This is a genomic window from Acinetobacter sp. ABJ_C1_1 (assembly GCF_044684115.1).
GTDB lineage: Bacteria > Pseudomonadota > Gammaproteobacteria > Pseudomonadales > Moraxellaceae > Acinetobacter > Acinetobacter nosocomialis_A.
This window is the reverse complement of sequence record NZ_JBITPU010000001.1, coordinates 115344-346029: the sequence shown is the minus strand read 5'-3', so window position 1 is coordinate 346029 and position 230686 is coordinate 115344. Positions and strand designations below refer to the sequence as shown.

General features: G+C 38.5%; 231 protein-coding genes and 2 pseudogenes (2 of these 233 only partly in view). 145 read left to right on the top strand and 88 right to left on the bottom strand.

Annotated elements, in window-relative coordinates; all coding sequences use genetic code 11:
- From ACG59Z_RS01735 to ACG59Z_RS01725, 3 genes are all read right to left on the bottom strand, one after another.
- A protein-coding gene (locus tag ACG59Z_RS01735; protein WP_400197665.1) for an NUDIX hydrolase crosses the window boundary here: on the bottom strand, positions 1-301 show its beginning. 320 nt of this gene lie to the left of the window's left edge; the window shows 301 of its 621 coding nt (coding positions 1-301); its start codon is at positions 299-301; its stop codon lies beyond the left edge, outside the window.
- A 133-nt stretch (positions 302-434) separates the two neighbouring features.
- On the bottom strand, positions 435-1193 hold the full coding sequence (locus ACG59Z_RS01730; protein WP_400197663.1) for an HD domain-containing protein: 759 nt from the start codon (positions 1191-1193) through the stop codon (positions 435-437).
- A 112-nt stretch (positions 1194-1305) separates the two neighbouring features.
- Positions 1306-1815 carry a GNAT family N-acetyltransferase gene (locus tag ACG59Z_RS01725; protein ID WP_400198014.1) on the bottom strand — a complete coding sequence of 170 codons (510 nt, stop codon included), beginning with the start codon at positions 1813-1815 and terminating at the stop codon, positions 1306-1308.
- Positions 1816-2518: 703 nt separating this feature from the next.
- Here ACG59Z_RS01725 and ACG59Z_RS01720 point away from each other — a divergent pair.
- Positions 2519-3079 carry a TetR/AcrR family transcriptional regulator gene (locus ACG59Z_RS01720; RefSeq protein WP_400197662.1) on the top strand — a complete coding sequence of 187 codons (561 nt, stop codon included), beginning with the start codon at positions 2519-2521 and terminating at the stop codon, positions 3077-3079.
- A 223-nt stretch (positions 3080-3302) separates the two neighbouring features.
- Here the strand turns inward: ACG59Z_RS01720 and ACG59Z_RS01715 are convergent, their stop codons facing one another.
- The gene (locus ACG59Z_RS01715; protein WP_400197660.1) at positions 3303-3632 is read right to left on the bottom strand and encodes a hypothetical protein; all 330 of its coding nucleotides are present in this window, start codon (positions 3630-3632) and stop codon (positions 3303-3305) included.
- Between the two features lie 121 nt (positions 3633-3753).
- Positions 3754-4335, bottom strand: coding sequence for a TetR/AcrR family transcriptional regulator (locus tag ACG59Z_RS01710; RefSeq protein ID WP_396478623.1), 582 nt, complete (start codon positions 4333-4335; stop codon positions 3754-3756).
- A 1256-nt stretch (positions 4336-5591) separates the two neighbouring features.
- On the opposite strand from ACG59Z_RS01710, the gene ACG59Z_RS01705 reads away from it, so the two are divergent.
- From ACG59Z_RS01705 to ACG59Z_RS01670, 8 genes are all read left to right on the top strand, one after another.
- Positions 5592-6158, top strand: a complete 567-nt coding sequence (locus ACG59Z_RS01705; protein ID WP_400197658.1) for an ester cyclase — start codon at positions 5592-5594, stop codon at positions 6156-6158.
- A gap of 210 nt (positions 6159-6368) precedes the next feature.
- Positions 6369-7262 carry a DMT family transporter gene (locus tag ACG59Z_RS01700; protein WP_400197656.1) on the top strand — a complete coding sequence of 298 codons (894 nt, stop codon included), beginning with the start codon at positions 6369-6371 and terminating at the stop codon, positions 7260-7262.
- Positions 7263-7340: 78 nt separating this feature from the next.
- On the top strand, positions 7341-8408 hold the full coding sequence (gene ada / locus ACG59Z_RS01695) for a bifunctional DNA-binding transcriptional regulator/O6-methylguanine-DNA methyltransferase Ada (RefSeq protein WP_400197654.1): 1068 nt from the start codon (positions 7341-7343) through the stop codon (positions 8406-8408).
- Positions 8409-8529: 121 nt separating this feature from the next.
- A complete protein-coding gene (locus tag ACG59Z_RS01690; protein WP_400197652.1) occupies positions 8530-9294 on the top strand; it encodes an SDR family oxidoreductase in 765 nt (254 codons plus the stop codon).
- Between the two features lie 329 nt (positions 9295-9623).
- Entirely contained in the window at positions 9624-10232 is a 609-nt protein-coding gene (locus tag ACG59Z_RS01685) for a paraquat-inducible protein A (protein WP_400197650.1), read from the top strand.
- Positions 10229-11038: a paraquat-inducible protein A gene (locus ACG59Z_RS01680; RefSeq protein WP_400197648.1), complete on the top strand. Its 810-nt coding sequence runs from the start codon at positions 10229-10231 to the stop codon at positions 11036-11038. Before ACG59Z_RS01685 ends, ACG59Z_RS01680 begins: the two co-directional genes overlap by 4 nt.
- A 7-nt stretch (positions 11039-11045) precedes the next feature.
- Positions 11046-12713, top strand: a complete 1668-nt coding sequence (locus ACG59Z_RS01675; protein WP_396463648.1) for an intermembrane transport protein PqiB — start codon at positions 11046-11048, stop codon at positions 12711-12713.
- Positions 12703-13410, top strand: a complete 708-nt coding sequence (locus ACG59Z_RS01670; protein WP_400197646.1) for a membrane integrity-associated transporter subunit PqiC — start codon at positions 12703-12705, stop codon at positions 13408-13410. Before ACG59Z_RS01675 ends, ACG59Z_RS01670 begins: the two co-directional genes overlap by 11 nt.
- A 60-nt stretch (positions 13411-13470) precedes the next feature.
- Here ACG59Z_RS01670 and uraH read toward each other — a convergent pair whose 3' ends face one another.
- Together uraH and ACG59Z_RS01660 are read right to left on the bottom strand one after the other, a co-directional pair.
- The gene (gene uraH, locus ACG59Z_RS01665) at positions 13471-13872 is read right to left on the bottom strand and encodes a hydroxyisourate hydrolase (RefSeq protein WP_400197644.1); all 402 of its coding nucleotides are present in this window, start codon (positions 13870-13872) and stop codon (positions 13471-13473) included.
- Positions 13873-13883: 11 nt separating this feature from the next.
- Positions 13884-14372 carry a heme-binding protein gene (locus ACG59Z_RS01660; protein WP_396478641.1) on the bottom strand — a complete coding sequence of 163 codons (489 nt, stop codon included), beginning with the start codon at positions 14370-14372 and terminating at the stop codon, positions 13884-13886.
- A 104-nt stretch (positions 14373-14476) separates the two neighbouring features.
- Between ACG59Z_RS01660 and ACG59Z_RS01655 the strand changes: the two genes are divergently transcribed.
- From ACG59Z_RS01655 to ACG59Z_RS01610, 10 genes are all read left to right on the top strand, one after another.
- Positions 14477-15148 carry a heavy metal response regulator transcription factor gene (locus ACG59Z_RS01655; protein WP_311069649.1) on the top strand — a complete coding sequence of 224 codons (672 nt, stop codon included), beginning with the start codon at positions 14477-14479 and terminating at the stop codon, positions 15146-15148.
- Positions 15145-16548: a heavy metal sensor histidine kinase gene (locus ACG59Z_RS01650; protein WP_400197641.1), complete on the top strand. Its 1404-nt coding sequence runs from the start codon at positions 15145-15147 to the stop codon at positions 16546-16548. Before ACG59Z_RS01655 ends, ACG59Z_RS01650 begins: the two co-directional genes overlap by 4 nt.
- A gap of 96 nt (positions 16549-16644) precedes the next feature.
- Positions 16645-17208 carry a lipocalin family protein gene (locus tag ACG59Z_RS01645; RefSeq protein ID WP_311088048.1) on the top strand — a complete coding sequence of 188 codons (564 nt, stop codon included), beginning with the start codon at positions 16645-16647 and terminating at the stop codon, positions 17206-17208.
- A 120-nt stretch (positions 17209-17328) separates the two neighbouring features.
- Positions 17329-18300, top strand: a complete 972-nt coding sequence (locus ACG59Z_RS01640; RefSeq protein ID WP_400197640.1) for an acyl-CoA desaturase — start codon at positions 17329-17331, stop codon at positions 18298-18300.
- Positions 18297-19559, top strand: coding sequence for an NAD(P)/FAD-dependent oxidoreductase (locus ACG59Z_RS01635; RefSeq protein ID WP_400197639.1), 1263 nt, complete (start codon positions 18297-18299; stop codon positions 19557-19559). Before ACG59Z_RS01640 ends, ACG59Z_RS01635 begins: the two co-directional genes overlap by 4 nt.
- Positions 19560-19580: 21 nt before the next feature.
- The gene (locus ACG59Z_RS01630) at positions 19581-20372 is read left to right on the top strand and encodes a DUF1365 domain-containing protein (RefSeq protein ID WP_400197637.1); all 792 of its coding nucleotides are present in this window, start codon (positions 19581-19583) and stop codon (positions 20370-20372) included.
- Positions 20369-21568 (top strand): class I SAM-dependent methyltransferase, encoded by a 1200-nt coding sequence (locus ACG59Z_RS01625; protein ID WP_400197635.1) that lies wholly within the window; start codon positions 20369-20371, stop codon positions 21566-21568. Before ACG59Z_RS01630 ends, ACG59Z_RS01625 begins: the two co-directional genes overlap by 4 nt.
- A 29-nt stretch (positions 21569-21597) precedes the next feature.
- Positions 21598-22377, top strand: a complete 780-nt coding sequence (locus tag ACG59Z_RS01620; RefSeq protein ID WP_396519440.1) for a DUF1295 domain-containing protein — start codon at positions 21598-21600, stop codon at positions 22375-22377.
- A gap of 8 nt (positions 22378-22385) precedes the next feature.
- A complete protein-coding gene (locus ACG59Z_RS01615) occupies positions 22386-23435 on the top strand; it encodes an SAM-dependent methyltransferase (RefSeq protein ID WP_400197633.1) in 1050 nt (349 codons plus the stop codon).
- Positions 23436-23464: 29 nt separating this feature from the next.
- Positions 23465-24793 carry a sensor histidine kinase gene (locus tag ACG59Z_RS01610; RefSeq protein WP_396519444.1) on the top strand — a complete coding sequence of 443 codons (1329 nt, stop codon included), beginning with the start codon at positions 23465-23467 and terminating at the stop codon, positions 24791-24793.
- Here the strand turns inward: ACG59Z_RS01610 and ACG59Z_RS01605 are convergent.
- Genes ACG59Z_RS01605 through ACG59Z_RS01595 form a run of 3 tightly spaced genes read right to left on the bottom strand, consistent with a single transcriptional unit; the run spans position 24790 to position 26533 of the window.
- Positions 24790-25482, bottom strand: coding sequence for a response regulator transcription factor (locus ACG59Z_RS01605; protein ID WP_396519446.1), 693 nt, complete (start codon positions 25480-25482; stop codon positions 24790-24792). The two genes, ACG59Z_RS01610 and ACG59Z_RS01605, sit on opposite strands and share 4 nt — an antisense overlap.
- Positions 25483-25499: 17 nt before the next feature.
- A complete protein-coding gene (locus ACG59Z_RS01600; RefSeq protein WP_396519448.1) occupies positions 25500-25994 on the bottom strand; it encodes a chalcone isomerase family protein in 495 nt (164 codons plus the stop codon).
- The gene (locus ACG59Z_RS01595; protein ID WP_400197631.1) at positions 25961-26533 is read right to left on the bottom strand and encodes a nuclear transport factor 2 family protein; all 573 of its coding nucleotides are present in this window, start codon (positions 26531-26533) and stop codon (positions 25961-25963) included. The genes ACG59Z_RS01600 and ACG59Z_RS01595 overlap by 34 nt, the downstream gene beginning before the upstream one ends.
- 249 nt (positions 26534-26782) lie before the next feature.
- On the opposite strand from ACG59Z_RS01595, the pseudogene ACG59Z_RS01590 reads away from it, so the two are divergent.
- Positions 26783-27518, top strand: a pseudogene (locus ACG59Z_RS01590) (aspartate/glutamate racemase family protein).
- Between the two features lies 1 nt (position 27519).
- Here the strand turns inward: ACG59Z_RS01590 and yddG are convergent.
- Positions 27520-28440, bottom strand: a complete 921-nt coding sequence (gene yddG, locus ACG59Z_RS01585) for an aromatic amino acid DMT transporter YddG (RefSeq protein WP_400197629.1) — start codon at positions 28438-28440, stop codon at positions 27520-27522.
- A 339-nt stretch (positions 28441-28779) separates the two neighbouring features.
- Here yddG and ACG59Z_RS01580 point away from each other — a divergent pair, with 339 nt between their 5' ends.
- The 7 genes from ACG59Z_RS01580 (at position 28780) to ACG59Z_RS01550 (ending at position 35184) form a co-directional block, all read left to right on the top strand.
- Positions 28780-29766 (top strand): quinone oxidoreductase family protein, encoded by a 987-nt coding sequence (locus ACG59Z_RS01580; protein ID WP_400197627.1) that lies wholly within the window; start codon positions 28780-28782, stop codon positions 29764-29766.
- An 11-nt stretch (positions 29767-29777) separates the two neighbouring features.
- On the top strand, positions 29778-30626 hold the full coding sequence (locus ACG59Z_RS01575; protein ID WP_400197625.1) for a TauD/TfdA dioxygenase family protein: 849 nt from the start codon (positions 29778-29780) through the stop codon (positions 30624-30626).
- 59 nt (positions 30627-30685) lie between these two features.
- Positions 30686-31738: a 3-keto-5-aminohexanoate cleavage protein gene (locus ACG59Z_RS01570; protein WP_400197624.1), complete on the top strand. Its 1053-nt coding sequence runs from the start codon at positions 30686-30688 to the stop codon at positions 31736-31738.
- Between the two features lie 117 nt (positions 31739-31855).
- A complete protein-coding gene (locus tag ACG59Z_RS01565; protein ID WP_400197622.1) occupies positions 31856-33205 on the top strand; it encodes an MFS transporter in 1350 nt (449 codons plus the stop codon).
- On the top strand, positions 33202-33858 hold the full coding sequence (locus ACG59Z_RS01560) for a DsbA family oxidoreductase (RefSeq protein WP_400197620.1): 657 nt from the start codon (positions 33202-33204) through the stop codon (positions 33856-33858). The genes ACG59Z_RS01565 and ACG59Z_RS01560 overlap by 4 nt, the downstream gene beginning before the upstream one ends.
- A 14-nt stretch (positions 33859-33872) precedes the next feature.
- Positions 33873-34181 carry a Rieske (2Fe-2S) protein gene (locus ACG59Z_RS01555; RefSeq protein ID WP_400198013.1) on the top strand — a complete coding sequence of 103 codons (309 nt, stop codon included), beginning with the start codon at positions 33873-33875 and terminating at the stop codon, positions 34179-34181.
- Positions 34174-35184, top strand: a complete 1011-nt coding sequence (locus ACG59Z_RS01550; RefSeq protein WP_019458368.1) for a YeiH family protein — start codon at positions 34174-34176, stop codon at positions 35182-35184. The genes ACG59Z_RS01555 and ACG59Z_RS01550 overlap by 8 nt, the downstream gene beginning before the upstream one ends.
- Before the next feature lie 92 nt (positions 35185-35276).
- Here ACG59Z_RS01550 and ACG59Z_RS01545 read toward each other — a convergent pair whose 3' ends face one another.
- Positions 35277-36287, bottom strand: coding sequence for an AraC family transcriptional regulator (locus ACG59Z_RS01545; RefSeq protein ID WP_400197618.1), 1011 nt, complete (start codon positions 36285-36287; stop codon positions 35277-35279).
- 290 nt (positions 36288-36577) lie between these two features.
- Here ACG59Z_RS01545 and ACG59Z_RS01540 point away from each other — a divergent pair, with 290 nt between their 5' ends.
- From ACG59Z_RS01540 to ACG59Z_RS01520, 5 genes are all read left to right on the top strand, one after another.
- Positions 36578-37183, top strand: coding sequence for an RBBP9/YdeN family alpha/beta hydrolase (locus ACG59Z_RS01540; protein WP_400197616.1), 606 nt, complete (start codon positions 36578-36580; stop codon positions 37181-37183).
- A gap of 101 nt (positions 37184-37284) precedes the next feature.
- Entirely contained in the window at positions 37285-39114 is a 1830-nt protein-coding gene (locus ACG59Z_RS01535; RefSeq protein ID WP_400198012.1) for a DUF1302 domain-containing protein, read from the top strand.
- A 69-nt stretch (positions 39115-39183) separates the two neighbouring features.
- Entirely contained in the window at positions 39184-39603 is a 420-nt protein-coding gene (locus tag ACG59Z_RS01530; protein WP_400197615.1) for a PH domain-containing protein, read from the top strand.
- A gap of 172 nt (positions 39604-39775) precedes the next feature.
- Entirely contained in the window at positions 39776-41122 is a 1347-nt protein-coding gene (locus ACG59Z_RS01525) for a PQQ-dependent sugar dehydrogenase (RefSeq protein WP_400197613.1), read from the top strand.
- A 193-nt stretch (positions 41123-41315) separates the two neighbouring features.
- Complete coding sequence (locus ACG59Z_RS01520) at positions 41316-42467, top strand: sterol desaturase family protein (RefSeq protein ID WP_022575474.1); 1152 nt, start codon at positions 41316-41318, stop codon at positions 42465-42467.
- Between the two features lie 40 nt (positions 42468-42507).
- Here ACG59Z_RS01520 and ACG59Z_RS01515 read toward each other — a convergent pair whose 3' ends face one another.
- Positions 42508-43710 carry an MFS transporter gene (locus ACG59Z_RS01515; protein WP_400197610.1) on the bottom strand — a complete coding sequence of 401 codons (1203 nt, stop codon included), beginning with the start codon at positions 43708-43710 and terminating at the stop codon, positions 42508-42510.
- A 137-nt stretch (positions 43711-43847) separates the two neighbouring features.
- Here ACG59Z_RS01515 and ACG59Z_RS01510 point away from each other — a divergent pair, with 137 nt between their 5' ends.
- The gene (locus tag ACG59Z_RS01510) at positions 43848-44408 is read left to right on the top strand and encodes a TetR/AcrR family transcriptional regulator C-terminal ligand-binding domain-containing protein (RefSeq protein ID WP_343568218.1); all 561 of its coding nucleotides are present in this window, start codon (positions 43848-43850) and stop codon (positions 44406-44408) included.
- 481 nt (positions 44409-44889) lie between these two features.
- On the top strand, positions 44890-46188 hold the full coding sequence (locus tag ACG59Z_RS01505) for a dicarboxylate/amino acid:cation symporter (RefSeq protein WP_019458359.1): 1299 nt from the start codon (positions 44890-44892) through the stop codon (positions 46186-46188).
- A 241-nt stretch (positions 46189-46429) separates the two neighbouring features.
- Here ACG59Z_RS01505 and ACG59Z_RS01500 read toward each other — a convergent pair whose 3' ends face one another.
- The 11 genes from ACG59Z_RS01500 to ACG59Z_RS01450 form a co-directional block, all read right to left on the bottom strand.
- Positions 46430-46633, bottom strand: coding sequence for a hypothetical protein (locus ACG59Z_RS01500; protein ID WP_000758190.1), 204 nt, complete (start codon positions 46631-46633; stop codon positions 46430-46432).
- A gap of 359 nt (positions 46634-46992) precedes the next feature.
- Complete coding sequence (gloB, locus tag ACG59Z_RS01495) at positions 46993-47724, bottom strand: hydroxyacylglutathione hydrolase (protein WP_068933226.1); 732 nt, start codon at positions 47722-47724, stop codon at positions 46993-46995.
- Positions 47725-47870: 146 nt separating this feature from the next.
- Positions 47871-48566: a methionine ABC transporter permease gene (locus ACG59Z_RS01490; protein ID WP_022575478.1), complete on the bottom strand. Its 696-nt coding sequence runs from the start codon at positions 48564-48566 to the stop codon at positions 47871-47873.
- Positions 48563-49588: a methionine ABC transporter ATP-binding protein gene (locus ACG59Z_RS01485; RefSeq protein WP_004708029.1), complete on the bottom strand. Its 1026-nt coding sequence runs from the start codon at positions 49586-49588 to the stop codon at positions 48563-48565. Before ACG59Z_RS01485 ends, ACG59Z_RS01490 begins: the two co-directional genes overlap by 4 nt.
- Before the next feature lie 75 nt (positions 49589-49663).
- Entirely contained in the window at positions 49664-50536 is an 873-nt protein-coding gene (locus ACG59Z_RS01480; RefSeq protein ID WP_004708030.1) for a MetQ/NlpA family ABC transporter substrate-binding protein, read from the bottom strand.
- A 472-nt stretch (positions 50537-51008) separates the two neighbouring features.
- The gene (gene purD, locus ACG59Z_RS01475) at positions 51009-52295 is read right to left on the bottom strand and encodes a phosphoribosylamine--glycine ligase (RefSeq protein ID WP_400197605.1); all 1287 of its coding nucleotides are present in this window, start codon (positions 52293-52295) and stop codon (positions 51009-51011) included.
- A 125-nt stretch (positions 52296-52420) separates the two neighbouring features.
- A complete protein-coding gene (gene purH / locus ACG59Z_RS01470) occupies positions 52421-53995 on the bottom strand; it encodes a bifunctional phosphoribosylaminoimidazolecarboxamide formyltransferase/IMP cyclohydrolase (protein WP_400197603.1) in 1575 nt (524 codons plus the stop codon).
- A gap of 88 nt (positions 53996-54083) precedes the next feature.
- Positions 54084-54353 (bottom strand): DNA-binding transcriptional regulator Fis, encoded by a 270-nt coding sequence (gene fis / locus ACG59Z_RS01465; protein WP_001086304.1) that lies wholly within the window; start codon positions 54351-54353, stop codon positions 54084-54086.
- A gap of 376 nt (positions 54354-54729) precedes the next feature.
- Positions 54730-55572 (bottom strand): zinc-ribbon and DUF3426 domain-containing protein, encoded by an 843-nt coding sequence (locus tag ACG59Z_RS01460; protein WP_400197601.1) that lies wholly within the window; start codon positions 55570-55572, stop codon positions 54730-54732.
- Positions 55573-55585: 13 nt separating this feature from the next.
- On the bottom strand, positions 55586-56491 hold the full coding sequence (gene prmA / locus ACG59Z_RS01455; protein ID WP_343568217.1) for a 50S ribosomal protein L11 methyltransferase: 906 nt from the start codon (positions 56489-56491) through the stop codon (positions 55586-55588).
- A gap of 155 nt (positions 56492-56646) precedes the next feature.
- Positions 56647-56931 (bottom strand): hypothetical protein, encoded by a 285-nt coding sequence (locus ACG59Z_RS01450; RefSeq protein ID WP_396519465.1) that lies wholly within the window; start codon positions 56929-56931, stop codon positions 56647-56649.
- 232 nt (positions 56932-57163) lie between these two features.
- On the opposite strand from ACG59Z_RS01450, the gene mnmG reads away from it, so the two are divergent.
- On the top strand, positions 57164-59044 hold the full coding sequence (mnmG, locus tag ACG59Z_RS01445; RefSeq protein WP_200027568.1) for a tRNA uridine-5-carboxymethylaminomethyl(34) synthesis enzyme MnmG: 1881 nt from the start codon (positions 57164-57166) through the stop codon (positions 59042-59044).
- A gap of 382 nt (positions 59045-59426) precedes the next feature.
- On the opposite strand, the gene ACG59Z_RS01440 is transcribed toward mnmG, so the two are convergent.
- Positions 59427-60434, bottom strand: coding sequence for a YafY family protein (locus ACG59Z_RS01440; RefSeq protein ID WP_200027567.1), 1008 nt, complete (start codon positions 60432-60434; stop codon positions 59427-59429).
- Between the two features lie 225 nt (positions 60435-60659).
- On the opposite strand from ACG59Z_RS01440, the gene ACG59Z_RS01435 reads away from it, so the two are divergent.
- The 4 genes from ACG59Z_RS01435 to ACG59Z_RS01420 are packed head-to-tail and all read left to right on the top strand — an operon-like array spanning position 60660 to position 64362.
- Entirely contained in the window at positions 60660-62210 is a 1551-nt protein-coding gene (locus ACG59Z_RS01435; RefSeq protein WP_400197599.1) for a circularly permuted type 2 ATP-grasp protein, read from the top strand.
- Positions 62211-62232: 22 nt separating this feature from the next.
- Positions 62233-62829 carry an alpha-E domain-containing protein gene (locus ACG59Z_RS01430; RefSeq protein WP_400197597.1) on the top strand — a complete coding sequence of 199 codons (597 nt, stop codon included), beginning with the start codon at positions 62233-62235 and terminating at the stop codon, positions 62827-62829.
- Positions 62830-62831: 2 nt separating this feature from the next.
- On the top strand, positions 62832-63611 hold the full coding sequence (locus ACG59Z_RS01425; RefSeq protein ID WP_263614054.1) for a transglutaminase family protein: 780 nt from the start codon (positions 62832-62834) through the stop codon (positions 63609-63611).
- A gap of 16 nt (positions 63612-63627) precedes the next feature.
- Positions 63628-64362: a proteasome-type protease gene (locus ACG59Z_RS01420; protein WP_263614053.1), complete on the top strand. Its 735-nt coding sequence runs from the start codon at positions 63628-63630 to the stop codon at positions 64360-64362.
- A 57-nt stretch (positions 64363-64419) separates the two neighbouring features.
- On the opposite strand, the gene alr is transcribed toward ACG59Z_RS01420, so the two are convergent.
- The 12 genes from alr to ppsA form a co-directional block, all read right to left on the bottom strand.
- The gene (alr, locus tag ACG59Z_RS01415) at positions 64420-65490 is read right to left on the bottom strand and encodes an alanine racemase (RefSeq protein WP_400197595.1); all 1071 of its coding nucleotides are present in this window, start codon (positions 65488-65490) and stop codon (positions 64420-64422) included.
- A gap of 32 nt (positions 65491-65522) precedes the next feature.
- Positions 65523-66968 carry a replicative DNA helicase gene (dnaB, locus tag ACG59Z_RS01410; RefSeq protein WP_263614051.1) on the bottom strand — a complete coding sequence of 482 codons (1446 nt, stop codon included), beginning with the start codon at positions 66966-66968 and terminating at the stop codon, positions 65523-65525.
- 200 nt (positions 66969-67168) lie between these two features.
- Positions 67169-67615 carry a 50S ribosomal protein L9 gene (gene rplI, locus ACG59Z_RS01405; protein ID WP_000382591.1) on the bottom strand — a complete coding sequence of 149 codons (447 nt, stop codon included), beginning with the start codon at positions 67613-67615 and terminating at the stop codon, positions 67169-67171.
- Between the two features lie 8 nt (positions 67616-67623).
- Positions 67624-67851, bottom strand: a complete 228-nt coding sequence (gene rpsR, locus ACG59Z_RS01400; protein WP_000090661.1) for a 30S ribosomal protein S18 — start codon at positions 67849-67851, stop codon at positions 67624-67626.
- 11 nt (positions 67852-67862) lie between these two features.
- Positions 67863-68246: a 30S ribosomal protein S6 gene (gene rpsF / locus ACG59Z_RS01395; RefSeq protein WP_002049107.1), complete on the bottom strand. Its 384-nt coding sequence runs from the start codon at positions 68244-68246 to the stop codon at positions 67863-67865.
- A 182-nt stretch (positions 68247-68428) separates the two neighbouring features.
- A complete protein-coding gene (cyoE, locus tag ACG59Z_RS01390; RefSeq protein WP_151761964.1) occupies positions 68429-69307 on the bottom strand; it encodes a heme o synthase in 879 nt (292 codons plus the stop codon).
- A gap of 10 nt (positions 69308-69317) precedes the next feature.
- A complete protein-coding gene (locus ACG59Z_RS01385) occupies positions 69318-69647 on the bottom strand; it encodes a cytochrome o ubiquinol oxidase subunit IV (RefSeq protein ID WP_000094534.1) in 330 nt (109 codons plus the stop codon).
- Entirely contained in the window at positions 69647-70267 is a 621-nt protein-coding gene (gene cyoC, locus ACG59Z_RS01380) for a cytochrome o ubiquinol oxidase subunit III (protein WP_002049203.1), read from the bottom strand. Before cyoC ends, ACG59Z_RS01385 begins: the two co-directional genes overlap by 1 nt.
- A gap of 4 nt (positions 70268-70271) precedes the next feature.
- Positions 70272-72263, bottom strand: a complete 1992-nt coding sequence (gene cyoB, locus ACG59Z_RS01375) for a cytochrome o ubiquinol oxidase subunit I (protein ID WP_400197588.1) — start codon at positions 72261-72263, stop codon at positions 70272-70274.
- 3 nt (positions 72264-72266) lie between these two features.
- A complete protein-coding gene (gene cyoA, locus ACG59Z_RS01370; protein ID WP_311087361.1) occupies positions 72267-73319 on the bottom strand; it encodes a ubiquinol oxidase subunit II in 1053 nt (350 codons plus the stop codon).
- A gap of 317 nt (positions 73320-73636) precedes the next feature.
- Positions 73637-74392, bottom strand: a complete 756-nt coding sequence (locus ACG59Z_RS01365; protein WP_263614049.1) for an RDD family protein — start codon at positions 74390-74392, stop codon at positions 73637-73639.
- A gap of 64 nt (positions 74393-74456) precedes the next feature.
- Positions 74457-76844 carry a phosphoenolpyruvate synthase gene (gene ppsA, locus ACG59Z_RS01360; protein ID WP_400197585.1) on the bottom strand — a complete coding sequence of 796 codons (2388 nt, stop codon included), beginning with the start codon at positions 76842-76844 and terminating at the stop codon, positions 74457-74459.
- Positions 76845-76991: 147 nt separating this feature from the next.
- Here ppsA and ACG59Z_RS01355 point away from each other — a divergent pair, with 147 nt between their 5' ends.
- From ACG59Z_RS01355 to pgaD, 5 genes are all read left to right on the top strand, one after another.
- Positions 76992-77828: a pyruvate, water dikinase regulatory protein gene (locus ACG59Z_RS01355; protein ID WP_263614047.1), complete on the top strand. Its 837-nt coding sequence runs from the start codon at positions 76992-76994 to the stop codon at positions 77826-77828.
- A gap of 387 nt (positions 77829-78215) precedes the next feature.
- Complete coding sequence (pgaA, locus tag ACG59Z_RS01350; RefSeq protein ID WP_400197583.1) at positions 78216-80654, top strand: poly-beta-1,6 N-acetyl-D-glucosamine export porin PgaA; 2439 nt, start codon at positions 78216-78218, stop codon at positions 80652-80654.
- Positions 80654-82483 (top strand): poly-beta-1,6-N-acetyl-D-glucosamine N-deacetylase PgaB, encoded by a 1830-nt coding sequence (gene pgaB, locus ACG59Z_RS01345; protein WP_400197581.1) that lies wholly within the window; start codon positions 80654-80656, stop codon positions 82481-82483. The genes pgaA and pgaB overlap by 1 nt, the downstream gene beginning before the upstream one ends.
- Positions 82483-83730: a poly-beta-1,6-N-acetyl-D-glucosamine synthase gene (pgaC, locus tag ACG59Z_RS01340; protein ID WP_343568201.1), complete on the top strand. Its 1248-nt coding sequence runs from the start codon at positions 82483-82485 to the stop codon at positions 83728-83730. The genes pgaB and pgaC overlap by 1 nt, the downstream gene beginning before the upstream one ends.
- Positions 83727-84191, top strand: coding sequence for a poly-beta-1,6-N-acetyl-D-glucosamine biosynthesis protein PgaD (gene pgaD / locus ACG59Z_RS01335; protein ID WP_400197579.1), 465 nt, complete (start codon positions 83727-83729; stop codon positions 84189-84191). The genes pgaC and pgaD overlap by 4 nt, the downstream gene beginning before the upstream one ends.
- Before the next feature lie 38 nt (positions 84192-84229).
- On the opposite strand, the gene ACG59Z_RS01330 is transcribed toward pgaD, so the two are convergent.
- The 4 genes from ACG59Z_RS01330 to ACG59Z_RS01315 all read right to left on the bottom strand — a co-directional run bounded on the left by ACG59Z_RS01330 (position 84230) and on the right by ACG59Z_RS01315 (position 87253).
- A complete protein-coding gene (locus ACG59Z_RS01330; RefSeq protein WP_400197577.1) occupies positions 84230-84793 on the bottom strand; it encodes a flavoprotein in 564 nt (187 codons plus the stop codon).
- A gap of 147 nt (positions 84794-84940) precedes the next feature.
- Entirely contained in the window at positions 84941-85945 is a 1005-nt protein-coding gene (locus ACG59Z_RS01325; protein ID WP_400197575.1) for an LLM class flavin-dependent oxidoreductase, read from the bottom strand.
- Positions 85946-86079: 134 nt separating this feature from the next.
- On the bottom strand, positions 86080-86598 hold the full coding sequence (locus ACG59Z_RS01320; RefSeq protein ID WP_396463346.1) for a hypothetical protein: 519 nt from the start codon (positions 86596-86598) through the stop codon (positions 86080-86082).
- Positions 86599-86833: 235 nt separating this feature from the next.
- Positions 86834-87253 (bottom strand): glycine zipper domain-containing protein, encoded by a 420-nt coding sequence (locus tag ACG59Z_RS01315; RefSeq protein WP_002049123.1) that lies wholly within the window; start codon positions 87251-87253, stop codon positions 86834-86836.
- 398 nt (positions 87254-87651) lie between these two features.
- Between ACG59Z_RS01315 and prfA the strand changes: the two genes are divergently transcribed.
- Together prfA and prmC are read left to right on the top strand one after the other, a co-directional pair.
- Entirely contained in the window at positions 87652-88740 is a 1089-nt protein-coding gene (gene prfA, locus ACG59Z_RS01310; protein ID WP_002049300.1) for a peptide chain release factor 1, read from the top strand.
- Entirely contained in the window at positions 88740-89555 is an 816-nt protein-coding gene (prmC, locus tag ACG59Z_RS01305; RefSeq protein ID WP_400197572.1) for a peptide chain release factor N(5)-glutamine methyltransferase, read from the top strand. The genes prfA and prmC overlap by 1 nt, the downstream gene beginning before the upstream one ends.
- A 2-nt stretch (positions 89556-89557) precedes the next feature.
- Here prmC and ACG59Z_RS01300 read toward each other — a convergent pair whose 3' ends face one another.
- From ACG59Z_RS01300 to ACG59Z_RS01290, 3 genes are all read right to left on the bottom strand, one after another.
- Positions 89558-90397, bottom strand: coding sequence for an ABC transporter permease (locus ACG59Z_RS01300; protein WP_400197571.1), 840 nt, complete (start codon positions 90395-90397; stop codon positions 89558-89560).
- Between the two features lie 3 nt (positions 90398-90400).
- On the bottom strand, positions 90401-91375 hold the full coding sequence (locus ACG59Z_RS01295; RefSeq protein WP_400197570.1) for an aliphatic sulfonate ABC transporter substrate-binding protein: 975 nt from the start codon (positions 91373-91375) through the stop codon (positions 90401-90403).
- A gap of 240 nt (positions 91376-91615) precedes the next feature.
- Entirely contained in the window at positions 91616-92644 is a 1029-nt protein-coding gene (locus ACG59Z_RS01290) for an AraC family transcriptional regulator (protein ID WP_400197568.1), read from the bottom strand.
- 166 nt (positions 92645-92810) lie between these two features.
- Between ACG59Z_RS01290 and ACG59Z_RS01285 the strand changes: the two genes are divergently transcribed.
- From ACG59Z_RS01285 to ACG59Z_RS01275, 3 genes are all read left to right on the top strand, one after another.
- A complete protein-coding gene (locus ACG59Z_RS01285; protein WP_400197566.1) occupies positions 92811-93581 on the top strand; it encodes a 3-hydroxyacyl-CoA dehydrogenase in 771 nt (256 codons plus the stop codon).
- An 18-nt stretch (positions 93582-93599) separates the two neighbouring features.
- Entirely contained in the window at positions 93600-94736 is a 1137-nt protein-coding gene (locus ACG59Z_RS01280) for an acyl-CoA dehydrogenase family protein (RefSeq protein ID WP_000602467.1), read from the top strand.
- Positions 94737-94956: 220 nt separating this feature from the next.
- The gene (locus tag ACG59Z_RS01275; RefSeq protein WP_400197564.1) at positions 94957-96600 is read left to right on the top strand and encodes an AMP-binding protein; all 1644 of its coding nucleotides are present in this window, start codon (positions 94957-94959) and stop codon (positions 96598-96600) included.
- Between the two features lie 44 nt (positions 96601-96644).
- Here the strand turns inward: ACG59Z_RS01275 and ACG59Z_RS01270 are convergent, their stop codons facing one another.
- Positions 96645-97223 carry a flavin reductase family protein gene (locus ACG59Z_RS01270; protein ID WP_400197563.1) on the bottom strand — a complete coding sequence of 193 codons (579 nt, stop codon included), beginning with the start codon at positions 97221-97223 and terminating at the stop codon, positions 96645-96647.
- Positions 97224-97395: 172 nt separating this feature from the next.
- Here ACG59Z_RS01270 and ACG59Z_RS01265 point away from each other — a divergent pair, with 172 nt between their 5' ends.
- From ACG59Z_RS01265 to ACG59Z_RS01225, 9 genes are all read left to right on the top strand, one after another.
- A complete protein-coding gene (locus ACG59Z_RS01265; protein ID WP_400197561.1) occupies positions 97396-98172 on the top strand; it encodes a HesA/MoeB/ThiF family protein in 777 nt (258 codons plus the stop codon).
- A 58-nt stretch (positions 98173-98230) separates the two neighbouring features.
- Complete coding sequence (locus ACG59Z_RS01260) at positions 98231-99529, top strand: ABC1 kinase family protein (RefSeq protein WP_400197559.1); 1299 nt, start codon at positions 98231-98233, stop codon at positions 99527-99529.
- A 15-nt stretch (positions 99530-99544) separates the two neighbouring features.
- On the top strand, positions 99545-99925 hold the full coding sequence (folB, locus tag ACG59Z_RS01255; protein WP_400197557.1) for a dihydroneopterin aldolase: 381 nt from the start codon (positions 99545-99547) through the stop codon (positions 99923-99925).
- Positions 99882-100319, top strand: coding sequence for a 2-amino-4-hydroxy-6-hydroxymethyldihydropteridine diphosphokinase (locus ACG59Z_RS01250; RefSeq protein WP_400197555.1), 438 nt, complete (start codon positions 99882-99884; stop codon positions 100317-100319). Before folB ends, ACG59Z_RS01250 begins: the two co-directional genes overlap by 44 nt.
- 258 nt (positions 100320-100577) lie before the next feature.
- Entirely contained in the window at positions 100578-102287 is a 1710-nt protein-coding gene (kdpA, locus tag ACG59Z_RS01245; protein ID WP_400197553.1) for a potassium-transporting ATPase subunit KdpA, read from the top strand.
- An 8-nt stretch (positions 102288-102295) separates the two neighbouring features.
- The gene (gene kdpB, locus ACG59Z_RS01240; RefSeq protein WP_400197551.1) at positions 102296-104335 is read left to right on the top strand and encodes a potassium-transporting ATPase subunit KdpB; all 2040 of its coding nucleotides are present in this window, start codon (positions 102296-102298) and stop codon (positions 104333-104335) included.
- Positions 104336-104348: 13 nt separating this feature from the next.
- Positions 104349-104954 carry a potassium-transporting ATPase subunit KdpC gene (kdpC, locus tag ACG59Z_RS01235; RefSeq protein WP_400197550.1) on the top strand — a complete coding sequence of 202 codons (606 nt, stop codon included), beginning with the start codon at positions 104349-104351 and terminating at the stop codon, positions 104952-104954.
- Positions 104955-104992: 38 nt separating this feature from the next.
- Complete coding sequence (locus ACG59Z_RS01230) at positions 104993-107647, top strand: ATP-binding protein (protein ID WP_400197548.1); 2655 nt, start codon at positions 104993-104995, stop codon at positions 107645-107647.
- 11 nt (positions 107648-107658) lie between these two features.
- Positions 107659-108375, top strand: a complete 717-nt coding sequence (locus ACG59Z_RS01225; protein WP_400197547.1) for a response regulator — start codon at positions 107659-107661, stop codon at positions 108373-108375.
- Between the two features lie 77 nt (positions 108376-108452).
- Here ACG59Z_RS01225 and ACG59Z_RS01220 read toward each other — a convergent pair whose 3' ends face one another.
- On the bottom strand, positions 108453-109877 hold the full coding sequence (locus ACG59Z_RS01220) for a glutamine synthetase family protein (RefSeq protein ID WP_400197546.1): 1425 nt from the start codon (positions 109875-109877) through the stop codon (positions 108453-108455).
- Positions 109878-110276: 399 nt separating this feature from the next.
- On the opposite strand from ACG59Z_RS01220, the gene ACG59Z_RS01215 reads away from it, so the two are divergent.
- On the top strand, positions 110277-110825 hold the full coding sequence (locus ACG59Z_RS01215; protein WP_078225085.1) for a DUF2799 domain-containing protein: 549 nt from the start codon (positions 110277-110279) through the stop codon (positions 110823-110825).
- Positions 110826-110870: 45 nt separating this feature from the next.
- Here the strand turns inward: ACG59Z_RS01215 and coq7 are convergent, their stop codons facing one another.
- Both coq7 and ACG59Z_RS01205 read right to left on the bottom strand, forming a co-directional pair.
- Positions 110871-111506: a 2-polyprenyl-3-methyl-6-methoxy-1,4-benzoquinone monooxygenase gene (gene coq7, locus ACG59Z_RS01210; protein WP_400197545.1), complete on the bottom strand. Its 636-nt coding sequence runs from the start codon at positions 111504-111506 to the stop codon at positions 110871-110873.
- Positions 111507-111509: 3 nt separating this feature from the next.
- Positions 111510-112832: an MFS transporter gene (locus ACG59Z_RS01205; RefSeq protein WP_400197544.1), complete on the bottom strand. Its 1323-nt coding sequence runs from the start codon at positions 112830-112832 to the stop codon at positions 111510-111512.
- Positions 112833-112997: 165 nt separating this feature from the next.
- Between ACG59Z_RS01205 and ACG59Z_RS01200 the strand changes: the two genes are divergently transcribed.
- The 3 genes from ACG59Z_RS01200 to ACG59Z_RS01190 all read left to right on the top strand — a co-directional run bounded on the left by ACG59Z_RS01200 (position 112998) and on the right by ACG59Z_RS01190 (position 121616).
- The gene (locus tag ACG59Z_RS01200) at positions 112998-115724 is read left to right on the top strand and encodes an autotransporter assembly complex family protein (protein ID WP_400197542.1); all 2727 of its coding nucleotides are present in this window, start codon (positions 112998-113000) and stop codon (positions 115722-115724) included.
- Between the two features lie 25 nt (positions 115725-115749).
- On the top strand, positions 115750-120255 hold the full coding sequence (locus ACG59Z_RS01195) for a translocation/assembly module TamB domain-containing protein (protein ID WP_400197541.1): 4506 nt from the start codon (positions 115750-115752) through the stop codon (positions 120253-120255).
- Between the two features lie 152 nt (positions 120256-120407).
- Positions 120408-121616: a tyrosine-type recombinase/integrase gene (locus ACG59Z_RS01190; RefSeq protein WP_400197539.1), complete on the top strand. Its 1209-nt coding sequence runs from the start codon at positions 120408-120410 to the stop codon at positions 121614-121616.
- On the opposite strand, the gene ACG59Z_RS01185 is transcribed toward ACG59Z_RS01190, so the two are convergent.
- From ACG59Z_RS01185 to ACG59Z_RS01140, 10 genes are all read right to left on the bottom strand, one after another.
- Positions 121613-121882 (bottom strand): helix-turn-helix domain-containing protein, encoded by a 270-nt coding sequence (locus ACG59Z_RS01185; RefSeq protein ID WP_000039877.1) that lies wholly within the window; start codon positions 121880-121882, stop codon positions 121613-121615. The two genes, ACG59Z_RS01190 and ACG59Z_RS01185, sit on opposite strands and share 4 nt — an antisense overlap.
- A 1-nt stretch (position 121883) precedes the next feature.
- Positions 121884-122228, bottom strand: coding sequence for a hypothetical protein (locus ACG59Z_RS01180; RefSeq protein ID WP_400197537.1), 345 nt, complete (start codon positions 122226-122228; stop codon positions 121884-121886).
- Positions 122225-122545, bottom strand: coding sequence for a hypothetical protein (locus tag ACG59Z_RS01175; RefSeq protein ID WP_400197535.1), 321 nt, complete (start codon positions 122543-122545; stop codon positions 122225-122227). Before ACG59Z_RS01175 ends, ACG59Z_RS01180 begins: the two co-directional genes overlap by 4 nt.
- A 62-nt stretch (positions 122546-122607) precedes the next feature.
- Positions 122608-123357 carry a hypothetical protein gene (locus ACG59Z_RS01170; RefSeq protein ID WP_400197533.1) on the bottom strand — a complete coding sequence of 250 codons (750 nt, stop codon included), beginning with the start codon at positions 123355-123357 and terminating at the stop codon, positions 122608-122610.
- The gene (locus ACG59Z_RS01165) at positions 123354-124292 is read right to left on the bottom strand and encodes a hypothetical protein (protein WP_400197531.1); all 939 of its coding nucleotides are present in this window, start codon (positions 124290-124292) and stop codon (positions 123354-123356) included. Before ACG59Z_RS01165 ends, ACG59Z_RS01170 begins: the two co-directional genes overlap by 4 nt.
- Before the next feature lie 9 nt (positions 124293-124301).
- Positions 124302-124523, bottom strand: a complete 222-nt coding sequence (locus ACG59Z_RS01160; RefSeq protein WP_400197530.1) for a hypothetical protein — start codon at positions 124521-124523, stop codon at positions 124302-124304.
- Positions 124523-124909, bottom strand: a complete 387-nt coding sequence (locus tag ACG59Z_RS01155; protein ID WP_400197528.1) for a hypothetical protein — start codon at positions 124907-124909, stop codon at positions 124523-124525. The genes ACG59Z_RS01160 and ACG59Z_RS01155 overlap by 1 nt, the downstream gene beginning before the upstream one ends.
- A gap of 64 nt (positions 124910-124973) precedes the next feature.
- A complete protein-coding gene (locus ACG59Z_RS01150) occupies positions 124974-125738 on the bottom strand; it encodes a hypothetical protein (protein ID WP_400197527.1) in 765 nt (254 codons plus the stop codon).
- Complete coding sequence (locus ACG59Z_RS01145; protein WP_400197526.1) at positions 125738-125944, bottom strand: hypothetical protein; 207 nt, start codon at positions 125942-125944, stop codon at positions 125738-125740. The genes ACG59Z_RS01150 and ACG59Z_RS01145 overlap by 1 nt, the downstream gene beginning before the upstream one ends.
- A 203-nt stretch (positions 125945-126147) precedes the next feature.
- Positions 126148-126816, bottom strand: a complete 669-nt coding sequence (locus ACG59Z_RS01140; RefSeq protein ID WP_400197525.1) for a LexA family protein — start codon at positions 126814-126816, stop codon at positions 126148-126150.
- 119 nt (positions 126817-126935) lie between these two features.
- On the opposite strand from ACG59Z_RS01140, the gene ACG59Z_RS01135 reads away from it, so the two are divergent.
- From ACG59Z_RS01135 to ACG59Z_RS00915, 45 genes are all read left to right on the top strand, one after another.
- A complete protein-coding gene (locus ACG59Z_RS01135; RefSeq protein WP_400197523.1) occupies positions 126936-127148 on the top strand; it encodes a Cro/CI family transcriptional regulator in 213 nt (70 codons plus the stop codon).
- Between the two features lie 111 nt (positions 127149-127259).
- Positions 127260-128123 (top strand): hypothetical protein, encoded by an 864-nt coding sequence (locus ACG59Z_RS01130; RefSeq protein WP_400197521.1) that lies wholly within the window; start codon positions 127260-127262, stop codon positions 128121-128123.
- Positions 128116-128895 carry a hypothetical protein gene (locus ACG59Z_RS01125; protein WP_400197519.1) on the top strand — a complete coding sequence of 260 codons (780 nt, stop codon included), beginning with the start codon at positions 128116-128118 and terminating at the stop codon, positions 128893-128895. Before ACG59Z_RS01130 ends, ACG59Z_RS01125 begins: the two co-directional genes overlap by 8 nt.
- Positions 128892-129116 (top strand): hypothetical protein, encoded by a 225-nt coding sequence (locus tag ACG59Z_RS01120; RefSeq protein ID WP_400197517.1) that lies wholly within the window; start codon positions 128892-128894, stop codon positions 129114-129116. Before ACG59Z_RS01125 ends, ACG59Z_RS01120 begins: the two co-directional genes overlap by 4 nt.
- Entirely contained in the window at positions 129113-129340 is a 228-nt protein-coding gene (locus tag ACG59Z_RS01115) for a hypothetical protein (RefSeq protein ID WP_400197515.1), read from the top strand. Before ACG59Z_RS01120 ends, ACG59Z_RS01115 begins: the two co-directional genes overlap by 4 nt.
- On the top strand, positions 129337-129753 hold the full coding sequence (locus ACG59Z_RS01110) for a hypothetical protein (RefSeq protein WP_400197513.1): 417 nt from the start codon (positions 129337-129339) through the stop codon (positions 129751-129753). The genes ACG59Z_RS01115 and ACG59Z_RS01110 overlap by 4 nt, the downstream gene beginning before the upstream one ends.
- A 235-nt stretch (positions 129754-129988) precedes the next feature.
- Positions 129989-130267 carry a DUF6378 domain-containing protein gene (locus tag ACG59Z_RS01105; RefSeq protein WP_400197512.1) on the top strand — a complete coding sequence of 93 codons (279 nt, stop codon included), beginning with the start codon at positions 129989-129991 and terminating at the stop codon, positions 130265-130267.
- On the top strand, positions 130264-130434 hold the full coding sequence (locus ACG59Z_RS01100; RefSeq protein WP_400197510.1) for a hypothetical protein: 171 nt from the start codon (positions 130264-130266) through the stop codon (positions 130432-130434). Before ACG59Z_RS01105 ends, ACG59Z_RS01100 begins: the two co-directional genes overlap by 4 nt.
- Complete coding sequence (locus ACG59Z_RS01095; protein WP_400197508.1) at positions 130431-130709, top strand: hypothetical protein; 279 nt, start codon at positions 130431-130433, stop codon at positions 130707-130709. Before ACG59Z_RS01100 ends, ACG59Z_RS01095 begins: the two co-directional genes overlap by 4 nt.
- On the top strand, positions 130702-131175 hold the full coding sequence (locus tag ACG59Z_RS01090) for a hypothetical protein (protein WP_400197507.1): 474 nt from the start codon (positions 130702-130704) through the stop codon (positions 131173-131175). Before ACG59Z_RS01095 ends, ACG59Z_RS01090 begins: the two co-directional genes overlap by 8 nt.
- Positions 131168-131389 (top strand): hypothetical protein, encoded by a 222-nt coding sequence (locus tag ACG59Z_RS01085; RefSeq protein WP_400197505.1) that lies wholly within the window; start codon positions 131168-131170, stop codon positions 131387-131389. The genes ACG59Z_RS01090 and ACG59Z_RS01085 overlap by 8 nt, the downstream gene beginning before the upstream one ends.
- A gap of 1 nt (position 131390) precedes the next feature.
- Entirely contained in the window at positions 131391-131840 is a 450-nt protein-coding gene (locus tag ACG59Z_RS01080; RefSeq protein ID WP_400197503.1) for a hypothetical protein, read from the top strand.
- A complete protein-coding gene (locus tag ACG59Z_RS01075; RefSeq protein ID WP_400197502.1) occupies positions 131837-132238 on the top strand; it encodes a hypothetical protein in 402 nt (133 codons plus the stop codon). Before ACG59Z_RS01080 ends, ACG59Z_RS01075 begins: the two co-directional genes overlap by 4 nt.
- Positions 132238-132399, top strand: coding sequence for a hypothetical protein (locus tag ACG59Z_RS01070; protein ID WP_400197500.1), 162 nt, complete (start codon positions 132238-132240; stop codon positions 132397-132399). The genes ACG59Z_RS01075 and ACG59Z_RS01070 overlap by 1 nt, the downstream gene beginning before the upstream one ends.
- Before the next feature lie 14 nt (positions 132400-132413).
- The gene (locus tag ACG59Z_RS01065; protein ID WP_400197498.1) at positions 132414-132854 is read left to right on the top strand and encodes a hypothetical protein; all 441 of its coding nucleotides are present in this window, start codon (positions 132414-132416) and stop codon (positions 132852-132854) included.
- Positions 132855-132857: 3 nt separating this feature from the next.
- The gene (locus ACG59Z_RS01060; protein WP_400197496.1) at positions 132858-133019 is read left to right on the top strand and encodes a hypothetical protein; all 162 of its coding nucleotides are present in this window, start codon (positions 132858-132860) and stop codon (positions 133017-133019) included.
- Positions 133020-133145: 126 nt separating this feature from the next.
- A complete protein-coding gene (locus ACG59Z_RS01055) occupies positions 133146-133448 on the top strand; it encodes a DUF2829 domain-containing protein (protein ID WP_400197494.1) in 303 nt (100 codons plus the stop codon).
- A 168-nt stretch (positions 133449-133616) separates the two neighbouring features.
- Complete coding sequence (locus tag ACG59Z_RS01050) at positions 133617-133820, top strand: hypothetical protein (protein WP_272381111.1); 204 nt, start codon at positions 133617-133619, stop codon at positions 133818-133820.
- A gap of 7 nt (positions 133821-133827) precedes the next feature.
- A complete protein-coding gene (locus ACG59Z_RS01045) occupies positions 133828-133998 on the top strand; it encodes a hypothetical protein (RefSeq protein ID WP_000379608.1) in 171 nt (56 codons plus the stop codon).
- Entirely contained in the window at positions 133991-134266 is a 276-nt protein-coding gene (locus tag ACG59Z_RS01040) for a hypothetical protein (RefSeq protein WP_400197491.1), read from the top strand. Before ACG59Z_RS01045 ends, ACG59Z_RS01040 begins: the two co-directional genes overlap by 8 nt.
- A gap of 32 nt (positions 134267-134298) precedes the next feature.
- A complete protein-coding gene (locus ACG59Z_RS01035; protein ID WP_400197489.1) occupies positions 134299-134607 on the top strand; it encodes a hypothetical protein in 309 nt (102 codons plus the stop codon).
- A 50-nt stretch (positions 134608-134657) separates the two neighbouring features.
- The gene (locus tag ACG59Z_RS01030; protein ID WP_400197487.1) at positions 134658-134915 is read left to right on the top strand and encodes a hypothetical protein; all 258 of its coding nucleotides are present in this window, start codon (positions 134658-134660) and stop codon (positions 134913-134915) included.
- Between the two features lie 8 nt (positions 134916-134923).
- Positions 134924-135403, top strand: coding sequence for a hypothetical protein (locus ACG59Z_RS01025; RefSeq protein WP_400197485.1), 480 nt, complete (start codon positions 134924-134926; stop codon positions 135401-135403).
- Between the two features lie 49 nt (positions 135404-135452).
- On the top strand, positions 135453-135674 hold the full coding sequence (locus ACG59Z_RS01020; RefSeq protein ID WP_400197483.1) for a hypothetical protein: 222 nt from the start codon (positions 135453-135455) through the stop codon (positions 135672-135674).
- A 41-nt stretch (positions 135675-135715) separates the two neighbouring features.
- On the top strand, positions 135716-136276 hold the full coding sequence (locus ACG59Z_RS01015; RefSeq protein ID WP_400197481.1) for a terminase small subunit: 561 nt from the start codon (positions 135716-135718) through the stop codon (positions 136274-136276).
- Positions 136251-137531, top strand: a complete 1281-nt coding sequence (locus ACG59Z_RS01010; protein ID WP_400197479.1) for a PBSX family phage terminase large subunit — start codon at positions 136251-136253, stop codon at positions 137529-137531. Before ACG59Z_RS01015 ends, ACG59Z_RS01010 begins: the two co-directional genes overlap by 26 nt.
- 26 nt (positions 137532-137557) lie before the next feature.
- Complete coding sequence (locus tag ACG59Z_RS01005) at positions 137558-139615, top strand: portal protein (RefSeq protein ID WP_400197477.1); 2058 nt, start codon at positions 137558-137560, stop codon at positions 139613-139615.
- Positions 139608-140489 (top strand): hypothetical protein, encoded by an 882-nt coding sequence (locus ACG59Z_RS01000; RefSeq protein WP_400197476.1) that lies wholly within the window; start codon positions 139608-139610, stop codon positions 140487-140489. The genes ACG59Z_RS01005 and ACG59Z_RS01000 overlap by 8 nt, the downstream gene beginning before the upstream one ends.
- 14 nt (positions 140490-140503) lie before the next feature.
- Positions 140504-141760 carry a P22 phage major capsid protein family protein gene (locus ACG59Z_RS00995; protein WP_400197475.1) on the top strand — a complete coding sequence of 419 codons (1257 nt, stop codon included), beginning with the start codon at positions 140504-140506 and terminating at the stop codon, positions 141758-141760.
- Positions 141761-141820: 60 nt separating this feature from the next.
- A complete protein-coding gene (locus tag ACG59Z_RS00990; protein ID WP_400197473.1) occupies positions 141821-142261 on the top strand; it encodes a hypothetical protein in 441 nt (146 codons plus the stop codon).
- A gap of 2 nt (positions 142262-142263) precedes the next feature.
- Entirely contained in the window at positions 142264-142743 is a 480-nt protein-coding gene (locus ACG59Z_RS00985) for a packaged DNA stabilization gp4 family protein (protein ID WP_400197472.1), read from the top strand.
- On the top strand, positions 142736-143194 hold the full coding sequence (locus tag ACG59Z_RS00980; protein WP_400197471.1) for a transcriptional regulator: 459 nt from the start codon (positions 142736-142738) through the stop codon (positions 143192-143194). The genes ACG59Z_RS00985 and ACG59Z_RS00980 overlap by 8 nt, the downstream gene beginning before the upstream one ends.
- A gap of 2 nt (positions 143195-143196) precedes the next feature.
- Positions 143197-144585 carry a packaged DNA stabilization protein gene (locus tag ACG59Z_RS00975; RefSeq protein ID WP_400197470.1) on the top strand — a complete coding sequence of 463 codons (1389 nt, stop codon included), beginning with the start codon at positions 143197-143199 and terminating at the stop codon, positions 144583-144585.
- Positions 144586-144957: a hypothetical protein gene (locus tag ACG59Z_RS00970; protein ID WP_400197469.1), complete on the top strand. Its 372-nt coding sequence runs from the start codon at positions 144586-144588 to the stop codon at positions 144955-144957.
- The gene (locus ACG59Z_RS00965; protein WP_400197468.1) at positions 144958-145290 is read left to right on the top strand and encodes a hypothetical protein; all 333 of its coding nucleotides are present in this window, start codon (positions 144958-144960) and stop codon (positions 145288-145290) included. It abuts the gene before it with no gap.
- Entirely contained in the window at positions 145290-145775 is a 486-nt protein-coding gene (locus tag ACG59Z_RS00960) for a hypothetical protein (RefSeq protein WP_400197466.1), read from the top strand. Before ACG59Z_RS00965 ends, ACG59Z_RS00960 begins: the two co-directional genes overlap by 1 nt.
- 2 nt (positions 145776-145777) lie before the next feature.
- Entirely contained in the window at positions 145778-146443 is a 666-nt protein-coding gene (locus ACG59Z_RS00955) for a hypothetical protein (RefSeq protein ID WP_400197464.1), read from the top strand.
- Positions 146444-147754: a hypothetical protein gene (locus tag ACG59Z_RS00950; RefSeq protein WP_400197462.1), complete on the top strand. Its 1311-nt coding sequence runs from the start codon at positions 146444-146446 to the stop codon at positions 147752-147754. It begins immediately after the preceding gene.
- Between the two features lie 44 nt (positions 147755-147798).
- Positions 147799-148371, top strand: coding sequence for a surface-adhesin E family protein (locus tag ACG59Z_RS00945; protein WP_400197460.1), 573 nt, complete (start codon positions 147799-147801; stop codon positions 148369-148371).
- A gap of 291 nt (positions 148372-148662) precedes the next feature.
- The gene (locus ACG59Z_RS00940) at positions 148663-151185 is read left to right on the top strand and encodes a glycoside hydrolase family 104 protein (protein ID WP_400197459.1); all 2523 of its coding nucleotides are present in this window, start codon (positions 148663-148665) and stop codon (positions 151183-151185) included.
- A gap of 140 nt (positions 151186-151325) precedes the next feature.
- The gene (locus ACG59Z_RS00935; RefSeq protein ID WP_400197458.1) at positions 151326-152111 is read left to right on the top strand and encodes a hypothetical protein; all 786 of its coding nucleotides are present in this window, start codon (positions 151326-151328) and stop codon (positions 152109-152111) included.
- 11 nt (positions 152112-152122) lie between these two features.
- The gene (locus tag ACG59Z_RS00930; protein WP_400197457.1) at positions 152123-154342 is read left to right on the top strand and encodes a hypothetical protein; all 2220 of its coding nucleotides are present in this window, start codon (positions 152123-152125) and stop codon (positions 154340-154342) included.
- Positions 154342-155082, top strand: a complete 741-nt coding sequence (locus tag ACG59Z_RS00925) for a hypothetical protein (protein WP_400197456.1) — start codon at positions 154342-154344, stop codon at positions 155080-155082. Before ACG59Z_RS00930 ends, ACG59Z_RS00925 begins: the two co-directional genes overlap by 1 nt.
- A gap of 75 nt (positions 155083-155157) precedes the next feature.
- A complete protein-coding gene (locus ACG59Z_RS00920; protein WP_400197454.1) occupies positions 155158-155436 on the top strand; it encodes a holin in 279 nt (92 codons plus the stop codon).
- Positions 155436-155879 carry a lysozyme gene (locus ACG59Z_RS00915; RefSeq protein WP_400197452.1) on the top strand — a complete coding sequence of 148 codons (444 nt, stop codon included), beginning with the start codon at positions 155436-155438 and terminating at the stop codon, positions 155877-155879. The genes ACG59Z_RS00920 and ACG59Z_RS00915 overlap by 1 nt, the downstream gene beginning before the upstream one ends.
- Before the next feature lie 127 nt (positions 155880-156006).
- Here ACG59Z_RS00915 and ACG59Z_RS00910 read toward each other — a convergent pair whose 3' ends face one another.
- A complete protein-coding gene (locus ACG59Z_RS00910; protein WP_400197450.1) occupies positions 156007-157299 on the bottom strand; it encodes a DUF4113 domain-containing protein in 1293 nt (430 codons plus the stop codon).
- 584 nt (positions 157300-157883) lie between these two features.
- Here ACG59Z_RS00910 and ACG59Z_RS00905 point away from each other — a divergent pair.
- The 5 genes from ACG59Z_RS00905 (at position 157884) to ACG59Z_RS00885 (ending at position 164297) form a co-directional block, all read left to right on the top strand.
- Positions 157884-159119 (top strand): lactonase family protein, encoded by a 1236-nt coding sequence (locus ACG59Z_RS00905; RefSeq protein WP_400197448.1) that lies wholly within the window; start codon positions 157884-157886, stop codon positions 159117-159119.
- 132 nt (positions 159120-159251) lie between these two features.
- On the top strand, positions 159252-159614 hold the full coding sequence (locus tag ACG59Z_RS00900; RefSeq protein ID WP_263614020.1) for a hypothetical protein: 363 nt from the start codon (positions 159252-159254) through the stop codon (positions 159612-159614).
- A 257-nt stretch (positions 159615-159871) separates the two neighbouring features.
- Positions 159872-162511 carry a bifunctional aconitate hydratase 2/2-methylisocitrate dehydratase gene (locus tag ACG59Z_RS00895; protein ID WP_263614019.1) on the top strand — a complete coding sequence of 880 codons (2640 nt, stop codon included), beginning with the start codon at positions 159872-159874 and terminating at the stop codon, positions 162509-162511.
- Between the two features lie 229 nt (positions 162512-162740).
- The gene (locus tag ACG59Z_RS00890; protein WP_000920876.1) at positions 162741-163175 is read left to right on the top strand and encodes a hypothetical protein; all 435 of its coding nucleotides are present in this window, start codon (positions 162741-162743) and stop codon (positions 163173-163175) included.
- A 138-nt stretch (positions 163176-163313) separates the two neighbouring features.
- Positions 163314-164297: an ion transporter gene (locus ACG59Z_RS00885; RefSeq protein ID WP_400198011.1), complete on the top strand. Its 984-nt coding sequence runs from the start codon at positions 163314-163316 to the stop codon at positions 164295-164297.
- Between the two features lie 26 nt (positions 164298-164323).
- On the opposite strand, the gene ACG59Z_RS00880 is transcribed toward ACG59Z_RS00885, so the two are convergent.
- A complete protein-coding gene (locus tag ACG59Z_RS00880; RefSeq protein WP_400197446.1) occupies positions 164324-165523 on the bottom strand; it encodes an MFS transporter in 1200 nt (399 codons plus the stop codon).
- 226 nt (positions 165524-165749) lie between these two features.
- Between ACG59Z_RS00880 and ACG59Z_RS00875 the strand changes: the two are divergent.
- Both ACG59Z_RS00875 and ACG59Z_RS00870 read left to right on the top strand, forming a co-directional pair.
- Positions 165750-166177: pseudogene (locus tag ACG59Z_RS00875) on the top strand (hypothetical protein).
- Positions 166178-166448: 271 nt separating this feature from the next.
- Positions 166449-167369, top strand: coding sequence for a LysR family transcriptional regulator (locus ACG59Z_RS00870; protein WP_263614015.1), 921 nt, complete (start codon positions 166449-166451; stop codon positions 167367-167369).
- 62 nt (positions 167370-167431) lie between these two features.
- Here ACG59Z_RS00870 and ACG59Z_RS00865 read toward each other — a convergent pair whose 3' ends face one another.
- Positions 167432-167884, bottom strand: coding sequence for a DUF441 domain-containing protein (locus ACG59Z_RS00865; RefSeq protein ID WP_002049035.1), 453 nt, complete (start codon positions 167882-167884; stop codon positions 167432-167434).
- Between the two features lie 254 nt (positions 167885-168138).
- Between ACG59Z_RS00865 and ACG59Z_RS00860 the strand changes: the two genes are divergently transcribed.
- Together ACG59Z_RS00860 and ACG59Z_RS00855 are read left to right on the top strand one after the other, a co-directional pair.
- Positions 168139-168357 (top strand): hypothetical protein, encoded by a 219-nt coding sequence (locus ACG59Z_RS00860; RefSeq protein WP_311069707.1) that lies wholly within the window; start codon positions 168139-168141, stop codon positions 168355-168357.
- A 101-nt stretch (positions 168358-168458) separates the two neighbouring features.
- A complete protein-coding gene (locus ACG59Z_RS00855) occupies positions 168459-169163 on the top strand; it encodes a pseudouridine synthase (RefSeq protein ID WP_400197444.1) in 705 nt (234 codons plus the stop codon).
- On the opposite strand, the gene ACG59Z_RS00850 is transcribed toward ACG59Z_RS00855, so the two are convergent.
- The 3 genes from ACG59Z_RS00850 to ACG59Z_RS00840 all read right to left on the bottom strand — a co-directional run bounded on the left by ACG59Z_RS00850 (position 169156) and on the right by ACG59Z_RS00840 (position 171025).
- On the bottom strand, positions 169156-169599 hold the full coding sequence (locus ACG59Z_RS00850; protein ID WP_002049009.1) for a GNAT family N-acetyltransferase: 444 nt from the start codon (positions 169597-169599) through the stop codon (positions 169156-169158). The genes ACG59Z_RS00855 and ACG59Z_RS00850 overlap by 8 nt on opposite strands.
- A gap of 97 nt (positions 169600-169696) precedes the next feature.
- On the bottom strand, positions 169697-170005 hold the full coding sequence (locus ACG59Z_RS00845; protein ID WP_002049033.1) for a type II toxin-antitoxin system RelB/DinJ family antitoxin: 309 nt from the start codon (positions 170003-170005) through the stop codon (positions 169697-169699).
- A 111-nt stretch (positions 170006-170116) separates the two neighbouring features.
- Positions 170117-171025, bottom strand: a complete 909-nt coding sequence (locus ACG59Z_RS00840; RefSeq protein ID WP_400197441.1) for a pseudouridine synthase — start codon at positions 171023-171025, stop codon at positions 170117-170119.
- Positions 171026-171144: 119 nt separating this feature from the next.
- On the opposite strand from ACG59Z_RS00840, the gene tsaE reads away from it, so the two are divergent.
- The 5 genes from tsaE to ACG59Z_RS00815 all read left to right on the top strand — a co-directional run bounded on the left by tsaE (position 171145) and on the right by ACG59Z_RS00815 (position 176103).
- Positions 171145-171618, top strand: a complete 474-nt coding sequence (gene tsaE, locus ACG59Z_RS00835) for a tRNA (adenosine(37)-N6)-threonylcarbamoyltransferase complex ATPase subunit type 1 TsaE (RefSeq protein WP_002049012.1) — start codon at positions 171145-171147, stop codon at positions 171616-171618.
- Positions 171611-173566, top strand: a complete 1956-nt coding sequence (mutL, locus tag ACG59Z_RS00830; protein ID WP_400197439.1) for a DNA mismatch repair endonuclease MutL — start codon at positions 171611-171613, stop codon at positions 173564-173566. Before tsaE ends, mutL begins: the two co-directional genes overlap by 8 nt.
- A gap of 6 nt (positions 173567-173572) precedes the next feature.
- A complete protein-coding gene (gene miaA / locus ACG59Z_RS00825) occupies positions 173573-174517 on the top strand; it encodes a tRNA (adenosine(37)-N6)-dimethylallyltransferase MiaA (RefSeq protein ID WP_263614008.1) in 945 nt (314 codons plus the stop codon).
- A 94-nt stretch (positions 174518-174611) separates the two neighbouring features.
- Positions 174612-175118 carry an RNA chaperone Hfq gene (hfq, locus tag ACG59Z_RS00820; protein WP_000033651.1) on the top strand — a complete coding sequence of 169 codons (507 nt, stop codon included), beginning with the start codon at positions 174612-174614 and terminating at the stop codon, positions 175116-175118.
- Between the two features lie 127 nt (positions 175119-175245).
- On the top strand, positions 175246-176103 hold the full coding sequence (locus ACG59Z_RS00815; protein ID WP_400197435.1) for an EamA family transporter: 858 nt from the start codon (positions 175246-175248) through the stop codon (positions 176101-176103).
- A gap of 38 nt (positions 176104-176141) precedes the next feature.
- Here the strand turns inward: ACG59Z_RS00815 and nfsB are convergent, their stop codons facing one another.
- The gene (gene nfsB / locus ACG59Z_RS00810) at positions 176142-176795 is read right to left on the bottom strand and encodes an oxygen-insensitive NAD(P)H nitroreductase (protein WP_272311877.1); all 654 of its coding nucleotides are present in this window, start codon (positions 176793-176795) and stop codon (positions 176142-176144) included.
- Between the two features lie 139 nt (positions 176796-176934).
- Between nfsB and ACG59Z_RS00805 the strand changes: the two genes are divergently transcribed.
- Complete coding sequence (locus ACG59Z_RS00805) at positions 176935-177165, top strand: hypothetical protein (protein WP_400197433.1); 231 nt, start codon at positions 176935-176937, stop codon at positions 177163-177165.
- A gap of 7 nt (positions 177166-177172) precedes the next feature.
- Here the strand turns inward: ACG59Z_RS00805 and ACG59Z_RS00800 are convergent, their stop codons facing one another.
- Both ACG59Z_RS00800 and ACG59Z_RS00795 read right to left on the bottom strand, forming a co-directional pair.
- Complete coding sequence (locus ACG59Z_RS00800) at positions 177173-177892, bottom strand: UDP-2,3-diacylglucosamine diphosphatase (protein ID WP_400197432.1); 720 nt, start codon at positions 177890-177892, stop codon at positions 177173-177175.
- A 15-nt stretch (positions 177893-177907) separates the two neighbouring features.
- Positions 177908-178417 carry a peptidylprolyl isomerase gene (locus ACG59Z_RS00795; RefSeq protein ID WP_004700945.1) on the bottom strand — a complete coding sequence of 170 codons (510 nt, stop codon included), beginning with the start codon at positions 178415-178417 and terminating at the stop codon, positions 177908-177910.
- Positions 178418-178585: 168 nt separating this feature from the next.
- On the opposite strand from ACG59Z_RS00795, the gene ACG59Z_RS00790 reads away from it, so the two are divergent.
- Entirely contained in the window at positions 178586-180313 is a 1728-nt protein-coding gene (locus ACG59Z_RS00790; RefSeq protein WP_400197429.1) for a glutamine--tRNA ligase/YqeY domain fusion protein, read from the top strand.
- 661 nt (positions 180314-180974) lie between these two features.
- On the opposite strand, the gene ACG59Z_RS00785 is transcribed toward ACG59Z_RS00790, so the two are convergent.
- The 5 genes from ACG59Z_RS00785 to ACG59Z_RS00765 form a co-directional block, all read right to left on the bottom strand.
- The gene (locus ACG59Z_RS00785) at positions 180975-181697 is read right to left on the bottom strand and encodes a glutamine amidotransferase (protein ID WP_400197427.1); all 723 of its coding nucleotides are present in this window, start codon (positions 181695-181697) and stop codon (positions 180975-180977) included.
- A gap of 165 nt (positions 181698-181862) precedes the next feature.
- Positions 181863-182678 carry an ethanolamine ammonia-lyase subunit EutC gene (gene eutC, locus ACG59Z_RS00780; RefSeq protein WP_400197425.1) on the bottom strand — a complete coding sequence of 272 codons (816 nt, stop codon included), beginning with the start codon at positions 182676-182678 and terminating at the stop codon, positions 181863-181865.
- Between the two features lie 10 nt (positions 182679-182688).
- The gene (locus tag ACG59Z_RS00775; RefSeq protein ID WP_005046422.1) at positions 182689-184074 is read right to left on the bottom strand and encodes an ethanolamine ammonia-lyase subunit EutB; all 1386 of its coding nucleotides are present in this window, start codon (positions 184072-184074) and stop codon (positions 182689-182691) included.
- A 14-nt stretch (positions 184075-184088) separates the two neighbouring features.
- Positions 184089-185525: an ethanolamine permease gene (gene eat / locus ACG59Z_RS00770; protein WP_174740141.1), complete on the bottom strand. Its 1437-nt coding sequence runs from the start codon at positions 185523-185525 to the stop codon at positions 184089-184091.
- Between the two features lie 220 nt (positions 185526-185745).
- Positions 185746-187257 carry an aldehyde dehydrogenase family protein gene (locus ACG59Z_RS00765; protein WP_174736027.1) on the bottom strand — a complete coding sequence of 504 codons (1512 nt, stop codon included), beginning with the start codon at positions 187255-187257 and terminating at the stop codon, positions 185746-185748.
- Positions 187258-187399: 142 nt separating this feature from the next.
- On the opposite strand from ACG59Z_RS00765, the gene ACG59Z_RS00760 reads away from it, so the two are divergent.
- Positions 187400-188590 carry a transcriptional regulator gene (locus ACG59Z_RS00760; protein WP_400197422.1) on the top strand — a complete coding sequence of 397 codons (1191 nt, stop codon included), beginning with the start codon at positions 187400-187402 and terminating at the stop codon, positions 188588-188590.
- On the opposite strand, the gene ACG59Z_RS00755 is transcribed toward ACG59Z_RS00760, so the two are convergent.
- Together ACG59Z_RS00755 and ACG59Z_RS00750 are read right to left on the bottom strand one after the other, a co-directional pair.
- Positions 188587-189555, bottom strand: a complete 969-nt coding sequence (locus ACG59Z_RS00755) for an alpha/beta hydrolase (RefSeq protein WP_400197421.1) — start codon at positions 189553-189555, stop codon at positions 188587-188589. The genes ACG59Z_RS00760 and ACG59Z_RS00755 overlap by 4 nt on opposite strands.
- Before the next feature lie 195 nt (positions 189556-189750).
- Positions 189751-190923, bottom strand: a complete 1173-nt coding sequence (locus tag ACG59Z_RS00750; protein WP_400197419.1) for an iron-containing alcohol dehydrogenase — start codon at positions 190921-190923, stop codon at positions 189751-189753.
- Positions 190924-191154: 231 nt separating this feature from the next.
- On the opposite strand from ACG59Z_RS00750, the gene ACG59Z_RS00745 reads away from it, so the two are divergent.
- The 3 genes from ACG59Z_RS00745 (at position 191155) to ACG59Z_RS00735 (ending at position 194203) form a co-directional block, all read left to right on the top strand.
- Entirely contained in the window at positions 191155-192867 is a 1713-nt protein-coding gene (locus ACG59Z_RS00745) for an AAA family ATPase (protein ID WP_191010084.1), read from the top strand.
- Between the two features lie 43 nt (positions 192868-192910).
- Entirely contained in the window at positions 192911-193270 is a 360-nt protein-coding gene (locus ACG59Z_RS00740) for a 5-carboxymethyl-2-hydroxymuconate Delta-isomerase (protein WP_400197417.1), read from the top strand.
- Positions 193271-193351: 81 nt separating this feature from the next.
- Complete coding sequence (locus tag ACG59Z_RS00735; protein WP_400198010.1) at positions 193352-194203, top strand: GyrI-like domain-containing protein; 852 nt, start codon at positions 193352-193354, stop codon at positions 194201-194203.
- Positions 194204-194231: 28 nt separating this feature from the next.
- On the opposite strand, the gene thiM is transcribed toward ACG59Z_RS00735, so the two are convergent.
- The 3 genes from thiM to ACG59Z_RS00720 all read right to left on the bottom strand — a co-directional run bounded on the left by thiM (position 194232) and on the right by ACG59Z_RS00720 (position 196657).
- Entirely contained in the window at positions 194232-195059 is an 828-nt protein-coding gene (gene thiM / locus ACG59Z_RS00730; protein WP_400197416.1) for a hydroxyethylthiazole kinase, read from the bottom strand.
- A 31-nt stretch (positions 195060-195090) separates the two neighbouring features.
- Positions 195091-196248: a hypothetical protein gene (locus tag ACG59Z_RS00725; protein WP_191109479.1), complete on the bottom strand. Its 1158-nt coding sequence runs from the start codon at positions 196246-196248 to the stop codon at positions 195091-195093.
- Between the two features lie 151 nt (positions 196249-196399).
- Positions 196400-196657, bottom strand: a complete 258-nt coding sequence (locus ACG59Z_RS00720) for a hypothetical protein (RefSeq protein WP_004700972.1) — start codon at positions 196655-196657, stop codon at positions 196400-196402.
- Positions 196658-196976: 319 nt separating this feature from the next.
- On the opposite strand from ACG59Z_RS00720, the gene pepN reads away from it, so the two are divergent.
- The 10 genes from pepN (at position 196977) to ACG59Z_RS00670 (ending at position 208943) form a co-directional block, all read left to right on the top strand.
- Positions 196977-199583, top strand: coding sequence for an aminopeptidase N (pepN, locus tag ACG59Z_RS00715; protein ID WP_263613993.1), 2607 nt, complete (start codon positions 196977-196979; stop codon positions 199581-199583).
- A 501-nt stretch (positions 199584-200084) separates the two neighbouring features.
- Positions 200085-200621: a spore coat U domain-containing protein gene (locus ACG59Z_RS00710; protein ID WP_311087401.1), complete on the top strand. Its 537-nt coding sequence runs from the start codon at positions 200085-200087 to the stop codon at positions 200619-200621.
- A 75-nt stretch (positions 200622-200696) separates the two neighbouring features.
- On the top strand, positions 200697-201401 hold the full coding sequence (locus ACG59Z_RS00705) for a molecular chaperone (protein ID WP_400197415.1): 705 nt from the start codon (positions 200697-200699) through the stop codon (positions 201399-201401).
- A gap of 9 nt (positions 201402-201410) precedes the next feature.
- A complete protein-coding gene (locus ACG59Z_RS00700; RefSeq protein WP_400197413.1) occupies positions 201411-203870 on the top strand; it encodes a fimbria/pilus outer membrane usher protein in 2460 nt (819 codons plus the stop codon).
- Positions 203861-204883, top strand: a complete 1023-nt coding sequence (locus ACG59Z_RS00695; protein WP_400197411.1) for a spore coat U domain-containing protein — start codon at positions 203861-203863, stop codon at positions 204881-204883. Before ACG59Z_RS00700 ends, ACG59Z_RS00695 begins: the two co-directional genes overlap by 10 nt.
- 153 nt (positions 204884-205036) lie before the next feature.
- The gene (locus ACG59Z_RS00690) at positions 205037-205909 is read left to right on the top strand and encodes a DUF4882 family protein (RefSeq protein WP_400197410.1); all 873 of its coding nucleotides are present in this window, start codon (positions 205037-205039) and stop codon (positions 205907-205909) included.
- A gap of 249 nt (positions 205910-206158) precedes the next feature.
- Positions 206159-206845: a glutathione S-transferase family protein gene (locus ACG59Z_RS00685; RefSeq protein WP_400197408.1), complete on the top strand. Its 687-nt coding sequence runs from the start codon at positions 206159-206161 to the stop codon at positions 206843-206845.
- A 7-nt stretch (positions 206846-206852) separates the two neighbouring features.
- Positions 206853-207614 (top strand): SDR family NAD(P)-dependent oxidoreductase, encoded by a 762-nt coding sequence (locus ACG59Z_RS00680; RefSeq protein WP_400197406.1) that lies wholly within the window; start codon positions 206853-206855, stop codon positions 207612-207614.
- A 9-nt stretch (positions 207615-207623) separates the two neighbouring features.
- Positions 207624-208307, top strand: a complete 684-nt coding sequence (locus tag ACG59Z_RS00675; protein ID WP_400197404.1) for an SDR family NAD(P)-dependent oxidoreductase — start codon at positions 207624-207626, stop codon at positions 208305-208307.
- Positions 208308-208385: 78 nt separating this feature from the next.
- Positions 208386-208943, top strand: a complete 558-nt coding sequence (locus ACG59Z_RS00670; protein WP_400197403.1) for a chorismate mutase — start codon at positions 208386-208388, stop codon at positions 208941-208943.
- Between the two features lie 28 nt (positions 208944-208971).
- On the opposite strand, the gene ACG59Z_RS00665 is transcribed toward ACG59Z_RS00670, so the two are convergent.
- From ACG59Z_RS00665 to ACG59Z_RS00655, 3 genes are all read right to left on the bottom strand, one after another.
- Complete coding sequence (locus ACG59Z_RS00665) at positions 208972-209457, bottom strand: Lrp/AsnC family transcriptional regulator (RefSeq protein ID WP_031944456.1); 486 nt, start codon at positions 209455-209457, stop codon at positions 208972-208974.
- A gap of 247 nt (positions 209458-209704) precedes the next feature.
- Positions 209705-210322, bottom strand: coding sequence for a LysE family translocator (locus tag ACG59Z_RS00660; RefSeq protein WP_009392922.1), 618 nt, complete (start codon positions 210320-210322; stop codon positions 209705-209707).
- Positions 210323-210395: 73 nt separating this feature from the next.
- Complete coding sequence (locus ACG59Z_RS00655; RefSeq protein WP_311070571.1) at positions 210396-211226, bottom strand: sugar phosphate isomerase/epimerase family protein; 831 nt, start codon at positions 211224-211226, stop codon at positions 210396-210398.
- 1147 nt (positions 211227-212373) lie between these two features.
- Between ACG59Z_RS00655 and ACG59Z_RS00650 the strand changes: the two genes are divergently transcribed.
- The gene (locus ACG59Z_RS00650; RefSeq protein ID WP_304393047.1) at positions 212374-212712 is read left to right on the top strand and encodes a hypothetical protein; all 339 of its coding nucleotides are present in this window, start codon (positions 212374-212376) and stop codon (positions 212710-212712) included.
- A 217-nt stretch (positions 212713-212929) separates the two neighbouring features.
- Here the strand turns inward: ACG59Z_RS00650 and ACG59Z_RS00645 are convergent, their stop codons facing one another.
- On the bottom strand, positions 212930-213472 hold the full coding sequence (locus ACG59Z_RS00645) for an AAA family ATPase (RefSeq protein WP_400197398.1): 543 nt from the start codon (positions 213470-213472) through the stop codon (positions 212930-212932).
- A gap of 154 nt (positions 213473-213626) precedes the next feature.
- On the opposite strand from ACG59Z_RS00645, the gene ACG59Z_RS00640 reads away from it, so the two are divergent.
- The 3 genes from ACG59Z_RS00640 to ACG59Z_RS00630 all read left to right on the top strand — a co-directional run bounded on the left by ACG59Z_RS00640 (position 213627) and on the right by ACG59Z_RS00630 (position 215483).
- Positions 213627-213752 carry a YHYH domain-containing protein gene (locus ACG59Z_RS00640; protein WP_094030692.1) on the top strand — a complete coding sequence of 42 codons (126 nt, stop codon included), beginning with the start codon at positions 213627-213629 and terminating at the stop codon, positions 213750-213752.
- A gap of 90 nt (positions 213753-213842) precedes the next feature.
- Positions 213843-214265 (top strand): hypothetical protein, encoded by a 423-nt coding sequence (locus ACG59Z_RS00635; RefSeq protein WP_400197396.1) that lies wholly within the window; start codon positions 213843-213845, stop codon positions 214263-214265.
- Between the two features lie 663 nt (positions 214266-214928).
- Entirely contained in the window at positions 214929-215483 is a 555-nt protein-coding gene (locus ACG59Z_RS00630; RefSeq protein ID WP_400197395.1) for a TetR/AcrR family transcriptional regulator, read from the top strand.
- 65 nt (positions 215484-215548) lie between these two features.
- Here the strand turns inward: ACG59Z_RS00630 and ACG59Z_RS00625 are convergent, their stop codons facing one another.
- The 7 genes from ACG59Z_RS00625 to sbnA form a co-directional block, all read right to left on the bottom strand.
- Positions 215549-217783 carry a TonB-dependent receptor gene (locus ACG59Z_RS00625; protein WP_400197393.1) on the bottom strand — a complete coding sequence of 745 codons (2235 nt, stop codon included), beginning with the start codon at positions 217781-217783 and terminating at the stop codon, positions 215549-215551.
- A 153-nt stretch (positions 217784-217936) separates the two neighbouring features.
- Positions 217937-218710, bottom strand: a complete 774-nt coding sequence (locus ACG59Z_RS00620; RefSeq protein ID WP_400197391.1) for an HpcH/HpaI aldolase/citrate lyase family protein — start codon at positions 218708-218710, stop codon at positions 217937-217939.
- Entirely contained in the window at positions 218703-222230 is a 3528-nt protein-coding gene (locus ACG59Z_RS00615) for an IucA/IucC family protein (RefSeq protein WP_400197389.1), read from the bottom strand. Before ACG59Z_RS00615 ends, ACG59Z_RS00620 begins: the two co-directional genes overlap by 8 nt.
- Positions 222227-223432, bottom strand: coding sequence for an MFS transporter (locus ACG59Z_RS00610; protein ID WP_400197388.1), 1206 nt, complete (start codon positions 223430-223432; stop codon positions 222227-222229). Before ACG59Z_RS00610 ends, ACG59Z_RS00615 begins: the two co-directional genes overlap by 4 nt.
- Before the next feature lie 3 nt (positions 223433-223435).
- Positions 223436-225076, bottom strand: a complete 1641-nt coding sequence (locus ACG59Z_RS00605; protein ID WP_400198009.1) for an IucA/IucC family protein — start codon at positions 225074-225076, stop codon at positions 223436-223438.
- A gap of 71 nt (positions 225077-225147) precedes the next feature.
- Positions 225148-226161, bottom strand: coding sequence for a 2,3-diaminopropionate biosynthesis protein SbnB (gene sbnB, locus ACG59Z_RS00600; RefSeq protein WP_002115662.1), 1014 nt, complete (start codon positions 226159-226161; stop codon positions 225148-225150).
- Positions 226162-226182: 21 nt separating this feature from the next.
- The gene (sbnA, locus tag ACG59Z_RS00595) at positions 226183-227187 is read right to left on the bottom strand and encodes a 2,3-diaminopropionate biosynthesis protein SbnA (protein ID WP_400197385.1); all 1005 of its coding nucleotides are present in this window, start codon (positions 227185-227187) and stop codon (positions 226183-226185) included.
- A gap of 606 nt (positions 227188-227793) precedes the next feature.
- Between sbnA and ACG59Z_RS00590 the strand changes: the two genes are divergently transcribed.
- From ACG59Z_RS00590 to ACG59Z_RS00575, 4 genes are all read left to right on the top strand, one after another.
- Positions 227794-229029, top strand: coding sequence for a mechanosensitive ion channel family protein (locus tag ACG59Z_RS00590; RefSeq protein WP_400197383.1), 1236 nt, complete (start codon positions 227794-227796; stop codon positions 229027-229029).
- Positions 229030-229337: 308 nt separating this feature from the next.
- The gene (locus tag ACG59Z_RS00585; protein ID WP_209046687.1) at positions 229338-229589 is read left to right on the top strand and encodes a hypothetical protein; all 252 of its coding nucleotides are present in this window, start codon (positions 229338-229340) and stop codon (positions 229587-229589) included.
- Positions 229590-230001: 412 nt separating this feature from the next.
- A complete protein-coding gene (locus ACG59Z_RS00580) occupies positions 230002-230472 on the top strand; it encodes a hypothetical protein (RefSeq protein WP_396478841.1) in 471 nt (156 codons plus the stop codon).
- 209 nt (positions 230473-230681) lie between these two features.
- A protein-coding gene (locus ACG59Z_RS00575; RefSeq protein ID WP_400197380.1) for a hypothetical protein crosses the window boundary here: on the top strand, positions 230682-230686 show its beginning. Its footprint extends 322 nt past the window's final position; only the first 5 of its 327 coding nucleotides appear in the window; the start codon lies at positions 230682-230684; its stop codon lies off the right edge, out of view.

Below are 230686 nucleotides of genomic sequence, written 5' to 3'. Positions count from 1 at the left end.
CAGCCCAACCACCGGGAACAGACCAGCATCCATCGCCAATTTCTTTTGCTAATAACAATTTATTTTCTTTAAACACAACTGCTCTAACATCTAGCTTGGGAGTCGCATAACCCACATCTTGAAGAACATTATTAATAAAATTTTCTGTATTAATTTCTTTTAGTTCTAATAGATGTTCAATATGCCCTAAAAGCTGCTCATAACGTTCTTTGTCATAAACATCTTTTGAGTAATGTAAACCTGTTTGAGCGATACCAGTAATTTTATTTAGAATTTCTAACCACTTAACTGAATCATTCATTAGAGCGAGTGCCTTTAATTTATATCTTTACATATATTAAGGCATACTCATGCTAAGAAATATTAAACAGTTGTTAATCGAAATTTCTAGTCATGATAGAAAGTAGTTTTATAACTAATATGTTTTATTAAAATTATTCTTTATATAAATTTGATTTAATCATGAGGGGTAATCCAAGGTCATATAATAAGCCTGTTCGCGAACTCGGAACATTTTTTCTCTCTAAATTAATAAGTTTAATGAATTCTTTATTAAATTGATTTCTAGGATATTTTTCTAAAATTTCATTTCTAAAAGATAAGGGGAGCTTATATTGGTTGTCACTAATTACATCACAAGAAGCACCTTGCTGTAATAGAACAACTTCAGGTGGATCAGAATCCTCTATATATCCATTCATGTGTAGACATATAGCATCTTTAATCACTTCGCTTTTCTTGTCATCAAAGTTATATTCTTTCGCCTTTCGCTCAAATTGTTTAGCGCTCTCATATGTAAAACATTGACAGCCTTTACTATGCATATGTTGCTCAGTTAGACCAATATCATGAAAAAGTGAAGCTAATAAGAGTGACTCAGGGTCAAACTGCCGGTTTTGTAAATGACCTAGGGCGGCTCCCCAGAAGTATGTTCGCCATGAATGATTGTAAATAGATATACTTGCTTTTGATTCTAATTCCTCAAGTGCGATTTTAATCATTTGAGTATCTGGTATTACAATTTGCCCTATATCAAAATCGTTACCAGTTTGAAATCGATAATAATTTATTTTTATAGAACTCAGGATGCTAGGCACCATAATTTTTTGAATTAATTTAATTTTTTCTTTGAAGCTGAGCTGACCATTTGTAGTTTGCATCCAGTGATATGAACCAATTCCTATATTTTTCATTATTAGATCTTATTTTAGAGTAATTACTCTAAAATATTGCTATAGCTGCTATTTTGCAAGTAGTATCTTTTATGGAGCTGATAGCCATTTGATTAATATGGTTTTTATAGAATCAAAAGCTAACAGGAATCTCATAGGTTACAACTTCGTATTTGGGACCAGTAAATTTTGAAACTACTTTGCCCCCTAAAGATTCAGCAATTTTTCGACTTGGGTAGTTGTCTTCGGCAACGGGATAAACAAATAATTCCGGCTTAACAAAGTCAATTGCCCAGTTTGCTACTGCTGTTACAGCTTCTCTACCATAGCCATGATAGTGATAGTCTTCGCGTATCCATATGCCTAACTCTGGGTTACTGGTTTGCATACCATGTAGACCAACAAGGCCTATAAATACTTGAGAAGATGCCTGTCTAATAACAAATATAATTTCGGTTCCAATAGCAAAGTTTTTTAGCCATTTACTCCAAGTTTGATCGAACTCATGTCTTGGTTGAGGGTCCCAAGCCAAATAGCGTGTGAGTGTAGGGGTAATACAGTTGTATGTTTCATCTGCATCATTTGCTGTAAATGGTTTTAAGTTCAGCCTTTGAGTGGAAATTTTTATATCATCTAAATTCATCATAATCCTTATACAAATCAATTAAATTGTTATCAAAAATCTATTATTCAGACTCAAGCTAAAGCAAATAATAAACTATTACTAAGTATATATACTGAGCTTTATATAAGAGATTTATAAACCCCAATTTAACAATAAACTTTAATTATTTATCCTTACTTTTTAATGCTCTAATTTAAAACAAATGTCATTTTGTATGCTTGACTGTAATAGGGTAGAGCACTATTCTTTGCCTGCTGGCCACATTGCCAGTCGGTTTTAGCAGACCGTTCCGAAAAGCATTAAAAGAGCAATCTTTTAGTGACGAACCCTCGTGCCCCCTCTGCGGCGGAACGGGAGGGGGACACCTTCGGGTGTGCTGGGTTTTTTCGGCCAGTCTGCTAACCCCCTTTCGTTCTGCCACCATAATTTTAATGTCTGGCAGAACTCCCAATAGAAGGAGTTGGCTTTGCACATTCTTAATTTCTTGGCACTCATTGCCAAAAGCTATAACGACACCACTTAAATCATCTTTAAACTGCTTGATGGCCTTTAAGGTTCTCAGGCTTTAAGTCATTACGGCTCAAAAACTTGCATCAACAATAAAACTTGAGATGTGCCAAGCACAGTCTTTACGGCTTTGCTGTGCCTTTTTTTTCTCCCAAAACAGGCACAGGCTTTTTATCTCATTTAGACACAACAAGAATTTTATAACGGTAAAACTATGCCAAATTTAGAAATATCTTCCAAGAAATTACAGGTTATTCAAACCGCAATCCAACTCTTTACCACTCGTGGCTTTCACACCTCAGGCGTAGATCTGATTGCTAAAGAAGCCAACATCACCAAATCCACGTTTTATAAATATTTTGGCTCGAAAGAACACCTGATCGAAATGTGCATCGCCTTTCAAAAAAGCTTGCTCAGAGAAGAAGTGCTCGCCATCATTTACTCAAGCCGTTATTACACTTCAAAAGATAAACTCAAAAAAATTATTGTTTTACATACCAATTTAAACAGCCTGTATAACCTTTTACTTAAAGCTATTTTTGAAATAAAACTGCTTCACCCGCAGGCTTACCGTATGGCGGTTGAATATCGAAAGTGGCTGCGCCATGAATTTTTTGATCTGATTTTTAGTGGTGAAATTAATGAACCAAAATTCGATGCCAACATAGTGGTAAACCTGATAGATGGTTTGCTGCTACAGGTCTTAAGCTCGAACAGTTTAGAAGAGAGGGATGTCGTTATAGAAAGTTTTTTTAAACCTACATGTTTAAGGTAAATCAATTAAATGATAGGAATATAAAAAGTTATATGGCATGGCTATAACCATGCCAGTTTTATGGGTAAAGGTAAGTGAATACTCTTTGGGACTTTACAATACGACTCTCAGAAAAAGTTGGTAAGTTATGATGAATCTAATAGAACCTCTATTAGATTCATCTAGCTAAAAACTATTTGGTCATAGCAACAAAGATATTTAAAACCCAAAATAATTATCTGTTTTATAGAGATGAGAAAAAAGTTAAGCAAAAGATACTTAGCATTCCAAAGATGACCACAAAAGTAGAGAGAGCCTTAGCATATCTTTTTAAAAGAATAGGTAGAGTAATTAAACAAACGAGATAAGAGAGCAGAGATACAACTATACATATCGATATCCAAGCATAACCACGCCCCCCTTCAAAGTTGGATATATTAATTGTCAGAAGTTGGGCAATTAAACTACCAATGGCCAGACTGGCTGGTAAACCTAATATGAGATAACAAATGATAAGTCCAATAGGAGTACGTTGCTTAAATGATGAATTTAGTAAATTATTATCTGTTTTCATAAAGTATTACTTTTAATGTTGTATGTCTAAATTATTGAAATAAAAGATGATAGCCTCATTTTAATCAGAAGCTATCCGAGATGAACATAAATTGGTTTCTTTAGAAAATATAGTGTCTGATTTAGATGGTCTCTAGCTCAATTAATGTATTGATATAGTTCCATGTTTTCTCTGGTTCAATTGGATTATCTTCGCAAACCGAACCGTTAATTAAGCCATCTAGAAGAGAGAGAAATAGGTGAGTTAGCGTTATAGGGTCCTTTATTTCTAATTCCTTAACAATAGAAGTAGTGGTGTCAAATAACCAATTCCGATATTCATCTAGCACGACTTGAATAGACGGGTATAAGCTTCCTACATCCATACGTGCTTTATGAAATGGACACCCTCTGGCACCATTTTGATTTACCCAATTGATATACCACATGTACAGTTGTTCTAATTTTTCTAAAGGAACTGATTGTGTCGAGATATGCTCTTCTACAGCAGTCTGAATATCGAGTTTTAACTGCTTTAAGCAAGCCACCACCAGTTCTTCTTTAGATGGAAAATGTTTATAAAAAGTCGCTTTGGCGATATCCGATTCAGCAATAATACGGTCGATACCGACAGCGATATAACTTTCCTGAATAAAGAGCTGAGTTGCAGTGCTTAGAATGATTTCTCGTTTTGATGGTTTTTTTAATTTTACTTGTGCATTCATAAGGGTTTATTGCAATTTGTGGAAGTGTTAGGTTTGTTATTTTAGTTTATAGAAGGGCGGTTAGACTAGTCGCAATGGATGAAATTTAAACAAAAAAGCAGACAGAACTGTATGTATTTAATGGCATGTGTTGAATTATGATCTAATTTATACAAATGTAATGTTTAATTTAATAAGATTGATCAAAATTTAGAGTATTTGGCATCATTCGTAACCTCGTTCGATGTACCTCCATTTTTATATGCATCTCTGAATTATCAGTTATTTTAAAATGTATAGATGGGCAATTTTTCTTCATCAAGCTATGACAGCAAAGTTGATCTGTTTACCAACTCATGCCCATATTTTACTCAAGATATTGAAACTAAGTATTAAATAAAGAATTAATTAACTTTGTTGATATATTAAAAATATTAAATAAAATTCACTCTTATAAAGTTTATCTAATTAATTGCAATTAACTTATTGATTTTTAATTATAAATATAAAGATGCTTAAATTTTAATTAAAAAATTTCATAGATAATATGTTTTATACTGAATTTTGCATTAACTATATAATAAATAATTAAATTATTTGATTTTATTAACCTTGAATGATGTATGTAACACCGCTATGAATTTATTTAAACCATCGAAAAAGGTTAATAATGTTTATTTTCGCTTTGGAGAACATCAGTTTGTTTTATTAGCAGTCTTTATTTTTGCTGCGTCCAAACAGAATTGGTCTAAAAGTGACATTAATAAAGTTATAGAAGAAGCTTGTAGCAAGGATTATAAGCATTTAGTACATATACTTAGACATCATTCATAGCTCCTTTCAGATTGAAAAGGGTATAACCTCATATATCCTTTTTACAGTACATTTGTAAAATGGTTAGATATTTGATTTTTAATTAATACTTAAAATATATTGAATAAAGTAGAGTGGAAGGCTTTATTTTTAGTGGTTTTTTTTACTTTAAGTTCATAATAGTTTTATTTTAATCTAAAAAATAAGCTTAAATAAAAAGCAATTATATAATTGAATTATTTGATAAAAGCTTTTAATCATTAAATTATTTTTTCATTTCACTCTTTAGGTGGCATACAAGTTTTTATGTATTTGACTGCATAAATCATCCCAAGCATACTCTAAAAAGCTATCCATTCATTAATAAATAGGTTTGGTAAAGCTTGTAAATAATAAATTGATAATTAAAAGAGTGTGAAAATTGTTTAACTACAAACCCACTCAAATTGCTGCCAGGAAAATATATGATGAAAAAATTAGGTGTATTTACACATATTGCTTTAGGCCTAGTCATGACATTGGGTACTACTGCCAGTCAAGCTGATTCGGTATTGTCAAAAAAAGATTCAAAAGAGCTAGCTCAATATAGAGAAGCAGAACGTATTGGTAAGGAACATCTCATTAAATTTGATACCTTAGATTTTGATGTTTATAGCAATCAAAAATGGGATCGTTTGAAAGAAAGCCATGCTGCTAATATTCGCGTGCATTACCCAGATGGAAGTACAACGGTTGGAATTCCAGATCATATCGTTGAACTAAAAAAAATGTTCGTTTTTGCCCCTAATACCAAAATCAAAACACACCCTATACGCATTGCTTCTGGAGAGTGGACAAGTGTTATTGGTGAGATAGAAGGTAATTTTAGTCAACCTATGCCAATTGGTAACGGCAAAACTATTCCACCTACGGGTAAAGCATTTAAATTTAAAATGGTGACGGTAGGTCATTGGAAGAATGGCACGATGGACGAAGAATATTTATTTTGGGATAACCAAGCATTCATGAAGCAAATTGGTTTAGAAAAATAAGAGTGTATGAACATTAGTTACAACACTCAATTCAGTATGTTTTACAAGGAATTAGACTTTTGGGCTTAAGTTGTTAAAAACCTAGTTTATTCAAATAGACTGGGTTTTTATTTCTATTGAGATTCAAAGGCATATTTTAAGAAACTCTGGTCGACTAGATAAATATAAATAAGTCAATTAATTAACGATATAAAGGTATTGGAGAAAGTTGTGGACGATCACAAGTTAAAAAGAAAAGTCGGCACACTTGAAATGGTTGTAGCTATGCTGCTTTCAGGGAGTATTGGTTTATTTGTGATTAAATCAGGTCAATCACCAATTAACATTGTATTTTTTCGCTGCCTTATATCAGCACTATGCTTAATACCCATCTGTTTATTCTATGGCCACTTTAAGAAAGTATACTTTTGCAAAAAAGAACTATTTTTAATGGTGACTTCGGGCTTACTTATTATTTTTAACTGGGTTCTGCTGTTTGCGGCTTTCCCTAAAACTTCTATTTCTTTAGCCACGATTGTTTATCACGTAAACCCGTTTGTAATTTTATTTTTAGGGGCTTGGGTCTTTCATGAAAAGCTAAATAAAAATGATGTGCTATGGACCATAGTCGCTTTTATTGGGCTCATCGTAATTATAGGTTTGGGCAGTGCCTCGGTGAACTCTAATCAGTTAGTCGGTTTGGGGCTGGTTTTAGTTGCTACTACACTGTATTCAATATCTGTTCTAATGACTAAAAAACTAACTAACACACCGCCGTTATTAATTGTGCTTATACAAACCTTAAGTGGAGCCATTGTTATGACTCCGTTTATATCGGTTTTTGCAAACCCACCGATAGGCCAACAATGGCTCTTTGTACTCGGGCTTGGAGTTTTACATACGGCATTTCTTTACTATTTAATGTATTCGGCATTTAAGAAAATACCTTTAAATAACATTGCGATCTTATCTTTTATTTATCCTATATCGACCATAGTGATTGATTATTTCTTCTTTGATCATGTGCTGACCAGTACTCAAATTTTAGGTGCAGGTTTAATTTTATTGGGTGTGCTGGGAGTAAAGTTGCATTGGAATGTTTTTGCGTTGAAAAGATTAAAATAGCAATACCAAGAGTTTTGCTTATCAACAAAGTTGCGAAAATGAGTCATCAAAGATTAAATTGCAATTGAGGTGAGCAAAATGAAAAATCAGTGGATAACAGACGAAGATAGATGGCAAGCAATTGTAGATCGAAATACAGAAGCTGATGCATATTTTGTTTATGGCGTGAAAACCTCCGGTATGTACTGCCTGCCATCAAGTACAAAAAGGCTGCCTAAAAAAGAAAATGTAGTGTTCTTTGAGAGTGCCGCGCAAGCCGAGAAAAATGGTTATCGAGCAAGCCAAAAAATACAAAATAGACTCTCGAATGCACACGATCAAAAGCTTGTAGACAAAATCGAGAAAGCTTGTAGATACATCGAACTACATGAAGAAAACTTGTCTTTATCGGACGTGGCAGATCATGTGGGAATGAGCGCATACCATTTTCACCGAGTTTTTAAGCAAATTACTGGCTTAACACCTAAAGGCTATGCCGATGCCCATAAAAGTAAAAAGCTAAGAGAAAACCTAGATGAAAATATCAGTGTGACTGACGCAATATTTAATGCGGGCTTTAATTCAAATAGTCAGTTCTATGAAAATTCAAATTCACTATTGGGTATGACAGCGAAAGAGTGGAAATCTGGTGGTAAGGGGGTACGTATTTTTTTCGCCATAGGTGAGTGCTCTTTAGGAGACATTTTAGTTGCCCAAAGCCAGAAAGGAATTTGTGCAATTTTATTAGGCGATGACCCTGAAAAGCTTTTAAAAGATTTACAAGATAAATTTCCAGAAGCTGATTTGATTGGGTGTGATGATGAGTTTGAGCAACTGATTGCACACATTGTTGGGTTTATTGAAGCGCCGCAAATCGGATTAGATTTACCACTAGATATTCAGGGAACTGCATTTCAACAAAGAGTATGGCAAGCCTTGAAAGAAATTCCTGCGGGGCAGACAGCCAGTTATTCCGATATAGCCCAAAAAATAGGTTCACCTAAAGCGGTTCGGGCTGTTGCAGGAGCATGTGCTGCAAATATGTTAGCTGTTGCTATTCCATGTCATCGTGTCGTTCGAAATGATGGTTTTATTTCGGGGTATCGTTGGGGTGTTGAACGTAAACGCGCATTGTTAGAGAAAGAAGCAGAACTGGCACGGAACTAAAATTGTTTTAGTAGGCTGTTTTTATAGAGTTAATTTTTCAAAACAGCAAGAATCAGAGAGTCTCTTTTCTTCGGGTTATTCAGAATATATCCATCAATTTAATAAAGATGGAATTGTGAGTATGACCAGATTAAAAGACAAAGTGGCTATTATTACGGGTGCAAGTTCAGGTATAGGTTTAAGTGCTGCGTCTTTATTTGTAGCGGAAGGCGCGAAAGTTATTCTTGTTGCACGCCGTGAGAGTGTTTTAAATGAGCTTTGTAATAGTTTGAATCGAGACGGAGTCGTTGCGCATTTTATCGCAGGTGATCTTAACAATCCCACAACCATGCAAAAAGCGATTGATACGACCCTGCAATATTATGGACGGTTAGATATTGCATTTAATAACGCAGGGCTATTGGGCGAGTATCAACTTACTCACGACACAACCGATGAAAATTGGAAGTATGTTCTTCAGAATAATTTAACAAGTGCGTTTCAGTCGGCCAGAGAACAGCTTAAAGTCATGTTAAAGCAGGGATATGGCTCAATACTCTTTACATCATCTTTTGTTGGTCATCATATCGGGTTCCCTCAAATGGCGGCTTATGCTGCAAGTAAAGCGGGACTCATTGGTTTAACCAAAGTGATGGCAGCAGAATATGCGACGTCAGGCATTCGAGTAAATGCGCTTTTACCCGGTGGAACAAATACTTCAATGGGACAAGAAGCGGCACCTTCTTCAGAAGTTTTAGAGTTTATAAAAAGCATACATGCCATGAAACGTTTAGCTGAACCTGATGAAATTGCCAAAGCGGCGCTCTTTTTAGTGAGTGATGATGCAAGCTTTATTACAGGGAGTGCTGTACTGGTCGATGGTGGAGTGACTATTTGTAAAACCTAGATGAAGAATGAATAGATAGGTCGTAAAAAATGAGGCTGCTAGAGCCTCATTTTGGGATTTCAAATAAAGATCTGCTCGTTGTGCTGTCATATGCTGCTTACTTATAAGTGTAATTCTGTTAAATTTTAGTCTCTATTTCAATTCCACCACACAATCTGTACATATTATTCAGCAGTTTCAACAATATATTGAACAGCACCTACGGTAATTTTTATTCTAAAATTTCCATTGTCTGATATAGCTTTTAGATTGATTTATATTTTAATTTATCTTAGTAATAAAAAGAGCGATATGTGACACAGTAAAAAGATAAACCTTAGAGTATAACTATGAAGCTTAAAGAATTAGCAGGTTGTGAGGAGTGCGATACCGTCTATCGTAGAGTCCCGCTTGCTTACGGAAAAAGAGCTTATTGTGTCTGCTGTGGTGCGGAGCTTTATCGGCATACCAAACCGTTTACTACGTTGTTAGCCCTAATTTTAACGGCCTTAATTGTATTTGTTATTGCCAATAGCTTTCCGATTGTAAAAATTGAGCTGCAAGGTAACATATCCGAAACCACTTTATTGGGCGCTGTCTGGGTCATGTTTCATTATGATCGGGCTTTTGTCGGTGTCCTCATTTTAATCACTACATTTATAGTGCCGCTTTCATATTTGTTATTAATGGCTTATGTCCTTGGTACAGTCAGTATATTTAAAAGACGACCAAAATTTTTAGTTGGCGCCCTCCGAACACTGTACTTTATGAGAGGGTGGGGAATGGTTGAGGTATTCCTGATTGGAATTTTGGTCACCCTTGTAAAGTTAATGGGTATGGTGCTCGTTATTCCGGAAATTGCCTTATGGGCATTTGCAGTCTTAAGCCTATTGATGGTTTATATTACATCCATAAAGGTCAGTGACATATGGAATGAAATTGATAGGTCACCGTTATGAAAAAGATAAAAAACGTGACTGCACCGAAAAATGAAAACACTGATATGGTTCTAAAGCAGTATCCAAGGGCCAAAGATCTTTCGCTTATATTGTGTCACTGCTGTGGTTTATTAAACTCATCAAAACTAGACAAAACAGACGCCGGTAAAAAACATCAAGTTTTACGCTGTGTGAGATGCCATAGTGTATTGCATGAGCGTAAGCCGGGAAGTTTAAACCGTACCTTTGCGCTGGTGGTGGCTGCAACTATTTTGTATATACCGGCAAACGTGCTGCCCATGACGATAACCGACTCACTTTTAGGTAGCCAGCAAGATACCATTATGAGCGGGGTGATTTACTTTTGGCAAAATGGAGACTATTTAGTGTCGGTGGTCATTTTTATGGCCAGTATTTTTATTCCGATGCTTAAGCTATTTATTTTGTATTTCCTGTTATTGGTTGTATATATACAGTCATCAGTCGCATGGAAATTTACCCCAGAGCAATGTATCAAACTGTACCGTATCGTTGAGTTTGTCGGGCGTTGGTCCATGATTGACGTGTTTGTGGTGGCTTTATTAACTGCGCTTATTCAGATTCAATCGCTTGCGACTATTTTAGCAGGACCGGGTTCTATTGCTTTCGGCGCAGTTGTGGTTTTAACCATGTTTGCATCTTTAAGTTTTGACCCGCGTATTATTTGGGATAATTTTTATGCATCTCAAAATACCAACAAGCCCAACCGTTTTTCTACGGAAAAAACCACAGTTATTCAAGACGAACACTCGCCGTTGAATAATGATTCTATTAATCCCAGTCAATAAAAGAACAATGAGTATGTCTGAAAACAAAACAACCGGCGATACCTCAGATCATCATGAGACAGATGTTGAACTGGAAAACATGAATGATTTACCCGAACCGCAAGAAAAGAAAAATCGGTGGAAACCTCTATTAATTTGGATAGTTCCATTGGTTGCACTTTTAATTGCACTTTCACTGGCTGTGAAGGCGCTGCTGTCTAATGGACCAACCATTGAGGTGTCTTTTCGCACAGCAGAAGGCTTAGTTGCAGGTAAAACAACTGTGCGCTATAAGCAGGTTGATATTGGTGTTGTACGGCAAATTGATCTAGCCGATGACCGATCACATATTATTGCGCGTATTGATTTGCGTAAAAATGCAAGCAACTTTGCCGCGCAAGATTCACGTTTTTGGGTAGTACGACCGCGTATTGGGACAGGTGGCGTTTCAGGCATAGACACCTTATTGTCAGGTTCATATATTGAAGTAGATGGCGGGAAGTCACCCGAGAAAAAACTTGAATTTACGGGTCTAGAAATACCGCCAGTGATTACTTCCGATGTACCGGGTAAAGAGTTTTTCTTAACAGCCGATGACTTGGGATCTTTGGACATCGGTTCACCGATTTATTATCGCCGAATTAACGTTGGACAAATTACTGCTTATAAGCTAGCTGACGATGGTAAAAGTGTGCAGCTTCAGACTTTTATTCGTGCACCGTATGATAAGTTTGTGACTACAGACGCACGCTTTTGGCAAGCAAGTGGTATTGATGTAAGTTTGAATGCTTCAGGCTTTAATTTAGATACTCAATCGCTTGCGAGTATTGTTGCAGGTGGTATTGCGTTTGGTTTCCCTGAAAATTCAAATGCGACTACAGCCGCCAATAAGAGCAGTTTTACGCTTTGGGATTCAAAATCTGAAGCTCTAAAAGAACCAGATGGGCAGCCTCGTGGCGTAATTATGTATTTTGATCATTCATTACGTGGCTTAGCAGCTGGTGCGCCAATCGACTTCATGGGCATTGAAATTGGTAATATTAAATCAATTAATGCAGAGTTTTATAACAACTATAAACAGATTCGTATGCGTGTTGAGGCGGTTATTTATCCGTCACGTGTTGAAAATGGCTTAGCACTCAATCCAAACAGCACTATCTTCAAAGATTTTGTTGAGCATGGATGGCGTGCACAAATGAGAACGGGCAACCTCTTAACGGGTCAAAACTATATTGCTTTAGATAAGTTCCCTAAAGCGAAACCGGCAAGTTTACAAGTCTTGAAAGATGGCCGTGTAGTGATTCCAACTACGCCAACAGAGTTAAGTGGCTTACAGGCACAGGTTTCTCAAATTGCTGACAAGTTAACCAAATTCCCACTAGTTGAAATTGGGCAAGATGTGCGTAAAACGCTTAACAATATGAACACTGCCATTGAGTCTACAGACAAGCTGGTTAAACAGTTAGACGGTAAAGTCGCACCTGGTTTACAAGCAACCTTAGATGATGTTCGTAAAACTGTAAGATCATCTGAGTCTATTTTGTCGAGCGATGCGCCGTTGCAACAGGACGTCCGTAAGGCACTGCAACAAATGACCCGTGCGGCTGCTTCTTTACAACTCATGTCAGATTATATTGAGCAACATCCTGAATCTATTATTCGTGGTAAGAGACCAGAGGCCAACGATGAAAAATAAAAAGAACCAATTATTTCAGCACTCTAAAGCAGCCAAATGGTTGCTTGGGAGTGGGGTACTTTTAACAGCAGTTGCCATGACAGCCTGTTCTAGTTCGCCAACGCCAAATTACTATACGATTAGCCCTAAAATTACTCCAGCAGTTAGCTCCAGTATTCGAGTCATTGAAGTTTTACCGGTTGGATTACCAGACCGTTTAGACCGTGCGCCTTTGGTGCTGCAAGACAGTAATGGTAAGTCGACTGTACTTGATAATGAGCGTTGGACATCAACCATGAGTACGCAATTACGCGATACCTTATCTGCGGGTTTGCAACAGAAATTAGGGGCAATTGACAGTTATAGCAGCGGGCTGGCTGGAAATAATCAGCCTTTATATCGAGTTTCTACAGACTTTTCTCATTTCGATATTGTAGATAAGAGTGATATCAATATTGCGGTGTCTTGGGTGGTGAAGCGTCAAATACCGCCGACTCAATTAGAGTCAAATAATGCAAAAGTTATTACCAATGCTGGATCTCAACTGAATTGTCGAATTGCTTTTAAGCAGCCAATTGATCAGAAAGCTAAGAAAATGGATGCGATTGTGAATGCTTCAAGTGAAGCGATGACTCAAATTATTAACACAGTGTCCGCTTCAATTGTTGCACTCGATTCGAATAAAAAATCAGTTATTAGCAATGGTGTTTGTTCGTAAAACGAATCGCTTTTAACCAACCCCTTTATTTGTGTACAACAGATAAAGGGGTTTTCTATTTTAGTTGCCTCGATAGGTTGAGTAACCGTAAGGGCTAAGTAATAAAGGAATATGGTAGTGATTTACGCTTCCATCCACTTTAAAAATGACAGGTACTTCGGCAAAAAAAGCTTGCTGTTTGTTCTTTTTGAACCAGTCCTCAGTTTTAAAGGTCACTTTATAAATGCCTTGCTCTAGTTTTTTATTTTCTGGATAGAGTGCTGTAATACGACCATTTGAATCGGTCACTTGCTGGTTGAGTTTAACCCACTGGTTATTGGTGTTTTTTTCTAAAACCACTTCAACTTGAGAAGAGGGTAAACCCGTTTCTAGATTTAACACGTGCACACTTAGCGGGTTAGTTTGTGCAAATGTAGCGGAAGCTATAAATAAAGAAGATAAAGCAATGAATGATTTAGTCATGATGAAGCTCCTTATGAGTTAAAAACGGTTTCAATGGCTTTGCTTGCGCATTGATTGTCATTTTGTGCACCGCCAGCACCCGCAACTCCAATCGCGCCGATCACTTGGTTCTCAAAACGAACAGGTACGCCACCACCTAACAAAAGTAAATTCGCTACGGTGGTTAGATTTTTTGCATCGGGGTTTTGGTTACTGTTTTGGCTTAAAACTAAGGTCGATGTTTTGGTAGATAAAGCGGTATAGGCTTTTTTCTCGGCAGCCATTAAATTATGCGGGCCTACCAACTCATGCCGCTCGGCAGTTAATGGATTACCGCCACGATCTACAACAACGACCGCAATATTTTGATTTAGTTGTTTACATGCCTGTTTAGCACTGTCGGCTAGCAGATGGGCAGTTTTAAGATCTAACGAATAAACTTGATTCAAAGCAGGGGGCTGTGCAAAAGTACTATTTGCAAATAGCACTGTTGTGAGTAGCAGCCAGTTTATTTTGTTCATAATGATTGCCTCTATGTCGCTTTGAAAATCTTAAACAAATTGCCTAATTTCAAGCATGACAATCACATTACAAAGTTGTCATCTTTCAAATGAGTCTCTACAAAATGCGTATCCTTATTATTGAAGACGAAATCAAAATCGCCACTTATTTGGTTAAAGGATTAAAAGAGTCTGGATATCAAGCGGAGTGTGTTCACTTAGGGCTTCAAGGTTTGGAAATGCTAAAGAGAGATCAATATGACTTACTTATTCTTGATGTGATGTTGCCGGACATAGACGGCTGGAGTGTATTACAAGTACTACGCCAGTTTTCAAAAATTCCGGTGATTTTCTTAACGGCAAAAGATCAGGTCATGGATAGAGTCAAAGGTTTGGAGTTGGGCGCAGATGATTACTTGGCTAAACCTTTTTCCTATATTGAACTGTTGGCACGCATTAAAAGTTTGTTAAGACGACAGCAATATCTGCAAGAAAACGAGCTAGCTATTAGTGATTTAAAAATGGATGTGGTCAACCATAAAGTATGGCGTAATGGAAACTTAATTGAGCTCAGTAAAACCGAATTTAATTTGTTGCGTTATCTGTTACTTAACAAAGAGCAAATTGTGACGCGCAGACAAATTGGTTCCGAAGTTTGGAATATTAACTTTGACACCGATACCAACTTTATTGATGTCGCTGTACGCCGTTTACGAAGCAAAATTGATGAAGGCTATGAGTTAAAACTCATTCATACCATACGTGGCTTGGGCTATAAAATATCGGTTAGCTTATGAACTTTAAATTTCTACGTTCGCTTGAAGTCCGTATTACATTATTGGTCACGCTTTGTTCTGCCTTAATTTTATGTTCCGTCGGCTTTATGACCTATTTAGGCATTAACCAGATTTTATTAAAGCAGCAAGATAAAGCTTTAGCAGACAGAATTAACCGTTTGGAAATTTTGCTGCAAGATAGCGAAAATGTAGAGCAAATCATTGCGCGGCCTAAGCTGTATCAAAACATGCTCGGCAACCAAGACAACTTGTTTCTGCTCATTCATAAAGACAAAACTTTAATTAATATCAATCCACTCCATATTCAGTTACCTCGGCTTGTAGAGCGAACAAATCTTCAATTTCAGGACTTAGCTAACAACTCATATCCAACGCGAATTGCATGGAAAACCATAACCATTAATCAGGAGCCTTATCTACTGATTGCAGGTAAACAATGGTCGGAACGCATCAATATTCTTTTACCTTTTCAAGAAACTCTTTTGATGTATGTGGTCGGGGGCGTGTTTGCAATCTTTGTGCTTTGCATTTTAGTGTGTCATTTAGGTTTACGGTCGCTACAACAGCTTCGCAAGCAAACTCATTCTATTAACGTAAATCAGCTACAGAAACGATTAAACCTCCCAAATTCACTTTTAGAAGTTGAGCTGCTTTCTAAAGATATAAACCATATGCTTGAGCGTATCGAAAAGGGCTATACGCAGCTCAACCGTTTTTCTGAAGATATCGCTCATGAGTTCCGCACGCCTTTAAATAATCTGATTGGGCAAACCGAGATTGCTTTAACTGGCGAACGTTCGGTTGAACAATATGAAGATTTGCTAGTGTCTCATTTAGACGACTACCACAGATTAAAACGCATGATTGATAGCATGCTTTTCTTGGCAAGAGCCGATCAGAAAATGGTTCTTGTAAACAAACAAGAAGTAAATATACAAGACGTTTTAGAAGGGTTATGCCAGATTTTTGAATATCAAGCTGAAGAACAAGATTGTCATTTTAGTTTTAATTTAGAAGCTCAAAAGTTATTTGCAGATCCAGAGCTATTTCAAAGAGCCGTTTATAACCTTGTGTTAAATGCGCTGGTTCATGGTGGTAAAGGGCGGACTATTTATATCGCAACTAAAAATCAAATGATTGAACATAGGCAATGGGTGAGCCTGACTGTGGTAACGGGAGGTGTTTCAATTGCTGAACATCAACTTGAGCATCTTTTTGAAAGATTCTACCAATGCCACTCAAGCCGAACTGATGAGAGTCAGACAGGTGGATTAGGTTTATCGATTGTCGCTTCAATTATGGATTTACATGAGGGCCTTTACCGCGTTTATAACACAGTTGAAGGCGTGTGTTTTGAGCTTGATTTTCCAGTTTTAAATACATCAAAGACTCTAAATTAACGATTTAAAAGTACTTCTTAATTTTTAAAATTCACACTTTGTTCACAACCCTCTGGCGTATGTTTAAACATATGAAATAAATAGAAGAGGGTAATGATGAAATTATTATTTAAATCACTGGTGATGAGCAGTGGTCTGGCCGTAGTTAGTCTAGCAGCCTCTTTGAGTACTTATGCAGGTCTAACGACTAACCCAGTGGCTGTTGATTCTATCGATATTAATCAATACGCAGGTAAGTGGTATGAAATTGCACATTTGCCTATGTTTTTTCAGCGTAATTGTATAGCCAATACAACAGCAACCTATTCGATTAACGCAGATAAAACCGTGGGCGTTTTAAATAGTTGTACGACTAAAAAAGGCGAAGTGATTTCATCTGAAGGTGTAGCTTATCCGCAAAATGAAGGTAACAGTAAATTAGAAGTAAGCTTTTTGCCTTCAGGCCTCCGATGGATTCCTTTTACCAAAGGTGACTATTGGGTGTTAAGAGTTGATCCAGATTATCAAGTCGCTTTAGTGGGCGGACCAAGTACAGACTATTTATGGATTCTTTCTCGTAGTCCTCAAATTGATCAGGCGACATATAACTCCTATTTGCAAACAGCAAAATATTATGGCTATGATGTGTCCAAACTCATTAAAACAAAACAAACGAACTAATGAAGTTGCTGATTATGTTAGTTTTTAGATTTAGCTCATAATCTTGTGATCTTCACATAAAATTCATTGCGCATTTTCTAAATTAATAAATAAAGAAATGCTTTAGATCAGGAAGAATCAATGTCTAAATTTTTTCTACGCTGGATCGATAGCTGGTCAGATTCAGAAAATGCGCAGCTTACTAGTTCGGGTGAATATATCATTGAAAAGAAAATTCAATGGTTAAGAATCATACCTTTTATTTTATTGCATATCGCTTGTTTAGCCGCTTTTTGGGTGGGGGTGTCTTGGTTCGCTGTGGTCTTCATGCTTGGTTTTTATTTTCTTCGCATGTTCGCAATTACTGCTTTTTTCCATCGTTATCTTTCGCATAAAACTTTTCAAACATCACGTATTGTTCAATTCATTTTCATTCTGATTGGAACCATGAGTGCACAGCGCGGACCGTTATGGTGGGCAGCACACCACCGTTATCACCATCACTTTACCGACACCGAACAGGACCCGCATTCAGCGAAAGCAGGGTTTTGGTACTCCCATGTGGGCTGGTTTTTAAATGAACAAAATTTTGCCACTCGAAAAAAAGTCATTAAAGACTGGTTGAAATACCCAGAACTGATTTGGCTCGACCGATTTAGCTTGCCTATTGTGATTTTGACAGCTTTGGCAATTTATGGTTTTGGTTCATGGCTTGCGCAGCATTTCCCTGAATTGGGGACCAATGGTTTACAGCTTTTAGTATGGGGATTTGTGATTTCTACTGTTCTTTTAATTCATGCCACCTTGTGTATTAACTCACTTGCTCATCGTTATGGCTCACGAGAGTTTAATACTCCAGATGATAGCCGTAATAATTTCTTTCTCTCTTTAATTACCTTGGGTGAAGGATGGCACAACAACCATCATTTTTATGCGGGTAGTGTGCGACAAGGTTTTCATTGGTGGCAGATTGATATCACCTTTTATATTCTCAAAGTCATGTCTTTATTTGGTTTGGTATGGGGGTTAAAACCCGTACCGAATAAAGTTTACCAATATAAAAAAATTAAAGATCTACCGATAGAAAAAATTGAAAATGGGGAAGTGTTATGAAGATTGCCATTATTGGTTCGGGTATATCGGGGCTTTATGCTGCTTGGAAATTGTCAAAACAGCATCAAGTTACGGTATATGAAAAAAATAACTATTTTGGTGGTCATACTGACACTCACGAGCTAGAGATAGAAGGTGCTAAAGTCGCGGTAGATAGTGGTTTTATCGTGTTTAATGACTACAACTATCCGTTATTTACCGACATGCTTAAAAAATTAGGCGTCGAAACTCAAAGTAGCGATATGAGTTTTTCGGTAAATAATTTGGTGAGTGGGCTTCAATATAACCCTTCAAAAAAGTGGTCGCTGTTTGCGCGTCCACAGAACTTTTTAAACCGTAAATTTCTGCAAATGCTCTCAGATTTGCTGCGTTTTTATGATGACAATAAAGATATAGACGTGGCAGATATTGATCCTAATTTATCGATTGAAGAATATTTAGACCTCCATAAATATAGTCATGAGTTCCGTTATGAGCATCTTTATCCGATGTGCGGCGCATTATGGTCGGCTCCCGTTGAGCAGGTAGGCCAAATTCCATATCGATTTGTGGTGAGTTTTTTTCAACATCACCGCATGTTACAGCTAAAAGAGCGGCCACAATGGCAAACAGTTAAAAACGGCTCGGCAAGTTATATCCGTGCTATTCAAAAGAATTGCCCATCCATTGAATGGAAATTTGCAGAAGTAAAAGCTGTGAGCCGTTCACCAGAAATAGTGTGGATCGAAACTTCAGAAGGGCGAGCACAATATGACTGGGTAATTTTTGCCAGCCATGCTGACGATAGCCTAAGTTTAATTAAAGATGCGTCAGAACCTGAACGGGAAATATTAAGCCAATTTGGTTATCAAGATAATCGAATGGTGGTTCACCGTGATCTTTCCATTATGCCTAAAAGCCGTTTGCAGTGGGCAAGTTGGCATGTACATGTAACGCCAATATCACAAGCTCAAAACGATGAGTACGACATACATTATGGTTTTACCTACTGGATGAATAATTTGCAGAACTTATCCTGCAAAACTCAGATTTTTTGTACTTTAAACCCGAATATGAAAATTAAAGCTGAAGACGTCTTGGTTGAGCGTAAATATCGTCATCCTGTATTTGATGCAAAAGCGATTCAAGCTCAATCTCGTTGGCACGAAATTAATGGGCAAAATCGGACTTCATTTTGTGGGGCATATTGGGGTTGGGGCTTTCATGAAGATGGGGCCCGTAGTGCAGCACGTATTGTAGAGCAACTCTTAGCGTTATAAAAATAAATAAGGAGCTATCAAATGTTATTAAACAAACTTGCTATCGCTCCTGCGTTTATTCGTCATCGGCGTTATAGCCCCAAACCCCACCAATTTAGCTCGACCTTAAATTATTTGTGGTTCGATCCAGATCAACTAAATGAAATTACAAAAGATTGTTCACTCTGGTCGACGGATCACTGGAATGTATTAAAACTATCCGAAAATGATTTTTTAAATATGTACAGCGGTTCTGTTAGGGAAAAAATAGAAATAGCATTATTGCAAAATAACAACTTATATATGGGTTCAGATTGGCAAATCAGAGTATTGGCTTTGCCTCGTTGTTTGGGTTTTCGGTTTAATTCAGTCGTATTTTATTTTGTTTTATCCCAAACAGGCGAACCCCTATTTATCTTAAGTGAAATTACCAACACCCCGTGGAATGAACGAAAAGTCTATACACACGACTGTATAGAACAACAAGGTCAGGTGGGTGATTATCAGAGTTTCGATTTTAACTTTGAAAAGTCATTTCATGTATCGCCGTTTATGCCCATGCAACTCACATATAAATGGCGATTTAGTTTTTCCGACTTTCAAAATGTTATTCATATGCAGCTTTTTGAGGAACAAAAACAAGTCTTTGATGCCACTATGCGTTTTGAGCTTAATGCCATCACATTTCCTTCACAGCAATATCGATATGCTCTTATTAACAGCCTAGCACCTTTTAAAATGCTGTTTTCCATATATTTAGAAGCATTTAAGTTATGGCGAAAAAAAGTTCCATTTTATCGTCATCCTAAAAAGATCAAGGTAGATAAGACATGATAAAAACATTTCTTTATGGTGAAGATGACTCGCTACCGTTGCTACTCAAGAGTCTTCTTAAATTACGTCATGGACAGATTACTTTTCAGGGCGCGTGGAATGGTACGGTTGGCGAAGTCTCAGACCTGCATGCGGTGGTTGAAGTTCACAACCCGTTACTCATGGATCTCATTTTAAAAAATGGCGTTTTAGGAGCGGCAGAAGGTTATATCCGTGGCGATTGGAGTAGTCAACAACTTGTCGAGTTGATTCAGATATTAGCGCGTAATCGAGATGTATTAGACCAGATTAATCAGAATGCGATTGCTCAAGCCAGCCAGTTTTTGCTCAAGGCTTGGTATAGAAATAGAAAGAATTCTATAACGGGTAGCCGTAAGAATATTGCTGAGCACTATGACTTAAGCAATGACTTTTTTAAACTCTTCTTAGATCCATCTTTAATGTACTCAAGTGCAGTTTTTGAACATGAAAATATGACACTTGAAGAAGCATCTGACTTAAAAAAAGACATTATCTGTAAAAAGCTCGATTTAAAACCATTAGATCATTTGGTTGAAATTGGAAGTGGGTGGGGTGGTTTTGCAATTTATGCAGCTCAACACTATGGCTGTAAAGTGACCACAATTACTATTTCGCAAGCGCAATATGATGAAGCTGTTACTCGTGTAAATGAAGCTGGCTTGGCACATCGAATTGATGTGCAACTCAAAGACTACCGTTTGCTTGAAGGAAAGTTTGATAAGTTAGTGTCAATTGAAATGGTTGAAGCAGTTGGTGCGCAATATTTGTCGACATATTTTGATCAGTGTAAGGCATTGTTAAAACCGAAAGGTTTGGCATTTATTCAAGCTATCACCATTGAAGATTTTCGCTATAAAAAAGCACTAAATACAGTCGATTATATTAAACGCTATATTTTCCCTGGTAGCTTTATTCCTAGCATAGCGATATTGACCCAAACCGCCTCTGAAAGTGGTTTGAGGTTAAAACATTTAAATGACATTGGTCTAAGTTATGCACAAACAATTCATCACTGGAGAGAAAGGTTTTTAGCAGCCCGAGAACAGGTTTTGGCTCTGGGTTTTGATGAAAACTTTATTCGAATGTGGGATTTCTATTTATGTTATTGCGAGGGTGGCTTTAAAGAAGGCGTAATAAGCAATGTTCACTTGTTGTTTGAAAGTACCAGTTACTAACCCAAACACATCAAGCAAGGAGAATGCTCATGTTATGGAATTTACTGATTCTGGATTTACTCATCATGTTGCTGAGTTGGCTACTCGCCACTGCAAATGGTCGTGCTGGGATTGTGGACGCCGCATGGAGTTTCTGTCTGGCAGTAAACATTATTGTGTCTTCTTTACTCATTTCAGTTGCTCCTGTTGAAGTACGAATTTTTATTGGTCTTTTTAGTGGCCTATGGTTTTTAAGATTATTTTGGCATCTGTTAAGACGTTATCAATCTGAACAAAAAGAAGATGGCCGTTACGCGAGTATGCGTAAAGCGATGGGAAAGTTTCAGTATTTTGGCTTCTTCTTATTTTTTATCTTTCAAACACTTTTAGTGCTTTTGTTCTTCTTACCAATGTGGATGCTCCTCAATGTAGAAGCAACTGAATGGAGTAGTGGATATAAAGTCACTTTAGTGATTGCGGCCGTCATCATGGCGATTGCCTTTATTGGAGAGCAGCTCGCTGATCAGCAACTATACCGATTTAAATTAAATCCAGATCATCATGGCAAAACCATGGATCAAGGCTTATGGCGTTATTCACGTCACCCCAATTATTTTTTTGAATGGTTACATTGGTTTGCCTATCCAATCATTGGTTTAGCTGCGGGCCAATATGTATTGTGGATTTATCCGTTATTGATGTGGCTATTTTTATACTACGTCACAGGTATTCCATTTAGCGAAAAACAGGCAATTAAAAGTCGCGGTCAAAATTATCTTGATTATCAACAGAAAACATCAATGTTTATTCCGCGAAAACCCAAAAAATAGGTGCGCATATGGATTTTATCGTTCATCAGTCTTTGAAAATTGTTGAAAGTGGTGTTGTTCCAGACCATGCAATCAGGGCTGCAATTCGTGCTTTAAGCAAAAAGCGTTTAATTCAAGAAGGCCGTTATGACCCTGAGCAAGGGGCACAGCGCTATATGGATGTGCTTAATATGCTGAAGAAGAGCGAAATCGCTGTTGAAACAGACAAGGCAAACGAGCAGCACTATGAATTACCGACTGAGTTCTTTCAGGCGGTGCTTGGAAAAAGACTCAAATATAGTGCATGTTATTTTCCGACTAAAACAACAACTTTAGATCAGGCAGAGAAGCTTGCACTTCAGCTTTATTGTGAACGTGCACAACTCAAAAATGGTCAACACATTTTAGAGCTAGGCTGTGGATGGGGTTCTTTAACCTTATGGATGGCAGAAAACTTTCCACATTCACAGATTACGGCTGTTTCAAACTCTGCAACGCAGAAGAAGCATATTCTTGGGCAAGCAGAATTGAGAGGTTTGACTAATGTTGAAGTGCTCACCTGTGATGTAAATGTACTTGAATTAGATAAAGGCCAATTTGATCGTGTTGTATCGGTCGAAATGTTTGAACATGTCCGAAACTATCAACGTCTATTTGAGAAAATTCAGGGATGGTTAAAGCCTGGCGGCTTACTCTGGTGTCATATTTTTTGTCATCGCTTTTTGCATTATCCTTTTGAAGTAAAATCAGACTATGATTGGATGTCCAAGTATTTCTTTACTGGCGGTTTAATGCCTTCAACTTCAACTTTTCTACATTTTCAAGAGCATTTAGAGTTGGCTCAGCACTGGCAGTGGTCCGGTGAGCATTATATGAGAACTGCGAATGCTTGGCTTGAAAATATGGATAATCAAGAGCAAGAGCTTAAGCCGCTATTTAAAAAAATCTATGGAAAAGATGCCAATATTTGGTGGCAACGCTGGCGTATTTTCTTCATGGCTTGTGCCGAGCTTTTTGGTTTTGAACAAGGACAAGAGTGGGTCATTGGTCACTATTTATTTAAAAAGCGATCATTGTAATTTTGACAGCCTATTCCGGCGATAAAGATATGATAAGAACTCGAAACGATGGCAAAGCTAGTCATCCATTAGCCCAAATGTTCAATCGATATTATTGGTTGCAGATAGGTCTAATTGCCTTATCAATCGTGGTCGGGTTGGCATGTAGTGCTTGGGTGATTAAAGGCTCTTTACTTAAAACGGCTTTAGAGCAGGAAATGGAGCATTATTGGTTGCGTATAGATCGCAATCCCAATGCAGACCTGCCAGACACTAAAAACTTATATGGATATCGGTGGAATACACAGATCGCTCCTCAACCCTTTAAAGATATGCATTTAGAGAGTGGGGTACATCGAATCTTTATTGATGGTAAAGAACGTATGACTGTATACGGTGAGCGAAACGGCCAGCATGTACTGTTGGTGTTTGGCGAAAGTAATGTCAATAAGTTGGTCTGGTTATTTGGACTTGCCCCGCTCATGTTCAGTTTGTCTGTTTTATATAGCTTTTTGTGGTGGTCAAATCGAAGAGCGAGGCGCTATTTTTCTCCTATTACACGTTTAGCAAATGCGTTAGAAAATATTGATTGGGCACATCAAGACACACAAGCATCTCCATTTAAAGATATAAATACCAATGGCAATATGGAAGCAGAGTACTTAAAACAGGCTCTGGAAAAATATCATCAAGTTTTAAGTGAATTTATTCGGCGTGAAAGAGAGTTTACCGGCGATGTTAGTCATGAACTGCGCACGCCACTCACCATTTTGAAGGGTAATGTGCAACTTTGTCAGACCAAATATGGAGAAGACAAAGCTTTAACTCGTCTTCACAATACAATCGAAGATATGCAATTGCTCGTCGACACTTTACTTGCGATTGCGCGTAATACGGTAAAAAGTTTACCGTCTGAAAAGAATTTATTGTCTGAAATTGTGGAGGACTTAGTCGAAAGTTTAGAAGGCGTAAGTGTGAGTAAAGGTATACATATGCATATTCACCCAGACTCAGCCGAACAACCACGCTGGTTATATCCATCTATGACCAAAATGGTTTTAAGTAATATTTTGCGTAATGCTCTTAATTATTCCCAAGGTTCACAAATCGATATTATCCAACAAAAAAACAGCCTAATTATTGCGGATAATGGCATCGGAATTTCGTTACCAAATGATATGAAGGTTCAGGAACTTAGTGATTCACAACTCTCTTTAAAAGCTAAAGGTCATGGCATTGGGTTACAACTGGTACAGAAGCTTTGCAAACAATTAGGTTGGCGAGTGGAATTGTTTGATCGGCAATATTACTTAGCGACCCATCCTGATCTGGACTTAGAAATGACTACGGGTTTAATAGTTGTAGTTTATTTAAGTTAATCAGCATCATCTAAAGCAATTTTTAAACCGACACCTGCTACCGTGTGTAATAGTTTAGGGTCAAAAGGTTTATCTACCATTTTCCTTAAATTATAAATATGACTACGTAAAGCATCGCTTTCGGGCTCTTCATCTCCCCATAGTTCCATCATAAGTTCTTGTTTGGTTACCACTTTCGGAGACTGGCGCATCAAAATTTTTAATAGTTTAAATTGGATAGGTGGCAATTCGATACTGTTTCCAGCACGAACAACTGTTTGAGTTGCGCTATCAAGAATTAAGTCGTGAATCTGAATTTTATGATTGGCGACTTCACCCGCGGCTCTTTTAATTAAGGCACGAATACGCATCACTAATTCATTAAAATCAAAGGGCTTAACTAAATAATCATCTGTACCAGCAGTAAATCCTTTAAGTTTGTCGTCTAAGGTGTCTCTTGCTGTCAGCATCAGCACAGGAATATCAACCCCTTGTTCAGTACGTAGCCAATTACATAGGTCATAACCTGAACCATCGGGTAAGTTTATATCAAGAAGTAAAAGATGATAGTGCTGCGATTTAAGAAAAGAACGTGCTGCATCTAAATTACGGGCATGATCAATGACATAACCGTGTACTTCAAGAAATTCGCAAACGGTTGCCGCCAGTTCAAAATGGTCCTCAACCATGAGGATAAAGTGATTACCCATAAGATTTTATTAAGCCATTAATTTAATAGTTGTTGTTTTAATTTAGCATTAAATGGTTCAGCACCAAACCAGATTTTAAAATATTGATTTGCATTTGGATTATTTATAGAACCCAGTAGCTTCTGGTTTAATTTTAGCTCTAGTTTTTGATTTTCATGTTGATAAGAGAGACTATATAAATCTCCGCTCTTAATTGGTCTATAAAGGTCATTAATGTGATTAAGCGGAGATTTTGTATCAAATCCACTAATATTTTTCTTCAAATAATGGGCTGCTGCTCGTTTAAATGCCCATTCGGGAATATCTCGGTTATAGCTAAAATCCATTTTTATGCTTTGTTTTTGCCAATTTTTTAGGCAATCCTCAGCAAAGTAACTGACATTTCCTACTTTTTGACTCGTTACTGTTAAAGGTGCTGAACTACATTTTTTCAGTTCAGCCGCATTTGCGTGGGATGCAATTAAAATACCCAGAAGTATTAAGATTCGGCTTTTTTGAACGGCAATATCCATTTATAAACTCCTCCAAATACAGGTAAAGAACGATAAAGACCGTTTGCTGGGTCCCAGAAATCTTGTTGGAAAATAATTTTTTGTTGATCATTAATTTTGATTTGACTAATTCCATAAGAAGCCATGGTTTTTGAGCGCCCTAGCATTTTAAAGTCATAGGTCATGTACCAATGGATGTAGGTGCTATCTTGATGATGAGTTGCACTTATGAGTTTGACTGTGACGTTACTGACGCGTGTGTTCATACCCTCAAAGTGTTTAATCAAATCTTTTTTCTGAGAAAACTGTGAGAGGGTATCGTTGATATACAGTTGATCTGCATAAAGATCGCTTGCATTCTTTACAAAAGATGGTGTGCCCAAAGTGTTAAACGCAGCAACAAAGTGATTACCAATCTCTAGTGCTTGCTCATCATTTAATGTAACACCAGTAATTTGTTGTTCGGCTTTACCATAATCACCTGAATAACTAGGCACACTTTTGCATGCTGTTAGACCTACTAAGGTAATCAGCCCTAAGGCAGTAGTTATAATTTTCATGTATAAATCCTAGCCAACTTTATAAGATTAAATTAAAGAGCTAGTCGTGAAGTTTGCGTGAATTCTTGAGTTTTTCACGTTGAAGGGAAAATCACTGATTATTGTTCGCTTGTTTGAAGATATTTTGAGGTTCTAATATTTTTTAATATTAAAAATAACTAGGCTAAGAAAAGATAAACAGCAATTTTCTTCTAGTCATGTTTAGCTTTATATCGATATAAAGAATAGATCAAATATAAGGACTGAAAAATGAAAACGATTGGCTTATTAGGCGGAATGAGCTGGGAATCTACAACCCTTTATTATCAACAAATGAATAGAACAGTTCAGGACATATTAGGAAATTTACATTCGGCTAAAGTCATTTTAAACAGTGTCGATTTTGAAGAAATAGCCGCTTTACAATCGAAAAGTCTATGGCAAGAGGCAGGCGAATACTTAGCTCAGCAAGCAATGAATTTAGAGAAAGCTGGGGTAGATTGCATAGTGTTATGTACCAATACCATGCATAAAGTTGCCCCTCAAATTGAAGATGCGATTACCGGTTCCCTTTATACATATTGCCGATGCCACAGCAAAAGAAATTTTAAGTCAAAATATCAGTAAGGTTGCACTGTTGGGAACAGCTTTCACAATGGAGCAAGACTTTTATAAAGCCAGATTACAAAACCATGGAATTGAGGTGATTATTCCAAATGAAGCAGACCGAAAGATAGTCCATCGTATTATTTATGACGAATTATGCTTAGGCGTGATTAACCCAGATTCACAACAAAAGTATATGACCGTGGTAGAGGAGCTAATTGCGGAAGGTACCGAAGGTATTATTTTAGGCTGTACTGAAATTTGTATGTTGATTGGTGATGTTAAATTTTCTGTACCGTTATTTGACACCACCACTATACATGCTAAAGAAGCTGTCAATTTTGCTTTAGAGCAAAAAACTAAAGCTAACTCGGTTGCTGATAAGTCTGTATCAGTATGACCTAAGCTTTTAATTCTTTTTTGAAATAAGAACGGATAACTGCCCAATTTGTTGAAAGCCAGCAAATGAGAGAACCTGTTGTAACCATAGTCGTTCCTTGCCAAAAGCTCATAGATAACTCTGTTTGTAAAACCAACATGGCAAGCAAAGAAGAGATAATGGGCGTAAAGTAAGAAGCAACCACCAACATGGTGGTGTTGCCATGAATAATGCCAATATTCCATGCTGCATAACCTAGCCCAATTGCAGTGGATGCGAAAACTAGAGATAAAGTTGTATTTAAATCGAGTGATGGCAAAACAACTTGACCATTAAAGAACAACTTTAGCCACAAAGTTGCAGCAACGCCAATAAAGAAAATAGAAATAGGGTTTTGCCCTTTACCTATTTTCTTAGTCAACACGCAGTAAAAAGCCCAAATAATGGCACCTATAAATGCCAAAATATAACTTAGAGGATTGCTATAAAAGTTGTCGACAACTCGACTTAGACTAAAATCTCCATTTCCGGTCTGAATAAAAATAATGCCAAAAATTGAAATGATTAAGCCTAAAATAATAAATACATTAAATTTTAGCTCTTTAAAAATGACAAAAGCTAAAACCGTCAAGCTTGGCCAAAGGTAGTTCACAATGCTTACTTCAATTGCTTGATGAGCAGTTTTTGAATAGGCAAGTGCAAACGAAAAGCAGAGCTCATAAGCGATAAATAAAATTGCACCTAAAATTAAATATTTTTTAGAAATTAACTTAAAGTTTGGCACTCTAAAAATAATAAGGAGTAGCAATGCACTTAAGGAGTAAATCAGTGTAATTCCAACATCTGGCCCGATGACGGTCGTGATATGTTTTACAAAACCTACCATAGAGGCCCACATTAGGATGGCACTTAAACCAATCAGTGTTGCTAAATTTTTTGACATAAGAAATAAATGAACTTAATTAAACGCCTGAGCTACCGTGAAAGTTAAAAATAGTTAAAGTAGGTCAGGGTAAAGGAATTTTTAATTAAAAAATAGTGTATTTAAAAAGCTAACTTAAAAAAACAAATCGTAAATATTTAGAATTATTTTAATTTTTCATAGGTATGAACTTAATCCTTATTTCGTCAGATAAATATAAAACCAACTTTAGTAAAGTTCGGCTGTCATTAAACGTTAAGCTTGTGTCGTGAAATGTAAAGTGGCCCATATCCTAACTGTTGTAATTTTGGTTATTGCTTTTATAGGCACTCAATAAAAAACCAAAATATGGAATAGGACATGACGGTGACTAAAGCTATACGTTTCTATGGGACAGGAACGCCAGAAGTAATGCGCTATGAAGATGTAGAAGTAGGAGATCCCAAAGCAGGGGAAGTACGCCTACGTCATGTGGCAGTCGGCCTAAATTATGCCGATACATATTTTCGCAATGGAACCTATCAAATTCCAATGCCTAATGGCATGGGCGTCGAAGCTTCAGGTGTCGTTGAAGCTTTAGGCGAAGGAGTCACTCAGCTTAAAGTCGGTGATCGAGTTACTTATACAGGTTTTTTAAATACCTTAGGTGCATATAGCACCCATCGTCTAATTCCAGCAAATGCTTTAATTAAATTACCCGAAGAAATTTCTTGTGAAACAGCGGCAGCCATGACCATGAGAGGGCTGACCGCTGCTTATCTGATGCGCCGTATTTATGACTTTAAAGCGGGCGACTCAATTTTATTACATGCAGCCGCAGGTGGTGTTGGGCTGATCGTTTCTCAATGGGCCAAATTACTTGGCTTGACTGTTATCGGGACTACATCTTCTGAAGAAAAAGCTGCGGTAGCGCGAGCTCATGGTTGTGATCATGTCATTAACTATAGCCATGAAAATGTTGCCGAACGCGTACGTGAGTTAACAGGCGGCGTTGGTGTAAATGTCGTTTTCGATAGTGTCGGCCAAGCCACTTTTATGAGTTCATTAGATTCTCTCAAACGCCGTGGTTTGTTGGTCTGCGTAGGAACAGCGTCTGGTCCAATCCCTGCTTTTGATCCGGTATTACTCGCCGTGAAAGGTTCATTGTTTGTCACACGTCCAGCTTTGGCAGATTACATTGCAGATCCTGCCGAGAAGAAAGAACTGGCAAATGAATTATTTGATCATGTTCGACATGGACGAATCAAAATTGAAATTAATCAGCGCTATGAGCTAAAGGATGCCGTGCAAGCTCATCGTGATTTGGAAGCACGTAAAACAATAGGTTCATCAATCTTTGTAATTTGAAAGGATTTCTTATGCAAATTGAACAGTTAACTTGCAATATTGGTGCAGAGCTCAGTGGCGTCAAACTTGCTGATGCAATTTATGATGATGGATTATTTGCTGAAATTCGCACACAACTACTTAAACATCGTGTGTTGTTCTTGCGAGATCAGCAATTAACCCGTCAGGATCATGTCGCATTTGCGGAAAAATTTGGACAGCTTGAAGATCATCCCGCTGTAGGCAGCCATCCTGATCATCCGGGTTTGGTGCAGATTTATAAACATCCTGAAAGTCCCGTCGATCGTTATGAAAATGCTTGGCACAGTGATGCAAGCTGGCGCAAGGTTCCACCGATGGGATGCGTGTTGCATTGTGTTGAATGCCCACCTGTAGGTGGCGATACCATGTGGACCAATATGGTGATGGCCTATGAGTCGTTACCCGACGATATTAAGGATAAGATTGCTGACTTACGCGCCTACCACAGCATAGAAGCGAGTTTTGGTGCGGCTATGCCACTTGAAAAACGCTTGGACTTAAAAGCAAAGTTTCCCGATGCTGAGCACCCAGTGGTACGTACTCATCCTGAAACGGGCGAGAAAATTTTATACGTCAACGCGTTCACAACTCACTTCAGTAACTATCACACTAAAGACCGAGTCAGATTTGGACAAGATGCCAATCCGGGCGCAGCTGAACTACTGCGTTACTTAATTTCTCAAGCGTATATTCCAGAGTTTCAAGTGCGTTGGCGTTGGAAGCCTAACAGCATTGCCATTTGGGACAACCGCAGCACACAACATTACGCAGTCATGGATTACCCACCTTGCCACCGAAAAATGGAGCGGGCCGGCATTATTGGTGACGCAACCTATTAAATCTATAGGTTAATAATTTTATCTAATTGAAAATTCTAAAAATACATAAGGAGATGCACATGCAATTCTTTGACGACTCATTGCACCCAGAAAATATGGAAAAAGTGGTAATCACGGTTGCGCCGTATGGACCTGAATGGATGCCAGAAGATTTTCCCGAAGATATTCCAGTGACCATGGATGAGCAAATACAAAAAGCGGTTGAGTGTTATGAGGCGGGCGCGACGGTGCTGCATTTACATGTCCGTGAGCTTGATGGCAAAGGCTCTAAACGCTTGTCAAAATTTAATGAGCTTATTGCAGGGGTTCGTGAAGCTGTGCCTGACATGATTATTCAGGTAGGTGGTTCGATTTCATTTGCACCAGAAAGTGAAGGTGAGGCAGCCCTATGGCTAAGTGATGACACCCGACATATGTTGGCTGAACTTACACCAAAGCCCGATCAGGTTACGGTGGCAATTAACACTACACAAATGAATATTATGGAATTGCTCTATCCTGAATATTTAGAAGGGACTTCATTGGCACATCCAGCGACTCAGGCAGCATATGCAGAGATGACTGTGCCAGCAGGGCCTGCATGGGTTACTGAACATATTAAACGCTTATGTAAAAACAATATTCAACCGCACTTTCAGTTAACGGGTATGCATGGTCTTGAGACGCTAGAACGTATGGTGCGTAAAGGATTGTACATGGGGCCGTTAAACTTAACTTGGATTGGAATCGGTGGTGGTTTTGATGGTCCAAACCCATTTAATTTCTTTAATTTTATTCATCGCGTACCCGATGGATGTACTTTGACATCAGAATCGCTACTCAAAAATGTCTTGCCTTTTAATACGATGTCGATGGCAATGGGTTTACATGCACGTGTGGGTAACGAAGACACGATCATTGATCATCACGGACGCCGTTTTTCATCTGTAGAGCAAATTAAGCAAACTGTTCGGATTGCCCATGAATTAGGCCGTGAAATTGCCTCAGGAAAAGAAGCCCGTGAAATTTATCGTATTGGGGTGCAATACAACAGTATTGAAGAAACCTTAATCGCAAATGGTATGGTACCCAATCGTAAAGCAGGGCAAAAGGGTGTGCCGCAGCGTAACTAATGTGACAAGGTCTAACGGAATTTAGACCTCAAATGTAGTGCAGCTTATTCGCTTTGTTTTTAAAAGTGCGCTGCTGCACTAGCAAAATAGAAATTATAAAAAATACAAGGAGGTCGTATGAATGCACATCAGTATTCAGATCAGATGAGCGATGTTGATACGTCAATCAGTATACCTCGTCGTTATGCATGGCTTGTTTTTGCTTTGACATTTGGTTTGCTCATTTCAGATTACATGTCACGACAAGTCTTAAACGCAGTTTTTCCTTTACTTAAAAATGAGTGGTTACTCAGTGACAGTCAGTTAGGTTTGCTCAGTGGCATTGTCGCCTTAATGGTGGGTTTATTGACTCTGCCGTTGTCTTTAATGGCAGACCGTTTTGGGCGAGTGAAAAGCTTGGCCATTATGGCGGCGTTATGGAGTTTGGCGACTCTAGGATGTGCACTCGCTGAAAATTATGAGCAAATGTTTATTGCTCGTTTTATGGTTGGTGTGGGTGAAGCAGCTTATGGCAGCGTTGGAATCGCGGTGGTTGTGGCTGTTTTTCCACGAGAAATGCGTGCAACACTCGCCAGTGCTTTTATGGCGGGTGGCGTATTTGGCTCGTTTTTGGGCGTGGCTTTAGGTGGTGTACTGGCACAGCATTTCGGTTGGCGTTGGGCTTTTGGTGGTATTGCTTTATTTGGTCTCATTTTGGCTTTTCTATATCCAATTTTAGTGAAAGAAAACAGAATAAACGCAGCACCTCAAAATAAAATTCGTAGTAAAACCCAGCATATAAAAAGCCCTTTAAAAACTTTATATTCAAGTCGTTCAGTCATTGCCACTTACATTGGTAGTGGTCTGCAATTATTTGTTGGTGGCACAGTAATTGTCTGGATGCCGAGTTATCTCAATCGCTATTACGGCATGAGTACCGACAAGGCAGGTGTGATGGCTGCGGTCATTTTGCTATGTAGTGCAGTAGGCACAATTCTATGTGGCATGTTGTGTGATTATTTGGGCCGTAACTGTCCAGATCGCAAAGTCAGTTTAGCGATTACATACTGCTTGCTCGGTTGTGTTCTTTTATTCATTGCTTTTACTGTGCCTGCGGGACGTAACCAGTTACTTCTCATCTGCCTCGGAATGTTTATTGCCCTAGGAACCAATGGGCCATCTAGTGCCATGGTGGCTAATCTCACACATAACTCAGTTCATGGCTCTGCATTTGCAACACTCACCTTAGCTAACAATTTTCTTGGTTTAGCACTTGGTCCTTTAGTCGTTGGCAAAGTATCTGATGTGATTGGTTTACATAGTGCATTTCAACTCATGCCATTGGTCAGTATTGCAGCAGCAGCCGTATTTTTTTATGCCAAACGCCATTATCACAAAGATATCGCACGCTTTGAGCAGCAAGGAATGACTGAGCTTAAAAATCATTCAGGTAACCAAATACAAAAATGCGGGATGAATAACAAATGATGATTCGGCAATTACATATTGATGTATTTTTTGACTTTATTTGTCCTTGGTGTTTGATTGGAAAACGTCAGTTACTGATCGCGATAAATAGATTTTATCAGCTTCACCCCAAAGTCAAAGTTGTCGTGCATTGGCGAGGTGTTCAGCTCATACCTGATTTAGCTGTTGAAGGCGTACCGTTTCAAACGTTTTATTTGAAACGGTTAGGTAGCTTGACAGCAGTTCGTATGAGACAAGAACAGGTCAATAAAGCTGCAAATAAAGTTGGGCTTAAGATCGATTTTGAGCAAATTAAACGCATGCCAAATACAGCCAAAGCTCATCGCTTATTTGATAAAGCTTTAAAGATAGGCACTCCAGAGCAGTGCAATGCGTTGTTAGAACAACTCTTTGCTGCATATTTTTATGATGGGTTAGACATCGGAAATACCACTACTTTATACAAAATCGCGAAACGTTGTGGCTTCTCACCTGAGCTTATCAAAGATTTACTTATTCAAGATCATCAAGATTTTATCTCTGCAAGTACAGGAGGTAATGGCGTGCCTTATTTTATTTTTAATCGGGCTTCTGCCTTGGTGGGTGCGCAATCAGCAGATGTACTTTATCAAGCGATGCAAGAGGCAATGCTGGCACAAGGAGAGTTGATATGACCAACCGATTTGAAGTGCCTTTTGAGAAAATACCGAATTCAGGTGAGCGGACTTTTTTAAAAGTTGGAGATAAAACTCTCGCACTATTTAACGTTGCGGCTCAATTTTATGCAATCGATGACAGCTGTCCTCATCAGGGTGCATCGCTATTTAGTGGACGTCTAGAAGGACGAGTGATTCAGTGCTGTGCCCATGGTCTACGCTTTGATTTAACAAATGGCTGTTTAGTTAATTCTGCTCATCTCAAAGTTGCAACCTATCCCGTAGAAGTGATCGAGGACAAGGTATTTATTGTGATGGGCTGTGGGGAAAATCATGAGTAGTTTAGTTTTGAAAAATTTTTCCCAGCGTACAAGAGAATTAGCGCCAGGCTTTGTGGTCAGTTCGGTCGTTGCTGCGGCTGCCTGTTTTTTATCAGAGCACTATGGTGCGCCAGTCATGCTATTTGCACTATTGCTCGGCATGAGCGTGAATTTTTTAGCGGCTGAAAGTAAATGTAAGGCAGGTATCGAGTTCACCGCACGTAGTGTGCTGAGGATGGGCATCGCGTTACTCGGCATGCGTATAACTTTGGGGCAAATTACCGCACTAGGTTGGCAACCTGTTGCGTTAGTCGTTACTCTGGTTATTGTCACAATCGCCGTTTCTGTTATTGCCGCTAAAATTTTAGGTTTCCAAAAACTATTTGGCATGTTAACTGGTGGATCAACCGCAATCTGTGGTGCTTCAGCCGCATTGGCACTATCGGCTGCTTTTCCAAATCATCCGCAAAAAGAAAAAGCGACTTTGTTTACCGTGATTGGCGTGTCGGCACTTTCAACCTTTGCAATGATTGTCTATCCGATGATTGCGAAGTGGCTAGAGTTATCGCCACAAGCGGCTGGAGTGTTTCTTGGTGCTACGATTCATGATGTGGCGCAAGTGGTCGGCGCTGGTTATAGCATGTCTACCCAAACAGGGGATACGGCGACTGTAGTTAAACTGATGCGTGTGGCAATGCTGCTTCCAGTAATCGTTTGTGCAGCCATGATTACCCGTATGCAAGGAGCAGATTCAACTGGGGAACGACCGCCATTACTGCCTTGGTTTGCTGTCGGTTTTCTATTACTCGCTTGTATTAACAGTACAGGATGGGTACCAGCGATGGTTCAAAATGGAATTAATGATTTATCACGCTGGTTTTTAGTCATTGCAATTAGTGCTTTAGGGATGAAAACTCAGTTAAAAGAATTAGCATCTGTCGGCATTAAACCAATCCTTTTAATGATCGGCGAAAGCATCTTTTTAGTGGTATTGGTTCTTGGACTTATGCGCTTGTGGTTTTAATTTTAAAAATTAGATTTTTAAGGAAGTTCTGGAGTGGTTCTCCAGCTTCCTTACATTTTAAATGACTTCATTTAGCCTCACATAAAGAGAAATTAATTGAGCAGGGCTTTATTGTGACTACGCCACGTATTCGGTGACATACCAAATTGGCTAATGAACCAACGCGTAAAAGAACTCGGCATTGAGTAACCTAAAATATCAGACACTTGAGTAAGTGAATAATTTAGATTTTTTAAATAACGAAATACGAGGTCTTTGCGTACTTCATTCATTAAGTCACTAAAACTCGTCTGAGCTTCTTCTAATCGACGTTGTAAAGTCCGCACATGAATACCATGTGTTTGTGCGACTTGATCAATCGTAGCGCGGCCCATTGGCAAAAGAAGATAAATACTTTTACGAATATCAAAAATCATGGTCGATTCATTGCTATTTTGCAAAATATCTAAATAGCGCTGCGCATGGTTAGCCATAGCCAAATTTGCTTGAGGGTTTGTGGTATCAAGTTCGGCCGCCGTACAAACAATGCCATTAAAGTCACTACCGAACTCGAGCGCACAGCCAAAAATCCGCCGATGCAAAGTTAAATCACTAGGCGGGTTATGAGTGAAGTGTACACTTAACGGCCGCCATTTTTGCATCATGAGTGCTGCACAAAAACGATGGGTGATTCCTAAAGCAAGTTCCGTCGCTTGGCGACTATACCCGCAAGTTGTAGTTATAACTTCTTCTCGAATAACAACCGTATCATCAATTTCTTCTATATATATTTCAAGTGAGTTATTCAGTAAATTTCTATAACGAACAATCGTTTGCAGCGCTTCTCTCAAAGTATATTGGTAACTTAATAATAAGCTCAGTTCACCAAAATCCGCGATTTCGCGTTGCTCTGCCATATGTAAACCGAAAACATCACAGTTACTCATCTGGGCTGAGTCTTCAAGCAAAGTAATGGCTTTATCTACAGGAATACGTTGTTTAAGATCATTCAATTGAGTTTGGCTAAGCCCAACACGTGATAATAAATGGTAGGGATTTAGATCTAATTGCTGAGCAACTGCCAAATAATTTTTTAAAGAGGCGGTATGCGCAAGAGGCACCATTTTATTATCTCCTGTTCTTAATCAGCCATATTCCTTACAGCTCATATCTAGTTATAACTAAAATATCCACATTACAAAAGCTTTTATTTAAGCGCCTAATCATGATGTCGATTCAATTTTAAAGTTGTTCTTTTAATTCATTTGTAATTACAAAAACTAATTTAATTAATTTACGAAATTTTAAAAAGATGTGTCGTCAAATGAAAAGTCCGTGACGTCTTATGTACACCATTAACTGAAATGAGACTTTATTGTGAATGGAGTTTTATAAAAATTCTTAAGCCTCCTAGATGGCAAAATTCACAGGCGTCGACATGGAAAAAATACAAACCAAAGCAACAATTTTAATTATTCCGGGGTTACGCGATCATGTTCCCGAACATTGGCAAACGATCTTAGAAACAAAGCTAGCAAAGGTTCGCTCTGTACCACCTGTGCAAACCAACAAACTCAATTGTGAAAATAGAGTTGCTGCTATTCAGGCACAACTCGAACAAATACAAGGGCCTGTCATTTTGGTTGCACACAGCGCAGGTGTGCTGATGACAATACACTGGGCTGAAAAATACCAACGTCCAATTCAAGGAGCTCTACTTGTGGCTCCACCTGACTTAAACGAAAGCTGGCCAGAAAATTATCCAAGCCCAACCGTACTTGATCAAGAAGGATGGAGTCCTTTACCAGATCAAACACTACCTTTTCCCAGCATTTTGGTTGCAAGCACCAATGACCATTTAGCTCGTTATGAAGCTGTAAGTGAAATGGCAGAAAAGTGGGGGAGTCAACTCGTAAATTTGGGTGAAGTGGGTCATTTAAACCCTGCATCTGGCTTTGGCTATTGGCCTTTAGCTGAACAATTTATTCAACAGTTAGATCAGGTCGAACAACCTGCCTAGTAAGAAAAAATATCTGCTTAGGTAAACCACTTAAAGCCAATGGATGGCTTTAAGTAATAAGCAATAAATAAGAAAAATCATATTGATAGGGAGATAATATGATGGGTCATTACGTCTATTTAAAACAAAGAAATAATCACGTTTTATATATTCAAAAAATAGGTGTCTCATTAAGCTTAATTTTATTCATGTCTAAAGCAAATGCAGCCAGTTTTGATATTGATAAAGACTGGAAGGTCGATACAAAAACGACATTAAGCTTAGGAGCCAGTTGGAGTACGCAAGATCCATCCGTTTCATTACTTTATCGGCCTGACGCAAACAAAATAGGCAAACAAGGCGCTAGCATTGATGTGAATGGTGATGATGGGCGTATGAATTTTAGTAAATATGATGCCATTTCACAGATCATCAGAGGTATAACTGAAGTTAAGCTAAATGGAAAACAGCAGGGTGCGATCATTAGTACTAAATACTGGTATGACCATGCCTATGAGACAGGACACGGAGATTTTAAACCCTTTAATGATTCAGCGTGGCCAAGGCTTGCAAAATTCAAAGGTATCGATTTATGGAATGCCTATATATGGAAAGATTTTGAATTAGACGATGGAAAAAGCATCAATTTAAAATTAGGTAAACAGACATTAAGTTGGGGGAAATCTCAGTTTTTCCAAAACGGGTTAAATTCGGTAAGTGCATTCGATTTTGCTGCAATTAACCGACCGGGTGGTGATGCAAAAGAAAGAATCATTCCAACCGAAATGTTTTCGTTCGACACAAGCATTAATAAAAATTTGAAAATAGAAGGGTTCTATCAATTTAAATTTAGACCTTCAGTTGTTGATGGTAACGGAACTTTCTTTGAGATTTCAGACTTTGTGCCTGAAAATGCAGGTCCAGTTCTGATTGCTGGAGGTGGAGATAAATTATCGGATACCGCAATTCGTTTACGTACCTATATTCCACGTGCAGAAAGTAGAAAAGCAAAGGACAATGGCCAATATGGTATTGCTTTAAAACAGACATTACCCAGTTTAAACAATGCTGAGTTAGGTATTTACTATGCGAACTACCATAGCCGTAATGCAAACTTTGATGGAACCGCTGTAACAGCACCAGGACCCGAACATTTTAATACCGCGAGTTATTTTTCTATCTATCCTGAAAATATCAAAATGTTTGGATTAAGTCTGACTGGGAAAGTTGGAACAACAACCGTTTTTAGTGAATTAACCCACAAACCTAATCAACCTTTACAACTAAACGGTACAGACATTGTATATGCTCAAGTGCTATCGGAAGGAACACCATTTGCACCGCCGGGAAAAACTGTTGAATTAGGTCAATATATTCAAGGATATGTACGCTTACCCGTAACACAATTTTCGGTTGGAGCAACTGACAGCATATTCAATGTTTGGGGCGCGAATTCACTGACATGGTCTACAGAGTTTGCCTTAAACCATATTGCAGATATTGGTAATCATCGGATTGGTCGGACAGGCGCATTTGGCCGTAGTGAGCTGTCAACAGGGGCTTATCATCCTGAAACAGGCGACTTTAAATGTACGCCGTATGGTACAGCTCATCTTACCAATGCAGAAATAGACAAGTTAAATGAACGCTTTTGTAATAAAAACGGATTTTTTAATGAATGGTCATTTGGCTACCGATTACGTGGCGCATTAAATTATCAAGATATTTTACCCTCTACAGTGATTACGCCAAGTCTTAGTTTTAGACATGATGTTTATGGATATAGCCAAAACTTTCAAGAAGGGCAAATGAGTATAAGTGCGGCGTTATCTATGACTTATCAGCAAAAATATACAACAGAGATTGCCTATAATAACTTTTTTGGTTCTAATGAATTTAGCACCATAGATGATCGAGATTTTGTATCATTAACATTTAAAGCTAATTTTTAGTTCGATTATTTTATAAAAAATATATAGAAATACTCGTTATAAATGAGATTTAGACGTGGAGGATAACTTTTGAAATTTAGATCAAAAATTGATTGGTGGCTTTTATTAATATTTGTTGTTATCACTGCCAATATTATTTTTAAAACTTATCAAGAAGTTCATCATTCTTTTATGGGCACCAATTTTTCGCATCTCATGATTTATAGTTTAGTCATTCTGGTCATTTGGCTTCCAATCTTTAGTACTTACTATGTGGTAGAAACAAATATATTAGTCATTAAGAGTCTCATTTTCCGTTGGAAAATTAATATTGATGATATTATTCAAATAGAACCTACTCATAATCCACTTTCATCACCAGCGCTCTCATTAGATCGGCTCAAAATTAGTTATATGAAAAATGGAAGAATAGCGAAGGTGATGATTTCTCCAAAAGATAAAGAGGGCTTTTTAAATACTTTACGTAACAATCCTAATGCGAAGTTTTAATTTGTAGTTATGATGAAGGGGATTTAAGTGCCTAGAAAACACTCGATCATGTATTAAAATTTTTAAAATATAGACTGTACTGCTCAGCACAGTTAAATAAATAAACTATAAGTCTCTCTCCTAAAGCATTACCCTGTGCATATTGCGAAAAAATAAGAAATGGAGATGAAAGATGCTTACACGTTTTTTACTGCCGATTTTAGGCACAACCGTTGTAGTTCTAGTTACTGGGTGTACTTCATCCTCTCAATATCCGATTGCCGAGAGTTATGGCCCGGAACCAAAATTACCTGAACCTAAATCAAGCCTATTACCGACAGTGAATATAGCCCCAGCAGAAGGCTGGCCGAGTGGTGTTATGCCAACTCCGGCAGAAGGTTTAAAGGTAAAAGCATTTGCTAAAGGACTTGAACATCCACGTTGGCTCTATGTACTACCAAATGGTGATGTATTGGTCGCTGAAACAGATGCTCCGCCTAAACCGGAAGACAGTAAAGGGATTAAAGGTAAAATCATGACGTTTGTGATGAGACGGGCAGGCTCATCTCATCCGAGTGCTAACCGTATTACTTTACTTCGTGACACTAATGGAGACGGAGTTGCCGATCAGAAAACGGTATTTCTTCAAAATTTAAACTCACCATTTGGTATGGCGCTAGTCGGTAATAATTTATATGTTGCCAATACGGATGCACTTGTGCGTTTCCCTTATCAGGAAGGCGAGACAAGAATTACTGCGAGTGGCACTAAAGTATTGGATTTACCTGGTGGCCCTTTAAACCACCATTGGACCAAAAATGTTATTGCTAATCGTGATGGGACAAAGCTGTACATTACCGTCGGTTCCAATAGTAATGTTGGCGAAAATGGTCTAGATCAAGAAAAAGGCCGTGCACAAATTATGGAGTTTGATATCGCAAGCGGGCAGTCACGTTCATTTGCAACTGGACTGCGTAATCCAAATGGTATGGCGTGGCAACCTCAAAGCGGTAAACTTTGGACGGTGGTTAATGAGCGCGATGAAATTGGTAGTGACCTAGTACCCGATTATATGACCTCAGTTCAAGATGGAGCTTTTTACGGCTGGCCTTATAGCTACTATGGTCAACATGTAGATGTGCGAGTTAAACCACAAAATCCAGAAATGGTCGCTCGTGCAATTAAACCTGACTATGCATTAGGCAACCATACGGCTTCTTTAGGTCTTGCGTTTTATGCAGCCGAATTGATGCCGCAATTTAGAGGTGGGGCATTTGTCGGGCAGCATGGTTCTTGGAACCGTAAGCCGCACAGTGGTTATAAAGTCATTTTTGTACCATTTAGAAGTGGTCAGCCCTCAGGTCCACCGCAAGATATTTTAACTGGATTCCTCAGTGATAAAGGGAAGGCTTATGGACGCCCAGTGGGGGTAGCAATTGATTTTTCAGGAGCTGTGTTAGTCGCAGATGATGTTGGTAATACGATTTGGCGTGTCTCACCAGTTGCTGAAACAACCTATGAGAGTCCATATAAAAAATAAATAGCCTATTTCCACGTTCTGAAATAGATAAATATTTATAATAACTAACCAATTGATCTTGTTTTTGGATTGATTGGTTAGTTTTATTTATATATCTATTTTTAGTCTGAGCTAAATAAGGTTCTTTTTACAATTAATAATTAAATTTTGTTAGCATGCGCGGCATAGAGAATAAGAACTGTTGATATGAATTATGACCGATCAATTAAGAGCAAGATTTGAAAATTTAGAGCTTAATGCAGGTTTAGGAAAAATTAGTGCTTTTATATCCATGGCATTAAGCTTACTTTGCTTATTTGGAGCTTTATGTTTTTTGTTTCCCAGTGTGCTGACAACTCCTGAGTTACGTCCACTTTATGCAAAGCACTATAGTCTTTTTTATTATGGCCTCATTACAGGCATAATCATTAGCGCAGGTTTTGGAGCATTTAGTGCAATCATCCGACAAAATCGATATGGTTTTTATGGTTTATGCTTTGCACTCATCGCAGCAGTCTTAGGCTGTGGTGTTATTCATGCTCCAGTCATTCCAAGCGTACCATTTTATGCAGGTATTGATTATTTTGTACTTACCCTAGTCATCTTGGCTTTTATTTTCATACCGCTTGAAGGATTTTTTGCTAAAAACCCTGAACAAAAGATCTTAAGAGTGGGCTGGGTGACCGATATGAAATATTTCATGGTCAGCCATATTGGCATTCAACTATTTAGCTTCTTAACGGTTATGCCAATTCAGTATTGGATTACGCATTTACCTGATAACCCAATTGTGCCGTATGTTCAAGCTCAGCCAATTTGGCTGCAATTCATTGAATTGCTCATTGTGGTTGATTTTACGGTGTATTGGTTACATCGAGCCATGCATGAAGTTAACTTTTTATGGCGTTTTCATGCGATTCATCATTCGACTGAATATATGGATTGGTTAGCATCTTCCCGTTTACACGTTGTTGAAGTTTTAATGACTCGCTTTATTGCTACCCTACCAATTTTCCTTTTAGGGTTTCATACTTCTGCTGTTTTTGCCTATTTAATCTTTATTTCATTTCACGCTATTTTTATTCATTCCAATGTACGTTTTCGATTTCCATATTTACGTTGGTTTATCGCAACACCGGAATTCCACCATTGGCATCATTCCTCTGAAAAACCTGCGATTGATAAAAATTACGCTGCTTTTATTCCACTTTATGATGTTATTTTTAAAACCGTATATATGCCAAATCACTTGGCGAGCGTGTATGGTACGGTAGGGTATAAAATTCCAAATAGTTTTATAAAACAGTTTACTTGGCCATTTAAAAAGTATGTAAAACGTTTTTTAAAACGCTGGCGTGACCAGTAAATATTAAAAAAAAGCCTCAGTTCGAGGCTTTTTTATATAGTTATTTATTTTTAAAATTTTTAAAAATCATGAAAAGGGCAACAAGTGATAGTAAGACAATAAAACAGATGTAGCTATTTGCTGTATGCATCAGTCCAATCTTACCCACAAAATAGCCAGCTAAAATTGCAGGAATACTAAAAGCCAAATAACTTTCAACGAAAAATGCTGCCATAAGTCCAGCACGTTCTTCTGGAAGAGCCAGCGGCATTACACTACGAATGGCTCCCATAAAAGCCGTACCAAAACCAACGCCAGTAATAATAGAACCTAAAAATAAAACTACAGCATTGGTTAGGTTAATGGCGATGAATAAGACAATGGCACCAATAGCAATCGAGAGCGTACCGGTTAATAAAATACGAAAATTTGTCGACTTTCTAAGCGTTAATATACCTGCCGCACCGGAAAGGGCGAGCGCCATAAACATAATACCGTTTAGCCATGCTGATGAAGTATGGAAAATTTTTGCCAGCAAAGATGGCATGAGTGACAAGAAGAAACCACTGACCATCCAAAGTGCAATATTAATTGGGCTAATACTTAATAACGCGCTTTTCGTTTGCGCAGGAATAGCCATCGCGGGTTTTAAAGAAGCAAGCGCACCAGCTCTTTTTTGTGCAGTCTCTGGGGTAAGAAAACTTAAAATGAGTTCACAAATAAGAAGAAAACATAAGAATTCAAAAACAAGCTGTAAGGGGTGAGCGGAGAGCTGCAAAATAGAACAAGTCAGAAAAATCCCAACAGCCATACCTATCATTGGTGCAATACTATTAATCAGTGAGCCATGGAGCTTACTAAAATCTAAAATGGCTGCTCCTATAGCTGAAACAGCAAGCCCTGTTGCGATTCCTTGTAAACCTCGAGCGATAAATAACATCGAAACATCTGAAGCAAATAAGAAGAAGCTCATTGAAATAATTTGCAGAGAAATGGCAGCAATAATGACTGGTCGACGTCCAATATAGTCAGACAAAGAACCAATAATCAGTAATGATCCCAGCAGCGTAAAAGCATAAGTTGCAAAAATTAAAGTTAATGTAACTGGTGAAAATTGCCATATCTGTTGGTATAGGCGGTAGAGCGGTGTTGGTGCACTAGATGCAGCCATAAATGTCATAAGCGTAATTGTGTTGAGTGTCAAAGCGCTTGCAGCATCTAATTGAAAAACAGCTCTCGACCGTTTTGAACTTGAATTGTTCATAGAACATGAATAACATAAAAGCGAATATTTAGCTTTTATACATTATTTTGACACTAAAGCAAATCCTTAGCTTTAGTGTATTTTGTATATAGATATAAATATTTATAAATTTTTTGATCCCTTTGCAGAGTTTATAAATGGCAAAAATTGTTACTGGATTACGCCCTGGTGGTCGCAGCGAGAGAATACAAACTGCGGTACATAATGCTGTAAAAGAATTACAAAACGATTTCGAGCAAAGCCACATTACAATTCCAATGATTGCAGTACAAGCAGGGGTAACGCCTTCAACCATTTACCGTCGATGGGGAGATATCAACCAGCTATTTTCAGATGTAGCTTTAAATGAACTCAAACCAGATATGGAACCCAAAGATTTGGGTTCATTTGAACGAGATATCACAGCATGGGTTGAACAATATTTTGAAGAATATGCTTCCGAAGTTGGGCAAGATTTATTACGAGACGTACTCTATACGTCAAATTCGGATTCTAATAATGCGCGTAAATGTGAAACCTTGATTATTCAACAACTCGACATTATTCAAAATCGAGCAAAATTACGTAATGAGTTCACTATACCGAACCAAGAAATAATCGAGACTGTAATCGCACCTATGCTATTTCGGATTTTATTTACCAATCAGGAATTAAGCCTAGATTACGTACATGGTCTGTTAAAACGCCTGTTTGTTTAAAGTAATAGGCGTAACTTCCTATTTTTTAGCTAAAAAATAGCTTATTTAAATAGCTCACCAAATAGATTTCTGTTTTTATTAGATAACTATATATCAATATTTCTTATTATTTAAAAAATAAATTCTCATAATTTAAAATAAACATGAAATTGGTTTGATCATTTATTTTTAAAATGGTGATTTTGTTAAATTAAAAACAAAAGATAAAAGCTCATAAAGAGATGGTTAATAGAATTAATTAAATAACAAACATGTGGTTAGGTGTATTTTTAAAGTTTTTTTCTAAATTTTAATTTTAAAGAATGCAGAAAAAGATAGACTTTATATACAAAAATATACATGGTTTTTAAATTTTACATTTTCTAAATTTATAACACAGGGTATTTTTTATTCTTTACAATGGCTTCACTTCCTTTAAAGCAGCTTGTGGTGCACGCTTTATATTTTATTTTTTTATCCCCATCGAACAGGTATTTAGATAATGGATTTCAATACCCTTGACCAAGAAACCGTACAGAAAAAACAGAAATTTCACCAAATTTTGTATGTACAGGTCATCTTTGCAATTATTTTAGGCGTTTTAATTGGTCATTTTTACCCTGAACTTGGACAGAGCTTAAAACCGCTCGGTGATGCATTCATCAAAATCGTTAAAATGATTATTGCTCCCGTAATCTTTTTGACTGTGGTTACTGGTATTGCCAGCATGACAAACATGAGTCGGGTTGGACGCGTGACTGGTAAAGCAATGCTGTATTTCATTACTTTCTCAAGTCTTGCACTTGTGGTTGGTATGATTGTGGCAAACATCATTCAACCGGGTAAAGGTCTAAACATTGACCCAGCAACCTTAGTCAGCGATAAGGTAAATACTTACGTTGAGAAGGCTCATGCCACCAATATTACTGATTTCTTCATGAATATTATCCCGCAAACACTGGTAAGTCCGCTTGCTGGTGGTGAAATTTTGCAGGTTCTATTTGTGGCAGTACTATTTGGTATTTCTTTAGCTGCTTTAGGCGATCGTGCACGTCCAATCACTGATTTCCTAAATAACTTAACGGCACCGGTTTTCTACTTGGTTGGCATGTTAATGAAACTTGCGCCAATTGGTGCTTTTGGAGCTATGGCATTTACTATTGGTGCTTATGGAATCGAATCAATCGGTAATTTATTACTATTGATTATGACTTTCTATATCACGGCTGTACTGTTCGTATTAATCATTTTAGGTGCTGTAGCGCGTTACAATGGCTTTTCAATTATTGCTTTAATTCGCTATATCAAAGATGAACTCTGGTTGGTTTTAGGTACAAGTTCATCTGAAGCAGCTTTACCATCTTTAATGGATAAAATGCAAAAAGCGGGATGTGAAAAATCTGTAGTGGGCTTAGTTATTCCTACAGGTTATTCATTTAACCTTGATGGTACTAACATTTATATGACTATGGCTGCTTTATTTATTGCACAAGCATGTAATGTGGACTTATCCATTAGTGAACAACTTGCCTTGCTTTTAGTGGCAATGGTGAGTTCAAAAGGTGCAGCAGGGGTAACAGGTGCAGGCTTTATTACACTCGCTGCTACTTTGTCAGTTGTCCCATCTGTACCTGTGGCAGGTATGGCGCTCATTTTAGGTATTGACCGCTTTATGTCTGAGTGTCGTGCATTAACTAACTTAATTGGTAATGCATGCGCAACAATTGTTGTTGCTCGTTGGGACAAAGCTCTGGACAAGGATGTTCTAGATAAAGCATTAGGTAAATCTAAAACGAATTAATTATTTAAAATTCTAATTCGAAATAAAAAACCTGTAGCAATTGGCAATTTGGGAGAGGCGCCATGCTACAGGTTTTATTTTATCTAGTCGAAAATTTAATTTAAAAAAACTATCTTGTATGTAAATGCTTAATTATGGAAGGCCAATATAAAATTTTCACAAACTCTCATATAGATCTACTTTGAAAGCAGAACTTTTAAGTTGCCTATACTGAAAATAGTATATGCAAAACAGCTCAAGCTTACGCTTTTAAGTGATCCTCAAACTCTTCACCTAATTGCATCGCTAAAGCGTTACCAGCCAAATCACACGTGACTAAGCCATACTCTTTTTTAAAACTGAAGGTGAAACCTTTTCCATCGGCCAAGTTTTTAACCGAATACCCTAATTTTTCTAACCAAATACGGAACGCAATTAAATTTTTAGCTTTAACAACCTTTTTCACGTGAGAACTCCTTCTTCTATCCGTGTCTTACACCTTATTTATTAATAGGGATTTACCTAGATTTTTTAAAGGGGGAAAACTTTGTTTTATTTTGCAACTTGTAAAAAAAGTAAAAGAGATAAAGTAATCTTCTTCATTTTATAAATTTATTCAGTTTTTATGTAATCAATTTTTGTACTAATAAAATGTAAGTATTTAATTTTTATGGTTATTTAAAAATAAAAAGATTAGGACAAAATTTAATCAAAACAAGTTAATTTAAAATCAATAAATGTAAAAAATAATTTCATGAAACATGCTTTATTCAAAAAGATACAGTTCTTAAAATGAAACTGTATCTTTCTATAGAGCCCATAAATTTAGAAATTATCTTTTAAACTACGTAAATGAGCGAACTCATCTACACTTTCAGCACGTAAAAATGGATTAGTTGCCAATTCAAGTTCAATACTACTTGGTAGGGTAATTTTACCTTCCGTGCGAAGCTTACGAACTTGTTCTGCACGTTCTTGTAAGGCATGATTTTCAGGTTCTACGCTTAAAGCAAACTCAGCATTAGAAAGTGTATATTCATGCGTGCAATAGACTTTGGTTGTGGTTGGAAGGGCTGCAAGACGATTTAATGAATGATACATTTGCTCTGCCGTACCTTCAAATAGTCGGCCACACCCCATTGCAAACAAAGTATCGCCACAAAAGAGGGCATTAAGTTCCTCAATAAAATACACAATATGCCCTAAGGTATGACCTGGTGTTGCAATAATCTCTGCCTTTAAATCATTAAATTTTAGATGGTCATCATGTTGAAGGGGATGAGTAATACCGGGAATTTTACTTAATTCATCTCTTGGACCATATACAGTCAGAGTAGAGTTAGCCGTTAAATCTGCAACGCCACCGATATGATCTTTATGCCAATGCGTAAGCCAAATTTGCTTTAAGGTTAAATGATGGTCATTGCAAAATTGAGTGACTAACTCAGCTTCTGTTGGATCAACTGCAACGGCTTCATGAGTTTCAGTATCTTCTAAAATCCAGATATAGTTTTGTAGGGCATTTTGCACATCAATAAAATGAATTCTATAACGCATTGTTTTATCCTGAAACCAAATCCAAAGAGTAACCACTAATTTTGATGATAACAGAAAATGGCATTAAGCCATGTACTCAACTTTTTAATAACAGGAGACTATAAAAACAAAAAGCCCCCGTTTAGGGAGCTTTCTATATAAATGACTTAGCGTATCTTAGAGAGCCAGTTACCTAAAGTCTGTACAATCTGTACCAAAAGCAAGAGGATAATCACTGTTAAAATCACAACGCTTGTATCAAAACGTTGATAGCCATAAGAAATGGCTAAGTCACCAATACCACCAGCACCAACTGCACCAGCCATAGCGGTCGCACCAATAAGGCTAATCGTAGCAGTCGTCAAGTTCAAAATAAGAGAACTACGAGCTTCAGGTAAAATAAAGCGTGAAATAATCTGCCAAGGTGTTGCACCCATTGCTTGAGCAGATTCGATAATTCCTTCATTTACTTCAAGTAGGGAAGTTTCAATAAGTCGGCCCATATATGGTCCAACATAAATCGTTAAAGGAACGATTGCCGCCCATGTACCAATCGAAGTACCTACCAAGAACTTTGTAAGTGGAATAACTGCAATAAGTAAAATAATAAATGGTAGAGAACGCAATGCATTTACAATTGGGTTAAGCAAATGATAAATGAATCTGTTTGGTAAGATCCCTTCTGGGCGAGTTACAAGCAGAATAATGCCTTGGATGAAGCCCCAAATACCACCAAATATAAGCGCAAAGAACACCATATTAAAGGTTTCTTGTAAGGCAGTTACAAACTGGTCCATAGAAAGGGAACTGTGCCAGAAAGGCTGAGTAAGTTCAGTTAACCATTGTACGATTAAATCTCTCATACTTGATCTCCTGATTGAACGACGCTCACTTCATTTTTCTCTAAAAACTCAATCGCTTGACTGATCAACTGCGGGTCACCTAAAAGCTGTACAAACATTTGACCAATCACTGTGCCATTAATTTCAGTCATATTGGCAAATAAGATATTTAAACTAATATCATATTGTTTAATAAGTGACTGAATCACAGGTTCTTGAGCCGAACGTCCTAAGAATTGTAGGCAATAAATGCTGTGGTGATGTTGATTTTCTAATTGATTTAGAATGTTAACTGGCAACTGTTGATGTAAAACAGTTTGTATAAAGTTTTTAGTTGTTGGATGCTGAGGATTACTAAAAATATCAATAGTTGAGCCTTGCTCAATCACTTTGCCAGCTTCCATAACTGCAACATGGTCACAAATAGATTCAATGACATCCATTTCATGAGTAACCATAACAATTGTGATTTTCTGTTCTTGATTGATTTTCTTTAAAAGCTCTAGAACGGATTGTGTAGTTTGTGGATCTAGTGCAGATGTGGCTTCATCGCATAATAAAATTTTAGGATGATTTGCCAAAGCACGAGCAATACCAACACGTTGCTTTTGACCGCCAGAGAGTTCATCTGGATAGGCATCTTTTTTATGCTTAAGATCAATAAACTCTAATAATTCGTTTAAACGCTTTTCACGTTCTGCTTTTTTATAATTTAGCAGACGCATTGGCATTTCGATATTTTCAGCAACTGTTTTGGTTTGAAGCAAATTGAAATGCTGAAAAATCATACCAATATTTGCACGCTCCTGACGTAATGAACGTGCATCTAAAGCAGTGAAGTCCTTTTGATTAATAATAATCTGACCTTCATTTGGTCGTTCGAGTAAATTAATCAGGCGAATTAAAGTACTTTTACCTGCACCACTATAGCCAATAATGCCGAAAATACTGCCCTCTGGAATCTCTAAATTGATTTGATCGAGTGCGCGTATGGTTTGGCTTTTGAGCTGATAGTGCTTTGAAATGTTTTTAAATTGAATCATATCGTCAGAAACTATGCTTGAAAGAAAAAACAGGCAAAGATAATTTGCCTGTTTCACGTTTGGGCTATTATATTACTATTTAGCTTCTGAGAGATAGCTGATTGGTTTGTCTACGTCAACTTTTGTTCCACCAAAGTGTTCTTCAATGTATTTTTTAACAGCTGCAGTGTGGTAAAGCTTACCAACTTTTTGCAAGACAGGATCATTTTTACGTGATTCAGCAGTTGCTAGAACGTTTACACTAATTTTTGAGATTTGATCAATAGGTTCATAGAACATAGAATCTTTGAGTACGTTTAAACCTCCCTCGAGTGCTATGGTATTATTTAATACAACTGCATCAAATTCATTTTTAAGACGTAATGCAGTTTCCATTTTGATTGGTTTGATGTTGATCTTTTTGGGATTTTCGATAACATCAATTGGACTGCCCTGAACAGGATTATAGTCAGCTTTAAGCTTGATTAAGCCAGCAGTTTGTAACAAGAGTAGCGCACGAGATTCGCTGGCAGCATCATCCGGGATTGAAATAATTGCACCTTCAGGAAGTTCTTCAATTTTTTTGTATTTACTTGAATAAATCCCCATTGGCTCAATATAAGTGGTAGAAACCGCTGCAATCTTATCCGGGTTTGAATTATTAAATACAGTAAGATAAGAATAAGCTTGGAATGCGTTCAAATCTACTTCTTTATTTGCAACTGCTGTATTCATTGAAACGGAGTCTGAGAAGTTTTTTACTTCTAACTTCAGTCCAGCAGCTTGGGTTTCAGGTAAAGATGCGATATAACGCCAAATGTCAGCATCTGAACCTGTAGAGGCAATTACTACCTTTTGTACTTTGGAACTATCATTGTTTTGTTCGGCTTGTTGAGCATTTTCTTGTTTGCTACATGCTGTCAATAATACTACTGACATGCTTAAAAAAAGGCTGATCAGCTTTTTCATTTAAAAAAGTCCTGATTAAGATATAGAACAATAACGATTGATCTATATCAATATGAAAAGAGAGGAGTTGGAATTACAACTAGTCTAAACTCTGTGATCTTTTTCTGGGGTTCCATAATTTGCTTGCATATTTTGGCTATAACAGAGGGTAATTGTTTAATAAACAAAAACTGTTTCCCCAAACAGTTCATCCCCAACAGTAGCCAAACGAGCATTCATAAATTTAGAATATTAAAAAACTCTCTACAGGCATAATTTGTAGAGCAAGTCTTTATGGAAATTATTAAAACAGCAGTGTCTGATGACAGTTACAACTATGTACTAATGATAGCAATAAAAATGTAGTTGATATAGAGGGCTTTTTTCTATTTGTTGATATCTTAATAAATCTTATAAAAATTTATATCATTTTCTTTTATTGGTGTACAAAATAAAAAAGCTCCCTAAATAGGAAGCTTTTTTTTGCTAACTTTTATTCAGCTTTTTCACGTGCAATCGCGCGGTAACCGATGTCACTACGGTATTGCATACCTGTGAAAGTTACTTGGCCGCATACTTCTAAAGCATTAATTTGTGCTTCAAGAACGCTGTCACCTAAAGCAGTTACGCAGAGTACACGTCCACCAGAAGTCACAATGTGACCATCTTCACGAGTTGCAGTACCTGCATGGAAGATTTTAGTATCTTCAGGTGATTGGCCGATACCAGAAATCACATCGCCTTTACGTACGCTATCTGGGTATCCTTCTGCTGCAAGTACAACACCGATTGACTTACGCTCATCCCACTCAGCTTCTTTTGGTAAATTACCTGCAATACCTGCTTCAACCAAATCAACAAGAGATGACTTTAAGCGCATCATGATTGGTTGAGTTTCAGGGTCACCAAAACGGCAGTTAAATTCAATTACGCGTGGTTGACCTTGTTCATCAATCATTAAACCAGCATATAAGAATCCAGTGTAAACATGTCCGTCAGCAGCCATACCATCAACAGTTGGACGCATAATTTCAGTCATTACACGTTCAAAAACATCTGGAGTTACAACTGGAGCAGGAGAGTAAGCACCCATACCACCAGTGTTTGGACCCTGATCACCTTCAAAAATACGTTTGTGATCTTGTGAAGTTGCCATTGGTAAAATATTTTTACCATCAATCATACAAATGAAAGAAGCTTCTTCACCAGCAAGGAACTGTTCAATTACAACACGTGAACCAGCATCACCAAATTTGTTACCTGCAAGCATGTCATCAATCGCTGCAAAAGCTTCTTCGTTGGTCATTGCAACGATTACACCCTTACCAGCAGCAAGGCCGTCAGCTTTAATAACGATTGGTGCACCATTTTTTTCAACATAAGCTTTAGCTGCATCAACTTCAGTAAATACATCGTAAAAAGCAGTTGGAATGTTATGGCGTTTTAAAAAGTGCTTAGCAAATGCTTTTGAGCCTTCAAGTTGTGCTGCATATTGAGTCGGTCCCCAAATTTTTACACCAGCTTCACGTGCAGCATCTACTACACCATTTACTAATGGTGCTTCTGGACCAACAACAACGAGTTCAACATTATTTTCTTTAGCAAAAGCAATAATTGCCGGGTTGTCTAAAATATCGAGCTGAACGTTAACGCATTTTGCTTCAGTTGCAGTTCCAGCATTACCAGGTGCAACAAAAACTTGAGTAACTTTGGTATCTTGCGCGATTTTCCATGCTAAAGCATGCTCACGACCACCACTACCTAAAACTAAAATATTCATTTTTAATTTGTTCCTTAACTTTAATCCTTTTTCATCCCCCTCTATTTCTCGAAGTGGAGAGATAGTTCCATTATTGTGGAAAACCCTCCTGAATAAAAGGAGGGTTAGGGAGGACTAAATTTAAATTAGTGGCGGAAATGGCGCATACCAGTGAAGACCATTGCAATACCAGCTTCATCAGCTGCTGCAATGACTTCTTCATCACGCATAGAACCACCTGGTTGAATAATGCATTTAATGCCAGCTTTAGCCGCATTATCAATACCGTCACGGAACGGGAAGAATGCATCAGATGCCATAACAGCGCCTTCAACAACCAAACCAGCATGTTCTGCTTTAATTGCAGCAATACGCGCTGAGTTAACACGGCTCATTTGACCCGCGCCTACACCAATAGTTTGACGGTTTTTTGCATAAACAATAGCGTTTGATTTTACATATTTCGCAACTTTCCACGCGAAAATAAGGTCATCAATTTCTTGTTCAGTCGGTGCACGTTTAGTAACTACTTTAAGATCATCTTTAGTGATCATGCCCAAGTCTTGGTCTTGAACAAGTAAGCCACCGTTAACGCGTTTATAGTCAAGTTGTGGAGCGCGTGCATCAATTGCAGGTAATTCGCCACATACTAAAACACGAACATTTTTCTTCGCACCAGTTACTTCAAGTACGCCATCAGCAATGCTTGGAGCAATAATAACTTCAACGAATTGACGATCAACAATTGCTTGAGCAGTTGCAACATCTAACTCGCGGTTAAATGCAATAATGCCACCGAAAGCAGATTCTGGATCTGTTGCATAAGCTAAATCATAAGCAGCTTTAATGCCATCTAAAGAAACCGCGACACCACAAGGGTTAGCATGTTTTACGATTACACAAGCTGGTTTAGCAAATGATTTAACACATTCAAGTGCAGCATCTGTGTCAGCAATATTGTTATAAGACAATTCTTTGCCTTGTAATTGTTTTGCTGTAGAAACAGAAGCTTCTTTTGCGTTTGCTTCAACATAGAAAGCAGCAGATTGGTGTGGGTTTTCACCGTAACGTAAATCTTGTGCTTTGTTTAATTGAGTGTTGAACGTACGAGGGAATAAATCAGCTTCACCTTCGGTCTTACCAACGCGAGCGCCTAAGTAAGAAGCGATCATGCCATCATATTGAGCTGTATGTTCAAATGCTTTAACAGCTAAATCGAAGCGTGTTTCATAAGAAAGTGAACCAGCAGCTTTTAATTCGTTAATCACTGTATCGTAATCTGAAGCATTAACAACAATACCCACAGAAGCGTGGTTTTTAGCAGCAGCACGCACCATTGTTGGACCGCCGATGTCGATATTTTCGATAGCATCAGCAAGTGAACAGTTCGGTTTAGCAACTGTAGCTGCAAATGGATAAAGGTTGACTACAACTAGATCGATTGGATCAATGTTGTGTTCTTGCATAACTGCTTCGTCTAGACCACGACGAGCTAAAATGCCGCCATGAATTTTTGGATGTAGTGTTTTTACACGGCCATCCATCATTTCTGGGAAACCAGTATGTTCAGATACTTCAATTACAGCAATGTTATTATCTTTAAGCAACTTATATGTGCCGCCTGTAGATAATAATTCTACCCCTAAAGCTGCAAGGTTTTGAGCAAATTCGACAATTCCTGTTTTGTCTGATACAGAAATCAAAGCACGTTTAATAGTCATGATGTTCAAGTCAACAATTTCAAGTCTACGGATTAAAACCAATTAGAAGCATAAAAAAATGCCCACGACGTCGTGAGCATTTTATCATTTATTCACTCATTAAACCGTGAGCTTTTAACTTTTTGCGTAAAGTGCCGCGGTTTAGTCCAAGAATTTCTGCGGCACGTGTTTGGTTGCCACGAGTATATTCAAGAACTACAGATAAAAGAGGTTTCTCCATTTCTGCTAGCACCATGTCATATACCTGAGATGGTTGCTCACCTTGCAATTGTGCAAAATAATGACGAACTGCGCGATCCACGTGGATGCGAAGAGCAACATCAGATTGTGCAGTAAAAATAGGAGATTTGCTATTCATGCGAGTTAATCCGAAAATCAAATACTAGCTTGGGTAAAGTAGTATATAAATGTGGTCTAAAAATACGGAGTCCTGTTTTAGATCCTAAAACAGTGACTCTAAAACATAAGAACAATTAGCTTGCCATAATTCTTCGTATTGAGTAAAAAATAAGCGTAACAATAGTTAAATATTTGTTACAGCCCCCTCAAAAACAAAAAAAGTTAGGCTATGTGCTTAATGTAGAAAAGCACACATGCTTAACAGTATATTTTTTGAATTGAGAGCGAGGAGTATATGAGTCAAAGCTTTCGTGGCGCGTATCATACCATTGTCTAGGAAAAAGTGAGCAAATTAACTGCATTTTTTTTTAATTTTTTTTCACTTTTTTTACAATTTAGGGGTGGACAATTTCTAATCGATAATTTACTAGGCTTTTTTTGCTTTTATTTAAATCAAATTGAAATCTAAAAGGTGTATTGGTAGGGATGCGTTGAATGCCACGTAAATTTTCAACCAAATATTCCTGCGGTTGAAAAATGATTTCTTCTTGCTCGTCTTCTTTACCAAAGCTGAGTTTTAGATTAGGTAACTCAATACTTTTATTATTTTGATTGATTAGAACGCCAGAAAATTGGGTATGTTCTGTATCAACTCTACGTAGTTTTACCTTTTCTATATAAAGAAGTTGATATTGTTCAGCTGACTTACTGCAATGCAATATTTGACAGACATAATTAAATGCATGACTAATAGCAGGGCTCTGCTGCATGAGTTTTGGGTTGAACCAGAGAATCTGAAAAGTAAAAACCAAAATCAGTATCAGATTCGCAGAACTCCAAAGCGTATAGTACAACCAGCTATGCTTTTTACCATTATCTTGTTCAGGTGAAGTTGCTTGTTCAGCTAAGTTGAGGTTGGGGAGCGCATTGATTGGCTCGTTATGGAAGTAATTTAAATTATTTAAATACGTCAAAAGATCAATATTAGAATTTTCAACTTTTTGATCAAAGATATCTAACACATGTGAATGAGTCATATATCGTGTTTGAATCGAGCCGTCAGCTAAAACAGATGAGTTTGTTGCTTCTGGATGTTCAACATTAACTAAGTTGGTTAGAGCATTAAAATTTAAATTACATTTAGGGCAACAAACCATGCCCTGAGCAACAGTTAACTGGGTCAGAGAAACTTTATAAACTGTTAAACATTTAGGGCAGCGGGTTTGTTTTTCATTCATGAGTTAAATAGTCTCAATTTATTGTTTTGCGTTTTCCGGATATGCGACACCAGTTTTCTTCGCGCTTTTCGACGTCTAATATATCAAAAAATTCAGAATAAACACCTGAAACATCAGCTACTTGCTCTTCAATTACACCAGCAAGTGCGAACTCACCATCAGATTTAAGTAATTTTGCAAACTCTGGCGCAAGTGCCATTAAGGGTCCCGCTAAAATATTTGCTACCAAAACGTCTGCTTGTTGAGGTTTGAATTCTTGATCAAACTCTTCAGGAAGGCCAACATATAGGCGATCTAATACCCCATTAAGTTCAGCATTTTGTTTTGTTGCTAAAACTGCTTGTGGGTCGATATCTGTCGCAAATACTTTTTTAGCGCCTAATAATAAAGCTGCAACACCTAAAATGCCTGAACCACAGCCATAATCAATCACGATCTTATCTTTTACATCGGTTTTACCTAACCATTGTAAGCATAAGAATGTACTTGCATGGTTGCCTGTACCAAAAGCAAGGCCTGGATCAAGTTTAATATTGGTCGCATCAGCTTCTGGTGGTTCTAACCATTCTGGCACAATCCAGAATTTTTCCCCAATTTGAATCGGTTCATAATAATCCATCCATGCGCGTTCCCAAACTTGGTCTTCAAGTTCTTCATGACGCATAGGTACATTTGGAAGCTGAGCTTTTAAGAAAGCTTCTAAAGTGTCAACATCAATTGGGTCTTGTTCGTCTTGTTGATAGATACCTGTAACAATGACTTTATTCCATAAAGGTGTTTCACCTGGTAATGGTTCAAGTAGAGCCTGATCTTCGGCATCATCCAGAGTTACGCTTACCGCACCTAGAGACATTAATAGTGTTTCTGTGAATTCAACTTGTTCTTGATCAACGGTAATGTGTATTTGTAACCACTTCACGAAAAGGACCTAAAATTTTATTTAAAGGCATATTGTAGCTGACTAGGAGGCTTTAAAAAAGAAAACGGCCCATCTTTAATGGACCGCTTTTGAAAATGATGATCTGGTATAGAAGAAAACAAAGTGATTTCTTTATACCTTAAGTCAAAACTATATTAAGGAGCAGGGGCTTTAAATTGTAATTTGCCATTTTCATTTGGTTGGCAAGTACCATTAAAGGTTACCCCATTATGGCTGTAAGACACCCATTCGCCCTGACGTTTTTTAGCACAAGCTCTCAGTTCTTTTTGCGTTACTGATGTACCTGACTCTGTAGCATGCTTAGTTGTTTTAGCAGTATGAGTCGATTTAGCCGTATGATTAGTCGCAGCGTGGGTCAACGTTACGCCTGAAAAGCAAAGGAGAGATGCGGTTAAGATTTTTAACATGGTACTTTTCATTTTGTGTTCCTTCTAGTTGCGTTAGTTTTAAAGTCATAGAAGTGCTGTACAATTTTTATTCTAAAATGAAATATTTGAAAAAACATTCACTTTGTATTGAATTCATGCAACAAAATGTCAAAACATGTGGTGTAGCGTAAATCATGTGATGACAATTTTGTAATTATGTACATCAATAAGCAGATAATTTTGCTATAATGTTCCGTCTTTTTTTTCTGGTGTTTTTGTACTCATGCACTATCCTAAAGTTTATGATGTTATCGTTATCGGTGGCGGTCACGCAGGTACGGAAGCGGCACTTGCTGCGGCGCGTATGGGACGACAGACTTTGCTTTTGACCCATAACATTGAGACTTTGGGTCAGATGAGCTGTAACCCAGCAATTGGTGGTATTGGTAAATCACACTTAGTTCGTGAAATTGATGCACTTGGCGGCGCAATGGCTTTGGCTGCCGATAAAGGTGGTATTCAATTCCGTATTTTAAACTCGCGTAAGGGTGCGGCAGTACGTGCAACGCGTGCTCAGGCTGACCGTGTTCGCTATAAAGCTGCGATTCGTGAGACTTTGGAAAACCAAGCGAATCTTGATATTTTCCAACAAGCGGCCGATGACCTGATTGTTGAAGGTGATACTGTTAAGGGTGTTGTTACCCAAATGGGTATTCGCTTTGATGCAAAAACTGTTGTGTTGACTACAGGTACATTCTTGGGTGGTGTTATTCACGTTGGTTTAGAAAAATCAAGTGGTGGTCGTGCAGGAGATCCTCCTTCTATTGCTCTTGCTCAACGTCTGCGTGAATTAAAACTACCAGTAGGTCGTTTAAAAACAGGTACTCCACCGCGTATTGATGCCCGTTCAGTTGATTTCTCTGTTATGACACCACAACCAGGTGACTTCCCGTCTCCAGTGATGTCATTTATGGGGGATGCTTCAATGCACCCTGAACAAGTGAACTGCTATATCACTCATACCAATGAAAAAACGCATGACATTATTCGTGGCGGTTTAGACCGTTCACCAATGTATACCGGTGTCATTGAAGGTGTAGGTCCACGTTACTGCCCTTCAATTGAAGACAAGATTCATCGTTTCTCTGATAAAGACTCACATCAGGTATTTTTAGAGCCTGAAGGCCTAGATACACATGAGCTTTATCCAAATGGTATTTCGACTTCATTACCATTTGATGTTCAGTTTGAGCTTGTACGTTCAATTCGTGGTATGGAAAATGCTCATATCTTACGTCCGGGTTATGCAATCGAATATGACTATTTCAATCCACAAGCATTGAAATTTACCCTAGAAACCAAAGCAATTAACGGTTTGTATTTTGCTGGGCAAATTAATGGTACTACCGGTTATGAAGAAGCAGGTGCCCAAGGTTTACTTGCAGGTTTAAATGCTGCGCGTCGTGCATGGGAACAAGAAGAATGGACACCTAAACGTGACCAAGCTTATATGGGCGTATTGGTTGATGACTTGATTACTTTAGGTACGAAAGAGCCATACCGTATGTTCACTTCACGTGCAGAATATCGTTTGATGTTACGTGAAGATAATGCCGATCAACGTTTAACAACTATTGGCCGTGAGCTTGGTTTGGTTGATGATGTTCGTTGGGCTGCTTATTGTGAAAAAATGGAAGCAGTTGAGCGTGAAACATCACGTCTACAGCATTTGTGGGCAGCGCCTAATAACCCAATGGGTAAAAAGTTTGTCGAAATGACTGGTGCTGACCTGAGTAAAGAATGTAGTGCGATTGATTTGCTCAAACGTCCTAATATTAATTTTGCTCAAATTGCAGAACTTACGGGTTCAGAAGTTTCAGAACAAGTTGGTGAGCAAATCGAGATTGCTGTTAAATACGAAGGTTATATCAACCGTCAGCATGAAGATGTAGCTCAATTAAAGCGTCTTGAAGAAACCAAAATTCCTGCCGATTTTGATTATGATGTCGTTTCTGGTTTATCTCGTGAAATTACTCAGAAGTTAAAAACTGTTCGTCCTGAAACATTAGCTCAAGCGAGCCGTATTCCTGGTGTTACTCCAGCCGCTGTTCAGCTAGTAATGATCACGATTCGTAAAAATAACATGATGAAAAAAACAGCTTAATCATTTAAGTATATAAAAAAGCCCAGTTAAGACTGGGCTTTTTATTTTTTGATCAGAAAATATATTAAAACTTCCTAAGGAAGAAAATAGATTTCACTTCCTTTTTTTCTTATTTCACATGTTTAAAAGCGAAGGTTATATTGAATTCACGTTCAAACAAGAGGGCTTTAAACATGACAATGAAATCAATTCGCTACAATGGATATGATTTGGCATGCCAATGCTCATGTTCAATATAGCGCAGAAGAAGCAGATCAGTTTTGATGGGGGAGAACATATTGATCTGAAAATAAATAAAAGTATAAATGCCAATATAAAATTAAGAAAATTACAATTCAAAATCTAAAGAGAACCATATGGTTCTCTTTTTTATATCTACTGATTATTTGCTCTCAGTTTCGATTTCTCGTACAGCATTGTGTACTTGAACTGGTTCAATATGAAGCAGCTTTTTACCGAAACTTCGTAACCACCAGACTAATTGAGAGGTAAATGGAACAGTTGCCGTAACTTCGACAATGTTTTCTTCAATTGGAGTAATGGTCTGGTCTTTACTTAACTGACTTTCATAAAAAGTTTTGGCAGTTTGTTCGGTCATGGTTAAGGTGAGTTGAATGGACTCCGTAGGTTGGTTGTAATCTACTCTAAAGCCTAAAGCACCCGAGTCAATATAATGGTCAATATCAAAATTAACAGGGTGGAGCGCACGGCTTTCTAAAACCTTAGCGGATTTGAATCTGTGTAGAGCAAAGGTTTGTACTTCAGTTTTGTCGTGTCGGGTACAAATTAAGTAAATAACAGCACCTTTTTGGACCAACGCGAGTGGATTTAAAATATAAGTTTTATCTTCGCCTTGATTTACTCGGGCCTGATAAACACATTCAATTTGTTTGTCTTGTAATAAACCTTCATAAATTGCCTGTTGAGCAGCACGGTCGACTACAGGTGGAATGAGTGGTTGGCTTGCTGGCACAATTCGCACACGATTAATCCATTGCCTTACATTATTTTGTGTAGAAAGACTGCGTTTTGCTAAATCAAACCAAGGTCCCATCTCATCAAGTAGGCTTGGTGGGAGCAAATGTTTAAGATGTTCTTCAACCATCATAAAGGTTACTGCTTGAGAGCTTGTCATATGCGGTAAGCTTTGAATTGGTGCATCTGATTGCCAACGCCAGCCTTGAGGCACAGCTTTGTTACTTTCAATTGGAAAACGCTGAGCAATTTGATTTAAATCACGCTGAATTGTCCTTAAACTGATTTCAATACCTTCACGCTCAAGCATTTCTTGCAATTCTCGAGTCCCGATCCATTTACCGGTAGGAAGGCGAGATAGAATCTGCCACTGGCGATATAAACTATTTGAAGTTTCTTTTTCTATTACAGACATAAGCGTAATACATCTATATCCAATTGCTTTGGTGTCAACACAATAAAAAAACTTTACACATTTAGCAAGTTTGTCAGATTCGGTTTATAGCTACTTTTACAATCAATGCTAAAATTTAGAAGAAAGTTATAACAAAGAAAGCCAATAAGCATTATAGATATATAAGTGGCACTGAAATTGCTTATTTAAAAATGAAATATAGATAAATGATAAGACGAGGTTGCTATGTCAGAACAAGAGAAAGACCTACAAGCCGATATTGATTATTTTTTACAAGAGCAGGCGACCAACGCATTATTTAACCAAACTTCGTTTATAGAAAATCTTTCGGTACAGACGAACTTATTTGAACAGCTAAAATCGCAGTTTTTTAACGAAATGCTAGATGATGTGACATCTAACGGTGCCGCTTCTAAGAAAATTGAGCAATGGTTGAGCATTCGTACTTTAGATGAGCTTAAACAGTTAAATACGGAGGCCAAACAACATTTTCTCTATCACGGTATTACATTTAATGTTTACGGTGATAAAGAGGGTGCAGAGCGAACAATTCCTTTTGACTTAATTCCAAGAGTAATCGAAAAAAAACAATGGGAGAAAATAGCCGCTGGCTGTGCACAGCGAGTGAAAGCTTTAAATTACTTTTTAGATGATATTTATCATGGGCAGCATATTTTAAAGGAGCAGTTAATTCCAGAAAGTCAGATTATTTGTCATGAAGCTTTTCAGCCACATATGCTCAAACATACGCTCAAAGGTAAAATTTATTCTCAAATTAGCGGGATAGATATTATTCGTGACGGTGAAGGTGAGTTTTTTGTACTGGAAGATAATTTAAGAACACCTTCCGGCGTATCGTATATGATTGAAAGTAGAAATATTAGCCAGCAACTTATGCCAGAACTTTGTGCTGCTAATAATTTACAAGGAATTGAACACTACCCAAGCTTATTAAAAGAAATACTTCAAGAAAATTCAGATATTGATCGACCTTTCATTGTAGTTTTGACCCCAGGGCGTTTTAACAGTGCTTATTATGAACATGCCTTTTTAGCACGTGAAATGGATGTGCCCCTAGTTACTAACCGAGATTTATTCGTAGAAAATGATCAAGTTTTTGTAAAAACGATTCGAGGACGTCAAAAAGTTGATGTGATTTATCGTCGTTTAGATGATGATTTTTTAGATCCGCTTGCGTTTAGACCTGATAGTGCTTTAGGTGTAGCGGGCCTAATGTCTGCTTATTTACAGAAAAATGTAGTGATTGCTAATGCACCCGGTACTGGAGTAGCTGACGATAAGTCGATTTATCCATATGTTGACCAGATGATTCAATATTATTTGGGAGAAACACCAATTCTGAAAAATGTACCCACTTATCAGTGCCGTGAAAAAGAACATTTAGACTATGTGCTAGCTCATCTAGATCAATTAGTGATTAAGGAGGCTCAAGGATCTGGTGGGTATGGCATGTTAATTGGTCCTAAGGCGAGCTCATGTGAAATTGATGAATTTAGACAAAAACTGATTGCTACACCGCATGAGTATATTGCACAGCCAACTTTAGCTTTATCTGTTGCACCGACTTTAACCACATCAGGAGTGGCTGAGCGCCACATCGACCTACGCCCGTTTGTATTGAGCTCTCCATATCGCACAGAAATTGTGCCCGGAGGTTTAACTCGAGTAGCCATGCAGGCAGGATCTTTAGTCGTAAACTCCTCACAAGGGGGAGGTATTAAAGATACATGGGTCGTTGAAACGCTACATTCCTAATCGCTGGTTAAAGAGGACATTTATGGTTTTACTCAATTCGAGTGCACACCACATTTATTGGTTGGGCCGTTATTTAATGCGGATTAAATTTGCTGTATCACACTTGCCATTTACAGATGATGAAAAAGCAACTCAATTTGCAGCAGCATTTGGGCTGGTCATTGATCAAGCAGAATTACTGAATTGCTATATGTTAGATACGAAACAAACATATTCGTTACTGAACCAATTCGTTATTGCTAAAGATAATATTCAGGAGTTAAGAGGAATATTATCTTCGAGCGCTTATGCAGAATTGAATCATACGATTAAGTCTATTCAAGCTCATCCTGACTCATTAAAGCAGGCTTTAGCGAAATGTAATCAAATACTCGATGCTGAACATGAAGATATAGCGTTATTTCTGCATTTAGGACAAAAGATAGAACAATTCGATATACAACTACGTTTTCAGCAAGACCTTACAGGTCTTTTACAGGAGCTAGAGAAATTACTTCAACGGTTGAATGATTTAGGATGGAATAGACTTAATCAATCGTGGCAATTATTAAAAGATCATCCGACTTGGGATGCTTATTATAATTTTACTCAGCAGCTGGAATATATGTTCGAGGCATGATTATGAAATTGATGGTTAATCATCAAACGCATTATAACTATACTGAAACTGCGAAAAACAGCATTCAGTATATTAAAATGATGCCTCAAACATCGCTGCATCAACATGTTGTAAATTGGGCAATCAGTGTTCCTGGTGATAAAACACTGAAAAGAGATATTTTTAATAATGTCTGGTTAACTGCTACTCAGCGTTATGAATATCAACATCTCACTTTCATGGCGCAGGGTATTGTAGAGCTTCTAAATACAGAAATAGGTGGGGTAGATGTACCTATACCAACCAATCTATTTCTTCAAAGTACAGAAGTGACTAAATATGATTCTGAAATGTTGGATTTTGCCCAGAAAATTGTAACTGTTAAAGATCGACAGCATATTGCCTTGCTTAGCGAAAATATTTTGCAAAAGATGCCATATCAACCAGATAGTACATCTGTTCATACCACTGCTACACAAGCTTTTCATACAGCTCAAGGGGTATGCCAAGATCATGCGCATGTTTTAATCGCTATGTGTCGTGCGTTACAATTACCAGCACGCTATGTCTCTGGTTATCTATTTGATCAAAACTATCCGCACCTTGCCAGTCACGCTTGGGCGGAGGTATTTTTAGATAATCAGTGGTATTGTTTTGATGTAAGCAATCAATTGTTTACGCCAAAGCATCATATTTATCTGGCAGTTGGTCGGGACTATCTTGATGTTGCCCCAATTCGAGGGGTGCGAGAGCAAGGTGGTATTGAAAATATGATGTCTGTGGTTCAAGTGCTGGCTTGTTGAATGTAAAGAGAACGAAATGACCTATTGTTGTGCGCTGAGATTAGAACAGGGTTTGGTGTTTATAAGTGACACTCGAACTAATGCCGGGGTCGATCATATTTCTGTGTTTCGTAAATTACATACTTTTGGTGTGACGGGAGAGCGGTTTATTGCCTTGCAAACAGCTGGTAATTTAGCAACGACACAAGCGGTTATTGGGCATTTGCAAAATGCGCTTACTTTGCAGCAAGAGCCTAATTTATATAGCATTAATACAATGTTTGAAGTGGCCGATTTAGTCGGTAAAACTTTAAAAAATGTTTTAGAAGATATTAGCTCAGATACTCAAGAACAAATGAATTATGCCTGTAGTATTTTAGTGGGTGGGCAAATCAAAGGCGGCGATATGCAGCTTTATAATGTTTATCCGCAAGGCAATTTTATTTGTGCTACAACGGACACACCTTATTTTCAAATTGGTGAAAGTAAATATGGTAAGCCTATTTTAGATCGTGCTTTATATTATGCGATGCCGTTGGATGATGCACTGCGCTGTAGTTTAATCTCGTTTGACTCAACTTTGCGTTCTAATGTCTCGGTAGGTTTGCCATTAGATGCGCTGGTTTATAGCAAAGATAGTTTTGTAATTCCTATGGGTAAACGGATTAGTGAAGACGACCCATATTTTTCACAAATTAGTCGTCAATGGTCGGATACTTTGCGCCGTGGTTTACAAGAAATGCCAAAACCTACAGATGATTACTGGCGTTAAAAGTGACTTCAAATAAAAAAATCCAAGCAAGCTTGGATTTTTTTATTTATTCAATTATTAAGTGCTTTGACGGACTGGACGAGTACTTAAGCGGCAAAGTAGTTCATAACCAATTGTGCCGTTTGCTTCAGCGACATCATCAACCAAACGTTGATTGCCCCAAAGTTCAACTTGGGTACCAAGCTTTACTTGAGTATTTGTGACATCAATTGCAATCATGTCCATACTTACACGACCAACCACTGGACAAAGTTTGCCATCAATAGCAACAAAGTTTTGCTTTATATAAGCTCGTGGATAACCATCGCCGTATCCAATAGAAACTATTGCGATATCCATAGCCTTTTGAGCGCAAAAAGTAGAACCATAACCAACATGTTCACCAGCTTGAATATGGTTTAATGCAATAACTTCTGCTGTGAAAGTCATGACTGGTTTTAAATCAAGCTCATGTACTGTTTTATCTGCAAAAGGTGAAGCACCGTAGAGCATAATACCCGGTCGTACATAATCAAAATTCAGTTCTGGCCATTTAAAAATAGCAGCTGAATTACAGCAAGATGCTAAAACTGGATCACAAGCTTGTTTAACATGCAAAAATTGCTGTTTTTGTTGCTCATTTAATGGGTGGTCTACATCTGCGTTTGCAAAATGCATCGCGAGTACACATGTAAAACCTTCAGATTTTAAGGTTTTAATTACTTCAATAATTTCTGGATTCTTAAAACCTAAACGGTTCATACCGCTATTTAGTTTAACCCAAACTTTTAAGCCTTGAGCGATATAGGCTTGTTTGTGTTTAATTAACCATTCAAACTGTTGTTGATGGTGAATTACACATTCAAATTTTTCTTCAATTGCGATAGGCATTTCATCTTCAGAAAATACGCCCTCAATTAAAGTCACAGGTTGCTTGAATCCGAATTGTCGGATTTCTAAGCCTTCTTGTAGACAGGCGACACCAAAGGCATCTGAGGCATTTAAGGCTGCTAAACAGTCTTTGACTCCATGTCCGTAAGCATTAGCTTTTACCATACTTACGATTTTTGAATTTGCTGCGAGTTGTTTGACACGGTTTAAATTATATTGAAGCGCTTGGCGATCAATATAAACTGTTGCTTGACGCACCCTCATTTACTCCTTTGGGCTAGAGATAGAGCTTATTCTTCATCATCATATTGGCTGTAATACTCAGGAGAGAGATTACTAAATCGGGTATATTGACCTTCAAAGGCAAGACGAACAGTACCAATTGGACCATTACGCTGTTTACCGATGATAATTTCTGCGGTGCCTGCTTCTTTAGATTCTTTGTTATAGACTTCGTCACGGTAAATGAACATGATTAAGTCGGCATCCTGCTCAATCGCACCCGATTCACGTAAGTCAGACATTACTGGGCGTTTGTTTGGTCGGTTTTCCAGACTTCGGTTAAGCTGAGATAGTGCAATCACAGGGCAGTTCATTTCTTTAGCTAAAGCTTTTAAGCTACGTGAAATTTCCGAGATCTCGCCAACACGGTTGTCACCCATACCCGGAACTTTCATAAGCTGTAAATAGTCGACCATGATACAGCCGATTTTACCATCATGCATTTTGGCAACGCGGCGAGCACGGGCGCGGAGTTCGGTTGGAGGTAAGGCTGATGAGTCATCAATATACAAATGCATTTGCTGAAGTTGCAGGATGGTACCTGTAACTTTAGTCCATTCATCGGCATCTAAGTTACCAGAACGCAAATGTCCTTGGTGAACTTTACCCATTGCCGAAATTAGACGCATTGCAATTGAGTCTGCTGGCATCTCCATAGAAAATACCAGAGCAGGGAGTTGGTTGTATTGTAAGACGCTTTCAACCAAGTTCATTGCAAAGGTAGTTTTACCCATAGATGGACGTGCAGCGACAATAATTAAATCTCCAGGTTGCATACCGGAAGTTTTATTATCGAGTTCTAAGAAGCCAGTCGTTAAACCTGTAATATTTCCATCAAGTTTTGAAAGCTCATCAAGTTTGCTAATAACGTCAGCAGTTACAGAGCTAATTGCTTTAGGACCAGAATCTTTCTTGTTGTTATTATGCTGTTCTGCTAAAGAGAAAATACTGGTTTCAGCCAAATCTAAAATTTCACTAACACCGCGACCTTTTGTGTCATAAGCATTCTGTAAAATTTCCGTACTGACTTTAATCATGCTACGTAGGGTAGAAAATTCTTTAATTTTGGTCGCATAAGTTTCAAGGTTATAGAAACTCGATGGTGAATCAGCCATAAGCTGCATCAAATATTCTTCGCCACCGATTGCACTGAGTAAATTTTGTTTTAAAAGCCAGTCATTCACTAAGACCGCATCGTACGGTGAATTTTCCTGTGCTAGTTTTTCAATCGCGCGATAAATATATTTATGACGAGTGGCATAAAAATCATTTTCTTTGAGTAGATCACTAACTTGCTCAAAAGATTCAGCAACGGTCATCAGCGCAGCAAGCACGGCTTGTTCGATGGCTAAATTGTGTGGGGGAGTGCGAAACTCTTTAAGTTGGCCTGATTCACTCGTCTTATTTTCTGTTGGAGATGAAAGCGTTAAAGAAGTGGCATTCGCCTGAGACATAATTAGACCTGATGATAAAATGTGTACACAAAAAGGGTTTTAAGCCGAGAACTATCTTAAAACAAAAATAAATAAACTACCTAATTAAAAAACCAATTAAACTGAAGAACTGATCAGGAATTAATATATCTAATTTTATTGCATAAATTTAAGAGATAAAAAAAGAGCATGCGTGAGCATGCTCTTTTTTTGATGAGAAATTACTCAGATACGATAGTAACGAGAACTTCTGCAACAACATCATGATGCAATTGGATTGCGATGTTGAATTCACCAGTGTGACGAAGCGCACCGTTTGGTAAACGAACTTCTGCACGGTCAACTGTAAGACCAGCATTCGTTAACGCGTCAGCGATGTCACGAGTACCGATAGAACCGAAGAGTTTACCTTCGTCACCAGCTTTAGCAGTGATAACGATGTTAACTTCGTTCAATTGTTCAGCACGTGCTTGAGCAGCAGCTAAAACTTCAGCTTCTTGCTTTTCAAGTTCAGCACGACGAGCTTCGAAAGCAGCAGTGTTAGCTTCAGTAGCTGCAACTGCTTTACCTTGAGGGATAAGGAAGTTACGGCCGTAACCAGCTTTAACTGATACTTTATCGCCTAATTTACCAAGGTTCTTAATGCGTTGTAATAAGATAACGTCCACAGATCACCTCACTTATGGTTGTCAGTGTACGGAATCAAAGACAAATAGCGAGCTTGTTTGATAGCAAGTGCTAATTGACGTTGATAACGAGCTTTAGTACCAGTGATACGGCTAGGAACAATCTTGCCGTTTTCAGTGATGTACTGTTTTAAAGTGTCGATATCTTTGTAGTCGATGTACGCAACATTCTCAGCTGTAAAGCGGCAGAACTTGCGACGACGGTAAAAACGTGCCATTGATGTTCTCCTTATTCAGCTTCTTGAGCAACTTGCTGTGCTTCTTCGCGTTGAGCTTTACGCGCACGCTTTTCTTCAGCACTCTTAGCAAGCAATGACTCTTCAGTGATTGCGTGTTCACGACGGATGATAAGGTTACGAATGATCGCGTCGTTATAACGGAATAATTCTTCTAACTCATCAAGCGTAGTTTGACCACATTCAACATTCATAAGAATGTAGTGCGCTTTGTGAATTTTGTTAATTGGGTAAGCCAATTGACGACGGCCCCAATCTTCTAAACGGTGAATTTGACCATCAGCTTCTTTGATCTGAGAGATATAGCGTTCAACCATACCTACAACTTGATCGCTTTGGTCTGGATGTACCAAAAGTACGATTTCGTAATGACGCATTGTCAGCTCCTTACGGTTTAAACAGCCCCTAAAAAATTAGAAGCAAGGAGTCATAGCTAAAAATAATAATAGCTACGTCGCAAAAAATGCGAAGGCTGAATTATAGGTAAAAATTAGACTAAAAACAAATCTTTTGATAAGAAATATAAAAAGTTGTTTTTGAGGAGGAAATCCTCCCTTAATTAAAAGAGAGGAAGATTTGGAGCAGGGGATTGATAGGTAAAGCTAAAGCTCAAACTTAACAGGGTAATTAATATGACCGAGTAGAGGAAAAAACGTTTAGCCCATAGTTGGTCGTTTTCGGCTTTAAACCCAATAATCGATAAATAGAACCAGTATGCAGTCAAAGCATTAAAGGTAATTAAAAAGAATACATTGGTATAACCAAAACAATATAACCCATTCAAAACAGCTGCAAATAACAGGATATATATTACACATTCAATTTTTGTACGATAAATAGAACGTGCTACAGGCAAGATTGGAATTCCCGCATTTTTGTAATCATCAAAACGATAAATTGCAATTGCCCAAGAGTGGGGCATTTGCCATAAACCGTATGCTAAAAACAAAAGCAAGGCTGCCACATCAAATTGATGAGTTACTGCTGTATAACCAATAACAGGAGGACTCGCTCCGGAGATACTACCAATAACGGTTTGATGGATTGAGGTACGTTTGGTCCACAAGCTATAAAAACCGACATAGACAACAAAACCAATTACTGCAAACAAAAATGCGTAGCCATTTACACCAAACCACAAAATGCCAAAACCAATTAATCCAAGTACGAATGCATATATAAGTGCAACAGTAGGAGAGATGGTTTTTTTAACAAGTGCACGGTTTTGAGTGCGCTGCATCTTTGTATCAATATCTTGATCAATAACATTATTGACGACACAACCGGAAGCAACAACTAACGTTGTTCCAATCAGAGTGAGCAATAATAATAAGATGTCTATAGAGCCTTGGGCGGCTAAGAAGAAGCCGCCCAAGGTGGTAATGAAATTACCGAAGAGAATTCCTGGTTTAGTCAGGAATAAATACTTTCTCAACATGACAATCAGTTTAGATCATCATATTGTAGTGAAGGTAATTCATAATCCACACAGAACCGATTAAAAGTACAGCGATACATAGGATTGTGTAGATAAATGCAATCATATTCCAACGTTGTTCAGATGATGTATTCATGTGTAAGAAGTACACAAGCTGTACAAGAACCTGAGCAACGGCAGTAATTGCAATCACTGTAACTAAAAGACCGCGGCTAAAACCACCTGCCATCACCATCCCGAATGGGATGATGGTAAGAATAACAGATAGAATAAAACCTACAGTGTATTGCTTAAAGTTACCGTGTGACGCACCAGCAGCATTATGCTCATGACTACTCATTAGAGAACTCCCAGTAAGTAAACGACGCTGAATACACAGATCCAAACGATGTCAAGGAAGTGCCAGAACAAGCTTAAACAAGCAAGACGACGTGTATTCGGTAAAGTCAAACCTTTAGTTTTGATTTGATACATCAATACTAACATCCACACTAAACCAGAAGTTACGTGGATACCGTGCGTACCAACCAAAGTAAAGAACGATGACAAGAATGCACTGTGAGTTGGACCATGACCTTCCTCTACAAGGTGATGGAATTCATAGAGCTCCATACCGATGAAGGTTGCACCAAAAAGGAATGTAATAAATAACCAAGTGATCACTTGATTTACATTCTTTTTATAAGATGCAAGTACAGCAAAACCGAATGTTACCGATGAAATCAATAAGGCAAATGTTTCAGTTAACACGTAGCCTAATGAGTTATGGAACAGGTCATATGCACTTGGAGTCCCTGCTGGAACATGACTGCTTAATACAGCGAACGCAATGAAGAGTGATCCGAAAAGAATCAAGTCACTCATCAAGTATGTCCAGAAACCAAAGACCGTTAAATCTGTATCATCATGTTCATGATGACCATCGTGGCCATGGTTGTCGTGATGAAGTACTTCAGCCATTTCCTTAGTCCTTCTTCAAGTGTTTTTCAAGTAAAGCATAGCGTTCGTTTTCAATACGCTCAACTTCAGCAGCTGGAACATAGTAATCAACATTCTTAGTGAATGAGCTTACGATCAAGCTAACAACAGCTGAAGCGAATGAAACAACAACGAGCCACCAAATATGCCAGATGAGTGCAAAGCCAAGAAGAGTAATGAACATTGCAATGACAAAACCAGCAGCACGATCAGTCGGCATGTGGATGTCTTCATATTTAGTGTTACGTGCGTATGCTACACCATTTTCTTTGTCAGTCCAGAAACGGTCAACACCGCTTGCATCTGGTTCATGCGCAAAGTTATAGAATGGAGCAGGGGAAGAAGTTGCCCACTCAAGCGTACGAGCATCCCATGGATCGCCTGTAAGGTCCATGTTATCTTTGCGTTGTAAGAAACCAACGATGATTTGCATTAAGAAACATGCAATACCAATAGCAACAAGAACAGCACCAAATAATGCAATCGCAAGGTATGGGTCCCATTCAGGGTTGTCATATGTATTCAAACGACGAGTCATACCCATGAAACCAAGGATATAAAGTGGCATGAATGCAAAATAGAAACCAAAGAACCAGAACCAGAACGCAGCTTTACCCCATGCTTCATTGAGCTTCCAACCAAACATTTTCGGCCAGTAGTAAATGATGCCGGCAAACATACCAAACACCACACCACCGATAATTACGTTATGGAAGTGAGCGATCAAGAATAATGAGTTGTGTACTAAGAAGTCCGCAGGTGGAACAGCCATAAGTACACCAGTTAAACCACCGATACCGAATGTTACAAGGAAGCCAAGCGTCCATAACATTGGAGTAGTAAAGGTGATGCGACCTTTATACATGGTGAATAACCAAGAGAAGATTTTCACACCAGTAGGAATCGCAATAACCATGGTCATGATACCGAAGAACGCGTTAACGTTCGCACCAGCACCCATGGTGAAGAAGTGGTGAAGCCATACAACGAACGCAAGAACTGTAATCGCGATAGTTGCATACACCATAGACTTGTAACCGAACAACGCTTTACGAGAGAAGGTTGCAACGATTTCTGAGTATAGACCAAATGCTGGTAATACCAAGATATATACTTCAGGATGACCCCATGTCCAGATCAAGTTCACATAAAGCATTGGGCTACCGCCAAGCTCATTTGTGAAGAAATGGAAGCCGAAGTAACGGTCTAGAGTAAGCATTGCAAGTGTACCTGTTAATACAGGGAATGATGCAATGATTAATACAGCCGTACAAAGTGAAGTCCACGTGAAAATAGGCATGTCCATTAATTTCATGCCAGGTGCGCGCATTTTAATGATGGTAACGAAGAAGTTAACACCAGATAAAAGCGTGCCTAGACCAGAAACCTGAAGTGCCCAGATATAGTAGTCAACACCTACACCAGGAGAATATTGAATGCCAGATAGAGGAGGGTAAGCCATCCAACCAGTCGCAGCAAATTCACCTAATACAAGTGAAAGCATCATTAAACCAGCAGCACCAGCGAATAACCAGAAGCTTAAAGAGTTTAATAATGGGAAAGCAACGTCACGAGCACCAATCTGTAAAGGTACAGAGATGTTCATCATACCTACAACGAGACCCATTGCTACGAAGAAGATCATGATTACACCATGTGCGGTGAAGATCTGGTCGTAGTGGTCAGGATGTAAATAACCTTCGCCGCCGCCTTTAGCGAGGAAAAGTTGTAAACGCATCATGATCGCATCGGCGAAACCACGCAAAAGCATGACAACAGATACGATGATATACATGATACCAATTTTCTTATGGTCTACTGTAATAAACCACTCATTCCACAAATATCCCCATTTTTTGAAATAGGTGATACCGCCAAGCACTGCAATTGCACCAATTGCCATAAGGACCATGGTGACAAGTACGATTGGCTCTGTCGGGATAGAGTCCCAACCCAGTTTACCAAAAATCATATCCATGTCTTATTCCCCTTGAGCAGCGTGTTCAGCTGCAGCATGAGTGTCAGCTGTTGCATGTTCAGCAGAGTGGTCAACACCATGATAGTTACTCATATAATGGTTGATAACTGTTTCAAACAGTTTTGGTTCAACTGAAGAGTAATAAGTCACAGGGTGCGGCTTAGTCGGGAACGGTTTCATCGCTTCTGCTTTAGCAAGCGCTTCTTGATCACCAGCAGCTTTAGCACGATTTACTAAATGCTCGATTTGGTGCTTAGAACGATCGCCATCACGTAAGGTTGCCAATTCAGCTTGGTCAAGCGTAGCTTTTTGAATTGCTTCTGGATTAATGGTTGAACCATTACCTGCTTTAACAGCTGCTACCCATTCGTTGAATTGTTGCTCTGTAACGCTATGCGCTTTGAAACGCATTTGAGAGAAACCATAGCCTGAGTAGTTAGAAGAGAAACCACGATATACACCAGTTTCATTTGCTAACAAATGAAGGTGAGTTTGCATACCTGCCATTGCGTAAATCTGACCGCCTAACTGTGGAATGAAGAATGAGTTCATTGTGAAGTTAGAAGTGATTTTGAAGCTTAACGGAGTTTTTTCTGGGAAACGTACTTCGTTAACAGTCGCAATGTTTTGTTCAGGATAAATAAAAATCCACTTGAACTGTTCAGCAATAACCTGAATAGTTAAAGGTGCTTTATCTGATTCTAAAGGACGGTATGGGTCATACTTGTGGGAACCCCACCAAGTTAACCAAGCTAAAATACCAATAATAATGACAGGGATACCCCATACTACAACTTCAATTGCAGTTGAGTGTGCCCATGTAGGTTTATAGTCTGCATCTTTATTTGACGCACGATATTTCCAACCAAACCATAATGCCATGATGATTGAAGGAATCACCACAAGTAACATTAAATAGATCGCAGTCATCATAAGGTCACTTTGACCTTGACCAACTGGACCTTTAGAGTTTAGAAGTACCATATCACCACCACACCCAGTCAAAAGTGCGGCAAGCGTTGATAAAGACAATACAGCTAAAATCGTTTGTCTCATTTTACAACCTCGGTGAAGAGTCCCATTCCCTAATTAAATATGGGATAGCGATTAAAGTGTCGCATGATTGAGAATGCTAGTCTTAAAAAATTAGACTTCTCAATGATGCGACACCGCTACGTTGTAGGGCATTATGCCTCATATCGACAAACTAAGCTACACATAAAGCAGCTTGAAATAATTGTTTTAAAACCCGATTTTTTTTGTAGGGTATTGAATCGCGATAGAGCTTTTATTTAAATATCAACTCTCTATAGAAAAAAAGGAGGCGGGGTGCCTCCTTTTTTTTAGACATTAAATGAATGAGTCATTCACTATCATTTGATCACTTTTGTTCTTGCAATTTTGTCATGTAGAGCTTGACGCTTTTGTCCTAATGCAAAAGCATAGTCAATAATTGTACTAATTGGCATAAACAGTAAGTTTAATATAATGAAAACGATACTTCTGAGTAAGAAGATACGCGTTAAATTAACTTTGCCATTCGTTTCAGCATCGACAATTCTAATTCCAACAATTTTTTTGCCAATACTTTGTCCAAATTTGGTCAACAAAAATGCTTGAATAGCGAGCATTATTACTACATAGAGTAACATTGTATGCCACGCTTCAATTGGAATAAGTGTAAAAAGCTGCTGTTGAAGTTCAGCTGCTTTAGTTGATGCAACTTCTGCAGACTGCATCTGTTTTTGTAACTCAAAAAGTTGTTTATATTGAGCTTCATTAAAGAAAAAAGATGGAATGGCTGCAATAGGTAGCCAAAGTAATAAGTCAATAATTTTTGCAAGCGCACGAGATGAAATTGAAGCAAGCTCATGTGGTTTAGCTTCAACACGAATTTGCTGAATTGTCTCGTTATAAGGCGTATTTGTATTTGCTGAAAAAGCAGAATAACCCGTAGGTTGATATACAAGTTTACCTTGGGTTAATTCTCCTAAAGCTTTCCATTCTGTCATGCCTTCATGCCAAGCTAAATCAGTGAGTAAAACTTGTTGGCTTGCCAACATTTGATTTAATTGTTCTAAGGTATAAGGCCCAGCTTGTTGATTATTACGTGCCAAGTAAATTTGCATAAGTAAAAATTCTCTATTCTAAAGATGAAAAAAGACCCACGGATGGGTCTTTTTCTATAACAAATTAGATTTGCTTGATTTTTTCTTCAGCAAGGAAGAACCATGTATCTAAAACTGAGTCAGGGTTTAGAGATACTGATTCAATACCTTGTTCCATTAACCATTTCGCAAGGTCAGGGTGGTCAGATGGTCCTTGACCACAGATACCCACATATTTACCAGCTTTGCGACAAGCATGAATTGCCATAGAAAGAAGAGCTTTTACGGCTGCATCACGTTCGTCAAACAAGTGAGAAACAATACCTGAGTCACGGTCAAGACCAAGTGTTAATTGAGTTAAGTCGTTAGAACCGATAGAGAAACCATCAAAATGTTCAAGGAATTGTTCAGCTAACAATGCGTTAGTTGGTAATTCACACATCATGATTACTTTTAAACCATTCTCACCACGTTTCAAGCCATTCTGAGCAAGTAACTCAATTACGCGTTTTGCTTCAGAAACGGTGCGTACGAATGGGATCATGATTTGGATGTTAGTGAGGCCCATTTCATCACGAACTTTCTTAAGTGCACGGCATTCGAGTTCGAAACAATCACGGAAGTTGTCCGAAACATAACGGCTTGCACCACGGAAACCAAGCATTGGGTTTTCTTCTTCTGGCTCGTATAACTTACCGCCAATAAGGTTTGCATATTCGTTTGACTTAAAGTCAGACATACGAACAATGACTGGTTTGTCAGCAAAAGCAGCTGCAAGTGTTGCAATACCTTCAACTAGCTTTTCAACATAGAATTCTACAGGTGATGCATAGCCAGCTGTACGTGTCATTACAGCAGCACGAGTTTCACGAGGTAAGCTTTCAATGTTAAGAAGGGCTTTAGGGTGAACACCGATCATGCGGTTAATAATGAACTCTAAACGAGCAAGACCAATACCTTCGTTTGGAATTTGAGCAAAGTCAAAAGCTCGGTCAGGGTTACCTACGTTCATCATAATTTTGAATGAAAGTTTCGGCATAGACTCAACAGAGTTACGTTGAACTTCAAAGTCTAACGCACCTTCGTAGATGAAACCGGTATCACCTTCAGCACAAGAAACAGTAACTTCTTGACCATCAGTCAATACTTCTGTTGCGTTACCACAACCTACAATTGCCGGTACACCAAGTTCACGTGCAATAATTGCAGCGTGACAAGTACGGCCACCACGGTTAGTAATAATAGCAGCAGCGCGTTTCATTACTGGTTCCCAATCTGGGTCAGTCATGTCTGATACAAGTACATCACCGTCTTGTACTTTGTCCATTTCTTTAATTGAGTTAACAATACGGACTTTACCAGAACCGATACGTTGACCAATTGAACGACCTTCACAAAGTACTGTACCTTTTTGTTTGAGAAGGTAACGTTCCATTGTGCCAACATTTTGACGGCTTTTTACAGTTTCTGGACGAGCTTGAACAATATAGATTTGACCATCGTCACCATCTTTTGCCCACTCGATATCCATTGGAGCACCATAGTGCTGCTCAATAATAAGCGCTTGTTTAGCTAACTCTTGTAATTCGTGGTCATTTAATGCGAACTGTTGACGTTCTTGTTTTTCAACGTCGACAACAACAACAGATTTACCTGCTGAACCTTCTTCACCATAAATCATTTTCTGGTGCTTAGAGCCGAGGTTACGGCGTAATACCGCATGTTTGCCCGCATTTAATAATGGTTTAGATAGGTAGAATTCATCAGGGTTAACGGCACCTTGTACAACCATTTCACCTAAACCGTAAGATGCAGTAATAAATACGACATCACGGAAACCAGACTCGGTATCAAGGGTAAACATTACACCCGCAGCGCCAGTTTCAGAACGAACCATACGCTGAACACCCGCAGACAATGCGACAACATCATGATCGAAGCCTTGGTGTACACGATAAGAAATAGCACGGTCATTATATAAAGACGCAAATACTTCTTTAATGGCGATAAGTACGTTATCAATACCGCGAATATTCAAGAAAGTTTCTTGTTGACCCGCGAAAGATGCATCTGGTAAATCTTCAGCAGTTGCAGATGAACGAACGGCAACCGCGATATCAGCGTTGCCGTTAGAAAGTTCTGTAAAAGCGGCGCGAATTTCTTGTTCTAAGGTTGCAGTGAGTGGAGTCTCTACAATCCATTGACGAATTTTAGCGCCTGTTTCTGCAAGTGCATTTACGTCATCAACGTTAAGCTGTGCAAGTTCTGCTTGAATTCGAGCGTTAAGACCGCTTTGGTCTAAGAACTCACGATAGGCCTGAGCAGTAGTTGCAAAACCACCAGGTACCGATACACCAGCATTTGATAAATGGCTGATCATTTCACCCAAAGATGAGTTTTTCCCACCTACGAGTTCGACATCGTGTTTCCCTAATTTTTCTAGACCGATTACGCGCGCTTCCAAAGTTTTCACTCCACTTTTGCAGTATTAATGTCTATCTTGGCATGAAATTATAAAAATAAAGTGCTTAGTTGAGAATTATACTAAGCGACAGTCATGTAAGATCAGTTTACTATAAAGATTATATAGCACTAAGACAAATGTTTAAGGAGAATTTTAATGTCAGAAAGTAAACAGTTTAGACGGAGCGTTTTTTTTATTTCTGATGGAACTGCAATTACTGCCGAGACTCTTGGACATTCGTTATTAGCCCAATTTCCTAATGTGGATTTTGATATTCACATCATGCCTTATATCACAACTGAAGAAGCAGCGATGGCGGTTGTGGTTGAGATTAATAAATGCCAAACCCGAGATGGATGCCTACCATTAGTATTTGATACTTTAGTTGATCCGCATGTGCGAGAAATTATTAATACGGCTAAAGCGGTTAATTTGGATGTGTTTGAAGGATTAATTAGTAAGCTAGAGCAGGAACTTGGCACACCACCAACGACACTGGTTGGGCAAACACATGCGGTAACCGATTCAGAATACTATAAGGCTCGTATTGATGCCGTTCATTTCGCGCTTGATAACGATGATGGTGCACGCACCCGCCACTATGACAAAGCCGATTTAATTTTAATTGGTGTGTCTCGTTCAGGAAAAACACCAACTTCTATTTATCTGTCTTTACAGTTCGGTATTCGTGTTGCTAACTATCCTTTAACCGAAGAAGATTTAGATGATAACCGCCTACCAGCGGTATTAAGAGAACACCGTAGTAAGCTTTTTGGTTTAATGATTGATGCGGAACGTTTAGTTGCTATTCGAAGTGAACGTAAAGCAAATAGTCGGTATGCGAGTTTTAGTCAGTGCCAAATGGAATTAAGAGCGATTGAAGGTATTTATATTTCAGAAGGTATTAAATATTTAAATGTCACTGAAATGTCAATTGAAGAAATCTCTACTCGTATTTTACAAATGACTGGTTTAAAACGTCGTATCGGTTAATTAAATCAATTATTTATTGTAACCATTCAATTTGAATACTATTAATGTAATTGGATTGAATGGTTTTAAAATTTATGAACATATTAAAAATAAAAGTTTTAAATATAAAACGCTAAGTTAATAAATGGTTTCTAATTAGTTATCAGCAAGTAAACTTTTTACATGGGATTTGTGAATTAAAATAAGCTTTTTGAAAAGAAATGTATGTATTTGATATTGGTTAAAAATCCTAATTATTTATTTTTACTAAATATTTATTAAAAAAATTAACTTAATTCATAAAAAATAAAAAATGTTAAATAGATCACGCTATTTTGTATTTGTGTGACTTAATTTTTATATGTCCTATAATTTTCCATCTCGATATGGGACTATCCGATTATCAAAATGCTAAAAAAATGTGTTTTTTCATTGGTATATCTCTTGCCAATTCATTTATACGCAGCTCAAGTTGATGTATTACGTGAGCAAGCTATTCAAAATTATAGAGCAGGGCAAACTCAACAAGCTGTCTCTCAACTAGATCAATTGTTAAAACATTATCCATATGATCAAAAACTGCTTGCTGATTATTTAGTTATTATGTCAAGTAAAAAAAGAGACCTGACGAATTTTACAGAGTTTTTGACAAACGTGGATTATGTGAATTTTCCAGAATATGCACAGTTACCTTTAATTCAAAATTTTCGTGATTTTAAACACTTTAAAACTGCAATTGATTGGTCAAATAAATTCAATATTCAAAAGTCAGTCGATGGACGTATTTTATTATCAGTTTTGAATGCTGAAGCTCAAGATACGGCAAACGCGAAAACTCAGTTATCGAGTATCAACATTAACGGTTTAAATGCTAATCAGCTGGTACGGGTTGCCTATGCTTACCGTTTGATAAATTTACCCGTAGACGCTTTAGCTACAGTTGAGCATGCTTATCAGCAACAACCAAAGTCGTCAGCTGTTTTGCAAGAGTATGTTTATGATTTGGTTGCTATTGGAGCATATCAAAAAGCTCAGCAATTACTCCAAGCAAGCGAAAAAAATCAGCAAACTGAGCAATTACAACAAACTTTACAAGTCAGTGAATTTTCTCAGCATGTCAATAATGCAATTGCTCGCTATAAATATTTAAATCGTCAAGGCTTATCAGATGCAGAAAGCTTTGCTGAGTTAGATATTGTGTTGGAACAAGGGCAAAAGATACAAAAGCAGATGAAACCTGATGACCCTAACTATTTAAGGTTTCATTATGATTATTTATATGCATTAGATTTCAGAGGTCGAGCGAAAGCAGTTTTAGAGAATTTTACTCAATTAAATATTCCACTTGAAAAATTACCTGCATATGTACGTCATGCAATTGCTGATAGTTACTTGGCTGAGCAAAAACCGAAGCAAGCTGAACTTGCTTATAAGACGCTTTTAACCGAAAAAAATTATCCGGATATGATCGTCTATAGCGGGTTGTATTATTCTTATATTGAACAAGAAAAATATAAGGAAGCTGAACAGCTTTTAGCAAAAGTTGATCACCTTATTCCGACTTATAAATATAGTCAGGCAAAAGGTGTAGATAAAACTAGCCATCCTGACCGAGACGATTATATTGCTTTAAAAGGGATGCATTTAGCTTATGCCAATCATTTAGATCAAGCTGAAAAACACTTTCAAAAAACAGTAGAGCAGGCACCTGCAAATGAGAGTTTAATTAATAACCTTGCCCGTGTGGAGCGGTGGAGGGAAAAGCCTCTAGAAGCAAAAAAAACAATTTCTCGTTTAAATGGTATAGATCCGATTGCTAAAGATACTCGCATTAATGAAATGCAAAATGCTCAGGCTTTAGGTGATATCCAGACATGGCGTAAAACAACGCAAAACTTAGTGCAGTTTTACCCCGAAGATACTGGCGTTATTAAAAGCCGCAAAGAGTTGGATGATCGTAATAGAGCTACGATTTCACATTCAACGACTTGGGGCCAAAGTAAAGCTAATAATAGCGATTCTGTAAGTGGACAAAACGGTTTAAAAGACCGCGAGATGGAAACTCGCCTTAATAGTCCGTGGATAAAAGATAATTATCGTTTATTCGCTTGGCATCAAGATCGTTATGGCGAATACAATTTTGGTGATGTCCATAACCAGCGCTATGGTGTTGGGGCCGAATGGCAAGCCAATCGTAAGGGATTATCTGCAATTTTGTCGCAAAGTACAGATGGCGGACAAGCTGGTGTTCGTCTTGATTGGTCACAATGGCTCAACGATCACTGGCAGTATCAATTGCAATATAACAGTCAGGCTGACATTCCTCTACAAGCGATTGATGCAGGAGAAGATGGTCAATCTTACCGAGCTGCATTGACATGGCAAAAGGATGAATCACGTCAAATTGGCGCAAGTTACGGTCTGACTGATATTAGTGATGGTAATAAACAACAAGAATTTTCAACTTTTTGGCGTGAAAGACTATTTGCAGCGCCGCATCACATTACTTATGGCACTGTCCGTGGTTTTTACGGCAGTAATAGCCAAGATCAAACCGCTTATTTTAGCCCAAGTTCGCATTACAGCGCCGAGTTGAACTTAAGTCATGACTGGGTGACTTGGCGTGAATATGAACGTTCATTTAAACAGCATTTCGAGGCTGGGGTGGGCCTTTATAAACAAGCCGATTATTCCACTAAGCCAACCTATTCTTTGCAGTATCAACATCAATGGCAGCTATCACGTACATGGCAACTCAATTATGGAATTGGCTGGCAATACCATCCTTACGATGGACATGGTGAACAGCATACCTATGGTATTTTCGGATTTGAAGGGCGTTTTTAATGAATAATTTATTTTCGAAAGTGTTGGGCTTTGCTTTGGCCTCGACATTGTTACCTCTGCAATTTGCATATGCCCAGATAGAAAAAGATTTACCAAAAAATCGCACAGTTTCTTTAACTTTTCATGACGTCAGAGATGATGTTTTAAAAGAGGGCGATCGGGATATATATGCAATTCAAACTAAAAATTTAGCGCAGTTCTTTGACTGGCTTAGTCAATCTGACTGGAAACCAATACGTCTGAAAGATATTGAAGAGGCTCGTAAGCAAGGCAAAGAGCTACCTCATAATGCCATTTTGTTAACCTTTGATGATGGTGCTTTAAGTAGCTACAGCCGTATATTTCCATTGCTTAAGCAATATCAGATTCCGGCAGTTTTTGCACTCCCAACCAGTTGGCTAAATGGTAATACAAAAGCTGGCTATGAAGCCTATGGACAAGGGAACTTGGTCAATTGGAAGCAAGTACGAGAAATGCAGGCTTCTGGCTTAGCTGAGTTTGCAAGCCATAGTGATGATTTGCATCATGGTGTGCTTGCTAACCCTCAAGGGAATGAACAACCCGCAGCAACTTCTTATATGTATTTAAAATCACAGGCGCGTTATGAAACGGACGCGGAATATCAACAACGTATTTTGAATGATTTAAAAAAATCTCATGATGTCTTAAAAAAAGAATTGGGTGTGGAGCCAAAAGCGATTGTATGGCCGTATGGTGCGGTAAATCAGCAGTTAGAGAAGCTGGCTCAACAAGCAGGTTTCACTTTTTCTTTTAGTCTTGGACGTGATGGCGTAAATCAGATTAATGATCTGACCTTTAAGCGTAGTCTTATGGTCGATAACTCTACAGCTGAACAGTTGACTGAGACGTTGCTTAACATTTTGAACTCGGCAGAGAAAGATTTATATAAGCAGCCAAAACATTTTGTAAGTATGGACTTAAAGCAATTAGCTGCTTCAAGCAATACTCAGTCAGATGAAAAACTAGGGTTATTGTTGTCCAAACTTTATAGCTTAAAAAACAATACGCTGATATTGAAGCCGTTAGATGACCAAGATGGAGATGGGCAATATGACGTTGCTTATTTCCCAACAACTCAAATGCCAGTTAAGCAAGATATTTTGAACCGTAGTTTATGGCAGGCACAAACGCGGGCAGGTCAGGCGGTTATTTTAGAACTACCTATTTATCCTCAAAAAAATAAATCATTTTTGGTGGCAGATTTAGCTAAAGATATTGCGCGTTTTAATAGCAATTTAAGTGGTATTCAGCTTAATGCCGGAACTGCTTTAAATTGTGCAATGCAAAACACAACGCTGAACGAAAGCAACTGTGTTGAACAAGTAAAGCAATTATCACAACTGAGTCAACTGACTCAAAAAGCTGCAAAGCCTTATTTGAATATGAGTAATCAGGCCCAGTTTAGTTTGTTGCTGACACCAGACTTAGAGCATATTGAACAGTTACCAGTGCTTTTAAAATCACTCTTAACCCAACATGATTTAGTGAACCTAAAATTTAATATGGTGGGTAAGCAAAAACAATTTAAACAAGCCTTAGAACTTTTAAATACTCTTGATGCGAAATACAAACAACGAATTATGTTGACATTAACATTGCCAGAAAATGACCAGAGAAATGCTTGGCAAGAAGTAAAACAAGGCCTTTTTGATATTCAGCGCATAGGTATTCAGAAATTTGGTGTTGATGGCTATAACACTGAAAATGCAAAAAATGTTCATGAGTATTTATATAACCCAATGAGCTTGAATTCGAGTTCGGTGATGTATCAGCCCTTTGCTGGTTTAGTAACGGAGGGGAAAAAGTAATGAGAGTATTACTCGATATTCTATTTGCTTTTGCCTTTTTATATCCGCTGCTTATGGCTTGGACATGGATGGTAGGTGGCCTTTGGTTTTTCTTTAAGCGGGAATACCATGAGCAACAGTTACCTGAGCCGTCAGGTGAAGGGTGCAGTATTATTATTCCTTGTTTTAATGAAGAAGCCCAAGTACGGCAAACCATCCGTTATGCCTTGCAAACCAAATATCCAAATTTTGAAGTCATTGCTGTAAATGATGGTAGTAGTGACAGAACTGCAGAAATTCTTGATGAGTTGGCAGCACAAGATGCTCGTCTGAGGGTCGTTCACTTAGCAGAAAACCAAGGTAAGGCAGTCGCTTTAAGGTCGGGAGTATTGGTCAGTAAATACGAATACTTAGTTTGTATTGATGGGGATGCTTTACTACATCCTCATGCTGTACTTTGGCTCATGCAGCCGTTTCTAAAATTTCCGCGTATTGGGGCCGTCACTGGTAACCCTAGAATTTTAAATCGCTCAAGTATTTTAGGAAAATTACAGGTTGGGGAGTTCTCTTCAATTATTGGATTAATTAAACGTGCGCAGCGAACATATGGTCGTATTTTTACAGTATCGGGGGTAATTGTAGCGTTTAGAAAAACCGCTTTGGTTCGTGTCGGTTTTTGGTCTGATGATAAAATTACCGAAGATATTGATATCTCTTGGAAACTTCAAATGGACCATTGGGATATTCAATATATTCCTCAAGCTCTTTGTTATATCTATATGCCTGAAACCTTTAAAGGACTTTGGAAACAGCGGTTACGCTGGGCACAAGGTGGGGTAGAGGTTTTATTAGAATATATTCCTAAAATGTTCAAAGTTCGCTTGCGCCGTATGTGGCCAGTCATGCTTGAAGCTTTAGTCAGTATTGTTTGGTCATATGTGATGATATTTATTTTCTTACTTTTCTTGATTGGACTGTTTATTGACTTGCCTCAGCAATGGCAAATCAACTCTCTAATGCCACAGTGGTATGGCGTGATATTAGGGGGAACATGTCTCATCCAATTTTTAGTCAGTTTATGGATCGATCATCGTTATGACCGTGGGCGTCTTTTTAGAAATTACTTTTGGGTAATTTGGTATCCGTTGTTTTTCTGGCTACTAACGTTATTTACCAGCGTGGTTGCGGTACCTAAAACTATATTTAACACGAAAAAACGTGCCCGCTGGGTAAGTCCCGATCGAGGCTTCCGTGGAGATAATTCATGAAAAATGAAGAAAATACTGACGTAGAAGTTTTAGATATACCTGAATATATTGATCAGCCTGAATATGTAAAAAATAAGACCGCGAACTATACCTTGCAAACAATAGGTTGGTTTTGTTTAATGTGGCTGCTTTTTCCGCTAGTGTCATTATTTCTGTGGTTTTTTGAAGGACATCTTATTTATGACTATGTGTGGGTAGATCATATTTCGGAAGTCAAAACTTTACTGCATTTACTTCTTTTAATTTGCTTAAGTGCTTTGGTTTTAATTTTATGGGCAAGTTATAACTGGCTTAGATTTCATGGTGATGATCGACGTAGTAAGGCTCCCAATAGTTCTGTTGAGTTATTGGCTTCACAATTTATGGTAAATAAAGCGTCTTTATCAGAATTACAAAATGCACAACGTGTGGTCTTACATTACGATGATCAGGGTCATTTAAAACAGTATGATTTGAAATGAGTAAAAAGCATGGTCGATCAACCATGCTTTTTTTATTTTTAAGATGTTGTTCTAATAATGACATCAACAGGATGTTGAGTGCCATCCATACTATAAATAGCGGTTTGGGTAACTTTGATAATTGGCCAAGTCTGCAATTTACAATTTGATTTTTGCAAAGCTGAATAGTAGCTATCAGATTTAAAAAAGGTTTTATTGGCTTGTGCTGTATTAGGCATTAAAAGTCGTCTCAGCCATGTTTCATTTACTTGAGTTTCAAGAAAACGTAGAGCTAGGATGCTTTTAACACGATTGTTAAATAACCTTCGGTTTTTGGCAATAAGCGGGTGGGTAATGAGGCGATGTATGCCGATTTGACTATGGGGCAAAATAAAATGTGGTGTAATTTGAAATACAGTTACAAATTTTGCTTGTTGGCAAATTTTTTCTAAGTGCGTGACAGTTTCCTGATCTGTTCCAATAATCGCTACATTTAAATTAGAAAAATCATATGCTTTGATTGTATTTGATAAAAGAATTTGACCAGTAAAGGCGTCAAAATCCTGAACTGCATTTTGAAAAGTAGCTGATTTGGCAACATTATTTTTAAGTTCAATACTCATTTTCCAAAAGTCCTTTTGGTTTTCATTTATGATGATTTTTTATCGTTTTAATATAAATAACCAAGCAAGTAGTTTGGGTAAAGTATTTTCAGATAGGTGGTTATCTCATGCTTGAAACTGATTCAAGCATGAGACTTTGTGTATATATTAATTGTTTGATTTTAATTGCATTAATTGAGTAAAGCTGTCTAAACGCTTATTTGTATCATAGACATCACAAGTAAAAATAAACTCATCGACTTCATATGTAGCCAAAAGCTTTTCTAAACCTGAACGTACTGTTTCAGCTGAACCGATTTGTGCCATCGTATAGAAGTTTTCAACAGAAAGTTGTTCTGCTGTGTTCCATAGTCCTTGCATTGTTGTAACTGGCGGTTTGAGTTTCAAACTTTCACCACGAATTAATCCTAAAACACGTTGGTATGCGCTTGTTGCTAGGAACTGAGCTTCTTCATCTGTATTGGCAACCACAACAGGTACACCCATGGAAACATAAGGCTTGTCCAAATATTCAGAAGGCTCGAAATTTTCACGATAAAGTTCGATCGCTTGACCAAGCATGCGTGGTGCAAAATGCGATGCAAATGAATAGGGTAATCCTAGTTTCGCAGCCAATTGCGCGCTAAATAAGCTTGAACCCAATAACCAGACAGGTACATGAGTATTTTGTCCAGGAGTGGCAATAATTCTTTGGCCGGGTTGAGGCGCTTTAAAATATTGCAAAATCTCAACAACATCTCTTGGAAACTGATCTTCTGTTTCCTGATGCCCGCGACGTAAGGCACGCATAGTGACCTGATCTGTACCCGGAGCACGACCTAAACCTAGCTCAATACGATTTGGATATAAGGTTGCTAATGTACCAAATTGTTCTGCAACCACTAACGGTGCATGGTTTGGTAGCATGATACCACCTGAACCTAAACGAATGCGCTGGGTATGAGCTGCGATAAAACCAAGTAAAACAGCGGTTGCTGAACTCGCAATTCCATCCATATTATGATGTTCTGCAAGCCAAAAACGGTCATAACCTAATTTTTCTGCATGTTGGGCGAGCTCTAATGCATGACGTAATGAAAACTCGATTGTCTTATCATCACGTATAGGAGCAAGCTCCAAAATTGAAAATTTGGTATCTTGAAGTGATCGCATGCGATATTCTCAAAAAACGTTATATCGAAATAATACGATATAAATGGAGTGATGTATATCGGTTTTTTTCGATATAAATTTTACTCCCAAATAAAAAAGCACCGCTAGGGTGCTTTTTAATATCTGTGTACCAATTAGTGGTGTTTATACCAACCACGATGTAAGCCATTATCATGACGATAAGAAGCGCGGTCATTGTAATAACGACGATCATCACGATCATAGCGACGATCGTAACGGCGGTCGTCACGATCATAACGACGGTCATAACGGTCATCATAGTTACGGTCTTGACCAACTTTACGACCTAAAGCAGAACCACCAGCTGCACCTACTGCTGCACCGATGTATCCACCGTTTGTACCACCCATGTTTTTACCAACGGTATAACCAGCACCACCGCCTAAAGCACCACCAATAGCAGCTTCTGTACGGTTACGACGGTCACTCGCTGCAGCCGCACCACCAGCACCACCTAAAGCAGCACCAATTGTTGCGCCAGATGTACCACCGATACTTTTACCAATTGCTGTACCTACTACACTACCTAGAGCAGAAGTTGCCGCTACACGGGTACCATTATCTGCATGTGCAACTGACACCATAGAGGTTGTTGCGATTAATGCACTTGCTAACCAAATATTCATTTTCATTTTGGAACTCCATGCTCATTTTGCTGAAGAGCAATCTTTATATCTTGAGCTAAATGTAATTAAAAATTTCGTGAAAATTATGGAGAAGGGCTATGCTGGTACGATAGTTTTGTGTCTGCTTTGTATGGTTTATATTAAGATGTGAATAAATCATGAACAATATATCGGGAGCGGGCAAAATTTTGCCTATAAAAAAACACCCGAAGGTGTTTTTAAGTCTAAGTCTTCACTGTGATTAGTGGTGATGACGGTGTTTTTTCTTCCAGTGTTTAGAAGATCGATCATAATCGCGGTCTTTAGAAATTTTATTACCTAAAGCACCACCACCTGCCGCACCTAAAGCAGCACCGATGTATCCACCGTTTGTACCACCCATGCTTTTACCAACAGTATAGCCAGCACCACCGCCTAAACCACCGCCAATTGCAGATTCTGTACGGTGACGACGATCACTTGCAACTGCTGCACCACCAGCACCACCTAAAGCAGCACCAATTGTTGCGCCAGATGTACCACCCATGCTTTTACCAATTGCAGTACCGGCAACACTACCTAAAGCCGAAGCAGCTGCTACGTGAGTTGTATTGTCTGCATGTGCTACAGTCATCATAGAAGTAGCTAAAACAGCACTACATAACAAAGTATTTAATTTCATCATTTACTCCATGTCCCAAGTTGCAGGACCTTATATCTTTCGTTACGGCAAATGTAACAAAACACTTCTCTTCAAATATGGAGAACCATCACTCGATTATTAGAGTTTAGTGTCTTCTTTGTATGCTTTCTATTAAAAAAGGATGGAAAACCATCAATCTTATCTAAAAACTGAACAATAAAAATTAGTGAACGTAAGTCATAAGTGATTGAGAGGGACAATATATAATTTAATAGGTTTACAGATAATGAATAGACCTTTCTAAAGTTCAGGAATTAAAGGATTACATATGTCATTTAATCAGCATAATCTGTAAACTATGCGCTATTTTTATGATTTGGCTTATCTTCTTATATTTATCTAGATAAGTTTTTTGGACTTTTGAGATATTTCCTCTTATGAAAGCGTCACTCCGTTTACGACTTGATCAACTCTGTGATCGTCATGAAGAACTTACCGCATTGCTTGCAGATGCAGAAGTGATTTCCGATAACAAACGTTTCCGTAAACTGTCTCGTGAACATAGTGATTTAACTGAAATTACAGAAGTTTGGGGCAAATACCGTCAAGCAGAAGAAGACATTGAAACTGCTGAAATGATGAAGTCAGACCCTGACTTTAAAGATATGGCAGAAGAAGAAATTCAAGCGAATAAAGCATTGCTTGAAGAACTAGAAAGCCAGCTCAATATCTTGATGATTCCAAAAGATCCAAATGATTCTAATGCTGCGTATTTAGAAATTCGTGCCGGAACGGGCGGTGATGAAGCTGCGATTTTCTCTGGTGATTTATTCCGCATGTACAGCAAATATGCCGAGACACAAGGCTGGCGTATTGAAGTTCTTTCTGAAAATGAAGGCGAACATGGTGGCTTTAAAGAAGTTATTTGCCGTGTAGATGGTGATGGTGTGTATGGCCGCTTGAAGTTTGAAAGTGGTGCTCACCGTGTACAACGTGTACCAGCCACTGAATCACAAGGTCGTGTACATACTTCAGCTTGTACGGTTGCGATCTTGCCTGAAATTGATGTTGATACTAACGTTGAAATTAACCCAGCAGATTTGCGTATTGATACTTACCGTGCGTCAGGTGCCGGTGGTCAGCACATTAACAAAACTGATTCGGCAGTGCGTATTACTCACATTCCAACGGGTACAGTCGTTGAGTGTCAAGAAGAACGTTCACAGCATAAAAACAAAGCTAAAGCGATGGCCTTGTTAGTATCACGTTTAGAAAATGCGAAACGTGCAGCAGCCGATGCAGCAACTTCTGAGATGCGTCGTGATTTAGTGGGTTCTGGTGACCGTTCTGAACGTATCCGTACGTATAACTACCCACAAGGTCGTATGACGGATCACCGTATTAACCTAACTTTATATAAGTTAGATGCCATTATGGAAGGTGATTTAACTGAACTACTCGATAGTTTACATCGTGAATATCAGGCAGATCAGCTTGCGATGCTTGCACAGGAAAATGGCGGCTAATGAATATTGCTCAAGCGCTTGCAATTCGTGGTGAGCCTGATAGTTATGAACGACAAGAAAATGCTTGGTTGCTTGAGCATTTTCTAAAAATCAATTCGCTTGAATTAAAGTTTAGACTTGAGCAAGAGTTAACAGCCCAACAAGAACAAGATTATTTGGCTGGTCTTGAACGTATCCAAAAAGGTGAACCTTTAGCTTATGTAACGGGTTCGCAACCATTTTGGACGCTCGATTTAAAAGTAACGTCAGATACTTTAGTGCCGCGACCAGATACTGAGGTTTTAGTTGAAACTGTTTTAAATCTAAATTTGCCAAAGAAAGCAAACATTGTTGATTTAGGAACGGGGACAGGTGCAATTGCGCTTGCGTTAGCGAGTGAACGTCCGGATTGGTTCGTCACAGCAACTGATATTTATGCACCTACTTTAGAAGTCGCAAAAGAAAATGCACTAGCTCATAATTTGCAACGTGTAAAATTCGCTTGCGGCGCGTGGTTTGAAGCACTAGAGCCACAAAAATTTGATTTAATTGTTTCTAATCCGCCGTATATCGACCCTGAAGATGAACACATGCAAGCTTTGGCAACAGAACCACGCCGTGCATTGGTTGCAGATCATCAGGGACTGGCTGATATTGAAATTATTATTGCTCAAGGGAAAAACTGGTTAAAACCACAAGGCTGGATTGCACTAGAGCATGGGTATGATCAGGGGCAAGCTGTTCGAAATATATTTGCTGAGCATGGTTTTAGTCAGATTAAAACCATTCAAGACTATGGCCAAAATGATCGAGTCACTTTGGCATGCTGGATTTAAAATTACTTTTGAAGTGTATCCCGCCAACGTAATAACCAGTTTTCAATAAGTTTCATTAAGGTATCGGTTACTTTACCCAATAGGGCTAATAAAATAATTGCAATGATAACAATATCTGGGCGAGAGGTTTCTCGGCCATCACTGAGTAAATAGCCAATCCCTTGAGTAGCTGCAATCAGTTCAGCTGCAATCATAAACATCCAAGATAAGCTTAAGCTGTTGCGTAAACCGGTTAAAATGCCCGGAGAGGCTGCTGGTAAAATAATAGATATAATCCGCTGAAAAGCATTAAGCCGATAAACTTTTCCAACTTCAATGAGCTTTCTATCTACATTATGAATTGCTGCAACTGTATTGGTATAGGTTGGAAAAAATGCTCCGATGGCAATAAGCGTAATTTTCGAGCCTTCGTCAATTCCTAACCAAAGTAATAACAATGGAATCCACGCAAGACTTGGAATTGATTTAATTGCTGAAAAAGTTGGTTCTAAATAAGCTTCTGCTTCTCTACTTAATCCCACCCAAATCGCAAAAATTAAACCTAAACCACTTCCTATAATAAAACCCAATAGAACGCGCCATGTACTAATATAAATATGGGCAAATAGGTCGCTATGAGCTAAATCTAAAAAAGATTGCCATAAACTAGACGGTGCAGGCAGTAGATAAGCATCGATATAGCCATTTCTGACTAAAAACTCGCAAGCCGCTAAAAAAATAAGTGGAATGAGTAGCGCTTTAAACCACCGTGTGAATTTGTTGTTTAGATGCTTTTTCTGAGATTTTAAAGCCTGCTGAGCTAAGAAATGATTTAGCTCAGCTTTGTTAAGTGAATCACTCATATACTATTTCACGACTTTTTGAGCAAAGCGAGGATCTAACAACTGATCAACCACTTGATTGACGTTAGTACCTTTTCTAACCAAGTCTTCTTCTGTCAAAATTTTCCCAGAACGTTTTAGCGCTTGTGCTTGAGTTGCTGATGGAATGCTTTGATCAAAGTTGGTTCGATTCAGTTGTAGCTTAGCCACAGGGAGAGGGAGTTTTGATTCTTGAGCTAAAAGTGCTGCCACTTTATCTGGATTGGCTTTTGCCCATTTTCGGGCTTGTTCGTAGGCTTTAATAACGGCTTCAACCGCTTCAGGGCTTTGCTTTGCAAAGTCTTCTTTAACACTCAGTACGCTATAACTATTAAATGCTACATTACGATAAAGTAATTTCGCGCCCGATTGAATTTGAGCTGAAGCCATTAAAGGATCAAGTCCAGCCCAAGCATCTACTTGACCGCGTTCTAATGCAGTTTTTCCATCGGGGTGCTGTAAATGAACCAGCTGTACATCGCGTTTACTCAAGCCTACAGTGTCTAGCGCTTGTAGTGTAAATAAGAATGGATCGGTTCCTTTGGTAGCCGCAATTTTTTTACCTTTTAAATCTTTTAGGCTTTTAATTGGTGAATTTTTTGCGACAACAAGGGCGGTCCATTCCGGTTGGCTTTGTACATAAACCGTTTTAATTGGACTACCATTCGCTCGACTTAATACAGCTGCTAATCCAGCGGTAGAAGCAAAATCGATGCTGTTACTGTTGAGATATTCTAATGAGCGGTTACTACCTTGACTAAAAACCCATTTAATTTGGGTATTTGGCAGTGCTTTTTCGAGAAGTTTTTGATCTTTAACGACTAAACTGGTTGGTGCATAGTAAGCATAATCAAGTTTAAGCGTAGTCGGAATTGCTGCAAAAGCAGATGAAGCAAATACAAACCCCAATGTTGATGCCAACAAAGTCTTTGGTATAGAAAATTTTGATTTTAAAGACATGATAAAAATAAAACCGAACTAAAATAATAAATCATCCTTTCATGTGTTTAGTGGCTTACAAACTTAGTTATTTTGATTTGTAAATCAGTTTGAAAGATAAAAGTTTAGATAAAATTATAAGTTAATGTTTTATAGGCATTATTAATTTTTAAATAATGCGTTATATGAAATATTCAATTTAAAAGACATAAATATCATAAGCTTAAGTGTTTAGACTTAAAGCTTCGTTGGATACATATGCTACTGCTTGTGCGTAGTTAAATTATCTCGGTATGCACCTGGGCTAACACCTGTCCATTTTTTAAAAGCACGGTGAAAAGCACTTGGGTCGTGGAAATTTAAGTCTTCACTAATATCTTGTATTGAATCATTGCTTTTGCTTAAGCGTTCAATCGCAATATCACAGCGAATTTCATTTTTAATTTGCTGATAACTCACCCCTTCATGTTTGAGGCGGCGTTGAACAGTGGCTTCTGAAATATTGAGTTGTTGTGCTACATCTTTGAGTTCGGGCCATTGGGCTGGGTGAAGCTTTAATAAATGACGACGAATAAGAACACTCAAAGCATTTTCATTTTTAAAACGAACCAAAAGATTTTGTGGAGTTTGTTCTAAAAAATCATAAAGCGCTTTTTTGTCTTTTTTAATTTTAATATCTAAGTAGTGGGCATCAAACTCAACCTGATTTATCTCGGCATTAAATTGTATATCTTCACAAAAACGGACTAGATAATCTTGAATATCGTTCGGTTTTGGACAACGTACCGCAATACTGTTTAAGCTAATTCGCTGATCTACTAACCAACACATAAGCCCATGTACCAACATTAAAAAGGTTGCATAGGTAAACATACGTTTGGGCTGTTCTTGATCATGAATCACCAAATAAGCTTTTTCTTGTTCTCGAATTAACTCTCCACGCATATCATCTAAAACAAAGTTAAAAAACTTCAAAATATCATAGAGAGCCTTTTCTAAAGTTTCAGCCGTACTGACGAGTTTTGTAAGTAATTTATAGCTACCACGACGCATAGGGTGGCTATCCATACCAAAAAACTCATCGTTCATGGCATTGGCAAGTTCTATCCATAATTGTGCATACGTTGCTACCGGAACACGCGCTTTAGGTGTCATAAGTAATTCAGCAGGAATGCCAGCTTTATTCAAAATAATTTGAGTATTGAGCCCTTTGGCATAAGCCGCACTTAATGCTTCATGTACCAGTGCAATCGAAATTGTTCCTTTACTTAAAGAAGATTGGACAACCATGTCAAAGACTCATTTTTTTAGGTATTTCAAGTGAAATATTTCATATTCAAAATTTGGATTGATCAAAAGCTGCAAGCATTTTGAGGTTTTTTGAAATTGTATCGGAAAAAAACAACTTTTACTCTCACTACTAAGCTTAAAGAACATTTCTATAGGACGTTACATAATGAAAATTCAAGGAAAACATTTTGTGATTACAGGTGGTGGCTCTGGTTTAGGGGCTGCAACTGCTGAGTATTTGGTAAAGCAGGGTGCCTCAGTCACATTAGTAGACATGAATGTAGAAGCAGGTGAGCAGCAGGCGAAACAGTTAGGGCCAAAAGCTGACTTTGTAAAACTTGATGTAACCGATGAAGCAGCTACTGAACAGTTCTTTAAAGATGTGTTGGTTAAACATGGTCATTTGCATGGTTTGGTTAATTGTGCCGGTATTGGCCCTTCTGCAAAAGTAGTTGGCCGTGAGGGCGTTCATGACTTGGGGTTATTTGCAAAAACTTTAAATATTAATGTCACAGGTACATTTAACATGCTGCGTTTTGCAGCAAATGCAATGAGTAAAAACACGGTTGAAGAAGGTGAAGAGGATCGTGGCGTCATTGTTAACACTGCTTCTGTTGCAGCATTTGACGGTCAAATTGGACAGGCAGCTTATTCTGCATCAAAAGGCGCTATTGTTGCGATGACTTTACCGATCGCTCGTGAGCTAGCACGACATGCCATTCGTATTATGACCATTGCACCGGGAATTATGGAAACTCCAATGCTTAAGGGTATGCCACAAAATGTACAAGATGCTTTGGGGCAAATGGTTCCGTACCCATCTCGTTTAGGAAAACCAGAAGAGTTTGCTCATTTGGTTGCCCATATTGCTGAAAATTCCTATTTAAATGGTGAAGTTATCCGTCTAGATGGTGCAATTCGCATGGCAGCAAAATAATAAAATAAGGATGTTGAAATGATTCTAAATGCTGAACAAAGCATGGTTCAGGAGATGATGCGTAACTATGCGCAAAATCAGTTAAAACCAACAGCTGCACATCGCGATAAGACCCATGAATTTCCGGCTCAGGAGTTAAAAGATTTAGGTGCACTAGGCGCTATGGGAATGACTGTGCCCGATGAGTGGGGCGGTGCCGGAATGGATTATGTATCTTTGGTGCTTGCAATTGAGGAAATTGCTGCAGGTGATGGTGCTATTTCGACAATCGTCAGCGTACAAAACTCTTTGATTTGCGGTATTACACTGGCATACGGTTCAGAGCAGCAAAAACAAACCTATTTGCCAAAATTTGCTTCTGGCGAATGGCTAGGGTGCTTTTGTTTAACTGAACCACATGTTGGTTCCGATGCGAGCGCGATTTTATGTAAAGCCGAGCGAGATGGCGACCATTGGGTACTCAATGGCGTAAAGCAATTCATTACCAGTGGTAAAAATGCTCAAGTGGCTTTGGTATTTGCGGTTACAGATAAACAAGCTGGCAAAAAAGGCATTTCATGCTTTCTTGTACCGACCAATACACAAGGCTACTTGGTGACTCGAATTGAAGACAAAATGGGTCAACATGCTTCGGACACAGCGACCATAACGTTAGAGGACTGCCGAATTCCTTTAGAAAATTTGGTTGGACAAGAAGGTGAAGGTTATAAAATTGCGTTATCTAATTTAGCAGCTGGACGTATTGGTATTGCTGCTCAATCTGTTGGTATGGCAAGAGCGGCTTTTGATGCTGCTGTCCAATACGCAAATGAACGTAAGGCCTTTGGTGTAGAGCTGGTTCAGCATCAGGCGGTTGGTTTTCGCTTAGCTGATATGGCAACTCAGATTGAAGCTGCACATCAGTTAGTTTTACATGCTGCAACTTTAAAAGATGCGGGACTACCTTGTTTAAAAGAGGCCTCAATGGCGAAACTCTTTGCATCCACCATGGCTGAGCGAGTATGTTCGGATGCAATCCAGATTCATGGAGGTTATGGATACGTTAGTGATTTTCCTGTTGAGAGAATTTATCGGGATGTCCGTGTAAGTCAGATTTATGAAGGTGCTTCAGACATTCAACGTTTAGTGATTGCCCGTGAAGTGGCTCAAGTTTAGATCATAAAGTATTGAGTTTTTAAACTTAAAACTGCAAGAAGCCGCATGCCATGTGCGGTTTCTTGCAATTGAAATGATGCATTTTTGCTATTAGTTTTGTTTGAAATAGATGGAAAAGTTGAAGAAATATTCTTCGAGCTTTAGCTAAAACAATAACAGTCAGGACAGATTTTGTGATCTTACACAAAATCAATCATCAAACGGAATGAAGGTGAGCATCATGAAAACTTTGGCAGAAGCTTATCAGCAATTTGATCTTGCAAAACTCATTGAAGAGCAACTTATTGGGCACCCCCAAGCGATAAATGCTTATGTTGAGTGCTGTGAGCGTTATGTAGGAAAAAATAAAACAGCGCTTATTTGGGAAGGAAAAAACGGACAGGCAGAGCACTATACGTTCGAACAACTTGCTGAGCTTTCTGGAAAATTTGCTAACTTCTTTAAAGCACAAGGAATTCAAGCTGGAGATTGTATTGCAGGACTTCTACCGAGAACACCTGAGTTATTAATTACAATTTTGGCAGCGTGGCGCATTGGGGCTATTTATCAGCCTTTATTTACTGCCTTTGAAGCAAAATCTATTGATCACCGTATTACGATTGCTCAAACTAAATTGATTGTGACCAATGATGAACAGCGCCCTAAACTGAATACTTTAAATGTTCCGGTTATTGTAACTGTTCATCAAACAGGTCTTTTATCTGAACATGACTTCGATTTTTGGCAATCCTTACAACGCTATTCTGAGCAATGTGAACCAATTAGTCGTAGCTTTGACGATGACTTTTTAATGATGTTCACCTCAGGCACAACTGGACTTGCTAAGTCTGTACCCGTTCCACTAAAAGCAATTTTGGCATTTAAAGGTTATATGACTCATGCTGTCGATTTGCGTGAAGAGGATATGTTCTGGAATCTGGCAGATCCGGGCTGGGCGTATGGTTTGTATTATGGCATTACAGGCCCTTTAAGCTTGGGGCATAGCATTATTATGGATGAGCGTTCGTTTAATGTAGATCAGGCAATTGAGTTAATTAAAAAGTATAAAGTAAGTAATTTAACAGGATCGCCAACAGCATTTCGAATGTTCTTTGGGTTTAAGGAAAAATTTGACCCTTCAATTAAACAACATTTACGCGTAGTGAGTAGTGCAGGTGAGCCATTAACTCCTGAGGTTGTGAACTGGTTTAAACAGGATTTAGAGGTCAATATTTTTGATCAATATGGACAAACTGAACTCGGCATGGTGATTGCGAACCACCATGCGCTTGAGCACCCATTAAAAGTAGGTTCAGCTGGTTTTGCAATTCCTGGGCATCGTTTTGCGGTGTTAGACCAAAATTATCAAGAATTACCAACAGGTGGTGTGGGTATCTTAGCGATGGACTCGGAGCAATCGCCATTAATGTGGTTTAAAGGCTATGCTGGCAATAATCGCAAATCATTTGTTGGTAAGTATTATTTAACAGGTGACACGGTCACTTTAAATGAACATGGCGGCATTGATTTTGTGGGGCGTGCTGACGACGTCATTACAACATCAGGCTATCGAGTTGGACCATTCGATGTTGAAAGTACTTTGTTAGAATGTGAGGCGGTATTAGAGTCAGCCGTAATTGGTAAGCCAGATCCGGAACGAACCGAAATAGTAAAAGCTTTTGTGGTACTTAAGCCTGCTTATCAAGCGTGTGAAACATTAAAAGATAAGTTACAGCAATATGTTCGTAACCGTTTATCTCGTCATGCGTATCCAAAAGAAATTGAGTTTGTGGATAGTCTACCGAAAACCACGAGCGGGAAAATTCAAAGAGGACTGTTGAAGCAGCAAGAAATTGCAAAAATGCAGCAAGCCTATGCAAGCTAAATTGAATAAAGGGAAATATTTAAATATTTCCCTTTATTTTTATCTTAAAGATCAGCTTTCACTTCTTCACCAATTAAGTAAAACGTTCCACCTGCAATATAATGCAGGCTTCGAAGTTCTTTTGGCGCATCTTGAAAATACCAGTGCCCATCTCTAAAAACGCGACTATCTGCCCATGCACCTACAACAGAGCCAATAAATAAATCATGAGCTGACTGATTGTGCGGTTCAGGAATAAGTTTACAAACCAGCCATGCGATACAACCTGATACAAGTGGGCTACTCAGGCCTTCTTGATAAAACAGTTCAACACCGCAGTGCTCAAGTTTTTGTGGGTTATCCAACTTACTAATGGTGCCAAGTTGCTTGGTCATATTGAGCTGTGCATAGCAAGGAACTTGTAGTGTGAAATAGCCACTTTGCTCGACAAGCTGTCGGGTTTTAGTGCTTTTATCTAAAACGACGGTCACTTTGGCAGGCTTGAACTCTAAGACACATGCCCATGCAGCAGCCATTACATTGCGGTCGTCACCATGTTGTGCAGAAACCAGCACAGTTGGACCATGATTTAATAAACGATAAGCTTTTTCTAACTCTACTGGTGCAATATATGATTGAGACATATTTAGCCTAAGTAACAAAGAAACTAGTTCGTTCTATTGTTGCAGAAAGTGTGAAAGAAGTAATGTGAACAATAGTGCAGTAACCGAATAAAAAACTGTTTCTATTTTATAGCTTTCATAATGATTGACTTAGTCATAAAATCATTTGGCTTCTAAGTGAAAGGATTAACGTGTGACCGAGCTTCAAGATATCGATTTTGTAGAGTTAAGTGATGAAGAAATGCATCTCTATAGCCGTCAGATTTTACTTGATGGATGGGATATTGAAGCTCAGGAAAAACTCAAACTTGCCAATGTACTGATTGTCGGCGCTGGTGGCATAGGTTGTAGCAGTGCAGAGCTACTCGCACGAGCAGGAGTTGGAAAAATTACACTCATTGATGCAGATACCATTGAGATAAGTAATTTACAGCGTCAAATTGCATTTGGTCATGAAGATATTGATCGTTATAAAGCTGAAGTTCTGGCAAAACGGTTACAGAAAATTAACCCTTATATCTGTGTTGAATACTACAACGAACGTTTAGACGAACATAACATTGATAGACTTGTTGAACACCAAGATGTGGTACTGGATGGCTGTGATAACTTTACAACTCGCTATTTAGTAAATAGTGCTTGTAAGAAACATCAGGTCGCATTAATTAGTGCCTCCGCAATTGGCTTTCAGGCGCAAATGTTTATGGTAGAAGGTGATTCAGCTTGTTATGAATGTTTATTTCCAAAAGAACAGCATGACAATGAAGGTCTGCGTTGCGCTGAGTCGGGAGTGCTTGCAACGACTCCTGTAATGATAGCGTCATTACAAGCACATCACACTTTGCTTTATTTAGGGCTTAATCGCACTCCTTTGAAACAGAAACTGTTACTTTGGGATGGATTAAATATGACACAACGTATTGTTAATTTTGATAAAGATATAAATTGTTCACTTTGTCAGGCAAGCTAATCAGCAAATAAATCAAAATTTGCTACACTTGAGACGAATATTCTGGTTCTAAAGAAATATGAAAAAAAATATTTTATTTGATGGATTGCGCTCAGTTGCCCGTATCGGTGAAACCGCAGTGGTTGCTGCTAAAGCTGGTATTAAGTACGCAACTGATAAGCCAAGTAATGCCAAACTCATGCGTGAGACTTTTGAGTCGCTTGGCTCAACATATATTAAGCTTGGTCAGTTTATCGCGAGTACACCATCGCTATTTCCGCGTGAATATGTAGAAGAATTTCAAGGTTGTTTAGATCAGACTCCAACTTTGCCATTTAGCTATATTCAAGGCGTACTTGCCTCTGAGTTTGAAGGACGCGATTTAAGCCAAATTTTTAGCTACATCGATGAAAAACCTTTAGCTTCTGCTTCAATTGCTCAGGTACATGCGGCTAAACTGATGACCGGCGAAGATGTCGTTATTAAAGTACAAAAACCTGGTGTTGAAACTATTTTATACACTGACCTAAATGTAGTGCATTGGGCAGCCAAACTACTTGAGCGTGCAGTACCTAAAATCAAGTTTGCTGCTCTTTCTGACATTGTCGATGAAATTAAAACCCGTATGGTGCGTGAAGTCGACTTTATTGAAGAAGCCCAAAACTTAGATGACTTTATAGAATATTTAAATATTTCTCAAAACCACGCTGCGACAGCACCTAAGGTTTATCATCAGTTTTCTACACGCCGTGTTTTGACCATGCAGCGTTTATACGGTGTGTCTTTGACAGATTTTAGTGTGGTAAAACAATATGCTAAAGACCCATCACAAGTGCTGATTACTGCCATGAATACATGGTTTGGTAGTCTTATGCTCTGTAAGAGTTTCCATGCGGACTTACATGCTGGAAATCTAATGCTGCTCGAAGATGGCCGAATTGGTTTTATCGATTTCGGTATTGTGGGTCAGTTAAAACCAGAAGTCTGGACAGCATGTATTGCGTTTATGGATGCGTTGCAAAAGACTGATTATCAGGCAATGGCTGAAAATATGCTGAAGATGGGCATGACCCATAACAAGGTCGATGTTGATGTATTGGCACAAGATTTGGAGCGCTTATTTAATGGCGTATTAATGGCCGATCCACAGCAAATTCTGTCTACCAATCCAGCCGATTTAAATGACATCATGATGGATATGGTAGGGGTTGGTGAGCGCCACGGTATTAAATTCCCTCGAGATTTTGCCTTATTATTTAAGCAAATGCTTTATTTCGATCGTTTTATGCGCGTACTCGCACCATATACTGATATTTATGCAGACCAACGTTTGAAAATGGTTCAAAATATGGAACCTGCTTCGTTGTTAAAGCACTAAGGTCAGTTTAAATTTATGGATGCCATTATTATTGAAGGCTTGAAGGTTGAGACAGTGATTGGCTGTTTCAGCTGGGAAAGACAAATCATTCAACCTTTAATGTTGGATTTAACCATCCATAATGATTTGAGCCGAGCTGCGGAGTCTGACAAGCTTGAGGATACACTCAACTATGCGCAGATTTGTGAGTTATCGGCTCAAACCATTCAGCAAGCTAAACCTGAGTTAATCGAGCACGCAGCTCATCTGGTTTTGCAATGTTTATTTGAAACCTTTCCAACAATTGAAAAAATTACCATAACCATCCGTAAGCCAGCCATCATTGCAGAAGCAAACGCTGTAGGAATTCGTCTTGAACGCACCAGAAACAATTTTTGCGCTCGCCCTAGCGAGTAATTTAGACGCAGATCAACACTTTACTTTTGCTTATATGCAATTAGCAACTTTGGGGAAAGTGCAGTTTTCATCTGTTTATCAAATTCCATGCCGAGATGGTATTGGAGATGATTACTGGAATTCAGCATGTCTATTAAGAAGCACTTTAGCCTGTGAACAAATTGAATCTTTTCTCAAAAAACTTGAGTCAGATTCTGGACGTGTTCGTCCTTCACATCATATTTCTTTAGATGTAGATTTGATTGCATGGGGAAGTGATCTCGACCATATGCAATTTAATTCTAAAAAACTACCTTTAGCACTCGATGTCAAAATCCCTTTATATGAGCTTTGGCATTGTGAAAGTTTAAAGGTTGATAGTCCACTTTATCCGGTCGTCAATTTTAAAGTTTAAAAGCTTTCAAACTAGATTTTACGCAAAATTTACGCGGCCTTTGAGTTCCTCAATAGAGAATTTACGAGCATTTTATCCATACTGAAATCCACTAAATTAGTGTTACTTCAGGACAATAAAGATGCTTATAAATTCTCAAATGCGCATCTTGCATCAGTCTGGCATAGCCTTATGCGGACTAAAAACAAATGATATCTCTTCATCTCTCCTTATTTCCAATTTGGCAAATCAAGCCAAGGGGTATAGAGGAGAATAGCCATGTTAGAACTTATCCTTGTTTTATTTATTGCTATTTTTTTAGCATGGTGCCTCAGCAAATATCTATCCAAAGTGATGACAAATCAGCCGATGGTTGGCGATGGATTATTTCGTTGGATTGAAAATCCTGTATATCGCTTGTTAGGCATATCTCCACAACAACAAATGAACTGGAAACAATATTCTTTAGCATTTGTTGTTAGCTGTGTTTTTCTAGCTATAGCCGTTTTTGCTATTTTTATGACGCAAGCATGGCTACCATTAAACCCAAATCATGCACCAAATATGAGTTGGGATTTAGCATTACACACGGTTATTTCATTTTTAACAAACACCAACCAACAGCATTATTCTGGTCAAGCTCAATTATCTTATTTGTCGCAAATGACAGGTATTGTAGGTTTGCAAGTCATCACACCAATGATGGGGCTGGCTTTAGTTGTAGCGACCTTAAGAGCTTTCTTTTATCAGCGCCCAAGCCATATTGCAGCCGATGTTGCCGAGCAGCCAGACCAAATTTTAATTGGTAATTATTGGGCAGATGTAATTCGCCCTACAGTCCGTTTCTTGCTTCCTCTTTGTTTTGTCTGGTCGTTATTGCTTAACAGCCAAGGCGTACCAGCAACTTTTCAGGGTGGGCCGGAAGTACAGCTTATTGATAAAGCAAATACCGTACAAACCCAAAAAATTCCATTAGGTCCAGTTGCACCCATGGTTGCTGTTAAGCAATTGGGTAGTAACGGTGGTGGCTGGTATGGTCCAAATAGTTCTGTACCTTTAGAAAATCCAACGCCGCTATCTAATTTATTAGAAATGATTGCGATTCTACTCATTCCAATTACAGTCGTTTTTATGGTGGGACATTTTACTCGACGTAAAAAATTTGCCTACTTTGTGTTTGGTAGCATGCTTCTAATGTCGATTATTTCAGGTGCAGCTGCTGTCTGGTCTGAGAGTATGTCATCGACAGCATCTCAACTTGCCGTAATGGAGGGTAAAGAACAACGATTTGGACCCGCAGCATCGGCAGTATGGGCTGCGTTTACTACACAAGTGAATAATGGTTCGGTCAATATGATGCACGATTCTTCTGCGCCACTTACTGGGCTGGTTGAACTCATTAACATGTTGATTAATGCTATTTGGGGTGGTGTGGGCTGTGGTCTGCAACAGTTTATGATTTATCTGTTACTTGCAGTATTTATTGCAGGCTTAATGACAGGTCGTACACCTGAATTGTTTGGACGCAAAATTGAAGCAGCAGAGATCAAGTTACTTGCGATTATTATCTTAATTCAGCCTCTTATTATTCTGGCTTTTACAGCCTTGAGTCTTAGTATTCCGGGATTATCAGGTATCACAAACCCTGGACCACACGGTATTAGCCAAGTGTTTTATGAATATGTTTCTGCTTTTGCAAACAATGGTTCAGGTTTTGAAGGCCTTGGAGACAATACGGTATGGTGGAATGTCACATGTAGTCTTGCTCTTCTTTTAGGACGCTTCCCGACCTTAATTTTGCCATTAATGATTGCGACACGTTTAGCAGCAAAAAGAAAAGCACCCGAAACAACAGGTAGTCTTCAGGTTGAAACTCCAACCTTTGCCTTAACGCTGATTACGATTGTTGTATTGCTTACCTTATTACAATTTATGCCAGTTCTTGTCCTTGGGCCAATTGCCGATCAACTTTTGTTGGTTAAAGGCTAAGGAGGCGAGTGAAAATGAATACACAAACTCATGTAAATAGCCATAAAACGACTGTGGCAGTACCAAGTTTTGAAGTTTGGAAAAATGCTTTTGTAAAATTGCTACCACAGCATGCAATTAAAAATCCAGTCATGGCAATTGTATGGCTTGGAACAGTAATCACTGCTCTAAGTACCTTAATGGGATATGCCACACTGGTGTTTGGTTTGGTCGTTACAGCAATTTTGTTTATTACGATTTTATTTGCTAACTATGCTGAAGCGGTTGCAGAGGCTAGAGGTCGTGGACAGGCATCTTCATTGCGTGCAGCAAGAGAAAACTTGACTGCTCGAAAACTTAATTCTTTGACAGACCGCCAAGCAACTCAAGTTGCAGCCACTGAACTTCATTTAAATGATTATATTGAAGTTCATGCAGGTGAGCTTGTTCCAGCCGACGGTGAAATTGTAGAAGGCTTTGCCACCATTAATGAATCGGCGGTTACAGGTGAGTCAGCTCCCGTGTTACGTGAAGCTGGAACTGACCGTTCAGGTGTTATTGGTGGGACGAAAGTTCTTACAGATCGTATTGTTGTGCAAGTGACCGCGGAATCTGGCCAAAGTTTCTTAGACCGTATGATTGCTTTGGTTGAAGGTTCAAATCGTCAAAAAACACCAAATGAGATTGCACTTGGCTTCTTGTTAATGGTGATGACACTTACATTTTTAATTGTGGTGATTAGTCTACCATTTATTGCTCATTATTTGCATATTGAACTTGATCCGGTCGTGCTTGTGGCGCTGTTGGTCTGCTTAATTCCAACAACCATTGGTGGCTTGTTACCTGCGATTGGTATTGCAGGTATGAACCGCGCGCTCAAAGCCAATGTTTTGGCGAAATCAGGTAAAGCAGTAGAAGTTGCAGGTGACATTGATGTGCTTTTACTCGATAAAACAGGAACCATTACTTATGGTGACCGTCAAGCAACCTCATTTTATCCTTTAACTTCTGTGACTGAATCTGAATTAAGAGCTGCTGCTTGGGTAAGCTCACTTGCTGACCCGACACCAGAAGGCAAGTCCATTGTTAAGTTAGCAAAAGAACAGGGTTTAAAACAGCAAGAACCTGAGCAAGCCGAATTTATCTCTTTTAGTGCTTCGACTCGAATTTCTGGTGTGAATTTACCGAATGGTGAGCAAATTCGTAAAGGCGCTTTAGATGCAATCTTGAAATTTGTAGATGAAGATTATTCTCAAGATCTAGAGTTAAAAGCGCGTGTTGAACAAGTTGCCAAAAAAGGAGCAACACCTTTAGTCGTTGCTAATCAACATCATGTATTGGGTGTGATTGAACTCTCCGATGTGATTAAACACGGTATTAAAGAACGTTTTGCACGCTTAAGAGAAATGGGTATTAAAACTGTCATGGTTACAGGTGATAACCCATTAACTGCTGCCGCGATTGCTGCTGAAGCTGGTGTAGATGACTATATTGCCGAAGCAAAACCAGAAGACAAATTGGCTTGTATTCGCACCGAACAACAACAAGGTCGTTTAGTTGCAATGGTTGGTGACGGAACCAACGATGCGCCAGCATTGGCACAAGCCGATATTGGTTTGGCTATGAACTCAGGTACACAAGCTGCTAAAGAAGCTGGCAATATGGTTGATTTAGACTCCGACCCAACCAAACTGCTTGCTGTAGTTGAGATTGGGAAACAGCAGCTAATTACCCGTGGTGCGTTAACAACCTTTTCGTTAGCAAACGACGTCTCTAAATACTTTGCAATTTTGCCTGCATTGTTCGCTGCTGCGATTCCACAAATGCAAGTATTGAATGTGATGCACTTAGCAAGTCCAAACAGCGCAATTTTATCTGCATTAATTTTTAACGCGATTATTATTCCGCTATTAATTCCAATCGCATTACGTGGCGTGAAATTTAAACCTTCAACTGCAACTCAGTTACTCCGTCGAAATATGTTGATTTATGGAGTGGGTGGTGTGGTTCTACCATTTATTGCCATCAAAGCGATTGATGTAGTGATTGTTCAATTATTTGGTTTGTAATCTGGAGTTTGAAATGAAAACTTATGCACAAAATTCAGAAGCAAATTTGGGTCAGACCTTAAGAGCATCTTTCGGACTTCTAATTTTTACCCTTATCGGTTGTGGTGCTGTTTATAGTGCGATCGCTACAGGTGCGGGACAGGTGTTATTTAACAATCAAGCAAATGGTAGTTTGATTGAAATAAACCATAAAGTTCTAGGGTCAAAATTAGTCGCTCAGCCATTTGTTGGAGAGGCTTATTTTCATCCACGTCCTTCAGCGGTTGCTTATGACCCAATGTCTATGGGGGCCACAAACCTAGCCCTTACCAATCCAGAGCTTCAAAAACAAATTGATGCTCAGATTCTTGCGGTGAAAAAACAAGACCACACAGGTAATGCTCCTATTCCAAGTGATTTGGTGACTAAATCGGGTAGTGGTATCGACCCGCATATTAGCCCTGAGGCAGCTCAGTTACAGGTTGCCAGAGTAGCTCAAGCGCGTCATTTAAACCCTAAAGTTGTAGAAGAGTTACTTCAAAAGCATATTGAACCAGTTCAGTTTGGTGTACTAGGGCAAGCTCGTGTTAATGTATTAGAACTCAATATTGCTTTAGATCAATTACAATCTACACATTAACTTAAAAATAAAGTTGTTAGTTTACCGGATGATATCAAGTGCAAAGCAATCGCGAAAATCAGGCTGAGGCCTTATTAAATCATGTCAACAGATATCAAGCCGGTCGACTAACGGTCTTTTTAGGTGCGGCACCGGGTGTTGGAAAAACCTATGCCATGCTTGCCCGCGCCAAAGAGTTATTTCAACAGGGCACAGATGTTGTTGTGGGTATTGTTGAAACTCATGGACGAATAGAAACTCTAAAAATTTTGGAAGGCTTACCTGAAATTGCTAGAAAGGAAATGCAATATCAGGGGCATACATTAGAAGAAATGGACTTGGATGCTATTCTGCTTCGGCATCCGGAAATCGTTTTAGTTGATGAGTTGGCTCATCGCAATATACCCAATAGTCGTCATGAAAGACGATGGCAAGATGTCAATGAATTGCTAGATGCAGGTATTGATGTATTTACCACCATTAATATTCAGCATTTAGAAAGCTTAAACGATGTGGTGCATCAGATTACAGGCATTCGAGTAAATGAAACTGTGCCAGATCGTGTATTTGATCGTATTCGAGATATTCGTTTAATTGATTTACCTGTCAGTGAACTCATTGAAAGGCTCCATCAAGGAAAAGTTTATGTGCCAGAGCAAGCGAATCTGGCATTACAAGGCTTTTTTAGCATTTCAAACTTAACTGCCTTACGTGAACTGGCAATGCAATGCGTTGCTGAGCATGTCGATTTAGATTTAAAACAGAGTTACACCTCCAAGGGTTTGAAGTCTATCTCGTTGCAAAATGAATTGATGATTGCGATAGATGGACAAGATTCTTCTGAATATTTAGTGCGGGCAGGTTGTCGATTAGCTGAACGCTATGGGGCAACATGGACTGTAGTGAATGTTGCTAAAAGTTTAGACTTTGGACAGAGTTCGGGAAATTCATATAAAAAAGAATATATTGAGATTGATCGGGCGTTTGAGCTGGCTCGACAACTCGGTGGTCGAACAGAAATCTTATATGGCCATCGAGTTGCGTCAGTATTAATGGATGCCGCGGTTGACCGAGGTATTTCCAATCTGGTCATTGGCAAAAGTATTTCACCGTGGTGGTTAAAGTTATTTAAGAAAAATTTAGCTCAGCAATTATTAAATCAAGAAAACTCGATTGCTTTAACCATTTTGCATCCAGAACAAGGCACTAAAAAGACAACTCAACTTGAAAAGCCATCATTTTTATCATTAAAAGAAAGTGTTTTTGTTTTAGCGGTTACATGTGTAAGTATTTTTATAGCTCACTTTGCCGAAGTTCTATTAGGTATTGAAGACTTTTCTGTCATTTTTATTATTTCAGTTTTAATTGTAGCAACCAAAACTAGAATGCTCGCTGCAGTAGTGGCAGCTCTTATTTGTTTCTTGGCTTATAACTTTTTCTTTATTGCGCCACGTTTTACGTTTCAAATTTCAGCACACCAAGGGGTGGTTACCGTTGTTGCTTTTTTTGCAGCAGCTTTAATTGCTGGGCGGTTGGCTTCTCAGTTACGCCAGCAAGTTTTGTCTTTAAAAGCTGCCAATGCCTATACCACAGTGATGCAAGACTTGGCTCGTAAGCTTTCTAGTGCAGTAAACCTTGAAGAAGTCATGCAAACAGGACGTATGACTTTAGAAACCCAGCTGCAAACTAAGGTGTGGATTTCTATTCAAGATAGAGTCATTTCATCTGATATTGAGCTAAATGATAAAGAAAAAGTAGCCGCAGAATGGTGTTTAAAACATCAACAACCGTGCGGGCGCTTTACCGATACTCTTAGTCAATCAAACTGGTGGTTTTTACCTCTTTTAGAGCAGAAAAATAGCCTAGGTATAGTGGGAATTTACTTTAAAGATGAAGTGGTTTCTCTAAATTTTGAGCAAAAGAAATTGACGGAAAGTGTAATTGAATATATTGCACAGGCAGCACTTCGAACCCAATTGGTCAATGAACTTGAACAAGCAAAAGTCACCAGTGAAACAGAGCGCTTACGTTCTGCTTTATTATCTTCGGTATCGCATGATTTACGCTCGCCACTTGCTTCTATTATTGGCGCAGCAGACACACTTGCTAATTTTAAAGCTGAAATGTCAGAACAAGACCAACAAGATCTGCTTGAAACAATTCATTTAGAAGGTGAGCGTTTAGACCGTTATATTCAAAACTTACTTGATATGACCCGCTTAGGCCACGAAGGTCTAACTTTAAAAAGAGACTGGATTGGGGTAGATGAGTTAATTGGTTCGGCAACCCGCCGTTTAAAGCGTTATAAACCAGATACACAAGTGGTCGTTCAGTTACCTGAGCAACCGATTAGTTTGTATGTTCACCCAGCGCTGGTAGAACAAGCCATTTTTAATGTTTTAGAAAATGCCGCAAACTTTTCACCTCCAGATGAACCTGTCATGATTTGTGCTCAATTTTCGTCAGAAGATGAAGTGAAAATTGAAATTGAAGATAGAGGTGCGGGAATTCCTGAAGACGAAAGACATCGCATTTTTGATATGTTTTATACGATGGAACGAGGAGACCGTGGAAAATTTGGTACAGGTTTAGGGCTAACAATTGTTAAGGCAATTATTGGTGCTCATATGGGTACAATAGAAGCATTTTCAGGGCGCCAAAATAAAGGTACTTTAATTCAAATCAGATTACCCATTCATCCAGTAAAAGAATAAGTTGTAAAGTCATGATAAGTTCAGAAACATCACCTGTAGAAACACGTATTGTGATTATTGATGATGAGCCTCAAATCCGTAAATTTTTAGACATCGCCTTAAGAACACAAAAATACAAAACCACGCTCTGTGAGACCGGTTACAAAGGCTTAGAAACATTGGCGACCCAAGGTGCTGATTTGGTTATTCTAGATCTGGGTTTACCCGATTTAGACGGGAAAGAAGTACTCCAAGAATTACGTAGCTGGTCGAATGTGCCGGTTATTGTGTTATCTGTACGTGCTGATGAATATGAAAAAGTTGCTCTGCTCGATGCTGGCGCAAATGATTACATGACCAAACCTTTTAGTGTGCAAGAGCTTTTGGCGCGCATACGTGTCATCTTAAGAAATCAACCAATCCAGCAAGAAGCGCATGTCTATGATGATGGTTATCTTAAAGTCGATGTCACGCAACGTTTGGTTTGGGTCGAGCAACAGCTAATTACTTTAACTCGAAAAGAGTTCCAACTTTTGACCCTATTAATGCGCTATCAAGGGCAACTTTTAACACAGCCACAGCTTTTAAAAGAACTATGGGGGCCAACTCATCAGGAAGATACGCATTATTTGCGTATTTTGGTGGGTAAGTTGCGAAGCAAACTGGGAGATAACGCGATTCAGCCACGTTATATTGCTACTGAGCCTGGTGTTGGGTTACGTTTTTTAGCTAAGCAGAAAAATCATTAATTTAGATATAAAAAACCCTTAGGGTATTTCTCCCTAAGGGTTTGCAAAGTGGTTTATAGTTTTTTTGCTTTTTTTATTTATATATCCCAATGTTGTTCTGCTTCAGTCATCTGACTATAAATATTTTGATATTCAGCCTGTTTAACTGTGTACCAATGCTCGACAAAGTCAGTTCCTAAATATCCTTTTAAAATAAGACTTCCTTTAAATATTTTTAAGGCTTCCTGTTGATTGTTGGCTAATAAAATGTGCTCGTCTTGAAACTTCAAAAGATGTGCAGGTTTTGGCAGCGGTAACTTATGAGATAAGCCGTAAGATACACCTGCTAGAATAGTGGCTGTAACAAGATAGGGGTTACAGTCAGCTCCAGCAACTCGATATTCTAAACGTTGATTTTGTACATCTGAACATGGAATACGGATTGCGACATTACGGTTATTGGTATCCCAATTGGCTTCTAATGGCACATGATGCCCAATTTTAAAGCGTCTATAAGAATTAATATTAGGCGCTAAAATCGCCATAGATGCAGGCATTAACTCAATGAGTCCGCTAATCGCGCTGAGTAATTTGGTAGAAAGCTCATCTTTTTCTTCTTCTGAGCTAAATATATTTTCATGGTATTGATTAAGCATACTCATATGAAAATGCATGCCGCTTCCAGCTTTTGCTAAGTTCGGTTTCGCCATGAAACAAGCAGTTAAGTCATGCTTTCTTGCGACTTGCTTTACAATTCTTTTTAAAGCATTAATTTGATCGCATAGCTTCAAAATGTCATGGCTGTGTTGAAGATTTAGTTCATATTGTCCAGGAGATGACTCTGCAACAATCGCGGTAATTTCAATAGATTGTAGTAGAGCGGCTTTTTCAACCTCATCTAGGACTTGTTGATAGTTATTTGGTGCATCTATATCAAAGCATTGGTTTTCTATACATGTTTCAGCCTGATACTGAGGTGAGAAAAGATAAAACTCTAGCTCGGCAGCCATGACAGGAAAATAATTATGATCGTGTAACTGATTTAATATTTTTTTTAATATATTGCGTGGTTCATAACGGCAGTCTGTACCATCTTCTTCTTGCATGGATAGGTAAAGCTGGGCATTTAATTCAGGGGATAAGGCACTGGGTTGCAAGCTGCCTAAAATGGGCAGGCAAAGTCTATCTGGTTCACCAATATATTTTCCTAGGCCTGTTTCTTCAATCACTTTTCCATCCAGACTCATGGCGTAAACAGAAAGTGGAAAATAACATCCATGAGAGAGATTTTTGAGGCTTTTAACGTCAATTCGTTTGCCACGAATATGCCCGTTTAAGTCATGTAAACAAATATCAATATGCTGAGTCTGAGGATATAAACTTAAATATTCATCGACTTCTTTTAAAAAAATTTCTGCGTTGAAAGTGTGATCTTGTGTCGGTGGAATAATATCATCTGATATTTTAAATGCCTTAAAGTGAGAATCTTTTAAGTTTAAATTTGGGTAAATAAGCGTACTCATTATAAAAAACCTTGGTGGTTATTTAGCTAAAATCCTACCTTAGCCTTTGAAGTAAATCGCGTAAAAAAAGAGTAAAATGATTAAAGAGAGTTTTATAAAAAAATTTTTATTTTTTATATTTATAATCAGTGGTTTGAGTTTTATTTTGATAATAAATTTTCAAAGTAAAATTAACGTATAAGAGCCATCTGATAGTTCATGATTTCGCTTTTAAAAATTAAACATAATTAGAATTTGTGATCCTTAAATTTGGTGAGATGGTTAAACTGCTTTAAACTTAAACGCTTATCCAGTTAATCATTTATGTATAAGTCTCGAATAAAGCAGGACTTACATCGTGTATGTACTGGAGTTTTATTTTTTGCGTTTTTTTAAATTTTATTTTTGAGTTCTCTTAATATGAAAAATATCGGTTTAGCCATTTTGGCAATCAGCCTCTCGGGTTGTGCTGCAATGAGCGTAGAAGAATGTAAGACTGCAAATTGGTCATTAGTGGGTGAGAAAGATGGTTCAAAAGGTTCTTCACCACGTTTAGATCAATATTACAAAGCGTGCGGAAAAGCCAACATTGTTCCAGATCAAAAGTCATATGAACGTGGATATAAAGAAGGTCTAGGGTATTATTGCCAGCCATCAAACATTTTTTATAACGCTTTGGAAGGGAATGGGAATATTAATGTATGTCCAATCGAGCAGCGTAATCGTTTAAGACCTTATTATCGAGCTGCCTCAGATTACTACAATGCAAAAAATGAATATGACCGTTATGATGAAAAGTTTAAGCAGTATTCGGACAGTGCTTATAACGAAAAATTAAAGCCAGAAGAGCGTGAACGTTATCGCAAGCTTTTAAGAGAACTACAAATTGATCGTGACCGTATTAATCGTAACTATTGGAACTCAATTCGAGATATTGAACGTTTCAAATATGAACATGGTTTAAAATAATATTTGAAAAAGGATTGATCTAAATGAGATCAATCCTTTGTTTTTTTAAAGGTAATAACTCGTTTTTGTCATTAACTTTGAAATGGCGGTCATACTGATTTTTACTGCATAAGGTAATTCAACACCACCTGCTTCAAGCGCTGTATGGCGATGATGTAATTCATCTTCATTCATTTGCTCTAAAATTTTACGAGAGCGCTCATCTTGAACTGGTAATTGGTTTAAATGGTCTTGCAAATGCATGCTTACCTGACGTTCAGTTTCAGCAACAAAACCTAAGCTATATTTATCACCAGCAATACCAGCAAGAGCGCCCATACCATATGAAAGGCCGTACCAGATTGGGTTCAATAAACTTGTATGGCTATTCAACTCTTTTAAACGGTCTTCACACCAAGCTAAATGGTCTTGTTCTTCAATTGCTGCTTGTTGCATTTCACGGCGTACATTCGGTAATTTCGCCGTTAATGCTTGTCCATGATAAAGCGCTTGAGCACATACTTCACCACTATGGTTAACACGCATGAGGCCTGCAACATGGCGAGCATCTTCTACTCCAAGTTGTGTTTCAGCCGTTTCAGCTGGGTTTTGGCGCTGTGCTGCTGTTGCACCCGGAACAAGACTACGTAATGCCTGATCAAAGGAGTTAATAAGTTGATCAATTCCAGTATATTGGCGCATAAATTAGTCCTCCAAAGAAAGATGTGCTGTGGCAAGCATTGGTTTTAGTCGGGCAAGAAGCCAGATACTAAAGATTGCACTAAGTACAGCTGTAATAATAAATAGTATTTTAATATCAATTTTTAAAACACTTAATATTAAGATTGAGAAAATTGCAGAAGAAACCATGAATACAGCATTTAAAATGTTATTCGCTGCAACAACACGGGCACGATGGGAGCGTGGCGAATAAGCCTGCATCATGGCATATAAAGGAACAATATAAAAACCACCGCTAATACCCAATAAAGTCACAGCAATCATGACGTGGTAGTAAACCCAGCCTTGAGTGAAAATATCTTTTAACGTCAGTAATGCGCCAGTTCTTTCTGGTACAAAAGCTAGACTGGCTGCAAGATAAAGCGCAAAAACAGTAAGGCCAATTGCACCGATTGGTACCATTTTAATATTAATTTCTGAACCACCAATTTTGCGGCAAAGTAATGAACCGACACCAATTCCGACTGAGAAGAACGTGAGTAATAGACTAACCACATTTTCTGATGCATGGAGATTTTGCTGAGTCAACTGCGGAATTTGCGTTAAATAAGTCGCGCCATAAAACCAGTACCATGAGTTACCTAGCAAAATTGTGAATACTAGCGGTAAGCTTTTGGCATATGTAATGGTTTGAAAGCTTGTACGAATAAAGTTCCAGTCAATATCTAAATCGGGTGCAGCAACTTTTTGAGGCAAAATGAAACGACTAAACACATAGCCTATACAAGCAATAGCGACGACAGTCAGACTAATCCACAGTAAATTACCTTCTGATGATGCAATTACGGCACCACCTAAGATCATTCCAAACAAGATCGCCATCGATGTACCTGATTGAAATAAGGCATTGCCCGACATGAGTTCATTCGGTTTTAAAATCTCAGGCAAAATTGCATATTTAATAGGTCCGAAAAATGTGGAATGAGTTCCCATTAAGAATAAAGCGAGAAGAAGCAACCATAAATGCCCCAATAAAAAACCAGCAGAACCAATGAGCATAATGATGATTTCTAATGTTTTTATACCACGTACAAGCTGTGCACGTTCATACTTATCAGCAATTTGCCCAGCTGTTGCCGAGAAAAAGAAATATGGCAATATAAACAATAATGCTGCTAAATTATTGAGTGTGCTTACTGGGGCAGATTGTTGTTGAATCCAACCATACGTAATGACTAACAATAAAGCTTGCTTAAAAACATTGTCATTTAATGCGCCAAAAAACTGTGTAAAAAACATCGGTACAAACCGACGTGATGTCATCAGGGATTCATCTTGTTTCATCATGTGCAAGCTTCATTGAGTTTTATTAAAAAATGTGACGGAGTGTTAATTTGCATCGAAAACCATGTATGATATTTTTAACGCTTGATTAAATGAAAAATCAATGGTTTCGAGTGAGTTTTATCCTCATATTGGTGCGTTTATTAAAAAATAAGTTTAGAGTTTTCCATGCCTTCTAAAATTAAGTTTAAACAGTCAACTCTTTCTCACTCTATGCATTTAATCTTGAAAATGCAGAGTATACCTAAACTTATTTGTAGCAGCCTATTGTTAAGTTTATGTGTTAATCCTTGTTATGCTCAAAGTTCGGCTGATACTGTAACACCAGTCGCAAACCAGACGGTAGCTGATTCATCATTACAACAAACAAATACAAATAACCCAAACGATGTTCCGATTACTGATATTGCTACGCTAGTAACTCAAGCACAGCAACAACAAGATAGCTTGGCTATATTGCAACAACAAGAACAATTTCCAAATCAGATTGAAGAATTTAAGCCAATTACGCTCGATAACCTTGAAGACTTACCGGTTATGCCTGTTGACCAGAACATGGCAAATGAAATTTATCGGGTAGCAGAAGAGGCAAAGACTGAAGCTCAGAACTTCCAGAATGGAACGCAAAAACATCCAGAAATGGTGGTCAATGATGCATCTCAAGCAGAATTACATGAAATTAATCAGGCGCCTGTAAATATTGATCAGCTTATGCATGAGATTCAATCGGACAGTAAGATTGTAGTCGAAGCCAATGAAACAGGAAAAACTTTACCTGAGCTTACAGCTGCCACTGAAGAACCACCTGAAGAAAAAGGTTTCTTTAAGCGAATAATAAATAAAATCCGTCCACCGCGTGTGATACCGATGGAGCAAATACCTCGTATTACTGCTGAGGTTAGTGGAGCTCCAGATGATCTTGCTAAAAATATCAAAGGTAAATTATCTACATTTACTCAAGAATCATTTGAAGATTTTAATGCAGCATTGCCGCAATTAAGAAGCTTGAGTAATCAAGCTGCCCAAGCTGTGGGTTATTACAATGCTGAGTTTCGTTTTGAAAAATTAAGTGCAAGCCGTGTTCGTGTTAACGTTACTCCAAACGAGCCTGTACGAATTAATGAACAAAATATTGAATTTAGTGGAGCTGGTGCAAAACAGCCACAGTTTCAGGTTATTCGTTTAGTGCCAGACCAAGATGTAGGTGATATTTTTAATCATGGTCTGTATGAAACAACCAAAAGCCGAATTGTCGATGCTGCATCGAATAACGGTTATTTTGATGCGTACTGGCGTTTACATGATGTGAAAGTAAGCCAGCCTGAAAACAAAGCAGGTATTAATCTCAAGTATGAAACAGGTGAGCGCTATAAGCTTGGTAAGGTTGAGTTTCGTATGAGCGATCCATCCAAACCATTGCCAATCAAGTTAAAAATTCTGGAAAGTATGGCACCTTGGCAAGAGGGTGATGACTACACATTCTGGCGTGTAAATGCTTTAGCCAATAACCTGACTAACTCGCGTTATTTTAACTACACTTTGGTCGATTCAATTAAGCCTGACCCAATTGAAAAACCACTTGAATTACCGCCAGATTTGCAAGCATTGGTTGATCAGCAAAATGTCACTATTGATGAATCGAAATTGCTTTCTCCTGAGCAACAACAGCTTGCTAAAGCACGACAGTTAGCTTCATCTAGTAAAGAAGTTACTCAAAATGTTGTGGACGAAAAACAATTTGCCGGAACTGAAAATGCACAATTAGCTGCGGCGCCCGCTGCTTTAAAAACTGCTGCAGTACAACATGCAGAGCAAGAATCGGAACAAGACCGTTTACAAGCTCAAGCACGTGAAGAAAAACGAATTCCGGTGATTGTGACCTTAAATGCTGACAAACTAAATAGTCTGGAAACAGGTGTTGGTTACGGTACTGACACGGGAGCTCGTTTACGTAGTCAATATCGCCGCTCGATTGTCAATGAATATGGTCATTCATTTGACGCCAACTTTGAACTTTCACAAATTCGTCAGTCTATAGATGGCCGTTATAGTATTCCTTATAAGCACCCATTAAATGATTACTTTAATATTGTGGGTGGTTATGAGCGCGAGACTAGAGATAATATCGGTCCTGATGTGAGTTTATTAACTGAATCTGCCGTATTGGGTGGTGAGCGAGTTATTAAAAAGCCATTAGGAAACTGGCAACATACGATTGGGGTACGTTACCGTCTGGACCGTTTAACTCAAAAAGGGGATGTTGATATTTCTGAGTTACCAGATGCTTTTAAAGCTGCTGCATCAGAGCAAGAAGCCTTGTTATTCGGTTATGAAACATCTAAAACTTCAAGTAATACACGTTTAAACCCAACTAAAGCATTTAAACAAAGCTATAAGATAGAACTGGGAAGTAGTAGTTTACTTTCCGATGCTAATATGGCGATTGCAACAGCGGGTTGGAGATTTATTTATTCTTTAGGTGAAAACGATAACCATCAGTTTGTGGGGCGATCTGATCTTAGTTATATTTTTACCGATGAATTTGATAAAGTTCCCTATAATTTAAGATTCTTTACTGGTGGCGATCAGACAATTCGTGGTTTCGATTATAAAAGTCTTTCACCAGAAGAAAATGGATATAAGATTGGTGGACAAGCTTTAGCTATTGGCTCTTTGGAATATAACTATCAATTCAAAGAGGGATGGCGAGCAGCTGTTTTTTCTGATTTTGGTAATGCTTACGATAAGAATTTTAGTAATCCGAGTGCTTATAGTGTTGGTGTCGGTATTCGTTGGAAGTCACCAATTGGACCAATTCGTTTAGATGTGGCTTCAGGTATTTCTGATGATAATCATCCGATTCGTTTGCATTTCTTTATTGGTCCACAACTTTAAAAATAAAATTTATTAGGTTTATTTTATGGCGGAAGTAGAACAGCAGCCCACTTCGGCACCTGACTCTCCTAAGAAGCGACGCATTTTGCGCAGCTTCTTGCTGACGATATTAATCATACTTTTATTACTTGTTGCTTCTATCATTATTATGATGTCGACTGACCGTGGAAGCCGTTTCTTATTAGACCGTGTTTTACAGGCGCAGCAAGTCATTAAATATGAATATGAAGGGGGTAATTTACTTAAAGGAATTATCCTTAAAAATATTATTGTTCAGTTAGCAGAAGTCGATGTTACTTTAGATAGAGCTGATGTTCGCTTAGGGTGGCGTTCTTTAATCTTAGAAAAAGAAGTGCATTTGAGTAATGCAGATGTACGTAACTTAATCATTATTAATAAAGCTCCCCCATCAGATAAACCATTTGGATTTAAACCCATTAAATTGCCATTTGTGCTGCGGGTAGATCAGGCAGATGTCGATCATTTAGAAATTAAAAATTCAGGTTCTGTTGTAAATTTTAATGATGTTCATCTAAATGATGCGTTGTGGTCAGAGACAAAGCTGAAGTTTGAAAATTCAAGTATGGATATGGGGTATCTTTCTGTTCATAACGCAACAGGAAATATGGACTTTAGCGGTAAATATCCACTTAATGCGACTGCAGATTTAAGAATTCCTTCTTTAAAAAGTTTAAACATCCAAAATATTAAAGTAGCAGCCCGAGGAAGTTTAGACACTTTGCAAGCTGGTGTAGCAACCACCACACCAGACTTATTAACAGGTTGGGTCGTTTTACATCCTGTTCGTCATGAAGTACCTATGCAAGGTGCATTGTTATTCAAAAACTATCACTTGCCTTTACTGGTCGAGCAAAAATTATTTGCTAAAAATGGTGTGATCAAGTTTCAGGGTGATGTTAAACAACTGAACTTAGCACTTGATACAGATTTAAAAGGTGAGAATTTACCTGAAGGTCAATACAACGCCTTAATGAATACCGATCTGGTTCACCAGTTGAATATTACTGACTTTAATGGTCAGGTCATGAAAGGTGCAATTAACCTTAAAGGGTTAGTGAACTGGAAAGATCATGTCACTTGGGATGTAAAAGGTCGTTTAGATCATGTTAATCCTAAAGATAAAGCGATTCCTCAAGTCGTTCAGGATTTCTTGCCACCAAGTTTAGATGCAGCCGTTTCTTCAACGGGTTCTTTGGAAAAAGGCACTGAAGTATTAGCTAATGTAGACTTTGATCGTTATGAGTCTTGGAAACTTAAATTAAACCAAGCTCCTGAAAAGAATAAAAAACCTCAGCCAATGTTTATGAATGTGGCTTGGTCAAAAATAGACCGTGCTATGCCATATATAGGTTGGTTAAGCAGTGATAGTGGTCAAGTTGATCTGACTTTGCGAGATGGTCAGCAAGATATTAAAGTCTCGACAAAAGTATATCAGCATGAACAGACTTTATTACCAGCTGGACAATATCTGGCAACGTTGAATGTTAAAGATAATATTCTTAATATTCCTAGTTTTAATTTTGTGGCTCAAAAAGGTAGCCTTTCAGGTCAGGCCAAAGTTTTATTGCCTACTGAAAAACGTCAGCTGGCATGGAATGCGTTATTAAATGCAAAAGACTTTAATCCACAAAGTATTCATGCAGCTGCACCGGTTAACCTACTCAATGGATCAATCAAGGCAAATGGCTTTGCGAAGCCAAATCAACAAATTATTCAACTTGAAAAAATTGATTTAAAAGGCCAATTGGCTCAAGCAAACCAAGAAACTGTTGCGCTAGCTGGAAAAAGTACAGCAGCTTTATTATTTAATGATGTTAAAGCTGGTGGCGGTTTTAAAGGTTTTGCCGTTAATTATGATGGATCTTTAAAAGCACTTAATCAGGCCAATGGATTATTAAAGTTCTCTATTGCAGGTACTCCAGAATTTATACGAATTAACCAGTTACAACATGATGGTGTTGCTGGAAAAATCTATGCGACTGGATCATTAAATTTAAAAGATCGTATTGCTTGGGATATCAATAGTTCGCTTGTGCGTTTTAAACCTCAATATTTTGTTTCTAGTGTAAAAGGCGAAATTTCAGGAAATGTAAAAACACAAGGTATTTGGTCTGATAAGTTAAAGCGTATAGATATTCAACAATTGAATCTTGCAGGATTTTTGAATAACAAGCCAGTGAGAGGTAAAGGTAACTTATCTGTACTTATGGATTCGAACCAAAAGGGCTTTTTACCTCAACAATTTGAAGCGAATAATCTATTTTTAGTGTATGCACAGAACCAGTTGCAAGCGACTGGTAATGCGCAGAATTTAAAAATTAAGCTCAATGCACCTGCACTTTATGAGTTGTATCCTGGTTTAAGTGGTCGTGCTTATGGAGATTTGAGTGTCCAATCTCAACCACGTTTGAAAGCTACAGCTAATATTGCAGTTGATAACTTTGCCTATACTAATTTAGTGAGTATTAAAAAACTGCGTGTACAGGGTGAACTTCCTACTTCCGAAACAACACCAACTCAACTCACAGCAAAATTAGACAATTTACGTAGTGGTAGCCGTCTAATCCAGTCTGCTGAGGTGAATTTGGCCGGAACACGAAAAGCGCACTTATTAAAAGTGCAGGCGAATAATAATGTTTCTAAGTTCTATGTGCAGTTAGCAGGCGGCTTTAACCAGAATAATGATTGGTTAGGCCAAATTCAAAAAGGTAGTTTTGATTCGCGTCGAATTCGTTTAGCACAAAATCAAAATGCACCTGTTGTTTTCTCATCAGCACGTTCTGAGTTATATGTGGGACAACATTGTTGGCAAAGTAGAAACAGTCAGTTATGTCTTGATCAACCTGTACGTGTAAGTAAAGCACAGGGCAATATTTCATTTGTTACCCAAAATCTGGATTTAGGCGATTTTGCTGCGTTTATGCCAGAAGGTTTGGCAATGACGGGGCAGCTCAATGGTTATGCAAAAGCTTCTTGGGTAAATGGTGGACACCCTAAACTTGATGCACGTTTAGTGACACGAAAAGGTGAGCTAGGTCTAGCAGCAGAAGACCCTCAAGACCCACCAACGACATTGACTTATGATGAACTGAGCGTAATCGCGAAGAGTATTTCAGATGGTCTATTGTTACGTGTTGATGTAAAAACACCTGATATTGGTACTGGCTATGCAAATGTCATTATTAACCCATACCAACCCTCTATGCCAATGCGTGGTGAGGTGGCCTTTAATGATGTGCAGTTGAAAGTTTTAAAACCATTCATTCAAGATGTACGTTCAATGAGTGGTACCTTAGCCTTAGCAGGTAAAGTGAATGGTACATTAACCCAACCGCAGTTTACGGGTGAAATGCGTTTGAAAAACGGGGCGATCAGTATGATTTCCCTGCCAGTGAACTTAACCAACGTACAAGTGTACTCGTCTATTCGTCAGGATATGGCAACAATTGATGGTGCATTTAACAGTGGACAAGGGGTAGGTTTACTTAAAGGTAGTTTCGACTGGAAAGATTCACCACGTCTACAGTTGAACTTAAAAGGTGATAACCTACTAGTACGCCAAGCACCATTAATTACCGCAATTGCAAATCCGAATTTGACACTCGATATGTATCCTTTCGATAAACGTCTAAGTTTGAAAGGGTCTGTAGATGTCCCTCGTGCACGTATTTCAATGCCTGAAACAACGGCACCTGTCATTAATACATCTTCAGATGTTCGTATTGTCCGTCAAGGCCAAGATCCACTTGCAATTTTACGTGCAGCAAAACCTTGGGATATTCGTGCAGATATTTCGGTGAATATTGGTAATCAGGTTATCTTCCAAGGCTTTAACAGTAATATTCCTTTAGTAGGTCGCTTGAACTTAACTCAGCGTGGTTATGAAACTGCAATGCGCGCAATGGGTGCTATTGGTGTGAGCCAAAAAGTGAAAATTGAAGCTTATGGTCAAAGCTTAGATTTAAACCGTGCAATTGCCCGTTTCAATGGTCCGTTGGCAAACCCGACTTTAGATATTGATGCGAATAAGAATGTTCAGGGCAGTATGGTAGGCGTTCGTGTTACAGGCACTGCATCATCACCAAACATTCAAGTTTATAACGATGCAGGCTTATCTGAACAAGAAGCATTAAATGCATTAGTAACAGGTCGTATTAATGAAGGTTCTAGCGGTTTAAGTAATTCAGAAGGTTTTAAATCTGATGTAAACAATACAATCGCTGCGGCCGGTATTAGTATGGGCTTGGGTGGTACTCGTGCTTTAACGAATCAAATTGGCCGTACTTTTGGTTTAAGTGGACTTGCATTAGATGCTCAAGGTACAGGGGATGATACTCAGGTAAGTTTAACTGGATATATTACCCCTGACTTATTTATTCGTTATGGTGTCGGTGTATTTACACCAGTTAACAAGCTTACCTTGCGTTATCAAATGAACCGCCGTTTATATTTAGAAGCAAGTCAGTCTTTAGAAAGAGCAATCGACTTATTCTACAACTGGCGCTTCTAAAGTATTGGAAATATAAGTTTCTATAAGCAATTGAAAACATTATAGTAAATTGCTTATAGATGTTTGCCAAAAATAGCAGTGTAGACTATGTGTAGACTGTTGCCTATTTTGGACCTAAAATATGAGTGTAAAACTCATGTTTTGGTCCGCAAATGAAGCTTAATAAAACTAATGTAGATGCTATCCCTTTGGCTGAGTCTGGTCAAAAGATTTACCGAGATTCTGATCTAATTGGCTTTGCTGTTCGGGCCACGACAAAAAGTAAAGTTTTTATTGTGGAAAGGCGCAGTGAAGGAAAGTTATACAGAATCACTATTGGTAAAACAAATGAATTTTCAGTAGCTGAAGCTAGAAAGCAAGCTCAAGTACTTCTGGCTGAGATTGCTACAGGTAAATATAAAGCTAAAAATGAGATTCCTAAAAGTAATCCTACTTTTCAAGAGGCATTTGAGCTCTACTTAAAGCACAAGAAACTTAAGCAGTTGTCTATTAATACTTATAACCATTGTTTCCAATCCTTCCTCTTTGACTGGAAAGATAAAGATATTTTTGAAATCACTAAGGATGAAGTATTTGATAAGTTTCTAAAGCTTTCTAAATATAGCCAATCACAAGCTAACCTAGCTCTCAAGATGTTTGGCTCAATCTGGACATTCGCAAAGATTCATTACTCGACTGAGCATAACCAAATATTAAAAACTAATCCGGTAGATATTATTCCAGCTAAAAGAGGTTGGAATAAAATTAAACCAAGATCACGACATTTAGATGAAGACCAAATTCCAATTTTTTATAAGGCTGTCATGGAGTATCGAGGAGAAGACTCCTTAAGAGTAACTGAATTTACCAATTCGACTAGAGATCTGGTTTTATGTGTAATGTTCACTGGTTGTCGAAGAGATGAGGGGCAAACATTAAAATGGTCAGAGGTTGATATAGAAAAAGGCACTTTTGTGTTTACTGATCCAAAAAATGGAGATGACCATTTATTGCCAATGGGGGATCAATTGTGGGCAATATTGAAAGAACGATATAAGAATAGAAAAGGGGATTATGTTTTCGCAGGATACTCTAGAAAGGGCAATGGTGGGGGTTATATATCAACACCTAATGGAGTGCTTGATTATGTTGAGAGAGAAACTGGCATAAAGATTTCACTACATGATCTAAGAAGAACGTTCGCTACTATCTGCAATAATCTTGATTATGGCCAATATACAATTAAGCGCCTTCTCAATCATAGATCCGGCGCTAGAGATGATGTCACAGGGAATTATGTTCAGGTGTCTATTAAAAAGCTTCGCAAGGCCATGAATGATATTGAAGCCGTTTATCGTGGTGAACTTAATCCCTTTGACTAACTAGCTCTTGCCAGTTGAGCCGTATTAAATACTTTCTTTGAAGCCTGATATGCCAGTACATCTGCCTTTTGATAGGCAACACATCTGCCGACTTTTGAGTAAGGCAGGCTGCTACCATTACAACGCATAGCTTGCAGAGTATGGGTAGAACATTTCAAAAACAATGCTACAGCTTCTTGCCCAAAACTCTTTTCTAAAGGGGCTTCTAGGAATTCTTCTAAAAGCTCCTTTTTTTCTTGTTCAGACATTTGATCTAATTTAGACATTTCACCCCTCCTTACTTTCCGCTTTAACTTCTTTTGCAAACAACGCTTCTGCACCATCTTCAGTAAATCCAATCTCAATTAAGAAAAAGCCATGAGGTGCTACAGGATCCCATTTTGATAGGTCCGATGAATCCATAATTTCCAAAAATTGATCATCTGAAACACTCCCTTCTAAATAAAGTCGAACCGTGACAATATTGAAATGCTTCTTGAGTTGATCCCATTCGCTTTGACTCAACCATTCTTGATCCGAATGGTTATCATCAAGATATTTGAGATATTCAGGATGAGACCAACAACCCATTTCATCTCTGATAATCTCTATAGGTGTTAATTGATTTATCATCCCTCAGCTCCCGATTCGCTTGCCTTCACAATTCCTGCATAAATTGACTTTGCTACAGATGTTTTCATGATGTGTGCGCAATCTGACTCCCACCATGTCAACTTCATTGAGGCAATAATTTCATCATTAGGCTCCTTTGGCACCACAACATAACCCTCTGGCACCGCCTGAGCTTTGGCTTTTACACACTCTTGCCAAATGAACCATCCTGTATTTAGTTCTTCACAAGCTTCTGTTAATTCACTTGCCCATTTTTCGCCACTAATTTCATACTGATTTGATTCAGCATTGAAGCTAATTCCAACAAGATGCTCCATTTTTATGCCTTGAGTCTTTTCAATTACTGACTCGTATAGCTCTCTTTCCTTATTCAAATCTATCATGCTGCCACCTTTGCCTTAATGCGCTCTTGATATAACTTTGCGTAATACTCTTGAGCGTGTGGAATTTTGTCATTAATCTTCTGAATCATTGCTTCGTCACGTTTGTAGGTGACAGTTGTTAGGCGTTCTCTAAGGTCGATACGCTCAACTAAATCAATTAGCTGCTCTCGATCATCCCAGTCACTTGTTAGTTCGATAGGGCAAGGGAGTAGCCAGAAATCAACCATTGCTTGTTCACAGTCGTAAAGCCACATGTAGCCTTGCATCTGCCAGTCATAGCCAGCTTTCTTTGCCTTTTCTTCTGCTTCATCTTGAAAGAATGGATGAGTTCCAATATCCCAAGTACATTTAGTGTCGATGATCAATTTGTTATTCTGATCAAGAACATCACACTCGCCAGTGATTAGTTCATTTTCCAAACGACCTTCATGTTTTACATACTGGCGAAAACGAACCTTGCCAGACAGGCTAATTGCGATTTCTTCAAGCGCATTGCCCTTAGCTGTGTACTGGTTGCCTTTGAAAGACTTGAACGTGGTCAGATCTTCTTTAACAATTGATCGGATCTCAGACTTTGCCGTATCTGACAAAGTCTTAATTTTTAATTGCTCAATGGTTGCATTTTCAGATTCAGAGCGCTTCTTCTTTTTGATCAAAGCCTCAATCTCTTCTGTTCTAAGCTCTTGGGCGATGCTTTGAGCATCACCCATTAACTTATGTAAGCTTGAGCATCGGAATAGCTTCATAGTGCATTCACCTCAGCTATTTGCGCATTAGTAAGTGCATAGCCTTCTAATACATACTCTTTACTAACTGCATCAGCCTTGATCTGCTCTAAGAGTACGGGGAACTCACTGTCTGGTACAGTTGGTTTAACTTCTTGAACTTCTCCAACTTCCTTCACAGTGACATTTTTAAACCAGTCTTTAGGTGAACTCATGCCATCGCGTAAGCTAGTGAATATCTTGCGAAGCGCAACGATATTGGCTGCCGTGATGGCATCAAGACGACGCTGAATGTAGTCTTCAATGTCTTTTTTGGTCACATTAAATTGCTCAAAGGCTACAACAAGATTTTGCACCGCTTCCGGAGAAGTGTCAGCACTTGCATGAATTGTCTTTTCGCACTGATTAACTGCATCATCAATCACATCACCTGGTATTACACCTAAGATGCATGCACGTAGACGACGTGCACCATTGTTTGCAACCAATTCATAAATATCGCGTGGATCTGTTAATTTTCTAGATCCGTTACGGGTATAGCGAATATGGGGAACCTGAAAAACCTTTGTTTGACGGGTATTTGTCTCAACATCCCAAGCAAATGCTTCAACCGTTGATTCGCCATTCTCCGAAGATAATTCACGGATACCGTACTGAATATTCCCCCAATTCTGAGCAAGCATTTCCGCAAGTCGAATTGATGGACCAGTTACTGAACTACCACCACGAGCATAAGAATAAACAGCCGATTGAGCTAAACCGGGACGCTGGCAAGCGTTCATAATCCGGTCATAAGCTTCAATTGGGTTACGAGGGAACTGTTTAGCAATAACTAAAGCAGCTTGTACTTCTGCAATTGCACGTTGACTATCAGATTGAACTGTAGACATTGCTTGAGTAGTAGGAGCAGCTACTGTAAAAGGGTTTTGTCCTGAGTGTTGCACTGGCGCATTCATAATCTTCTCCTAATTCTTTTCTGCTGGGCGTTGTTCTAATGACAATCCCCAATCTGAAATTGTTCTTCGTGGTTTATTACCAAAGAAGTGAAGGTATTCATTTGCTGGCAGCCACTTCCCATAAGTCATTGGTACAGGTGGAACATCAAACCCAAAAATGTCACCATTTGAATCTTGCGCAATGAATTGAACTTCTTCGGGTACATCCGACCAATCGTATTTAGTCTCCATCACCCACCTCTCAACTCTGTAATTTTTTCTTCTCTTGCCAGTTCTTCTAAATACTCATTCAACTTAAGGATCTGAGTAGAAGTAAGGCCAAAGGGCATACCTTCGATTGCATCCACATAATCAAAGTCATCGACATGAGGGCGGCTAGATGAATCGACTGTCATTCTTGTGTAGTCCACATCTTTCCAGTCTTGATAATCCAAGCCTTCGCCATATTCGAATGTGTCGTTTTTCTCAATTCCTTTGACACTTGCCACAATGTAGATGTGCTCAGCGTTTTGAATTGATAAAGAGAACTGAACAATGCCATCCTCAACACCTACATTCATCACTTCAAGGCTTGTGAATACAGCAGCATCAAACGAGATATTGGCTAACATATTCATTAGATAATCCCCCAGTGAACCGCCAAGATGAGGTTAAACATCACGATATCTAAAAAGGCTATGATCATGAGGCACCTCGTATCTTTCTGAGTTGATCTACGACTTGCTCGATCTCGTCTTCGGTGCGCCATGCTCCGAATTGACACCAAACACCATCATCTTCTTTTGAATTAAAATAATTAAATCCATAACCCTTTTCGTTTTCTGGATAAAGGAAATAATATTTTTCACCATCAACTTTCGGCTCAAAAGGCTTCGGCAGCTCAAGTTCAACCTTGATGGTTTGGGGTTTGAGGCGTAGCTTATAGCTGTCATTCAGAACGCACTTAACATGAACATTTGAATAAATAAGTGAGTACCAATTTTCATTTTGTTGAAACTCAACCTCTTTCCCATCCGCCAAAGCTCGCAACGCCTCCGCACCGCTAATCAAGGCTGGGTCTTGGGGTTGGGCAATTGGTATTAGCTTTGATGGGTTGATGCAACCCGCCATCCAGCCATTAATCCATTCATACCATTCGCCATTTAGGTAGACATACTTAAGCGATGCATCATATTTGTCTTGGTGAGTCGCATCCTTCACATCATTCCGCTTCAACACAACAAGGTCTCGAAGCTGAGGAAGGGTGAATTCTTGGTGATTAGGATTTTCATCATAGTAATCACAACATAGTTCACCATCTTCAAATCCTGAGTAGATGCAAGAGGTGGTAAATTTCATTGGAGTCTGACACTTGGTGTCTGCCCAAACGTAACCTAACTTGAATAACAACTCCTGAGCCTCTTTGCTCTCAGCTTCATCTTTAACTTTAACTTTGTAGTTATCCATCACTTCACCCCCTCAACCTGAACGCGCACATACATGTTCTGATTTGCTTTGAGTTCGTTGATGTGTTGCTCGTCGGCACATGAACGGAGGAAAGGGACTACAATTAATAATCCGAGAATTACTGACAGTGCTGATCCGATTAAGTAACCCGAAAAGCTATCAACCGTAGCCTGGATAAACTTGTACTTTCTGGTTCTTTGATTCATACTTATCTCACTCATTGAGTAAAAGTCCCGCGTCGCCAAACAGTCGGGGCTTTTTATTAATCTGTATGTAAAGCATACTTGATATGGTGAGAAGTGTAAAGCATGGTTGACAAATTATTTGTAAATTGTGCTTGATTAGATTTAAGTATAATTGACGCAATAAAAAACCCGCTTTCGCGGGTTGGTTTGGCTAGCTTCAGCTTTTAGTGTTTTTCTGGTCTTACTGTGCCTACTACGACTCCTAAAATATAACAGCCATCTTCACATGGCAGATACTTAGGTTGCCATTCGGGGTTAAGTGCTTTTAATCTGCTTATGCCATCTTCAATAACCAACTCCTTGAAAGTTACCCCGATTGGGGTGCTGGCAATTACACGCATACCATGCTCTGGCACCTTATCAGGGTTTACATAAATAATATCGCCTTGTCTGTAGTCTGGTGACATTGACTCACCTTCAACACGCAAAGCGTAACCGTTTTTCCCAGTGTCAAAAATACTTAGTACCATTTGATATTCACTGCGACCTAAAGATTCAAGCTGTCCATTTTTCCAATCTCCAGCCTGTACCCAAGAAATGATAGGTACATTCAACATGCGCGAACCAATCTCAGATACGTTCGTTGTTGTCCCATCCGCAATAAACACCATGCTTCCGCCCTGACCATCTAACCATTCTGGCCTAACTCCTAAATATGAAGCGACTCTCAACAGTGTTGATGAATCAAGAGATTTTGTAGTCCCTGTAAACCACTGACTAACTGCTTGTCGTGAAACTTGAGCAGCAGCAGCCAGATTAGTTTTAGTAACCGTTTTGTCTTTCTGCTTCGCATAGCTAAATGCCGCAGATATGCGTTCTTGCAAAGTGTTCATTGGGAAATAAATCATGAAATAGCCAAAAGTAAAGCTAGCTTAACCTGTTTTTAGTAAACCATGCTTGTCAATTACTGTCAACTGTGCTTTACTAAGAAATATAAAAGGTGGAGTTATCTATGAACGTCATAATGCGAAAAAAGGATGCACTTGACTGTTATCACGGCAATCAATCTGCTCTTGCAGGTGTTTTAGGGATAACTCGTCAAGCGGTAAATCAGTGGGGAAAATTTATTCCAGATGAGGCAGCAGCAAAATTAGCTCTGTTGAATCCGCAAATCCCTTATCAAATTCTTGGACACAAAAAAGCCCCAGTTGCTGAGAACAACTAGGGCAGACACATTCATAGGAGTCAAGTCGAATGAATGCAAGACCAAATATAACACAGCAATCAAGACAGGTGAAGCATGGCGAAATCTGTTCTCACGGTTCAGGAGGACGAAATGTCTAAACTCCTGATAAATGAATCGCCATTGCAAGTACAGCCGTCACTCGCTATGGCAATTGGTTTGAATGAAGCAATCTTCCTGCAGCAACTTCATTATTGGCTTGGTGCATCTAAGTTCAAACGTGATGATCGTGTGTGGGTTTATAACACTTATCCAGAGTGGTTGCTTCAACTCAAATACATGTCTTTAGCTACTCTTAAGCGCACAATTAAATCTCTCAAGGAGCAAAAATTAATCCTTGTTGAGCGCTTCGATAAGGCTAAATCTAACCAAGTTAATTTCTATGCAATTGACTACGATATTTTGGCAATAGTAGAGGAAAATATCACTCAAGCTCTTGATTCTATTGATAAGCTCAAAATGAGCCAATCGAGTAGCTCAAATTGCACCATTCCATTAGCTCAAAATGAGCCAATGGATAAGCTCAAAATGAGCCAATCTCTACAAGAGAATACACAAGAGATTACACAAGAGAATATTAATAAAAAAACAAAGCAAAAAAGTTCTAAGTTTTCTTTGGAAGATGCATGTGCTGTAACTCTACCAAATGGTGTTGATCGTTCACTTTGGATTGCATACATCGAGATGCGTCATGGAATGAAAAAAGCACCTACTCAAAAAGCGGTAGAGCTTGCAATTGGTGATCTAACAAAAATGGGTAGCAGTGTTCTTGCTAACCAAGCTCTTGAGAATTCAATCAAAAACTCTTGGGTTGGATTGTTTAAACCGAAAGAAGCTGTTCAGTCTTACTCGAATGCACGTAATGATCGTGAAGCAGCATGGGCTGAGTATTACCGTAACCGTGATCAACAGCATGAATCAAACCTTGTAGATATTCAGGGGGTGACACATGTCTGAGTTCGTATTTGGTAAAGCTCAAGCTGAGCAGCTAGTAGACACAATGCGAGTTATTCATGGTGGACTATTTGCGAATCAAATGGGCAATGTTAGTCCAGCTCAAATTGAAACCATCATCATAGGCGCTCTATTTGGCATCACAGAGCAACAATTTCACTTCGGGCTATCACAGCTTAGTTCAAGCCGTTTCTGTCCCACTATCGCTGAATTTAGAGCAATGTGCCTCACAGGTTCATGGTGGTCTGTGGATGAGGCATGGGCAAGAGCTTGCGAGTACACAAAAGATCGTAAGCAGAAGATTACAACGCTAACCAAATATGCACTTGAGCAGGTAGAGCACTTAATCACCTTAGGGCAAATGACGGAGGCTCGTAGCCAGTTCAAAGGCGTTTACTCTGCAAACCTCATGAAAGCTCAAGCCTCTGGAAAACAGCAAGAGTGGTATCAGGCTCCCAAGCAGATTGCGTTCAAAGTAGCTGAGAAACCAGAAGGCAATAAGTTTGAACTCAATGACGATGAAAAACGTATTCAACTCATGACTTCACAACTTATGAAACAGGGAATGGGTTTTAAACAAGCCTTCGATCAAGCACAAATCGCTATTCGTGGCGAGATCAAGAAAATCAACAAGATGACCGACGATATAAAAAAGCTTGAACTCAAACCCGACACTGAATATTGGCCCGATCCATTCGACCAGAAAGAAGAATTTAAGCAAATGCTTGAAGGCGATGGTCTTAAGTTGCCTATGGCGTTGAGAGGTGCGGCGTGAGCGTGCAAGTCCAAGTAACTTCGATTAATCGCCAGAAGATGCAATTCAACGTAGAGGCGATGGATGGCTCAAGAGTGATTCTCAAGCGTGCATTTAACTTTAAGACAGAAACGAAAAAGCACATTGAGTCAGTGATCAATAAAGAACTTAAGACATTCAACAAGCCTTCGTATGGCGGCATTGAAATTGTCTTTATGTGTCCAGTAGGAGCGTTCTCATGAGATTTGCAAATGATAAGCAAACCTTAGATTGGATTGAGGAAATTGGCGGTGAACAGTATGAAGCTAAATTCACTCATGGGACAGTCTACGGATATAACAAGTTCAAATGTCGTTGTGAGTTTTGCAAGGAAGCTAAGGCACTAAGTAATCAGCGTGCCGCTTTGAAGCGAGCTGTTAAGGCTAATCCACCTCAATCAGTGTTGATTGTTGGAGGCGCAGCATGACTCTATCAGAAATCAGAGACAGCTTGGTTAAGTTGGCAGCGTTAAAAAATCGTCCGCCTTACGAGATGTGCGTTGTGAAAGCGGTAAGAGATGCTTTTGAGGATGGCACATACAACTACTTAAAAGATGAGTTGATCTGTCTTTTACGTATTGAAACTCAAGAACGCAAGGATGAGTCAGAAGTCTTCTTAAGCCAAGCACAGAAACGCATGCCCGCTAAACAGAATGATGTGAAAGCTCTCATTGAATGGGTGTCAATGGAAACAGGTAGAGCTGAAAGATTGGCAGAGGCGGCAGAGCTTGATTCTAGTCTTATTTCAGCAATGAGAAAGAACGGCCGGTGCACCATCGATCTATACAACCGGTTGATGAAAGGCAAAGCGAAATTAACTTTAGGGGAGCTTGCGGCATGAAAGCACAGGAAAAGCAATTCGAAATCTTCGAACGTTATCTGGATGTTCTCTTATATGCAGCAAACGCCACTAGTCCTTTCACAGTAACTCAAATTGTGGAACGAGTTGTAAATGGGAGTAGAGCCTGCGCGTACAAATGTTTGTCAGTTTTGCACAAGGAAGGTTACTTAACAAAGGTTTCAACAATCCAATTTGAAGCAACCCAAAAAACTAGAGAGCTATTCGGGGCTAAATCATGAGCATTCAAAGCACATTGCAACAACGTGGTGAGCGCTACGGGGAGTTTAGTGAGGTTGCAGAAACAACATACCAACTACAAGAGGTTTTAAAGCGCTCACAAGCATCAGTCATGACGTCGAGTCAAATCATTGCTCTAGACATGATCTGCAACAAGATGGCTCGCATCGTTAATGGTGATCCTAACTACATCGATAACTGGCACGACATTGCAGGCTACGCAACGCTTGTAGAGCAAGAGTTAATCATGACAGGACATGACAAGGAGGCGGTATGAGCATGATCGTATTTCCTTTAAAGAAGTCTGAAAAGTTAGATCGTCTTTGCTTGTGTATTAATTGCAACAAGCTCTTTGTTGATGCTGTTGATAGTCGCGACCATGGCATTTGCTCACTGTCTTGTGGCTATGCATTCCGCGGAATTAGTTGGAGTGACTTCCTATGAAACCAGAACAGTTTATTCGTGAGTTTGGGGTGGAGAAGGCGAGAGAGGTTGTTGAGGGTTCTCCAAATTATAACTATCAACGTATTTACTTTGCATTTACTAATGGCACCAAGGTTGACGTTAATGACCTCAAGCGTCTGGTGGAGTCATTAGAACGAATTAACAAATGTGGTGGCTTGTATGGATTCAAAACATATTGCAATGGTGATTACTCGGAAGAGGATTCACAAGCCATCCGCGACTACAAATCAATATACGGAGGCGGGGATGAGTAAATATTCAAACATCATTAAAGCTGCCAAAGAAATTTGGTATGACAACGGGATGATAAACCAATTCGAGCCAGAAAATGAAAAAGTAGAGTTACTGCTTAACTGGTTGCAGATACTTGATAACGAATTGCTGAAATCAATTGATATGGAGCTATCTAAATTAAGTGAAGATGAGCTCTTTACAGCATGCTGTGGGGAAGAGACAGAACAACAGAAATTAATTTCAGGTTCTTTGAATGAACTCCTAAATCAAATTGCCGATGAGCACTATGAAATCCAACCAAAAGATATGGTTGAGATTGTTAGTTATCAAAAAACAGAACAGTTATGCGGCCGACAAAGTCAGAAGTATATCGGTGATCTAATGTTTGTAATTGAAGTTGATGGGCAGGTTTTAAAAGGATTTGACTTCAACTTTGTAGCAAAGGGTGACGTTAGATTGGTTGAAAAAGGAGCCAGCCATGAGTGAGTTTAAAGTTGCTGTCATAGAAGGTTCCAACGGAATTGATTTGTACAGAAATAAGGATTGTGTTGCGAAAAGTCGCTTTAGCTATACAAGTGAGCAAGCAAAGAGAATTGGTGATCGTCAGCTAGAGCGCTACATGAAAATGGCTGAAACACTAGGCGACGACTTCCCCATAGAAAACCACATCAGCCCATATTGCCAATCAAAGGATGTTTGAGATGAATACATTTGACACATGGTGGGAAGAAAACTACGGAGAGTTTAGCGGCCAGTCTCCTCAAACAAAACGCAAGATGAATATGGCCTACGACGTTGGGGTTGAGCACCAGCAAGCGAAAGTGGAGGAGCTGCAAAAGCAAAATGCATGGTTGAGTGATGTTGCAGAACGTGAAAATAAACGTGCTAACAAGCTCAAAGAAGAACACGTCAGCACAACAGTATTGCTTGGAAAAGTAGAGCAGCAGAAGGCAGAGTTGCAAAAGAGGGGGGATTCATTAGAGGAAATATTAAAAAAAGCAACTGAGCTTGTGGAACTCAATATTGAGACTGTAGAGCGTATCCGAGATAAGGCTAAAGATATGCACGAGCGCAACTATAAAGTCTCCATGCTTTATCTACTAAAACCAATTCGCAGAGTATTAGAGCAAGCGCTCAAGGGGGAAGGATGACCACATTCAAAGAGGCTCAAAGGAAAAGTTCTAAACCAGTGGCGCGTTCAAGCGTGCCATTGAAGCATAGACAAGGTGTTAGCAAAGGCGAGGCAATGCTTTGCCGTCAGCTAGATGTGATGAAGATCGCTTACGAGCAAGAGTTTAGATTCCATCCTGAAAGACGTTGGAAGGCTGACTTTCGAATCGAGGGCTACCCGATCTTAGTTGAAGTGGAAGGTGGCGCATTCAGCAATGGTCGTCACACCAGAGGCGAAGGATACACAGCAGACTGCGAGAAATACTCAGTTGCAGCTATTCACGGATGGACTGTAATTCGCGGCACTACAAAGCAAGTTCAAAGCGGCTTAGTGCTCAATTGGGTTGAAGAAGCAATGAAACGGATGAAGGTGGCGTGATGAGAAGAAGAACTGATTATGGATTGCTTTGGGTTTTGTTTGGCGTGCTTCTGTTTGTTGTTGGAATTGGTGGCACTTTAATTAACGCAAAGATGGTTTGTCAAAAACAAGAAGTGTTCTGGATCAAAGGCACTCAATACAGTTGTTCAATATTTAAATAGGGTTAGGTGACGGTATGAATGCGGCAGTAGTAACACCAGTAATGGATTGGAATAAATACACAATTGATGAATGGCTAGAGCAGTTCGGCGCTTGGTGTGAAACTGTGCGCATGAAAGGAGGGGATTTGCCAGATGGATTGCATATCAATCAGATCTATTGGTTGATGCGTGAGTCAGGAAAGGAGGTGCTAAGAGGTAAGTCTTACATTCGTTGTGAGATTAATGACTTTGAGGCGGATCACATTCAATCTTTGCTTAGAGGAGTATTTAAGTCTGACAAGGTCGATTATACGACTAAGTTTGCTGTGATGTGCCTTGTTAAACACAAAGTTGAGAACCGTTCTTTAAGTGCAGTTGCAGCAATCACAAATCAGTCTAAAGGCCAAGTGAATATCATGGTGAGTTGTGCTAGATTCTATCTTCTTGGTAAATATAACTTTCTAACAATGGTGTAAAAAATGCAACAAGTTAAAACTTTTAAATCTGGTGTACTAAGCTCTGTAGAAAATGAAATAAATGTTTTTCTAAAAGAAAATATTCACTACAAAGTTATTTCAGTGGAGTTTGTGTATAACAACAATGATAAAAAATATGCTGCATTGGTACTTTACACAAAGTAACTCATTGACCGTTTAAACGCGATATGGCATAGTTGTGTTATAGTGGACGAAGTATAAGTAATTCACTGATCTAAAGCTCATCATTCGATGGGCTTTTTTATTGCCTATCGAAAAGTGAGAAGAAGAATGTCAAGTGAACAAAAAACTGCAACAGCAGATTTCGGCTCAGCCATTTGGGCTTTAAAACAGGGCAAGCATGTTGCTCGCTTTGGTTGGAATGGCAAGGGGATGTTTTTAGCCTTAGTTAAGGGTAGTGATGCTGACTATCACGTAAACTCTCGAATCTTTGGTACAGGTGTTGATGGTAACTCAGAAGAGCAAATGCCGATTCTTGATGCTATTTACATGAAAACTGCAGACAACAAGCTAGTTCCTTGGCTTGCAAGTCAAACTGACGTTCTTGCAGAAGACTGGATTATCTTAGGGTAATTCTTTTTGGAGGTTCACATGCTCCGAATAATTAAGCAGGTCTTTTGCATACATGTTTGGGAATATGAATCCGACATGTTCAATCAGAAAGAATGCAGAAAGTGTGGAAAGATTAAGTGTTTGTAGCCCTGTCGTTTGACGGGGTTTTCTTTTTTGGAGAATAAGAAAATGCGAATGAGTCGAGTATTACTAGCAGCAGCAACTGGCATGATGGCTTTTAAACCTAACTTTGGAACTTTAAGTGCTATTTCTGCTATGGGTGGTGAAGTGTCACCATTTGCATTTAAGCCAAAACCAAATAAAGGCAAACCAAACAAATTAAGCCAAAAGAAAAAACGCCTTATCGCTCGTCGGCTGAATAAACATAAGTGAGCTGCGTATGGACACAATCGAAGCGAAGAAGAATTTAGTCGCAATATGTGCAGAAATAGAAAAGCTTCAAAACCTTTCACGTGGCTTGATGACTGCTAAAGAAATGGTTGAAGTGGATGCAAAGATTAAGCGACACAAAGAACAAGTGAAGAATATTAGAAGTAACCTTCATGCGTGACGCAAAGCGACTTGCTGCAATAAGAAAGCTACCCTGCGTTAGATGCGGCTATCCTCACTCACAAGCGGCTCATTCTAATTCTGGTAAGCATGGCAAGGGTAAAGGGATTAAAGCGAGTGATGAGTTTACAGTGCCGTTATGCCATAAGTGTCATTTCCTATTCGACACATATCAATTAGGCACAAGACAAGAATCAGAAGCTCTATTTGATGGTTGGTTAGAAAAGACTGAGCGGATGCTTAATCTAAAAGATTGTGATGTTTTTTGATATAATAAGATTTGGCTTTCTGGAGATGCAGAATGGATAAATCAGAAGCGTTAGGATTTGCAAAGAATATTCAAGCAACACACATTTTCGAAAATAAATACAATCCACTGGGGTGGATGTTCTTTAAAAATTGTGGTGGGCACTATCCAATTATGACACCTGAACAAAAGAAGCTATTCGTGTCATTAAAAGAACCTTTAGAACGAATTGTTTTTATGGCTAGTTGTTTCTGTGCTAAGTCAGATTTGTATTATGACAATGTCTATGAGCAATGGTTTGCTGAATTAAATTATTCTAATTCTGATAACAGTATTATCCCGAGAGAAGCTATTTGCGTCTAATAACTAATTGAAATCAAGCCACCCTCGGGTGGTTTTTTATTGAGGTGGGTATGAAACACATAGTCAAATTTACACATTATGGTTGGTTTGGTATCTGCCCAGTAATGTTTTCAGAACTTGAAAGTGGTTCACCAATAATTGAGCCACGATTTAAACTTGTTTGGCTGATGATGCTGAGTGAGTTTCTAATTGACGTCTACATTAACTTCAAAGTTCAGCGTGATGCTGATTATGAGCCGATGTATCCAATGTTAATTAAAGGCGAGTACAAGAAGCCTAAATGCGTAGAGTTTGAAATTAAAGAATAGGTGAAGCAATGGAATTCCGACAAGTTGTTAAGAACCATTGCGAAATTTCACCAGTAACTAACTTTCTTAACGTGAATCATGCTAAGGCTGCAAACGAAGGTAAGCCGTTAGTCGTATTGATTGCGCCTCAAGAGAAAGATCGGTCTAAAGCTCAAAACCGCTTGTACTGGATGTGGTTGAATCAATGGTCTAAGAAGCAGGGAACAGATAAAGACTATGAACACCTGTTCTTTAAGAAGAACTTCTTAGCAAAAATCTATGATCGTGATGACGTTGGCCAATATAAGAAAACATTCAAGGCTATTAGGGAATTAAAGGATTCTAAGCATCCACTTTATCATGATGTTGCAAACGGCCTATGCGAGCTAATGAGCACTACAGATGCAAGTACAGCTCAATTCACTGAATACCTAAACGACATTCACGCCTTCTGCAATAAACAAGGCTGTTATTTGGAAACGCCTGATGATTTGAAGTGGGCTTTGTAATGATATTGTGTTAAAAATACCCTTCATTTATAACAAGATGGGCATAAACATGAATCTATTTGAAGACAATATAATTATTAAAGACGAAGAAGGTAATAAGCGAGAAGTTAAAGCACTTTGCGCATCAGAAGCGACGCAACCAACTCTAGATACTGAATCAGTTGCAATGATTAAGTCTGTAAAAGTTGTTTATATTGATGGACATGAAATAAAGTTAGGTGTAGATGGCCAATTTTACCATCCTGACACAAGAGTTTTATATACAGTTTAAACTGAACCGCCCTAGTGGCGGTTTTTTAATGAGGTGAATAAATGGAAGAACAAATCAAAGGCGCAGAACCCTTAAAGAATTTACGCCATGAAGAGTTCTGCCATGAATATTTAAAAACGTTGAGTGCGCAAGAGGCAGGCAAAGCGGTAGGTTTTAAAACCAGACAACATGCTTGGGATGTCTTGCAGCGTGAGGAAGTAGAAGAACGCATTGCTTATTTGAATGACCAACGTCTTAAGCGTGTAGATGTTGATGCTGACTATGTACTAAAACGTCTTGTAGAAATCGATCAGATGGATGTATTGGACATCATGGACGATAATTACGCATTTAAGCCTATTGGGGAATGGCCTGCTATCTGGCGTCAATATGTATCAAACATTGAAAATATCGAAGAGTTTGATGGCCGTGGCGAAGATAAAACACAGGTCGGATGGCTCAAGAAAATCAAATGGCCTGACAAGGTGAAAAACCTTGAGTTGTTAGGCAAACACATTGCTGTTGGGGCGTTTAAAGAAAATGTTGATCACAAGCACAGTGGTTCAGTTGATTTAAGTTTAAAGGTGGTATTCGAAGATGATGGAGAAACGAGTACCAAGTAAATTTAAGCCACTCTACACACACCTTACCAATAACAAACTGTTCTATGTCTATCATGGAGGGCGTGGTGGCGGTAAGTCGTGGGAAATTGCAGACTATTTGTTAATAGAAGGTGCAAAAAAAAAGCATCGTATCCTTTGTTGTCGTGAAGTACAGAAGTCAATTAAGAAGTCGGTTCACAAGTTACTTTCAGACCGAATAGAAGTTTTGGGTTTGGAGTCATTTTATGAAATTTTAGATACTGAAATCCGTGGGCAAAACGGCACTGAGTTTTTCTTTTCGGGTTTATTGGGACATACAGTCGACTCCATCAAGTCCTTTGAGGGTGCAACAATCACATGGATTGAAGAGGCACAGAGTGTAAGTGCTTTTTCATTGGAGATTTTAATACCTACTGTGATTCGTACAGAGAATCCAATGATTATTATGTCTTTGAACCCTAAGCTACCAAGTGACGCAGTTTACGCTTCATACATCACCCCAAAACGTGATGATACTTTGGTAGTTCAAATCAATTACACAGAAAACAAGCATTGCCCTGAAAAACTCAAGAATGAAGCGGAGCAGATGCGTGCAGCCGATTATTCTAAATACAAACATATTTACTTAGGCGAGCCAAAGTTAATTGCTGATGGGGCAATCTATCAGAAAGAATTTGAAGATATTGAGAAGCAAAACCGTATCTGTAAAGTTCCTCATGACCCTAATTTGCCTGTTTATACATCGTGGGACTTAGGGATTCTTGATCCTACTGCTATTTGGTTCTTCCAAATTTACGGCAAAGAGATTCGAGTCATTGATCATTATGAAGCGAATAACGAACCATTATCACACTATGCACGCATCCTAGATGAGAAAGCAGAAAAGCATGGCTATAAGTATGCAAAACACTTTGCTCCGCATGATATTGCTGCTCGTGATCTTTCAAGTGGAGTGAGTCGTGAAGAAACCATGGCTAAGCTTGGATACAAGATGACTAAGGGCGCAAGGCTTGGCGTTGAAGATCGAATTGAGGCAACACGCCAGATGCTCAAAAACGCATGGTTTGACGCAGAGAAGTGTAAGTTCGGTATTAGAGCACTACAGAACTATAGACGTGAGTTTAACGACAAACTAGAGCAATTTAAGGCTACTCCTGTGCATGACTGGGCATCGCATAGCTCAGATGCGTTTGGAGAAGGTGCACTAAACATTAATAAGATGTGCGAGCCGACAAAACCAAAAGTAACAGTAATTCCAACAGCACATTGCTGGTAATAATTCAATTTAAGTGAGGTCAAGTTGTGACTAAAAAAGAACAACTTGCGACCATTCACGCCCGTGCAAAAATCCAATTCGACAAAATCCAGAGTGCTGTTCGTGAAGAACGCTTACAGTGCTTAGAGGATCGTCGTTTTTATTCAATCGCTGGGGCGCAATGGGAAGGCAAGCTAGGCGAGCAATTCGCAAATAAGCCGAAGTTTGAAGTCAATAAAATCCACTTGGCTGTCATTCGAATTATTAATGAATATCGAAATAACCGAATCACAGTAGATTTCGTTTCTAAAGACGGTTCACAGAATGATGAGCTGGCAGATACATGCGATGGCTTGTACCGAGCAGATGAGCAGGATTCTGGTGCAGAAGAGGCATATGACAATGCTTTTGAAGAGGCAGTAGGTGGTGGTTTCGGTGCTTTCCGCTTACGTGCTTGCGAAGAGGATGAAGAAGACGAAGAAAATGAACGTCAACGCATCAAGATTGAACCTATTTTTGATGCTGACTCATGCGTGTTCTTTGACTTGGATGCTAAGCGCCAAGACAAGGCAGATGCAAATTTTTGCTTTGTATTAACTTCAATGACTCATGATGCCTACAAAGAAGAATATGGCGATGATCCTGCAAGTTGGAACAAAGACATTTCTAATTCTGAGTTTGATTGGTGCACGCCAGACATTGTCTATGTAGCTGAGTATTACGTTGTTGAGAAGGTCAAAGAAAAGCAGCACATCTTTGCATTAATCGATGGAACTGAACAGCGCTACATGGCAGATGAATTAGAGGACGATCCATCTATTCTAGAACGCCTAGACGCTACTGGGGCACAAGAACTAAGAGTCAAAACACTAGAGCGTCGTAAAGTACATAAGTACATGATGAGTGGCTCCAAAGTTCTTGAAGATTGTGGCTACATTGCTGGTCGCCATATTCCTATTGTTCCTGTTTATGGCAAGCGTTGGTTCATTGATAACGTAGAGCGCTGCATGGGTCATGTGCGCCTCTGTAAAGATGTTCAAAGACTTAAGAACATGCAATATAGCCGATTAGGTGAGATTGCAGCCTTATCTCCAATTGAAAAGCCTATTCTATTTGGAGAACAGGTTGCTGGTTATGAGCATATGTGGGCTGAGGACAACATAAAAAACAACCCATTTTTGCTAATTCACCCATTAACTGATGCTAACGGGAATGTGATTGCACAAGGCCCAATGTCATACACAAAGCCGCCTCAAGTTCCGCCTTCATTAGCAGCCTTATTGCAATTAACAGATGGAGATATTCGAGAGCTTCTAGGTAACCAAGAACAAGGTGAGAAGATCAACGCTAATGTGAGTGCAGAGGCGATTGATTTAGTTCAAAACCAGCTTGGTATGCAGTCATACATCTACATTGACAACTTTGCGAAGGCTATCAAGCGTTGTGGTGCTATTTGGCTATCTATGGCTAAAGAACTTTATGTTGAAGAAGGTCGTCGAATGAAGACGATTGGCAAGCAGGATGAAGTAGATAGTGCTGAGCTATCAAAACCAGTAATTGGTGAAAGTGGCATTGAATATGAAAACGATTTAACTAAAGCATCGTTCGATGTAGGTGTAGATGTTGGCCCAACTTCTTCAAGCAAGAAATCCGCAATCGTACGTCAATTACAAGCATTACTTCCATTCACAAATGATCCTGAAGACATGAAAGTACTTCTCGCAATGATCTATATGAATATGGAAGGCGAAGGCATCAAAGATTTCCGCAATTACTACCGGAAGTACCTAGTCAAGATTGGTGTTGTAGAGCCTACTGACGAAGAGCAACAGGAACTGATTGCTGCAGCGCAGAATCAACCACCTGACCCTCAGGCTGAACTAGCCAATGCACTTGCACAAGAGTCGCAAGCAAAAGCTATGAAAGCTCAAGCTGATACATACCTTATAGCAGCCAAGACTGAACAAACTAAAGCTGATACAGCAAAAACAATCGCATCTATGGAAAACGAGCAGAGAGATTCTGTTGTCAATGCTATTGAGAAAGTAAATCAACACATGGCGTCCGCTCAGCCTATGAGTGAGGGAGTGCAACAAAATGACTGAACAAGATCTAGAGCAACAAGACGAACTTCAAGATGACGAAAATCTTGATATTGAAACACCAGATGATGATGAAGATCGAGATGATCCAGAAACATCAGGTGATGAAAAGATTCAAGACGATGAAGATGAAGAGTTCGACATTGTTGTAGGTGATGAAAAGCCAGAAGATGGTGGTGATCCATACCGAGGACAGCAAGCGCCTGAGTGGGTAAAGCAAACTCGTGAAGAGAACCGTAATTATAAAAAGAGAATTCAGGAACTAGAAAAGCAGCTTAATCAGCAACCAAAGACCGAAACCATTGAGTTAGGCGAGAAGCCAACTCTTGAAAGCGCGGGTTATGATGCTGATGAGTTTGAAAGACAGCTTGTTGAGTGGACTGATAAAAAAACAAAGTTTGAGCAACAAGAGGCAGCTAAACGTGCTGAGCAGGAAAAAGCTCAAAAGGTTTGGCAAGACAAACTCAATAGTTATGAAACTAAAAAGACTGCAATTAAATCAAAAGTACGAGACTTTGATGAAGCTGAAGAACTTGCGCGAGATGCGCTATCTCAAACTCAACAAGGCATTTTGATTCACGCAGCAGAAAAGCCTGAACTTCTTATCTATCACCTAGGCAAAAACCCTCAAAAAGCAAAAGAATTGGCAGCACTTACTGACCCGATTCAATTCGCTTTTGCAGCAGCAAAAATTGACGCTCAGATCAAGATGACAGCACGTAAACCTTCAACTAGTCCAGAACGCAAACCAAGCGGCTCTGCTGCATTAAGCGGCTCTGTGGACAACACGCTTGCAAAGCTTCGCGCAGATGCGGAGAAGTCAGGCGATTACACCAAAGTTAATGAATACAAGCGAAAGCTTAAACAAAATCAATAATGGAGTAGGCAATAATGTCTAATAGTTTCTCTAAAGAAGAACGCGTTGCCTTTGAGGACATGTTGGAAGGTTTTCAAGACCAACTTGTTTTATCAAAGTTAGTAAATAAATACCGCATGAGTGATGTTGAGGCAGAACGTTCAAACAACACGATTTGGCGCCCAATGCCGTATATCGCTACATCATATGATGGTATGGACCAAACAGGTAATTTCAAAGACAAAACTCAATTGTCTGTACCAGCTACCATTGGTTATAAAAAATCTAGCCCATGGATTCTTGATGCTCAAGAGCTTCGCGACCAATTGCAAGAAAACCGTTTAGGTGATGCAGCTAAGCAAAAACTTGCTTCTGATATCAACTTGGCAGTTTCTAAAGTTGCGTCATTGCAAGGTACTTTAGTTGTTAAACGTACAGGTGCGGCAACTGGGTTTGATGATGTGGCACTTGCCGATGCAATCATGAATGAGCAAGGTATCCCGATGAATGATCGTCGTATTGCTTTGGCAACTCGTGATTATAACTCAATGGCTGGCGACTTGGCTAAACGTCAAAATGTAGTTGGTAAAGTTCAAACTGCTTATGATCGTGCATACATTGGTGATGTGGCTGGTTTTGATGCATTCAAACTAGACTATTCTGAGCGCCTAGGTGCTGCTACAGCAACAGGTGTTACGATTGGTGCTGCCAATCAATTTTATGTACCTAAAGCGACCTCTACGGCTGCTACAGGCGAAGTTGGTAACGTAGATAACCGCTATCAAACAATTACTGTAGCTGTGACTGGTGGCGCACTGAAAGAAGGTGATGCATTCACTATCACTGGCGTTGAGTCAGTTCACCAAATCACAAAACAAGCAACTGGTCAGTTAAAGACTTTCCGTGTAGTTAAAGTGAACAGTGCAACTTCAATTGTTATCTCACCTCCGATTGTTTCTGCTCAAGGCGCTTCTGAAGCTGAGAAGCAATATCAGAATGTAAGTGCTACACCTGCAAACGGTGCAGTTCTTACTATGTTGAACACTACTACAGCTTACGCGAACCCGTTCTGGCATCGCGATGCAATTGAATTGATTCCTGCGCGTTATGCAGTTCCGACAAATGCGGGTGCTGCTGTATTACGTGCAACTACTGATCAAGGTATTGAACTGGTATTCCAGAAGCAATACGACATCAACACAATGAAGACTAAGTATCGTTTAGATACCATGTTCGGTGTTGTGATGGTGAATCCAGAAATGGCTGGTATTGAATTATTCAATCAAACCTAATCTAACCCAGTGACGACAAATGCCCGCTATATGCGGGCGTCGTCATTTTTGGAGGCTGAAATGTCAGATGAATATCCTAAAGCTCTATATCGTGGCGACATTAAATCATATGAGCATGTGATTGCTGATGGTGAAGATCACGAACAACATTTGCGCGAAGAAGGCTACGTTCATTACTCAGAACTGAAAGAACCTGAAATTGTAGTTATTGGAAAGGTCTCAGGTTCAAGTGGTGAGCTTAAAAAAGCTCAAGAAGAATTACTTGAAGCTTTAAAGAAAAACCAATTTCTAGAAGAACAACTTGCTACAGCTCAAGGTGAGTACATCTCTCAAATTAATGTCCTAAAAAAAGAAAACGACACCTATAAATATTCAGCAATGGATGCGGGTGAGTTAAGAGCAATTCTTGATGAGAAGGGTATTAAATACGGTTCACGTGATGGAAAAGAAGTTCTTGTTGGTTATGTGCTTGAAAACCTTTACCCGAAAGAAGGTGAATAATCATGTCATGGACAAAGCGGCAAATCATTGAGCAAGCTTATGAAGAACTCGGACTTGCTGCAATGTTCTTTGATTTGCAACCAGAGCAGATTGAAAGCGCTCGAAGAAAAATGGATTCAATGGTTGCAGGTTGGTCAACTAAAAACATTCAAGTTGGATATCCATTGCCAAGTGAAGCCAATAGCAGTGATGTAGATCAGGAAACAAATGTTCCAGATTATGCAGTCGAAGCTCTTTACTTAAATTTAGCAATTAAGATTGCTCCTTCACATGGAAAGGCTGTTTCCCCTGAAACTAAGATAGCTGCTAAAGCTGCTTTCAATACTATTTTGCAAAAGGCTGTCTCAAATCCTCCTAAGATGAATTATAGCTGTGAGTTACCAAGTGGTGCAGGAAATAAATCATGTGATCCATTCATACGACAACATCTTGACAATGATGTCTTAACACCTGATCAAAGTGCGGGGTTCTTTAATGAGTAGACGATTAAACACAACGGATAAAATTGAATCAGGTGATCAGTTTGTTTTGTATAAAGCCAATTGTTCTGACTTCCGTGGGCTTCCGCAAGATATCCTTTTAGCTTGGATTGCAGAAAATCAACCAAAACCACCAGAATCAGGTTCAAGTCCGGTTGTTCAACATTACAACCCAAATGCAGATTTCACTTTAATAGTAGAAAATCATCCCGAAGGAACATATTTGCTTTTAAACCCATCAACAGGCATTACAAATGGCACTATTAAGTTGCCTGTATCTGCTGAGGTGGTAGACAAGCAAACAGTTATATTTACTTGCTCACAACAGATTACAAACTTTACTGTTGATGGTAATGGTGCTGCTGTAAAAGGCGAACCAAACGCAATTGCGTCTACAGGCTTCTTTAGTCTTCAATACGATAAATTATCAGGCACTTGGTATCGTAGGGGGTAGCTATGCAAATCCCTGTGATGAATGGTATCTATACAGATCAAAACTCTGACTACCGGACTTCTTATCCTAAAAATCTAATTCCAGTACCTAAAGAAAATGGCATATCTCAGGGTTATTTGCGGCCTTCAGAGGGAATTGATCATTTTGCTGATTTACCTGGTATCGATCGAGGTGGAATTGAATGGAATGGAGTTTGTTATCGTGTTTGTGGTAATAAATTTCTAAAAGTAAATGCAGATGCCACAATTACAGAAATAGGTGATGTTCGTGGATCTGGATACTGTAATTTTGACTATTCTTTTGACTACTTGGCTATCAATTCAGGCACATATCTTTACTTATATAACGGCACTGAATTAAAGCGCATCATAGATGAAGATTTGCGTGATGTGCTGGATGTAATTTGGGTAGATGGCTACTTCATGACTACTGATGGCGAGTTCATTGTTATCACTGAATTAAACGACCCATTTGCTGTAAACCCATTGAAGTACGGTTCTTCTGAAGTAGATCCTGATCCAATTGTGGCTCTAATTAAACTTCGCAATGAGATTTATGCTCTTAACCGGTACTCAATTGAAGTCTTCGACAACGTTGGTGGCGAGAACTTCCCGTTCAGTCGCATTAATGGTGCAATGGCAACACGTGGGTCCTTAGGTACTCACACTTGCTGTAAGTTTGTAGATGCAATCGCATTCCTTGGTAGTGCTAAGAATGAGCCAGTCGCGTTGTGGTTGTCTGCCAATGGATCAGCCCAAAAGATTTCAACTCGAGAGATTGAGCAAATCATTCATCAATATGATGAAAAGACTTTATCAAAATGTTTGCTTGAGTCTCGCGCAGTAGAGGGCCACAACTGGCTTTACTTACACCTACCAAATCAAACCATTGTTTATGATGCATCTGCCTCTGAGGCAGTAGGCCAGCCTATCTGGTTCACCCTTTGTTCTGACAAACAATACAACGCGCAAAACCATGTTTGGTGCTATGGGAAATGGTTAGTTGGTCATCCAACACTTCCAAAGCTAGGCACACTGAACAACCAAAAAGGTGAGCATTGGGGCTTAGAAGTGGATTGGGAATTCAGCACAACGATTCTTTACAACGAATCACGTGGCGCAATCTTCCATCAAATTGAGCTTGTCGCTTTAACTGGTCGAATTGAACTAAATAAAGCTCCAACCATTCAGACTCAATACTCCTTAGATGGCATTATTTGGTCAAATCCGAAAGCAATCAAAGCAGGGCGAGTAGGTGAGCTAAACAAGCGTCTTGTATGGTTCCAACAGGGCTATATGAATAACTGGCGCATGCAAAAGTTCACAGGCACTTCAACAGCAAGACTTTCAGTTTCACGATTAGAGGCTTATATCGAGCCATTGGTGGTGTAAATGGCCATAGTAGATCCAAAAACACCACTTCGTTCTGACTTGGAGCGCATGTGTGGTGGAAATCAGCGATTAGTGAAAGCATTTGAGCAGTTATTCAGAATGCTGCCCACTATTGTTGATGGAAATTTAGAGGCTATTCAGGGCGCGCAAGTCACAGCAGATTCCGCTTTAAGCAATGCATTTCTAGCTATTTCACTTTTAGAAGCTATAGCAGATCTGGCAGAAATGATGGCAACAGAGCCAAAGCATGAATGCCTGAATAACTTGAATGACAATTACTATTTACCTCGACAAGAATTTATAGAACACGATGTTTTCAATCCTGTTTGCCAATCAATCGAGTGCGTAAATTTCAATTTAGAGGTTACTTAAATGGCAATTAAGGCAAAAGAACTTATTCCTGCAAAATTTGCGGAGAACTCACAAACAACTCAATTTATTGCAGAAGCACCAACGGCTATTGATAAGTTCACAATTACAAATACTTCAGCAAATGTTGTTAAGTTCAGTGCAAATCTTGTATTAGCAAGTGCAACAGCAGGTTCATCAAACTTAATTATAAAAGAGAAGACGGTTGCAGCTGGTGATACCTATACATGCCCTGAATTGGTTGGGCATAACCTTGCTGTTGGTTCATCAATTAGCACATTGGTAGATACTGCTAGCGCTTTGGTTATTCGAGCTTCAGGACGGGAGATTACTTAATGGATGCTTCATTACTAATGGCAGCATTAGCCTCAAGCAATATGCCAAGTGAATCTAGTGGAGATTTTACTGATCGTGTGCATGGTTTACAGAATGCATTACTCCAACAAGAACAAGCTTGGCATGGTGAAATTCACCACTTTGCACCAGGTGTATATCTACGTGAATTTCGTTGTTTTGAGAACACGCTGTTAGTTGGCAAAACCCATCGACATGAGCACCTGTTTGTACTTTTAGAAGGTAAGTGTGAAGTTGCAACTGAAGATGGTCCACAACTTTTGGAAGCGCCTTACATTGGTAAATCTCCTGCTGGTGTTAAACGTGCTCTATATACCCATACAGATATCATTTGGGTGACTATCCATGCCACAGATGAAACTGATGTAAGCAAAATTGAAGAATGGTTGGTTGTTCCTGATGAGGAAGTTCGTGATTTCCGAAGAGATATGGGGCTTGATCCAATTGTCGATGTAACGGAGGCATAGTTATGAGCGTATGGGCAGCAGGAGCAGTAGCAGTAGGGACTATTGGTGCTGGTTACTTATCAAGTCAGGCACAAAGTAAGGCAGCTGGTCGTGCATCTGACGCACAAGTGCAAGCAGCGCAAATTGCAGCGGATGAGCAACGACGCCAATTTGATAAACTCCAAGAACTCCTTAATCCTTATGTAAACGCAGGCACAGGTGCATTAACTGGTCAGCAGGACCTATTAGGTTTAAACGGTTTGCAGGCCCAACAAGATGCCATTAGTAATATAAACAATAGCGCTGAAATGCAAACCTATTTGCAGCAAGGTGAAAATGCCATCTTACAAAATGCATCCGCAACAGGTGGATTGCGTGGTGGTAATACTCAGTCCGCCCTATCTCAATTTAGACCACAATTGCTAAATCAAATGATAAATCAGCGATTTACTAATTTAGGTAGCTTAACTGCTTTAGGTCAGAATGCCGCTGCAGGTGTTGGTAATGCTGGAATGCAATCCGCAAACAACATTGGCAACTTAATGCAGCAAATGGGCGCAGCACAGGCAGGTAATGCACTTGCACAAGGTCAAGCTTCTGCGAATATGTGGGGCGGTGTTGCAAACGCGCTGGGAACTTTAGGTGGTGCTTATATGAACAGAGGTAAGACACCTTCGGGAGGATTCTAAATGGTTGGTCCAATTGATTATAGACTGGATGTAATGAATCCATTTCAGCAGGCTATGCAAGGGTTTAGTCAAGGGACACAAATTGCAGCAAATCAACAAGCATTAGCTGCCCAAAGGGTGGAAGAGGCGCGCAAGCAACAACAGTACCTAGCCCAGCAACAGCAACAAAAAGATATGTATGAGTTTTCACAGAATCCCAATAAAACTTTTGGTGATTTTGTAAACTTCACTACTCGTTACCCTCAGCTTACTGACCAATACAAAAAGTCTTGGGATATGATGAATGAAGGTCAGCGACAACAATCATTAAGTACTGCTGCGCAAGTAATGTCAGCAATTAAAGCTGGTAGTCCAGATGTGGCGCAAGACATTTTGGAAGAGCAGGCAAAAGCTTATGAAAATTCTGGTCAGAAAGAATCTGCTTTCAATATGAGACGTATGAAAGGGTTAATTCAAAAAGATCCTGCAAATATCTACACAACTTTAGGGCTCTTTGGCTCAACAGTGAGTCCTGATGAATTTGCTCCGATGCTTGAAAAAATGGGTTCAAATGAACGGGCAGAGCAGATGCAGCCTTATCAGATTGGTCAAATTTCTGCTAACACTGCAAAAACAGTTGCTGAAACAAATGATATTCCGTTAGCAGCAGAAGACCGTCGAACGGGTGTGCAGAATCAAAGCAAAAAGATTGAATACGACAATCAGTACAACTACGACAAGTTGAGTCAAGATCAGGAACAATATTTTGCTGGATTGGATAAATCAGAGAGGATTGAGGCAGCAAAATTAAAAGCTAACAAGGCAGAAACACCAGTTCAAAGAGTAGAGCGTCTAGAGAAAGTTGAAAATTATGCCAATGCTTCGAAACAGGCAGCAGATGCATCTAACTTAGCAGCAAAATTAGTTCTTCAAGCTAAAGAGAATGGTGGAGCATATTGGGATCGCTTGATACGAAATGTTCCAGGTACCTCTGAAAATACTTTTGCAAAAGATATTGAAACTTTAAAATCTCAAGTCTTCCTTGCTCAAGTAGAAAAGATGCGAGGTTTAGGTGCTTTAACTGATAAAGAGGGTGATGCAATTCGATCCTCTATTGCTTCGTTAGATATTAATCAGGGGCCTAAAGCAGTACAGCAAAACCTTTCCAAAATCGCACAACAAATGTCCGCAGCAGCTAAGAGCGCAAATCGAAAGGCTCAGCTCTATGCAACAAAAGGAGAAGGTTATTCTCCTGCTGTTATGAGTGCTGCAAAAACCCTTGGAATTTCTCCAGCAGAAGCTCAGAAGTTCGTTAATGAGAATGGATTGTAAAATTGATCATATGTTATTCTCTCTTCATTCATGAGGAGAGAATAATGAATAAAATATTAATCTTTTTTGTTGTTTTTATAAGTAGTTATACAACAGCTGCTGATTGGGTATTTGCAACCAAAACAAAGCAAGAAAACTTTTATGTTGATAGAACTTATTATAAGTATCAAAAAAAAGATGGTTTAGCAGAAATTTGGTGGAAATCAGAGAAGAGAATAGATGAACCTTATACAACAAGTAAGGCACTAATTCAGTACGACTGTTTGAGAAAAAAATCACGATATCAAGCATATGTCGATTATAATTATGATGGATCTGTAAAATCGGAACCTAAGTATTTAGATAAAACATTTGGGATTGTATACCCGGATACAGTAGATGAAGAGTTATGGAAAATTGCTTGTAACACTAAAGGTAATGGCTTAGATCTGAAATACCAATTATCTGAGACGGAAAGAGCTAAGAAAATAGTAGATGCTTATAATTCCAAGAATAATGGTGTTGTAACACTTTCAAATAAAATTGCGGAAAAGTATTACAACAAAGAACTGAATTCAACTCAAATTGATGATCTTGAAAGTGATATTAATAATGGCTTAGTAAAATTACCATATTAAAAAAGCACCCTATGGTGCTTTTTTAAAACCCAAAACAAAACCCCGATGTTGACGCATCGGGGTTTTTGCATTTCCACCAACCGACGAAAGTAAGAGGAAAATAAATCTATATGGAAGATTTTATCAAATTAATTAATTGGTGTCTAAAGGAAATAAATGAAATGAAAGCATGGCGCTTTATCGCAATCCTTATCACTTTGATTATATGTACATATATCTGGAAAATGTAATGAAACTAAATATTTAAGCCGACCTATAAATGGTCGGTTTTTTATTGCCCGAGGAAAAGCTATGGCAACAAGAGATAACTACGAAAAGCTACTAAATGCACCAAACGTGCAGAAAATGCTTAACTTGATTGCTAATGCAGAGGGAGTGAAGCATGGTTATAACACTCTATTTGGGAATGAACGTGTTAATGACTTATCTTGGCATCCGGGTGTAAAAAAAGGTTTTACCCAAACAGATGGTAAGAAAAATGCAACCACTGCTGCTGGTCGATATCAATTCCTAGAAGATACGTGGAATGGGGTTGCGAAGCAGCTTGGATTGAAAGACTTCTCTCCAAAAAATCAAGATATAGCAGCAGTAGCATTACTTGCACAAAATGGCGCTTTACCATCGGTTTTGAGAGGGGACTTTAAAACTGCTGTTCAAAAATCTGGTAGCACTTGGGCATCATTGCCTTCTTCTCCATATGCTCAACCAAAAAAGTCTTGGAGCGATCTTGGTATAGCTAACCCAGCCCGTGAACAATACCAGTCCAAAGCATCAGAAATAGTTGCAGCGTACAAGAAAAAACAACAGGAGCAACAAGCACAAGCACAAGCACAACCAAAAGTGGACACAGGGCGTGCTCAGCGTATTGTTGAGGAATACCAAAAAGCAAGACAGGATGGGCGCATTGAGGATGCCACTACTCAACCTAAAGGTTTGCCTGACTTTGATGCAAATGGTGTTATAACTTACGAACAACCACAAACAGCACCTAAACAGCCCGAACCATCTTTAACTGATAAAGCACTTGGTTTGGGTGAGACAGCTTTGACTCTTGGAACTGGAACAATCACAGCACCTATTGGCTCATTAGTTGGTACTTTGGGGCAGGCTAGCAAGGAAATTCTGGATGGAAACTTTGGCACCACTCAGGCTGCTGAAAACATTGCCAATGCTGCTAGTCAAACAGCCCAAGATTTCACATATCAACCTAGAAGTCAGGTAAGTCAAAACCAATTGCAAGCAGTTGGCGATGCGCTCTCTCCTTTAGATTCATTACCACCAGTATTAGGTGGTCTTGGATTACAAGCTGCAAGTTTAGGTCGAGCTTCTGTGCCTCAAGGTATTACTGCTGCACAGAGAACAGCTCAGGCAGTTGCCCCAGTAGTTGAACGTACAGGACAAGCAGTCCAACGACCAATTCAAGCTACTGCTAATGCAGTGCGCTCTGGTGCTCAGCGTGTTGGTGAAATGGTTGGTATGAGAACACCAGAAGCAGAAGGCCCAGCACCTGCAAACGTCGGTGCAGCTCAAGTAGATCAGGCAACAATTCGTCAGGCACTTTCACAGGATTTACCTTATCCAGTTCAATTGACAGAAGGTCAAATGACACGAGATCCTGCTCAGTTAAAGTTTGAAGTAGAAACAGCTAAGGATCCAGAATTAGGTGCTCCACTTCGCCTGCGGCAAGAAGAGCAACATCAAGTTATGCAACACAATCTAGATGCTTTCATTGATATGACTGGCGCTCAGGCAACTAATATGCGTGAAGCAGGCTTATCAGTAGACAAAGCACTTCAAAAACAATTGGAAGCAGATAAGAATAAGGTGAGAGTGGCTTATGCTAAAGCTGACAAGTCAGAAGAGGCTCAAGCACCTGTAGATTTATCTCAGCCTGTTCAAGTTGGGAATATGGAGCCTATGTCAGTAATTGATTATCTCAATTCGCAGCCTGATTTAACCACTACACCAATTTTACAAGTTGCAAAGAAAATGGCTATTGAGACAGGTGTTGCGGCAAAAGGTGAAGATGGAACGTTAATTCCACTCACTCCATCAGTGAAGGCGATGGAGAAATGGCGATCTGAAATTAACAACAATGTTAATTATGAAGCACCAAACATACGCCAAGCTTCAATCTTAAAAAACATGATTGATGCACATACGCAACCAGTTGAAGGTGTGCTTTACAAGACTGCTAGAGCAGAACGCAAGAAATTGGGAGATCAGTGGGAAAAACGAAAAATTATTACCGACTTAACAACTAATAAACGCGGCACTGATGATCGAAAAGTTGCTTTAGAAGATATTCAGAAGCGAATTGTCCATGATGGATCTTTAGATGATCTGCGGTTTGCTAAAAGAACTCTACTGAATTCTGGAGAAGAAGGATGGCAGGCGTGGCGAGATTTAAAAGGTCAGACTTTGCAAGAAATTAAAAATGCTGCTACTGCTGGTGTTGCCCCAGATGGTCAAGGTAATCAGATGATAAGCGCAGCAGCTTTGAATAAAGCTATTACGCGATTGGATCGAGATGGGAAATTGGATTACATATTTGAAAAAAATGGTGCCGAAAAGCTTCGAGCAATTAACGAAATTTCCAAAACCCTATTTACCACACCTACTTCAGCAGCAATCAATCATAGCAATACCGCCTCTGCTTTACGGGCAACTCTGGAAACCATGATTATGGGGTTCACAACTGGTTATCCCGTTCCTGTTGCATTGGCACTCAAGCAAGCCACTAAACATATTAAAGATAACAAGGTCAGAGCGCGTGTAACTCAAGCTCTTAAACCCCGGAGTACGAAAGAATGAGCAATAGAGTCTCGACGCCATTCCCCATATACAATGACACAGATGGAACCCCGCTAGATGCGGGGTTTATTTTTATCGGGCAAAAAGGTAAGAGTCCGATCGAATCCCCAATAGCCATCTTTTATGACGCAGCTTTGACAATGCCGGCTGAGAATCCTTTAAGAACTCGCAATGGTTATGTCGTTAAAAATGGTGCAGCAAGAGAAGTATTTGCGGCGGATCCAATCATTTCCATACTTGTTCAGAACAAGCGAAAAGAAGCCGTTTGGAATTCTGCGTTTGTAAATCTTAATCCAGGCATTACCCCTGATGCTGTTGTGGACCCAGTAACTGGCGACTCTCAAGCAGATATAAATGCAACGATTCTCAAAAAAGGTGAAAACCTTGATGACTTGCCTAACAAAGATCAAGCCCGAACCAATCTAAGCGTTTACTCCAAATCTGAAGTTGATGAGAAATTTACTGACAAAGTGAAAGATGCTTCTGAAACAGAGAAGGGGGTTATCCGAGTCGCCACTTCTGCTGAGGCTAAAGCTGGCGAACTAGACAATGTTGCAATCACTCCGAAAAAGATGCCTGAAGCAGTTGCAAAGGCTTTAAGTGCGACTGGTGATGCTCCAGTCTTTGGCGCTCGCGCATACGGAGTTTTCAATGGTGATGGAACCAAAGTTGGTGGTGGAAACTTTGAAAGCGTAAATCGTATTAGTACTGGTTTATATGAAGTGACTCTTACCAAAGCATTACCAGATAACAAGTATGGGGTCGTGTCTAACTGCGCAATATCTGGTGGTGGGGAGGCAAGATCTGCAAATGAAGATGCTGACTTCACCAAAACTACAACCAAATTTCGAATCGTTTGCAATTTCGGCGGGGATAACACTCAAGGCCGCTTTGATCCTGTGCGCGTAAACTTTCACATATATTAGAAGGTATGTAAATGAGTAATAAAGTTACAACCCCGTATCCACTTTTTAGTGATATTGATGGAAACCCACTTAATGCGGGTTTTTTGTTTATTGGGGAAGCAAATAAAGATCCCCAACTATTTCCTATCTCAGTTTACTGGGATAAGGAAAAGACAATGCTTGCAGAACAACCTATCAGAACTAGAAATGGATATATCTCTAGAAATGGGATTCCAAGCATTATTTATGTGGATGCAAATTCATACTCAGTTGTAGTCAAAGATAAGTATAAAAATCCAATATGCCAAAACTTAAAATTTGAGCAATTTGCCAGTAAGGATTTTGTTGATACTGCAGTTGAAGCTGAGCGTGATAGAGCAATACAGGTTGAAACTGGATTAAGTACAGCAATTCAGCAGGAAGTTCAGCGCGCCCAAATTTCTGAACAGGAAATCGCAACGGATTTAAGTAATGAAACTGTTCGCGCGACGTCTGTAGAACAAGCTCTTCAGGCGCAGATTAATACAATTGCTGTAGGCAATAAAGCATATAAAACATATGCTGAAATGGATGCAGATAAAGCCAATATTCCAGCCAATTCAAAAGTAACAGTAACGAATGATCCAGATTCAACTAAAGACGGAGATTGGCAATGGGATGGAACAAACTTTACTAAATCAAATTATGACCCTATTACCCAAGCCAAAAACTACGCTGATCTAAAAGATAACGAAGTAAGAGATTTTGCATCTAAAGCAGGCGATATCGGGAATAAGTTTCAACTCCGAGATTTAATGCTCAATAACAGTGACCTTACTTATCCAATCGTTATCGACAATGAAAATGGCGTAATTCTTGGTTTAAATAAGATCTCAGATCAGCTGTATGGTAACGGCATTTTAGACACTAAGTTATTGACAAGTTTAACAGTCAATGCTGGTTGTGATATCTACCCACTTATGATTGATGCGCAAAACAATTTGATCCTTGGGTATGATGCAAGAGCTGATAAATTAATTGGGTTATTTCCTGAAAACATTGCAAATGCTCCTAAAGATACGCCTTTGCCTTTCGAGTTAACTAAAAAATCAGTAAATATGATTCTGGCCTATGGTCAGTCGCTTTCGACTGGTGTAGGTCAAAACGTTGCTCTTTCATTATCCCAACCTTATTTTAATATCACTTATGCGAGTGGTGTGCGAGGCAATGGTGGAGATTTCTCAGGCTTAAAACCACTTGTGGAAGATACTGCAAAACCAACTCCTGACGGTGAAATCCGATCAGGTGAAACCATCTGTTCCGGTTCAGCTAACTACGCATCCTTGGCTGCTTACAAAGAAAATGGGATCAAACCGCAAGATCATGTAATTTTCGCAAGTACAGCAGGGCATGGTAACTATACGATTCAGCAGCTATCCAAAGGAACAGAATGGTATAACACCCAATTCATTAGTCATGTGACAGGTGCCAAGGCCTTAAATCCTGATATTGCAGTTCATACAATTAACTGGCTGCAAGGGGAGGCAAATGCTGATAGCACCATGGAATCCCAGTATGCAGCTCTGATACAGCTGCAATCCGATGCAGAGACAGATATCAAATCAATAACAGGGCAAACAAGCCCTGTTTTATTTTTAACGTACCAGCACAGTACATTTATTTATAAAAAGCCAGCGACAGCACTTGCAATGCTATTAGCTTGTCAAAATTCAGATAAGTTCTATTTCATTGCTCCAACTTACGCTTTCCCTGCTGCAAGTGACAATATTCACTTGTCAGAAGTTGCCTATAAATGGCTTGGCGCATATTACGGCCGAGCATATAAACAAGCTGTACACGACAAGATTAAGCCACGTGCAATCATGCCAAAAGGTGCTGTTATTAAAGGAAATAAGGTAACCGTTAAGCTTAATGTTCCACATAAACCACTTGTTTTCGACAAAGTAAATCTTGCTGATACGTTCCAAGGTGGATTTGCTGTATTTAGCGGAGCAACTGAGATTCTTCTTTCTCGTGCACCGTATGTACAGAATGGTGATGAAGTTGTTTTGGAACTTTCAAGCACTCCGACTGGAACAGTCACTGTTAACTATGCAATCGATTATCTAGCCTCATCTTTGAATCTATTCAAAGGTGCAAGTGGTAATTTGCGCGATTCATGCACAGATACATGTGAAGTTGCTGGATCAACTAAACCGATGTTCTACATCTGCCCTCATTTCTCGTTAACTGCAATCAGTGAGAATATCTAATGCCAAATTTATGTATTAAGCTTCCAGTCACTTCATCAAGTGCTCAAATCAAGTTAAATGATGTCGATTTATCAAAGATTGTGGTTTCAAAAGACTATGAATATCGCTATTTTCCACTAAATGGAAATATCTATTCAAATGATCTGTCAGATAAGCTGGTTCCAAGTGCAACAACGGTTTACAGTATCTTGCCAGACCATATTAGCTTTAATAACAATAATGCAGCAAACACAGCATTACGTTCAGCATATACGCCACCATCAAATGTGCGCTTCCAAATGTCAGGCGTTTTCACAATTGGAACTTTCCCGGCAAGTGCATTGGGCATGTTAATTGGTAACTTTAACAACCCATCTGGTGTGAACCAAGGTTCATGTTTCTACATCAACCAGTCAAAACAGTTGATTGTATTATTCGGTGGTAATGATTCATCTACTTTAACAACTTTGGTTAATGTAAATAGCCCTATTTATGTCTCAGCCATTGTTGATAAAGCTAATAAAACTTTGGATTACTATGTTGTAGCAGAAGGACAAACATTCCAAGGTCGCCGAACTACATCAACTTTAAATGAGTCATCAATTCCGATCTCAATTGGTAATACGATGCAGGCTCAGGCGAGTAATGGTATTTACAACTGCTATGATTTCGTAGTTGATTCACTGAATCGGTATGCAGATCTAGCAAGTTACTACAATGATGCTAGAGCTCGAATGTCATTAAAAGGCATTTCAATTTAAAAACCTACATAACAATACAAGCCTTAACTTTAAACAGTTAGGGCTTTTTTTTGCCAAGAATTAGGGGAATGGCACATGCAAGAGCATGAAAAAACACTTATGACGCTTTTAATTGTTGGAGGGCTTATTGGTATGGGTCGTCTATTAGTTTCAAATGAACCGCTGTCATGGCGCATGATTATTGGAAGAACAATTTTAGGTTCTGCTACATCTACAGTTGCAGGTTTAATTCTTATTCAGTTCCCTGACATTTCACCAGTCGCTTTAGTCTCAATTGCGTGTGCTCTTGGCATCTTAGGGAGTACATACATTGAAGAATACCTTAAGAAAAATATGAATAAGTGGGGTAAGTGATGAAGATTAGTTCAGTTGGAATTGACTTGATTAAAGGCTTTGAAGGCTTACGATTAAAAGCTTACGATGATGGGGTTGGAGTTTGGACCATTGGTTTTGGCACTATTAAATACCCTAATGGTATTCGGGTTAAACCAAGAGATAGCTGCACATCACAACAAGCAGAAGACTATTTACGAAATGATTTATCAGCTTTTGAAAATGCAGTGAATAGTTTAGTAAAAGCTAAGCTCACACAAAACCAATTTGATGCTTTAGTTTCCTTCACCTACAACTTGGGTGAAACAAACTTAAGCAAATCAACTTTACTGAAAAAATTGAATGCTGGTGACTATCAAGGCGCTGCTGATCAATTCCTTGTGTGGAATAAAGCAGGCGGAAAAGTTATGAAAGGCCTAGTTCGTCGTCGTGAAGCTGAGCGTTCATTATTTTTAAAGAAGTAACTTATATGTGCAAGCGTACTAAAGTTGCATCGATCATTACATTGCTGTGTTTAATCTTCTCAGGTTGCACAGCTCACACAATTAATACCTCAGTAAAAGTTAGTATTTGTGTTAAGGCTCTATAGGCTTACTTATTGATTTTGGGTAAGCCTTCCCAGCTAAAATAATTCTGCGTTAGTTTGTCTCTAGTCATAGACCAACCTCTATTTGGCAGTCTACAGCTACCCACAGCAATTTTATGCTTCCCAAATTTTTCGACTACCTTTTCCAGAGTAGTCATCAAACTCTCATCTTTTTCGACCTTATCCCAGTCTGTTAGCAGATCATAGGTGAAGGTATCTTTAGGCTCTAGGCCTGTCAAAATCACTCCACATTTTTTATATTCAATTCCACGCGCATACAAATGTCTTATTAAGAAGGTAGCGACTTGAACCATTTTCAATATATTGTCCGTCGGCACACTCATTGGCATTGACAGAGATCTGTTAAAGAAAGGCTTGTTCTTGTCGAAAGGGTTTGACTGAGCAAAGACAATAATGCAGCCGCAAAGCAATCTATCTTTTCTTAACCTGGTGACAGCATTTTGCATATATAAAGAAATAGCTTCTTGCAGATCAAATAGATTAGTTACTCGTTGGCCAAACGATTTAGATGAAATGATCTGTTTTTTACTTGGCGGTGTATGCTCAATCTCAATGCACGAAATGCCTTGCAGCTCATAAACTGTACGGGCCATCACAATAGAGAAGTGTTTTTGCATTTCCCTAGGTTCAGTGCAAGCCAGATCTAATACAGTATGAATACCCATACCATTTAACTTTTTACTATGTTGCCTTCCTACGCCCCAAACTTCTGATACATCAATTGAAGCTAGATAGGATTCTTTATTACAAGGATCCATAGCAACTAAATTACAGACACCATCAAATGCTTTATTCTTCTTGGCAATGTGGTTTGCAATCTTTGCCTCTGTCTTTGATCTGCCAATTCCAATACAAACGGGTAGACCAATCCATCTCCATATTCTTTCCTTCATGTGCTGACAATAGGTCGTTAAGTCATAATTATTTATATAGGCAGTTAAATCTAAGAAACACTCATCAATAGAGTAAACCTCTTGTTCACTCTCAGTAACGTATGTTCGCAAGATATTCATAAATCTACGGCTCATTTCGGCGTAGACTGTATAGTTACTTGAGAGCACCACTACATTATGTCTTTCGACAATGTCTCGGATCTGAAAGAGGGGAACACCCATTTTAATTCCAAGATCCTTTGCTTCTTGCGATCTGGCCACTGCACAGCCATCATTATTACTGAGCACGATGACGGGGCGGTTGTTAAGTTCAGGACGAAAAACTCTTTCGCAACTGACATAGCAGTTATTCACATCGACAAGTGCAAAGATTCGCTCTCTCATGGTTATCTTGAAAACGTTACAAATTCAAAATAAATGGTAGAGCTGAGCCTGAATAAATTCAAATTTAAAAAACTGTGGATAAACAGTGATGAGTCAAGTTGTGTCGTGGTAGGGGTTGCATTTGGTCGGAAAGTAGACTTGGTTATGGGAAAGTGGTTTTGTAGATTTGTAGACTCATTTGTAGACTGTTGAACTATAGCTCAGTAAAGACTAATACATCTATATATAGTTATCAAAACTAGGAAAGGCTTTAATTTATTGGTGTTTGCTTTACGGTAGATGTCCATATAGTTGTATATAGATTAGCTGTACAGAACTGGCGCTTCTAAATGTATGAATTAAGAGCTCACTTTCAGTGGGCTCTTATTTTATTACATCCTTATAATGTTTTTTAAAGTTGGATATTAATCAAATAGATCATCAATTTTTTGACAGGAGTCACGCTTTAAATAGGTTTTTTATTAAAGAAAATTCACTTGAAAACTGCAGTTTTATAAATTAATTTTCAGAATCATTAAATGAAATTAGATAGATAATGCCTTGTTGATCATTGCAAATAAGGTGAGTTTTCCAAGGAAATGCCAGTGAAAAAAGATACTTGTGTTGAAATTAAAGAGAATAGGGATAACGAGCCAAATGTTAAATATCGTGGGCTAATTCAAAAATTAACAACAACCTTATCAGTGACGTTTTTATCACTTGGTTGGGGGAATACTGTGAATGCTGCAGATCAACAAATCGCTTTAGTTGGAACTTGGACATCAATTCCTAATGCACCACTTGTGCAAAAACCAAAACAGGCCAGTGAAGGTTTGTACCAGGTTCAAGTGAATACCGATGGGACTTTAACTCCTGTTAAAGTATTAAAAATGAAAAGTCCTTCATGGATTGTGAAATCGAAAGATGGCCGTTTTGCATATACTACAAATGAAGAAAACTCAGGAGAAGTCACTGCATTATCAGTTCAAAACGGAAAGGTAGAGGTACTGAACACAGTGGATAGCCATGGTGGACATCCAACACATGCCTCAATTAGTTTAGATGGTAAGTTCCTGTTTGTATCGAACTATTCTGCATTCGATAAAGGTCGTGGTGGCGTAGCCGTTTTGCCAATTTTGCCAAATGGACATTTAGGTGAAATGGTACAAAATATTGTGTTCGCAGAAGGTTCTGGTCATGTCAAAGGTCGTCAGGAAAGTGGTCATGCACATTCGACAACTTTCAGCCCAGATGGTAAGTATTTATATGCGAGCGATCTTGGAAATGACAAGGTTTATACCTTTCGTTATAACCCAAGTAAAACGCAACCACTTGAAGCGGACAGTAGCCGAGATGTGACGTTTGTCCATGGGTCTGGTCCACGTCATATGGTCTTTTCACCAAATGGCAAGCATGCATACATTACCGCAGAAATGCGAAGTGAAATTGTGGCGTTTAATGTGCAAGATGGCTATTTGAAAAAAATTGCTGAGCTAAAGCTGGTGCACGAAGATAAAACACCCGAATTTAAAAGTGCGAGTGGAATTATCTTGAGTCCAGATGGCAAATATGTAATTGCTGCCAATCGTGGTGCAGACAACAAACTTTTGGTATTTAAAATTCAACAGAATGGCTTGCTAGGTCAACCAGTTGTTTATAAAGCTAATGGTATTGAACCACGAGCTTTCTCATTCGATGCGACTGGTAAATATCTGTATGTGACGAATGTATACAGTAATAATATTAGTTTGTTCCGCTTTGATGCAAAAAGCGGTAGCTTAAAACCTGCTGGCGATGCTGCAAAAATATCTACGCCTACTGATATTAAATTTTTTAATTAATCTGAATTGATAAATCAGTATTTCTAACACTTCCTATAAAAGACCGAGAATTTCTATCTCGGTTTTTTATGGCAGTTTTTGCAAAGTTTGTCAGATTCAGTATGATGTGGGCAGCTTAGTCTGTGTAGAGTAATGATGAAAAAAGTTTTATTTGTTTTGATGGGTATGTTGTTAGTCGGCTGTACAGAGAAAAAACCTTTAACACCTGAAGAACAATGGCATGGCTTTTGTACAAGTGTTGGAAATGCAGCTAGAAGTATTGTGTTTGATCGTCAGCAAGCAATTGAAAAGACTCAAGCGGTTGAACATGCAAATAAAATTGAAGATGAGATCACCAAAAAATTCATCTTGAATATTATTGAAAAAGTTTATGCTATTCCACAAGATGAACTAAAAACTAACCCAGAAGCCCTACAAGAAAAAATTAGAAAACAAATGGCAGATGAGTGCTTAGTTACACCACACGACAAAATGCCAAACTACAAAAAGTTCTAAGTGTACAAGACATCGTCAACACTCCACTAAGGTGGAGTGTTCTTTCAAATCAAAATATCGCATGATAAGTCAGTCATTAAGATCATTATTTACACAGGGGTATTTAGTTACAAAATAATGGGCATCACGGAGAAACACCCCGCGCGCATTAACTTTTAGCTTGAACTCTAGTAAAATTTTGTAGTCCATATTACTTGTGAAGCTTTGTGAAAGCTGGAATTTACAAGTAATTTTTTAAAAAAAGAGGAATGAACACCGTGCTAGAAGCTTACCGCCAACACGTTGCTGAACGTGCCGCACTCGGAGTCCCACCGAAGCCACTTGATGATGCTCAAACTGCTCAACTTGTTGAGTTATTAAAAAACCCACCGGCAGGTGAAGAAGCATTCTTGGTTGATTTGCTTGAAAACCGTGTTCCTGCAGGTGTTGACCAAGCAGCTTACGTAAAAGCAGCTTTCTTGGCAGCGATTGCAAAAGGCGAAGCGACATCTCCGCTAGTTTCTAAAGAACGTGCAGTTTATTTACTAGGTACTATGCTTGGTGGCTATAACGTAGCACCTTTAGTTGAGCTTCTAGATGATGCTGAATTAGCGAGCTTAGCTGCTGAAGCATTGAAAAAAACTTTACTTGTATTTGATGCGTTCCATGACGTAGCTGATAAAGCTAAAGCTGGCAATGTTAATGCAAAAGCTGTTTTACAATCTTGGGCTGATGCTGAATGGTTCACTAGCCGTAAAGACGTACCAGAAGAAATTAAAATCACTGTGTTCAAAGTAACAGGTGAAACAAACACTGATGACTTGTCTCCAGCTCAAGATGCATGGAGCCGTCCAGACATCCCATTACACGCAAACGCAATGTTGAAAAACGAGCGTGATGGTATCAACCCTGAAAAACCAGGTGAAGTTGGTCCATTAAACCAAATTAAAGAACTTATTGCTAAAGGCAACCAAGTTGCTTATGTAGGTGACGTTGTTGGTACAGGTTCATCTCGTAAATCTGCAACAAACTCTGTGCTTTGGTTCTTTGGTGATGAAATCGCTCACATTCCAAACAAAAAAGACGGTGGTGTGTGCTTAGGCGGTAAAATTGCTCCGATCTTCTTTAACACAATGGAAGATGCTGGTGCATTACCAGTAGAGATCGATGTTTCTAACATGAACATGGGTGACGAAGTTACTCTTAAAATCGATCATGCTGCGGCAAAAGTTACTGCGTTCAAAAATGGCGAACAAATCGCTGAGTCTGAACTTAAAACTCCAGTACTTTTAGACGAAGTACGTGCTGGTGGTCGTATTAACTTGATCATTGGTCGTGGCTTAACTGCTAAAGCACGTGAAGCTTTAGGTTTAGCTCCATCTACATTGTTCCGTACTCCAGTACAACCAGCTGACACTGGCAAAGGTTTCACTTTAGCTCAGAAGATGGTTGGTCGTGCATGTGGTCTTGCAGAAGGTCAAGGTATCCGTCCAGGTACTTACTGTGAACCTAAGATGACTACAGTTGGTTCTCAAGATACAACTGGTCCTATGACTCGTGACGAGTTAAAAGACTTAGCTTGCTTGGGCTTCTCTGCTGATTTAGTAATGCAATCTTTCTGTCACACTGCTGCTTATCCAAAGCCAGTTGACGTACAAATGCAACATACACTTCCAGATTTCATCATGAACCGTGGTGGTGTATCTTTACGTCCAGGCGACGGTATTATCCACTCTTGGTTAAACCGTATGCTTCTTCCAGATACAGTAGGTACTGGTGGTGACTCGCATACTCGTTTCCCAATTGGTATTTCGTTCCCAGCAGGTTCTGGCCTTGTAGCTTTCGCTGCTGCAACTGGTGTAATGCCGCTTGATATGCCTGAATCAGTTCTTGTTAAGTTCAAAGGTAAAATGCAGCCTGGTATCACTTTACGTGACCTTGTACATGCGATTCCTTACTATGCAATCAAAGAAGGCGATCTTACTGTTGAGAAAAAAGGTAAGAAAAACATCTTCTCTGGTCGTATCTTAGAAATCGACTTAACAGAAATGGAAACTGACTTAACAGTTGAGCAAGCATTCGAACTTTCTGATGCTTCTGCTGAACGTTCAGCTGCTGGTTGCGCAATCACACTTTCTGAAGAGAAAGTTGCTGAGTACTTACGTTCTAACATCACAATGCTTAAGTGGATGATTTCACAAGGTTATGGTGATGCTCGTACTATGGCTCGCCGTGTTGAAAACATGGAAAAATGGTTAGCAAACCCAAGCTTACTTAAAGCTGATGCTGATGCTGAATACACTAAAGTTTATGAAATTGATTTGTCAGACATCAAAGAACCTATCCTTTGCTGCCCGAACGATCCAGATGATGCAAAACTTCTTTCTGACGTTCAAGGCGACAAAATTGATGAAGTATTCATCGGTTCTTGTATGACTAACATTGGTCACTTCCGTGCTGCTGGTCAGTTACTTGAAAAAGTACCAAGCGGTTCATTAACAACTCGTTTATGGTTGGCTCCACCAACACGTATGGACGAACATCAGTTAATGGAAGAAGGCTTCTATAACACTTATGGCCGTGCTGGTGCACGTACAGAAATGCCTGGTTGTTCATTATGTATGGGTAACCAAGCACGTGTTGCGCCGAACACAACTGTTGTATCGACTTCTACACGTAACTTCCCTAACCGTTTAGGTCAAGGTTCTAACGTTTACTTAGCATCTGCTGAGCTTGCATCTGTTGCTGCTGTACTTGGTAAATTACCAACTCCAGAAGAATACCAACAATATGCAGCTCAAATTGACAGTATGTCTGCTGACATCTACAAATATTTGAATTTCGACCAAATGGGCGAATATACAAATGCTGCTGATAAAGTAGATACTAAGAAAATTGCTGCTGCTCAATTGACTTAATTTGTCGATTTAGTACAAAAAAGGAGCTGATTATTCAGCTCCTTTTTTATTTAAAAGAGAATTAATACCTAGTTCTTAAATAAAAATATTAAATAGATCATGTTTTGTTTATTTAAAATGTAAAAATAAATATAAGGCTAGATATTAAAGAAGATTTTGCTTTAAAATAATTGAACGAACTTAAAAATAATTAAAAAGAACATGGGTATTTTATATATGGAACTTAAAAATGCTAAAGACAATTGTTGAATTTAAATTTGATGATTACCATCTATATGATCAAAATTTATCAGCAGAAGACGGGAATACGTTAGTACAGAAAACTGAAGATATTGCACAGTATATTTATAGTATATTGAAAAATAGATATCACTTAAGTATTGAATTAACTGCTGAGCGTTGGGGCTGGGAAATAGAAGTACCATTACCTGAGATCACCATGTATATCGGTATTAGTGTGTATGAAGAATACAGTAATGGCTTTGCGATATTCATTTCACCGAATACACCAATTTTGAGAAGATTTCTTTTTAGAAAGTTAGATATTACTCACCATATTATGCTACTTCAAAATTATATTAATGTCATTTTGAAGTCACATGCAGGTATTTATGATGTGCAATGGTGGGAAGAAAATGAGTTTAGATATGTCGCTGCTCATTAAAATATAATTAGAAAATATGAAATATTATTTATGATTGTTTAGTTAATACAATTAATAAAATATTTTATTGGTCACTGTAGTGGTGAATTTACGTATGTGAGCTTAATATATGTTCAATATAATGTGGCTCAGAACCGTATGCGAATTTTAGCTTGGAAGACATTACGTAAGTTCTTCTATAACAACCTTCATGACCATGATTACGAAACAACAGTGAGTAGGTGTATTAACTACTTCTTGGTTTTCTTAATTATTGGGAATGTCATTGCGGTATTGCTAGAAACAGTAAACGATCTGTATTACAGCTATCGTATATGGTTTGACTACTTTGAAAATATTTCAATCACGATTTTTAGTGTTGAATACCTGTTACGCCTCTGGAGTGTAGTAGAGCGTGATCCTACACAAGCTGCATGGAAGCAGCGTTTAGCGTGGATGAAAAGCGGAGAAGCGCTGATTGACCTCATGGCAATCTTGCCTGCGTATCTAAATTTCTTTGTACGAATAGACCTTCGTATGCTCAGAATTTTACGATTACTTCGACTATTAAAATTAACTCGCTATTTTATCTCTTTGCAAATATTGCTCTGTGTCATTAAAAGAGAAAAAGGTTCATTTCAGGCAGTAATTTTTATTTTAATTATTATGATTATTATGACTGCTTCTGGTATTTATGTGGTTGAGAATAAAGCGCAACCGGAAGCTTTTAGCTCTATTCCTAAAGCAATGTGGTGGGCGGTCGTTACTTTAACCACAGTCGGATATGGTGATGTCACACCTGTGACCAGCTTAGGAAAACTACTAGGGGCTTTAATTACAATTTTAGGGGTAGGGATTGCTGCTTTACCGGCTGGTATTTTAGCTTCTGGTTTAGCCAATGAACTTAACCAGCGTAATCAGCGCCTTGAACAAGAGTTCCGTGAGTTACTTCAAGTGCGTGGTATTGATATCTTGCATGATGAAGTTGAAATAGAACGTATTCGGCAAAAAGTAGGGCTACCAAAAGAACAAGCGCATAATTTGATTATCCAAATTATGCGAGAAAAGGTATTAGAAGAAAAAGAATCTGTGAGAGAAAAGAAATGCTATTGCCCGCACTGTGGTGAAAAGTTAACAGACTAGTAACTCAGCAAAAAGCCTGACGAGAATCAGGCTTTTTGAGTTGCTTTTTCTACAGCAAATGCAATGAGTAAGATAATAAGACCACCAAGGCTCAGTACGAAACCTACCCAGATCGGTGCAATCCAACCCATTTGATGGCTAAGTACCCAACCACCTAAAAATGCTCCTAATGCATTGGCCATATTAAAGGCAGAGTGATTAAGTGAAGCTGCTAGCGTTTGCGCATCTCCTGCAACGTCCATCAGGCGTGTCTGTAAAGCCCCACCTAAACCCATTACGGTTAGTCCGATTAAGAATAGTGAAGCAATGGCACTATAGATATTACTCATTAGAAAACTTGCAACAACAAAGGCAATTGCTGAGCTAATGAGTACGCCTACAATGGTTTTATTGAGGTTTTTATCTGCTAGCCAACCCGCGGCTAAACCTCCAATCACCATCCCGATTCCCCATAACGCTAGCGCAATAGGAACAATTTGGATATTAACTTTTGTGTATTCTGTGAGAATGGGGGAGACATAGCTATATACCGAGAACATACCTCCAAAGCCAATTGCACCAACTGCAAGGGTTAACCACATATTTATATTTTTAAGCCCAGCTAATTCTGTTCTTATGCTGGCAGTAGCTTGAACTGGGATATTGGGTACAAAACAAGCTACGGCAATTAAAGTAAAAAATGCAATCGTTGCTGAAAATTCAAAACCGGCTCTCCAACCAAAATGTTGGCCTAACCATGTCGCTAAAGGTACGCCAATAACTGTAGCAACGGTTAAGCCCATCATCATTTGTGCAACCGCTGAAGCTCTGCGTGATGGGCCTGCGAGTTCAGCAGCTACGAGGGCACCGACTCCAAAATATGCCCCATGAGGTAAACCTGCAATAAAACGAGAAACTAAAACGATTTCTGGTGTGTGAGCTAAAGCGGTACAAGCATTAGCAATACCATAAAACAGCATGAGACAAAGTAATAGGGTCTTTCTAGGCACTTTGGCACCCAATATGGCAATAATAGGAGCACCAATAACCACACCTAATGCATAAGCACTAATAAAATGCCCAGCTTCAGGTACTGTAATGTTTAAGTTATGAGCAATTTCTTGAATAAGTCCCATTGCGACAAATTCTGTAGTTCCGATACAAAAACCGCCTACTGCGAGTGAGAAAATTGCTAAAAAGAGTGAATAATGCCGATGTGTGGATGAAGGAGATTGGGATGACGCCATAATAAATTAAAAAAGAGACTCAAAAATGAAAGTATAAGGGAAAAGAGATCAAAATAATAAAAAACTAAAATATTGAGAATATGTTTGCACATCTTAAGCAAAAGCATTTTATCTTTATTTTAAATAATTTATCGAAATTTTTTAATAAATTATATATTATGAGTACATAATACTTTAAGTATTACAACAAGTTGTATAAATATTTAAAAAATAGAGAATCTAAAGCGTGAGAAAATTAAGTATTGCCTGCCTTATGGGGTTGGTCATTTTATCTATGTCTGGTTGCTCAGTCTTCATGGCGGGTAATCAACCAAGTAAAAAAATTTAAATGTTTTAAATCCGGGTAGTTCTCGCAATTATGTTATTGCTGAGTTTGGAGCACCTGTACTTTCTGAATATCGTGATGGTACAAGAGTCGAAATTTATACTTTCCAGCAAGGTTATCCAAAATGGGCGAAAGTCAGCCGTGCATTTGGCCATGGCATAGCAGATGTTGCCTCATTTGGGCTATGGGAAGTATTTGGAACACCAACTGAAACATATTTTAGTGGGAAAGAAACTTCTTACGAAGTAACGTATGGGCAAGATGACTTGGTGAAAAGCTTTAAACTCATCGATTTTGAGCAAGCATTTCCCAAAGCAAAAGCACAATGATGAAATGAAAAGGGCCATTAGGCCTTTTTCTTTGTCTATATAAAAGGTTTTCTAGTTTCGATTGAGAGAAAATACTTAACTTTAAAATTATGAAAATTCACTTCTTATAAAAATAATGAAGTAAAGTTCATGTTGAGGTAAATTAATTAATATTGTGATAACATGAATACTGTTCATTAATAGTGATTTATCTAAACTGACTCTATTTGCTGATAAACAACAGATGAGTTTAAAAATTAATAGATAAATCAATTTGTTCAGGCTTTTGCCCATGTTAGAAATTCGTCATCTTAAAACTTTGGTTGCTTTACGTGAACATGGTTCACTTGTTGCGGCTGCTAATGATTTGTGTTTAACACCGTCTGCTATTTCTCACCAATTAAAAGAATTAGATCATTGGTATGGTGTGGAAGTGGTGAATCGACGGAGTAGACCTGTTAGCTTTTCGAATGTTGGGCAACGTTTACTCAAATTGGCTGATGATGTATTACCGCAAATTCAAATCACACAGAGTGACATTACGCGAATTGTTCATGGACAAACAGGCAGAATTATTTTTTCCTCAGAATGTCATAGCTGTTTTGACTGGTTAATGCCTTTATTAAATCAATATCGACAACAGTATCCAGACGTAGACTTAGACTTTGCTTCGGGCTTTGAAGCGAATCCACATGAGCTTTTACAAAACGGTGAGTTTGATTTACTTATTACAGCCGATCCGATTGCATTAAAAGGAATCGAGTATTTTCCAATTTTTGAATATGAGTCACGTTTGGTTTTATCAAATACTCATCGATTGGTTCGTGCTGAAAATATTACAGTTCAGGATCTTGCAGAAGAGGTTCTCATTACTTATCCAGTTGATAAGCACCGTTTAGATATTATGTCGAAACTGTTTATACCAGCAAATATTCAACCAAAACAGATTCGAACAACAGATTTAACTCAAATGCTGATTCAACTTGTAGCAAGTGGCCGCGGTATTGCTGCTTTACCAGATTGGGTCGTGAATGAATATGAACAAAAAGGTTGGGTGACTAGCCGCCGTTTAGACTGTGTTTCTTCAGTTGGTTTAAGACGTACATTATATGCAGGCTACCGAACTGAAGAAAAAGAAAAGAGCTATTTTGAAGGATTTTTAAAGCAGTTAGAAAAGTTCTCGTTAAAACGAAATGCCTATTATTCTGGATAAAACAAATAATTTAGCCTAAGTGTCGAAAAGGTGCGATTAAGCACCTTTTTAATATCTATTATCTATTTGCCAATGAATAAAGACAGCAGGCCGGCAGCAATCAGAGGACCAACAGGTACACCACGGAGTAAGGCAACACCTGCAACTGTCCCAATAAGCAAGCCTGCAACCACATCAGGTTGGCTTGACATAAGTTTCACACCACGGCCACCTAGCCAAGCGACAAGTAGACCAATAGCAATAGCCAGCAAAGATTTAAAGCTTATAAAAGATTTTAAAATACTTTCTCCGCTAAGCTTACCACTGGCAATGGGAGTCAGTACGCCAATGGTTAAAATGAGAATTCCTAGATTGAGACCATGAGCTTGAATATAAGGAAAAAATTGATTTAATGGTGTAATTTTAATGACGATTAAGATGCCTGCGGCGATAGTTACAGCTGCATTTTGACTTAGTAAACCGCAGATAAGTAGAACTAATAAAACCACTAAATTAACATCGAATTGGGCAAGCATGAGAGGCGGCAAGAAAAGCAAATAATTTGAATTGTATAATAATTGAGAGCCAAAATGTGAGAGCTTTTCAAAAGCGATAAAGTATAAAGATGGCCTTTTTAATAAGAATTTTAATCTATATGCCTCAATGATAAGAAGTTTTATTTTTAGTTACGCTTGGACACAATGTTATATAAATTAACAACTTAAAAACCCTTATTTTGAGAGAGTATGATATAAAAATAATCACTACTCATGATTGCGGAGTTAGTCGTATGGATATTATAGATATCAAGATTAAAGATCAGTTCGACAAGATTCATGATGCAAAGGCTCAATTAAAGAAAAATTTAGTTGAACATGAAAATGAGCCGTTAAAGCTAAGTCAGCGTATTGAACATATTATTGTGGATAATGAAGTGATCTTACCTACCACTGAATTATTATTTGAAAGTGAACAAAACGAAAATATTTATCGCGTCATTGAAGAATAATTCAAAATTAATGGGCGTTAAGTACAAAGATGAACAAGCAAAAAGTAATAAAGCTCTGAAACTGCGTTAAAATAATGGTTTCGTTTTAAAGAGAAAGCTTTATGCTGCTGGAAAAAATTTTGCAATCACAAGGGTTTGGTTCACGTAAATATTGCCAGCAGTTAATAAAAAATGGTTCTGTAAGTATTGATGGGGAGGTAGTGAGCGATCTTAAAAAACAGTTTTCCCCTGAAAATTTAGAGTTTTCTCTGTTTGGGGAAACCTATCAATATCGAGAAAAAGTTTATATTGCTCTAAATAAGCCGCAAGGTTTTGAATGTTCACACAATCCTCAGCATCATCAAAGTGTTTTTAGTCTACTCCCTGAAATCATGATTCAACGTGGCGTGCAAGCCATTGGCCGTTTAGATCAAGATACAACAGGCTTACTCTTACTCACAGATGACGGTAAATATCTTCAAGCTTTAACTCATCCTCGTAAACATGTTCCAAAGGTTTATCACGTTACGACTATAGATCCAGTGACACCTGAGCAAATTGAAATGCTTACTCAAGGCGTTAATTTACACCAAGAAAAGGGTACATTTGCTGCGACAGATGTGGCGTTATTAGGAACTCATCAGTTAACGATGACCATTCATCAAGGTGTATATCATCAAGTCAAAAGGATGATTGCAGCTGTGGGCAATAGAGTCGAAGAATTACATCGACATCAAATCGGTCAATTGGTTTTACCTGAAATTGAGGAAGGGGATTGGGTGTATTTGTCGGAGCAGGAAAAACAACTCGCCCAAAATATTATTTAAGAAAACAGTGGAAAGTCTGAAATTCACTGTCTCGAATAAATCCCATTTTTTCATAGAGACGGTGAGATTCATGATTATTCGTTTGAGTCTCTAGGCTAATACGTAAAGCATTTTCTTGTTTTGCAAATAAAATCGCTGTATCGATGAGCTGTTTTGCTGAACCCTGACGACGGAACATAGGGGTAACATAGACATCATCTAAAATATAGTAAGTTGAGCAAGCAACTGAAGAAAAACCTAAATAAAGTAAAACAAAACCCGTGATTTTTTCATCCTTGATGTGGATAAAAAACACACTTTCTTTATTTTCAAACCGTTGTTTTAAAAAATGATGTGATTCATCAAGATTAGAAGATGCACCATAAAATTGACGGTATTCATCAAATAGAACAGCAAGTTGACTTAGATCTTCATAGGTCGCTCGTCTTACAATCATTAGGCGCTCCTTGTATTTATGTTTATATTTTTACAAAGAGAGCATAACTAAAAAAGACGCCAATAGACGTTAAAAGTTGTTTAAAAATGCAACACCGTTAAGTTTTGTCACTTTCACCTAATAGAGCATTTAGCTCTTCAAATAAATCTTCATGGTCATCATCTTCATTTAAATTTGAAGGGTTCTGATTTAATGAAGTTGCTTTTGCTTTTCTCAGTTTTAATAATTGTTCCATATTAATGTTCTGATTTTCGATAGCAAAAGGAATAGATTTAGTTAAGACGACTTGTTTAAAGAACAGTCGTACCGCTTGGGCAGGGGTAATTCCCAATTGTTTAAAAACAGCAAAAGCTTGTTTTTTCTCTTGGGAGTCAAGTCGAACCTGATAAACTTCTGTTTTTCGCATGAATAACAAAACCAAATGATTTTTAATTTTTAGGGATTTATTTTAAACCATCGGAATGTAATTTCAATGTCTTTCAGCATAAAAAATAATCTTTTTGTCATTACGATGAGATTACAGTGTCAATTCAAGCTGTGAATTGAAAACCATTTCCTGTTTTGTTAGCGGGTCTATAAAAGAAATTTGCTTAGCTAGAAGCTGTAAGGGCTGATAAAAATCATCATCGGCTTTATGTTGAACTATAGGATAAAACGGATCATTTTTAATCGGAATTCCCAAATGATTTAAATGAACGCGGAGTTGATGTTGTTTCCCGGTAGTTGGTGTTAAACAATATTTAGCCCACAAGTGATTATGTTCAATCAGTTCAATTTTAGTTTCGGTATTGGTTTTTGTATGTGCAATCACTTGCATTGTATAAAAGGGTGTACCTTTATCTAAATACAATTTTAAATTCTGAGGAAATTTTAATTCAGCTTTATATGCAGCGATTGCATGGTAAATCTTATTGACTTGACGATCTGCAAATAACTGCTGGTAAATTCCACGTGACTGTGGTCGTTTGCAAAATAAAACGACACCGGCAGTTTCACGGTCTAACCGATGGATCGGGGTTAAAAACTCATTGCCAGTTTGCTTTTTTAATCGGACTAATAATGTTTCTTGTACATATTGCCCTGTTGGGCTAATCGTTAAAAAATGGGGTTTATCGACAACAAGCAAATCATCATTTTCAAATAAAATCTGATGCTCAAAGGGAACATGTACTTCGTTAGCAAGGAATCGGTAATAAAAAATATGCGTGTTTGCTATATAAGGGCTATCTAATGTTAATTTTTTGCCATTTTCTGCATAAATAAGCCCATCTTGAAAACGTTGCTGCCACTCTATTGCTTTTATATGAGGAAAATTTTCGCAAAGAAATTGATAGATGGTTTGTGCTGTTGTTTGCGATGGTAGATAGACTTGGCTTGCGCTTACGCCATCAATCATAGGTGGGAAAAATTCAATCGGACTAGACATAAAAGTGTGTCAATATTTAATAAATGTGGTGTAAAAAAAGCCAACTTTGAGGACTTAAGTAGGCTTTAAAGCAGGGCAATGGTATCATATCGATTATTTTGAATCATGTTATGTGTGTTATGTCGTATTCATTGAAAATGGTCTTAAATCATGAAGAAGATACCCAGCGTTTAGCTCAGGCATTGGCGCAGCATGTTCAAGCTGGTGTGATTTATCTGATTGGAGATTTGGGCGCCGGTAAAACGACATTGACCCGTTATTTTTTGCAGGCTCTAGGGCATAAAGGCTCGGTTAAAAGTCCAACTTATACATTGGTTGAACCCTACAAAATCAATAATAAAGAAATTTTTCATTTTGACTTATACCGTCTCAATGATCCTTATGAACTTGAATTAATGGGAATCCGCGATTATCTAGATATTCAGGATGCTCTATTTTTATTTGAGTGGCCGTCAAAAGGTGGAGACGAAATCCCTGAAGCGGATATCGTCATTGATATTCAAAAATCAGATGATGAACTCAATCGTTTCGTCACCTTAACTTTACCAACAGAGCATTTGTACCAGACTTTGCAGGAACAGCTTCATGACTGATGAAAAGCTAACACAACGTCGTATTCATACATTAGACGCCGCGTTAGCCAACCAGATTGCTGCCGGTGAGGTGATTGAACGCCCTTCATCGGTTGTAAAAGAATTATTAGAAAACTCAATTGATGCAGGTGCAACTGAGCTCATTGTGCGGATTGCACAAGGTGGTTCAACATTAATCGAGATTATTGACAATGGACATGGGATTCATCCTGATGATTTACCATTGGCAGTGATGCGCCATGCAACCAGTAAAATTAAAACAGCAGAAGATTTACATGCGATTGTTAGCTTAGGTTTCCGTGGTGAAGCACTTGCTTCTATTGCAGCAGTTTCACGATTGACTTTAACCAGTAGTCAAGATGAAAGTGGAATTGGTCATCAGGTTGAAGTGAATGGTACAGCCTTTGACCACCAACAAGTACAAGCTGTGGCTGCACAAAAGGGTACTCATATTCGAGTTCAGGATTTATTTTTTAATGTCCCTGCTCGCCGTAAATTTTTAAAAAAGCCAACGACTGAATTTGGTCATATTGAAGAAATTGTACGCCGTTTGGCTTTAACGCATTTTGATATACGTTTTGTACTTGAGCATAACGATAATATTCGAATTAATTTACCAATAGCAGATAGCGGTGAATTAAGATTTCAGCGTGTCCAGCAATTATTGGGGCAACAGTTTGTTCAAAATGCTTACTGGATTGATGCAGACAGTATTAACATGCGTTTGTCGGGTTGGTTAGGACATCCTTCAGATGCACGTGCTCAAGCAGACTTACAATATGTCTATGTAAATGGCCGAATTGTTAAAGATAAAACGATTTCGCATGCTTTAAGAATGGCTTATGACGGAATTTTACATGGTCACCAGCATTCATCTTATTTACTTTTCCTAGAAGTTGATCCTGAAAATATCGATGTTAACGTTCACCCAACGAAACATGAGATTCGTTTTCTAAATCAACGCGAAGTACATGAGTTTGTAAGACATTACGCTAAAGAAACACTAGCACAATTTCAGACAGCGAGTGCTGATTTAGCACAAGCTATGAAAGTGGACGATACTCAGGCTTCATTTGTACAGTCTCAGCCTAAATATCAAGAACAATTTTCATTGCATCGCACAGACCAAGCTGTTGATACAACACTAGATAAGCCTAGTAGTTATCAGCCCTCTACTGAACTTTTAACTGATTTTAATGACAGCCGTCCACAAGCTGTTCACTATGCAGAACAAACCCCCAAATATAATGGTTCTGCGCAGTTAAATAATGCATTAAAGACTTACTTGGCCCCGTTACGCGATCAACCTGCTACCAATTTTTCAGTTGATGAAAATATTGAGCCTGTCGCTAAAGTCGATGAATTTCCATTAGGTATTGCCATTGCTCAGCTTCATGGAATTTATATTCTGGCGCAAAATACTGAAGGTCTGATTATTGTTGATATGCATGCAGCACATGAACGTATCTTGCTGCAACAAATGAAAAATGCTTGGGATAAACCTGAGTTTTGGACATCTCAACAGTTGCTTATACCTAAAGTGATCTCAATTAGCCGTATGCAAGCTGTACGGGTTGAAGACTTAAAACCTCAACTTGAGCGTTTAGGGTTGGAAATTGATTTGTATGGCGATGAGCAAGTGATTGTGCGTGGTGTGCCGGCTATTTTGCAAAAAGCAGATTTTGAAAATCTTATTCCCGAGCTTCTAAATGATTTAGATCCAAATGATGAAGCTCAAGGTTTACTACAAAAGCGTGATGAGCTATTGGCTGGTATGGCATGTCATGGAGCAGTGCGAGCGCATAGACAACTCAGCCTTTCAGAGATGAACGCATTATTGCGTCAAATGGAACAAACCGAATTTGCGAGCCAGTGTAACCATGGTCGTCCAACTTGGCGTGCATTTCCATTATCTCAATTAGATAAATTATTTGCTCGAGGAGAGTAGTTTTACATGTCAAATCAATTGCCCGTCATCAATTTAATGGGACCAACTGCAAGCGGAAAAACCGCTTTGGCATGTGAACTTTACGAGCGTGGAAATTTTGAGTTAATTTCGGTTGATTCTGCACTTGTTTATAAAGATATGGATATCGGCACGGCTAAGCCAACTCGCGAAGAGCAGGAATTATATCCACATCATTTAATAGATATTATTACTCCTCTTGAGGTCTATTCGGCTGCCCAGTTTGTTGAAGATGCTTGTGTTCTAATTGACGAGATGCATTCACGTGGCAAAACTCCTATTTTGGTAGGAGGAACCATGTTGTATTTCAAGGCGCTGTTAGAAGGCTTATCAAGCAACTTACCAAGTGCGGATGCAAATGTCCGTGCAGCAATTGAAGAAAAAGCAGCGAATGAAGGGTGGCAGGCTGTTTATGATGAGTTGGTTGCTGTAGATCCAGCCGCTGGAGTGAAGTTTAAGGTTTCTGATAAACAACGAATTATTCGGGCGCTGGAAGTTTACCGTATTACTGGTGAACCTATTACCAAATTGCAGGCAGAACAACCAAAAAACGTACCATATCGATACATATTTCATAACTACGCTTTACTTCCAGATCGGTTAGAATTACATCAACGCATTGAGCAAAGATTAAGCAAAATGTGGGATATCGGTTTTTTGAGTGAAGTTGAATCTCTAATTGAAAAATACGATTTAGATGAAAATTTACCCTCTATGCGTTCTGTTGGTTATCGACAAGCTCTCGAATTTCTATTAAAAAGTGATATGAGTCTCAAAAAAAAGCAGGAAATGGAGGATAAAGCCTTATTTGCAACACGACAACTTGCCAAACGTCAATATACGTGGTTACGTTCTTTGCAAGAAATACACGATTTTAAAACTTACTTGACGATAAAGCAGGCGAAAGAAGACTTGCGAAACTCTTATGGATAAAGCAAAATTTGCACACTGTCTTTTTATAATTTTTAGTTGAAAAATAAAGATAGTTTTTTTGCGCTGATTTAAAAATTTTTTTTTGGAGTTAAAAATGTCTAAAGGTCAAACTTTACAAGATCCGTTCTTAAATTCTCTCCGTAAAGAACGTATCCCAGTTTCTATTTTCCTTGTTAACGGTATTAAATTACAAGGTCATATTGAATCTTTTGACCAATATGTTGTTTTATTAAAAAATACTGTAAGTCAAATGGTTTACAAACACGCAATTTCTACGGTTGTTCCAGCTCGTAACCCACGTCCAGCAGGTGCACAAGGTGCAGGTTTCCCAGCTCAGGGTGGTAGTCAAGGTGGCTTCGGTGGTCAAGGCGCTGGCTTTGGTGGTGCTCAAGGCGCTGGCTTCGGCGGTCAAGGCGGCTTCGGCGGTCAAGGCGGCTTCGGCGGTCAAGGTGGCTTCGGCGGTCAAGGCGGCTTCGGTGGTCAAGGTGGCTTCGGCGGTCAAGGTGGCTTCGGTGGTCAAGGTGGCTTTGGTGGTCATCAAGGCGGTTTCGACAACGATTCTAAATTTGAAGATGGTCAAGACGACGAAAATAATCGTTAATTGATTAGCTTAGAAAAACCAGTCAGTGATGACTGGTTTTTTTATGGCTTTAAAAATATAAAAAGTATATTAAAGCTCTGTGGTTGATCTCGCTTTCTTATAATTTAGGTTAATAGGTTCTTTGCAAATGATATTAATATTTGCTGCAGCACTGTGCAGTGTTCTGGTTTCTGTACTACTAAAAAATTTAAAGAAAAAGGGATATCAACCCATGCAGATGATTGCATGGAATTATGCAAGTGCTAGCTTGTTATGTTACTGGTGGTTTAAGCCAGATATTCAGCATATTTCTATACAACACACGCCTTGGTGGCTCATAGTTGCTTTAGGGATCATTCTACCGAGTATTTTTTTGTGCCTTGCTAAATCATTAGAATATGCCGGTATTGTGAAAACAGAAATTGCGCAGCGACTATCCGTGGTGCTTTCTTTGTTAGCTGCGTATTTCTTTTTCCAAGAGCAGTTTAATTCTCTTAAATTATTAGGCATAGGTTTAGGAATTTTTGCTGTTCTTTTAATTGTATTTGGGCAATTCAATGCATCTTCTGGGCATCAATCAAAAAAAGCAATTTTTGCATTGATGAGTGTCTGGTTTGGTTATGCAGCAGTAGATATTTTATTAAAATATACGAGTAGTTTAGGTTTACAGTTTACATTGGCTTTGAATCTAATTTTTATAACGGCCTTTGTTTTATCAATTATTTATTTATTAATTCAAAAAAAGCCAACATGGCATTTTAAAAATACATTGGCTGGATTAATGCTTGGCGTTTTGAATTTTTCAAATATAGCTCTGTATGTTAAAGCGCATATTTTACTTAAAGACTCTCCAGCAATTGTCTTTGCAAGCATGAATATTTTGGTCGTATTGCTTGGGATGGCTTGTGGTGTAGTTTTATATAAAGAAAAATTAAAATTGCCAACAATGTTGGGAACAATTTTAGGAATAAGTGGTCTAGTGTGTTTAGCATTTACCATGAAATAGGAGTTCAAGAGAAAGTTCTTTTGAACTCCACTAAGTTCTTATAAATGTGTAAAAATAACTTCATCTGGCAGACGAGATTTTGGCAACTTGGCATTAAAATCATTTTCACTTCTGTAGCCAAGTGAAACAATTACAGAGCTACGTAAGCCTTTTTCTTTTAAGCCAAATTCATCGTTTAAAATATCTTCGTCAAAGCCACCCATAGGTGTTGCATCTATTCCTTCTAGACCAGCTGCAAAAAGTAGTTGCCCTAAAGCAATAAAAGTTTGATTTTCCATCCAACCAAATAAGTTTTTTTGCTCATTACGATAGAACTCGACGTAGCCATGGCGAGTATCTTTCTGACCGAGTTTTGCTTTTTCATCTTTGAATCGGCCACTTAAATCATCTTGTTCAAGTAACTGGTTTAAAAATTCAGGTGAAATATCTGTTCTTGTGCAAAATACGAGTGTGTGTGATGACTCAAGAACTTTTGGTGCATTATAGGCATATCGCCCTGTTAAAGCCTTAGCAATACGTTCTTTAGCCGCAGGATTATCAGCAACCAAGAAATGCCAAGGTTGAATATTCACTGAAGAAGGGGTAAAGCGTAAAATTTCTAATAACTTATTGAATTTTTCTTGAGGAATTTTTTTCTCAGGATCATACGCTTTTGTGGTGTAGCGACTTTTAACCGTACTTAATAAATCCATACTTTACTCCATATCAATCTTATTACCATGGAAGGGTTCTAATCTTTGGCATCATACGCGATTTTAGAGAAAAACATCTGCATTTTAATATGATAAGGAAATATAATACTTATATAAATTTTTTAATAATTTATTGAAAATGTTTGACTTAATGCCCACAGATGCAAAGAGTAAGCTGCGAGAAATTAGAATTGTTAAAGCCTTTCTAATTTTTGCATTTGTATTGTGTCTTTTAATTTTATACATCGAATATCACGATCATGCACATATAAGCTGGAAATTTGTATTCCTTACCTGTCTATGTATGATCTGGGATTCTGATTTAAATAAAAAAATTAAAGAATTGAAAGTTCAAATAAAAAGTGACTAATTTCTAGCTAATAATTCCAGATAATCAATTCGAGCTGTTGCGTATGTGAAGAGGGATCAATTTCTAAAATTTGTGCATGATCTTCTTTCCAGTCACCTAGTACAATCCGTTGTTTGTGTTGTGCTTCATGAATAGCTGGACGGTGAGTATGGCCATGAATAAGTATGTCGACATCTTTTATGGCAGAGAGAACCGCTTGTCCATTCACATCCATAATCTCATAACTTTTGTGTTGTTTGTCTGAATGACTTCTTTTGCGGAAACCATTGACAAGTTTCGTACGGAAACTTAGAGGTGTTCGTCGTAAAAAAGCGACTAAAAGCGGGTTTCGAATAATTTTTCTAAATCTTTGGTAGGAAATATCATCTGTGCATAACGCATCGCCATGTTCTAGGCGATATTGGTGACCTGCGATATTAAGATAATAGATATCAGGAAGTAATACACCATTAAACTTATTGAGGAAAACCTGATTTAAAGCAAAGTCGCGGTTACCCACTTGGAAGTAAACTCGATTACCTTTTTGATTAAACGCCTTTAAGGCTTCAACAATTTCGTCGAGCCATGGTGCTGAGTAATCATCGCCAATCCAAGCATTAAACCAGTCACCTAAAATATAAAGCTGTGTTTGTTTATGTTGATAATGTACCAACAAATCTAAAAACCCTCGAACGAGTCGAGGGTGTTCAGGTGACAAATGTAAATCTGAAATAAACAGATAGGTCACAGCTTTATCCTGAAATTATTCAGAAATAATTTTAGCAGATTCGATAACAACGTTTTCTAAAGGAACGTCAGCGTGATAACCACGGTTACCTGTACGTACGCCTTTGATTGCTTCTACAACGTCCATACCTTCAACAACTTTACCAAATACAGCATAACCCCAACCTTGAGCAGTTTTTGAAGTATGGTTCAAGAAAGAGTTGTTTTTTACATTGATGAAGAATTGCGCAGAAGCAGAGTGAGGAGCTTGAGTACGTGCCATAGCAATCGTACCAACATCGTTGCTTAAACCGTTGTCAGCTTCGTTTTCAATCGCATCGCGAGTTGCTTTTTCTTTGAAGTTTTCATCCATCCCGCCGCCTTGGATCATGAAACCATCAATGACACGGTGGAAAATAACGCCGTCATAAAAACCGTCACGTACGTATTCTAAAAAGTTTGCTACTGTTTTTGGTGCTTTTTCAGTATTTAGTTCAAGAACAATACGACCTTTATTGGTGTTTAATTCGACTTGAGGAAAACTCATTACATTAATCTCCTAAACATGGGCTTATGACCATGGGTTTTTTGGTTGAGAGAAGCATAAGCAAACTGTAAACTACAAGGCAAGTAAAAAACGTTAAAATCTTTGTGAAAAATGAAGATAGCGTTTATTTTTTCGAAATTTTATCTACAAAGAAGTGATTGATACACTATGAAGCCTAATGATGTTGTCTCGAACCTGCCAAACAACCCGACACCGAATACTCATGCCTTTGTCGATTCTGCGCAGCAAGAACAACAGGCTGGATTAGATTTTGTTCGCCAAGTCATTACTGATGATTTGGCTGCCGGACGTGCAAAACAAATCGTAACGCGTTTTCCGCCAGAACCAAATGGTTATTTACATATTGGTCACGTAAAAGCAATCTGTCTAAACTTTGGTGTTGCTGAAGAGTTTAATGGTCTTTGTAATTTACGGTTTGACGACACAAACCCAGATGCAGAAGAACAAGAATATGTTGATGGTATTGCCAATGACGTGAAATGGCTTGGTTTTAACTGGAATGGTGAGCCACGGTATGCTTCTGGTTATTTTGATCAGCTTTATACATGGGCAATTCAGTTAATTGAGCAAGGTGATGCTTATGTTGATTTACAATCTCCAGAAGAAATTAAGTTAAACCGCGGTAGTTTTGTTGAACCAGGGAAAAACTCGCCATATCGCGATGCTTCTGTAGAAGAGAACCTTGCTCGCTTTGAACAAATGCGTAGTGGTGAACTGAAAGAAGGTGAAGCAGTTCTACGTGCCAAAATTGATATGGCAAGCCCGAACGTACATATGCGTGATCCAATTTTGTATCGTGTCTTGCATTCAGAGCACCACCAAACTGGTGATAAATGGAAAATCTACCCAATGTATGACTATGCTCATCCATTGTCTGATGCAATTGAAGGAATCACTCACTCACTTTGCACATTGGAATTCCAAGATCACCGTCCGTTTTATGACTGGATTGTTGAAAAGGTTAAATCTAAAGCCGTTCCACACCAATACGAATCTTCTCGTTTGAACGTAGACTACACCATTACTTCTAAACGTAAATTGCGTAAGTTGGTTGAAGGTGGGTATGTAAATGGTTGGGATGACCCACGTATGCCAACGGTTGTTGGTATGCGCCGTCGTGGTTTTACACCAGAAGGCTTACGTGATTTCTGTAAACGTGTAGGTGTATCTAAAACTGACGGTATTGTTGATGTTGCAATGCTTGAGTTCTGTATTCGTCAATCTTTGGAGAATACTGCAGCACGTGGAATGGCGGTGTTGGATCCTTTAAAAGTAACACTTACAAACTTGCCAGAAGATTTAGATCTTAAGCATGCTCGTCATCCAAATGTTGATATGGGTGAACGTGTTATTCCATTGACTAAAGAAATCTATATTGACCGTAAAGATTTTGAAGAAGTGCCACCAAAAGGCTTTAAACGTTTAATTCCTGATGGTGAAGTGCGTTTACGCCATGCTTATGTGATTAAATGTGATGAAGTCATTAAGGATGCTAATGGTGAAGTGATTGAGCTGAAATGTTCAATCGATCCTGAAACTTTGGGTAAGAATCCGGAAGGTCGTAAAGTAAAAGGCGTGATTCACTGGGTGTCTGCTACTAAAGGTATTCCTGCTGAAGTACGTATTTACGATCGTTTGTTTACTGAAGCGGCACCTGATGCAGATGATGACTTCTTGGCAAACTTAAATCCAGATTCTTTAAAAGTTGTTCAGGCTGTGATTGAACCTGCTTTAGCTCAAGCGAGTCCTGAAGACCGTTTCCAATTTGAACGTGAAGGTTATTTTGTTGCAGATCAACACGATCATACTCCTGAAAAACCAGTGTTCAACCGTGTTCTTGATTTAAAAGACAGCTTCAAACCTGAGAAAAAGTAAGAGATTGATTATCTCTTACTTTTTCGCAAGACGAACAACATGTTGTGAGTAGATAGTCGAGATTGATTATCTCTTACTTTTTCGCAAGACGAGCAACATGTTGTGAGTAGAGAGCAGAGATTGCTTATCTCTTACTTTTTCGCAAGACGAACAACATGTTATGAGTAGAGAGCAGAGATTGATTATCTCTTACTTTTTCGCAAGACGAGCAACATGTTGTGAGTAGATAGTCGAGATTGATTATCTCTTACTTTTTCGCAAGACGAGCAACATGTTGTGAGTAAACAGCAGATATCAAAAAAGCCCAACTGTAAGGTTGGGCTTTTTATTCGGAGGTCTTCTCATAATATTCTTTTTCTTTATGATTTCGCTTCCTTGGCAAACAAGCTTAGGTAGGATTAACCACATAAAAATAAAGAATTAATAATATGAGAAGCATAGTTGAAAGCATTAAATAAGTATTGACCGTATTAAAGCTTTTAATAAACTTCCAGATATCCATAGTAAATCAGCGTATATTTTATGTTACAAATTAATAATACACTGAAATTTTTCTGAAATGCTTCTAAAAATAAAATATAAAGTTTTTTTGTTTAAAAAATAATCATAAAATACCAATTGGTAAAAAATAATATTCATTAAGCATTAGAAACTACTTCATTTAGGCACTATAACCAATTCTTTTCAAGAATTTTTGAATTACTTCAAATGCAGCTTGTTCAAGTGCAGATGCATATTCGATATTTTGCTCGCGCAATTTAGGAATTGAAATATTTGCATGGCGAAGTTCACATGTATGACCAATGAGCCATTTTTCAAAATTTTCTTGAGTCGTTTCAATGTGAAACTGTAAAGCAAGAATATTATTACCGACTTCAAATGCCTGATTGGTATAAACATCGGAACTTGCTAATAGCACCGCATTTTCAGGAAGATCGAAAGTATCACCATGCCAATGTAAAACATGAACATTATTAAGCAAAGGAGATAATACCTGATTAGGACGTAAACTTAAGCTGAGAGGACTCCAACCGATTTCTTTTTGATGACCTGCATATACTTTAGCACCAAGTGCATGAGCAATAAGCTGTGCGCCTAGGCAAATACCAAGTGTAGGCTTATCAGCTGCTAAACGTTGTTTGAGTAAAGCGATTTCATCTTTTAAGAATGGATAATCTTCAGTTTCATAAACCCCGATTGGGCCACCTAAAATAATAGTTAATCCATCGTGTGCAAAAGCAGCTGTTAAATCATCAACACCTGCCTCAAAATAACGGACGCGGAAGCCAAGTTGATAAAAGACATCTTCTAATGAACCTAAGTCTTCGAAAGCAAGATGCTGAATGGCATAAATAGTTTTAGGGAAGGCGTTTGTTGTGTTCATACAAATGATTCATAGAAGATCAATAGGTGGAGTATAGCGATAAATATAAAGAAGAAAATATCCATATAAATCGTCAATACCTGAAAATTGATATTTTTCGTTAAGATAATATTGTTATGCATAAGCATCTTCTATTTATGACCATAGCTATGCATAACTTGCCTATTAAAATAAAAGTTTAGGTACCTCTGCACAGTCTATATTTGAGAGTTGATGTTCATCTTTTAAATTCACTCCTGAAAAACCAAGTTGTTTTGATTTTTTCATGAGTGCCATTAAACGTTGTACTGCAACTGGAATACTTAAACCTGCTGAGCGAACATTCGAAATACAATTACGTTTGGCATCGATGCAACCCGAATATGCATTCCATGTGTAGTAAATCCCCATACTGTCAGGAGAGCTTAAACCAGGGCGCTCACCGATGAGCATCACTAGCATGGGTGCCTTAAAGATCTCAGCAACTTGATCACCTAAAGCAACCCGACTGCCTGTTGCCAGTGCAATGGGCGCAAGAGTCCAGTTTTCTTGCTGAATTTGTTCATTCAGTATTGTAATGAATGAGAAAGCATTCGCTTCAATCGCTCTTGCGGAGAGACCGTCACCGACCACAATACAAACATCATACTGTTGCGTGTTTTCTGCATACTTCTTAATTAAGGCTTCTTTTGATGAGTTTGAAAGCTGACGACCTAAATCTGGACGTTTAAGATAAATTTCTTTATTAGGTGCATTACTTTGTACATGAAGACTTTGCAGCTGCCGTTGTGCTAATTGCTCCGAGAGGTAGGAAACATCCATCTCTTGATAAACCGCATCTTTTGCTTGCGCATGAGACAACTGGAACTCAAGTAAGGCACGTGTTGGGATGCTACAACCAGCGCGTCCTAATGCAATGCGGGCATCAGTAAATTGTTTAAGTTTTTCCCACTGATCTTGATGGGTAGAAGATGGATATTGAATATCACGGTTCAGTTTCATAGCGTTCTCCCTAGTTCATGAGCAGACGAGAGAATTGGTCAGGCATGTGGTCTGCCCAACAAATTTGAGAGTTTTGCTGTTTAAAAATACCTTGTTGCTCAAGCCAAGCTGAAAACTCAGGAGCGGGTTTTAAACCGAGGAGTTGTCTTAAATAGAGGGCATCATGGAATGAGGTCGTTTGATAATTGAGCATGACATCATCTGAACCGGGAATTCCCATAATAAAATTAATGCCCGCGGCGCCAAATAGAGTAAGGAGAACATCCATATCATTTTGGTCTGCATCGGCATGGTTGGTGTAACAAATGTCGCAGCCCATTGGCACACCAAGTAACTTACCGCAGAAGTGGTCTTCTAAACCTGCACGTATAATTTGTTTGCCGTTAAAAAGATATTCGGGACCAATAAAGCCAACGACTGTATTCACTAAAAGCGGATTGTATTTACGGGCCACTGCATAAGCACGCGTTTCTAATGTTTGCTGGTCAACGCCGTGATGTGCATTGCTGGATAAGGCACTGCCTTGACCCGTTTCAAAGTACATAACATTTTGTCCAATGGTTCCACGCTTGAGTGCGAGTGTGGCTTCATATCCCTCTTGTAGTAAATCGAGTGAAATTCCAAATCCTTCATTTGCCAGTTGGGTGCCAGCGATTGACTGAAACATTAAATCAATTGGCACATTTTTTTCAGCAAGTTGAATGCCTGAGCTGATATGGGTAAGTACACAAGATTGCGTCGGAATTTGATATTCCTGAATGACATGATCAAGTAATTTCAGTAGCTCTGACAAATTATGAAGGTTATCTGTGGCGGGGTTAATGCCAATCACTGCATCACCATTGCCATACATCAAACCATCTAAAATACTGGCAGAAATTCCCAGCACATCATCGGTGGGGTGGTTCGGTTGTAAACGGGTAGAAAGATGACCTTTTAAACCAATCGTGTTACGAAATTGGGTGACTACTTCACATTTGCTGGCGACATAAATTAAATCTTGATTGCGCATAATTTTGCTGACAGCAGCCACCATTTCTGGAGTTAAACCTGATGCTAATGCTTTTAAGCTTTGGGCAGTGGCTTCTTCTCCAAGTAACCAATTTCGAAAATCACCTACTGTAAAGTGTGAAATAGGGGCAAAAGCAGCCAGATCATGTTCATCAATAATTAGTCGTGTAATTTCATCAGTTTCATAATCGACCACAACTTCGTTCAAAAAGGTTTTAAGTGGTACATCGGCCAAAGTCATTTGTGCCGCAACATGTTCGGTTGCGTCTCTGGCCGCTACACCTGCTAATTCATCGCCAGAACGTAGCGGTGTAGCTTTTGCCATCAAGGTCTTCAAGTCAGCAAAGTGATACTGTTGATTGGCGACAATATTGCGATAACTCATAGTTACATCCTTTTTTATAGTTCTTGTTCTGCGGCTTTAATATTTGCAAACTCTTCTTCTGGGGTGCCTTTCACTAAATGATAACGGCTATAGAGTAAAAAGTAAGCAATAAATGCGACATAAATAGCGGCAGCAATAAACCAAACTTTCGGATTAACAACAAAGCCCGCAACTACAGCAGCGACTGCTAGAATTAAGGCAATACTTGAAGTAACGATTCCTCCAGGAGTTTTATAAGGACGAGGCATGTCGGGTTTAGATAGGCGTAGTTTGATGTGGGACAAAAGAATCAACACATAAGAAATAGTTGCACCGAACACGGCAATTAAAATCAGTGAATCGCCTTCTTTAGTGAGTGAAAGCAAGAAGCCGATAATACCCGGAATAATAATTGCGAGATAAGGGGCTTTATTTTTATTGGTTAAAGAGAGTGAAGTTGGTAAGTAACCAGCTCGTGACAGTGCAAAAATTTGACGCGAATAGGCATAGATAATTGAAAAGAAACTCGCGATTAAACCTGCTAAACCCACAAAGTTTACGAAAGTCGCAAGCCAAGTATTAGTGCCATAAACTTTAACCAGAGCATCGACGAGGGGAGCGCCTGAGTTTTGCAAAGTACTTGCACCAGCTGCGCCCGCACCCAAAAATAAAATGAGCATGGCAAACGCCGTTAAGATGAGCATTGCACCGATTAAACCGCGTGGGAGAGATTTTGCTGGATCTTTTGCTTCCTCGGCGGCTAATGGCACACCTTCAACTGCAAGGAAAAACCAGATTGCAAAGGGAACTGCGGCCCAGATGCCTAAATAGCCATGTGGTAGAAAACGACTTGCACCAGCTGCTGTGCCAACAGGAATATCTAACAGGTTTTGTGTATTAAAATGTGGAATCATTGCGACAATAAACACAACTAGAGCAACAGCTGCGACAAGTGTAATTGCGAACATAATTTTTAAGGCTTCGCCGGCACCTTTCAGATGTATGCCCATAAAAATGGCGTAGCAGGCGAGATAAATCATCCAGCCATTAATGCCAAATAGAGATTCGCAATAACCACCAATAAATACGGCAATAGCAGCAGGGGCAATCGCGTATTCAATTAAAATGGCTGTTCCCGTTAAATAGCCTCCAAAAGGGCCAAAGGCAGCACGTGCAAAACTATAACCGCCGCCTGCTGTCGGCATCATAGTGGACATTTCTGACATAGAAAGACATAGGCACAGATACATGATTGCAGCGAGGGCAGTGGCAATAAACATGCCACCCCAACCACCTTGAGCAATACCGAAGTTCCAGCCAGCAAAATCACCCGATATCACATAAGCTACGCCTAAACCAATCAGGAGTAACCAACCAACCGTACCTTGTTTGAGTTGACGCTGAGCAAAATATTCTGCTGATGAGACTTCTGTGCTTGAAGAAATGACGGAAGCTGTTTCTGGTTGATTCATATAATACTCCTGCGAGTGGGTTTGTATGAATCAATGCAAAAGCAATGCCTAAATGAAGCACTTCAGAGAGTAGATGGAGCTTTTTTATTCTAAATGATAAAAATTCAAGCTTAACAACCGTAAATAAAGAAGCCAGCAATCTAAATTACTGGCTTCTTATATAATTAGTCATCTTACTTCTTTCTAGTGTTGATAGTTTGGTATCAACTTGGTGCGAAACTTAGAAGAAGCCCATTGGTTTAGTTGAATAACTCACCAACAAGTTTTTAGTTTGTTGATAGTGATCTAGCATCATCTTATGGTTTTCGCGGCCAATACCAGACTTCTTGTAGCCACCAAATGCAGCATGTGCAGGGTAGATGTTGTAGCAGTTTGTCCAGACACGGCCAGCTTCAATAGCACGACCTGCACGATAAGAAATGTGAGCTGAACGTGACCATACACCTGCACCTAAACCATACATGGTGTCATTGGCAATTTTAATTGCATCATCAAAGTCTTTGAACGTTGTCACAGCAAGTACAGGTCCAAAAATTTCTTCTTGGAAAACTTGCATGCCATTGTGGCCTTTAAAAATAGTCGGATCGACATAGTAACCATCGCCTACTTCTTTACGGCCGCTACCGCCAAGTAAGAGCTCTGCGCCTTCTTCACGACCCGTGTTAATACAACGTAAGATTTTCTCTTGTTGTTGTAGTGATGCTTGAGCGCCAATCATCGTTTCAGTATCAAGTGGATGACCAGTTTTAATACGTTTTACACGTTCAACAGCCATCTCCAAGAACTGATCAGCAATGCTTTCTTGTACTAAAGCACGAGAAGGGCAAGTACATACTTCACCTTGGTTTAAGGCAAACATGGCAAAACCTTCAAGTGTTTTTTCTAAGAAGTCATCTTCTTTATCCATGATATCTTCAAAGAAAAGGTTTGGTGACTTACCGCCAAGTTCTAAGGTGACTGGAATAATATTTTCGGTCGCATATTGCATCACCATTTGTCCAGTTTGAGTTGAACCTGTGAATGCGATTTTTGCAATACGTGGATTTGTTGCTAACGGACGGCCAACTTCTGCACCGAAACCATTCACAATATTAAGCACGCCCGGTGGTAAAATATCTTGGATCAGTTCAGCCACCAACAAAATACCCACTGGCGTTTGTTCAGCTGGCTTAATCACAACACAGTTACCAGCTGCTAAAGCAGGTGCAAGTTTCCATGCTGCCATTAAAATCGGGAAGTTCCATGGAATAATTTGACCAACTACACCAAGCGGTTCGTGGAAATGGTAAGCAATGGTATCTTCATCAATTTCAGAAATGCCGCCTTCTTGAGCACGAATACATCCAGCGAAATAACGGAAATGGTCAATCGCGAGCGGAAGGTCAGCTGCTAAAGTTTCACGGACTGCTTTACCGTTATCCCAAGTTTCTGCAACAGCAAGCATTTCAAGATTTGCTTCTAAACGATCAGCAATTTTTAAAAGGATATTCGAGCGTACTGTTGGTGATGCTTTATTCCATGTTGCTTTCGCTTTGTGCGCCGCATCTAGAGCGAGCTCAATATCTTCGGCACTAGAGCGTGGAATACGTGTAAAAGCTTTTCCGTCAACAGGAGATACATTGTCAAAATACGCACCCTTTACAGGTGCGACCCATTCACCGCCAATAAAATTTTCATATTGTGATTTGAATTGAACTTTTGAGCCTGGTTGATTTGGATCGATATAGCGCATATAAATATTCCTTTGCTTTTTAGGACTAAAGACTAACAAGAACCCTGTCAGTAGGTACTTTCGTACTTTGTATAATTAGGATATAAAGAAGAAGGTTGGAGAAAGGTTGGAATAGAAATGTGGATATATAAGGAATTTACAAATGTTCACAAAAAAGGATTTATTGCAGCAACGGATGTTGATTGATCAACTGCGCACGCAAAATAGTCTCTCTCCTCAAAACGCTGCCAAACTCGGCCAAAGTATTGCAAGCTCATGGGAGCGATCAGCTTCTGCTGCGATTCCTAAAGAACGCTTTGCGGCTCCATTAGTCGAAAAAAAATCTGCTTCACAAAATGCTTTAGATATGGCTTTAAGTCAGTGTGGTGACGACTTACGTCATATTGCAGAGCAGTCTTCAATGGTGATTGCTGTCGGTGATATCGGCAGTACGATTATTTGGACGGCACCCAGTGCTCAAATGCAAAGTGCTGCGGAGCGTGTACATTTTGTGCAGGGTGGTCAGTGGCGTGAAGAATTTGTAGGCACTAATGCCTTGGCTTTATCTTTAAAAACTCAACAATCAAGCTGTGTTTTTTCAAATGAACATTATATGGAATCGATTCATGATTGGGTGTGTTATGCCGCGCCGATTATCGATCCATACTCGAAACAAACTCTTGGTGTCGTTGATTTATCAACCACTTGGAAGAACCATAATAGTTTAGGAATTCTGGCTGCTGAACGTTGTGCATCAATTATTCAATCTGCTTTGCTAGAGCAGCAGCGCCAGCAGTTACATATTCGTGCTTTTTCGACGCCACAAGTTAAATTTAATGGCAAAAGTTTATTATTAACACCGCGTCAAATTGAAATTTTGACCATATTGGCTCTATGTCCTCATGGCTTAACTTTAGAGCATCTTTATCAGGCGCTCTATGGGGAACGTAAAGTTAGTATGGGTACGCTTAAAGCTGAAATGTCTCAACTACGAGATATTTTGGGTGGTTTACTTGGTTCACGTCCATATCGTTTGCTAGTGCATGTTGAAGCCGATTTTTTACAAGCTGAACAAGCGCTCGATGCAGGATATGCCGCATCTGCTTTGCAGCTTTACACAGGCGTATTTCTGGCAAAAACTGAAAGTCCATTTTTATGCGCATGGCGTGATTGCCTTGAATCACGTTTAAGCGATGCCATTTTTAAAACCCAAGAAACAGATTTATTACTCAAGCATTTAGCTCATTTTCCTGAAGCAATTGATGCGGTAGAACGTCTGATGGAACTCTTACCGAGTGAACATCCTGCGCATCAACTGCTAGTGAAATACCTTGACTCACCTAAACTCAGTTAGGTGATTTTTTGATCCAGCCACTGAAACAATTGTTGATAGACTTGTTCTCGTACTGGCTGGGCCGAAAGGACCAAATCATGCAACCCATTGTGAATAGAGACAACAGCGACATCGCCTTTGATTTTTTTACCAAATTTTTCAATGTCTTTAACGTCTAAAATTACATCGCTTTGAGTCGCATCTGGCCCCCATTTTTTAGGGTTTTTAGTCTGATGAGAATGCATAATCAGCGCGGGAACATTGAGTTTAACCCCGCGATGTATCTCTTTTTGTGCTGTATGAATCGCATGTAGAAAGCTGAGTTGAACTGTAGGGGCAGAGGTCGGTTTCCAGTCCAGATTAAAGTCCCATTCGCCCTTGAGCTGTTTGTGAAGGCTCGCGGTGTACCACTTGTTTAATTGACTTGGGAATTTAACTTTTGGCAGATATTTTCCTACTCGACTGAGTACTGGAATACCAAATTTTTTCTCGACCAAGCTTAAATTAAAATCGTAAAACGGGCTGTTTGCCCAAAGTCCTTTAATCAGAGGGTGGTTTGGGTTATGGGCAGCATAAAGCGTTGCTGTCAAACCGCCAGTCGAATGTCCTGCAAGCAAGACTTGGGTGTGTTGTTCTTTGCCAATAATCTCTAATGCTTGAGTAATTTCAGCATCGTATTCATTTAAATCAAGCACATTATAGAAAATTTGATGAGGCAGCTTTGAACGGCCGTATTTTCTTAAATCCAAGGCATAGAAGTCATAACCATGTGCATTGAATTGTTCAGCCATTTCGGTTTGAAAGAAATAATCTAAAAAACCATGAATATACAGCACGGCTTTTTGAGTCGATTGAGCTGCCTTTTTACGCACTAAGGTAGCTACAACTTTTCCTTCGTAATCATTAGGAAAGTTGAGTGTAAGCTGTTCGTAGCCAGCACCTAAAATATCTGGGACATAAGTTTGATTAGCTAAAGATGTATTCATTTTTATCGAGCTATTGTAATTAAGACATGCTGAGTATCCTTCAATGAAATGGGAGAATTGTCAATCAGGTTTAGAGAAGGTTGGAGTATAGGTTCTAAAAAAAGGGAATACCGCTGGAGCTAAGTATTCCCCAAAAAAGTAAGTCAACGGTCGGAGGGATTTGACTTACTAGAGGGACATGCCATTACATCAGGATTAAAGTGCTGCTTTGAAAATCTCCACAACTTGTGCATGATTTGCTTTACGAGGGTTGGTCAACATACACGCATCTTTTTGAGCATTATCTGCCATCACCGCAAGGTCTTCAGTTTTCACACCTAGCTCTTTTAAACCAGATGGAATACCAATTGATGAAGACAGTTTACGAATGGCGTCAATTGCAGCATAAGCAGCTTCCATCACTGTTAACCCGTGAGTTCTTACACCCATTAACTCGGCGATTTTTGCGTAACGATCTGGGCAAGCAATTAAGTTAAATTCACAAATGTGTGGTAACAAGATTGCATTACATACGCCGTGAGGTAGGTTGTAAAAACCGCCTAATTGGTGCGCCATTGCGTGAACATAACCTAAAGATGCGTTGTTAAATGCCATGCCAGCCAAGTATTGTGCATAGCTCATTGCATCACGCGCTTCGATGTTTTCACCATTTGCGACAGCAGGTTGGAGCCATTGGCTAATCATGGTTATGGCTTTTTCTGCACACGCATCAGTAATCGGGTTTGCCGCCGTAGAAACATATGCTTCAACTGCATGAGTTAACGCGTCCATACCTGTTGCCGCTGTTAAACCAGCTGGTTTTGCGATCATGAGTTTAGGGTCATCAATGGCAATGAGTGGGGTACAACGCCAGTCGACAATTGCCATTTTTACGTGAGTGTCTGTATTAGTAATAATACAGAAACGAGTCATTTCAGAGGCCGTACCAGCCGTTGTATTCACTGCAATCAATGGCGTCATCGGGACTTTACTTTTATCGATGCCTTCATAGTCACGAATATGACCACCGCCAGCAGTGACTAAACCAATCCCTTTCGCACAGTCGTGAGATGAACCACCACCTAAAGACACAATAAAGTCACAGCCATTGTCGTTATAGGCTTTCACGCCATTGTGAACATTAATATCGGTTGGGTTAGGTTCTGCACCCGGGAAAATATGGCTCGAAACGCCTGCTTCAGTTAAATAGTTTGCGATAAGATCTGCGACACCAAATTTAAATAAGCCTTCATCGGTCACAATTAATGCTTTTTTTGCGCCGAGGTTTTGCGCCTTCGTACCAATTTCTTTAGCACATCCTGGTCCAAAGAGTGATACGCAAGGAATATAAAAACCGTTTGTTTGATCTGCAATATTTTTAAAAGCCATGGAGTGATTCCTTCTTCCATAAATCCATTGTTTGTTATTACAGGTGAGCCTCACCATGGGCTTAGTATTGTGATCTGAAGATTATTTTCCTACCTACCAAAAACCTACCAAATACTACTTAGGATTTAATTATTGATTTTTTAATGACTTTATATAAAATTTGGCGCATTCATTTAATTTTTTCGGGAAAATCGTTAAGCTATGGGCTGTTGAAGATGTACATATGAGATTATGAAACAGGAAACTGCGCTTAAACTGCTCAAAGCAGGTGAAAATGTTTTTTTAACCGGTTCGGCTGGTGCAGGGAAAACCTATACACTTAATCAGTACATCCAATACCTAAAAGCACGTAAAGTGCCTGTAGCTATTACGGCATCTACAGGTATTGCGGCAACGCATATGAACGGCATGACCATTCATACGTGGGCGGGTATCGGCATTAAAGATCAGTTAACTGATGACGACCTAAAACGTATGAAAGAGCGTAAATATCTCAAGGAACACCTTGAAAATGCGCAAGTTCTCGTCATCGATGAAATCTCAATGTTGCATGCGAAGCAACTTAATCTGGTCAATCAGGTTCTAAAATATTTTAAAGAAAGCGATGAGGCATTTGGTGGCATTCAAGTGATTGTGGCTGGAGATTTCTTCCAGTTGCCGCCTGTAGGACGTAACGGTGAAGCCAACCGTGACAAGTTCTGCTTTATGTCAGATGCATGGGTCGAAGCTAAATTCCGTGTATGTTATTTAACAGAACAACATCGCCAAGACGATGAAATTCTGAACCAGATTTTAAATGCCATTCGTGCGCAGAATATTCAAGCAGATCATTTACACGCACTGCGTCAATCACGTTCGCATGATATTGGTGAAACCTTTACTCGTCTTTATACGCACAATATGGATGTCGACAATATCAATTATCAGCACTTAAATGAAATTGATAACGAAGGGCATCAATTTAATGCTGTTTTAGATGGTAATGAAAAATTATTAGAAACTTTAAAATCTTCGGTTCGTGCTCCTGAAGAACTTACACTGAAAAAGCATGCCAAAGTCATGTTTGTCAAAAACAACTTTGATATGGGATATATCAATGGGAGTTTAGGTGAAGTTATTGGCTTTGAAGAAGATGACGAAAATGGGTTATTGCCGAAAGTAAAACTAACCGATGGCACGACATTGTTGGTTGCTCCTGAAACATGGTCAGTTGAAAATGAAGCCGGTAAAGTCATTGCAAGTTTTCAGCAAATTCCACTTCGTTTAGCGTGGGCGATTACCATTCATAAAAGTCAGGGTATGACTTTAGAAGCGGCTGAAATTAACCTTATGAACACCTTTGAGAAAGGTCAAGGTTATGTTGCGCTTTCGCGCTTAAAATCTTTAACTGGGTTAAAGCTATTAGGGATTAACGAGCAAGCTTTAGAGTTAGACAGTTTAGCTGTCAAAGCGGATCGCCGTTTCCAAGAGCTTTCAAAAGAAGCTGAAGACAACTTTGCAGATGTAGATTTAACCGCTCAGCACAAAGCCTTTATTCGTCACTGTGGCGGCACCTTAAATGAAACTGAGATTTCTCGTAATGAGAAGAAACTCGCAAAAGGTGGCAAGCAAAATTACGCTACGGCAACGCTAGACGAGACACGTGCGTTGTTTGAAGAAGGCTATGAAATTGAAGACATCGCGCATGAGCGTGGTCTGACACCAGCGACGATTATTAATCATTTGGCTCGACTTCATAAAGAACAAAAGCTAGATATTTCGGTTGCCCATCCGGGTGAAGAAGTGGTCGAAGAAGTCCGTAAAATTTATAAGAAATTGAAAAAACGTCAAAATCCAGATCATTTTTCTGATGATGGTTCGATCAAACTAAGACCAATTGTTGAAGCAACCAGTCCTCGAATGGGATATGATCAGGTTCGATTAGCTTTATTATTTATTGAATAAAGTCTGATTGGCTTAATTACTTATTACATAAATTGAGGTGGCTATGCCGCACGTAGTAGTGGATTATTCAGAAAATTTAACTGGATTGAACGCAAAACAATTACTTGAAGAAATTAATAGTACACTGATTGAGGCAGAGTTATTTAGTCCAGAAGACATTAAAAGCCGTGCGCGTAAAGATGATGTTTTCCTTATTGGCTTAGGGGCTGATCAAGCTTATATTCATGCAAAGGTCTATATTTTGTCGGGAAGAACGGCTGAACAAAAACAGCTTATGGGTGAGCAGTTATTAGCGGCGCTTAGCAACAAAAAATATTTACAACAAGGGTTTAATAAAGAAATTCAATTGTGCGTTGAGCTTGTCGACATGCCAAGAGAAGATTATTTCAAGCAAGTTGTATAACTATAAAAAGCGCAATTTCGATCAAGAATAGCGATGAGCACTATGTAAAAGTAGTGCTATCGAATGAACAGACATAAATGTATGGCTGTATATACACAAAAGCTGCAACTGGTTTGCGACTATATTCAAAGACATTTAGATGAAGATTTAGATGTTGACCTATTAAGCCAGATTGCAGCCTTATCTAAGTTTCATTTTCATCGTATTTTTGCCATTCATATTGGCCTAAATGTGATGAAGTTTATTCAACTTTCTCGTTTAAAACGGGCCTCTTTTCAATTGGCTTTTGAACCCGATCTCAAGATTATTGAGATTGCATTGCAAGCAGGGTTTGACAGTCCCGAGGCATTTACTCGTGCATTTAAGCGTTCATTTGATCAAACTCCTCGGGCTTTTAGAGATAAACCAGACTGGGAATCTTGGCACCAGAAGTTTGTTTTTACACTTCCAAAAAGTGAGCTAAAAATGAATGTAAATATTGTTGAGCGTCCTGCTGAAAAGATTGCGTATCTATCGCATTTAGGAAGTCCCGATAAAGTTTTGGAAACTGCTGCGCAGTTTATTGCATGGCGTAAAGAAACAGGTTTATCGCCTGTGACCAAGTCTAGAACTTATGGTATTCCGTTTGCTGACCCCGATCAGACACCACCTGACGAGTTTCGGTTTGATATTGCAGGTTCAATTGAAAAGGCGGTACCTGAAAATAGTTACGGCGTACAAACAGGTGAAATTCCTGCAGGGCGTTATGCAACCGTAAGACATTTTGGTAGCCATGACCAGATTAAAGATAGTGTTTATTACATCTTTAGAAACTGGTTACCTGAGCAACCAGAAGAAGCAGGGGATTATCCGGTTTTCTTTCACTATCACAACTTTGTGCACGAAGTGAACGAGTGCGACCTTGTTACCGACATTTACTTACTTTTAAAGTGAGTCTAGGGTGATACAGGCATAGCTTAGGTTATGCCTGTATGTTTAAAAGTTTGATATCTGCATATTGTTCAATCAGGTTGTCATCTAGCATATGGATATAATCCATAAAGATGCTACTAAAGCTTCCCATAGTTTGCGCCTGATTTGCTGCAAGTTTACCTGCAATTGCAAAATGAACATGAGCTGAAAGAGCCGCAATGGTTGGTGTTGCCACAGCGCTATATGCTGCAATTAATGCACCCAAAGCACAGCCTGTTGCAGTAATTTTAGGTTGTAAAGGACTTCCGCCGTTTACTTGAATCACAGCATCTATTTCATTAGACAATATATAATCTGACTCGCCTGAAATAGCGATACAGCTTGCATGTGTTAAGAGAGAAAAAGCTTGTTGATAGGCTTGGTCGCTACTTAAAGTGCTGTCTACACCTTTAGATTGAACTTGATTGCCTGCAAGTGTACTGATTTCTGAAGCATTACCACGAATAACGTTTGGCTTGAACTGTAAAAGTTCATCTGTCATTTTACTGCGCCAAGCTAAAATTGGTCCATAACCGACTGGATCAAGTACCCAAGGAACATTATTAAGCTGTGCTGTTTTGGCAGAGATTTGCATGGCCTGCATTTGCTCTGAAGTCGGAGTGCCTAAATTAATGCTTAAAGCCGATGAGATTTTGGTAAAACTTTCTGCTTCATAAGGATTATCAATCATGGCAGGTGATGCGCCAGAAGCCAGTAACACATTGGCTGTATAGTTGGCTGCAACGCTATTGGTAATACATTGTACAAGAGGCGCTTTTGCCTGCATGTTTTGCCAAGCTTCAATCACCTGTTCAATGAGGTTTGATATTGAAGTCATCTGATTATCCTTATTAAGCCAGAGATAACATTTAACGGGTAAAATAGTGGTCTTGATGCTTACATCTTTCGCAAATCAAAGAAACATAATCTGCTGCATCATAATCAACACTTAAATCATTTGAGCCACAATGCATACAACGTTTAACTGAGTAAAAGTTTAACCGAGGTTCAATTTTTCGCCATGCTTTCCAGACAGGTTGTACAAAGATCTGTTCGTCATAACCTAAAAAGCGGTTAAACAATATGTGGCTCATTTTACTGTAGGGAATATTGTACGGGCGTGGCAACATTGAAGTTTCCCACTTTTCTGACAAGGCTCTTTCCCGATATTGTTCTAAAGTTTTCTTTAATAAATTAGTATTAATAAACTTTTCATTACGTGGCTGTAGAGCTTTTTGCTTATAAAGATATTCAAGCGCGGTTTGAATCAAATAATAAATTTGACCAATGGCCAATGAGTCCATTAAACGGTAGCAAAAAGTTTGAAAGTTAGAGCTACCTGCAATTTGAATACCCCATGTTCGGCAGTAGAACTGCATAAACTGGATAATTTCTTGATAGAGCACCTGAAACAAGACATCTTTCACTTCATCGGCACTACGAAACGGAATGCCAAGACTTAAGTTTTCATAAAACCAGTGGCGTAATTGCTGGGCTACACTAAATAAGCTTGGGTCACTATAACCATCTAAACGAATGTTTAAATAAAAGCATTGTGGTTCGTCAGATTGATCCTGTGCATTTAAAATCCCATCTTTATGAAGCTGTTTAATCAGATGGTTTTGGAACATCCAGTTGGGTGTAATAGGCTGATATTTTATTTGGTCCCAGTGAATATATTCGTCATGTGCAACATCGTCACGTGCATAGTCATCAAGCAGGCTAAGCAGAAAAAGTTTATTTAAAAAACTAAGTTGTTCCAGACTGCGCTGAGGTTGATCTTTTGACTTAAACTGGCGTTGTTCTTGGAGTCGTGTTTGTTGTAAAAGCTTTTTTCTTTGTTTAGTGCATTGGTCACAATGGCATGTCATTTTTGTGTCTTTAAATACACGGTGCTGGCAATGACTGCATTCATGAAACTGAATGTCTTGCTCAAATTGTTCGGCATCTACCCAGTACATTGAAGCTTGGCAGAGTGGGCAATGGCTACTTTCATCTAGCTGTTTCTGTAGAATTTGTAAGGCCATTTCGCTCCGAACACTTAAATCAATCATGATTGACCTATTATACACAGCCGCATTGCCGATAGCTGAGATTGTATTTTTGTTTGGTGCAAAAATAGAAAACCTAAAATCTTTATTTTGATTTTAGGTTTTCATAAGGGGTTAAAAGTTAAGATTAAACAGGGCACGGCAAGCTCTCATCATGTTGTCCAAGTTTTTTAGCATTGATAAGCGCCTGTACTTTTTTGCTTGGTAATTTCACTTTACCTAATGCGTCATAAGTATTAACGATAGTGGTTACCTCCTGAGCAGTCATAGAAATACCTTCCGCAGTTAAGAACACGGCAATCACATGATGGTCGAGTCCTGCTGCGTCTAGATCATGAATAGCTTTAATATTTTCTAAGCGATGTAAATAAGTTTTTAATTCCATAGTGGCTACCTCTTGTTCTAATTGAAATACTTATACTGGTATATTAGTTAAGGCAAGAACCATGCCCAAAATGTAAGCAGCTCCTAAAAAATGTTAAAAGCGAAAGGAGTTTTATTTTTATTGTATAGATTGATTATATAAACAACGATTATCGTAATTTTGGTCTAATCTGTGCTAATAAAACCAAATTCTAATTTGAAATGTATAAATGAAGTCCCATTAATTTTATAAAGGTAAACAAACACAGTATGTATGAATATGTATGATCAAGTTCATAAAATTCGTACTACAGTTTCCGAAAAGTATATAAGGAATAAAGATGAATATTGCGGCACAGCCTCCAGTTCAGGCAGATCAAACAGTTTATTTAAAAGATTATCAAAAACCTTCGTTCTTGGTTGAATCCATTAATCTTGATATTCAAGTCTATGACGATAAAACAATTGTTGATTCAACTTTAGTCATGAAGCGTCAAACTGCTGGAGACTTGGTGCTGTTAGGTCGTGATCTTGAGTTGCAATCTATTCAGCTCAATGGTCAAGAGCTTACTCCTGCACAATATTCACTCGATAGTGAACAATTGGTGATCACTAACGCACCAGATGAAGTCATTTTACAGACTCAAGTGATTATTCATCCTGAAACCAACACTCAGCTTGAAGGTTTATATAAAGCAGGCGATTTGTTTGTTACGCAAAACGAGCCTGAAGGCTTCCGTAAAATTACCTTCTATCCAGACCGTCCAGACGTACTTTCAGTCTTTACGACGCGTGTAGAAGCAGACAAAAAATACCCAGTATTACTTGCTAATGGTAACTTGCTTGAAACAGGTGAAGCGGGTGAAAACCGCCACTTTGCAATCTGGCAAGACCCAACTAAAAAGCCAAGCTATTTGTTCGCTTGTGTTATTGGTGATTTAGCTGTACTTAAAGATCGTTATACGACTTCTGAAGGACGTGATGTTGCTTTAGAAATTTATGCCATTGAGAAAGACATTCCAAAATGTCATATCGCAATGGAAGCTTTAAAGCATTCAATGCGTTGGGATGAAGAACACTACGGCCGTGCGTATGACCTCGACAACTATATGATTGTTGCGGTAAGCCAGTTCAACATGGGTGCAATGGAAAATAAAGGTTTAAACATCTTTAATACCTCATGTGTACTTGCCGATGAAGAATACACAACTGACGCTGCGATTATGCGAGTGCAGTCGGTGATTGCCCATGAATATTTCCATAACTGGACTGGTAACCGTATTACTTGCCGTGACTGGTTCCAACTGTGTTTAAAAGAAGGTTTAACGGTATTCCGCGATCAGTCTTTCTCGGAAGACTTACAATCTGCTGCGGTTCAACGTATTGATGACGTTGCTGTACTTAAATCACACCAATTCCCTGAAGATGCAGGTCCATTGTCGCATCCACCACGTCCAGACCACTTTGTAGAAATTAATAACTTCTATACAGCGACAGTCTATGAAAAAGGTGCGGAAATTAACCGCATGATGTCGACCTTACTTGGTAAAGAAAAATACCGTAAGGGAACAGACGAATACTTCCGCCGTCATGACGGACAAGCCGTAACTGTAGAAGACTGGGTTGCTGCATTATCAGCAGGTTCGGGTGTCGATTTATCTGCATTTTTAACTTGGTATAACCAACCGGGTACACCAAAGCTTGAAGCAAAAGGTGAGTACGATGCAGCAGCACAAACTTACCGTTTAAGTTTTAAACAAAGCCTGAAAGCTCATCCTAAATATCCAAATTTAAAAGCTGTTCCGATTCCTGTGGCTTTAGCGCTATTTAATGCTAAAACAGGCGAGCAATATACATTGCACAGTGACAGCTTATTCGTAAATGATGTTAAAGATGGCGTGTACTTGTTTGACCAAGATGAAGCAACCATTGAGTTTACAGGTGTGACTGAACAGCCAGTTGTGTCGTTACTCCGCAATTTCTCTGCGCCTGTAAATCTTGTATTTGACTATACCGATGCAGAATTAGCTTTCTTAATTCAGCATGAGACAAATGGTTTTAACCAGTGGCAAGCAACTCAAACCTTGCTTGAGCGTATTTTGTTAGAAGACCATTCTGCCGATGCGTACATTCAAGCTATTCAGAGCACTTTGCCTGAGTTGGTTGGCCGCGACCCACTTTTAGCATCTCGTTTGTTTGATGTACCAAGTGAAGGTTATTTGGGTAGTCGTATCGATCAGAACTATGCACCAGCCGATGTTCATGTAAAACGTGAGGCCTTGCTGAATCGATTAGCACAAGAGTTAGGTTCTTTCTGGAAAGATACTTACCTTACCCTTGACCCAGACCAACAAAAAGAATTTTCTTTAGCGATGGGTGTACGTGCATTAAAGAACATTATGCTTATGATGATGGCTCGTCAGGGCGACCAAACTGCATTTGAATTAGCACATGTGCAATATCAAAACACAGGCAATATGTCTGAACGTTTAGGTGCTTTACGTGTATTGGTTTGGCAAAATGCACCTCAAGCTCAAGATGCCCTAGCTGATTTCTATGACCGTTTTAAAGATGAAGCATTGTCTTTAGATCAATGGTTTATGATTCAGGCAGCAAATCCAAATGCTACTGTTGAGACGATTGAATATCTCACTCAACATCCTGATTATGACCTCACGACGCCAAACCGTATTCGCGCCGTAAGTGGGGGCTTGTCAAATAACCCTGAAAATACTTGGGGCTTTGGTGTAGTGCACTTTATTAATCTTGCACAATATCTTGATGAGAAGAACCCGATTTTAGGTTCACGCCTATTACAGGTATTGTCACGTTGGTACACACTTGCAGAGCCTCAGCGCACTCAAGTACAACAAGCTTTAGAGGCATTGCAGCCTAAAGTGAAATCTAAAAACGTTTCTGAAACTTTAAATAGTATGTTAAGCGTTTAATTATTTAAATATACTTAATAAAGGCCTCGTATGAGGCCTTTATTTTTTACCCTTATTTTATATTTCTTTAAATTATGTCCTTTATTAATTTATATTAAATGTATTTTTTAAATATATTAAAGAATAAATCAATTTAATTTTAAGTTGAAGCATTGCATAAAAAAGCTATTTTTTGTGATTAATTACCGGAAAAGAAAAATGACACATTTACTTAAATTTCTATGAATAAATTTTTTGATAGAATGGTTAAATTAATTTAAATCAAATGCTTATGATTTGTTAATGTTGGTTTTTATATTTATGGAGTAACTTTAAGTAACTATATTTTATTAAATAGAAATAAAAATAATAACAAGTTTATGCATTTTAATTATTTTTATGTATGATATTTAAAATAGGATAAAAAATAAGCTCTAAAAGAGCAGTCAAATAAAAAATGATTGTAAGAATAAGAGTTAATTTTTTTATATCTATTAATTCGACAATTTAATTTAAAAGGTTTTGGCCATGAAAAAGACTTTTTTTTATTTATCGGCAATAGCTGTAGGGTTATTTTCCCTGAACGCAGCAAATGCCGCTACAGCGACGGGGACATTAACTGTTAAGGCGACAGTAACAAATAGTTGTGTCCTTAATACCTCTGCAACAGGTACTACAACAAATGCGGTTTTGGACTTTGGTACTTTGAGTTCTCTCACTACTAATGTTGATGCAGATACCTCAACTACAGGTGGTACTTCAATTAAAGTTCTTTGTAACAATACTGTGCCATGGACTTTGTCGTTTGATGGTGGTCAAAATGTTTTATCAACCCAACGACGCATGATTGGTGGGGCAGCAAGTAATGAATATATTCCTTATAACCTGTATTCGGATACAGGACGTGCCACTGCAATTGGTATAGCAACAACCGCTTATAGCGGAACAGGTAGTGGTGCAGTACAAACAGTGAATGTATATGGTCGTCTTCCTGCTGGCTCAGCACTGCCGAGTGCGGGTAGTTATGTTGATACGGTAACAATAACGGTAACTTATTAAGTTGTATAAATTAGAAAAGCTGTTAGCCCTTTTGAAAGGGCTAATATATTAAAAAGATATATATTTGAGTAAAACATGAAAAAAAATATTTTTATTATTACGGGATTATTCTTATCTTTATCTAGCACTATTCACGCCGCCACAATCCGCCTTTCACCGGTAAGTGTAGAAATTTTAAGTCATCAAAAAGCTTCTTCAATTAGTCTATATAATCAGTCAAATGAAAGTGCTGATTTACAGGCACGTATATTTGAATGGACTCAAAATAATGGACAAGATCAATTAACACCTACAGATGAAATCACTATTAGCCCACCTTTTTTAAAGCTAAAACCTAGCGAGTCTTATAATTTACGGGTAGTCCGAATTAATCCGGAACCAATTTCTGGTGAAAAAACTTATCGTATTATTATTGACGAATTACCAAAACCAGTTGATAGCCGTAAAGCTTCTCAAGGTGTAAATGTATTACTTCGTTCGTCATTACCTGTATTTGTAGTCAATAAAGATGCGATTACTCAACTGAATTGGAAAATTGATACTCATCCAAAGGAAGCTTTTTTAAATATTAGAAATATTGGAAACCGACATGCACTTTTAAATGACTTAACACTTATAGATAACACCGAAAATAAAAGTTATCCGATTAAAGTGAATACCGTGAATGGCTACATTCTTGCAAACCAAGCACGAAGCTATTCAGTTAATAATTTTACATATCAGCCCAATCATAAATACAGCATTTCTCTGACAGTTAATGGTAAGAAAACCACACTTTAAGAGGCTTATATGAAATATATTATAGGTGTCTTATGTGTTGCGTATTTTCCAACATATTCTTTTGCTGAACAGTTACTAGATCATACAAATACTGCAGTTCCTAGTGTTCCTAAGTCTATAGGAAGTAATAATAAATATATGCATGAAAAGACGAATGGACAGCAGCAAGAACATGATTTTACTCAGCTATTTTTAAATATTTCTATTAATTCAAATACTTCTGAAGATTTGTTTTCCGTAAAACAATCTAAAGATGGAAAGTTATATATTCGTTCTGGTGACTTAAAAACGCTAAGAGTGAAAATGGATGAACATATCCCTGATAGCCAATGGGTATGTCTTAACGAACTTAAAGGAATCCAGTTTAAGTACTTAGAAAATGAGCAGTCTCTGAACTTACAAGTTCCGTCAAACATGTTAATGGGTTACTCAGTTGATTTAACTGGTCAACAGACCACTAGCTCCAGTCTGCTAAAAATGAAACCCTTAAATGCTGCACTCCTGAATTACAGCCTGTATCACACCATAACCAATGATGAGAGTATTTTCTCTGGTTCGGCTGAAGGTATTTTTAATAGCGCCATCGGTAATTTTTCATCAGGCGTTTTATACAACGGTAGTAATGAAACGAGCTATAGCCATGAAAAATGGGTACGTCTGGAAAGTAAATGGCAATATGTAGACCCTGAGAAAGTCAGAATCTATACCCTAGGTGACTTTATTTCCAACAGTTCTGACTGGGGCAGTAGTGTACGTCTTGCCGGTTTCCAATGGTCGAGTGCTTATACCCAACGTGGTGATATTGTTACCTCGGCGCTGCCGCAGTTTTCTGGTTCGGCGGCGTTACCTTCAACACTAGACTTATACGTTAACCAGCAAAAGATTTATTCAGGCCTTGTTCCTTCAGGCCCTTTTGATATTAAACAGCTCCCGTTTATTTCAGGAAATGAAGTCACGCTGGTGACCACCGATGCCACAGGTCAGCAAAGCATTACCAAAAAACCTTATTACTTTTCATCGAAGATTCTGGCAAAAGGCATCAATGAGTTTTCAGTGGATATTGGGGTTCCGCGTTATAACTACGGACTGTACTCAAATGATTATGATGATGCCACCTTTGCTTCGGGTGCGATTCGATACGGCTACAGCAACTCACTGACTTTAAGCGGTGGTGCAGAGGCTTCAACAGATGGTCTTTCCAACGTGGGAACAGGCTTTGCCAAGAACCTGTTTGGTGTGGGCGTTATTAATGCCGACATTGCAGCAAGCCAGTATAAGGATGAGAACGGCTATTCTGCCTTGCTTGGTTTAGAAGGGCGTATTAGCAAGAATATTTCGTTTAATACCAGTTACCGTAAAGTATTTGATAACTATTTTGACTTGGCCCGTGTGTCTCAAATTCGATATTTAAAAGAAAACCAGATTACTTCTGAGCCACAGAATTATCTGAGCTACAGTGCACTGGCAGATGAGATTATTAGGGCAGGGATTAACTATAACTTTTATGCAGGCTATAGCGTTTATGTCGGCTACAACCAAATTAAATATAGTGATAACTCGTATAAGTTGCTATCTGCTAACTTAAGCGGGAGTCTGAACAAGAACTGGGGCTTTTATAGTTCAGCTTATAAAGATTATGAAAGCCATAAGAACTATGGCATTTACTTTGCGCTGCGCTATACGCCATCTACCAGAGTGAATGCTATTTCTAGCGTATCTAACGATAGTGGCAGATTGACTTATCGACAAGAAGTATTTGTTCTATCGGAACCACAAATTGATTCATTTGGATGGGGAGGATATGTTGAGCGAGATCAGGATGCACATAACAATAATGCATCGATCTATGGTTCTTACCGAGCACGGGCTGCATACCTAACAGGTCGTTATAACCGAATTGGAGACAATGACCAAGTTGCAGTTTCAGCGACTGGATCATTGGTTGCAGCTGCAGGACGTATTTTTGCGGCCAATGAAATTGGAGATGGTTATGCTGTTGTTACCAATGCTGGACCGCAAAGCCAGATTATCAATGGTGGGATAAATCTAGGAACAACTGATAAGTCTGGAAGATTCCTCATTTCTAGTCTCATGCCCTATAGAGAGAACCATATTTATTTAGATCCATCTTATTTACCTTTAAATTGGAATGTTAAATCTACAGATCAAAAAACAGTAGTAGGTTACCGCCAAGGAACCTTAGTTGACTTTGGTGCACATCAGGTCGTTTCAGGCTTAGTCAAAGTCGTTGATAAAAACAACTCACCGTTAAAGCCGGGTTATAGCGTTCGAATTAATGGGCAGCAAGATGCAATAGTGGGCTACGATGGTGAAGTATTCGTTCCAAACTTATTAAAACAAAACAAACTTGAAGTAGATCTTCTCGATCATGGTTCATGCCAAGTTGACTTCACTTATAACAGTAATCAGTACTCAACTAAGAAATTGGGACCTTATATATGTCATTAAATATTATGAATAAGGCTCAAATAGAGAGCTATAAAAAAATTTTCTTATATATAAAATACTTTATAGGCATTTGCTTACTTTATCTCGTTTATGCGTTTTTGAGTCCAACGCATGCTGCCTGTACGGTAGCTGGAACGACCAATAATACGTTTACTTACACGGCAGCAAATATTAATAGTGATGCAACTGTAAACTTTTCAGGAACAATTACTTGCACGAATGGAGGACTAATACCTCAAATCTCTCCGTTTATGTGTATGAAGACAGTATTTACAGGAGCAACCACTACAAATAATAGCGTATCGTTACCGTATACAGTCACTGCAACTGTTGGTGGAGCCGGTTCTTCTACCACCAACCAAACCTCTAATGTTTGGTATGGTCCAGTGGTAACTGTCGCTTCAAATAATATTCTTAGTTACTCGGTAAATGTGAAAGTACCAGCGCGAACAGGGTCGCTCATTGCCTATCCTCAAGGAACATATACCGCTACGGTTCAACTCTTTTGGGATATGGATCTTCTAGCGGTGTTATGTTTAGGTGATTTACTCAGCTGGGACTCTGGAAATGTAACGCTAACAGCTAACTTTGTGGTACCCACGCTTTGTCAATTAAACTCAACGTCAAACGTCGATTTCGGCAATATTAATGATATTGGTATTACTAAGCGTGACTACACGACTCAAGGTGCTGTAAATACGACATGTAACTCTGGAACGCCATATTCGATTTATTTAGGGGATGGCAATAACCGTATCAGCGGAGGGTTCAGGCGTATGGCCAATAGTAATAATGAGTTTATTCCCTATCAGTTATACAAAGATGCTGCTTATAGTTCGGTGTGGGATGCTACGGGTGGAGTGAATAGCGTTGGGGGAACGGGAGGAGTATCTGGCACTGGAACAGGTAATGCTCAAACCACTACAGTTTATGGAAAAATTCCGCAAGGTACTACGATTGCAAGTAGACCTGGTAGCTACTCTGATAGTGTTGTTGTTACAGTGACTTATTAATTGCCTCAGGCACTATTTCTTCAAAAGAGATAGTGCTTTTTTAGAATTAATAAATATATTGTTGTTCTATTAAAAAAGCCGTTTATCAGATTTAATCAAATTATTTATGTATTTATATATACTAAACGTTCAAATATAAAAAAGGATAATGACGTGAAAAAGATAATTTTAGCAACAATAATAGGTATGTCGGGTATGAGTAACTCTTTTGCTGAGTGTACCTATAGCTTTGATGCGACCTTACAAGGCATAAAAGCTTTTGAAGCAGCAAACGGAGCAAACACAGCTAATTATCGTTATGCAGAGCAAGTTGCTAATATAAATAATACGAATCAGTCTGGTTATGACGTTATAAATTATTATTCAAATAAAGATGTCGATAAGCTTTTAGCTTCAAAAAAATATATTCAGTTTAAAACCCAGTACCCATCTGATACACCAGACAATGTTGTCATAATTGATAAAGCTATTGGTAGTTCAGATATATTTGCTCAGGAGTTTATTTTTGATGTGAATAACTTAAAGGTTAACCTCGGCAATAATTCCCAGATGTATGAGTATGGTTTTGTTATTACTGGATCTTCAGAGTCTAAAGTGGAATTAACACTAAATTTAATGTTTGCAAAAGGTAATAACTATTCTGGTGTTCTAAATGGAGATGCAATCGCTTCTTTAGGTGCTACATATAAATCTGATGGAAATGGTCATTTAACATATTTAAGTGCCAATAGAACTAATAACCCAGTACAAGTTCCAACTGATGGAAAAGTTAGAGTAGGTATTTATGTAAATCAAAATACTAAACAGATTGGATATATTGTTAATGGTGTGAATTATGGCTACTTGAACCTTACGATGGAAAATAAATTAAAATATATCAGCTTCATGGGAGCAATTAACCAAGATCATTTCGCTAACTCTGCCTTAACTGGTAAAACAGTGGGTCTTCAATTAATTACAGATAAATCAAAAATGCAGTTTACTTACCCAACAGGGACTAAAGACATTTGTGGTGTCGCTTTATAAGAAAAGACTTATCCAAGCTATGTATCTTATTTTTGGGGTACATAGCTTTGTAAAAGACTATAAATTAAAAGATAACGTAAACACTCAAAGCTCTTTTTAATCATAATAAAAATCAAATAATTCTTAGATTTCGAAACTTGACCGTCATTAAAAATGGTTTGACTTAAAAGGGTATTCTGTATATTTATTAGTTAGTTCCAAAAAAGAACTAGTAAGTAAAACAGGCAATTAAAAATAAAGGATGAACCAATGTCGGATATTATTTTGCATCAGTGGGAAATTTCTCCATTTTGTCAAAAAATTGCAAGAGCTTTGAAATTTAAGGGAATCCCATTTGATACAGTAAACTATAACGGTATTCTTGGTGCAAAAGTTCCTTTGCTCAGTAAAGTGGGTAAAGTACCTGTCATTGACCATAAAGGACAACGTATACAAGACAGTACTCGTATTGCTCGTTACTTAGATGAAGCCTATCCAGATACACCGCGACTTTATCCCGCAGATCCAAATCAAAAAGCACTTGCCGAACTGTGGGAAGACTGGGCAGATGAGTCTCTTTATTTTTATGAAGTGTATTTAAGGGTAAATGATTCAGAAGCTTTAGAGGAAGCCATCCGTATTAGTAGTATTGGTCGGCCAGCATATGAAAAGCCAATGGTGAAAGCTTTTATTTTAGCCGAATTAAAAACACAGCTTTTCTTTCAGGGCTTGGGCCGAATGAAAGCCGAGGATGTTGAAGCAGAGTTTATTAAACACTTAGACCGTATTGAGCAGGTTTTATCACAAAGCGAATGGTTGGTTGGAGATAACAAGACGATTGCAGACATTGCCGTGGTTGCTCAACTTGGTGAAGTCGTTCGAACAAGTAAAAAGTTTAGTAAAGAAATTTTGAATCGTCCGTTTATTGCTTTATGGTATAAAAAACAAACAGGGTGAAACGACTATGTCATTAGTAACACCAGATAAAACACGAGATTGTGCAGTTGTTATTGGTGTCGGGGCTTCACAGGGAATTGGGGCAGCCGTTTGTCATCGTTTTGCAAGAGAAGGGTTAAAAGTTTACGTTGCTGGGCGAACTTTCCAGAAAATTGAAACAGTCGCGGCCGAAATCCATGCAAAGGGTGGTGAAGCTACCGCATTTCGTTTAGATGCCGAAGATATACATCAAGTACAGGCCCTATTTGACACCGTTACTAGTCAAAACGAACGTATTACCGCTGTTATTCATAATGTTGGAGGGAATATTCCCTCAATTTTTTTACGCAGCCCGCTATCGTTTTTTAATGATATGTGGCAATCCACATTTTTATCAGCTTATTTGGTTTCTCAAAGCTGTCTAAAAATTTTTAAAGAACAAAATCACGGTACGCTTATTTTTACTGGAGCGAGTGCCTCTTTGCGCGGAAAACCCTTTTTTGCTGCTTTTACGATGGGTAAATCTGCGTTGCGAGCTTATGCATTAAATCTAGCTCAAATTTATAAAACACAAGGCATTCATATTGCTCATGTCATTATTGATGGAATGGTGAATGGTGACAGAATTAATAAAGCTTTATTTGGTCTAGGTCGTTTAGCACGTCTTACACGTGGAACGGGCGGACTTAATCTTGATGCAATAGCAGAAAACTATTGGATGCTTTACCTGCAAAGCCCTGAGCTCTGGACACATGAGTTAGATTTACGCCCATACCAAGAAAAATTTTGAGAGACGAATATGCTAAAAACAATATTTCAGAAGTTTCAAAAAAAGCAGGGCTGTGTGGTGGTTGCTGGTCATGATATAGAACTACTGGGCCATGATTTTGTAATTTTAGATAAAAACTATCAAGCACCATTACATGTTTATCAAGTCATACATGATTCTACTGTTCGGAACATACAAGTAAGTTACGTAAATGATGGCATGACGAGTGTGCGCTTAAACTTGGTAAAAACTAAGCAATTAAAAAGTCTGCTGAAATATATAACAGAGCATCGTCATACCATTGAGTTATGCGTGTTTCAGCCAAATTTTTCATCTGCACCAAATATTGAAGCTTTATCTTTAGAAGAAATTGAGCACAGTTGGCAGACCACAGGTTTAAGTGCCGTGAGCGTGTCGCAGTTAGTACTTAAACCCATGTTAAAACAGCAGCGGGGTACAGTTATTTTTCTTGGAGCGCCATCTCATCATTCTGCTCACCACGATGTATTAAGTCAAAGTATGTTTGCGAGTATTCGAGCGTTATCGCAGTCATTGGCAAGAGAGTTTCAGCCCAAAGGCATACATGTCACGTATTGCATGGTGGAAAAATGGGATGGACAAAACCCGCACTTTATTTCATCTGTTAAACAAGTGTGCCAGCACATCTATCACCAATCTGACTCTGCATGGAGCCAAGAGCTCCGCGTATTGTGAGATTTTACTTTCGAGTGTTCTTAAAATAGAGTACTGCTTTGGAATGACAGCACAACAATAATTTCGATAGGTACTCAAATGTTAAATATTAAGAATGCTCAACAAACGGTTAAGGTAGCGACTACAGTAGCAGCTTTGATGTGCTTTTCTTCACTGGCACAAGCATATCAATATGATCAAACAGCACGTTTAGTTAACGAGCGCTTATCTTATATGAAAGATGTCGCAGGCTATAAAGCAGAGCAGCATTTACCGATTGAAGATTTAGCTCAAGAAAAGAAAGTACTTGACCAATCACTTTCTGAGGCCGAATCTTTTGGGCTGAACAGTGAAACGGTAAAGCCGTTTATAGTGACACAAATGAATGTAGCGAAAGCTATTCAATACCGATATAGAGCGGACTGGTTGTCTAGCCCTGAAACCAACTGGAAGCCTCAGGACTTAAGCGAAGTGCGGTTAAAAATTAGTTCTTTAAATACGGAGCTTCTAAAAAATATTGCCTATGAACTCAAGAAAAATAATAACAAGGCGCCGCACGGTTGTGGCTATATGTGGCCAGTTCAGCACCCTCAACTTAAAGAAGCCGATAAAAAGGCTTTATGTGTAACATTGAATAAAATCAAATTAAAACAATGAAGCACCTAAAGCGGCTTATATAAGTCAATTATTCAATCAACATTAAGTCGGCAGTATTGGCAGATTTAAGTGGTCGTAAGGCAAAGGTTGAACGCGTATGCCGAATACCTTTAATCGAATAGAGCTTTTTACGTAAAAAGCGTTCGTAATGTTCGGCATCTTTTACGGCCACTTTCACCAAGTAATCATAGTCACCCGTAACTAAATGTGCCTCGACTACTTCGGGAATGTCTGCCAAAGCTTCACTAAAGTTTTCTAGCATTTCGTCGTCGTGGCGTTCTAGCGTAATTTCAATAAAGAATAACTCGTGAATGCCAATCGCTTTTGGGTTTACGTTTACCGTATAGCCTTCAATAATTTTTAGAGTTTCTAAACGTTTGAGTCGAGTCCAACAGGGTGAAGATGAAAGCCCAACCTCTTCAGCGAGCTGCGCAACTGTTAAGCGTCCATTTCCACGAAGGGCAGATAATATTTTCCGATCTATGCGATCTAATGTGTATTCTGTGCTGTTCAAAATATAAACCAAAGAAGATTCTTCTGTTAATTTTTAATATACGTGATTTTTATGCTGAGATCATTTAAAAAAACTGAAAATACAGTAAACATTTTGAGGTCGACAGCCATACACTATTTCTATGCATCGAACTCTACTGGATAGGAGTTGTGATGAAGCAAAGAGCACTGTTTCAGTAAGGGTGACTAAACAGTGCTCTTTGCGGATCTTATAAAGAATTGATATTAAGACAAAAAAGTAAGTTTGCTTATTGAACAATTAATAAAACAGCGAGAATAAAAAATATACAACCACTGATTTTATTTAATCTGGCAAAGTTATTTCCAGATAGCATTTTTTCTTTAAAGATTGAGGAAAAATTAGCATAGACCAGATGGATTAAGAATCCGATCAGGCAAAAGGTTAAAGATAATACTAAAAATTGATTTATTATTTTTTCTTTTATATCAATAAATTGTGGGAAAAGAGCAATAAAGAAAACAATAGTTTTAGGGTTTAGAAGAGAAGCGAATAAACCTTGATAAAATAATTTGGACTTTCTAACTGTTTTTTCACTTGTTTCGGTATCTAATAAGTCTTGAGAAGGGGATGTTTTTACAAAGTTCTTATAGCCTAGGTACATTAAATAGAATGCACCTATAAATTTTAAAACAGTAAAAATAGTGGGATTACTAGTAATAATTAAACCAACGCCACTAGCCGAAATGACTGCAATAACAAACATACCAATAATTAAGCCAATAATGCCAAATAATGCGGTACGGACACCGTAATTTATTGAATTTGTCACTGTAAATAAGACACCAGGTCCCGGGCTTGATAATGTAAGAAAGGCAATTGTTATGAAAACTAGTAAACCACTCACTTAATATATCCTTTTAAAAATGAATTATTTATATTTAAAAAGCCTTCTGGTGTTCCTCAGAAGGCTTTTAATTTTATGCGCTTGCCAATTCTTTAACTGAATCTAAAGTACTTTTATCTCTCACCTCAAAGGCAACAAGACCTTTCCAATTATTTCGATTAATAGTCTCGATAAAATCAGAATAGTTTACAGTACCGCGGCCAATACTAAAGTGTTGATCTTGCTCACCATTGTTATTGCTAAAAGAAATACCCTTAATTTTTTGATGGTATTTTTCTACAACAGCAATAGGGTCACCTTCACCCACATTTGCATGGCCTGCATCTAAAAAGAAATAGACATTTTTATGATCAATTTTGTTGAAAACATAATCGTATTCTTCCATATGAGTAAAGACATAATGGAACGGACGATAGTGTTTATAGTTTGATAAATTCTCTAAATAAATATCAACTGATTTTTCAGCCGCATATTCAGCCAGTTCTTTAATAGACAGAATATAGTTATCGAGAGCTTTTTGTTTCGCGAGGACAATTTTTTTAGGTTCAACAATACCGCCGCCATGAATCACTAAAGGGGCACCAATCTTTGCGGCAATATCAATCTCTTGTTTAACATATGCCACAGCAGCTTCACGTAAATAATCTACATCGCTACCTAATGGGGCTTTAAAGTTACCGTGGAAAATAGGTTGAACATTATATTTTTTTATTAAGTTATTTAGATTTTCAATTCGTTCAGAAGACCAATCTGGAACCATTTCTCCATGTAGACTTCCATCTACATACCAGTGAGTACAACCATCATTATATGCCTTAACAATCCCTTCTTCGGCTGGTAAATACTGCTGATGTGCAATTCCAGATGCAAAGTTAAGATAATTATTCATTAAAGGCGAAGTCATTGTTATGTTCCTGATTTATTAAAGATATTCTGGGTATAATTATTTATTCACTGTCTACCCAGCCGCCATCTTATTTTTATTCTGTTATAAAAACATCAGACTAAAGTCGAATTTTTATAAGGCATATAAATCTCTATATGGACAGAGCCGTATATTGCACAAATGATCAAAATATTTGGATTTTTCCATTTTTATTATTCTTTAGTCATACTAAATTATATTAAAAATATCGTATATTTTAATATAATTTGTCATTAATTATCATATTGGGGATTTAAAATAATTCCTTATAAGTGGCATTAGATTACAAAAAAATATTTGTATAATTAATGAACTAATAGAACTTCAAGTTATCTGTTAGTTTAAATTGTATTCATAAAACCAAATATTATATGATCTACCAAAGTTGAATTATTAAACTATAGTTTAAAATTTGGCCATAAATTAATATGAGTTTTTATTTTTTTAGGGGTAAATATGAGAATTATTTTCTTATCTATATTAGTTTTATTACAGATAATATTTTTAACTCAGGCCGAGGCGCGGGGAGGTCGTGGCGGAGGAAGATCATTTAGCAGCCATAGTTACTCATCTAGTAGCCATCATTACTCTTCAAAAAGTAAATTATCCCACGGACGAAGTAGCTATGGGAGTTCTAGTAGCTCTTCTAGTAATAGTTCTTCCGAGTGTCCTTGTAGTGGATCAAATAATTGTGTTGGGCCTCGTGGAGGGACTTACTGTATTACACCAAGTGGTAATAAAAAGTATCGATAATCAGTAAAATTGCCGAAATGATAAAAAAGCTCTTGTTACTTAAAGAGCTTTTTTATATTCAAAGGTTTGTTTCTTTAGTCTAGAACATGGAAAATTCAAAGTTGCTCTCAATCCGCTTTATTGAAAATAATAAGAGCACATTCTTTACTAATGTTTAAAGATGGGCATAAAACAAATCAAATATCATCTATTTGATAAAGGCCAATCCCATTTATTAAACTTAATTCCATAATTTTAATAAGGTGATGAAATATTCAAAAGATAAGAGGATTTATCTAACTTTCTTATTATTAATAGACACTTATAAACAATTATTATTTAATACACCCGCAACATTGCCACTTATACTTTTAATAATTTTATCGGGGAAATAATGCGTAATTTTTTAGTAACAGCTTTCACTTTATTAGTAGGGTCATCAGTTTATGCTGCTCAAGAGCCTAAAACTTATATACAGCGAACAACTTGCGAGAGAACAGTACAACTACATGGTTTTTTAAGCCGTGCTCAACTTGATTGTAATTATCACTATACTTCACAAGAATTAGTTCATGAATCTGAAAAATGTACCAAACATGAACTAGGTGAAAAGTATGGTAGAGAGGTTATGAGATTAGGTATGGACCAATTTGAAGCACGCAAACGTGAAGATATGAAAGGTCAATTATGTAGCACGGTTTTAAAAGAGTTTCCAAACTATATTAGAAAATAAAATGGAATCTTAAAAAGCCTCTGTAGGCAAGCCGATAAAATGGATTTTATTATTCATTTTATCGGTGTATCACAGTATATAACTAACAGTTAAATCAGAAAATAATTATTAAGAATCCATCCAATATTACATTGACACTTAAAATCTCTCTTATTATTCTCTGCGGTAGAATGGAGGTGGGACGCTTCGTGCGTGCCAGTTCTAGATGATTGGTCTGTCAACCTGCCTCTGTTCTGTCATCATGATTTAATGAATCGGATAAATTATTTAAATTTGTTTGTACAACATTCATAGCAGATGAAAAGTCGCGAACAGAAATAACTTTTCTAGAGAGCTGAGAGTTACTACTCAAAAATTTTTCTAAACGGTTATCAAAATTATAAGTGAACTGGATCAGCTCTATTGTATTTTTTAAAGTTTCTTTGGGCTTTTTACCTTTAACTACAGACTTGAGATAGCGTTGTAGGAGTCGTATCGTTCTTAAATAAAGAGGTACGTCCATCTTTAAAATTAAAGAGCACTCAAGAAGTAGTGGAAGTAAACGTTTATCGTAAGCTCCCTCTACAATCCAACTATCTTGTAAGGTGATTTGTTTAATATCAAATGAGATAGTTTCTTCGGAATTTTTTACAAATTCAGTTCCATTTAAGTCCCAATAGATCTCATCAAATGCATGAGCAGGTATCTTTAATTCTTTTGCTAATTTCTTGGCGATAGTTGTTTTACCAGCACCAGAAGGGCCTACAATACAAATTTTCATGGTTTATCTTTTAAAAGCAATATTTCAATAAAATGGTTATAAATAGAAAGTAGACTAAAGTTTATAAGTTACTCATCTGTTTTATCAAAGCTTAAGAATTTTCTTTTGTACAATAAAAACTCAATTATAATTCTGAATTGAAGGAAATAAACTTATGAAAAAAATTTTATTCATTTGTCTAATCGGTTTAGCAGTGACACAGGTTAATGCTCATTCTGGAGGTACAAATTCTAAAGGATGCCATACCAATAGTAAAACTGGAGACCATCACTGTCATTAAATAGGGGGATGAAAGAGTAAGCTGATTTTTGGTTTACTCTTTTTAATGTCTTTATTTTTACATTTTTTAGGAATAATAAGAGGTGAATAGATGGAAATAATATGGGGAGCGCTTGGTTTATTAGTTTTATTTTTAATATTAACTAAAATGCATAAAAAGCAGAAAATTACTAATGAAAGACCAATAGCCTATTTGGTTGATATTGTAGGAGAACAATCTTATCAAGCTAATTTAAAAAAGATTGCTGGGCCTAAACAAGAAAGATCAAAATATGTAGAAGTAATGGCTAGAGTGGTTTCTGAACCTTTTAATGCTTATGACAAGAACGCTATAAAAATTGAAATTAGTGGTTTAACCGTTGGTTATTTAAGTAGGGATGATGCCAAATTATTAGCTGGTAAAGTAATAAATAAGACCGTGCCAGCTTTAATTAATGGTGGTTGGCTTGATGATGATAGTGAAGGGAGCTATGGTGTAAAGCTCGGTATTGAAAGTCTTAATGAATTACTATAGCAGAGTACATTTTTAAGTTTTACTAAATTTGAAAACCTCAAAAAATAAAAGCTTCTGTATTAGATTAATAAACTATTTTACTAAAATTATTTTTAAAGTTTTTAAAGCTTTATTTCTAGCCAATATCACATTGACACCCCAAATCTCTCCGATTATCCTTTGCCTGCTGGCCTACATTGCCAGTCGACTTTGACAGGTCGGATAGCCAACGCACACGAAAAAGTCTCTCTTTTTTGTGGGCATCCCTGCGTGCCCCCTCTGCGGTGGAACGGGAGGGGGACACCTTCGGGTGTGCTGATCTTTTGGCTATCAGTCTGTCAACCTTCTCTCGTTTCACCACCATTATTTGACAGTAATATGGTGAAGCTTCTTTATAGCCAAAGGAGTCCGCTAATGCGTACTAATTCATCTCATTTATTGGCCTTTGCCAAAGTCTCTCTGCCCATACCATTTAAACAGTCTATAAAACGGTTTAATCGACTCTAGGTTTTCTGCACCTTAAGAATCGTTACGACTCAAAAATCATAGCAACAATAAACCCGAGATAGGCGAGCACACCTTTATTGTGCTGCTTTTGCATGCCTGTTTTTAGCGCTCAATTTAAGAGTGACGGCATTTCTATCTCTTTTATATACAACAAAAATTATTTTAAACGGTACAACTATGCCACCTTTAGTACTTTCTACACGTGCTTTAAAAGTTGTGAATAAAGCAATTCATTTATTTCACCACCACGGCTTTCACTTAGTGGGTGTTGATAGAATTATCAAAGAGTCTGAAATTACAAAAATGACTTTTTATCATCACTTCCAGTCCAAAGCACGGTTTATTGAAATCTGCCTGCTCGTACAAAAAGAGCGGCTTCAAGACAAAGTCACTGCAATGGTCGAGTATGGCTACAACTCAAGCGTGACGGATAAACTCAAAACACTTTATGACTTACATACGGACTTAGAAGGGCTGTACTACTTATTATTTAAAGCCATTTTTGAAACTAAAAATACTTATTCAAGCGCTTATCAAGTCGCCATTAAATATAGAACTTGGCTAACCAATGAAATCTATAGTCAGCTTAGAACATTAAAAGCTGATGTCTCATTTCATGATGCCAAATTACTTCTGCATATAATTGAAGGAACCATTATCCAAAGGCTCAGTCATAACGATGTAGATGAGCGGGACAAACAATTCGAATATTTTATAGCGATGTTTTTATAGAAATACTCTAAAAATAAAAGCCCCGAGGTTGGGGCTTTTACTGTATTAGTGGCTAACCAAAGCTCTTACCACTTATGGCTATAAGTCACTTTAAGCGTTATACCATTTGCAACTAAGTGGCTGGTGTTATCGTTCGTTCTTAATAATTGGCTATAGAGAGGATAGTACTTGCGGTTAAACATGTTTTCTAAACCAATGGTCATAGTGTCTTTCTTGTTCAGCGCAAAACTACTGATTAAATCTGCTGTGGTATAAGATTTTACATCGTAGCGACCAAAACTGTTCTTGCCATCTAAACGGTAATCTTCTGAACCGAAGTAAGTTGCTTGTAGACGGTTTGTCCAAGTTTCAGTTGGGCTATAAGAAATATAACCTGTGAGTTTTAATGGGGGAATACGGAAGCCCGTCATGTCTTGTTCAGCACCGTTTTGAGGTTTCTCACGGCCTTTCATCCACGTTACGCTACCACCAGTTCCCCACACATTCGCATCGTCAAGGTAGTCAAGCGTTGCTTCAACCCCAGTAACTTTCTCTTTGGTTCGGGCTAGGACCAAACCATTGTTGAATGATTGAACAGCACCCAAGTCAGAAGTAGAGTGGAATACCGCTAAACTTGAAGAGAAGTTATTAAAGTTACCTTTCCAGCCGAGTTCGTAGTTATCAACTTTTACAGGTTCTAAGAATGATGAGCCAAGGTTAAAACCTTCACCAGCATTACGGATAATTAAACCAACATCAGGTAACTGAAAACCTTGGTTAAACGACGCATAAATCGAGTGCTGGTCGTTTGGTGAGAAAGTTACATTGGCATTATACAACCATGCATTCGCTTTCACTTTTCCGCCCGGAACCGTGTAAGGATTGGTTTTGCCTAATTGTGATAATGGAACAAAGCTATCAATTTGCGCATAGCTGTCTTCATATCGTGTACCAGCTTCTGCTGACCATTGGTCATTAAAGCGGTGTTTTAGCTGTACAAAACCACCCACACTTTGCGTGGTGAGTTCAGGTAAATAAATCAGTTTGCCGATTTTTACAAACTCTAAGCCGCCCGATTGATCGTAAATTTTTTGATCAAAAATATCTAAAGGCATTTCGCTTTTTTCGCGGCTAAAGTCACCACCCCAAACTAAAGATGTATCACCTAAAAACTCAAGGGGAGTAGTCACCGTTAAGCGGCTACCGAGTACATTATTTTCTTGATAAATCTGGTCGACTTGTTTGCCGCGGTTCGCATTTGCACGAGCATCAAACGGTGAAAAACGGGTAAAGAAGTCGCGGTAATAAATTTGAGCATCAACCTTATTACCAAAAAAGTCTTTATGGTTATAGGTTAAATTGTAGATCTGGTTTTCGTTTTTATTTTGGTCTTTGAGCTTTAAGCCTTTAATGGCTTTAGCTGGCACAGTTCCAGCAGGAGCTTTTTTCACACTTGGGTCAGATGCATAGTCTGAGTCTTGCTCGGCATTATAGTAGTTTGCAGCAAACTGTAGGTATTGGTTGTCATCAATGTGATAACCCAGCTTACCGCCAATGCTATAGCCATTTGAGTCGTAAAGGTCGCCCTGACTTGGTTCCGGTGCAACACGGTCACCACTTGCATCGTAGGGGCTACCAATACGTTGGTAACCAAAGTCTAGTGCATAGTCAAAAGCGTTAAAACTGCCCGTAAAATACTGGTGAATATCGCCACTTAAAGCATTCGAACGGAAATTTGTGAGTGGTGTTTGTAAGCCAACGACAGTTTTAGCCGTAGGTTCACCGCCAGCAGCTTTAGTGGTAATTGAAATAATACCGCCCGCAGCACCGCCACCATAAATTGCGTTACTACCACGAATCACTTCAATGTTGGCAATACTTTCAGGGTCAATGGCTGACAGTCCTCTCGCTGTATCACGAGTGAGGTTCATTGGAACGCCATCCACCAAAATAAGCGCATTACGGCCACGTAAAGTTTGACCATAATCGGTAATGGTTCGGCTTGAGTCCGATAGGCCCGGTACGGCTTTGGCTAAAACAGTCGCAATGTTCCCAGACGATCCATTTTTTAAAAGTTCAATTTGTTTTTCATCAAGCTTGGTGACTTGTTTGGCAGAGGTAGAGAGTTCATCTGCACGTGAAGCGGTAATGGTAATGGTAGGAAGGGCTTCAGGCTTTTTTTCTGTTTCTGTGGTGTCAGAAGTTGAAGCTGCAAATGCTGAGTTTGAAAGAATAATGGCTCCACCAAGTGAAAGAAGTGGAATGATATTTTTAACTTCAGATTTCCTCGTAAAAAGCTTATTACTTTTCTTATTTCCCATTGTCTCGCCCTGAGAGTGATTTTAAATTGAGCGAATTATAAATGAGAATCATTGTAATTAACAACATTATTAATTGCTTTAAAATAATATATTTGAAATTTATTCAATGAATTAGGGGAATAGGCATTTATTCCCCTTAAAAGATTTGAACAGTTATGAAATGTCTTTAAAGGTATTTAGATGGTTTTGATGGGCACGGCGTATAATGCTGCGGTCATCCCCGAGCACAAAAAGCTGAACAGCTTGCTGTTTCCATGCCGCAATATCTTCAGGTTGTCGGGGAATAGCACAGAAATGCTTTTGACTATTTTTAGTCTTTGTATACATCTCTTGAACTTTCTCTTTGACCTGCGGATGGCTAGTTTGCCACGGCATTCCCATCGATTGAGAAAGGTCGGCAGCACCTTCAAGAATAATATCGATACCTTCAACTTTTAATATTTCATCTAGCTGCTCTAGTCCTTCCAAGCTTTCAATCATAGCAATGACAACAGTCTCGTTTGCTGCGTGTTGAACAAAACTTGCTAAATCATCTATGCCGTATCGATTTAACCTTGTTGAATTCAATCCTCTTTGCCCAAGTGGCATATAGTGACAATAGTTCACGGCCTCTTGAGCTTGCTGAGCATTTTCAATGCGCGGAAACACAATACCCGTTACCCCTGCATCGAGCAGAGGTAAAACTAGGTGGTTAGCGTTTAAAGGCACTCTTATAAATACATCGAGGCTCATGGATCTAGCGGCTAAAATCATGGTCTCGACTTGAGACGTACTAAATAAAGTATGTTCTAAGTCGATAATAATAAAGTCGTAGCCCGCCAGTGCCAGTTGTTCAACATTAATCGGAGAAGCTACGGAACAAAATATTCCGTAGAGCGTCTCGCCATTTGCTATTCGTTTCTTAAAAGAAATCGAATGCTTATTCATATTCAATTTCCTTAATAAGGCTGAGCGGGTTTGGCGTGGTTTGTACTCTTAAACGAATTTCCGGAAGAAAACGACGGCTTGCGAGCTGTTCAATATCAATGGTGTCATCTGTAAAGTTAAACAATTCATATCGTTCGCTAAACTCTGGGTGAGCTTCTTTATGCTGATTAATGATGGTTCTTAACATGGTCCAGAATTTGATTTCATCGAAGTCATAATGTTCATTTAAGAAAATTGCTAACTCTGCCAGATTTACAAACCAAAGCGCATCTTGAGTAAAGTCTCTGAGCTCATTTGGAGAGTGGGTTTCTAAGAACGAGTTCGGGTTAATTTTGGCATGTTCTTTTGGCGCATCTTGCAAGTTAGGTAAAAGCTCTGGCTCACGTAAAAGATGACGACTAAAACGAATGCCATCATGGAAATCTTTCAAAGCCGCTTTAACGGGTAAGCCATTTTTATGAATCAGAACCATGTTTTGTGCATGTGACTCTAAAGCGAGGCCGTGGCACCATAAAATATGCATGATAGGCAAATAAGCGTTGGTAAGTAATTTTTCTAACCAGAACTCGATACCGTACTCTTGAATCCACTCATCAATGAGAGGTTTGTGGTCTGTATCAACTTGCATTAAACCTGTTACTGGCGTTGCTGATTCGCCTTCTTTTAAGTAGCTGTAAATACTTTCGCGCCAAATGCAGGCGAGTGCGCCGTATTGAACAGGTAGCGCAATTGGCTGGTTCACTGAAAGACCGCCGATCTCTCTTAAAATAACAGGCTTGCGCTGTTTTTCTAAAATAGGGTCTTGCTCAACAATGTTATAAAGCCAATCACTCATTTTCGCCGCATTTTGAACGGTATGTGGTGCCAATACACGAGAGGTCGAGGTATTAACCAAGTTCATTGCCAACTTGAGAGAAAGTGCCGAAATATCACTAATATTCGATAAGGTTCGAATCGACTGTTGCGGTAAGTAAGTCGGACCTTCAATATCTAACGGAATGATCAGTTGGTTGCTAATTGCATCTTGATAATACAATTCAATAATTTTATCCCACTGCCATGGGTGAATTGGGGTGAGGATATAATCTTTAAAATCTACATTTTGCTCTTTCAATTGATCATTAATGGCGTGTAGATCTTTTTCTGAAAAATGCTGTTTATAAAGCTGCTCTAAATTAATGGTTTCACTTAAAACCAGTTTGCATAAACTGTTATGAGTTGCCACCCATTGAACCGTAAAACCTTCAGAAAGCTCCGGTGCGTATTTTTTATTTTCTTTTAAATCGAAGCCGATACGAGATTTAAAACTTGGGTGATATAAATGGGCGTTGGTGATGCGTGCTTCTTGTTCTAGGTACGGCAAAGTTCTTAAAGGTTGAGCAGGTGCTTGGCTTACAGTTTGCGCATGTTTAACGTAAGTTAAATTGAGTTCATCATTAAAGTTTTGCCATTTAACTGGGTCAGCTTCAATAATATTTTTTAGGTCGGCAAGTAGTGTTTTTAAGTTAGGGCGAGTTTCGGTGCCTAAAGTAATATCAGAACGGACTAAACTTGAAGGATTTAGCTTAATTCGTTTAAAACTAAAATGTCGTTTGGCCGCGCAAGTATAGAAAACAGTATTGGAAATATAAAACTTGATCTGACTTTTAGAAAACTCGTATTTAAAAGTATTTTCAAAAATGAGTGCTTCTAATAATTGACTCATTACGCGATTTTCCGCGAGGGTTTTATAATTGGTTTGTTGTGTTGGTTGAAGAGGGCTAAGCGCTTCTGCACCGCGATATTTATAAATAGGGTTTTCAACTTCAATCCAGATTGGATTGCCACCACTGTGGTAGAGCGTATTTAACATATTTGCCTTGATTGGTAATGTGAGTGAATTAATTAATAAATCGCGGTATTGCTCGCCTTTGGCGCTAAAATTTTCTTGCGTGAGCGTAAGGCGTGTGGCTTGCCAAAGTTCAGATTCTTCAATGGCCGTAACTCGTGCAATTGCACTGATGAGATGAGCAATGTGATTGATCACGAGGTAATATTTTAAAAAGGTCCAAGCATCTTTTTGAGAGAACCAGACAGTACTATCTTCAGAAATAGATGAGTCGTCTTCTATCATTTCTGGAACAATACTAATGCCTTCCATGTCTCGAAGAATAAGACGATGTGGATAGCCATTTTTAAATTCCATTAAGCTGTTTTGCATGTGCGCTTCTACGCTAATGCCTCTGTTTGCAAACAACTCAACTAATGGAATAAGCGAAACTTTAACGTACTGTTTCCACCAGAAAGTAATGAAGTCTTTCGCATCGTTCGATTGTAAGTTTTGGTTCGGTGCTGCTTGCTGAATAAAGCTTAAAAGTGGGATTTCATGATTTTCGTTTTCTTCAACCAAGCCACCTAGCATTCTGGTATTTTCTAATACCTCTGGCGGAAGTCCTGCTCTATAAATAATGCCAAATGAACTTTCAAGCTCTGGAATTTTGATTGTTTTTGCTTCTAACTCCGGCAGTATCACAAGGTCTGGATATTGTTCATTAATCTTGTGATTAATAATAATTTTGCTCGCATCAATCGCGCGTTCCATTTCATCCATTGGGTTATTACGGATGAAACTGGTAATTCGCACATCAATAGAGAGTTTTAAGAATAGGTTCGATTGAGGTAACCACACCGTGCGAACGGATGAGGTCGGCCATACGGTTTGACCTAAAGCTCCCAGGTAGATCACGTCTTGGCTGTCTAAATGTTTCTTTAAAGATGGATGTTGAAGTAAGAAATTAGCTTGCCAAGGGTGGGTTGGCATGAGTTCATAATTAGTGAATTTCTCTTGCAAACGATCTTTTGCTGCTTCTAAAACTTCATCTTCAATATGGTGAGAACGTTCGGTCTCGCTAACTAACTTTTGAATTAAAGAAGAATGAACCGCAAAGTAATGGAGTTGAAAACTTGCACCTAACTCGGGGCTATACTTTTTCATGTCCTCTTTAGAAAAACCTAGATTGGCTTTAGAGGTCACATGAAAAGGGTGTCCATATAACATGCCTTGTTCGGTTGCCTGAAAACCACTTAACGCTTTAGTTACTGTTTGGGAAGGCTTATTTTCTAAAAAGAATTTTGTGTTCTCGATACTATTGGCAATATCGGAGTACAGGTTCTTATTTTGATTTTTATCTTTAAATAGACTATTCAACTCATCTGTAATCAGCTTCACTAATTTTTTAGGGTCGGTGAGCGAGTCAAATGTATTGTCGCTTAAATTTTGCAGAACAAAACCACGTTGATATCTATGGTAGCCAGTGGTGGATAGATGCTGAACTGCGCCATAAACAACCGTGTTAGAGGCATGGAATGTATAAGCAAAATACAGGGTATTTAGTTGCTCTGCATATAGGGTGAATAAAGGAGAATCTTGAGAGGGAATAATGCATTCTTCAAGATCTACTTTAAGTTCACGAAAGAAAGTATTCAGGTACTGTTCGAAAAGTTTATAAGACCATGCATCTGTTGTAGTAATTGAGTTCATTCTTGTGCCTCTTTTAAAATTGTATCCATTAAGAATCTGTTCAAAATCACCACTAATCCCGCACCGATAAAAAATAGTGAGGTGCAGATTAATGCCGCGGTAATATTGAAAAATGAGTAGGTGAGCGTGATGGTGATTGGGCCAATAAGTTGTCCTAAGACAAAGGCACTGTTAGAAATACCAATCACTTTTCCTTGGCTTTGAGTGCCGGCTTTTAAAGAAATTGTGTGTAAGATCGACGGAATCAGGGCTGCAAAACAGAAACCTTGTATGAGTCGTAATACAAGAACCAGCCAAATATTCGAAACCCAGATCAATGCGAAAATCGTGATACCGCAAATTAAAGACGCGTAAACGAAGTTATTAAAAGAATCTCCTTTATCATCATTTCGTTTTCCCCAATAGGTTCCAGCAATAAAGGCGGCTCCCCATGAAAGCGCATGAATGGTGCCTGTTAAGCTTGCTGCAGATAACGATGAATGAGTGCTTTGGCTTATTTCACTAATGTATAAAACAAAGCAGGACACTAAACCAAAGCCGCCCGCTTGAACCAAAATGCCAGCGCTTAACCATGAAAAAATCGTTCTATCAAAGAAAGCTGGAAGCTTGGATTTCTCTTTGGTTTTTGTGGTTTCGGTTTTAACGGGATTGGTTAATACAAATGACGCAATCACAATGAGTGTCATCACAACAAATGCTGTTGCGTTGAGTAATACTTCAACCCGCCATTGATCCATAAATATCCCGCCGAGCACGGGACCACAGAGGCAAGCGAGCGCAACACTACTTTGCAGTTGCCCAAAAGCGGCACCTCGTTGTTGCTCATTAGAAAGATATGAAACATAGGCATTTAAAATCACGGAAAGACCGCAAAAACCGAGTAAAATTCGCGCGAAAATAAACAGGTATAAATGCTGGGCGCTCGCCATGAGCAGTATTGAAATACAGAAACCAGCGAGAGAAAGTAATAAGGCTTTTTTATGGCCGAATGTGTCGGATAGATGACCCACAATCGGTGCGGTAAATAAACTGCCAATAGCCGGAGCCGCGAGTGCCAAACCCGCCCAGATAGTGGGAGCACTCATATGCGCCGTCAGCTTTTCCATATAGAGCGGCATGATCGGAATAAGTACCATGAGCCCAAAAGTGGAAAAAAACTGACAGAGCAAAATAATGAAATGATCTAGGCGAGATGAGCGCATGATTTAGATATCCATGGTCTCATAGCTAGAAACAGATAAGCTGTGATAAGGGTTTGGCGTAGTTCCGATTTTACTTGGCATGCCTGTTGAGTCGCTTTCTTGCGCAAGTAAAGGCGTAAGTAACTGTTTGAATGGCCAAGTCTTATTGTCAAAAAGATAAGTTTGAATTTGTGATTTTGTTTGTTCTGAAATGGGTTGGGTTTCTACAAAATCTTGGATAATTTCTTGAACCATCTCCCAAAAATCGCTTTCTGTCCGATCCGTATATTTCAAGGTAGCTAAAGCAATCGGGTAAAGGTTAATTTGAATCCCTAAGGTAATGAAGTAATTAAATAAGTCTTCATTTTTAGTAAAGATAAGATTGTTCGGTGTGCTGGTATCAATGGTATAAATCGGAGGGGTAAAACCACTTTCTTCAATGGCTGTGGTACATATTCTTAAGGTATCGTGGTCACGTAAAATAAAGCATTTAAACTTGTTATTTTCATAACACACCATAGTGTTTTGCCCGTGGCATTCAGGCATGATGCCTTTCGACCAAAGCGTTAAGAATGTTTGAATAAAATGAACACTTAAGTCTTTTAGTAATGACCATTTGTCACCTTCAACGCCTAAAGTTTCCCAAGGGTCAACATACGTACAGCTTAAAGCTGACATGGTGATTGGTGTAACGTTTTTATCTTGGCAAAAGTCGGGTAAATGTCTGACTTGGCAGCCAATCACCCCTAAATTTTTTACAATCGGCTCTTGTTTACCGAGTACCCACCAATGTGTTTCATTACTCAAAAAGAGACGATTTTTTAATAAAGCAGTTTCATTAATGACGTCATTTAAAAAATCATAAGCCGTATGACCATTCATTAAATAACGACCTGGCATGGAGCGGATTGCACCTAATGTCTTGGCATTGGTCGAAAGTTTTAAATGCAGTGTAGGTTTTGTGTTGTGAATAAGCGTTCTTAAAGAAGAAGTCGGTAAACCAATGGTGGTGACATGGTTCAGGTCAATACCGCCGTACTTATTTTCATCAAACTTTAAATAGCGATGTTGAGTCTCTAGCAAAGGCAGGGCTAAGTAGTCCTCTGAAAGCTGAGCCATTTTGTCAGCAATCAGACTTTCCTCAGCTTCTGCTAACAGAAGCTCTTTATGAGGAGTCGACTCCATATTGTTGATGACGTCATCTTGCTTAAAAGCCCACCAGTACACTTCAATTTCTTTTTGAGTTGTGAGTGGTGCAAGTTCACCTTTTGAATGCGCGAACGGATGAAATGGACGGTCAGCGACCAGCGATAGCAACTCGCTTTTGATTAAAGGTGAAGAAAATGAAAGGGCTGACTGTAAAATTTGAGGAATCTTTTCAGCCGTTACTAAGTTGTCTAGCCAGTAATCAATCGCTTTTTGATGGTGTGGTGAAGGCCACCAATTTGCTTGGGTTAAATAGTTAAAAACTTCAGAAATAGAAATTTTAGACGTCGTATTGTTTAAGAGGTTATGAAGCAAAACTTCGGGTTGAGTAATATAGAAAGGATTTACACCATCTACTTTTAAACAGTTGAAATAGAGTTCCAACTCATCATTGAGAGTAATTGCCAGATAAGGCTTTTTATAGGAAATATGATCTCTAAAATCTCCATAATTCTCCATGTAGAGTGCATCTATCGTTTTTTGTAGTTGTGCTGTGTAAATCCGATCTAACATTTTAGTTATTCCTATTCTTATAAAAGCGGTAGAACCGTACCAACGTTTTGTTCTTGTGCAGCATTGAAGAACCACTTAGCGCAGACAATGTCATCAATCGCCATGCCCATTGGGTTGAGCAAAATGATTTCATCTTCGTGTTCGCGGCCGTTTTTATGACCAATAATGATGTCGCCAAGTTCAGCATGTAGTTTTTCGCGGCTAAATAAGCCATCTTCAACCAGCACATTGATAACTTTCTTTTCTCGGTTTGATTGGTCCCAGTCATCCACAATCACTTTGTCCACTTTTAAGAAGACTTCAGGCTCGATATCCATAATTGAAATGTTTGAAACAAAGCAGCCTTTTTTAAGCCACTCAAACGGAATGTAAGGCTTATCTGAAACGGTACAGGTAATGAGGACATCTGCTTGCTGAATCGCAGACTTAGCACTGTCATGAATTTCAATTTCTAAATTTGGATATTCTGATAAGAACAACGCTTTGAGTTTTTCAGCCGCTTCAGGGTTCACATCAAATAAATGGATTTTTTTCACTTGAGCATATTGTTCAAGTACCGTCTTAATCTGCATTTGCGCAATTGGACCACAGCCAATCACGGTAATGTCAGAAAAGTCTTTTTTCGCTAAATACTTAATCGAAACGCCTGTAATAGCAGCAGTTCGCATGGCACTAATTAAGCTGCCTTCCATCACTGCAACCGGATAGTTTGTTTCTGAGTCATTTAAAACAATCAGTGCGCTGGCACGCGGAATATTGAATTTTTTAGGGTTATGTTGTCTTGAACCAATCCATTTAATTCCAGCAATCGGGTCATTGCCACCTAAATAGCAAGGCATGGCAATAATACGGTCAGCAATATGGTCTGCACCTTGCCAGCGAAGATAAGGTTTTAAGGGTTGTACAAACTGTTTATTTGCATGCAGGGTTAAACCTTCAGTAATCGCTTCAATAAAAGAATTACTATGATTTGCGCCAAGATTTAATAAATCTGATTGACTTAAATAGCGAAGGGTAGCCAAATTGCTCATGAATATGTCCTAAGGAGAAGGTTAAACAACATTTTGTAAAGTAAGGTTTTCTTGGCGTCGTACGTTTCGATTGAAGTGACGCTTCTTGATCATTTCGAACCATTCATCTTCATAAACCAGATCGAGATAACGGTCGCCGCGATCTGGCAACAGCGTTAAAACGCATGAACCTTCTGGAATGGTTGGAATCAGTTTTTTGATGGCTGAAATAGATGAGCCGCTCGAACCGCCAGCAAAGATTCCTTCGTGCTCAAGAAGTTCTCTGCAACCAAGTGCCGACTCATAGTCATCTACATAAATGACTTCATCGATTTCATCGGGGGAGAGCAGCGGTGGGACTGTACTTGCACCAATACCGGGAATTTCGCGTGGACCAGATGTTCCACCGAACAGCACAGAGCCGACAATATCGACAGCGATGACTTTTAATTCGGGGAACTTTTCTTTAAGGCGACGAGACACGCCCATAATCGTGCCGGAGGTACTTGCTCCAATCACAAGGTAATCAATCTTGCGATCAATTTGATTTAAGATTTCTTCTGCTTCACCAAAGTAATGGCTTTTCCAGTTATTTGGGTTTGCATACTGGTTAATCCAGACAGCGTTGGGCAGTTGTTGGCAGAGTCGTTTTACGGTGTCAATTCGGGTTTTTAAATAACCACCGTTTTGGTCTTTTTCAGAGACCATTTCGATGTTGGCTTTGTAGAGCTTCAGCATTTGTAGGTTTGCTGAGGCAATTTTCGGGTCAATAACGGCAGTAAATTTTAATCCATATATTTTGCATGCCATTGCAAGCGCAATCGCTAAGTTTCCTGAAGAACTTTCAACAATATGACTATCTTTATTAATCACTCCGGATTTTAAGCCTTCCTGTAGCATGAATAATGCTGGACGGTCTTTAATACTTCCTCCTGGGTTTAACAATTCCATTTTCGCAATCACTGAGACTGATTGATGCGTGAATAGCCTTGATAGTTGTAATAGTGGCGTTTTACCTATGCAGTCGAGAATATTTTCATGGATCATGGTAGATCTTCTCAGGTTTTTATGTGATGTGAATGATAATGATTATTAATTTAATTATTATTACCATTTGTGCCATGATTGTTGCGGTTTGTAACTCAAAATAGGGGGGACTTATAGGATTTTTCACTAATTTTTTTTGTGTAATTATTTGAATCGTAATATTTATATTTTATAAAGATAAAAATTAATAAATGTTTTAAATATAAGTAGATAGGCAGAAACTTACTATTTTATAAAAATTGATCACAGTGAAAAAATGAGTTATTTGACAAAAAATAAAGGTAAATAATTTATGGGGAAAGTTTTTTTACTCAAAACTCTTTATTCAAAGGGAAGTTTATTGAAACAAAAAAGCTGTAATTTAATAAAACACAAACTCCTTATGAAGGAGCTAAGAAGCAAAAGCCTTGTTGAATGGAACAATTTTATTTAAAAAAAGAAGATTCACTTATTGTCTGCACGAATCATATTTCCATAAATTAATCTAATTTAGCGATTAAGTATTATAGACGTGTTGTATTTATGACGACATATGTAAACAAGCCTTAATCTATAACACTCGAACACTTTAAAATTATTGAAAATAAAGTTTTAAGGTGTAAAGGGTTGGATTTTTTAAATTATTATCGTGATCTTCAAGCTGAGTTAAGCAACTATCCTTGGCTAGAAATGGTAGTTTCACTCACAATTTTGATTTTATTTGCTGCGTTGGCAAACTTTATTGCTAAGCGAATTATTGTTCGGGGAATCCGTCATTTAGTGACTAAAATCAAGTCACTCAACCAGTCTGTATTTGCTCAGCATAGTGTCATTAAGCGATTTGCTAATATTGTACCTGCCATTGTCATTATGAATGGGATTACGACTGTTCCGCACTTATCTGAGAAAGCCATTGCTTTGGTACAGATGGGTGCACAGGCATTTATTTTCCTGACTATTGCACTCACCATTAGTGAATTATTAAATATATTTAATTTAATCTATCAGCGTAATCCAAAATCTAGAAACAAGCCGATTAAAGGTTATTTACAACTCGTTAAACTCATCATTTTTGTTGTTTGTGGTTTGATGATTTTAGGTACATTCCTTAAAAAGGATGTATTCACCTTGCTTGCTGGCTTCGGTGCAATGGCCGCCGTATTAATGTTGGTTTTCCAAAATACGATTTTGTCATTGGTCGCGAGTGTACAAATTGCTTCTTATGACATGGTGCGTATAGGGGACTGGATTGAAATGCCGTCGCTGAATGCCGATGGTGATGTGATTGATATTTCATTGCATACCGTGACAGTTCAGAACTTTGATAAAACCTATACCACTATCCCAACCAATAAACTCGTAACAGACACATTTAAAAACTGGCGCGGTATGAGTAATGCTGGATGCCGCCGTATGAAGCGTTCGCTTTATATCGATCAAACTAGTGTTCACTTCATGACTGAAGAAGAGCAGCAAAAGCTAAAAGACTTTCTATTATTAGATCAATACCTCAATGCCAAGCAATCTGAGATTGACGAATTTAACAAGCATTTAGGTAGTCAATCACGCTATAACAAAAGACGTTTAACTAATATTGGAACATTTAGAGCGTATGTTGAGTTCTACTTACGTCAGCATAAAGGCATTGCTCAAAATCAAACCCTTATTGTTCGTCAGTTACAACCGACGAGTGAAGGTCTTCCATTAGAAATCTATGCCTTTACCAATACCACGGCATGGGTTTCATATGAAGCAATTCAGTCCGATATTTTTGATCATCTCATCGCGATTTTGCCTGAGTTTGGTTTAAGAGTGTATCAGGCACCTTCAGGCCATGATTTTCAAAAACTAACTGTAGAGTAATCACATAGTAGAATGCTATCTTTATTTAAATTTCAAATAGATAGCATTCTTTTAATATTTTTATACATTAATTTATAATTATTTTTGGAAAATTATTATTAAATAGCGGTATAAATTTACTATATAAAGTTATGAGCGTTTCATAACTTAGAAAAGATTATTTTTGAGCAAACTCGATCTAAAACTTTTCAGGAGTAAGGCTTAAGTAACAAATTTGACACTTTGAACAAAGAAAATACTAAATGTTTAAGAATAACAAACAATAAAGTTGCTTTACTAAAATTTGTTAGGTGAGTTGGAGTGTTTGAATGGCTACAGCAATAGAGAACAGAGCTAGACAACTTAAAAACGCAAAACGTGGAGGATATGCGCCAACCATTGCCAAAGACGTAAACAAACACAAAGTACAAAAACTAAGGAGAGCTCTAGACGAAGCCCGGCGATATGTAAGTGAACTCAATGATGAAACGGTTATTTTTGATGATCAAGACGCAAGGCAAAAGGCTGAAGGAGCCAAAGCAATTATTGAAATGTTTGAAGCAGCTTTAAGCGGTGCGTAAGCAGCATCAAACTAAAATATAACCATAAAAGACCTTGCTGAAGACACGGTTAACTTTCTAGTCCCCTGACTAGATAACTTGGTTATTCAGCAAGGCAGTAAATAAAAATAATTCAAATATTTCTATATTCTATTTTTAGCTAAGATATCAAAAAAAATCTAAGTCAAATAATATTATTGATGAGCTTAATTTTTTTCAGAAAATTATTACCAACTATAAAATCTTTCCGCACTAAAAATGCGATGAATTTTGCATTTTATTCAATTGTTGTGGCGTATTATGGAACTCGGTTTCAGAAAACTCTTATTGATTACATTTGGCATTTCAAGACTTACATACTGCAATAATATATCCATCATACTTCCCTAAAAATCTGATTAACCACCAAAGTCAGAATAGGAGGGAAGGACCCATGCCAAAATTTCTAACAATTGCCGAGAAGGTCTATAAAAAATTCGAAGAAGATAAATTGTTCTCTGACAACCTAATTGAACAATTGAATAATTTAGTCAGCATTATTCGAAAAGAGATAAAGGGAACCCCCTGTAAACTCAAATATAATTTTATAGATTTTGAAGAATGTCTAAGTAAACCTTTAAATGAATGTACGATTAAACTCGACATGAGCTTAATGCCTAAATATAAAAATAAGGGCGAATATATTATGTGGCTAGCGAGCTTTATTGAAAGAATCACGATTGGTGGACAGCCAAAACTACCACCACTTTCAAGTATTGTGCCAGCCGACTTTAACGTAAAAAAAGAAGCTCAGACAGTACTGGAAAATAAAAAAGCCGTGTCGGAAGAAAATGCCAAGATGATAGTGAACTATTTTAATTCTGAGGAGTATAAGAAAAATAATAAAAAAATAAATCTGGTTTAAAACCCTATAAAAGTGTGTGTCCACCGCACTTTTATAATCGCTGGAAAATTTCAGCAACCGCCTTCTGGGGCGGTTTTCTTTATATAGTTTATTTACTTTATTTGATCGCGACAGTCTTATAATATGCAGTTTTTAATTATGATAAGCGAATATTACATATTATGAAATTAAGAATTTTTATCTTGGGCTTACTTATTTGTGCCAATACTATGGC

Coding starts and splice junctions, on each gene's coding strand:
- ACG59Z_RS01625 (WP_400197635.1), top strand. CDS start 20,369: ATGATAAAAACATTTCTTTATGGTGAAGATGACTCGCTACCGTTGCTA.
- ACG59Z_RS01460 (WP_400197601.1), bottom strand. CDS start 55,572: ATGAATGAAAAACAAACCCGCTGCCCTAAATGTTTAACAGTTTATAAA.
- ACG59Z_RS01645 (WP_311088048.1), top strand. CDS start 16,645: ATGAAATTATTATTTAAATCACTGGTGATGAGCAGTGGTCTGGCCGTA.
- ACG59Z_RS01690 (WP_400197652.1), top strand. CDS start 8,530: ATGACCAGATTAAAAGACAAAGTGGCTATTATTACGGGTGCAAGTTCA.
- ACG59Z_RS00670 (WP_400197403.1), top strand. CDS start 208,386: ATGTTAAATATTAAGAATGCTCAACAAACGGTTAAGGTAGCGACTACA.
- ada (WP_400197654.1), top strand. CDS start 7,341: ATGAAAAATCAGTGGATAACAGACGAAGATAGATGGCAAGCAATTGTA.
- thiM (WP_400197416.1), bottom strand. CDS start 195,059: ATGACTTCAATATCAAACCTCATTGAACAGGTGATTGAAGCTTGGCAA.
- ACG59Z_RS01105 (WP_400197512.1), top strand. CDS start 129,989: ATGAGCATTCAAAGCACATTGCAACAACGTGGTGAGCGCTACGGGGAG.
- ACG59Z_RS01575 (WP_400197625.1), top strand. CDS start 29,778: ATGCAAATTGAACAGTTAACTTGCAATATTGGTGCAGAGCTCAGTGGC.
- ACG59Z_RS01425 (WP_263614054.1), top strand. CDS start 62,832: ATGAAATTGATGGTTAATCATCAAACGCATTATAACTATACTGAAACT.
- cyoB (WP_400197588.1), bottom strand. CDS start 72,263: ATGGATATGATTTTTGGTAAACTGGGTTGGGACTCTATCCCGACAGAG.
- ACG59Z_RS00890 (WP_000920876.1), top strand. CDS start 162,741: ATGCTAAAGACAATTGTTGAATTTAAATTTGATGATTACCATCTATAT.
- ACG59Z_RS01355 (WP_263614047.1), top strand. CDS start 76,992: ATGTCAGAAAGTAAACAGTTTAGACGGAGCGTTTTTTTTATTTCTGAT.
- ACG59Z_RS00975 (WP_400197470.1), top strand. CDS start 143,197: ATGCAAATCCCTGTGATGAATGGTATCTATACAGATCAAAACTCTGAC.
- ACG59Z_RS01580 (WP_400197627.1), top strand. CDS start 28,780: ATGACGGTGACTAAAGCTATACGTTTCTATGGGACAGGAACGCCAGAA.
- ACG59Z_RS01260 (WP_400197559.1), top strand. CDS start 98,231: ATGAAAAAAAATATTTTATTTGATGGATTGCGCTCAGTTGCCCGTATC.
- ACG59Z_RS00750 (WP_400197419.1), bottom strand. CDS start 190,923: ATGGCTTTTAAAAATATTGCAGATCAAACAAACGGTTTTTATATTCCT.
- ACG59Z_RS01550 (WP_019458368.1), top strand. CDS start 34,174: ATGAGTAGTTTAGTTTTGAAAAATTTTTCCCAGCGTACAAGAGAATTA.
- ACG59Z_RS01095 (WP_400197508.1), top strand. CDS start 130,431: ATGAAACCAGAACAGTTTATTCGTGAGTTTGGGGTGGAGAAGGCGAGA.
- ACG59Z_RS00635 (WP_400197396.1), top strand. CDS start 213,843: ATGGAAATAATATGGGGAGCGCTTGGTTTATTAGTTTTATTTTTAATA.
- sbnA (WP_400197385.1), bottom strand. CDS start 227,187: ATGATCCATGAAAATATTCTCGACTGCATAGGTAAAACGCCACTATTA.
- uraH (WP_400197644.1), bottom strand. CDS start 13,872: ATGACTAAATCATTCATTGCTTTATCTTCTTTATTTATAGCTTCCGCT.
- ACG59Z_RS01185 (WP_000039877.1), bottom strand. CDS start 121,882: ATGTCTAAATTAGATCAAATGTCTGAACAAGAAAAAAAGGAGCTTTTA.
- ACG59Z_RS01145 (WP_400197526.1), bottom strand. CDS start 125,944: ATGAATCAAAGAACCAGAAAGTACAAGTTTATCCAGGCTACGGTTGAT.
- ACG59Z_RS01175 (WP_400197535.1), bottom strand. CDS start 122,545: ATGGAGCATCTTGTTGGAATTAGCTTCAATGCTGAATCAAATCAGTAT.
- ACG59Z_RS00925 (WP_400197456.1), top strand. CDS start 154,342: ATGCCAAATTTATGTATTAAGCTTCCAGTCACTTCATCAAGTGCTCAA.
- ACG59Z_RS01525 (WP_400197613.1), top strand. CDS start 39,776: ATGCTTACACGTTTTTTACTGCCGATTTTAGGCACAACCGTTGTAGTT.
- cyoE (WP_151761964.1), bottom strand. CDS start 69,307: ATGTTGAGAAAGTATTTATTCCTGACTAAACCAGGAATTCTCTTCGGT.
- ACG59Z_RS00885 (WP_400198011.1), top strand. CDS start 163,314: ATGCGAATTTTAGCTTGGAAGACATTACGTAAGTTCTTCTATAACAAC.
- pgaD (WP_400197579.1), top strand. CDS start 83,727: ATGAAAAATGAAGAAAATACTGACGTAGAAGTTTTAGATATACCTGAA.
- ACG59Z_RS00605 (WP_400198009.1), bottom strand. CDS start 225,076: ATGGAGAATTATGGAGATTTTAGAGATCATATTTCCTATAAAAAGCCT.
- ACG59Z_RS00755 (WP_400197421.1), bottom strand. CDS start 189,555: ATGAATACATCTTTAGCTAATCAAACTTATGTCCCAGATATTTTAGGT.
- ACG59Z_RS01640 (WP_400197640.1), top strand. CDS start 17,329: ATGTCTAAATTTTTTCTACGCTGGATCGATAGCTGGTCAGATTCAGAA.
- ACG59Z_RS01030 (WP_400197487.1), top strand. CDS start 134,658: ATGAAACACATAGTCAAATTTACACATTATGGTTGGTTTGGTATCTGC.
- ACG59Z_RS01300 (WP_400197571.1), bottom strand. CDS start 90,397: ATGAGTGATTCACTTAACAAAGCTGAGCTAAATCATTTCTTAGCTCAG.
- ACG59Z_RS01630 (WP_400197637.1), top strand. CDS start 19,581: ATGTTATTAAACAAACTTGCTATCGCTCCTGCGTTTATTCGTCATCGG.
- yddG (WP_400197629.1), bottom strand. CDS start 28,440: ATGTCAAAAAATTTAGCAACACTGATTGGTTTAAGTGCCATCCTAATG.
- ACG59Z_RS01085 (WP_400197505.1), top strand. CDS start 131,168: ATGAGTGAGTTTAAAGTTGCTGTCATAGAAGGTTCCAACGGAATTGAT.
- prfA (WP_002049300.1), top strand. CDS start 87,652: ATGAAAGCGTCACTCCGTTTACGACTTGATCAACTCTGTGATCGTCAT.
- ACG59Z_RS00725 (WP_191109479.1), bottom strand. CDS start 196,248: ATGGCCTTACAAATTCTACAGAAACAGCTAGATGAAAGTAGCCATTGC.
- ACG59Z_RS01725 (WP_400198014.1), bottom strand. CDS start 1,815: ATGAATTTAGATGATATAAAAATTTCCACTCAAAGGCTGAACTTAAAA.
- ACG59Z_RS01635 (WP_400197639.1), top strand. CDS start 18,297: ATGAAGATTGCCATTATTGGTTCGGGTATATCGGGGCTTTATGCTGCT.
- ACG59Z_RS01090 (WP_400197507.1), top strand. CDS start 130,702: ATGAGTAAATATTCAAACATCATTAAAGCTGCCAAAGAAATTTGGTAT.
- pgaC (WP_343568201.1), top strand. CDS start 82,483: ATGAGAGTATTACTCGATATTCTATTTGCTTTTGCCTTTTTATATCCG.
- ACG59Z_RS00930 (WP_400197457.1), top strand. CDS start 152,123: ATGAGTAATAAAGTTACAACCCCGTATCCACTTTTTAGTGATATTGAT.
- ACG59Z_RS01510 (WP_343568218.1), top strand. CDS start 43,848: ATGGCAAAAATTGTTACTGGATTACGCCCTGGTGGTCGCAGCGAGAGA.
- ACG59Z_RS01205 (WP_400197544.1), bottom strand. CDS start 112,832: ATGATGAAACAAGATGAATCCCTGATGACATCACGTCGGTTTGTACCG.
- ACG59Z_RS00940 (WP_400197459.1), top strand. CDS start 148,663: ATGGCAACAAGAGATAACTACGAAAAGCTACTAAATGCACCAAACGTG.
- ACG59Z_RS01015 (WP_400197481.1), top strand. CDS start 135,716: ATGGAAGAACAAATCAAAGGCGCAGAACCCTTAAAGAATTTACGCCAT.
- ACG59Z_RS01070 (WP_400197500.1), top strand. CDS start 132,238: ATGAGAAGAAGAACTGATTATGGATTGCTTTGGGTTTTGTTTGGCGTG.
- ACG59Z_RS00695 (WP_400197411.1), top strand. CDS start 203,861: ATGTCATTAAATATTATGAATAAGGCTCAAATAGAGAGCTATAAAAAA.
- ACG59Z_RS00960 (WP_400197466.1), top strand. CDS start 145,290: ATGGATGCTTCATTACTAATGGCAGCATTAGCCTCAAGCAATATGCCA.
- ACG59Z_RS01225 (WP_400197547.1), top strand. CDS start 107,659: ATGATAAGTTCAGAAACATCACCTGTAGAAACACGTATTGTGATTATT.
- ACG59Z_RS01570 (WP_400197624.1), top strand. CDS start 30,686: ATGCAATTCTTTGACGACTCATTGCACCCAGAAAATATGGAAAAAGTG.
- ACG59Z_RS00920 (WP_400197454.1), top strand. CDS start 155,158: ATGCAAGAGCATGAAAAAACACTTATGACGCTTTTAATTGTTGGAGGG.
- ACG59Z_RS00640 (WP_094030692.1), top strand. CDS start 213,627: ATGAAAAAAATTTTATTCATTTGTCTAATCGGTTTAGCAGTGACACAG.
- ACG59Z_RS00655 (WP_311070571.1), bottom strand. CDS start 211,226: ATGACTTCGCCTTTAATGAATAATTATCTTAACTTTGCATCTGGAATT.
- ACG59Z_RS00765 (WP_174736027.1), bottom strand. CDS start 187,257: ATGCGCTATATCGATCCAAATCAACCAGGCTCAAAAGTTCAATTCAAA.
- ACG59Z_RS00775 (WP_005046422.1), bottom strand. CDS start 184,074: ATGAGTTATCGCAATATTGTCGCCAATCAACAGTATCACTTTGCTGAC.
- ACG59Z_RS01155 (WP_400197528.1), bottom strand. CDS start 124,909: ATGAATATGTTAGCCAATATCTCGTTTGATGCTGCTGTATTCACAAGC.
- ACG59Z_RS01650 (WP_400197641.1), top strand. CDS start 15,145: ATGAACTTTAAATTTCTACGTTCGCTTGAAGTCCGTATTACATTATTG.
- ACG59Z_RS00950 (WP_400197462.1), top strand. CDS start 146,444: ATGGTTGGTCCAATTGATTATAGACTGGATGTAATGAATCCATTTCAG.
- mnmG (WP_200027568.1), top strand. CDS start 57,164: ATGCACTATCCTAAAGTTTATGATGTTATCGTTATCGGTGGCGGTCAC.
- ACG59Z_RS01440 (WP_200027567.1), bottom strand. CDS start 60,434: ATGTCTGTAATAGAAAAAGAAACTTCAAATAGTTTATATCGCCAGTGG.
- ACG59Z_RS01420 (WP_263614053.1), top strand. CDS start 63,628: ATGACCTATTGTTGTGCGCTGAGATTAGAACAGGGTTTGGTGTTTATA.
- ACG59Z_RS00700 (WP_400197413.1), top strand. CDS start 201,411: ATGAAATATATTATAGGTGTCTTATGTGTTGCGTATTTTCCAACATAT.
- ACG59Z_RS00740 (WP_400197417.1), top strand. CDS start 192,911: ATGCCGCACGTAGTAGTGGATTATTCAGAAAATTTAACTGGATTGAAC.
- ACG59Z_RS01720 (WP_400197662.1), top strand. CDS start 2,519: ATGCCAAATTTAGAAATATCTTCCAAGAAATTACAGGTTATTCAAACC.
- ACG59Z_RS01365 (WP_263614049.1), bottom strand. CDS start 74,392: ATGCAAATTTACTTGGCACGTAATAATCAACAAGCTGGGCCTTATACC.
- ACG59Z_RS01275 (WP_400197564.1), top strand. CDS start 94,957: ATGAAAACTTTGGCAGAAGCTTATCAGCAATTTGATCTTGCAAAACTC.
- ACG59Z_RS01160 (WP_400197530.1), bottom strand. CDS start 124,523: ATGGAGACTAAATACGATTGGTCGGATGTACCCGAAGAAGTTCAATTC.
- ACG59Z_RS01545 (WP_400197618.1), bottom strand. CDS start 36,287: ATGGTGCCTCTTGCGCATACCGCCTCTTTAAAAAATTATTTGGCAGTT.
- ACG59Z_RS01435 (WP_400197599.1), top strand. CDS start 60,660: ATGTCAGAACAAGAGAAAGACCTACAAGCCGATATTGATTATTTTTTA.
- ACG59Z_RS01135 (WP_400197523.1), top strand. CDS start 126,936: ATGAACGTCATAATGCGAAAAAAGGATGCACTTGACTGTTATCACGGC.
- rpsR (WP_000090661.1), bottom strand. CDS start 67,851: ATGGCACGTTTTTACCGTCGTCGCAAGTTCTGCCGCTTTACAGCTGAG.
- ACG59Z_RS01730 (WP_400197663.1), bottom strand. CDS start 1,193: ATGAAAAATATAGGAATTGGTTCATATCACTGGATGCAAACTACAAAT.
- ACG59Z_RS01025 (WP_400197485.1), top strand. CDS start 134,924: ATGGAATTCCGACAAGTTGTTAAGAACCATTGCGAAATTTCACCAGTA.
- ACG59Z_RS00865 (WP_002049035.1), bottom strand. CDS start 167,884: ATGCTTGCCCAATTCGATGTTAATTTAGTGGTTTTATTAGTTCTACTT.
- ACG59Z_RS00720 (WP_004700972.1), bottom strand. CDS start 196,657: ATGGAATTAAAAACTTATTTACATCGCTTAGAAAATATTAAAGCTATT.
- ACG59Z_RS01290 (WP_400197568.1), bottom strand. CDS start 92,644: ATGGTTGTCCAATCTTCTTTAAGTAAAGGAACAATTTCGATTGCACTG.
- ACG59Z_RS01165 (WP_400197531.1), bottom strand. CDS start 124,292: ATGAATGCGCCAGTGCAACACTCAGGACAAAACCCTTTTACAGTAGCT.
- ACG59Z_RS01505 (WP_019458359.1), top strand. CDS start 44,890: ATGGATTTCAATACCCTTGACCAAGAAACCGTACAGAAAAAACAGAAA.
- ACG59Z_RS00910 (WP_400197450.1), bottom strand. CDS start 157,299: ATGAGAGAGCGAATCTTTGCACTTGTCGATGTGAATAACTGCTATGTC.
- ACG59Z_RS00870 (WP_263614015.1), top strand. CDS start 166,449: ATGTTAGAAATTCGTCATCTTAAAACTTTGGTTGCTTTACGTGAACAT.
- ACG59Z_RS00790 (WP_400197429.1), top strand. CDS start 178,586: ATGAAGCCTAATGATGTTGTCTCGAACCTGCCAAACAACCCGACACCG.
- ACG59Z_RS00985 (WP_400197472.1), top strand. CDS start 142,264: ATGTCATGGACAAAGCGGCAAATCATTGAGCAAGCTTATGAAGAACTC.
- ACG59Z_RS01540 (WP_400197616.1), top strand. CDS start 36,578: ATGGCAAAATTCACAGGCGTCGACATGGAAAAAATACAAACCAAAGCA.
- ACG59Z_RS01150 (WP_400197527.1), bottom strand. CDS start 125,738: ATGGATAACTACAAAGTTAAAGTTAAAGATGAAGCTGAGAGCAAAGAG.
- ACG59Z_RS01385 (WP_000094534.1), bottom strand. CDS start 69,647: ATGAGTAGTCATGAGCATAATGCTGCTGGTGCGTCACACGGTAACTTT.
- ACG59Z_RS00680 (WP_400197406.1), top strand. CDS start 206,853: ATGTCATTAGTAACACCAGATAAAACACGAGATTGTGCAGTTGTTATT.
- purD (WP_400197605.1), bottom strand. CDS start 52,295: ATGAATATTTTAGTTTTAGGTAGTGGTGGTCGTGAGCATGCTTTAGCA.
- eutC (WP_400197425.1), bottom strand. CDS start 182,678: ATGAAACTGAACCGTGATATTCAATATCCATCTTCTACCCATCAAGAT.
- tsaE (WP_002049012.1), top strand. CDS start 171,145: ATGTCGTATTCATTGAAAATGGTCTTAAATCATGAAGAAGATACCCAG.
- ACG59Z_RS00850 (WP_002049009.1), bottom strand. CDS start 169,599: ATGATTGTAAGACGAGCGACCTATGAAGATCTAAGTCAACTTGCTGTT.
- ACG59Z_RS01705 (WP_400197658.1), top strand. CDS start 5,592: ATGATGAAAAAATTAGGTGTATTTACACATATTGCTTTAGGCCTAGTC.
- ACG59Z_RS01670 (WP_400197646.1), top strand. CDS start 12,703: ATGAAAAATAAAAAGAACCAATTATTTCAGCACTCTAAAGCAGCCAAA.
- ACG59Z_RS01195 (WP_400197541.1), top strand. CDS start 115,750: ATGGCGGAAGTAGAACAGCAGCCCACTTCGGCACCTGACTCTCCTAAG.
- ACG59Z_RS01270 (WP_400197563.1), bottom strand. CDS start 97,223: ATGTCTCAATCATATATTGCACCAGTAGAGTTAGAAAAAGCTTATCGT.
- ACG59Z_RS01280 (WP_000602467.1), top strand. CDS start 93,600: ATGATTCTAAATGCTGAACAAAGCATGGTTCAGGAGATGATGCGTAAC.
- ACG59Z_RS01660 (WP_396478641.1), bottom strand. CDS start 14,372: ATGAACAAAATAAACTGGCTGCTACTCACAACAGTGCTATTTGCAAAT.
- rpsF (WP_002049107.1), bottom strand. CDS start 68,246: ATGCGTCATTACGAAATCGTACTTTTGGTACATCCAGACCAAAGCGAT.
- ACG59Z_RS01020 (WP_400197483.1), top strand. CDS start 135,453: ATGAATCTATTTGAAGACAATATAATTATTAAAGACGAAGAAGGTAAT.
- cyoA (WP_311087361.1), bottom strand. CDS start 73,319: ATGAGACAAACGATTTTAGCTGTATTGTCTTTATCAACGCTTGCCGCA.
- ACG59Z_RS01600 (WP_396519448.1), bottom strand. CDS start 25,994: ATGGATATTGCCGTTCAAAAAAGCCGAATCTTAATACTTCTGGGTATT.
- hfq (WP_000033651.1), top strand. CDS start 174,612: ATGTCTAAAGGTCAAACTTTACAAGATCCGTTCTTAAATTCTCTCCGT.
- ACG59Z_RS01480 (WP_004708030.1), bottom strand. CDS start 50,536: ATGAAAAAGCTGATCAGCCTTTTTTTAAGCATGTCAGTAGTATTATTG.
- ACG59Z_RS01060 (WP_400197496.1), top strand. CDS start 132,858: ATGCAACAAGTTAAAACTTTTAAATCTGGTGTACTAAGCTCTGTAGAA.
- ACG59Z_RS01330 (WP_400197577.1), bottom strand. CDS start 84,793: ATGAGTATTGAACTTAAAAATAATGTTGCCAAATCAGCTACTTTTCAA.
- kdpA (WP_400197553.1), top strand. CDS start 100,578: ATGTTAGAACTTATCCTTGTTTTATTTATTGCTATTTTTTTAGCATGG.
- ACG59Z_RS00650 (WP_304393047.1), top strand. CDS start 212,374: ATGCGTAATTTTTTAGTAACAGCTTTCACTTTATTAGTAGGGTCATCA.
- ACG59Z_RS01680 (WP_400197648.1), top strand. CDS start 10,229: ATGAAAAAGATAAAAAACGTGACTGCACCGAAAAATGAAAACACTGAT.
- coq7 (WP_400197545.1), bottom strand. CDS start 111,506: ATGCGCCAATATACTGGAATTGATCAACTTATTAACTCCTTTGATCAG.
- ACG59Z_RS00980 (WP_400197471.1), top strand. CDS start 142,736: ATGAGTAGACGATTAAACACAACGGATAAAATTGAATCAGGTGATCAG.
- ACG59Z_RS01170 (WP_400197533.1), bottom strand. CDS start 123,357: ATGAAGCTATTCCGATGCTCAAGCTTACATAAGTTAATGGGTGATGCT.
- ACG59Z_RS01605 (WP_396519446.1), bottom strand. CDS start 25,482: ATGGGTAATCACTTTATCCTCATGGTTGAGGACCATTTTGAACTGGCG.
- ACG59Z_RS01200 (WP_400197542.1), top strand. CDS start 112,998: ATGCCTTCTAAAATTAAGTTTAAACAGTCAACTCTTTCTCACTCTATG.
- ACG59Z_RS01055 (WP_400197494.1), top strand. CDS start 133,146: ATGTCAAGTGAACAAAAAACTGCAACAGCAGATTTCGGCTCAGCCATT.
- ACG59Z_RS01430 (WP_400197597.1), top strand. CDS start 62,233: ATGGTTTTACTCAATTCGAGTGCACACCACATTTATTGGTTGGGCCGT.
- folB (WP_400197557.1), top strand. CDS start 99,545: ATGGATGCCATTATTATTGAAGGCTTGAAGGTTGAGACAGTGATTGGC.
- ACG59Z_RS01190 (WP_400197539.1), top strand. CDS start 120,408: ATGAAGCTTAATAAAACTAATGTAGATGCTATCCCTTTGGCTGAGTCT.
- ACG59Z_RS00610 (WP_400197388.1), bottom strand. CDS start 223,432: ATGCGCTCATCTCGCCTAGATCATTTCATTATTTTGCTCTGTCAGTTT.
- ACG59Z_RS01535 (WP_400198012.1), top strand. CDS start 37,285: ATGGGTCATTACGTCTATTTAAAACAAAGAAATAATCACGTTTTATAT.
- ACG59Z_RS00760 (WP_400197422.1), top strand. CDS start 187,400: ATGTTCACAAAAAAGGATTTATTGCAGCAACGGATGTTGATTGATCAA.
- ACG59Z_RS01045 (WP_000379608.1), top strand. CDS start 133,828: ATGGACACAATCGAAGCGAAGAAGAATTTAGTCGCAATATGTGCAGAA.
- ACG59Z_RS01655 (WP_311069649.1), top strand. CDS start 14,477: ATGCGTATCCTTATTATTGAAGACGAAATCAAAATCGCCACTTATTTG.
- ACG59Z_RS00880 (WP_400197446.1), bottom strand. CDS start 165,523: ATGGCGTCATCCCAATCTCCTTCATCCACACATCGGCATTATTCACTC.
- ACG59Z_RS00840 (WP_400197441.1), bottom strand. CDS start 171,025: ATGTCTAGTCCGATTGAATTTTTCCCACCTATGATTGATGGCGTAAGC.
- ACG59Z_RS01675 (WP_396463648.1), top strand. CDS start 11,046: ATGAGTATGTCTGAAAACAAAACAACCGGCGATACCTCAGATCATCAT.
- ACG59Z_RS00855 (WP_400197444.1), top strand. CDS start 168,459: ATGCTGCTGGAAAAAATTTTGCAATCACAAGGGTTTGGTTCACGTAAA.
- ACG59Z_RS01565 (WP_400197622.1), top strand. CDS start 31,856: ATGAATGCACATCAGTATTCAGATCAGATGAGCGATGTTGATACGTCA.
- ACG59Z_RS00585 (WP_209046687.1), top strand. CDS start 229,338: ATGGCTACAGCAATAGAGAACAGAGCTAGACAACTTAAAAACGCAAAA.
- cyoC (WP_002049203.1), bottom strand. CDS start 70,267: ATGGCTGAAGTACTTCATCACGACAACCATGGCCACGATGGTCATCAT.
- kdpC (WP_400197550.1), top strand. CDS start 104,349: ATGAAAACTTATGCACAAAATTCAGAAGCAAATTTGGGTCAGACCTTA.
- ACG59Z_RS00675 (WP_400197404.1), top strand. CDS start 207,624: ATGCTAAAAACAATATTTCAGAAGTTTCAAAAAAAGCAGGGCTGTGTG.
- ACG59Z_RS01000 (WP_400197476.1), top strand. CDS start 139,608: ATGACTGAACAAGATCTAGAGCAACAAGACGAACTTCAAGATGACGAA.
- ACG59Z_RS01065 (WP_400197498.1), top strand. CDS start 132,414: ATGAATGCGGCAGTAGTAACACCAGTAATGGATTGGAATAAATACACA.
- ACG59Z_RS01520 (WP_022575474.1), top strand. CDS start 41,316: ATGACCGATCAATTAAGAGCAAGATTTGAAAATTTAGAGCTTAATGCA.
- ACG59Z_RS01215 (WP_078225085.1), top strand. CDS start 110,277: ATGAAAAATATCGGTTTAGCCATTTTGGCAATCAGCCTCTCGGGTTGT.
- ACG59Z_RS00955 (WP_400197464.1), top strand. CDS start 145,778: ATGAGCGTATGGGCAGCAGGAGCAGTAGCAGTAGGGACTATTGGTGCT.
- ACG59Z_RS01110 (WP_400197513.1), top strand. CDS start 129,337: ATGACTCTATCAGAAATCAGAGACAGCTTGGTTAAGTTGGCAGCGTTA.
- ACG59Z_RS01450 (WP_396519465.1), bottom strand. CDS start 56,931: ATGAAAAGTACCATGTTAAAAATCTTAACCGCATCTCTCCTTTGCTTT.
- ACG59Z_RS00815 (WP_400197435.1), top strand. CDS start 175,246: ATGATATTAATATTTGCTGCAGCACTGTGCAGTGTTCTGGTTTCTGTA.
- pgaA (WP_400197583.1), top strand. CDS start 78,216: ATGCTAAAAAAATGTGTTTTTTCATTGGTATATCTCTTGCCAATTCAT.
- ACG59Z_RS01515 (WP_400197610.1), bottom strand. CDS start 43,710: ATGAACAATTCAAGTTCAAAACGGTCGAGAGCTGTTTTTCAATTAGAT.
- ACG59Z_RS00995 (WP_400197475.1), top strand. CDS start 140,504: ATGTCTAATAGTTTCTCTAAAGAAGAACGCGTTGCCTTTGAGGACATG.
- ACG59Z_RS01285 (WP_400197566.1), top strand. CDS start 92,811: ATGAAAATTCAAGGAAAACATTTTGTGATTACAGGTGGTGGCTCTGGT.
- ACG59Z_RS00935 (WP_400197458.1), top strand. CDS start 151,326: ATGCCGGCTGAGAATCCTTTAAGAACTCGCAATGGTTATGTCGTTAAA.
- ACG59Z_RS01485 (WP_004708029.1), bottom strand. CDS start 49,588: ATGATTCAATTTAAAAACATTTCAAAGCACTATCAGCTCAAAAGCCAA.
- ACG59Z_RS01715 (WP_400197660.1), bottom strand. CDS start 3,632: ATGAAAACAGATAATAATTTACTAAATTCATCATTTAAGCAACGTACT.
- ACG59Z_RS00845 (WP_002049033.1), bottom strand. CDS start 170,005: ATGCGAAAAACAGAAGTTTATCAGGTTCGACTTGACTCCCAAGAGAAA.
- pepN (WP_263613993.1), top strand. CDS start 196,977: ATGAATATTGCGGCACAGCCTCCAGTTCAGGCAGATCAAACAGTTTAT.
- ACG59Z_RS01035 (WP_400197489.1), top strand. CDS start 134,299: ATGGATAAATCAGAAGCGTTAGGATTTGCAAAGAATATTCAAGCAACA.
- ACG59Z_RS00625 (WP_400197393.1), bottom strand. CDS start 217,783: ATGGGAAATAAGAAAAGTAATAAGCTTTTTACGAGGAAATCTGAAGTT.
- ACG59Z_RS00685 (WP_400197408.1), top strand. CDS start 206,159: ATGTCGGATATTATTTTGCATCAGTGGGAAATTTCTCCATTTTGTCAA.
- eat (WP_174740141.1), bottom strand. CDS start 185,525: ATGAATCAACCAGAAACAGCTTCCGTCATTTCTTCAAGCACAGAAGTC.
- ACG59Z_RS00970 (WP_400197469.1), top strand. CDS start 144,586: ATGGCCATAGTAGATCCAAAAACACCACTTCGTTCTGACTTGGAGCGC.
- pgaB (WP_400197581.1), top strand. CDS start 80,654: ATGAATAATTTATTTTCGAAAGTGTTGGGCTTTGCTTTGGCCTCGACA.
- fis (WP_001086304.1), bottom strand. CDS start 54,353: ATGAATAGCAAATCTCCTATTTTTACTGCACAATCTGATGTTGCTCTT.
- ACG59Z_RS01295 (WP_400197570.1), bottom strand. CDS start 91,375: ATGTCTTTAAAATCAAAATTTTCTATACCAAAGACTTTGTTGGCATCA.
- ACG59Z_RS01220 (WP_400197546.1), bottom strand. CDS start 109,877: ATGAGTACGCTTATTTACCCAAATTTAAACTTAAAAGATTCTCACTTT.
- ACG59Z_RS00915 (WP_400197452.1), top strand. CDS start 155,436: ATGAAGATTAGTTCAGTTGGAATTGACTTGATTAAAGGCTTTGAAGGC.
- ACG59Z_RS00745 (WP_191010084.1), top strand. CDS start 191,155: ATGAAACAGGAAACTGCGCTTAAACTGCTCAAAGCAGGTGAAAATGTT.
- ACG59Z_RS00630 (WP_400197395.1), top strand. CDS start 214,929: ATGCCACCTTTAGTACTTTCTACACGTGCTTTAAAAGTTGTGAATAAA.
- ACG59Z_RS01115 (WP_400197515.1), top strand. CDS start 129,113: ATGAGATTTGCAAATGATAAGCAAACCTTAGATTGGATTGAGGAAATT.
- ACG59Z_RS01075 (WP_400197502.1), top strand. CDS start 131,837: ATGACCACATTCAAAGAGGCTCAAAGGAAAAGTTCTAAACCAGTGGCG.
- ACG59Z_RS01560 (WP_400197620.1), top strand. CDS start 33,202: ATGATGATTCGGCAATTACATATTGATGTATTTTTTGACTTTATTTGT.
- ACG59Z_RS00645 (WP_400197398.1), bottom strand. CDS start 213,472: ATGAAAATTTGTATTGTAGGCCCTTCTGGTGCTGGTAAAACAACTATC.
- ACG59Z_RS00705 (WP_400197415.1), top strand. CDS start 200,697: ATGAAAAAAAATATTTTTATTATTACGGGATTATTCTTATCTTTATCT.
- ACG59Z_RS00965 (WP_400197468.1), top strand. CDS start 144,958: ATGGCAATTAAGGCAAAAGAACTTATTCCTGCAAAATTTGCGGAGAAC.
- ACG59Z_RS01130 (WP_400197521.1), top strand. CDS start 127,260: ATGTCTAAACTCCTGATAAATGAATCGCCATTGCAAGTACAGCCGTCA.
- ACG59Z_RS01710 (WP_396478623.1), bottom strand. CDS start 4,335: ATGAATGCACAAGTAAAATTAAAAAAACCATCAAAACGAGAAATCATT.
- dnaB (WP_263614051.1), bottom strand. CDS start 66,968: ATGTCTCAGGCGAATGCCACTTCTTTAACGCTTTCATCTCCAACAGAA.
- ACG59Z_RS00620 (WP_400197391.1), bottom strand. CDS start 218,710: ATGAATAAGCATTCGATTTCTTTTAAGAAACGAATAGCAAATGGCGAG.
- ACG59Z_RS01315 (WP_002049123.1), bottom strand. CDS start 87,253: ATGAAATTAAATACTTTGTTATGTAGTGCTGTTTTAGCTACTTCTATG.
- sbnB (WP_002115662.1), bottom strand. CDS start 226,161: ATGAGCAATTTGGCTACCCTTCGCTATTTAAGTCAATCAGATTTATTA.
- ACG59Z_RS01490 (WP_022575478.1), bottom strand. CDS start 48,566: ATGAGAGATTTAATCGTACAATGGTTAACTGAACTTACTCAGCCTTTC.
- ACG59Z_RS01100 (WP_400197510.1), top strand. CDS start 130,264: ATGAGCATGATCGTATTTCCTTTAAAGAAGTCTGAAAAGTTAGATCGT.
- ACG59Z_RS01050 (WP_272381111.1), top strand. CDS start 133,617: ATGCGAATGAGTCGAGTATTACTAGCAGCAGCAACTGGCATGATGGCT.
- ACG59Z_RS01320 (WP_396463346.1), bottom strand. CDS start 86,598: ATGAAAATGAATATTTGGTTAGCAAGTGCATTAATCGCAACAACCTCT.
- ACG59Z_RS00785 (WP_400197427.1), bottom strand. CDS start 181,697: ATGAACACAACAAACGCCTTCCCTAAAACTATTTATGCCATTCAGCAT.
- ACG59Z_RS01125 (WP_400197519.1), top strand. CDS start 128,116: ATGTCTGAGTTCGTATTTGGTAAAGCTCAAGCTGAGCAGCTAGTAGAC.
- ACG59Z_RS00990 (WP_400197473.1), top strand. CDS start 141,821: ATGTCAGATGAATATCCTAAAGCTCTATATCGTGGCGACATTAAATCA.
- ACG59Z_RS01595 (WP_400197631.1), bottom strand. CDS start 26,533: ATGAAAATTATAACTACTGCCTTAGGGCTGATTACCTTAGTAGGTCTA.
- ACG59Z_RS01080 (WP_400197503.1), top strand. CDS start 131,391: ATGAATACATTTGACACATGGTGGGAAGAAAACTACGGAGAGTTTAGC.
- ACG59Z_RS00805 (WP_400197433.1), top strand. CDS start 176,935: ATGTTTGACTTAATGCCCACAGATGCAAAGAGTAAGCTGCGAGAAATT.
- ACG59Z_RS01180 (WP_400197537.1), bottom strand. CDS start 122,228: ATGATAAATCAATTAACACCTATAGAGATTATCAGAGATGAAATGGGT.
- ACG59Z_RS00860 (WP_311069707.1), top strand. CDS start 168,139: ATGGATATTATAGATATCAAGATTAAAGATCAGTTCGACAAGATTCAT.
- ACG59Z_RS01010 (WP_400197479.1), top strand. CDS start 136,251: ATGATGGAGAAACGAGTACCAAGTAAATTTAAGCCACTCTACACACAC.
- purH (WP_400197603.1), bottom strand. CDS start 53,995: ATGACTATTAAACGTGCTTTGATTTCTGTATCAGACAAAACAGGAATT.
- prmC (WP_400197572.1), top strand. CDS start 88,740: ATGAATATTGCTCAAGCGCTTGCAATTCGTGGTGAGCCTGATAGTTAT.
- ACG59Z_RS00945 (WP_400197460.1), top strand. CDS start 147,799: ATGAATAAAATATTAATCTTTTTTGTTGTTTTTATAAGTAGTTATACA.
- gloB (WP_068933226.1), bottom strand. CDS start 47,724: ATGCGTTATAGAATTCATTTTATTGATGTGCAAAATGCCCTACAAAAC.
- nfsB (WP_272311877.1), bottom strand. CDS start 176,795: ATGGATTTATTAAGTACGGTTAAAAGTCGCTACACCACAAAAGCGTAT.
- ACG59Z_RS01325 (WP_400197575.1), bottom strand. CDS start 85,945: ATGCGATCACTTCAAGATACCAAATTTTCAATTTTGGAGCTTGCTCCT.
- ACG59Z_RS01140 (WP_400197525.1), bottom strand. CDS start 126,816: ATGAACACTTTGCAAGAACGCATATCTGCGGCATTTAGCTATGCGAAG.
- miaA (WP_263614008.1), top strand. CDS start 173,573: ATGTCAAATCAATTGCCCGTCATCAATTTAATGGGACCAACTGCAAGC.
- mutL (WP_400197439.1), top strand. CDS start 171,611: ATGACTGATGAAAAGCTAACACAACGTCGTATTCATACATTAGACGCC.
- ACG59Z_RS00795 (WP_004700945.1), bottom strand. CDS start 178,417: ATGAGTTTTCCTCAAGTCGAATTAAACACCAATAAAGGTCGTATTGTT.
- ACG59Z_RS00735 (WP_400198010.1), top strand. CDS start 193,352: ATGGCTGTATATACACAAAAGCTGCAACTGGTTTGCGACTATATTCAA.
- ACG59Z_RS00900 (WP_263614020.1), top strand. CDS start 159,252: ATGATGAAAAAAGTTTTATTTGTTTTGATGGGTATGTTGTTAGTCGGC.
- ACG59Z_RS01620 (WP_396519440.1), top strand. CDS start 21,598: ATGTTATGGAATTTACTGATTCTGGATTTACTCATCATGTTGCTGAGT.
- ACG59Z_RS01610 (WP_396519444.1), top strand. CDS start 23,465: ATGATAAGAACTCGAAACGATGGCAAAGCTAGTCATCCATTAGCCCAA.
- ACG59Z_RS01615 (WP_400197633.1), top strand. CDS start 22,386: ATGGATTTTATCGTTCATCAGTCTTTGAAAATTGTTGAAAGTGGTGTT.
- ACG59Z_RS01040 (WP_400197491.1), top strand. CDS start 133,991: ATGCGTGACGCAAAGCGACTTGCTGCAATAAGAAAGCTACCCTGCGTT.
- ACG59Z_RS01685 (WP_400197650.1), top strand. CDS start 9,624: ATGAAGCTTAAAGAATTAGCAGGTTGTGAGGAGTGCGATACCGTCTAT.
- ACG59Z_RS00580 (WP_396478841.1), top strand. CDS start 230,002: ATGCCAAAATTTCTAACAATTGCCGAGAAGGTCTATAAAAAATTCGAA.
- ACG59Z_RS00615 (WP_400197389.1), bottom strand. CDS start 222,230: ATGAACTCAATTACTACAACAGATGCATGGTCTTATAAACTTTTCGAA.